Below are 227,414 nucleotides of genomic sequence, written 5' to 3'. Positions count from 1 at the left end.
CAAAAAATGTGAGCTGTCTTTTGTATGATTCAGCAACGTACAGGCGCGTCTTTGTGCGAATAACTAAGTGCCAGCGACTTGGATGTAAGGAGGGCGAAACAAACACGTGCGTGGCATTTGGATGATGTATGCGTGCCCGACGAACGACGGTGTTTTTTTGCTTCATGCGCAAAACATAGTAACCAACTAAGCCAATATAAATGAGTAAAAATGTTGGACCTGGTGACACGCCAAGTATCCACAATAAAATGCCAACAGCGTGCGCACCGAATATGAATGGGTCAAAAATGTTAATGACGCCAAAGGCAATCCAACGATTTGAAAATGGTTTGAGTGCTTGGGTACCGTACGAATTAAAGACATCTACACCAACGTGCAAAATAACAGAAATGAGAGCCCACAAAAAGATGGTTCCCATGTGAGCGGCTGGGAAAAACAACATCATGCCAGATGTGATGAGAAATGGCCAAGTGATCACTGCGGGTAAGGAGTGTGTCATGCCACGGTGATGACGAATATATGTCGCATTATTGCGGAGTTTTAACACGGTATCAAAATCTGGTGCATTTGAAGCAATTAAAGTCGTTGCCATGATGGCCGATTGCATATAAGGAGAAGCTGCTATAGCTGGATCAAGTGTCGCAAGTCCAGCTAAGCCAACGCCCATGACAACATGTGTCGATGTATCCATGTTTGGGACACCCTCTTTCCAGAAGTCGGAGTTCAGCGAAAGAATGCAGAAGTTAGCTGGAGATGGACCTCTGTATTCCCAGGGTAATATGCTATAGTTATGTCCAGAAATATGTTGTTTCAAGCGATATAAACAAAAAATGGAGTACAAAAGTGAATTGTGGTGACAAAAGTGGAAAAAAATTTCAAGACAGTACAGTTTCAAACAGATTTGCTTAACTGGTACCGCGAGAACAAGAGAGATTTACCGTGGCGAAAACAGGCAGCGCCCTATCATGTATGGGTATCAGAAATTATGTTACAACAAACGCGGGTTGACACCGTCATCCCTTATTATGAACAGTTTATGCGCTTATTCCCTAACATGGAACATCTTGCTTATGCGAAGGAAGAAGCCATTTTAAAAGCGTGGGAAGGGCTTGGTTACTATTCGCGTGTGCGTAACTTACAAGTTGCTGTGCGTGAAGTGGTGGAACAGTATGGAGGTGTTGTCCCCCGTACACGTAAAGAAATTAGCACATTAAAAGGCATTGGTCCGTACACAGCTGGTGCAATTTTAAGCATTGCTTACGGGCAAAGAGAGCCAGCCGTCGATGGCAATGTGATGCGTGTCCTTTCTCGTATTTTACATATAAGTGATGACATTCGTAAAGCAGCTACAAGGAAAAAGTTTGAAGAATGTTTGTACGAATTAATTGATCCTGATGATCCGGGTAGTTTTAATCAAGGGCTTATGGAGCTTGGGGCGCTCATTTGCACGCCAACTTCACCGTTATGCGGCGTGTGTCCAGTGCAATCACATTGTCAAGCATTCGCTTTAGGTATCCAAACATCGTTACCGGTGAAAACGAAAAAGAAAAAGCCAAAAAAAGTGGCAATTGCTTCGTTTTTATTGCAGGATGAAGATGGTCATGTGTTGATTGAGAAACGTCCTGATCAAGGGTTACTCGCAGGATTATGGCAGTTGCCGTTGGTGGAATCGGCAAGTGATGTGAAGGCCGCTTGTGTAGAACGTTACGGAGAAGTGATTGCATTTGAAAAAACAGCAGGGTATGTCAAACATGTGTTTACGCACCTTGTTTGGGAAATTGATTTGTATAAAGGCATGTTACGTAAACAAGATGCGCACATGCAGGAATCGCATCGGTTTGTACCAGTGGCAGATTTGGAGCAGTATACATTCCCAGTTTCACAACAAAAATTATTGTCCTATGCATTTGAGGAGGGATGGTTATGAATTTACAACTACAAAACAAAGCGGTATTTGTGACAGGTGGTACGAAAGGAATTGGTCGAGCAATTGCGGAAGCTTTTTATAAGGAGGGTGCGCGTGTTGTCGTGAGCGCACGGACAAAGGAAGGATTGGAAAGCTGGTACGAAGAGATCAGCATTGTGACAGGTGATTTAACGAAAGAGGCGGAGCGAGAGCGGGTTTTTGCTGAAGTAACGAGTCATTTTGGTGCAATCGATATTTTAATTAACAATGTGGGAGGAAGCAATGGTGCTGCGATCGCGGAGACACCGCTAGCGCTTTTCCATGAGGCGTTTGAACTGAACTTTTTCTCTGCAGTCCACTTTTCGAAACTTGTTTTGCCGCAAATGAAGAAAGTAGGTGCTGGTGTCATTGTCAACATCTCCTCTATTTTTGGGCGCGAGTCTGGTGGAAAGGCGACATATAACAGTGCAAAAGCGGCGCTTATCAGTTTTACTAAATCGCTTGCCGATGAGGTCGCACGTGATGGGATTCGTGTAAATGGGGTTGCCCCGGGAGCAATTTTACACCCAACAGGCAATTGGCAAAAACGACTTGAGGAAGATCCTGAGAAGATCAATACGTTTGTGGATGAGCAAATTCCTGGAGGGCGTTTTGGCACACCGGAGGAAATCGCCAACGTGGTGCTTTTTCTCACATCACCACAAGCAAGCTGGTTTATGGGGGCGACGGTGAATGTGGATGGTGGACAGTCAAAAGGGAATTTTTGAGGGCAAGTAAGCCCTTTTTTTGTTGGTATGCTACTCCCCTGTCCCCAATCCTGCCCTTTTGAATAACATAACAGCAAATCATGGATTGCATTGTAGGTGGATAACCGTGACAGAGAACGGCGTACTAATGACAGGAGCATGGATTGTGGCGATTGGCACCATTGTTTCTGCTGGTGCAGATATACGTGAATTAGAAAGCTCTAGCCCGATAAACGCCCGGAAAATGGCGGTTGGTGAAGCGTTACAAGCATTTGGTGCGATGTTGATCGGTACAGTACCGACAGATAATATGATGGAATTTTATGGGACGTGGATTGATGGTGCTGGTGCAGCAACGAGTTCTTATTCTGCTTATTTGCAATCAATTGACCCAGAAAATAGCACACGTTATTCGCGAATTGAAGTGGTCGGTGATACATTGCAATCACTTGGCGCTTCTATGGGGGCAATTGCTGCATATGAGGAAGGAGATCCAGCCTTTGTTGGTGATACTTTTCAAAGTGTAGGTGCAGGTTTGGAGGCGATCGGTGCGGTGCTTGAAATAAAGGAAAGGGAACGACAAGGATTGTTAATTGGGACAGTAGGTGCGATATTTCAAATGCTTGGAGCGAATTTAAATGCCATATTGATCACAACTGAAGATAACGAAGAAGAGGCGTATGAAGAGGTAGAAGATATTGTTTAAACCCACCGATATGGTGGGTTTAGTTTTGATTAGTGCGATGAAAAGAGCTGTGTTTGATTAGGCCATCCAAATAACCACCCCTTATGAATTAAATGACCATTGTCTATCATGTCGTTCAGTTGTTAAACTAAGGTGAAGTATGGTGTTTGATGCAAAATAGACACAATTGGCAGAGACGATAAGCAAATGAATTCCTTTATGGAATAGCGCCGTGCTACACTGGAAAAGTACGATATCTTAGAGGAGGCGATGAGAATGCAATTTAGTAAACCATCGGTTGAACAATTTTTTGAAGTCTTTAACTTGACGTGTTTTGCCGTTGATCCAGAAGAAAAACAACTTATTTTTGAAATTGATTTTGCCGGAAAGCCAGAAATATGGGCAATGGACTTAGACACACGCTTTCCGTATAAGTTACATGCTTCTGGACAACAAACGCATGATCTGCGTTACAGTAAAGACGGCTCTTACATCGTCGTGAGCTTTGATCATGATGGTGATGAGAACGCGCAAGTGTATGCGCTTCCGCGTGAAGGTGGAGAGGTAAAGCCGCTTATTTGTGCGGAAGGGGAACGCCATATGGTGGAAGGGTTTTCAAAAGATGGCCAGTCTCTTTACTATACGACGACAAATGGAAATAAGATGTATTTGAATGTCATGCGCTATGATGTGGAGAAAGGGATTGCTGAACTGATACACGAAGGAGAAGGGACAGGAACATATTTAGCGGGCAAGAGTGACGATGAACGGACACTAGTGATTGGGAAGCATTTTGCCAACACATATATACCAGTGTATGTATTGCGTGATGGTACATTGACCCCCATCGTTACGGATGGAAATGAAGTTTACAGTACGTCTGCAGGAGAATTTATGAGCGAGAATGACCTATATATGGCGATAAATCATGAATCAGATTTCCACTATTTGTCTCACTATGATGTAGAAAATAACAAATTGACGAAAGTACATGCATTCACCAATGAATCGATTAATGGATTATATGGATCAGCGGATAAAAAAGGATTATATATTAGCACGAGCGCTGGTGTTGACGATCGTTTGTATTATTATGATATTGCAACGAACACATGTGAACCAATGTCACTACCGGTGAATGTCATTACGCAGTTTGTTGTTTCAAAAAAAGGAACATTATTTCTCCTAGGACAAACAGCGACGTCGCCGAATAACTTGTATCGTTATGACGGGAATGCGTGGGAGAAGCTGACTACTGTTCAAGTGCCTGGCATTGCAGAAGAGACATTGGTGGAGCCGGAGTTATTGCGCTACCCTTCATTTGATGGACTAGAAATTGAAGCGCTTTATTTCCGTCCACGTCCTGAAGTCGATAATGGTCACGTTATTTTATGGCCGCATGGGGGACCGCAAGCGGCAGAACGGAAAACGTATCGTGCGTGGTTCCATTATTTGGTGTATGCTGGCTATCGCATTGTCGCACCAAACTTTCGTGGTTCAACGGAATATGGCGCAGCATTTATGAAAATGGTTCAAGGTGATTGGGGGCACGGTCCGCGTTTAGATAACATTGCCTGTTTAGATTACTTAATTGAAAATGGCTACGTAGAAAGTGACAAGATTTTTTTAATGGGTGGTAGTTACGGTGGGTACATGGCCTTGCTACTTCACGGCCGTCATGCGTCTTATTTCAAAGGGGTTGTTGATATTTTCGGAGTGTCGAATTTGCTTAGCTTTTATAAAAGTGCTCCTGATCATTGGAAACCGATGTTGAAAACATGGATTGGTGACCCGGAGAAAGATCATGATCGTTTCGTTCGGGACTCTCCGATCACCTATTTAGAAGACATGACAAAACCAATGCTCGTTATTCAAGGCGCCAACGACCCGCGTGTTGTGAAGTCTGAGTCAGATCGGGTGGTGGAAGCATTACGAGAAAAAGGGCGTGAGGTTGAGTATATTGTCTTTGATGATGAAGGTCACGGATTTACGAAGAAGGAGAACCGAATCGTTACGTTTAAGCGGATTTTAGCGTTTTTTGATCAGTATTTGTAAGGAGATATTGGCAGCCTCGTTTAAGCGGGGCTGCTTGGCATTTTATTAATCAAGAGTACTTGCTCGTTCTTCTATGAGATGATACAATTACAGTATCTATATGGTAATGCAAGGTAGCAATAACCTAGTGCCTTGCATTGCAAGTTACTATTAGTTTAATGAATATGATATGAAGAGGAGTTTTCTTCTCTCGCTACATTGCAAAACAAGGTAGGTGAAAGGTTTGTCCACGCAAACACAATTGTTAAAAGGGGTGCTTGAAGGCTGTATTTTAGCAATGGTTGCTCGCCGTTCTATATATGGCTATGAACTTGCGGTGTTGTTGCAGCAGAACGGTTTAGAGGTGAGTGAAGGATCAATTTATCCAGTGTTGTTGCGGTTGCAACGGGAAAAATTGATTAAAGGGGACATGAAAAAATCTCCGAGTGGTCCAAACCGTAAGTATTATGAGTTAACAAAGGAAGGCAAGTGCGCGTTAGCAGCATTTAAGGAGAGTTGGTCGATGTTGAAAGCGCCTGTTGATCATTTATTAGAAACGGAGGAATCACGATGAATGCGGACCAATTAGTCGAAGAAAACAACCGGAAACGTGAGCAGCTAACCGAGGAGAATAAAAAGTATTATGAGGACATGCTTGTGTATATTCGTTTGTCATTTAATAAGTGTGAACAAGAGAAAGAAGAAACACTATTGGAACTACTGGACCATTTACTTGATGCCCAAGCACACGGGCGTTCAGCCGAAGATGTATTTGGTAACAATCCAAAACAGTACATGAATGAACTAATTGGAGAATTACCGAAAACGTGGACGAGACGAAACGTGAGTGCCGTGTTGTGGATTGCCTCAATATTTCTAACTGCTTATCTCATTGGTGGCCAGGCACTTAATGGGATAATCTTTCTCACTTTTGGTATCAGTAGTGGGGTGAAAGAAGTATTTGTAGGTTCAGCGCTGTTAATAACGGTGTTTGCGTTTGTTGTTAGTATGATACAAATGTCTTTTATAATTAAGACGATACGTTGGGCCTGTTTTCGTCGATTGAAGAAGTGGAAAGAATTTTTGCTTTACTGGCTGTTTGGCGTGTTAGGTATCGGGATCATCGTGTTGTTTACGTACTTACTCCCTGATATCGGACCAGCAATATCTATCCCATACTATGTAAATATTGCTGCGGGGCTACTTTTTTTCCTCCTTTCTTTTTTGCTTCGTAGACAAGTGGGCTGAGGGGGCATGCTCCCTACAACCCCGGCATATGATCATCTTCGTTCTGTAAGTGAATTTCTTTAACTTTTGCTTTTGTTTCGGCTGTACCAAGTTCATATAAGCGATCATATACATCGTTTAATCCAGCTTGATACTCGTTTTTGTCTGTGTCACTGGCGGTTTCATCAAAGTGTCGGAAAGAAAAAAGATTGCCAAGCTCGACATCATGTCGGTTCACTTCATGGAGCAGTTTTTCAAAGTCTTTTTTCTCCTCTTCAGTCGCTTCAATCTCGTATTCGATTAGCTGTCCGTCATTCACACGCACGTTGCTAATGGTGTCCATGCTAATAGGGTTTAAGTTGACATAGTACAATTGCTTTTCCATTGTCGTGTCTCCTTCCTTTTTCTATTTATAGCTTGGCTGTTCGCTCGCTTCAGTATGCGTTATAATAAAAGAAAATAAAAAGGAAGTGAATGTATGACTGAAAAAGTTGCACTCGTGACGGGGAGTAGTCGCGGGATAGGCAAAGAGATTGCGCTTGGACTTGCTGATAAGGGGTATCATCTTGTCATTAATTATGCGCGTAGTCGGACGCAAGCAGAGGAAACAGCGGAAGAAATACGCGCACGTGGTGTAAAAGCGATGACGGTGAAAGCGCATGTGGGTAAACAAGATAAAATACAAGCGTTATTTGAAGAGATAGATGCGACATTTGGGCGGCTGGATGTGTTCGTCAATAATGCCGCATCAGGAGTGTTGCGGCCGTTGATGGAACTAGAAGAAAGCCATTGGAATTGGACGATGGATATTAATGCAAAAGCACTTCTTTTTTGTGCACAAGAAGCGGCCAAGCGGATGGAGAAAAACGGTGGTGGGAGAATCGTGAGCTTAAGCTCACTCGGTGCCATTCGTTATTTGGAAAATTATACGACTGTCGGAGTCTCTAAAGCAGCAGTCGAAGCATTGACACGTTATTTGGCAGTGGAATTGGCACCGAAAGGGATTGTTGTAAATGCTGTGTCTGGCGGTGCGGTTGATACAGCTGCACTCACGCATTTTCCTAATCGGGAGGAATTGCTTGCTGACGCGGCAGCGCGTACGCCAGCAGGACGAATGGTTGAGGCAACCGATTTAGCAAACGCGGTATTATTTTTATTGTCGGATGAGGCGAGCATGATTCGGGGACAGACATTGATTGTTGATGGTGGGATCTCGTTGTTAGCTTAAAAGTGTGGATGATAAAGAGAAATGTTAAATTTGTATAGAAAAAGGTAACACCGGACATGTTATATAGCGTGGAGGTGATACCATGAACAAGGAATCGAAAGCCCATAAAAATCAGGCCAAGAAACAAGGTCAAGCTGCAAATAATAGTTACAACGCTGAATTTGCTAGTGAGACGGATGTGCAGGAAGTGAAACAGCAAAATGCACAATCTGAAGCAAAAGAAAACAAGTAAAATCTCCTGTTAACTGTGAATGAAGACATTCTCTGCCCTCCGGTCGAGAGTGTCTTTTTCTATTTAAAGGGACGATTTCAACGAAGATTCTCCTCAATCGTATGAAGGTCTGTCTCCTCATTGGACGGGTGTTACATCGTGAGTCGTTCAAAATAAAATCCACAAACGTTTAAAAAAAGGTAAGAACCTAGTATAATATAAGATGTAAACACATACGTGAATAGAGCAGAGGCATGTGGGATGTAGAAGTTAGAGGTCAACAGACGATCGTGGAGGTGTTTCGATCTCTTTACTTGTGAATGTTCTTGATGAAAGATGCCTGGAAGGAGAAGGAGAATAGGCGATGAGCTTTCCAAAGGAGGGCAGCGTCATCCAGATACAAAGTTACAAGCATAACGGTACACTTCATCGCATTTGGGAAGATACAACCGTGTTAAAAGGAACGTCTAAAATGGTTGTCGCAGGAAATGATCGAATCATTGTTCGAGAGTCTAACGGTCGCAATTGGCGAACAAGGGAGCCAGCGATTTGCTACTTTGATTCAGACCATTGGTTTAATACAATTGGGATGATTCGCTCAGACGGGATTTATTACTATTGCAATTTAGGCACGCCATTCACATGGGATGAAGAAGCATTGAAGTATATCGATTATGACTTGGATATTAAAGTGTATCCGGACATGACAATGAAGCTGCTGGATGAAGATGAGTATGAATTACATCGGAAATCGATGAATTATCCACCGCAGTTGGACGCAATTTTGAAGCGAAGTGTACATGAGTTAAAATCATGGATTCATCAAAGAAAAGGGCCGTTTGCGCCCCACTTTGTGGAGAATTGGTATGAGCGGTATTTGCAGTGTCGTTAAAAGGAGCCTTTCAACAAGGTCTCACTTTTGGCTGGGTGTAAAGGGGTTATATTTTGAAAATCATTAAGCGCTATTTAATGTTTGTGAAGCCTTATCGGAAACAAATTGTGTTCACCATTTTTATTGGGTTGTTGAAGTTTTCAATTCCTTTATTGTTTCCGCTGGCAATGATGTATGTGATTGACGATATTTTGCTCAATGAGCAGTTGATTCAAGATGAGAAAATGACACAGCTTTACTGGATAATGGCGGGGTTATTTTTATTGTTTGTCGTATTAAGGCCACCGATAGAATACTACCGGCAATATTTCGCACAATGGATTGGCAGTAAAGTATTGTACGATATCCGCGACCATTTGTTTGCGCATATTCAGCGTTTAAGCTTACGTTTTTATGCAAATAGAAAAGTCGGTGAAATTATTTCACGTGTGATCCATGACGTGGAGCAAACGAAAAACTTTGTGATCACAGGATTGATGAACATTTGGCTTGATTTAGCGACCGTTGTGATTGCTATTATCATTATGCTTTCTTTGAATGTGTGGTTAACCGTTGTGGCAATATGTATGTTTCCTTTTTATATGTTTTCAATCAAATTTTTTTATCAGCGGTTACGGCAGTTAACTCGCCAACGTTCACAAGCATTGGCTGAGGTACAAGGGCATTTGCATGAGCGTATTCAGGGAATGAATGTGATTCGTAGTTTTGCCAATGAGCCATATGAACAAGAACAATTCGCCAAAAGGAATCAGCATTTCCTAGGGAAAGCACTTGATCATACACGTTGGAATGCAAAAACTTTTGCGGTCGTGAATACAGTGACAGATATTGCCCCGCTACTCGTCTTGTTTGTTTCTGCCATGTTTGTATTGCAAGGTCAAGTAGAAATTGGCGTCATGAGTGCATTTGTTTTATATATGGAGCGCTTGTACGGACCTCTGAGGCGGCTTGTCAATTCGTCGACCACATTGACACAATCCATTGCATCCATGGATCGGGTATTTGAATTTCTTGATGAATCTTATGATATTGTTGATCGAGAAGATGCAGAAGGACTCACATCTGTAAAGGGAGATGTCACGTTTGAAAAAGTGTCATTTGCCTATGATACAGCAACAGAACCGGTGCTAAAAGATGTATCGATCGACATTCAAGCAGGTCAAACTGTTGCCCTTGTTGGCATGAGTGGCGGTGGAAAAAGTACACTTATTAGTTTGTTACCAAGATTTTATGATGTAACAGCAGGGAAAATTTTGTTAGATGGCAGTGATATTCGGAAGTGGACGGTTCGAAGTTTACGTGACAAGATTGGTATGGTGTTGCAAGATCCTATTTTGTTCAGTGACAGTATTGCCGAGAATATTCGGGTGGGTCAACCATATGCCTCAGAGGAGGAAGTCATTAGTGCAGCAAAAGCAGCAAACGCGCATGATTTTATTTGTGAACTTCCTTATGGCTACGAGACTGAGGTGGGTGAGCGTGGCGTGAAGTTATCTGGCGGACAAAAACAACGTATCGCCATTGCACGTGTCTTTCTAAAAAATCCGCCGTTGCTTGTGTTTGATGAGGCAACGTCAGCGCTTGATTTGGAAAGTGAGCAATTAATTCGTATGACGCTAGACGAATTAGCCAAAAACCGCACGACATTTATTGTTGCTCATCGCCTGTCAACGATTACACACGTAGATCAGATTGTCGTCGTCGAGCATGGTCAAATCGTTGAACAAGGGACGCATGAACAATTGATGGCAAGTAAAGGTGCATATTACAATCTTTACAGTGTGCAAATGTTGGATAATTAAAAAGGTCGCAATTACCTGTGGGTGATTGTGACCTTTTTATTTTGAGTCATCATTTACTGTGGTTCGTGGTCATGCGCTTGTTGGTTTTTAACGAGTGCATCTAAATGCGCAAGGGCCTGCTGATATTCAATGATCGCTGCAATAGCAGGGAGAAAAGCATGCCATTGAGATAGATCGAACGCGGTTTCCTCATATAAGGTAACAAATAAATTTGTTAAGGAAGTTTGCCCAGCTTCGATTTCAGACATATATTTATCAGGAGCATGTGCATTAACTTTCCCGTTATAGTGAAGCAAAATACGATGGTGGTAATCTGTCAGCGCAGCAACATGTTCTTCTACGCTGTTTTGGATACCACTTGGTAAATGTGCATAATCTTCAGCGCGCATTTCAAGCCCTTCCACAACATTGTATGCTTTCTCGCATGCGACAATCATATTTCGAAAAACAACTACTTTTCTGCGTTGCCCAAATGTCTTTGCACGAAAGTAGTTGCGCTCTTCCCGAAAAAGCGCAAACAAGTCTTGCGTTTTATGAAGGTTGTCTTTTTGAACCCTCATGTCTGATCTGAGTGCGACCGTATCAGCATCTCGTCGTGCTAGTAGGTTCATCCACTCTAGTAACGTATCAGTTGTTGTAGACATTTGTTCATACACTTTCTTTTCATATCTAGGAGGAATAAAAGCTAGGTTAACGAGAGAAGCAGACACAATGCCGATGAGAACAAGAAGGAAGCGCTCTGAAGCAAATTGGAGAAACTGTTCTTCAGGGGCTTCCATAATAATGATAATGGTTACAATTGCTGTAGGAATAATAGCAGCTTCGAGTTTTAAGCGAATAAAGATGGCAATCGCCAACATGACAACGACGCCGACAACAACAGGTTCATGCCCAAACGTCATTACAAAAATAACCCCAATGATTGCACCAATTAAATTTGCCTGCACTTGGTGACCGAATGTACGCATCGTCCGGAACAGGGAAGGCTGAATGGCAAAGGCAGCCGCGATGGCAGCAAAGGTTGGCGGTGTAATCCCGCACCAGTTTGCCAAATAGAGGGCAAGCACGATAGCGAGGCCGGTTTTTAAAATACGGGCACCTAGTCTCATGTGACGTCGTTTCCTTTCTTAGGCGGCAGTGGCCGTTCTTTGTTTAGTATAGTGTAAAAGACAAGGTTTCATGCGTTTGTTAACGGTAAAATTGTTCCGCGACACATCGGAAAGCATGTTGTGCAGCGGTGATGGTTTTGTCAATATGTGCTTTTGTGTGAGCAATTGTTAAAAACCACGCTTCATATTTTGACGGGGCTAAATGAATGCCACGTGTGAGCATCTCTTTAAAAAAGACACTGAATTGGTCACCATTTGTACGAGAGGCGCCTTCATAATTGCGAATTTTTTCGTCCGTAAAAAAGACAGTGAGTGCGCCTTTTAGGCGATTGATTGTCATTGGCACCCCTGCTTCTTTCGCTGCTTGATGAAGCCCTTGTTCAAGCAATGCACCGAGCTGATCAAGTTGTTCATAAACACCGTTTTCGCGTAAAACTTGTAAACAGGCAAGTCCTGCACTCATAGAAGCTGGATTGCCAGCCATCGTTCCTGCTTGATAAGCGGGACCGAGTGGTGCTACTTGTTCCATAATATCCATCCGACCACCGTAAGCGCCGATAGGGAGGCCGCCGCCAATGATTTTTCCAAGTGCAGTCATATCAGGCTTTACTTGTAAGAGGTCTTGCGCACCACCATACATAAAACGAAAAGCTGTAATCACTTCATCATAAATGACGAGTGCACCAGCAGCGTGTGCAAGCTCGTTTACTTTCTCTAAAAATTGCGGTTCAGGTTCCACAATACCAAAATTCCCAACGATGGGCTCAACTAATACAGCAGCGGTCTCATTGCCCCAATGGGAAAGCGCTTCTTCAAAGGCCGCAATATTATTGAAAGGAACGGTGATCACTTCTGCGGCAGTGGCTTTTGTTACGCCAGCAGAATCAGGTGTTCCGAGGGTGGACGGCCCTGATCCGGCGGCAACTAGGACAAGATCAGTGTGCCCATGATAGCAACCAGCAAATTTAATAATTTTCTCTCGGCCTGTGTATGCGCGGGCAACGCGAATCGTGGTCATCACTGCTTCTGTACCAGAATTAACGAAACGAACTTTTTCAAGAGATGGGATCGCTGTTGTCAATTGTTTGGCAAACTCATTTTCCAAACGTGTCGGTGTGCCAAATAAAATACCGTTAGAGGCTTGTTCTTGGATTGCCTTTGTAATCGTAGGGTGAGCATGTCCTGTAATAATAGGTCCATATGCAGCTAAGTAATCAATGTAGCGGTTGCCATCAACGTCATATAAATAAGCACCTGCGCCTTTTTCCATAAAGACAGGAGTTCCCCCGCCCACACCTTTATATGCGCGTGAAGGACTGTTTACACCGCCAACAATGACAGATTGTGCTTCTTCATAATAAAAATCTGATGTTTGTCGATTCATCTTTTTTCTCCTTTTCCGAGAGCTATGTGCTCGGTCTCTTCCATTATTCAATCATAGCTGACAAAAAACAGCAAGCGATGTAAGATGAAGCCGCTCTTCCTTGAAGGGAAAGCTTAATTGAGCTATCCTTAAATAAGTGATGAAAAAAGGAGAGATGTAGACATGGTTGAAGTCGGACAAACAGCACCAGATTTTACGTTACTGGCTAACGGTGGAAAAGAGATCACATTGTCGCATGCAAAAGGGAAATATATCGTGCTTTATTTTTATCCGAAAGATATGACGCCGGGTTGTACGACAGAAGCATGTGACTTCCGAGACCAAGTTTCGGCTTTTGCCGAGGTTGGTGCGGTTGTCTTCGGAGTAAGTCCAGATTCTGTTAATAAACATGATCGTTTTGTAGAGAAATATTCTTTACCCTTCCCATTGTTGGCAGACGAAAACATTGAAGTAGCAAAAAAGTACGGCGTATGGCAACAGAAAAAGACGTTTGGAAAAGAATATATGGGCATTGTACGGACGACGTTTGTCATTGACCCTAATTTACAGGTTATAAAGGTTTGGGAAAATGTTAAGGTGAAAAATCATGTTGATGAGGTACTTGCGTTTATCGCGGATCATCGTCAATCACAGTCATGAGAAGATGAGCGCTTGAAGTGATTCAGGCGCTGTCTGTTTGTCATCATGGGCGTTGTGGACTTGTTATTTTTGGAATAACATATTATAATAACTATAAATAAAGAATTGTTTTCCGAAAGAGAGGCGCAAATGATGGCAAATCATAGCTTAGCTGAAGCGATCGACGCGCTGAAGCGTACGCATATACGTATGACACCCCAGCGCCATGCCATATTATCATTTTTATACGAATCGCGAACGCATCCAACTGCAGATGAAATTTATAGAGCATTAGAAGCCAGATTTCCAAACATGAGCGTAGCGACTGTATACAATAATTTACGTGTTTTCAAAGAGGCTGGCATTGTAAAAGAGTTGACTTATGGAGACGCATCGAGCCGATTCGATGCAGTGACAAGTGATCATTATCATGCTATTTGTGAAGAATGTGGAAAAATTGTTGACTTTGAGTCCCCATGCTTAAGCGAAGCAGAAAAGGTAGCAGCAAAAATTACAGGATTTAAAGTACACGCACACCGGATGGAGATTTATGGGGCGTGCCCCGAATGCCTAGCGAATGAAAAATAAAAAAGACACCGAATGGGATGTCTTTTTTATTTATTTGTGGAAGTCATCTAGCGGCTTTCCTTCTAAGGATTTGTCCATTGTTAGTGGCTGGTCACAATGCATACAAGCATCGGCGCGTCCAAGTAACTTTGTACGCTTTTCGCAATTGGGGCATGCTACGATGACTGCCTTTGTTGATAATAACCCGATAAAGAAGTACACAACTGTACTAGAAAGAACAGCAAGTAAGCCTACGCTCATAGAGATGATCATGATCACCGTGTTTTCTTTGAAAAAAATCCCTATGTACATAATTAGAATACCAATAAAAACGAGGCCAAGGGCAAAGGTTCGGATTTTATTTATTTTATTTGAGCGATTTCTTTTCATGTAAGCAATCCTCCTTGTTCTATACTATCATATCATGTGGCAACTGTTGTTAAGTATATCATAAATCATGACGAATTGTTTCATGGTGGAGAGTGATAATTTAAGAAGAAGGAGACGTGACCAATATACTTCACATAAAAAATTTCAAAAAAGGATTGACTCCAATATTGATAGCATGATATATTATTACTTGTCGCCGCAAACGTGGAAATAAGTAGCAAAGTTCGACAATACTTATTGACTAAGGTGAAAACAAGATGTTATACTAGTGAAGTAACCTGAATCTAGCTCATTGAAAACTAAACAATAGCCAAGCGTTAAAAGAGATCAATAGATCTCAACATGTAAGCCACAAAGAAATTTGTGCATAATGAGCAAATCAAACACTTTAATGGAGAGTTTGATCCTGGCTCAGGACGAACGCTGGCGGCGTGCCTAATACATGCAAGTCGAGCGCACAGAAGGGAGCTTGCTCCCGGAAGTGAGCGGCGGACGGGTGAGTAACACGTGGGCAACCTGCCCCCTAGCCTGGGATAACTTCGGGAAACCGAAGCTAATACCGGATCATATATGGACCTACCTAGGTCAATATTAAAAGATGGCTTCTGCTATCACTAAGGGATGGGCCCGCGGCGCATTAGCTAGTTGGTGAGGTAACAGCTCACCAAGGCGACGATGCGTAGCCGACCTGAGAGGGTGATCGGCCACACTGGGACTGAGACACGGCCCAGACTCCTACGGGAGGCAGCAGTAGGGAATCTTCCGCAATGGACGAAAGTCTGACGGAGCAACGCCGCGTGAGTGAGGAAGGCCTTCGGGTCGTAAAGCTCTGTTGTGAGGGAAGAACAAGTACCGTTTGAATAAGGCGGTACCGTGACGGTACCTCACCAGAAAGCCACGGCTAACTACGTGCCAGCAGCCGCGGTAATACGTAGGTGGCAAGCGTTGTCCGGAATTATTGGGCGTAAAGCGCGCGCAGGCGGCTTCTTAAGTCTGATGTGAAATCTTGCGGCTCAACCGCAAGCGGCCATTGGAAACTGGGAAGCTTGAGTACAGAAGAGGAGAGTGGAATTCCACGTGTAGCGGTGAAATGCGTAGATATGTGGAGGAACACCAGTGGCGAAGGCGACTCTCTGGTCTGTAACTGACGCTGAGGCGCGAAAGCGTGGGGAGCAAACAGGATTAGATACCCTGGTAGTCCACGCCGTAAACGATGAGTGCTAGGTGTTAGGGGTTTCGATGCCCTTAGTGCCGAAGTAAACACATTAAGCACTCCGCCTGGGGAGTACGACCGCAAGGTTGAAACTCAAAGGAATTGACGGGGACCCGCACAAGCAGTGGAGCATGTGGTTTAATTCGAAGCAACGCGAAGAACCTTACCAGGTCTTGACATCCTTTGACCACCCTAGAGATAGGGCTTTCCCTTCGGGGACAAAGTGACAGGTGGTGCATGGTTGTCGTCAGCTCGTGTCGTGAGATGTTGGGTTAAGTCCCGCAACGAGCGCAACCCTTGATCTTAGTTGCCAGCATTCAGTTGGGCACTCTAAGGTGACTGCCGGTGACAAACCGGAGGAAGGTGGGGACGACGTCAAATCATCATGCCCCTTATGACCTGGGCTACACACGTGCTACAATGGATGGTACAAAGGGAAGCGAAACCGCGAGGTGGAGCCAATCCCATAAAGCCATTCTCAGTTCGGATTGTAGGCTGCAACTCGCCTACATGAAGCCGGAATTGCTAGTAATCGCGGATCAGCATGCCGCGGTGAATACGTTCCCGGGTCTTGTACACACCGCCCGTCACACCACGAGAGTTTGTAACACCCGAAGTCGGTGAGGGAACCTTTTGGACCCAGCCGCCTAAGGTGGGACAGATGATTGGGGTGAAGTCGTAACAAGGTAGCCGTATCGGAAGGTGCGGCTGGATCACCTCCTTTCTATGGAGTCATACTCTAGTCGATACGATTGTCGTAAGACATCGTAACGCTTGCGCTATTGTTTAGTTTTGAGTGAGCAACATCACTCAATAAATGGTTCTTTGAAAACTAAATCATGAAACAACTCAAATGAGTCATGGACACGTGCTTCGCACGAAGAAATGACGTCTAGGATGAAAGAAAGCAAACTTTTTGCTTTAGCAAGACTGACAAAGTAGACAGTGGATGGAAATCCGCCGTTGGAGTCAGTTTTCGTGGATAGAAGCGAGTAGTTCGAGGACGCAAGCGTCCGAAGGAATGCAGAGCTTATATACGCGATTGTTTTGTGAAAAGAACCGAGAAGTTCGAGGACACAAGCGTTCGAAGGAAGGAGCGTATTTTAATACGTGACTGACTGAGAAACGCGCAGTGGACGAAGAAATTCGAAGGTTATTTTTACAAAAGAAACTGACAAAGAACAACAAGGAGTTCGAGGAGATGAGTGTCTGAAGGAAGGAGCGTATTTTCAATACGTGACTGACTGAAGAACGCGAAATCGACGAAGAAATCCGCCGTTGAGTCTTTCGTCAGAGGATAAGGTAGAAAGGGCGCACGGTGAATGCCTAGGCACTAGGAGCCGAAGAAGGACGCGACGAACAGCGAAATGCTTCGGGGAGCTGTAAGTAAGCAATGATCCGGAGATCTCCGAATGGGGAAACCCACCATCCGTAATGGGATGGTACCCACATCTGAACACATAGGATGTGAGGAGGCAGACCTGGGGAACTGAAACATCTAAGTACCCAGAGGAAGAGAAAGAAAAATCGATTTCCTAAGTAGCGGCGAGCGAAACGGAAAGAGCCCAAACCAAGAGGCTAGCCTCTTGGGGTTGTAGGACACGCAACATGGAGTTACAAAGAAACGGCGTAAGTGAAGCATCTGGAAAGATGCGCGGTACAAGGTAACAGCCCTGTAGCTGAAACTTCGTTTCCTCCTGCGTGGATCCTGAGTACGGCGGGACACGAGAAACCCCGTCGGAATCCGGGAGGACCATCTCCCAAGGCTAAATACTCCCTAGTGACCGATAGTGAACCAGTACCGTGAGGGAAAGGTGAAAAGCACCCCGGAAGGGGAGTGAAAGAGATCCTGAAACCGTGTGCCTACAACTAGTCAGAGCCCGTTAATGGGTGATGGCGTGCCTTTTGTAGAATGAACCGGCGAGTTACGGTGTCGTGCAAGGTTAAGCATGAAAAAGCGGAGCCGCAGCGAAAGCGAGTCTGAATAGGGCGCTATAGTACGCCGCCGTAGACCCGAAACCGTGTGATCTACCCATGTCCAGGGTGAAGGTCGGGTAACACCGACTGGAGGCCCGAACCCACGCAAGTTGAAAATTGCGGGGATGAGGTGTGGGTAGGGGTGAAATGCCAATCGAACTCGGAAATAGCTGGTTCTCCCCGAAATAGCTTTAGGGCTAGCCTCGAGTGAAGAGTATTGGAGGTAGAGCACTGATTGGACGAGGGGTCCCCACAGGATTACCGAATTCAGTCAAACTCCGAATGCCAAATACTTATGCTCGGGAGTCAGACTGCGAGTGCTAAGATCCGTAGTCAAGAGGGAAACAGCCCAGACCATCAGCTAAGGTCCCAAAGTATACGTTAAGTGGAAAAGGATGTGGCGTTGCTTAGACAACCAGGATGTTGGCTTAGAAGCAGCCATCATTGAAAGAGTGCGTAATAGCTCACTGGTCGAGTGACGCTGCGCCGAAAATGTACCGGGGCTAAACGTATCACCGAAGCTATGGCAATCCCGTAAGGGATTGGGTAGGGGAGCGTTCCAAGGACAGTGAAGGTAGACCGAGAGGACTATTGGAGTGCTTGGAAGTGAGAATGCCGGTATGAGTAGCGAAAAGAGGGGTGAGAATCCCCTCCGTCGAAAGCCCAAGGTTTCCTGAGGAAGGCTCGTCCGCTCAGGGTAAGTCGGGACCTAAGCCGAGGCCGAAAGGCGTAGGCGATGGACAACAGGTAGAAATTCCTGTACCACCTCGTATTCGTTTGAACGATGGGGGGACGCAGAAAGGTAGGGAGAGCGCGCCGCTGGCTGAGCGCGTCGAAGCAGTGAGGCTGAAACGTAGGCAAATCCGCGTTTCATAAAGGCTGAGCTGTGACCGTGAAGGACCCTAGGGTCCGAAATCCCTGATCCTCCGCTGCCAAGAAAAGCCTCTAGTGAGAAGACAGGTGCCCGTACCGCAAACCGACACAGGTAGGCGAGAAGAGAATTCTAAGACGCGCGGGATAACTCTCGTTAAGGAACTCGGCAAAATGACCCCGTAACTTCGGGAGAAGGGGTGCTCTAATAGGGTGAATAGCCCGAGAGAGCCGCAGTGAAAAGATCCAAGCGACTGTTTAGCAAAAACACAGGTCTCTGCGAAGCCGCAAGGCGAAGTATAGGGGCTGACACCTGCCCGGTGCTGGAAGGTTAAGAGGAGGGGTTATCCCTTACGGGAGAAGCTCTGAATTGAAGCCCCAGTAAACGGCGGCCGTAACTATAACGGTCCTAAGGTAGCGAAATTCCTTGTCGGGTAAGTTCCGACCCGCACGAATGGTGTAACGACTTGGATACTGTCTCAACGAGAGACCCGGTGAAATTATAGTACCTGTGAAGATGCAGGTTACCCGCGACAGGACGGAAAGACCCCATGGAGCTTTACTGTAGCTTGATAGTGAGTGTTGGTATCGTTTGTACAGGATAGGTAGGAGCCTAGGAAGCCGGAGCGCCAGCTTCGGTGGAGGCATCGGTGGGATACTACCCTGACGGTACTGACATTCTAACCTCGACCCGTGATCCGGGTCAGGGACATTGTCAGGTGGGCAGTTTGACTGGGGCGGTCGCCTCCTAAACAGTAACGGAGGCGCCCAAAGGTTCCCTCAGAATGGTTGGAAATCATTCGTAGAGTGCAAAGGCATAAGGGAGCTTGACTGCGAGACCTACAAGTCGAGCAGGGACGAAAGTCGGGCTTAGTGATCCGGCGGTGCCGTATGGAAGGGCCGTCGCTCAACGGATAAAAGCTACCCTGGGGATAACAGGCTAATCTCCCCCAAGAGTCCACATCGACGGGGAGGTTTGGCACCTCGATGTCGGCTCGTCGCATCCTGGGGCTGTAGTAGGTCCCAAGGGTTGGGCTGTTCGCCCATTAAAGCGGCACGCGAGCTGGGTTCAGAACGTCGTGAGACAGTTCGGTCCCTATCCGTCGCGGGCGTAGGAAATTTGAGAGGAGCTGTCCTTAGTACGAGAGGACCGGGATGGACATACCGCTGGTGTACCAGTTGTTCCGCCAGGAGCATCGCTGGGTAGCTACGTATGGTCGGGATAAGTGCTGAAAGCATCTAAGCACGAAGCCCCCCTCAAGATGAGATTTCCCATGACGCAAGTCAGTAAGACCCCTTAGAGATGATGAGGTTGATAGGTCTGGAGTGGAAGTGTGGCGACACATGGAGCGGACAGATACTAATCGGTCGAGGTCTTATCCTAATATTCATCCTTACATTTGAGTCCCATGATTTAGTTTTGAGAGAATCGTTCTCTCATTATCCGGTGCTTATGGCAAAGAGGTCACACCCGTTCCCATGCCGAACACGGTCGTTAAGCTCTTTTGCGTCGATAGTAGTTGGGGGCTTCCCCCTGTGAGCGTAGATCGGTGCCGGGTCATATTTATGGAGAGCTGTCCGAGCTGGCCGAAGGAGCACGATTGGAAATCGTGTAGGCGGTTTGAAACCGTCTCGAGGGTTCGAATCCCTCGCTCTCCGCTCGTAGTATAAAGAAGAATGTATCAAAACCTTGAAAGTGTTGATAAATCAACGTTTTTGAGGTTTTTATTTTTGGGGTTTATACCAGAATGAAGTAGAATTTTTGCCCGTTTTGGTACGACTTTGGTACGGATTTGGTACCAAAGTCAGGCATGAGTCTTGTGTAGCCCGTCCATTAAATTGTTTACTTCTTGTGAATCTCTCTGCTCCATTTCGTCAATGATATGCGCGTAAACTCGAAGTGTGGTGATGACATCGGTATGTCCGAGTCGGCGAGAAACGTACTTAATATTACACTGTTTATATAAAAGAAGGGAGGCATGGGTATGGCGTAATGCATGGCAAGTGACCGGATGCACTCCTATTTTGGTACAAAACTTTTTAAGCGTTTTATTAACTGCTTCATTGCTGATCAATCTCATTTCGGAATTTATGAAAACGAGGTTCCGGTAGTTTTGTACTCGTTTTGTTTTCATCAGTTTTTGCTGATGTTTCCACAGATCCATCAGTAAGATGCCGGTGTGCTTGTCTAGAGTAATCGTGCGCTTAGAAAAATAGTTCTTGGTATTATCGAAGTCCTTTGTGTGTTTGTAGTCCCATGTTTTTTCGATTTTTACAGTTGCCATGGAGTCATTCAAAGGATCCCATTTAACGCATTCCCAGGTAAGACCCATAATTTCAGAGAAGCGGGCGCCTGTCGCGAGCGCGAATAGTAAGACGTATCTTGATATATACGATGGTTTCAGATTGTGTTTTAATTCATCGATCAGCATTTGCGCTTCCCCATAACTTAAATACTTTAAATTCTCATCTTTAGGAGCAATTTTTCCCACGACCTGCGCTTTGTAGGTAGGGTTTTTTGTGATGATTCCCTCTTCGAGAGCATCGGATAAACTACGAGACTTTGAAAAAGAAAAGGAGCGTGAACAATAATGGTCGCGATCAAAAAGGATTTCATTCCATCGAAGGCACATATCCGTCCAGGAACAAAAATCAAAGCGTCTTACATTACGGTACACGAAACGGCCAACACTGGCCGCGGCGCTGATGCGGCAAACCATGCGCGATACTTGAAGGGTGGTGCCGGCGGCAGGGATGTCAGTTGGCATTTCACGGTCGACGATCATACGATCATCCAGCACCTTCCCACAAACGAGAAGGGTTGGCATGCAGGAGGAACGGCAAATAACAAAAGCATCGGAGTGGAATTGTGTGTAAACAGCGACGGTGACTTTGGAAAGACGAAGAAAAACGCCGCTTGGCTCATTAAAAAGTTAATGAAGGAACATCGCATTTCTATTGATCGTGTTGTGACGCACAAGCACTGGACTGGCAAGCAGTGCCCAGCACGCTTGCTTAACGAATGGACTTCTTTTAAAAGATTAATTGAAGGCGGCTCATCATCAAGTGGTTCAGGTTCAACAGGCAAGAAAACAACGGAATATGTCCACTTACCCAAAACAGCAAAAACATGGCGAACGTACAAATTGAGCTTAGCGCCGGTGAAAAAGAACTCTGATTGGTCTTTGACACCTGCTCGTTATGGTGGCTTGACGTATGAAGTCCTGGGCAAACCCTACCCACATGTTGTGACGGTAAAAACAGGACGTGGTAAGCGTAATATTTATGTGGCACCAAGCACAGGGGCAAAGATTTCTCGTAAGTAAGTAGTGCTCGCGTATGTCGTCTCTCCTTAACCGCGGTTAGGGAGAGACTTTTTTTGGTTATGCAAATGAGGTTGCTCGTCATATATCAATTATTTTCCAATGATGATATGTTGAAGTTCCACGGAGTATGTCGTATGATTTGTTTTATTAGAGAGAAGAAAAGGTGGACAAATCAATACAAAGGGGAGTTTGTATGGGCTTTCTGGAACAATTTGTCATGATAGCAATCGAAGAACAAGGTCTTAGCGCTGTTGCCCTTGCTGGAGTGTTAGGGTGGCCTGTTCATGTTTTGATGCGTTTTTTTACCAAAGGGGAAATTGAATTTGAAAAAGCAGTGACCCTTTTTCGTCACGTGCACTGCGATAAATGGTATGAACTCATGGATGAGTACTGTCTTTCCGTAACGAATTCAGCCGACATCCTCCATGCGTTTGAGTATGCGTCTGCGTACAATAGACCTCATGTGACAGATAGGCTGTTGCAGATTCATAGTGATCGCAATGATATTAGCCATTGGCGCTATTTATACAGAGTGGAGCGAATGCGGCATGCCTACACATTAGATGACGCGCTGGATGTTGTTCGTGAACTTACTGGAAAAGAAGAAATGAAAGTGAAGGTATTACTCTTAAAAACACAATTGTATGCTGAAAATGGAGACCTCACAACAGCTGGCGCTATCGCAAAAAAAGCTGTCATTAAGATGAATAAGCTATCAGACTCTTTCATGAGGAAATCTTTGAAGATGAGAGCAAATTGTCTTTTAGCCGAGTCAAAGTTATTCGTAGAGGATGAGACAGAAGAAGCGCTTGCTTATGCAAATAAAGTTATTGATTCTCCTTTTGCGCCTGTTCGTATGGTAGCTGCTTCAATGCGTGTAAAAGGGTTATCATATATGTACACTTCATATAACAAAAGCATCAGCTACATAGAAGAAGCTGTCAGGTTATATGAATACGCGGGAGAAATGCACATGGCTGAAAAAATGATGAAAGAAGATTTAGCACGGGTGAAGAATGTGCACCAGCAAATCTTTGAGGAAGCAGGATTAGAAGGAGAAGAACTTGCACATCAGTATATCGTGCGTGGTGAAAAAGATAGGGCGTTAAATATCATTAGGACGCTCCGTACACAAAGTCCTTACGCTCGATTGTATCGTTCATGGATAGAAAACAATATTGATGGTGTGATACAATCCCAGCATTATTTTGCCAAACACCAGCGCGCGTTTGATTCACGACTATGCACAAAAGTATTAAGGGGTTTATGCGATAAAAGCAGCACTGCACAATAATTATTCCAGATCGTCTAATAGGTCTACTAAAAAATAAAGGTGTTTTAAAAGGACTTTTTCTTGTGTTTTGTTTAGCACTTTTCCTCTATTTATACGTTTGAAATGTTCAAGAACTTCTTCAGGTGGCATTTTTCGTAAGTCTCGATCAAACCTCTGCACAATATCTGCAGGGGTTTCTTTTTTTTCTTCTGTCTTCCCTAAGAGGTAATCAATGGAAACGTTAAATAAATGCGCTAACTTTTTAGCTAAATAATCAGGAATTGGTCGATCTCCGTTCTCGATTTTGTAGTAATGGGGGACAGATGTTCCAATTTTTTCAGCAACGGCAAGTCCGCTTAACTTTTTCCCGTCTATCACTGTTGCTTCTCGTAATTCCTTTAGTCTAGTCACAATGCTTCCCTCCTTAGGCCATACGTTTATGCGTATGTTAATAAGTGATGTGGGCTGTACAAAACAAGTTATTACCCAAAAAAAGTAAAGATATGCTTTAAAAAATTGAGCTAATAGCTGGAAAAAATAACTGAATAACTGTAAGAATCACCGTTTAAATGTAACAATGACGCACCATCAGTGTATCATACGTGCTTATGTTGCGTAAATGGATTTTTATGCTATTAGCTTACAGCCTTCACGATAAAAAAGATAAAAATATTTATTGTTTTATTTATCCTTTAGGTGTAGAATATTTGTAGACAAGTGAGCTAGGGGAGTGCGCGATGAAAAAGAGAAAAAGTAAACTCGACAGAATCCGTTTTTATATTAAGAAAGTCAATGCCTTGTATGAAACAGTTGACGCGGAACGTTTCCAGCGTCGCTATGATCGATTGAAACAATATCGACGGAAGGTATGGGAGATGTGTACGTGAAGGGGCTGTTTCAGTAGCCTCTCTTTTACTATCAATTGATTATTACGTAGGAAGCAAACGGCTGTTTTGGATCGCGATATGTTTCATTTCAGTCCAACTGCGAATATTGTCGTACGAAAAGTCAATTTATTACTCACATTTCGCATCCTTCCTATCACCCTAGGAAGGATTTTTTCATCCAATGTCGAATGATGTATAAGCAGGTATAAAGCTACCCGAAATACATAGCCAGATGAGGGATGGACATGAACATACAGATTGATGCAGTTTACCAAGCCACGTATTTGAATATGATTAGCGAGCTCATAAAACAATTGAAACTCCCAAGTAAAATCACGAACTTTGTCAATGCCAACGACCAATGTCAGGTGTCGCCAGGAGATGCTGTTCATCTATTATTGCTCGATATTCTTAGTGGCCGTCAAGCCTTGGTACATGTAGAAGAATGGGCAAAAGAGATCGATCTCCATAAACTGTTACATGAAAAAGTCGCTCCTAGCTTTTTTAATGATGACGCATTAGGAAGACATTTAGATCGCTTACATGATGCAGGCATTCACCAACTTTTATCATCGATTTTGCTGGATGTATACAAACACGAGGAGATCCCCTTGAGCGTATTTCACGGCGATACAACAAGCCTGTCCTTGTACGGCGCATACGATCGCCCAAGCCGAACACTGAACATCACAGAAGGATACAGTCGAGATAAACCCGGTTATAAGCAAATTCAATTTGGTGTTGTCGCTAATGAAGATGGCATCCCTATTTATGCGGATGTTCATGACGGAAATGAATCTGATAAAAGCTGGAATCCTCAAGTGTTAGACCAACTCCATGATCAATTCTCACAAGTCGATCTGGATGGGTTCATTTATGTAGCGGACTCAGCTGCAATGAGCGCAAAAACGTTAAAACAAGCGAAAGCTGCGGGCGCAGCGATCCTTACCCGAGGGCCGAATCATTTAAAAATCGTGAAAGCTGCACTTGAGAAAGCAGATGAGACAGACACACCATGGTCCGAGGAAATCTCCTTTGTTTCAAGCAAAAAAGGTGCCACGTACCGCTTATTTGAATGCGCTGATACATATGAGGGACATGACGTGCGACTCATCGTTGCCGAATCCAGCGCATTAGACAAGAAAAAAGAAAAGACACTAACAAAAAAACGAGAACAAGAACACGCGATGATCGAGAAGCAACAACAAAGCTGGATAAAATCACCGTTTCATTGCGAAGAGGATGCAATAAAAGCCTTTAGCGAGTGGGAAAAAGAAGCAGGTCTCTGTTTTCATACGGTTCAACCAAACATTCGCGCCACCGAGGTAACGAAGCGGAAGCGCGGCCGCCCGAAAAAAGGTGTAGAACCTGAAGTCCAAACGCACTACATCCTTGAAGTAGAGAAGACGTTTGATGAAACAGCTTTTGCACACGCAAGAAGAAAGGCTTCACGTTTTGTACTTGTCACAACAGTGCCAACCGAGTGGCAAGGAGAACCTGCGTGCCCGAAGCGTTTGCTTGAGCTTTACAAAGGACAGATCAACGTGGAGATGAACTTTCGCTTTCTCAAAAACCCTTTTTATATCGATGATGTCTATGTCCATAAACCAGAGCGTGTTCAAGTACTTGGTTACTTATTTCTTCTCGCCCTTGTCATTTATCGAGTCTTCCAACGACGTATCCGGCAACATATTACCACAGCGCATCCAATGAAAGGAGCCGGTGGTCGAACGCTAACAAAGCCTACAGGAGAGGCGATTTTTCAGCTATTTAAATACATTCAAGTGGTTGCCTTTACGCTACCAGACAACACAAAACAAAGGAGTTTTTCACGACCGCTTACGTATGAACAACAAAGGGTGTTAACCGCGCTGGGCATGGATGAATCGATTTACCTGTAATCAATTCCATATGAATGAGCCATGGAAAAAAATTTGCCTCTTCCATGGCTTTTCGGGTAGCGTTAAATCTATAGGTAAAAAAAGGAATTTAATTCTTGGTTATTCCACCTCGGAGAGGTGCGAAATGTGAGTTATTAGCAGGAATGCCAGTTGATAACGTCGAATGACTCAACTGCAGGAAAGTAATTTAGCCGAAACTGGAGAATCATGCAGAAGTAAGCAGAAGAAAGAGGTGATGTACTGACGATATTTAAATGAAAAACGGTAAATATTTTTCTGAGAAGGCTTCGTTTGTTTATTGATCGATTGTGCTACGGGTAAAGGAGGCCTTTTTACGGTGGTATTCTGTGAAGAGTACTTGTCCCCCAACCCCTGCGTAATATTGATCTAGCGCAAAGATTTTGGAAAGGGGGGAAAGGATGGAGCCCTTGTGGTACGCACTATATGTGCGATCTGGACAAGAAGAGCAGGTACGACAGCTGGTCAACAAGAATTCAGAAATATCTATTGAACGAACGCTCATACCAAAGCGAAAAATATGGGAAAAACGCCAAGGTGACTGGCATGAAGTGAGTAAAATAATGTTCCCCGGCTATATACTGCTTTGTGCTCATATGAACGTTGCTTTGTATCATCAGTTACAGTCCATACCGGGCTGTCTTAGGCTGTTGAATGCATATCGTTATCTCTTTGATTACAGTGCAGACGATGCATCAGATGTGTGGAAACAAAGTGAATGTTTTAGTGAAATCCCAGTGGAAGATATGCGTTTGTTGTTGAAGTTAACAGAACAAGGTGAAGAGATTGGCGTTTCTGAGGTTTACATTGAAAATACACGAGTTGTTGTTCATTCAGGCCCTTTGAAAGGATTTGAAGGTTGGATTAAGAAAGTAGATAAACGACAAAGGAGAGTAAAGGTGGCATTGCCTTTCATGAATGAGGTAAAAGACATGGACATGAGCGTAAAATTTATTTCAAAGAAAACTGAAACAATTCATTAACATTATGTGTTGTCGTGTGAAGAAGAGATCTTGTGACCAACGTCATATTGGTTTCCAGTTGTTTCTCAGTAAGCATATATTACACTTATAACTATTCGTTACATAATTATTATACATTATATAGGAGATGCTGCGAAATGTCTGATGATGATACTTTGCAGCATTTTCCCTCTTTGGATAGGTGTTTTTTAGACGAATTGTGATTAATTATTCAGGTACTCACGATAAATATGCCATGAAGAATAAATTTATTTGATTTTTTCGTTGACAGAACAAATATCATCGTTTATTATGTATAAGTAATAGGATCTTTGGAGAATCCAGACGATGTTTCGACTCGCTGGGGGATGTGAGGGGATATAAAACATTTACGTAGCGCAAGAAAGTCTTGGGTGAAAGGGCGAAGCCATATCCATTAATAGTCAGACTATTTTTTCTTTTGTTTGTGATAGAAAGCGCTTAAGGCATTCTATCATTTTCCCTTTCATGGAGAATAAAACTACATGTCGAAGTGTAACTAGTTTTTATTGTTGACAGAATAAACTTTGCAGTTTATTCTTTATAAGTAACAAGAGCTTTGGAGAGTTCAGGCGCCGTTCCGACTCACTGAAGGAACTTGAGGCAATATAAAATATCGATGTAGCGCAAGAAAATCTTGGGTGAAAGGGCGAAGCTGTATCTTGTAAGGCTTATTTATTTACAAGCTGAGATAACAGTCACGCTTTTTTTATTGCAACTTATTATTTTCGGTATTATTGCAATGAAAAACTGTTTTATGAAAGGAATTTTTGTTATGGAAAACGACTCGATTGTAGTGAAGGGATTTACGAAAAAATATGACAAAGTAGCTGTGGTTGATCACGTTTCTTTTGCCGTGGCAAAAAATGAAGTGTTTGGATTATTGGGTCCTAATGGTGCAGGAAAAACAACAATTATAGAATCCATCGTCGGGTTGCGCACTCCTACCTCTGGAATGATACGGATCTTAAATGAGGATCCTTTGACGAACAAATCTAAAATATTGGGAAGAATGGCGATTCAGCCTCAAGAAGCTAGCTTGTTTCCCAATCTAAAGGTAAGGGAATTACTAGAGTTGTTTTCTTCACTGTATGAAAAATCAAAACCGATCTCTGAAGTGCTTGAACTAGTAGGTCTTTCTGATAAGCAGAAAGTGGTTGTAAAGAAACTTTCAGGTGGGCAGAAACAACGTTTACTTATCGCTGTCTCACTTATTTCCGATCCAGAAGTTTTATTTTTGGATGAGCCCACTAGTTCACTTGATCCCCAGGCGCGCCGATATATCTGGGAAGTAATTCAAGAAATGAAAAGTAGAGGGCGTAGTGTACTGCTTACAACACATTCAATGGAAGAAGCAGAATCACTCTGTGATCAGGTAGCCATTTTAGATCACGGAAAGATCATTGCTCAAGGGAAACCGCAAGAATTAGTTTACAAGCACTTCCCCAAACAGCGGCTGATTTTTGAAGTGGAATCGATCCCAACCCAGGAGCAGTTGCGCCAATTAGGCATCGAAGAGTTGACTGTTTCATCAACGATCGGTAAAAAGAAAGAAGTGTGTGTCACGGCTACACCGATCACACGGCAATTGATAGACTCCCTTGTAAGTAGCGAGATTTTTGGCTCGGTGGAATGGGAAAAAATACGGATCGAAAATGGGACGTTAGAAGATGTGTTTATTGAACTGACTGGAAAATCGATCAGGGAGGGAGCATGATGAGCCAATTTAACAATGGAAAAGCTTTCTACCAACTTTTTTTAATGAATTTACGGGAGCTTATGCGCGATCCACTTACTTTTTTTATGGCTCTAGCTTTTCCATTTCTTTTTGTTCTTATCTTTGGTCTAACATCCACGATCACGGGTCAGTCCAATCAATTGAATTATACTATTGGTATTATGATGCCTGACCAGTCCACCTCTAGTATGAAGCATATTGAAGATGGATTAGGAAATCTTGAAGGGATTAAAACGAAAAGAGTTGAAGTTGGTCAAGAGAAACAAGCCATTGAAGATGAAGAAGTCAGTTCAGTAGTAGACTTATCTTTTTTTGATCAAGGGGAAATGAAGATTTATTATTCAACATCCGCTGCGATGGAAGGAAAGTTAACAAAAGAGGCTTTGTATGAACTGACTCGTGTAGAAGGATCACCTGTTATTATAGAAGAACCTTTTGGGCAAGGAGGTCCTGATATGCTGCAATACTCTCTACCAGGGATCATTGTGATGGCTTTCTTTTCCCTTGCTTTTTTTGGAACAGCCACCCCAACTATTCAATTGAGGACAGCAGGTGTACTCCGGTTAATTGGACTTACCCAGGTTTCAAAATTGATCTTTATTCTTTCACAACTTGCAGCACGTTTTTTGATCGCTGCTATTCAACTTTCCATATTATTAGTGTTGGCAGGGATGAATAACATGCTACCTATGGAAAATTTGCTCCCGATCCTACTTGTTTCCTTGCTAGGATTGTTTATGTTGTTTGCTTTAGGATACTGGGTTGGAGGAGTAGCAAACTCTATAGAAGCAGTCAGCGGCGTAGCTGGAGGGCTATTTGGTCCGCTTTTGATATTAACAGGATTATTCATGCCTTTAAAAATGTTTCCTGACTGGCTACAAACGATTTCTCTTGCTATTCCGTTAACACATTTTGGAGAGCTATTGCGTTATTACATGATCGATGAGGCGTTAAGTGTACCGATTGTCATGAGTTATTTGATTCTAGTGGTGACGATGCTGTTACTAGGATTTTTTGCTGTTCGGACGTTTAGGTGGGATCAATTAAAATAAGAGATGAGGGATGATTGTAATGCAGAGAAATTCATTGGAAAGTTTGGTTCAACCGATCGGTGGACTGATTAATCGTGTGGACCGGCTCCCTACGCACCCTGGGGAGCCTCATTTTCCTATAGATGCGGGCTCACTAGGAGATATAGCTCAAGTTCTTCCTGAGGTAGCAAAAGTAACGTGGGGGCGCTCTCTAACTGGAGAATTAGATGGTGCAGGTGGATCAATTGATCCCGAAGAGAGTCGGGTAAAAGCAATCGCGGAGACTTTAGAACGTTATGCTTGTTGCGTTTATGATGAGCGTCAATTTATTTGGGCAACAGCTAAGGAATTAGGGGGTGAGGCACTGCCTTTGGATAAAATCCCAGTATGTTCAGAAAAAGAGTTACAACACCCTAGATGCCCTGTTGTAAAACCGTCTTTTGATGCACCATTACGCTGGGTGAAAGGAATCTCTTTACATGATCAGCGCACGGTGTGGATTCCAGCGGTTATGACATATCTGAACTTGCCAGCAATCAGTATTGGGGAACGATTTTGGTTACCCATCTCTACTGGTTGTGCAGCACATACTACCATTGAAGAAGCTTTGACTAACGCGATTTGTGAAGTTGTGGAAAGAGATGCCATTTCTCTTACGTGGTATCAGAAGCTGTCACTTCCTCGAATCGAGTTTGATCAAATCCAGTCAGACATGGAGCCATATTTTTATCAAACATTTAAAGGGGGGAATATTACGCAGTACTTGTTTGATGGAACGACAGATTTAGGAATTCCTACAGTTTATTCTCTACAACTCACTCCTGAGAATAGCAAACTAGCTTCACTTATTATGTGTGCAACGGATTTAAACCCTAATCGTGCCATCACAAAGGTTATGCGGGAAGCTGCATCCTCACGAATTGCGATGCTAGCTGAACGCTCAGTTCCTGAAAACATTGATGATTTTACTAATGTGTTCCATGGCGCTACTTATATGGGAAATCCTGAGCGATTACACGCATATGATTTCCTTGTAAAATCGCCGGGGCGAAGGTTTGTTTCTGAAATGAGCAGCCTTGATACAGGTGATCGTATGAAAAATCTGACGCTCCTATTAGATCGTTTAGCGGAAAAAAATCTTGATGTGTATGCCGTTGATCTGACTACGGATGAAGCGGTACGGGCAGGTATGAGAGTAGTTCGGGTGATTATTCCTGGATTACAGCCTTTGTCATTTAGTTATCGGTGTCGGTTTTTGGGTCATCCCCGCCTTTATGAGGGGCCAAAAGCCATGGGTTATGCTGTTAAAGGAGAAGAGGAGATTAATCCATGGCCACAACCTTTTGCGTAAATTGAGAAATGTCTAAATTGAAGGGGATGGTATCGGTGTTTGATCGGTTACAGATTCAAATTGATCATGAGAGCCGTATTCCCATTTACGACCAAATCGAGTTGCAAATTAAGTCACTCATTATTGGTGGACATCTTCCCTCCGGATGCGCGTTGCCATCGCTCCGGGAGTTGGCGGCACAGGCGCCGTGTAGTGTGATTACAACTCGGCGGGTATATCAAAATTTGGAGCAGAATGGATATATCGAGACCCTGCAAGGGAAAGGGACTTTTGTGAAAGCAATGTCGGAACAAGAGCAAGAAACGCAAAAGTATATGTTGGTGAACGAAGCAGTGAAAAGAGCAATTGATATTGGGCGGAGGTGTGGTTACGCTGATTCTGCGATTAAAGAAATGTTTGTGAGAGCGTTGCGATAAATATAGGAAGATTTCTCTTTAAAAAATGTAATGAGGAAATGCTATCAGAAAATGAGGAGGAAGGTTATGAAACCTATTCATATTATAGCGGTTGGTAAATTTGGATTGGAAGTAGCGACTCAGATAGAAAAGAGAGTGGGTCATACGGTTGTTACGGAAATGCCAGAGCGTCTCCCACTTTTACCATCTGATCGATTTCCAGTTGCGCGATTACACATCCTTGCTTCGTGGAAACCCGTTTCAAGTCTATCGAAAATGATGGACAATCTGTCTTTTGCTTGGAATGTTCCCTGGATTCCTATTGTATTAAATCATCCTCAACTCCAGATTGGGCCTGTTGTAACACCAAAAGAAGGGCCTTGCTTTCATTGTTATGAAAAACGCGTCCTTCAACATTCTCCTTTTCCTGGACATATCCATGCTATGCATCATTACTATGATCAAACTCCTACAGCTGGACCGAAGGGGTACGTGAGAGCTTTTGCGGGATGGTCTGCTTCTCATATTCTTTATATTGATAGTATTTTGACTATAGGGGATGAAGACGTGTCTGGTTGCTTGTGGCAAATGGATGTGTTAACTCGTGAATCATGTCGATCTCTAGTGGTGGGAGTCCATGGTTGTCCCCGTTGTGGATTAGGTAGATCGGAAAAAGATCGGAGCGTGGATCAACTCATGATTGATATGGAGAGGGTTTCTGAGTATGCCCGTGTAAAAGAGGAGGTCTTAAACTGATGAGAAATATACCCTTAGTTTCATCTGAAGAGATGGGAAGAGCCACCCAGTTAGATCCACAGCTACGATTACCGGAAAAGCCATGTATGTCTGATGCTTTTCAGGTCATTCCTCTGCCTGATGGAATGATGGTTCATGGGGGAGAAAATTTGCAAGTTTTACGTGGAAAAGCAGCAACTCAGTTTCTCCCGCAACTGGTGCCATTATTAAATGGACAGAAGACCATTGAGGAATTATCTTATTTATTTCCGCAATATTCCTTAGAAGCGATTCGGGATGTAATCTCCCTTTTATATGTACGTGGTTTGCTGGAAGATGGTGAGGGAGATGCGGGGATCGACCTGGAGGAATACGAGCCCGAGGGATTAGCATTTTTTCGGCGTCATACTGATTCAACACGGGTGAATCGCAGTGCTGGTGAAGGACTGAACCGTTTAAAAAATACGAGTATATTGGTGTTAACTGATTCTCAGCATGGAGAAGGGATACAATCTGAGCTCCGTCATACGGGTGTTTCAAAAGTATGGCTAGGATCATTAGATGAAGAAGCAGATGTAGAAGATGCTGATTTTGTAATGGTATTTATCACGGGATGTCCCAATCATGATGTATTAAGTAGGATAGACCAGATGTGTGCGAAAAAAGGTATTCCGTGGATGTTTAGTTGTGTGAATGGAGAAAAGGGAGTTCTTGGTCCTTATTTCGAACAAGGAGAAACAGCTTGTTATCAGTGTTTCCAGAACGATTACTTTGGTAGGGAAACTGAAGATAAAAATGTTGCTGAAACACCAGCTGAATTCATTGACATGTGGGAGCAGTATATCTCAATTGAGCTAGCTTATTTTTTGTCTCGGATCGTTCCGGCAGCAACTGATTTAAATTATATCACTTTTCATTTTGCGGATTGGTTAAAAGAAGATCAACGTGTTACGCGTCGTCCCGGCTGTCCGCGATGTTTTCCGGTAGCAGGGATGTCCTCACAACCGCCTGATTTGGTTACTCGATTTGAACATGCGATCGCTTTTCCTTCCAAGCATTTAATTAATCCGAAAAGCCATCAAGTTCATTATAAAACGAGTAATATCACACTCACGCATGAATCGAAGACTTATCCAAGTGCGCTCAATACAGTTTTACCTGATGAGGCTAATCTGCCAAATGTGAAAGGAAACTTCTTAGATCAGTTGTATAACTCGGATAAACAAAAATCCGTGGAATCCTCACTTACACTCCAATCCTTGTCTCGTGTGCTGTTAAGCGGCGCGGGACAACGTGGAGCGGGCGATGGGAAAATGTCAACCAATCAGAAAAATCAACGCTGGGCGCCGACAGGAGGAAATCTCGGATCTGTACAAATCTATGTATGGGTGAGGTCTGTAGCAGACATTCCAGCCAACCTATATTACTACCAACCAAACGGTCATATGTTGAGTCGCGTTGGAGCAAAATTAAGCACAGCTGATGTAGAGGAAACGATAAAGAGAAGCATTTTTCTTCCTGGTGAAAACCTACCAGGAGCGCTCGTTGTGTTAACAGGCGCTTATCGTCGAGTGGCCAGTAAATATCATGCGTTTGCTTATCGTGTTATTCATCTGGATGCAGGTGTTGCGCTGGCACAGATGCGCGCTGTGTCGATGGGATTAGGTTTGGAAATGAGAGTACAGCATCACTGGAATGAACAAGTGATTGCAAACGATTTAGATGTTAATCTACTGGATGAACCAATCACGGCTGCTTTTGTATTGAGTGGGAAGGAGGAGAAGTAGGTGGCGGATTATAGACAGTTTGAATTGGTTGAGCGTTTAATCGAAGCGAGTGGACAGTTTCATCTTACAGGAAAGGACGATATACAGTCTTTAGGATGGAAACATGCCCATGATGGAGAGAACATCTTTCTACCTACTATAAAAAAGGGTGGTTTTGGGCTACAAGAGGCCCTCGAGAAGAGGATGGCTATAAGAATGTATGACTTTGCGCCGGTTGATCTTGAGGATATAGGAACGGTCTTATCGGCATCCGTGGAAGGCGATATGTTAGATTGGTCTGAGCAGAGAGAGGTAGGAATCGATCTATCTGTGTTCGTCATTTCTTGGCGTGTCGATGGATTGGACTGTCCAGCTGTGTATCGTTATCAGAAAGATCATCATGCACTTATCAAAGTAGGAGAAGCGCCGTCGCAAGAGGAAGGGGGGAAATTGTTTTTGCAAAAGGAATTTTCCTGGGCTCCGGCAGTTGTAGTGATCTCAGGTTCCCTTCGGACATCTGTTGACTATTATGGGAGTCATGGGTATCGCCATTTGCTAATTCGTGGTGGTGCAGCAGGATATCGAGCCTGGCTAGCCGCTTTAACTTTAGGGTACGAGGGGAGTGTATTTGCAGGAATGTTGCCAGTATCTGCAAGGGAGCTCCTAAAAATAGATGGGCACAATGAGGCGCAGCTATTCGCCTTTTCGTTTGGAAGACCGGTCCGTTTTGCATGACGGAGATTTTGTACTGAAAGGAGGTGGTATCTTTGCAGCAGGCGCATGAATTAGAGTTGTTTGCAGAAGAATTGCCAAGTCAAATCGACTTAGCCGTTCCAGCAGGTACATGGACAAGCGCTACTACAGCTACTAGTGCGTCTTGTCCAGCGTCGAGTGCGAGTTCACTTTCGACTGCATCCTCAGCGGGATAACTTGTGCTGGGTGAAATGAAAGGAGGTGATAGATATGGAGCAGAAGCATGAATTAGAGTTGTTTGCAGAAGAACTACCTGTTCAACTTGATTTAGCTGTCTCAGATGCTGGTGTAGGAACTATGAGTTCAGCTGCTACTGTCGGAGGGACCTGTGTAAGTTCACTCGGTACTCTATCGTGGCCGGGGTAACTTGTGTTCTTGAATGAAAGGAGGAGAAAAATGGGCTTGAATGATTCGACACAGAAGTTAGAATTATTTGCTGAAGAATTGCCAGAGCAACACTCACTTGGAGGTTTCCAAACAGCTGCTAGCGCTTCAAGTGCAGGGACTTTTTCTTGCCCGGGTTGTGTCATGTGTGCTGGGTGTTTTTCGTCTGTGGGAGGCTAATTCGTCTATAAAAAATGAAAGGGGTAATATCCATGCAACAGACCCATGAATTAGAGTTGTTTGCTGAAGAACTGCCTGAACAAGTTGATTTAGCAGCCGTAGCTGCTTCTTTAAGCAGTGCTTCCTCAGTCTCTACCGCGTCTTGTCCATTGACAACAGCTTCTTCATCAACTTCCGTTAGCACGGTAGGCTAGGTTCAAAGGCATACACCAACCGCCATTGGTGTATGCCTTCATTATAAAAGGTTAGGAAACATTAGTCAAAAGCAAGGCTTGATAAAGAAAAAAAGGAGGGCCAAGTATATGCTTCAAGCGGAACAGAATTGTGGGACTGAGGCTTCTTTTCTTATGTCTTCTCCTCTTCAATTGATCGATGAGGTAGAGCTCATTCAAGGAGCTAACGATCAATACATGCTTTTTCATGCAGTTAAGCAGAATTATGTTCGGATTCCAGTCGTGGGGGTAATGGTAATTAATATGCTTGACGGTCACACGACAGGACACGATGTAGTAAAAAGGCTGGAAGAAAAGTACCCGACACAGCAGAACATATACGATGTTGTCCATCACTTTTTTTCTGTTTTACGTAGATCCGGTGTTTTAAACTTGGAGCCAGAAGAAGAATATGGTTTGGGACGATTTGTTAGAAACAAGGTGAATCGGCCGATCTATCGGCTTCCACTTGTTAAATCTCTGGACCTTTTAAATAGATCCCTTGAGTATATTGTAGGGTATGTTCGAACGGTACCAAAAACGATTTTGCATGCTGTTGTTGTTGTATTATTATTAAGTTCTTTGCTCAGTATTGTGCTTAGTATATATCATACCGATATGGTCTCGAAAATTCATTGGGTGTCTTGGCCATTACTTATCGTTGCTATTATCTTACATCTTGTTGTTCACGAGCTGTCTCATGCTTTTGCTTGTGCATACTATGGAACTAGAATCCGCGAGGCGGGGGTAGGTCTTTTATACTATTTTATACCAGTGGCATACGTAGATCGTACGGATTCGTATCGAATCAAAAAGAAAAAAGGTAGAGCAATGATTGCGTTAGCAGGCCCAGGGTGGGATCTATTTGCAGCAGGCATTTGGGCGATGCTAGCGATGTGGTTGGGCGGTTCACCGTGGGGGGCAACTGCCTACATGATTGCGATGATGTTGTTGCTTTTGTTTATAAGTAATCTTAATTTGCTTTTGCCAACAGATGGATATCATGCGTTTGAAGCAGCAACGGGAGAATTATCTTTGCGCAATCGCTCGTTAAAATATTTATATTTGAAAATGACACGGAAGCCACTCTCGAATTTATTTCAAAATGTAAGTAAGTCTCGACGCTTTATTTATTTATTGTATGCGGTTCTCTCTTTCTGTTATGTGTTTTTTCTGCTTTCAATGTTTATATACGCTGGATATAGTGTTTACCAACATATGAGGTGATGAGATGTCTGATTATAAACACGTTGAAATAGCTCCGTTTCTGTTAGCTCGTGTGGCTGGAGGAGATTCTAGCAAGGTAGACGGGATTTTATTGACCAAAACAGTAGATGTAATTCACAAAATTATTCAGCAAGAGGTGTATATGGAGTCGGTAAAAGAATCGATCGAAGGTATGATATTCGAACTGGTTCCTACTTTGACCGATGAGGAGAAACCCTTGCTGCGATTCATTTTAAAATTTAAACGAGATGTGCACAATCAACGTTTGCCTAAGATGAATCGGGGCCACTTTGATCAGCTTCTTCGTAAGTTAGGAAATCAAAAATCGGAGGAGATAAAGGGCTGGTATCAAGCAGCTTTCGATAGAGATAAGTGTGTGCGTGAAGTCAGTGATCTGTTTGAACAAGAAGTCTCAAAAGCAAGTGTCCAGTTGGCAAAGTTAATGGGAAATCCAGAGTGGCAAAAAGGATTGATATTGGCTAATACGGAATATATACGTTCCTATAAGGCAGATCGTTTGAAAAAATGGATGCCGAGAAATCAATATGCGCGCTCAAGTATGTCATATCTAAGCCGGATCGTAACGAAGACAAGTCCGTTTAGCACGCTGACTCCGTTGGGACTAACAACTTTTGATGATAAGCAATCAGATTCTCTTCGAACAGGTGGGATCCGTTCGAAGAGTAAAATTACACAGGCGTTGGCTACAAGTATTGTTTTTGGTCTTGTGAAAGACCAAGTATTTTCTACACTCTTTAATTATGAGTGTAATCTTTCTATCCGGCAATCAAATGAAAAGATAAGTTATTTCAAATCGAATTATACGGTATTAAATGGATTTTCTTGGCGACAGGACCATCTCCGTACACAAGAGATGGATCAAGACCTTGTTCAGGTCTTGAAATATCTTTGTGGACGGCGGGTCCTTACATACGATCAAATTCAGGAGGTCGTATCGATTTCCGATTCCGATTGGACTTTTCAAAGATTATTAGACGAGCAGTGGATTCGTCCAATTCTTCCTTTTTCGCGTCGAGATCAACATACACTTCTGTCCATTGCAGAAGTGTTAGAAGGGAAAACGGATAGAATGACGGGTCAAGTGGCCTGTTGTCTCCAACAGATTGATGCTTGTGTTGAAAAAATAAGCACAAGTGATGCGGCGGAACGGTTACGTTTATTAGGATGCGTGGAAAAGCTTATTCAAAAAGTGGGGGATTTGTTATCGATTGATTTAGAGGCATATTTCAAGAAAAGCAACTATATCTATGAAGATGTTTGTACGGACAAGAGACTTCCTCCACTGGGATGCCATATACAAGAAGACTTACACAAGATAGGCAGAATGATGCGCCCCTACATGTTTCGCACACACGTGTATGATCTTCTTGTCAAACATTTCGTTGAACGATATGGTGATGGCGGCACTTGTTACGACATAGAAGATTTTCTGATTAGTTTTGATCAACGAAAAGATACTGCGCGGTTGATTAAAAAAGCTTTTATGCAGGATAGGAAAACGGCTCTGGATGTAGAAGAGGGAAGGGCTATTTCTCCTATTAGTGATAGCTCAGCTCCTCCTAGTGCAACCGTTTTTTTTCAAATTTCTTCTTCAAGCATTGATAGTGTTCGGGACGGAGATTATACATTGGTTATCAATCAAGTGAACCCCGGGCTAGGCGGATTATTGTCACGTTTTGTATCATTATTTGATTCGGGCGGTGGGAATTTTTCGTATCATCTGAGAACATGGCTAGAGAAGATGTACCCGCATGCCCACATTTTAGACCTCCCGATAGTGGCTGATTTCAGTAGCTTACAGATAGATTCAGGTGTGACAGAGCAATCGCTAAGGTGGTCTGGAGAAAACCCTACTAATGAGATTGTTCCAGATCTTTTACTTAAAGATTTACGCTTAGTACATTTGGAGGATAATACGCTTGTTCTAATTGACAAGAATGATGAGGTCGTTGCTCCACAGTACCTCGGGGCGATCCCGCATTATTTATTGAACAGCGTTATGGGTCACTTTATGACAATTATAAATCCCTGGATCAATGCTTTCCAAACCAATTGGTCGGTAAGCCCATTGTTTTCCTCCCCTCAACCTGTTGAGGAGGTTCAATTCTATCCTCGAATTCAAGAGGGACGGATCGTGTTAAGACGTGCTCGGTGGAGGATTCCTCTATATCTATTTCCTTTGCAAGAGGCAGGCGAGAAAGACGAGATGTACTTCTTACGATTGAAAAAATGGCAGCATGAACACCAAATTCCTGATGAGGTATTTATTGCTGGAGAGCGAACGAGTATTTCATTTGAGGCTAAGAAGAGGAAACCAATGTGGTTTAATTTTAATAGTTATCATGCGATTGAAGCGGCTATAAAATCAATTGTTACAGACGACCTACTGGTTATTACATTCACCGAGGCTCACCCGACCCGCGCTGATTATTGGGTGGGTGGAAACAATGGTCGATATGCTTCAGAGTTTTTATCGTTGATGCGCTGGTCAAGGCGATAAGTTTGCTAAACACAGGAGGGATAATTTTGACAAATACAGAGTGGGTTTTTTATAGTGTTTATCCAGGTAGGGTTGAATATCTAGATGATCTGGTTGCAGAGGTTGTTGCGCCTTGCGCTGAGAGGTTGTCTGCACGTGAAGATGTTCACCGGTGGTTCTATATCCGCTACATTGACGAACAAGGGCCGCATATTCGCTTACGGTTTCAGGTGAATATTGATTCTGTACACTTTATTGAAAAAGGTATTGAAGAACTACTTGAACGAGAACTTTTCCGTATTACATCTGAGCCGATTCCCAAAATGACTCGGTTAATACCTTTCCACCCAGATCAACTGGCAAAATCGGAAGCAGAAGTTATTTTTCAACAGGAAATATATGAGCCGGAATATGAAAAGTATGGTGGTAAAAAAGGAGTGGACATCGCTGAAAGATGTTTTGAAAGTTCAAGCATGCTAGCTTTGGTTGCACTTAAATTAGAGCGAGCCAGGGTTATTGATCGATTTAATCTTTCGCTGTGTATTATGGATCAGGCCACAAAAGAGCTGTCGTTTTCCGAGAGAGAATGTGATGATCTTTGGGAGGAAATGCTTCACCATTGGAGTGGATCTAGTTTTCCTGGTGGAGAGGAATATAAAGAAAAGCTCGTAGATGGTGCGAAAAAGAGAAGGCAGATAGTAGACGAGATGCTGAAAGGTTATGAATCCAATAGTGAGGTAAAGGAGGCAGTCTCTGCATATTGCCATTGCTTAAAAGAAGCTTTCGATGAAGTAGAGGCTTCACCCCAAATTAGGTTGTCTAAAGGACATCTGATGTTTCACTACACGCACATGATGAATAATCGTTTAGGTGTGTGGCCGATCGAGGAAGCGTATCTTGCGGCTATTTTGCAGGAGGTGTAGATTAGATATTAAAAAATATTCACATTTCCCGAGGTGCTTTCCTGGATATTTTTCTTAAGGGAGGCACCTTTTTTGTTTAGAAATGCTGGTTTGATCCGATGATCGACACAACGCGACTGATTAAGCGCGCATTTTGCACAAAAGATAAGAAATTGTCGTACGATAATTGGGAAACAAAGCAGGAAAAGCAGTTTTTTGTGCCGAAAATGGTGAAAGTGGGAAATAAAAAAGGGGGATAATTTCAGTGGCGAGTAATTATGGTTTGTTGTTTGGCACGGATACGATTCGTAGGATTACTGCGGAAACGGAAGCGCAATTGAAACAAATGAAATTGTGGAAGAACAATGAGGACTGGTCACCTGCAATTATGCGCCAACTGGCCCTTGGAGACTTTCACATACTTGACTTTGAGCAAGTGGCGTATTCTGTAAAACAAATGGCAAAATCGCGTATGGTAGAGTTAATGAATGAATACACGCTATCGCTAAAGCATGTGCCACACATCAAGGATGCTCTTGAGTATGCGTCTATCTTCCGGCAAACAGCCATTCTTAAACAGCTTCTTGAACGGCATCAAAATGACGAGAAATTGACGGACTGGATGCCGACCTATCGTCTATTGCTACAGGTGCTTGAAGGAAAACTATCTCATGGTGAAATTGTTGATGAGGCATGCAATTTGGATGCGTATGTTCAAGATCCGGTTTTGAAGTTGCGTCTTAAATTGTTAGCGGCAGGTGCTTATAGCCAGCTTGATCAATTCAAAGAGACATCTCCTTTGCTTGAAAGCATCATAGATGAGTTTGATGGAATTAAAACAGGTTACACACGAAGTGCATTAGCAAGTCGCACACTGTTACTTGTAGGAAATTACTTCTTATACGGAGACGGTGACATAGAGAAAGCCGAGAAGAATTATTTAGCAGTTGATATAAATTTGGCGACACCCCCTTCAATGAAGTCCGCTGCTAATCATGGGTTAGGTTTAATAATGATGCGTCATAACAATCGTGTTCAGTGTAGGTATTATTTCGAAGAAGCGATTCGAGAAGCGAAGGAAAGTGGACAACACGATTATTACGCGTGCCTCATGAATGAATATTATCCGTTTGCTCGCAATATAATGGGAGAAACGTTTGATTTAAAAGGAGTTGTCTCAGAAGAACGAGTGCACCAGCATATTGTTCGTGGTGAACGTGAGAAAGCCATTCGCGTGATTGAGGAATTAGAAGCGGCAGGGAAAGATAGTCCGTTTTTAACATGGTACAAAGGAAAAGCTACAGGTAATATCGAGTTTTTGAATGCTTCGTTAAAGGTATTTGAAGCACAGAATCGAGCCTATTTAGTACCAATTATTCACCAAGAGCGTAGTCGTATCTCTAGTTTGGGAGGGGGAGTTTGATGAGAGTTATGAAGCGCTTTCTGCTTGTTTCCATGATGGTAGTCGGTTTTATTTCTGTGAGTCAAGCTGATGCAGAAATAGGACCAGCAGGGGATGGAGTACCAAGGACTGAGTCATACTTAAGCAGTTAATTATTGTATCGGTCATACAAGTAAGATCTCACTCTTTATTGGGCGAGGTCTTTTTTAGTGTGCTCGGCATGTCTAACAGCTAGGCGGTGAAAGTCCGTGTGAGTCCATTAAGGTATTGAAAGGAGGTGAGGAAATGGAACATAGGAAAAAAGAAGCATTGGCACTGTTTGCTGAGGAGTTGCCGGAGCAGGTTGATCTAGCAGCGTTCAATTGTGTGGGAACTGCAGGTACTGCAGGTACTGTGGGATCGTGCTATGGATCTGTAGGCACGTATGCTTGTCTATCGTCAAATTAAATCAAGATTTTTAGATAAGAATTCTTAAATGTTGCTATGGGGGCTGTCCTAAAAGGTCATAAAAAATGGTCTTTAGGACAGTCCTTTTTTGTTGATAGCGCTTGTATCGTGCGTTACAATGATATTACAGGTTGCGTAAAGATATGTCCCACACGTGATGAAGGAGGTTCCCATGGACGCGAATAAGAAGAAATTAGCTCAGATTAAAGCGAAAGAATCAGTAATAACAGACACTGTGGGATCACTTAGGGAATCGGTGGTTGAGCTTGGCATGCATTCGCATGCGAATACGCATCTTATTCGTGATGCGGCTAAATCGGTTGAAGCAGGCGAGTTTGAAGAGACGTTGAAAGAGTTAATTGAGTCTGACGCTGAATTCAACTCAATTTTGGTGGAGTATTTGGACAGCTTTTATAAGGTAACCCTGCTTGCTGAAGAGGTAATGAAAGAAGACTTTGAAAAGCAGTGTCGTGATCTCAATAGGAATGAAGGTGATTGATGAAGTTAGAACGTGTCCAGCTAATAGGGTAAGTGGCATCTAATATTAGGGGTGATCAGAATGAGCCAAAGAATAACGGTAGAAACGTCCCTAGTTACGGGAACGTTGAAAGAAGTATCCAGTGTTGCAAGCGGTGCCAAAATGAAGAAGCGATATGCAGTTTCTGGCTACAACTTAGAGATGTTAGATGTGATGGTGGACGATTATGCAGCATTTGACAACCACATTACTTCGTATATGACCGCTTTAGAGCAAAAAAGCAAGAAGTGTCAAGAGTTGGTGAAGTCATACGAGGAAGTAGACCGTCAACTTGCCGGAAAAATCAAAAGCGGATGAAGGAGGTTGTCACTCGTGAAGGTGCTTGATGTAAAAGCAGTAATAGGCGTCTTTGACACGATTAAGAGGAGACTCAAGGACGCGGATACGACTTTGGAGATGTGCGAACACAAAATACATCGCTTTGTACGTGTCAGTGGGTTTGAAGGAGCAGGGGCGGAAGCAATGCGGAATCATTCTAAATATGTGGATGTGCCAACCTTGCACGCGTTTAGGCAATATATTGCGCATGAAACCAAGGTCATTGAGAAGTGCAAGCAAAACATCCGCAGCTTCGAGAGTGAAAACGCATTGGTGCGTGAAGACTTTTGGCGTATCGAGGTACCTAGAGGGATTAATAAACTGGAAGCGTCAACAGAAAACATCGTTTCAAATGTAAACAAAATCGCTGCATCAATCAGCGACATTGCAAATATTGGCAAGCTTGATATTACTGATTTTAAAAATGCTGCTGGCGAAGAAAGGAAACACGCAAATAGCGTTGTGCACAAGCTGGATAGTTTAGATCGAACCAACGCAAATATGTTGCGCAGTACGCGACCACAATTGAATAAGGTTGGCGCGATGTCAAAGAAAGCAGCGGAATTTTCAACTGGCAATGTGCTATCATATGCCAATATCAATGCAGCCAAAAAGTATTTTGAAGAACAAGGATTGAATGCGGATACGATTGTGGCGGACAAGCTGAAAGAGTTAAAACCAGGTGCAGAGATGTACGCACACGCTTTTCCATTCGATTATAATTACAACGCAAGACCGACTAGTTTCATGGCTATAAAAGACTACGATGACTACCAGTTGTATTATAATGTGTCCAGTGCGCTACCGCTCACGTCATATTATAATGGGTTACAGATGTCATATGGCGCTCATATGGGGGCTGTCGCAGATGTGAAAGAAGGTCGTCCGGTTGATGTGAGCAAAGCGTCATCCGCGTATGAAGCATCCCACATGGTTAATCAACCAAAGGGACAAACAAAATATCACTCGGATGAATGGGGAAAATCAACATCACAATTTGAGTGGTCATGGTCGCTTGATGATACGTCAATGGCGGCAGACTTTACCCCAATCGTAGCAAATATCAAGTCTGGAATTGAAGCATTTACAGGCAGAGACCCAATCACGGGACGGAAATTAGAACCGTGGGAGCGAAGTCTTGCGATGGCAGCAATTATTGGTGGGCCTGCTGTTAAGGGCGTATCCAGAGTTGCTAAAGGCGCGAAGAACGCTGATAAGGTTGGGGATGTGTCTAGTAAAATACCTCAAAATGGTACACTGTCAGCGCTTGAGTCTAGAAAGTGGTATCTTGATCAAGAAAAAGCTATTCCAAGCAGGATTGACCCTAATGCCCCGCTTGAACAACAAGCAAGACAATCTTTTGCGCTTCGTAATTCAGCTAGAACCAAGGCTCGTGACCTGATGGAAGATCGTGAGCTAGCAAAGAAAATTACAGCAGAGAATCCTAATTTAACTTGGGAACAAGTTTTAAGTAAGGCAAAAAATAACTTAATTGATCAGGGAAATAAAAATTTTACTCTTGAAGATGTGTTTACGGAGATCATCGGCAGCTCCCAACGATCCAGAAAGAGTGTGAATGAGAGGTTCAAACTATGAGCAAATTAAACCCTAATAACGTAATCTCATGCAGGAAAACAGACAAAGGAACATATGAATACCACGTTTTAGGAGTTGGAACATGGGATCATTTTGACTCACTTGCAGAGTTTTTCGTAGAGAAATACGGTGCCAGTGTTCAATCAAGTGAAGATGTCATTTATATTCGCAAATGGCAGTTTAAGATTGATGATGAAATCTTCACTTTATATCACCATGAAGATATAGGGAACTGTTTTTTTTCATCTAATGGAGATGGAAGAAGTCCTTTGATGGAGAAAATATCCAAGGATATTGATAATCGCCTAAGGGACGTTGATTATGAGTAACGAGGTCGTTCATTGCGATTTAATCAAACCGTGAAGGTTGAAAAGCTGATTGATAAAGCAATACAGGAAATTGAAGACGCCTTGAAGAAAACAAGTTCGTCTCATGCGCCAATGCAGTTGGAGAAAATCAAGGGTGAGATAAAGAATATGAAGAGTGCTATGTCCCCAAATAACTATCAGCCGTCTTTCCCTAGAATGATTGTTGATTCTTGGGATCATAACGATCAGCTTGGAATTTTATTACTTGGTATGAGCCAAGAGTACAAGAAACTTGATAAGTGATATGAACAACCCCCGTTGTCACGCACGTTGTTGCTGATAGTGGGGGTTTGTTTTTGGTTTACACGAAAAAAAGCGCCAACAGGCGCTAGGCATCATGTTCCGTCCTTTTGTCCTCTGTAGCGGTCCCGTCGCCATTTACATTTGGCACAGGGTCGCTTTAGCGTTGCAGGAAATATACAGGATAGCAAAGAAGATTTGATGGGTAATATTAGTTGTATGTTTAGATAATACAAACTTATGGAAAGTGCTTATGAAAGCAACATAACAAATAAAAGTCGATTGGGATATATTTCCTATCGCCTTCAATTATTTTTATTGTATAACCCCATCTTTAAACACCCACACGATTTTGTACCCTCATTTTTCAACGACGAACCAAGAATTTCTTTTTCCCGCCCACATGAGCATTTGCACAGCCAATATCTCTTACCACCTCGTGGTTCTACTTCTCTGAGTGCGGTTAATCTGCCAAAGGTTTGACCGGATAAGTCTTTAATGGCGCGTTTCTCATGAAATTCTTTCCGTAGACATCCGCATGACCTGGTAGACCCGTTTTTCAAAGAGCAAGGGTTAATGTCTTTAAAGTTGCCGCATTCGCACTGGCAGCGCCATGTTCTTTGTCCAAGGTGCTTCTTTCCTTCCTCAATTACGGTGAGTCTGCCATATTTTTGACCAACAAGATTGGCTAGAGGTTTCTTTGGTGGTGGCGGTAATTTGTCTTTAATTGGAGGAGTTGGTTGTACTTTGGAATGTTTGACTTCTTCTTGGTTGCGAGCTTTAATCGCTTCCTGAAACGTTGGAAACCGTCCTAAATATACCCGTTCTTTGTCTATTAAGGCACATACATCCCATTCACCAGTTTGTTGATGCAAATACACGCCCCTGATCCCTGTATGAATTGACGCGTACGGCTGTCTTCTTTTAATTGGTGCTTTACCTGTTAGCGGATCGATGTACTTTAGCTTCTTTGCCATAGAAGAGCACCCTTTCACATAGTTTTACATATAGATTTATAATATGTTATCATATACTTATGAGCGCTTTCACACTCCTTGGACAGTTTGGTTAGCGCTAGAGGAGCCTTGCCAGTAATGGTAGGGCTTTTTTACATAGTAACATAATTAGCGATATTTGTCGGACGAAAAACGCAAAACGAGGGAGGAATTCACGTTTTCTTGCCGAAAATTCTTAATGACATCAAGGTTGAGGGAGGTTATCATGGTCGCCACGAAGGAAATAGAAAAACTACTACGAGATGCGGAGTTTTCGTTGAGCTTTGAAGAAGTTATGTTAGCTGTTAAAAAAGCATCCCCAGAACAAATGGTATTATTAATGAACGGATACGCGCTTTCGGTGGAAAGTCAGGGCCATATTGAAGATGCATTTGAGTATAGCGTAGCATTTCAACAAATAGATGTGTTAAAGCGATTGCTTGATAGACACGATCATTTAACGGAATGGTCATCCGTATATGAACTATTTCTAGATATTCTCCAAAGGAAAATACAATATAAAGATATTATAAGTAAGGCGCGTGATTTGGTCGGTCAGGTAGAGTCGCCAAAGTTAAAAGTACGTTTAGAATTGTTGGAAGTTCATGCGCATGAACAGTTAGGCCATGTAGAAAGAACACTCGCTCTTGTAGATCATATGCCAGAAAAGCTGTCAAAGATTAAGCCAAGTTTCATGAAGAGTGTTTTGTTAAGTCGTGCGTCCCTTTCGATGGCGACAGGATTACTTCGGGTTAAAGGAGATTTTACAAAAGCACGAGAGATGTTTTCAAGTGTTGTTGAAAACCCTATCACACCAGAAGCAATGCTTGCGCCAGCATACCACGGTTGGGGTTTAGCAACATTGTGTGGATCAGACAAAAAAGAAGCGTTGGTGTACTATAAAAAGGCGATGTTTCATGCGAAGCGAGCGGGTTTGACGAACTATTTTGAGCGATTGGAAAGTGAATACTATCCCTTTGCTCGTAACATTTGTGGTGAATACTTTGATTTAACAGACGTCGCTCCTATTGAGCAAGTACATCAGAATATCGTGCGTTGTGAGGTGCAAAAAGCAACTGAAATGATAGAGGAATTAGAAGCCGAAGGGGGCGAGAGCGCTTGTTTAACATGGTATAAGGGTATAGCGACAGGAAAAGACGTGTTTTTATGGGATGCTTTAGAACGTTTCGAAGTGGAGAACCAGGCATATTTGTTGCCTTTCGTGAAACATGAAATTCAGTTCCCAAGGTTTAAGTGAAAGGGTGAGCAGGATGAAATGTATTTTTGTATTGATGGTGGTTGTAATAGGGATTGTTGCAGCGGATACAACTACAATATTAGACCCAGGAAATCCAGGGCTCCCGCAGATTGTACTCGCTGACGAATAATTACATATGAAAGCAGGGGCTTGACGCCCCATGGTTCAATCCCCCTGTATAGTTAATGATAATATCTGGTTACACACATCGTATTTACTTGACATGAAGCAGTGGAGTAGAAAGCATGGGGATGGATCTTTTTTTAAACGGTGGAAATGGTTCAGTGAGTTGCGCCGAATCAGAAGCTCCTTTGATTTAACTTATATACTTATTATGCCGCGTACGACAATTTGCGGACAAAAAAGGCGCCAGGACACAACAACCCTGACGCGAATGGTTCAAGCCTTTCGCGAGAAATCGACCATCTTGTCCAATGAGTCAAAGTGAAGATGCTCATATTGTGGTGCACCAAAAATATCTTGAAATACAGTAAGTATGCAACTCTCTTCGTAAGGAGAAGTTTCATAGACAAAATGTTTTGTATCATTGGTTATGTTGAAGGAGGTATGTTTATTGATCATGCGACAAACCTCTTTCCTTTTGAGCAACGGATCGTTGTAGCCCACTCTCGTATGTTCGATATGTTCAGACTCGTCATCTAAAGTGAAAATCCTATCGTCCCAATAGCAGCCTAATAACTGTATTTTCTCGGTTTTTGTATGCGCAGCTCCTTCGCACTCGTGATGAGTCCAGTAAAGTTTTTCGACAAACATGTGTAACAGCTCCTTTGATTTAACTTATATACTTATTATGCCGCGTCCAAAAGGGTATGTAAGCGGCAGGAAGGCGGACAAATTGTGGACAAAATTTCCGTGCCTGGGTGTAACCTCCATCTGGTTACACCCGTGCATATGCCTACTGACCAAGCTGGAGCCACGGAATAATTCGTGTTTTAAACGGTGGAACCTGCTCACTAAGTTGCACAATGTTTGAGTTGATCATTTTGCTAATGTGGCTCATTTGATCTTGGCTCAACCCTTTCGATACACCTTTGCCGTTGTGGCTAGAGAAAAATACTGGTCCACATATCGTGGTAGGTTTGTTGTTTCCGTGAGAGACAACAATTGTTGGTGACATTTTTAATAGTAGAAACTCGTCATTATACCAAAGATCAATGTTTGGGGTGATTGGCATGGCTGCGAGCATTCCTCCAACAAAATTTCTTTTTGCTTTGAGCGTGAATCGGTTGTCAGGCTTGATCTCTAATTCCGTCTTGTGTTCTCCAGGCGTAAGCAATAACATTTTTCTTTCCATGTGTAACGCTCCTTTGATTTAACTTATATACTTATTATGCCGCGTCCAAAAGGCGATGTACGCGGCGATACGGCGGACAAATTGCGGACATTTAAAAAGGACGTCTGCAAGTCGAGATTCCAACTTGTAGACGTCCTTTTTTATTTTATCTGCCATCCTCCAACCCGTACAAGATCATTTCCATCTTCTCCACTTAGTATCTCTACATGTAATTGAGTGTCTTCATCTTTATGGTCGATGATATATGAAATGACGTCGAACCCCATATCATGTACTTGTTGACCTGGCCAAATGCGATCACGTATAGATCGGTCTGCAACGTGCGCTAAAATTGTATTGTCTAATAGAGAAAGCGGGATGTCTCCAAGACTTTTTAGATGCTCTAGTTCTTTGAAGAGTTTTCCTTTGTTGTGCCCATGTTCAGCAACTCCTTTGTTTAATTTATATCTTTATTATGTCATGTTCCAAAGGGTATGTACGCGGCGAAAAGGCGGACGATTTATGGACAAAGTTGTCCGCAAAACTGCCGCTGCAACGCCGCGTACATCGCCTTTCAGGAGCGCCATAATAAATAAAGAAAGGAGTGCTTCACATGGCAAAAATCACAAACTATATAGACACGCAAACAATCCATAAAGAAACAGAAGTAATCAACAAATTATTAGGCGTCGACGATGCGTATAAAGCGCCGAGCGTATTAATGGGTATACTGTACGACCGCCCACGACGTGAAGCGCTGTTTAAAAAGTTTTTGAACGCGGCCGATTATAACGTTGCGTTTGACTGGTTTCATAAATATTATCAGAATGAGCACTCAGACAGAAAGAAGAAGCAAGACTTCACGCCTGATTCAGTGGCTGAGCTGCTAACAAAATTAGTTGCTCCATCCGCAGGAGGCACATTTTACGAGCCTTGCGCTGGAACGGGTGGAATCATGATCAAGGCTTGGACTCACAATAAAAAACAGCATGATCACTACCGCCCATCGTCGTACCTGTATCACGCAGAGGAATTGTCAGATCGTGCGATGCCATTTTTGCTGTTTAATGCCTTAATAAGAGGCATGAATGCGGTGATCGTCCACGTTGATGTGCTGAAACGAACAGACGCAAAGGGAGTATTTTTTGTTCAGAACGACAGTGACGATCCTTTACAGTTTTCGTCGCTTAACCTCATGCCCTACACGCAAGATATAGCTGATTACTTTCAGGTGACATGGATTGACGAAGTAGAGCGATACAAGCCGCTTGTAGAGTCTAAGGACATTCCCGAGCACTTACGCGCCGTAGTAAAGCAGATGTTGACGGATTCGTGATTCTAGTAGTACAGACCGCAAATCGTGGTTTGTGCTATTTTTTTGTCCGCAGAATGTCCGCAGTATCGCCGCGTGCATCCCCTTTTGGACGCGTTATGATATATATGTAAGGCAAATTAAATCAAGGGAGATGTTTCATTATGAAAGCATTGCGTTTGTTTCCAGGTGAGAAAAATACGGAATTTGAAATTGTTGAGTATGAAGACACGGATTTGAAAGAAAAAAGGTGACGGAAGATTTATGGCATGAAGTTTTTGATGGGGCTGCTGGGTCGTTGTCAATCACGGAGGATGTAGAGGTGTGGTTCAATATTGCACCAGACACTGACAATCCACCGCCAACATTGGGTATCTATGGGAGTTGGGGCTCCTTTATACATTTCGGTGACTTGTATTTTGCGGATAAAGATAGCAAAGGTCTTAGCGAAGATCAAATCGATCAAATCAAAAACTTAATAGGAAGGAAAGTGATTTGCCGTGAAAATCGGTTGATTCCATGTCTTCCGACAGAGTATATAGAGTAGTGGGGTGTCTACGGACACCCTTTAGGTCGTCTTTTATCAGCACGTTTGCAGTATGCTTCGGCATCTTCTTTTAAATAAAGATTCACTTGGCTTCTTCCATTACCTTTTCGGAAAAAAGGATTTAAACGCTTATCTCTCACGGCTTGCTTAAATGTAGAGTTTTTTTGCCTAGTAACTTTCATTGCTTCCCGTTTAGTGAGCAGGTTCTCCATCAAAAATTGTTGTAGTTCTTCTCTATCCATGGCAATGTACGCCCCTTTCGTGAAGAAAACCCCGACCTTGCCCGATGCTTTCATTCAGCTTTTTCATCTCTGCAAACGTTAATGTTGCCATAGTTACCAGCTCCCGTTGAATTAATTTATATATTTATTATGCCGCGTATGATAGGGGATGTAAGCGGCAGAACAGTGGACAATTCGCCGCGGAATTGCCTACAAAGAATCCGCCCCACTTGGGACGGATTCTTAATCAGATTGAACGGTGGGTTTTGAGAAGTTCCTTCAATGCAACTTGTGCATCTTCCAGCGTTTCATATCCTCGAAATTCTCCGATCTCATGTACATCACGTGAAGCAAAGTCGAACAGTCGAATGGTGTAACGACGAACCTCGTCATCCTCACGGCACTCACTGCTGATAAACAAGCCCTTATCTTCGTGAACCATGGTTAATTTTTGTGTTTCGATTTCTCGGTTGTAAAAATTCATTACCCATTCGTCAAAAAAGCGATATCCTGTTGCTTCGTGTTGTTGCTTCATTTCTGCGATTGTTAACATGTGTAACATCTCCTTTGTTTGGTTGGTATATATTTATTATGACGCGTCCCAAAAGGGATGTACGCGGCAGAAAGGCGGACGATTTGCGGACGAAAAGGGCTAAAAAATCCGCCCCAGGTGGGGCAGACGCTTAATCATGAACAACGAGCGACTTCTATCATTGCATCGATTGCATCCTCTAAGGTTTCAAATTCCTGAAATTCTTCTACCGTATGCACGTCGGATGTCTCCAGGTCGAAGAGTCGAATGGTGAATCGGCGAACTTCGTCTCCAGGGTGTTCACTAGTGATGAAATAGCCTTCCCGGGTTGGTTGTGTCTCGATTTTGGAGTTGAAGAAACGCATTGCCCCTGGGCTAAAAAAGTAAAACCCTGCCTCTTCATTCAGTTCTTTCATTTCTGCGATTGTTAACATGTGTAACAGCTCCTTTGTTTGGTTGGTATATCTTAATTATGCCGCGCTCCAAAGGGTACGCACGCGGCGAAAAGGCGGACGATTTTCCGCGTATTTGCGGACGAATTCGTCTGCAATTTGTCCGTTGTTTTGCCGCGTACAACTCCTTTTGGACGCGTTATGATAGATATATAAATTAATTCAAGGAGATGTTGAACATGGGAAATACAAAACGTATTACTTTCATTGGAGGTAAACTGGAGGCTGATCTACCTTGGCCACCAAAATGGTTTGGAGAAAAGGTACAGACGTTTGAATCGGAGCAAGAAGCGCATGATTATGCTAAAAGTGTGGTAGATGTTTTGAAAGCTATCCACGGGCATCCATATTTTAAGTATTTAATGGACAGGAAACAATGGCATTTTCCTCTTTCATTTGATACGATATTAAAAACAAATTAAGGGAGCATGACACATGAAAACCATTGGCCTCATCGGTGGACTAAGTTGGGAATCTACCGCTCACTATTACCGACGTCTAAATGAATCCGTGAAACAACAATTCGGCGGACTGCATTCAGCCAAATGCCTCATTTATTCATTTGATTTTCAGGAAATTGCTGACTTGCAAAAAGCAGAAAAATGGAAAGTAGCGACTGAAAAAATGGTAACCGCCGGACTATGTCTAAAAGCTGGTGGCGCTGAACTGCTTGTCATTTGCACAAATACGATGCATCTAATGGCCGATGATGTCTCACGCGCTACCGGGTTACCACTCATTCATATTGTCGATGCGTTAGCAAATGACATTAAAACCCACGGTTTCACTAAAGTTGGTTTGCTGGGCACTTCTTTTACAATGGAGAAGCCATTTTATAAAGAGAGAATGGTACAACATGGCATCGAACTGCTAACACCAGCAGAGCAGGAGCGCACCCTCGTACACGATGTTATTTTTTCAGAGCTATGCCTAGGAAAAATCACACCCAAATCCAAAGCAGCATATTTAAACGTGATTGATCATCTTGTCGCTAGAGGTGCAGAAGGGGTCATTTTAGGTTGTACTGAGATTCCGCTACTCATTAAACAATGCGATACACCTGTGCCGCTATTTGATTCTACAAATATACATGCCGACTATGCATTATCTATCGCTTTGAATAGATTTGTCCAAGGAAAATAACGAAGAATTTTGATGAAAGTTCGTCCGCAAATCGTCCGCCATTCTGTCGCGTACATATCCTTTCAGACGTGGTATGATATATGTAAGATGGGAAAGAGGGGGCGCAAATGCTATGGTGAGCAATGTTATAGCCGTGATTTCATTGATTGCAGGTCTGCTAACAATTGTGAACGGAATGATTTTGCTGAAGAAATCAAAAAGGAAGGCGTGGGGTGTAATTTAAGAAGCAACAGTACATTATGAGTCTAATAGGAGGGAGTGCTTATAAAAATGTTGGATTTAGTGTTGATATTCTATGGGGGGGTATGGTATAGTAATAAACGGATGATATGAATAATCATTCATTTCTCAAATATGGGTGAAAGGAGGGAAGATGGATGAAAAGAGTCAAGCAATTTATCGCAAGTACTCTTGTGATATCTCTATTAGCTTCACAAGGAAGCCATGTTTTTGCTGAAGAAAAAGTGGATTATACCACGATTGCAAAAAATATGATCGAGATGTATGATGCATCCGAGAAGGTGGATGATTCTAAAGAGGATATCGAGGAATACGATGACCGGTTTGTGAATGACATGATGTTAAAACAAGCTGAAAAACAAGAGACTTTGGAAGAGCATTTTGCTGAAAGCGAGAAACAAGGGGAAGAATTCTATTCATCTGATGAGATATTAGAGTCTGATCCAGAAGATTTCGATATTAGCGAAAAGGACATGGACTACATAAAAGATAGTGTCCGTACGCAAAAAGAAGATCTGGATAATTTGATCGAAGCTTTAAAATCTTTAGGTGAAGATGACCACCCGGTTACGAAGAGATTAGAAGAGGAGGCATCCATGGAGATTCCGGAATCTCTAATCTATGTTGATCACACTGTGAATGAATCTCGCGACGGGACTATTTCCGGTGGCGGATGGCCTAACTGTTTAGATGATAATGGGTATGGTTATAAGAACTTTATAACGTCTGATTGCTATAAGGCTATCATTGTTGCGCTTCTTTGTGCTGCCGATTCTACCATTGGTAAAATGAACTCTAAATTACGATATTGTAAACACAAGGTAAGAAATTGTTCGGGTTTGATTGGGCATAAAAAGACTTGGCACACACACAAGTGGTATCAAAAAATTCCGTAAACATTAGTATCATTTGGTGTTTTTGGAATCCTTTTAATGAGTAAACCTTTGTTGCATAGATTTCCATTTCGGTGGAGGTCTATGCATATGAAGGTTAGCGTGGCATCATTATTTGGGTGGGTTTTTTGGATGAATTTGTTAACAATTTATATCTTTATTAAATGGGGTTAAGTTCAACAATGAGAAAAACAGTTTTTATGAAGCTCATTTCTTTTTTATTTATTACAGTCGTATTAGTAGGTTGCTCTGCTGATACAGATCACTCAGACATGAATCATTCAGACATGAACCATTCGGATATGGATCATTCAGACATGGATCATTCGGATATGGATCATTCAGACATGGATCATTCGGATATGGAGAAGCCTTTACCTAAAACGAAGGATATGGTTGAAGTGGTTCAACAAGATGTAGCGAATACCTTCAGCGATTTTCATGCCAAAGGTATTAAAGGAGCTCAAGTGAAAGTCGCTGTCCTTGACACGGGAATTGACATCTCTAGCAAAGATCTAGAGTTTTCTCAAGGAACTAACTTTGTTGATTCAGCTGTAAATGATTTTGATGATGATCATGGGCATGGAACAAAAATAGCTGGTATTATTGGCGCTAGAGAAAATGACTATAATTTATTAGGATTAGCTCCGCAATCTGATTTATATGTAGCGAAAGTTGCTGATGAACATGGTAATGTAAGCATCGAGAATCTTATCAAAGGTATTGAATGGTCGATAGAAAAAAATGTTGATATTATCAACATGAGTTTAGAACTGCCGGAAGGCTCGAAAGAGTTACATTCTGCAATTAAGAAGGCCTATGATAATAACATCATAATATTGGCATCTTCGGGAAATATTAAGTACAGTGGGGATACGGACTTATCTTATCCGGGTGCTTATGAAGAGGTAATAAATGTTGGTATGTTGAACACGGATGGAAAAATCTTTGCCGATGAATTTAAAGACAAGGAAGTTGATGTTTTTGCTCCTGGAGAAGATGTGTTTTCTAGTTATTTGAATGAAAAAATGACTTTAGACACGGCAGTTTCGTTCTCAACTGCATATGCTTCAGGTTGTACAGCGCTTTTACTACAGAGCTATCAGGATGACAATGTAGAGTATAGTATGCAGATGGTTCTTTCTGATTTGAAAGAATGGCTAGAACAAAATATGTAATTCAATGATAAAGGTATTTGAGGAAGAAACCTCAACTATCTTTATCAAAAAAGGGGAAGATGTTTGTGAAAAAGTACCTTCTTGTATTAGTAATGGCCATAATCTTAAGCGGCTGTGGCACAACGAGCCAACTAAATTTTTATGACGAAACATTAAGCACAGACCTTTCCGATGAAAATCTTTTGGGCGTCTCGTTAGATATGAGTGAGGATATCTTGTTAGAGAAAGTAGGCAAACCCGATTTTGAAAACTCTGTCGAAGATCCACCAACAACGTATCTTATATATGGATCATCAGAAGATGAATATGAGTTTGAATTCATGATTGATGATCAAAATAAGCGTGTGAAGCGATATTTTATACGTCAAGAAGGATATGAAACGGCTAGAAATATTGAGGTGGGCAGTTCTGTTACTGAACTTATCGCCGCTTATGGAGATAGTTATTATGAGAGAGAAGATACAGGGTCTCAAGTGATCGGTTTTTTTGATAAAGAGAATCAAGTGAATATGGAGTTTAGTACATCAGATAATGTTGTTTTGAGCTATATTGTGATTGATACGGAGATGCTTCAGAAAAGGTGACAATAAAATTTGATATGCTCCCTCTAAAATAGATAAACAAGATGAAAATTTTTCTATTTTACAAGGAGCATTTTTATGTGACGGATTGTAATATTAAGTGCAACACCCATCAAGGGATTCAACAGCCCAACGTCTTATGGAATCAAGCATATTTTTGAGAAAGCGGAAAAAGGATTTTATATGACGAACGGAGCTTTCAAAGGGGCAATGCTGGAATGTGGGTTCCGTGTCAAAGATGAATCGGCGGTCAATTGGTGTTTTAATATTTCCAAGCGCTCAAAGATGTTCGAGCAGTGGCCGTGAATCGACTGTAGTCTAATATGGAGATCAACAACCCTTGCCCATAGGCAGGGGCTTATTATTGGTTGCGCTTTCATTTTGTGATAGAATGTTGAAAATGGTGTCTACGCACAAGAGCTGCCGTTTGATGTGTAATTATTTATGTTTCCAATCAATGAGTTTTTCCAAAAGATTTGCATTCAATATCCTGATTGCGGCTATACAGTACACTCAACTGTCAAAAAAGGACTAATTGGACCGGTGGTGACTCACGGTTCACTTAATCCGGTTATTATGTTTCATTCTTGAGGGTTTATGGAATCGAGAGGTAGGGATTTGTGTGGATGTTGAGAAAAAGGTTGATGAGTCATTAATTCGAATTCAAAATAAGATAAAGTTACCGACATTTTATATAGAATGGCCGGGGCTTGGTAAAACAGAAGAAGATAGGCAAAAGAGGATGCAATTATTAAAGAAGGAATGTTTAAAAGCGGCTTGCGCACTTGTGATATATTACCTGTTGCTTTTCTATTCTCTATGTAAATTTTTTTTGCGAGAACTTGTTTCTTTTATTGGGATTTTTACTTCGGATTTAGCATGGTCGATATTTTGGGCGATATTTATTGTTATCTTCTGGTTATCACTTATTTCGTTTTTTATAGCAAAGTCATATATCGATAAGCATGCTAGTCGAGTATATGGTTCAAGTTTGGATAGCGTGAGAGAAGGAATAGCTAAGAAAGAGCTCGATGATGAGTTGTTGAAATTGCCAGGGGTGAATGAGCAAATTATACGTGAACACGCCCTCCCATACTTAGAAAAGAAAATCGAACGAAAAGAACAACATTCTTTCGTGACAGCTATATCAAAAGCGATTTCTCCAGCTGCAATAACTTTTTCTGCTGCACTTGTTACTGCCTTTTTCAGCTTGTGGGGTGAAGAATTTGCGAACGATGATAGCTTTCGTGAGTTTGCGCCTTCTGCATTTATGATAATGTTTATGCTGATACTTATTGGAATGATGGTGTTGGGAGTAGTTATAAATGGGGTTCTGTTAATATTCCGTAATAAAGGGAGTAGAATGCGTAGCCTTATTTTATTGAGAAAGGCCATCCTTGTGTATTCAGCGAGAAAAGACGCAAATTGCAATACGCGAAATATATCTTTAGGTAATAAACGAATGAAGTCGTCTATACTTTCATCATCGCGAAGGAAGCGGCAAAAGGAGCGCAGGAATGCTCGTAGGCGTAGTAGGCGCTTAGGTCCGCGCAATAGGCATTGATGATCGACAAGAATAGACACTAACAACGGATGGAACCGTGTTATAATGTCGGTAATCACCTCGATAGACGTGATTACGGTCTGGGAGGGGCTTTGAGTCTCTCTTATTTGTATTTTAACATCTCTCCTAAATGTATTAGCATGTTGAACTCGCCATGATAAATTGAAATTAGGACACAAAATTAACATTTAAAAGGATGTGAAGAATGATGGCAACACGAAGTTACAAGCTGAAAGTGAAAGCGCATACAGGTGCTGGTGCAAAAAAGCTACGGCAAGGACTGTTGAAAACACATCAGCTACATAACGAAGGCATAAAGTATTACATGGATTGGCTCTTGTTATTGAGGCAAGAAGCAGTAGGAGAACGTACAAAAGACGAAATCCAGAGTGAGTTGAAAAAACGTCTTGATGATCTTTTTCAAAAGAGAGGAAGTACGCTAGAAAAGGAGATTTTAGATGAGATGCTTTTAGTATTGCAGCGCCTATATCAGTGGATCGTTCCTTCTTCTATAGGTGAAAAAGGCTCTGCTAACAACACTGCAAGTGCTTTATTCCCTTTAACGGATGAAAAAAGTGATATGTGGAAGGGAGTTGCAAAATCTGGCCGACCACCGGCGTGGAAAGTGAAGAAAGATAGAGGTGACGAAGATTGGGAAGCCGCCTATCAAAAATGGAAACAAAAGCAGGAGGCGGATCCTATTTATGGAATACGTCGAGATCTTGACCGTTTGGAGCTTTTACCATTGTTTTGTCTATTTACAAGCACGCAGAATGATGTGAAGTGGTTACAAGAAGGGACTGTCCGTACATGGGATAAAGATATGATGACACAAGCAATTGAGCGTTTGCTTTCGTGGGAGTCATGGAATCGTCGTGTGAAGGATGAGTATGAGAAGTTAACAAAAGATATAGAAGAACTGGAAACAAACCTCCAAGAAACAGATGAAGAACCGTGGTTGACCCGGCTACGAGAATTTGAAAAAGAGCGTCATGAAGAAATAGCAAAAGTCTCATTTGAACCAATCGATCCCTTTGTTATTCGCAAACGAGAGATTCGTGGTTGGGACAGGCTATATAATGTTTGGAAGAAGATGTCTCCGTCTCTTCCAGAGAAAGCGTTTAAAGATAAGGTTGGTGAAGCCCAACAGAAGCTGGGTTCCGCTTTTGGAGGCGCAATTCCTTTTCACTTTTTAGCTCAGAAGCGCAATCACTTTATTTGGTGCAACAATCCTGAACGCTTGTTGTATTTTGCGAAACATAATGAAATGACCCGAAAACGCCAACGTGCAAAGCGAGAAGCAACATTGACATTTCCAGATGATAGACGTCATCCCGCATGGGTGCGTTTTGAATCCCAGGACGGAAATAATCTACACAAATATCGTTTCACTGTTAGTGAAGAAAAGGGACTGACTGTGACATTAGATAAGCTCATTATGCCAGGTGAGAGTGGATGGCAGGAGACAAAAGATGTTGTGTTGCCACTTGCTGCATCAAAACAGTTTCATGATCAGATTGCTTTACAGGAGACAGAAAAGAAAAAAGAGAAACAGAAGTTTTTTTACCTTGATCAGAGTGTCTCTCGTTATAAGCAACAAGCAAAAGTATTGGAAGGAACTGCACAAGGCGCGCGCTTGCAATTTAATCGTCGTGAACTAGAGAAAAACGGCGATGCGACAGCTTTTTTTAATATGACGGTATCCATTGAATCAATGCAGAATGTTAGAAATGGCCGCTTACAGACTCCCATCGGTAAAACGTTAACCACGGTGCAAGATGATTTTATGAAAGTAGTAAACTATAAACCAAAAGAATTACAGGCGTGGATGGAAGAAAGCCCGCCGACAGTAGAGCTAGGTTGTGACGCTTTGACAACAGGAATGCGAGTGATGTCGGTTGACCTTGGGCAGCGTATGGCCGCTGCTGTGTCTATTTTTGAAGTGTCGGATGTCCCTCCAGCACGCGGGAAATTAGGTTATCCAATTGAAGGTACAGATCTTTATGCAGTTCATGCGCGAAGTCTGACAATCAAACTTCCAGGGGAAGATGTATCACCATCTATAATGGAGGTACGTCAACAACGGAAAGAGATACTGAAAATGTTACGGGGAAAAATGCGGTTTTTAGGTAATGTATTACGCTTGTCCGGAAAACGAACAGTAGAAGAACGAGACCGTGTGCTTAGTAAATATTTTTCTCCCGAGTTATTGGAAAAACAGCGCCGCGCATGGGGAGTGCGATATGTAGAAGAGTTGAATAAGGTAAAGCGTGCGATAGAAAGTGATCTGTTGGAATGGAATCGCACGGTTTGCCGGGCTCATCGAACGCTAGAGTCGTATGTGTCAGAGGACGTGCAAAAGTGGCGTCAGGAAATCGGATTAGACCGACAGGGTGCGTATGGTCTGTCTATGGCGAGCATAGAAGAACTGGAGGATACGCAACGTTTTTTACAAGCATGGAGCAAACGAGCACGCAGTCCAGAGAAGGTGAATCGGGCTCAAAAACGCGAACGATTTGGGACGGACCGACGGGAACACATCCAGCATTTAAAAGAAGACCGCCTGAAGAAACTCGCGCACGAATTAGTCATGACGGCTTTAGGGTATAAATACCAATCTATAGGAAATCAAGAAAAGCAGTGGATTGCGACGTATCCGTCTTGTCAAGTTATACTGTTTGAAGACTTATCGCAATACCGATTTAAAACGGATCGTCCCAAAAAGGAAAACTCTCGTTTAATGCAGTGGGCACATAGAGAAATTCCAAGAGTGGTCAGTATGAAGGGTGAAATGTATGGGCTTCAAGTGGGAGATGTATATTCAGCCTTCACTTCACGCTTTCACGCTAAAACGGGCGCACCGGGAATTCGTTGTCGTTCCTTAACAAAAAAGGATATAAAACGTTTGCATGAGGATCCAACCCTGTTAAATCGTTGGTGCGGCGAAGGGTTTTTATCCGAAAAAGAGGTGCCGTGGTTACGAGAAGGAGATTTAGTGCCGGATAAAGGCGGAGAAGTTTTTGTTACATTAAAGGCGCCTGATAGTCATGAACTAAGTGAGATTCATGCAGACCTAAACGCAGCACAAAACTTGCAGAAGCGATTTTGGCTCCAAAACACGGAGGTGTTTCGCGTGCAGGTAGAGAAGCAACAGGATGGTTTTATGGTTAAGACCACAGCGAAAAAAGTCAAAGCGTATCTTGGAAAAGGAAGTTTTGTCGAAAGTGAGAAAGAGAATGAAAAGGGTGTTTATTATTGGGAAAAAGCGGATAGAAAGAAGGTGAGGGGAAGTTCTAAACAAGTTGATGCCGAGAGCCTAGCGGATGTAGTTCACGAAGGTGCTGAGCTTCAAGGAAAGGCTAAGACGTTGTTTAGAGACCCGAGCGGGTACTTCTTTGAAGAAGATAAATGGCAAGACCAAAAGCAATATTGGTTTAAGGTGAACAATAGGATTAGAAAATTATTGGAGCGGCGAATAAAGACGTCGCTAAGGAGAAATTCTTATGTCTACAATTCCAATTCGGATGCTAAATGAAATTCAATACTGTGAACGGTTGTTTCATCTCATGCATGTACAAGGCATGTTTGAAGAGAGCGCTGACACGATAGAAGGCACGGCTCAACACCGAAAAGCAGAGCGTCGCCGCCGGAAGAGCGATACGGCATCACAAGACTTATGGGGAGAAATTCCCCAAAGTCTCCATTTGGGCGATCCGATCTTGGGGATTGTTGGGAAGTTAGACGCAGTAAAACATGAAGATGGTGCATGGGCTCCAGTTGAAGGAAAGCATTCAAGTGCTCCACATGGTGCTCGTGCATTTTATGAAGAACAATATGAATTAAGTGGTTATGCATGGCCAAATGATCAAATTCAGTTATGTGCGCAAGGACTGTTGTTACAAGCCAATGGCTATACATCGCGCTACGGTTATCTTTATTATAGGGGGAACCGTCAGCGTGTCCGAGTTGAGTTTACAGAATCATTAGTGAACGCAACGAAATCGTGCATTGAAAAAGCAAAAGCATTGAATAAAAAAGAAATGCCTGCCCCGTTAAAAGATGCGAATAAGTGCTTTCGCTGTTCGATGAACTATATATGTTTGCCGGACGAGACCAATTATTTGCAGCAATCAAGTTCAAATATCCGGAAGATTGTTCCGAGCCGGTCTGATGGTGGTGTGATGTATGTTTCGGAACATGGTACAAGACTTGGTAAAAGTGGGGAGACAATGACGATCACGAGTAAAGAAGGCACCCAGGATGAAATACCATTAAAAGACTTGGTACATGTAACCGTGATGGGTAATGTACAAATTTCTACGCAGTTGCTTCATATATTGATGTTTCGTGGAATTTCTATCAGTTATTTATCGTCACACGGCAAGTTTATTGGGATGTCTACACCGCCAGTGAATAAGAACATTCATTTACGAAAGCACCAGTTTATTAAAGCTCAACACCCTGATATCTCACTAAAATTAGCGCGCTCTGTTGTTCATGCTAAAATCCTCAATCAACGAACAATGATGAGGAGAAACGGATCAATTTTAAAACAAGTGTTAAAAGAAATGAAGGAGTTGGCAGAGAAATCATTAGTCGCGGATTCTTTAGATCAACTACGCGGTTTCGAGGGACGTGCTGGAAGATGCTACATGGAAGCTTTTGCGGGAATGCTGAAGCAACAAGAAGATGGTATGATTTTAATGAAAGGAAGAAACCGCCGTCCACCAAAAGATCCAGCTAATGCGTTGTTATCACTAGGCTATACACTTCTTATGCGAGATGTAATGGCCGCTTGTTATGGGGTTGGAATCGATCCAATGTTTGGGTTCTATCACTGTATGGAAGCTGGCCGTCCAGCGATGGCACTTGATATGATGGAGCCCTTCCGTCCATTAATTGTCGATAGTGTTGTTTTACGTGTGATGAACACAGCTGAAATTACCGTGAAGGATTTTTATATGGGCCCAGATTGTTGTCAGCTGAAAAAACAAGGACGACAGAAGTTTTTCGGCGCATATGAGCGGCGTATGAACAGTACATTGACGCACCCCATATTCGGTTACAAGATCAGTTATCGGCGGGTGCTTGATTTAGAGGTAAAGATGTTTGCGCGTTATTTGGAAGGCGAATTGAAGGAATATCATCCTTTAACGACGCGATGAACTGGGGGATTCCATTGAGACGTTATGTATTGGTGTGCTATGATATTTCGGATGCAAGGCGTTGGCGTGGTGTATTTAAAGTGATGAAGTCTTACGGCGAACATGTTCAGTACTCTGTCTTTTTATGCCAACTTACAGATGTGCAGGAGGCAGAGTTGGAAGCAAAACTAGGAGAGATCATTCATTCACGTCAAGATCAAGTTATGTTTGCGCGTATTGGTTCGGCAACTAGAAAGCAATTAGATAAGAAAATTACTACAATAGGGCGCCCGTACATCCCACGAGACATTGCAAAGTTGATTTATTGAGCTTGCAAGCAAGAAATGCAGATGTTATAATAAACGCAATAGTCTATAGGGCTATAAACTACCTGTGCGTGTGCAACGGGCGAAGAGGTAAGGAACCTTACTACACTTCGCACAACCACAGGCAGTCAACATTGCCGTTAAATGTTTGGACTGAACCATGTGCTTATGCGTGGTTCAGTTATTTTGTATAACAGTAATTTTTAGTCGAGCACCTACACATGTCATTAATGTCTAGAAGCACTCGAAAGTCTTGTGCTAGTTGGTGTGCAAGAAGTAAAGAGGGAAGGTAGTGCACAATATGACAGCAAAAATTCCTTTTGTATGGTTGTTACTCGAAAAGCCTTTTATGATTCGTTACACACCAACCGTTGACACGAGCAGCGGTCCAAACATTTAACGGCAAACATGTTGATTGGCACCGTGCAACTGAAATCAAACAGTCAGGACGCAGCTTGTCCAAACATTTAACGGCAAACATGTTGATTGGCACTAACACATTTAATTGCACTGACCCTGACGTTAAAACTTTATGTCCAAACATTTAACGGCAAACATGTTGATTGGCACCTTAACTGCTTATTTTCTTTTACAACGTTAACTAATTGGTCCAAACATTTAACGGCAAACATGTTGATTGGCACTTGCAGATCATAAACGATTGAAAAAGGAACATTGGGTCCAAACATTTAACGGCAAACATGTTGATTGGCACCTTGATCCCGACTTCGTTTTTTGCTCAAGCCTTTTTGCGGTCCAAACATTTAACGGCAAACATGTTGATTGGCACGAAATTCCCGAGAATGAATATGATCTCACTTCCGGGTCCAAACATTTAACGGCAAACATGTTGATTGGCACCCTTACCTTCCACCGCTTCAATTTTTCTTTCAGCTTTCGTCCAAACATTTAACGGCAAACATGTTGATTGGCACAACAAGTTTTGGGTGAAAAAAGTGTTGCTATGGTTCGTCCAAACATTTAACGGCAAACATGTTGATTGGCACTAAATCACACGCAAAATGGTTTTGTTCAAGGATTCAAGTCCAAACATTTAACGGCAAACATGTTGATTGGCACGTACGCATGGTAGAGACGTTAAATGACTATTACCCGGGCGTCCAAACATTTAACGGCAAACATGTTGATTGGCACTGATAACATACTGTGTCACTCCCAGCTTGTAGATTATTGTCCAAACATTTAACGGCAAACATGTTGATTGGCACGTTTGTGAAAGAGAAATTGAGCTATAAGAAGAAAAGTCCAAACATTTAACGGCAAACATGTTGATTGGCACCTTTGCCATCCTTTGTTACCCAAAAGGCATACCTAGTCCAAACATTTAACGGCAAACATGTTGATTGGCACCATAAGCATCTATGTAATGATCATATTTGTTGATAGGTCCAAACATTTAACGGCAAACATGTTGATTGGCACTTCTTTTGACCGTTGATTCCCTTCTTCATCGTAATGTCCAAACATTTAACGGCAAACATGTTGATTGGCACAAGGGGAAAATCTCATGAGTCAAAGAATCATATACGGTCCAAACATTTAACGGCAAACATGTTGATTGGCACTCTCTTGACATTGATTTTCGCTCTGTTAAAATCAGGGTCCAAACATTTAACGGCAAACATGTTGATTGGCACTAAAGGGAATCAAAAAATGATGCGATGTGTACGAGTCCAAACATTTAACGGCAAACATGTTGATTGGCACCCCTTCATCAATTAATTCACACATTTTTTCTTTATCGTCCAAACATTTAACGGCAAACATGTTGATTGGCACAACCATAGATCAATTTCGTTTGTAATCGCCATTGAGGGTGTCCAAACATTTAACGGCAAACATGTTGATTGGCACAAAAAACGTCGATAAAAACGCTTCCAATTCTTCGCGGTCCAAACATTTAACGGCAAACATGTTGACTGGCACTAAAGAGAACTATGAGGGATTCGAAGTTGCACAAAAACCCAAACAGAATAAGTAATTAAGATTAAACGGCTTCCGTTCTTTATGAAGTCGTTTATTGTGTGTCAAGAGAGTCTCATCTCTTAGTCACTCCTTCATTAACTAAACAGGAACAAAAAAACCCCTTTTGTGGCAGGGGATACCAGGTTTATGAAAAAAACTTTTAGAGGTGCCAAAAAAAGTTATTGACTTATCTGGTACGATTTTGGTATAGTATAGAAGTCGCAAGGGAGAACCCCTTGATAGACAAAGGGTTTGGTAGAGTTGGTTCGAATCCCTCGCTCTCCGCCAGATAGTTTATACATAATAAGTCAATTTTTTATCGTGGCCCGTTGGTCAAGCGGTTAAGACACCGCCCTTTCACGGCGGTAACACGGGTTCGAATCCCGTACGGGTCACTTTGATTGTTTTATATGAATATGGAGGATTAGCTCAGCTGGGAGAGCACCTGCCTTACAAGCAGGGGGTCGGCGGTTCGATCCCGTCATCCTCCACCATATAGCGGCGCGGGGTGGAGCAGTCTGGTAGCTCGTCGGGCTCATAACCCGAAGGTCGGTGGTTCAAATCCGCCCCCCGCAACCAATTAAATCTTTCAATAGTAGTACTAATTATGGTCCGGTAGTTCAGTTGGTTAGAATGCCTGCCTGTCACGCAGGAGGTCGCGGGTTCGAGTCCCGTCCGGACCGCCATTTTTATAAAGAATTTATTGGCTCGGTAGCTCAGTCGGTAGAGCAATGGACTGAAAATCCATGTGTCGGCGGTTCGATTCCGTCCCGAGCCACCATGTGATGCCGGCCTAGCTCAACTGGTAGAGCAACTGACTTGTAATCAGTAGGTTGGGGGTTCAAGTCCTCTGGCCGGCACCATTTGCAATTACCTAAAAACGTATTGACTTTGGCATGAAAAGCATATACAATAGGTATTGTCTTTCCAAGTGGAGGGGTAGCGAAGTGGCTAAACGCGGCGGACTGTAAATCCGCTCCCTCCGGGTTCGGCGGTTCGAATCCGTCCCCCTCCACCATATGTTAATAGGGGCATAGTTTAACGGTAGAACTGAGGTCTCCAAAACCTCCAGTGTGGGTTCGATTCCTACTGCCCCTGCCAATTTTACGTGGCGGTTGTGGCGAAGTGGTTAACGCACCGGATTGTGGTTCCGGCATTTCGTGGGTTCGATTCCCATCAGCCGCCCCATTTTTGGGCCATAGCCAAGTGGTAAGGCAACGGATTTTGATTCCGTCATTCCCCTGGTTCGAATCCAGGTGGCCCAGCCATATATGCGGAAGTAGTTCAGCGGTAGAATACCACCTTGCCAAGGTGGGGGTCGCGGGTTCGAATCCCGTCTTCCGCTTTAGGTGGCGGCATAGCCAAGTGGTAAGGCACGGGTCTGCAAAACCCTTATCACCGGTTCAAATCCGGTTGCCGCCTCCAAATATTTTTGTCCTACATATGCCGGGGTGGTGGAATTGGCAGACACACAGGACTTAAAATCCTGCGGTAGGTGACTACCGTGCCGGTTCAAGTCCGGCCCTCGGCACCAACTTTATATGCGCCCGTAGCTCAATTGGATAGAGTGTCTGACTACGGATCAGAAGGTTAGGGGTTCGACTCCTCTCGGGCGCGCTGTTAGAACACCACTTTCTGTACAAGGTAAGTGGTGTTTTTACTATCATTAAGGAGAATATATAATGAACTATGTTGACCTGCATAAACGTTTCATGGATACGAACGTAATGACATTAAATCGTGAGCAATTGGAACATGTGTTGGAAACAAAGTTTCATGCACAAGAAATTCCTTTGTATAGCATTGATGAAATAGATTATTTAAATGATGAAGAAGTCAATGAAAAAGATATTTACAAACTATATACCATTACGGATAGAGCAGTGTTGGATGAAATTTATAGTTCAGAAGAGAAGCGGATGATGGCAGAGGATCTGCTCAAAGACAAGATCGTTGCAGTGTTCAATGATGTGAAATACGCTATTCATAAGTGGCAGAAAAAAGAAGTAACGTACGATCAATTAATTGATGAACATAATCGGGGTAAACGCACTTCTATTGTGCTAGAAAGCAATGCAGAAAACGTCATTTCAAACTTCAAAGTATATGGCTTCTCGCGGTATTTGGTTGACTATTTAGTTGCACGCGTAGGTATACCAGAGATAAAATTTGGTGATTTAGATGATCGAAATTACCAATTCTACCTCGAATGCTTGAAGAAAAATAAGTTAATATAGTTTCATCAAGAAAAACCCGTATTGAATCGCGAAAAACGCTGTTCAATACGGGTTTTATATTTTTCCTCGACCCTCATATGCACGTCCAATCTCCATAACAGCTTCATTAATTGTAAGCTCATCTACACATAGTTGAAAATGACAATCACGATAAATCAGTTGCCTCTCCTCATATAAATTTCTCAACTCAAACAACGTTTTCTGTTGTAACAGGGGGCGGCTATCCATAAATGGTGTCATTCGTGCATACCATTTTTCAAACGACATATGTAAAGAGACAACAAAAGTATGCGCAAAACAATGCGCCCGCGCTTTTTCACTAAGAAATGCCCCTCCCCCGAGAGAGAGAATGGCTCGTTGCTGCTGATTGCATGCAGTAATGACTGTTTTTTCTTCTAACTCACGAAAAAAAGATTCCCCGTGTATCGAAAAAATGTCAGTAATTGGCATGATCATTTGAGACGAAATTTCCTCATCTGTATCAATAAAAGGGCGATGCATTTGCAATGCAAGCTGTTTGCCAATACTCGTTTTGCCGACGCCCATAAAACCGTTGAGTGCAATATGTTGATGTCCTTCCATCACGATGACCTCTCTTTCCCTCTTCAATAGTATACCAAATTAGATTGTTGAAAGGAGCGCTAAATGGTTCTGAACATGTCCCAAGACACATAAAGTGTAGAAAATCGGTCTTTTAGATCTCGTATACAAGGAATGAAGTATACTTCATTCACGTTTGCTTGTGCACTTCACAGCGCTACGCAAGCAAATGTGTTTCAACTCATTATACAGAAAGAAATTGAGGTGCATCTTGTTGGATACGTTTGTTGCAATCAAGTGGACATTAATCGTGATGGTATGCTTACGTTTATTATCTGGTTTCATTGAAGTGACGGCAGCTTTCCTCATGTTGCGCCTTAATAGTGTGGAAAAAGCGATTGCAATCAATGCAACACTCGCGTTAGTTGGACCGACGGTATTACTATTATCGCTTGGAATTGGACTAGCTGGGATTACTGGGAAATTGTCTTTAGCAAAATTTCTCCTCATTGGAGCAGGTGTGTTACTCATTTTCATTGGTATTCGGAAATAAAGGGGCTGACACGATGTTTAAAGATTTATTACGCATATTACCAGCACACATACATGGTCTAATTGAGACACTGTCAAAACCAGAGTTAAATTTGTTAGAAGAGATTCGTATACGTGTTCATCGTCCATTAGAGTTATTAATTGCGGGAAAGCCAGTTTATCCTAAGAAAAACAACAATCATTATGAAGTGACACTAGAAGATGCACAAATTGTGTTAAATCAGTTAAGCGAGTATTCGTTATATGCCTTTGAAGAAGAGTTAAGAAGAGGTTATATTACAATTCAAGGTGGGCATCGGGTTGGAATAACAGGAAAAGTTGTGTTAGAAAAAGGCGCGGTGCAAACGATGCGCTCAATTAGTTCATTTAACATTCGCATCGCGCGACAAAAAAAAGGGGCAGCAAAACATTTAATTTCAGATGTGTACGATCAGCGTATGGGTTGGCAAAACACATTGCTTGTGGGTCCCCCGCAAACTGGAAAAACGACGCTCTTAAGAGATCTTTCTCGGCATATTAGCGAAGGAGTGAAGGAAAGAAGAATTGCTTCGAGAAAAGTCGGAATTGTGGATGAGCGTTCAGAAATCGCCGCGTGTGTAAATGGCATTCCCCAACACGATCTTGGTTACCGGGCAGATGTGTTAGATCGTTGCCCAAAGGCAGAAGGGATGATGATGATGATTCGATCAATGTCACCAGATGTGCTAATTGTGGATGAAATTGGTCGTCAAGAAGATGTCGAAGCAATTTTGGAGGCGATGCATGCTGGTGTGGTGTTGATGGCGACTGCACACGGTGACTCTTATGAATCATTAATGAAGCGCCCGACATTTTCAGCGTTATTTCAGGCACAAGCATTCACGCGAATCATTGAATTAGGAAGAGATCCACACCCAGGTACGGTGAAGCGTGTGCGTCTACCGAAACAAGTAAAAGAGAGAATAAAACAATGAAATGGCTAGGCGCATGCTTCATTGTGCTTTGCACAACATTGTATGGTTTTCATAAAGCAAAAGCATTACGAGAACGACCGCAACAATTACGGCAATTACAAGTAGCTTTACGGTCGCTAGAAGCAGAAATTATGTTCGGACAAACACCGTTAGCTGAGGCAAGTGAACGTATTGCAGCGCAGTTATCTGAACCACTGTCTCAGTTTTTCCTCCAATTTTCATGTAAACTGCAGGAAAAGCACGTGACTGTTGCGACAGCATGGATGGAAAGTTTAGATGAAACGTTAAGAGAGACAGCGTTAAAACAAAGTGAGCGGGAGGTGTTGCGCCAATTTGGAACAACACTTGGAACAACTGATCGTACGCAACAACAAAAGCAATTAAAACTGGCACAAGTGCACTTGGAACGCGATGAGTTGGAGGCAAAAGATTTACAAGTACGTTATGAAAAAATGACAAAGATGCTCGGAATACTCGCCGGCTTATTGCTTGTTATTTTATTTTTATAGAAAGAATGGTTTGTTTATTGTGAGAGGGGGCGCAGGTGGTGATTTACGATGCAAATACGATTTTTCAAATTGCTGGAATAGGGATCGTTGTTGCCATGCTCCATACAGTCTTAAAGCAAATGGGGAAAGAGGATTGGGCTCATTGGGTCACTGTGATTGGTTTTGTTGTAGTGTTGTATATGGTAGCGACCATCGTGGATGATTTGTTTCAAAAAATACGTAGCATCTTTTTATTTCACCAATGAATACAAGTCGGGGAGGGGAGTTGCGATTGAAATTGTACAATTAGTCGGGTTAGGGCTGATCGCAACGTTCTTGGCCCTTGTTGTGAAAGAGAAACAACCAGTTTTTGCGTTAATGTTAACGATGTTTGCTGGCGCGTTGATTTTTTTATTTCTAATGGATGAAATTACGGCGATGATCGAACTGATCCAACAGTTAGCAGAAAACGCCGATATTCATATGGTTTATTTACAAACGATCTTGAAGATGATTGGCATTGCTTATATCACAGAGTTTGGTGCGCAAATTTCACGAGACGCGGGTCAAGGAGTCATTGCAACAAAAATCGAATTAGCTGGGAAAATATTCATCCTTGTGTTAGCCATTCCAATTATTAAGGCAGTCATTGAAATGATTTTAGCGCTGCTACCAACATAAGCGATGGAGAGAGGTGAAAAACAATGGAGAAACAAAAAGGTGTCATAATTGGTTTATTTCTTGCGCTCTTCTTATGTTTCTCCGGAAATGGTGTTGTTAACGCTGAGCCGTCGGTAGAAGGTGAAATTGAAGAAATGAGCCAAACAGAATTAGTAGACACACAAATCTCTCACTTGAAAATAGATGATATTCAGCAATATTGGGCAAAGGTTTCTAGTGAATATGGAGGTTTCTTACCAGAAAGCCAGAAAGGAAACTTTCTTGATTTTTTAAAAGGAGACAAGCAGTTCGAAATAAAGGCTTGGGTACTCGGGTTAGTCAAATTTTTATTGCATGAACTGGTTGTAAATGGAAAACTACTTGGAATGTTATTGTTGCTAACAGTTTTTGCTCATATTTTACAATCTTTTCAAAATGCATTTGAACGTCATACAGTGAGTAAAGCCGCTTATTTTGTGACGTTGCTCGTGCTAGCAATGCTTGCAATGAATGGTTTTCATGTTGCAATGACGTATGCAAAAGAAGCGGTGGATGCAATGGTTCATTTTACAATTGCTATGCTGCCTCTTTTACTTGCAATGATGGCTGCGCTTGGTGGATTGACTGCCTCTTCATTGTTTCACCCTGTCATCATTTTTCTCGTTCATACAAGTGGGCTACTTGTCAGTACACTCGTCCTCCCGCTCTTGTTCTTTTCCGCTGTTCTCGGTATTGTTAGCACGTTAAATGAGAGTTATAAAGTGACAAGGTTAGCAACACTTTTTCGTACAGCGGCAATTGGTTTGTTAGGGGTATTTATGACGGTATTTTTAGGTGTCGTATCTGTACAAGGGACAACGGCAGCGTCGGTTGACGGGCTCACCATTCGGACAGCCAAATTTATTGCTGGAAATTTTGTCCCTGTCATTGGTCGTATGTTTACAGATGCAACAGATACGGTCATGAGTGCATCGTTGCTCGTGAAAAATACAATTGGGATGGCGGGACTCGTCATTTTGCTAGCTATTTGTGCTTTTCCGGCAATGAAAATATTATCTATTGCACTTGTATTTAACTTTGCAGCTGCGGTGCTACAACCTTTGGGTGGTGGTGCAGTCATTGAATGTTTGTCTATTATTGGCAAGTCTATTTTATACGTGTTTGCTGCAATGGTGCTCATTGGTTTTATGTTCTTCTTGGCAGTGACATTAATGATTGCTGCGAGCAATATTGCATTTATGATGAGGTGAAAATATGGCGTTTATAAAAGAGTGGATCACCGCGATCATTTTAATTATTATGCTAGCCGCGATTTTAGAAATGATGCTTCCGAATACGGCGTTAAAAAACTATGTCAAACTTGTTGTTAGCTTAATGCTACTGTTGTTGTTGTTACAACCCGTTTTAGTGTTGTTTCAACGTGACATAGAAGAATGGCTGCCGTCTTTTATTGATGACACAGCCGAGCAACAAGCTTCTGTTGGTGAAAAAATAAATTCACAAAAAAAAGAGATAGAACAGTTTTATGATGCATATACATCTGAACAAGTGGCTGTCCAATTAAAAGAACAAGTCGCTCAAAAATTAGCCGAAACATATCAACTAGAAATTGACAATGTCATCATTGAGACAGAAGGAGAACAAGAAGAATGGAAAAGGATGGTGGTGACTGTTGGAACGGTACAAACCGAAGATGAGCCAGTAAACAAATCTTTTGTAGAACCGGTCAAAACGGTAACGATTGATGTTTCCAGTGAAAAGGATGTAACTGTAAGTGAGCGTGAAAAAGGTCTAGAAGATGAAGAAGTGAAAAAGTTTCTTGCAAAAGAATGGGACGTTCCTGAGACATTCATCACACTTGTTCAAAAAGATACCGCTCTGTCGTCGCATAGGTAAGGAGGGAAAAGATGAATGAAACATGAACGCAAAGATGATGATTGGTTCAAGAAATGGCTTGAGAAACAACCCCAGAAAAAAAAACGGACATTTTCACCTAAATATATTTTATTACTAGGGTGCGGAGGTGTATTTCTCATGATTGCTAGTCAGTTTTTTCAGCCAGAACAAGAAAAGACATTGCCAGTCATTCATGAAGAAGGAACAACTTCAAAAGAAGTTGAATCAGCACCTACGTTTGGACGTGAAGTTGAGAGCAATTCTATGACTGATTACGAGATGCGCTACGAAAATCAGTTACGAGAAATGTTAGAAGAGATGGTCGGTGTTGATGATGTCTCTGTATTTATCAATGTGGCAGATACAGAGAAACATATATATCAAAATAATGTGAATCGCAGCAGGCAAGATACGAAAGAAACCGATCGTGAAGGCGGCAGCCGTCAGGTAGAGGATGTCAAAGAAGAAGAAGCAGTTGTGATTTTAAGAGAGGGAGATAAAGAGAAACCTCTTGTGGTCGCGACAGAAAAACCAGATGTTGCGGGTGTTCTTGTTGTGGCGAATGGTGTGGAGAATGTGCAAGTAAAGGCGTGGGTGGTGGAGGCGGTAAGTCGTGTACTTGATGTCCCTGTGCATCGCGTCTCGGTTATGCCAAAAAAATTAAAGGAGGAATAAGCAATGGTGTTAAAGAAGCAAACGGTGTGGTTATTAACAATGTTAAGCTTGATGTTGGTGCTGGGGGCTTATTATGTTCTCCAAGAGCGTGGACCGAATTCTAGTTTAGTTGGTTCTTTAGAAGAGCAAAAGGAAAATGGAGAGGACACCGACGTAACCATTAATGTCGATGAAGAAGGAAACATTGCAGAGAATGATGCAGATATCATCTCGGATATTTCTGGGCACGTCAACTTTACAGAAGCAAGGTTAAAGATGGACGAGGCACGTTCCAAAAAAGCGGAGGAATACTCGCGTAAAGCCTCTGATGACCAAGCTTCTGCTGAGGAAAAAGTTGATGCTTATAACAAGTCGCTAGAGATATTGGCGATTAGTACCAACGAGGAAATGCTTGAATCACTTATTCGGGCAGAAGGATACCATGATGCGCTCGTCATGTCGCAAGAAGATAAGGTGAAAGTAATGGTGCAAGCAGAATCGCTTACACCGGCACAAGCACTTGATATTATGCAACTTGCGGAAGAACAATTACAAACGACGAGTGCAGTCTCAGTTCAATTTGAGCCGATGTCGAAGTGACGACAGGAGTCGGAGATTAGAAAGAAAGTTTCATGGGACTTTGGTGACTGAATACGATGTATAGAACCAAGCCTTTATAGTGACCGGCTTGGTTCTTCTTTGTGTTGTTAAAATCACATTAATCATCAATAGAATAGGTAGAGCAAACGAAATAACTATTCTTCGGCTTCAATCGCAATCGCTTTTGTTTCATGGATAGTACCATACGGGTGTTCGGGTGGGGCATAGATTGCATAAATTTTGAGAGGATCATCCCCCGTGTTGGTAATATTGTGCCACTTTCCGGCAGGGACCATAATTGCATAATCATCACGAGCATCCACTTGAAAATCTAAGTTTTCCTCACTGTCTCCCATTTGAACCAAACCTTGGCCTTCTTCTATACGGAGAAACTGATCCGTTGTTGGATGGACTTCTAAGCCAATGCTGTCACCAACATCAATACTCATCAGTGTGACTTGAAGGTAGGTTCCTGTCCATAATGCAGTACGATAAGTTTGATTTTTCTTTGTGGCTTCATCAATATTGACGACGAGTGGCATTTGTCCATAATCTTTGATGGTTATTCTGCCATGAAAATCACCATCACTTTGTTTTTCGTCCTGTTCAGAACCCATTCGGTACAATGAATCCCGCTGTTTGTTAAAGTATTCTTGGTACATATCTCTTCTCCTTTTAGTGTTTATTTTTACCCTATGCATCATTTTATAAAGCGTGATGATTTTAAACATTAGATCGGATGAGTCGTTTACAAAAGTGAAACACGCGTTAATGGTTGCATTATTGCTCTTTATTATTGAAAAATACTCGTTTGTTGCATATGCAATTAGACATGTTACATGGTATAATACAGCAGTGAAGATTTGAAGTGAGGAGAGATGTTTAATGAAATGGACGGATTTAACTGAAGGAGCGAAAGCAGTCCTTGAACAAACGAGAAATATTAAAAATGACCACATTCAAATCGTTGAATTTGAGGTGGGATTTGCAGAAGAAGTAGAGGATGACGATGGTGACAAAGTGCGTGTATCCATTCAAGAAGAAGACTACGCATCTTTGAAGCGATATACGCTTGAAAATGAATATGGTGAAAAGTATCATATGGCGCGTAATAAAAATATTGTTAAGATCATTTTACTTGAAGATGGGAAGATTCCTGAAAATTTATCAGAGTTCCCTGTGTTCCGCCAGTACCGCAATGTAGAACCTAAGAATGAGGCCATTGATCAGGAAATGGACGATTTAGGGATGGAAAACAAATAGGAGTGAGCTGCTAGAAGAAATCTCACTTTCACTTTTTTAACAAGAAAGTTTTAAAAGGAGTTGTCATATAACGAATGAAAATTGAAGATGTAAAGGACTTACTTACAGCGTTTGATGCCTCGTCTATAGACGAGTTGTCATTTGAGCAAGATAATATGAAGATTTCGTTGAAAAAACATGCACCAATTAGCGGACAAGCGGTGTCATCCATCATACCAATGTCGTCACAAGCAGCGCCTCCTCCTGTGGCAACGCAAGAAGCACCACTTGCCTCGTCGGTGCAAAATACAGCAGACACTTCGGCGACAGAAGAAACAGACAACCGTCATTTGTTTACGGTTACTTCTCCTATGGTAGGGACATTTTATGCAGCGCCTTCTCCTGGGGCAGACCCATATGTGAAAGTGGGAGACACGGTCGATGAGGAAACGGTCGTTTGTATCGTGGAGGCAATGAAACTAATGAACCCAATTGTAGCCGATGTAAAAGGACGTATTACAAAGATCGTCGTTGAAAACGGTGAGTTAGTTGAATATGGACAACCGTTAATGATTGTAGAACGGACATAGTTGGAGGCGGGAACCGATGATGAAACGCATTTTAATAGCTAATCGTGGAGAAATCGCCGTGCGTATCATTCGCGCATGCAAAGAACTTGGGATTGAAACGGTTGCCGTGTATTCAGAAGCAGATGCAGAAGCACTTCACGTTCAGTTAGCAGATGAGGCTTTTTGTATTGGTCCGACCCCGTCAGCTAAAAGTTACTTAAATTTCACGAATTTGATGAGTGTGGCCACATTAACCGAAACCGATGCCATCCATCCAGGGTATGGCTTTTTAGCAGAGAACGCGGATTTTGCTGAGATTTGTGGAGATTGTAACGTTACGTTCATTGGTCCAAGTCCGTCTGCAATTAATCGAATGGGTACAAAAGATGTCGCACGTGATACGATGGAAGCTGCAGGTGTTCCCATTGTACCCGGCTCTAAAGGGATCATCGGGTCTATAGAAGAAGGCGCGCGTATTGCAGTAGAAATCGGTTATCCTGTGATTATAAAAGCAACTGCAGGCGGTGGTGGAAAAGGCATTCGGGTTGCCCGGAATGAAAAAGAATTACGGGCAGGAATTGAAGTAACTCAGCAAGAAGCTGAAACGGCTTTTGGAAATCCTGGGGTATATTTAGAGAAATATATCGAGGATTTCCGTCATGTTGAAATTCAAGTATTAGCGGATAACCACGGAAACGTGATCCATTTAGGGGAACGTGATTGCACGATCCAACGTCGTTTACAGAAGTTGTTAGAAGAAACCCCTTCACCAGCGATTTCTGAAGCAAAGCGGCAAGAAATGGGCGCGGCTGCTGTAGCGGCTGCCAGGGCAGTAGAGTATTCAGGCGCAGGAACAGTTGAATTCATTTATGACCATCATACAGGCGATTTTTATTTCATGGAGATGAATACCCGTATTCAAGTTGAGCACCCTGTGACAGAAATGGTGACGGGGATTGATTTAATAAAAGAACAAATTCGCGTTGCTGCAGGAGAAGTGTTATCCTTTACACAAGAGGATGTGACTTTTTCAGGTTGGGCAATCGAATGCCGCATCAATGCAGAAAACCCACTGAAGAACTTCATGCCATCTCCAGGGAAAGTTGTTGATTATTTAGCACCAGGTGGTTTTGGTGTTCGTGTTGATTCGGCTGTTTACCCAGGCTATGTGATTTCCCCGTTTTATGATTCCATGATTGCTAAAGTGATCACACATGGTGCGACACGTGAAGAAGCGATTGCCCGTATGAAGCGAGCGTTAGCCGAATTTGGGATTGAAGGCGTAGAAACAACGATTCCTTTTCATTTAGGCTTACTGAATCATGACGTATTTGTCTCAGGTAAGTTTAATACAAAATTTGTGGAAGAGCATGATGTGATTTGATCAGAAAATCGTAGTGGAGGGATGTTGACGATGGAAGAGCAATTGCTAGGATTAGAAGAAGAAAAAAGTGGTCTTGGTAAAGTAGAGATTTCTCCAGAGGTTATTGAAGTGATTGCCGGTATTGCGGCGCAGGAAGTAGAAGGTGTAGCCGGTTTGCGCGGGAACTTTGCTGCGGATGTTGCGGAACGTTTTGGTCGCAAAAATCACGGTAAAGGTGTGAAAGTAGAACTAGGTGATGATGGGATTACAATTGATGTTGCGCTAATTATTCACTATGGTGCAATAGTTCCGGAAGTAGCAAATCTTGTGCAGCTTAATATACAGCAAGCGTTAGAAACGATGACAGCACTTGAGCTAAAGGCCATTCACATACACGTTGTAGATGTACATTTTGAGCCAAAAGAAACAGCGGGCGAGGTCTGAATCGGAAGCAGCCGGCATTTGCCGGCTTTTTTCATGATCGGTCGAGTGTACATGACGGTCGAATGGTTTTACGCTATACTGAAGATAGAATTTGTTAAAGGAGTTCATTATGAATCGACGGGTAGCCCGATTGCGGGCCGTACAAACATTATATCAAGTGAATTTAATTCAAACGGACGTAGATCGTGCGATGAAAAATACACTCAGTCCAGAAGATGAGCCAAGTGCGTTTTTTGAAGAACTTGTCAATGGCACATTGGCGCATACAACGCAACTTGATGCATGGTTGAGCAAGAATATTAAAGGATATACACTTGATCGTCTAGGCTATGTTGATCGTGCGATTGCTCGTATGGCGTTATTTGAGATGCTGTACATTGAAGACATTCCATTCAACGTGACATTAAATGAGGCGATAGAACTTGCAAAGGCGTTCGGTGGAGAGGATGCTGGACGTTTTATGAACGGTGTATTGCATCATTCATATGAAATGGCTACACAAAAAAAGAATAATTGAAAAAGGGAGCGACCTACACATGTCAGCGACAATCATTGACGGGAAACAACTTGCACAAAAAAAAGGTGAGATGATTAAGACTGCACTTGAACGCTTAAAGACACAAGGGATCACGCCGGGACTTGCTGTCATGTTAGTAGGAGAAGACCCAGCAAGCGAAACGTACGTACGCAATAAACAACGAGCATGTGAACGGATGGGTATTCATTCTCGTCTTATTCGGTTACCGACGACAGCGACTGAACAACACTTACTTGATCATGTGGTACAACTGAACGAAGATCCACATATTGATGGCATTCTTGTCCAACTACCGTTGCCAGTGCACATTTCAACAGAGACAGTCATCCGTGCGATCTCACCTGAAAAAGATGTAGACTGTTTTCATCCGCTAAATGTTGGAAAGATGATGTTGGGGGAAACAGGATTTTTGCCGTGTACGCCACATGGCATACTCGTCATGTTAAAAGAAATCGGTGTAACATTGTCTGGAAAACACGTTGTTGTTGTTGGTCGTAGTCACATTGTTGGCAAACCGGTAGGACAACTTTTATTGAATGAAGATGCAACGGTCACATATTGTCACTCACGGACGGAAAACCTGTCTTCTTTTACGAAACAAGCGGATATATTGATTGTTGCAGTCGGTCGGGCGAACTTGATTACAGAAGCAGACGTCAAAGAAGGGGCAATTGTCATTGATGTTGGCATGAATCGTGTGAATAACAAGCTTGTTGGTGACGTGGAGTTTGCATCTGTCCGTGATAAAGCCGCGTTTTTAACACCAGTACCAGGTGGCGTCGGACCGATGACGATCACAATGCTGCTCGAAAATACGGTTTATGCAGCGACGAAAGCACGCGCAGTAATGGCCTAGACAATTTGTGTGGGCGTCCTAAGGGAGAGAGGACGGGAAAAATGAATCAGACATGGACAGTAAGTGACGTGTCTCGTTATATGAAAGAGTTGATTGAAGCAGATGCGTTCTTGCCCGAATTATGGATACGAGGGGAAGTCTCTAATTTAAAGCAGCATGCACGTGGACATATGTATTTCACATTAAAAGATAAACATTCTCGTCTACAATCCGTCATGTTTGCTGGTTACAATCGTTACTTACGTTTTACCCCAGAGAATGGGATGCACGTGCTTATTCGTGGTGAAATCAATGTATACGAGCCGTATGGACAATATCAATTGTACGCAAAAGAAATGCAACCAGATGGCGTTGGTGATTTACATGTCGCTTATGAGCAACTGAAAGGTAAATTAGAAGCAGAGGGTTTATTTTCAGAAGCACGAAAACGCCCTTTACCACGTTTTCCTTGCCATATTGCGATTGTCACCTCACGGACTGGTGCAGCATTGCAAGACATGTTGACAACGTTAAAACGGCGTTTCCCCCAAGTGAAGGTGACATTGTTTCCCACGCTTGTTCAAGGAACAGGGGCGCCTGCCTCTATTTGTCGCGCGATTATGCAGGCGAGTGTAGCAAATATATTTGATTGTATGATCGTCGGTCGAGGTGGCGGATCTATCGAGGAGTTATGGGCATTTAATGACGAGACAGTTGTGCGGGCGATTGCGGAAGCGAGCATTCCGGTTATTTCTGCGGTTGGACATGAAACCGATTTTACGTTAAGTGACTTTGTTGCTGATAAACGCGCAGCAACACCAACAGCTGCAGCAACACTGGCTGTACCAGATGTTGCCGAGCTCAAAGGGCAATTAGCAAGCTTGACTGATCGGTTATGTCGGGCAATGAAAGTACATAAAGAGCAGAGACGTGCGCAGCTTGAGCGGTGCGAACGTTTTTTGAAACGAATTAATCTGCGCCGACAGTTATGGCAAAAAGAGCAGCAGTTGGAGCAATTGTATGAACGAATGTTGTTAAATGGAGCACATTATGTTACGAAACATCGCCTTCGCTATGAATCACGATATGAGGCATTGCAACGTCTTCATCCTTCTTTTCGCCTTGCTAGGTTAAAAGAGACGTTAACAGGGCAAGAGCGTGCATTAAAACGGGCAATATCCAACCAGTTAAAAGACAAACGACAATATTTTGCAGCCACTGTGCAACAGTTAGAATTGTTAAGCCCGTTGCGTGTGATGGCACGTGGTTATACACTTGTTCATAAAGGCGAACAGATCGTACGTTCCGTTGCAGATGTAGATGTGGCGGATGATCTGTGCGTGTCGGTATTAGATGGTACGCTGATGTGTAAAGTCGTCGCAAAACAAAATGATGGGGGTGAGAAATGATGAGTGAGAAGCAAGAACAAAAAACATTTGAAGCATCTATGACCGAGCTTGAGGATGTCGTTGAACAACTTGAGCGAGGCGAAGTCCCGCTTGAAGAAGCACTGCAAATGTTCAAGCGTGGTATGGCTCTTTCAAAAGATTGTCATGAAAAGTTACTAAACGTTGAGCGACAACTTGATCAAGTCATGGATGAAGATGGAGAATTAAGTGAAGTGGATTTGCAAAAGGGGGCAAACGGATGAATGTATTTGTGTCAGAAGTGAGACAACTAATAGATCGACACCTCCCTCACTATGTGCAGTCACTACAAGCGGAGCTACGTTTAAAAGAAGCAATGTGTTATTCATTGGAAGCAGGCGGTAAACGCGTGCGTCCGCTTTTATTAATGGCGGTTTTAGAAGCTTATGGAAAGCCCATTTCAATTGGGCTTGAAGCTGCCTGTGCAATTGAAATGGTGCATACATATTCATTGATCCATGATGATTTGCCAGCAATGGACGATGATGACTATCGGCGAGGCCAATTAACCAACCATAAAATGTATGATGAAGCAACAGCTATTTTGGCGGGAGATGCGCTGTTAACACATAGTTTTGGCCTCATTGCCGATGCTGAAACAACGGAGATGACAGCGGAAATAAAGGTCGCACTCATTTCAATTTTCAGTAAAGCAATTGGCGCTCCTGGAATGGTTGGGGGACAGTTGGCTGATATGTTGGCAGAAAAAAAGTCGTTAACTGTAGATGAGCTGGCTCATATTCATCGTCGCAAAACAGGTGATTTACTCACTTTTTCAATTGTCGCCGGGGCATATATTGCAGGGGTGAATAAAGAAGACCGATTGTGTCTGGAACAATTTGGACAAGAGCTCGGGCTTGTATTTCAAATTAAAGATGACATACTCGATGTTGAATCAGATAGTGAAACGTTAGGTAAACCGGTGGGGAGTGATGAGACAAATTATAAAAGCACGTATCCGGGATTATTAGGTTTGGACGGAGCAAAAAAGATGCTATCCTACCATCATGAGCAAGCAAAAGGATATTTGCACAAACTAGGGCTTTCTGACACCATTTTAGGGGAAATTGCGGATTACTTAGTTGAACGATTGCATTAACACGAAAGGTTTTGCGTTAATGCTAGTATTCGCACTGTCTTTTTTGATATACTGGAGTTTAGGAAAAAAACCAGGTAGCATAGAAAGTGTTAAATAGCGCACGCTTCCAGGTCATGAACAGACTAGGAAAATGGGGGTTTCATCGATGAACCTTGAAGAAATCCAGAATCCGATGTTTTTAAAACATTATTCGAATAAACAGCTTGAGGAACTTGCAAGCGATATTCGTCGTTTTTTAGTTGAAAAATTATCGGTGAATGGCGGTCACATTGGGCCAAACTTAGGAGTAGTAGAATTAACGCTTGTGTTACACCAATTATTTGAGAGCCCAAAAGACAAATTGATATGGGATGTCGGTCACCAATCGTATGTACACAAGATTTTAACAGGACGAGCAAACCAGTTTGATACAATGCGTCAATATGAAGGGTTATGTGGTTTCCCGAAGCGATCAGAAAGTGAGCATGACGTATGGGAAACGGGGCATAGCTCAACATCATTATCAGCAGCAATGGGAATGGCGGCTGCCCGAGATTTAAAGGGTGACAAGGAGCATATTGTTGCCATTATTGGTGATGGCGCGTTGACAGGTGGAATGGCGCTTGAAGCGTTGAATCACATTGGGCATGAGCAAACGAATTTGATCGTCGTGCTAAATGACAATGAAATGTCGATTGCCCCGAATGTGGGCGCGTTGCATGGTATTTTAGGGCGTCTCCGCACGGCTGGTAAATATCAAAAAGCAAAAGAAGAATTGGAACACCTCGTTCGGAAAATCCCTGCTTTTGGCGGAAAGCTGGCTGATACAGCGGAACGGGTTAAAGACAGTTTGAAATATATGATGGTACAAGGGATGTTTTTTGAAGAGATGGGCTTTACTTATTTAGGTCCAGTGGATGGGCATGATTTTGCCGATCTTAATGATCAATTAAATTGTGCAAAGAAAATGTCCGGACCGGTACTCGTTCATGTCTTGACAAAGAAAGGCAAAGGCTATCGCCCGGCCGAAGAAGACGAAACAGGTGCATGGCATGGGACAGGTCCTTATAAAATTGAGAGCGGTGAAATGGTGAAAAAGTCAGGTCCACCAAGTTACCCTAGTGTATTTGCCAACACGCTCAAGAAGATCGCCCGTGAGGATGAACGCGTTGTCGCGATTACGCCAGCAATGCCAGGTGGTTCAAAACTAGACTTGTTTGCAGAAGAATTCCCTCACCGTATGTTCGATGTTGGGATTGCTGAGCAACATGCCGCAACGATGGCAGCAGGGCTTGCAACGCAAGGAATGAAACCAGTGTATGCAGTGTACTCAACGTTTTTACAACGTGGTTATGATCAAGTAGTGCACGATATTTGTCGGCAAAATTTGAATGTCGTGATTGCGATTGATCGCGCAGGGTTAGTTGGTGCAGATGGAGAAACGCACCAAGGTGTATTTGACATCGCTTTTTTGCGCTCACTTCCAAATATGGTGATTTTAAACCCACAAAATGAAAATGAACTGCAGCATATGCTTTATACGGCGCTCTGTTATGATGATGGCCCAATTGCAGTTCGTTATCCGCGTGGGAATGGCACAGGTGTAAAAATGGATGAGCAATTAAAGGTGTGGCCTATTGGAAAATGGGACGTGCTGCATGAAGGAAATGATGCAACCATCATTACATTTGGCACGATGGTACCAGTTGCGATACAGGCCGTTGCTCAAATCGAACAGTCAGGCACCCGTGTTCGTTTAATTAATGCGACGTCTGTAAAACCGCTTGATGAAGCACTCTTAATGGAAGTTGCCAGCGCTAATCACCCCGTTTTGACACTGGAGGAATCTGTTTTGCAAGGTGGATTTGGTAGTGCTGTACTCGAGTTTTTCCATGATCAAGGGTGCCAGGTTGATGTGAAGCGTCTAGGCATTCCCGATCGTTTCATTGAACATGGTCGTGTTGAGGAATTATACGAGGAAATTGGTTTGACACCACGTCATGTGGCAGATGCATTGGTAAGTATGCTACCAACGAGAAAGAAACGGGCGTAGTGAAAATGAAGAAAGAACGTTTAGATGTGTTACTTGTTGAACGAGGATTAGCTGAAACCCGTGAGCGCGCAAAGCGTGCAATTATGGCTGGGCTTGTATACAGCGATTCAGAACGTTTGGATAAACCAGGATTGAAGGTGGCGTATGATGCGCCCCTTCGGATCAAAGGACAAGTACTGCCTTATGTGAGCCGCGGAGGATTAAAGCTTGAAAAAGCGTTAGAAGTGTTTGATTTAGACGTTAATGGCAAGAGTGGGCTCGATATTGGCGCCTCGACGGGTGGGTTTACAGATTGCGCTTTGCAAAATGGGGCGTCACACATGTATGCCGTTGACGTCGGTTACAACCAACTTGCTTGGAAAATTCGACAAGACGATCGTGTGACAGTGATGGAGCGCGTTAATTTTCGTTTCTCCCGTCCAGAAGATTTTCACCCGTATAAAGTAGCATTTGCAACGATTGATGTTTCATTTATTTCTTTGCGTCTCATCTTGCCTCCCCTATTTGATATTTTAATGGAAAAAGGCGATGTGTGTGCCCTTGTCAAGCCTCAATTTGAAGCAGGAAGAGCTTTTGTAGGGAAAAAAGGGATTGTGCGTGATCCAAGCGTCCATGAACAAGTATTAATTGATATTTCCACATTTGCAGCTGAAATTGGATTTGACGTTGTTTCCCTCGATTTTTCACCCATCACCGGTGGAGAAGGAAACGTCGAATTTTTACTTCATTTAAAAAAAGGATCGGGAAAAATAGCTGTGCAATTAGAGAAAATCCAATCTGTGGTGAACTTGGCTGCACAACTTAGCAAGTAAAGGTGGCGATCATGATGTTGACGGAATTGTCCATTAAAAATTTTGCCATTATCCAGCAATTGACTGTACCATTTGAGCAAGGATTAACGGTATTAACAGGAGAAACAGGTGCAGGGAAATCAATTATTATTGATGCAGTTGGTTTATTGCTCGGTGCAAGAGGCTCGTCTGATTTTATTAGACATGGTGAAAAACGAGCGGAAATTGAGGGATTGTTTCATGTAGATGCAACTCACCCGGTGCATGAGAAACTAATGAATATTGGCATTGATATAGAGGAAGACATGTTAATTATTCGACGCGATATTACATCCGTAGGAAAGAGCATTTGCCGTATCAATGGTAAATTGACAACAATTTCCCAGCTTCGTGATGTTGGACAGTCACTCATTGATGTACATGGACAACATGAACACCAAACACTCATGCGTAAGGAAGAACATTTGTCATTGCTCGATCGTTTTGGTGGAGAAGAGTTGTCCACCACATTAAAGATGTATCAAAAGGAATTTAGGCGGATGCAACAGATAGAAGAACAGTATCGGACATTGAATCAGGACACACAAGCCATCGCACAAAAAATTGACTTGTACACGTATCAATCTAATGAAATTGCCGCTGCGGCTCTGACTGAACATGAAGATGAGCGACTGTTAGAAGAGCGTTATAAATTAGCTAATAGTGAGAAATTGATTTCTACACTGACGGCAAGTTATGAACAGTTGTATGGTGAAGGTCGTGGGTTAGACGCTGTCAGTAAAACACTGTCTTCTTTAGAAGAAGCGGCGAACATTGATTTGACGTTGCAGCCATTAGTGGAACAAATTTCTACGAGTTATTATACGTTAGAAGAGGCCGCTTTTACACTAAGAGAGGCGATTGATCAAGTCGATTTTCACTCTGACCGCCTAAATTTAGTGGAGGCACGCCTTGCCGAGATTGAGACGTTAAAACGAAAATACGGGGAATCTGTGTCAGAAATTTTGGCGCATGAAGTAAAAATTAAAGAAGAGCTTATGACATTGACAGATCGAGAAGACCATGTGGCAGCATTGAACGAGAAAAGACAAGCGTGTTATGAAAAATTAGCGCCATTGGCTGCACAACTAACAGAAATTCGTGAAAAAGTGGCAGCCAAATTGTCATCTACAGTTTTTACGCAGTTGCAGCAACTATATATGGAAAAAGCGACCTTTAAAGTAAAGCTCTCTATACGTAAAGCCGAAAAAGCACTTGATCATTTTGGATTTAATGGAAAAGATCAGGTTGAATTTTTATTGTCAGCGAACCGCGGTGAACCACTTAAATCATTGGCAAAAGTTGCGTCTGGCGGAGAAATATCTCGAATGATGCTTGCTTTAAAGTCGAGTCTTTCTGCGAGCCAAGGAATAACTTCAGTCATTTTTGATGAGGTCGACAGTGGCGTGAGTGGACGTGTTGCACAAGCAATTGCTGAAAAAGTTTACCGGATCTCAATGGGTTCTCAAGTGTTGTGTATTTCGCACTTACCACAAGTCGCAGCAATGGCAGACCAACATTTATTTATTTCCAAAACGGAAATAGATGGACGGGTTGTGACCAATGTCAAGTCACTAACTGAGAAGGAAAAGATTGCAGAGCTGGCGCGGATGCTTTCAGGTACCAAGGTGACAGAAATTACACGCGAGAATGCAAAAGAGCTGTTGCAACAAGCGCAACTAAAAAAGGTTGTATGTTAGAAAAGCTATCCAGAATGGGTGGCTTTTTCTATGCTCCCCAGTTATAAATCTGATCACTGACGGCAACATTAATAGTACAGCCAGCATGGAGGTGTGGGTTGGGAGCTAGGGGAGTGAATGATTTGAAAATAAGGTATGTCATCGGTTTTATCCTTGCTGTGTGTATGATTGGACTTGCTTTTTCACCAGCGATAAAGCATTTTGTAGCGGTTCCCACTTCTATGACGGTGTTTGAAGGTAGTGAGGAATTGTTAATGCACAACTTAGAGGGGGTAGAGTCAAAAGAAACATCGTCAGCGATTGCATTTAAAAATCAAGGACATCGCACATATCTAAGTGGTGAAGAAGCAGGAAATAGTGAAGTGGTCATGACGGTCGGGAAGTGGCCAGTAAAGGCAATTGATGTATCTGTCTTACCGAAGATAGAAGTGGTCCCTGGAGGGCAATCAATTGGAGTAAAATTAAATACAGAAGGTGTGCTTGTTGTTGGTCATCATTTGATCGAGAAGAAAGGGCAACAATTATCTCCAGGTGAAGATGCTGGTATAAAAGTTGGCGATATGATCACAAAATTAGATGGTGTACCTATACATTCCATGAATGAGGTTGCTGAGCTTGTTCAGCAAGCTGGTAAAGAAGAGAAAGACCTGAAGCTGGAAGTACGACGTAATCAAAAAACATTTGAGACGACGCTCACGCCAGAAAAAGCAACAGGTGATCACTTGTATCGGATGGGTCTTTATATTCGTGACTCAGCTGCTGGTGTCGGAACACTCACATTTTATGAGCCTAAAAGTGGCAAATATGGTGCGCTTGGTCATGTCATTGCGGATACTGATACACATAAGGCAATTACTGTCCATGATGGAGAAGTTATGCGTTCGTCGGTGACGTCGATTGAGAAAGGATTAAATGGTGAACCGGGGGAGAAATTGGCCCGTATTTCACAGGAACGCGATATTTTAGGTAATATCGAGAAGAATAGCTCATTTGGTATTTTTGGTAAATTGAACAAACGTGACCTAAAAAATGATATTGCAGATAAACCTCTGCCAATTTCCAGTGCTTCTGAAGTGAAAAAAGGACCTGCTCAGATGTTGACAGTTGTTGATGGAGAAAAAGTGGAGAAGTTCGATATTGAGATTGTAAATAGTATTACACAAGCAACACCGGCGACAAAAGGGATGGTTATTAAAGTGACTGATAAGCGTCTACTGGAGGAAACAGGTGGAATTGTACAAGGAATGAGCGGAAGCCCAATTATTCAAAACGGCAAGATCATTGGCGCCGTGACTCATGTATTTGTGAATGATCCGACGTCTGGGTATGCATGTCATATAGGATGGATGTTAGAAGAAGCAGGTCTTCATACAGGTCTTGTGCAAGCCAAAGCGAGTTAATCACACGCTTTGGTTTTTTTCTGTATTCAACATAGCGAAAAAATGAAGTGGCATGTGCCGGAATGTGAGGGAGAGCGGCTATTGCAACATTTTCTTGTTGAAAAACTACTGTTTTTAAAATAAAAAGAGGATTACATGCATCGATGTCGAATCTAAACAATACACAACAATTTTTAAAAATTGGAGGAAGAAATATGGAAAATATTACGGTATGTGTGGCAGACGATAACCAAGAGCTCGTCCAACTTTTGGTCGAGTATATTGAGACGCAAAATGATATGCAAGTTGTTGGCACCGCTTTCAACGGTAAAGAATGTTTAGAGGTATTGGAAGAAAAAAAACCTGATGTGTTGTTGCTTGACGTCATCATGCCCCATCTCGATGGTCTTTCGGTATTAAAACGGTTAAGTGGAAAAGCTGTACGACCGCAAACCATTATGTTGACAGCGTTTGGACAAGAAGATATTACAAAACGTGCGGTTGATTATGGTGCATCTTACTATGTGTTGAAGCCGTTTGATATGGAAGTGTTGATGGAAAAGATCCGTGAAGTGAGTGGGGTGAAGCAGTGGGTTAGGCCGCAAATGAGAGACTGGCGCCCATCGATTACCCCAAAGGAGACGCCGAAAGAAATTAACCTGGATGCAAGCATTACGAGTGTGATTCATGAGATCGGGGTACCGGCACACATCAAAGGTTACATGTATTTACGTGAAGCAATCACGATGGTATATAAAGACATTGAGTTGCTTGGTTCGATTACAAAGGTGCTCTATCCTGATATTGCAAAAAAGTTTAACACGACCGCAAGTCGGGTTGAACGAGCGATTCGTCATGCCATTGAAGTCGCATGGAATCGCGGAAATGTTGATTCCATTGCAAATTTGTTTGGATATACCGTTAGTCAGACGAAATCAAAGCCAACAAATTCCGAGTTCATTGCCATCATTGCTGATAAATTACGGATTGAACATCGCGTAAGTTAAGTTTAAGGAGCACTCTAAGAAGGCGCACGGAGACGTGTGTCTTTTTAATGTTCAATCAAACCCAACTGTTTCCTTTTGCAAAGGTGTGTTTTTTTATCATATTAATAAATACTACACATAAGTGGAGGGGATAAAATGACAATTCTTTTCTTAACATTGCCGCTCATGGCACTTGTATTTATGTGGGGGTTTCGCGATGCGGGTTGGTGTAAAGCAGTGCGCCCGCACGAGTATTTGCCGTACAGCCTAGGGGCGCTTGTACTGTATGCGTATGCGGTATTATGTACGTATCCACCGACAGATAGTGCATTTTTCTCATATTTATCGCTAAGTATCCTTGTCACGTTGTGGTTGGTCGGTTTTTTATATGATTACTATGGAGAACGAATTGATCAGTTAAGCGGTCGTGTCCGCATATTTTATAGGGTTTCACGACTGTTAATAATGATTCTAATCGCTGCTGCTCTAATATACAGCTGGTTCGGATTCAACGAAGCTGGTTTTTTACAGATGGCGCTTGTATTTATGTTGCTTATTTGTTTACCACATGCAGTAGCTCAAATAGATACTGGCCCATTACGCTTATGGAAAGTAAGTATTTTTGTCATGATTGCTGTGTTCGCTTCCCTGCCGGTACCCGCTTTTGTAGAAGTTCTTTATGCGGTGACAGTATTTTATTTAATTTTTGTACTTGAAGGAGAGCATCAAGCTGTTTTAGGGATGAGTGGTTCATTTACGATTGGTGGTTTAATCGCATTGTGGATTGTCCATGCACTTTCTTTATTTGAACAATTTCTCGCGGGAATGCTTCTCATATTAGCGGTCGTTATTGGAAAACACATATTTTCAACGAAAGCAGTCATGAAAACATCATTCTTGCGCTTCGTTGATCATGTAGGAATTCGTAAAACTTAATCGAAAAAGGGTGATGGATCGTTTACTTTGTTCTCTTCAAAAACTTCGCAGCGACTTTCCCTCTTTTTTTGTCTCGATGGAAAATGAAACCAGCTATAAATGCAAGTCCAAGTAGAAAGAAAATGACGCCAGCGAAAAATTGTATCCAGAGAGAGGGGTACGGTGAAATAATCGTTGTAAAAAAGGCATCGCGCATGAGTTTAATACCATAACCACTTGCGATGATTGGAATTAGCAGTAAAATAAGTGCAATAACTCGCCCCATGGGAAAGTCCTCCAGTCTGGTGTCGTATTTTAGGTGATTAAATGTAAGGATCAATTTATATTTTAAACGAGTTTTTCCTCGTTGTATAGGTTTTGTGGTTGCATCATTGGCCAATTTATACGATACTTAAATAAGACATGATAGTAGCACGTAAGACCAAGTACTAAATCTGTCCTGTTCATAGTAGGAAGGAGGGAAGCACATTGAAGCGTGCATTGCTCATTGGTGAAGGGGCAGAGGTGAGAAACTTAGCTAAAAGTTTGCAAGCGACGAGTGCTGTTCATCTCAGTGGTGTTTTTACAACAGATAAAGTACTACAGAAATGGGCACAGTCTCATCAGCTTCAACTGTTCCATGACGAAAGTGCGTTACATACTTGCCCTGTTGATGTATTCATTGCAAATCAAGTGCATTCATTGGCAAAAGAGCATTGGTCATTTGAACAAGCATGGGATCTGATTTACAAGTCACTTGATTCAAGTACAATTGTGGAAGCCGCGTTGAATGCGATTCAAGATGGGATTATTACTGTAGATCGTTCGTGTCGCGTTGTGTTTATGAACGAGGCGGCGTCTAAGATGGCTGGTTTGTGTAGCAATGTGACGTATGGTGCGTCTATTCATACGCTTTTGCCTTCGAGTGGATTACCGCGCGTGATTGAAACAGCGACGCCTGAATATCATCAAATGCATACATTTGCAAATGGTACCACCATTGTCACTACCCGTGTTCCTCTATTTAAAGGAGAAGAATGTGCGGGTGCCATTGCTATTTTTAAAGATGTGACTGAAGCAAGACAATTAGGCGAGCAGTTAACGGATCTAAAAAGTATTCAAACGATGTTAGAGGCAATTATTCATTCTTCTAATGACGCGATCTCTGTTGTCGACGAAAATGGATTTGGTTTATTAATTAATCCCGCATATACGCGTATGACAGGCTTAGAAAAAGAAGATATCATTGGCAAACCGGCAACAGCAGACATTTCTGAAGGAGATAGCATGCATATGCATGTATTGAAGACAAAAAAAGCTGTGCGTGGGGCACGCTTGAAATTAGGTCCTAAGAAAAGAGATGTCATTGTAAATGTGGCACCCATTATTGTTGACGACACATTAAAAGGAAGTGTCGGCATCATACATGATGTGTCAGAGTTGACGGTGTTAACACAACAGTTGAGAAAGGCGAAGCAGCGTCTCGCCTCGTTGGAAGCAAAATATTCATTTGAAGAAATTGTTGGCGCATCACCAGAAATGCGTGTAGCAATTGAACAAGCAAAGCTTGGTGCAACGACCTCCTTACCTATACTATTGCTAGGGGAGACAGGAACTGGAAAAGAATTATTTGCGCACGCCATTCATCATGAAAGTGAGCGTTATGAGCAGCCCTTTATTCGGGTCAATTGTGCTGCTCTGTCAGAAACGTTGCTAGAAAGTGAACTCTTTGGTTATGAAGCGGGTGCTTTTTCGGGTGCACATCGACAAGGGAAGCGAGGTTTATTTGAAGAGGCGGATGGTGGCAGTTTGTTTTTAGACGAGGTGGGAGAACTGTCGCCCACGACGCAAGCAAAATTGTTACGTGTATTACAAGAAAAAGAATTTGTGCGTGTAGGGGGCACGAAGCCAATTCCCATAGATGTGCGAATCATTGCAGCAACCAATGTCAATCTTCAAAAGGCCATTGCCTGTAAGCAGTTTCGTGAAGATTTATATTACCGTTTAAGTAAACTGCCCATTCAAATTCCAGCTTTGCGCGAGCGGAAAGGGGACTTGCCTTTACTTGTACAACATTTACTTCAAAAACTAAATGCTGATTATGGTTATCAAGTACAAGCAATTGTGCCAAATATCATGAAAAAAATGGCACAATACCATTGGCCAGGAAATGTACGAGAGCTGGAGAACATTTTGGCACGATCAATGATTTATACAGAAGCGGGTGCGCGTCATCTTTCTCACGTTGATTTACCGGGTGAAGGAAAGGTGATACGCGATGCTTTGCCAGTTGACTTCGATGGAAACGGAACGAAAACGCTGAAAGAATTTTTATCAGAGAATGAAAAAAATTATATTGCGACCGTGTTAAAAGAAGTGAATGGGGTGAAGACAGAGGCAGCTAAAAAGTTAGACATCTCTGTACGCTCACTTTATTACAAAATGGAGAAGCACCATTTAGAATGATTTTGCTTGCAATAAATTGCGCGTGTGCAATTTATTGCAGTGAATATATAAAGATAAATGTGCCGTTGTTTATAAAGATCTGTCATATTGGTGACATTCAAGGTAATTGGCATTGTTTTTGCATGTGTTATGAGGAGGAGTGGCTGAGAAAGATACAGCAGCTGATTGAAGGGGGAAGTATAACGATGAATGTATTTTCAGGAATGATTGCCCATGATTATGAACAAGTCATATTTTGCCAAGACCGTACTTCAGGTTTGAAAGCGGTCATCGCGATCCACGATACAACGCTTGGACCGGCACTTGGTGGTACGCGGATGTGGAATTATGAGACAGAAGAAGCGGCAGTTGAGGATGTATTGCGTCTTTCACGCGGCATGACATATAAAAACGCAGCCGCTGGTTTAAATCTAGGCGGAGGGAAAGCGGTCATTATTGGTGATGCCCGTACAGATAAGAACCCGGAAATGTTTCGTGCATTTGGTCGCTATATTCAAGGTTTAAATGGCCGCTATATTACGGCTGAGGATGTCGGAACAACTGTTGAAGATATGGATATCATTCATCAGGAAACGGATTATGTAACTGGGATTTCCCAAGCATTTGGTGCGTCTGGAAATCCGTCCCCGGTAACAGCGTATGGCGTGTATGTTGGAATGAAAGCAGCTGCAAAAGCGGGACTTGGTACAGAGAGCTTATCTGGGAAAACGATTGCTGTTCAAGGAGTCGGCAATGTTGCTTATCATTTATGTAAACATTTGCATGAGGAAGGCGTCCAATTGATTGTGACCGATATCCATCAACCGTCAGTGAAACGAGCAGTCGACGAATTTGGTGCGCGGGCAGTTGACCCGACTGAAATTTTGCAAGTTGATTGCGACATTTTGGCCCCTTGTGCCTTAGGTGGTGTGCTAAATGAAGACACATTGCCAATGATAAAGGCGAAAGTCATTGCTGGCGCGGCCAACAATCAATTGAACACAAATGAAGATGGCGAACGCCTGCAACAAATGGGCATTGCATATGCACCGGACTATGTCATTAATGCGGGTGGGGTCATGAATGTCGCAGATGAGTTAAACGGTTATAACCGTGAGCGTGCGTTCAAAAAAGTAGAGACAATCTTTGATAATGTATCTCGTGTGTTTGAAATTGCCAAGACAGAACAAATCGCAACATATCGTGCCGCTGATCGCATGGCTGAAGAGCGAATTGAACGGATGCGCTATTCAGGCGGAAAATTTCTGCAAAATGGATATCACATTTTGTCAAAGAGGTGAAATAAATGGCTGAAAACTATGATCTTGTTATTGTCGGCGGCGGTACAGGTGGTTACGTCGCTGCCATTAAGGCTGCTCAATCAGGACTGAAGACAGCGCTTGTAGAGAAAGATGCACTTGGTGGCACATGTCTGCACCGTGGTTGTATCCCAAGCAAAGCGTTGTTGCGCAGTGCCGAAGTGTTCCGTACTGTCAAGGAAGCACAAGCGTTTGGCGTACAGACAAGTGATGCTGCCGTCGATTTTGAGGCAGTGCAGAAGCGTAAAGATGATATTGTGACGAAACTGGCAATTGGCGTACAATCATTAATGAAAAAAGGTAAAATTGATGTGTACAACGGAACAGGGCGATTACTAGGACCGTCCATTTTTTCTCCACTTCCAGGAACAGTCTCTGTTGAATCGGGGCAAGGGGAAAATGATATGCTGATCGGTAAAAATGTGCTGATTGCCACGGGTTCATCCCCACGTGCATTACCAGGGCTACCTTTTGACGGAGAATTCGTTTTAAGCTCAGATGACGCGCTTCGCTTACAAACGTTGCCATCATCGATTGTCATTGTTGGTGGAGGAGTAATCGGGATTGAATGGGCGTCGATGCTCGTTGATTTCGGTGTTGAGGTGACAGTCGTTGAATATGGCGCGCGTATTTTGCCAACTGCTGATGCGGACGTGTCAGTAGAAGTGATGCGGCAGTTGAAAGAGAGAGGCGTGAAATTTTATACGAACGCCAGTTGCGATCCAGACGCGGTCGAGAAAAAGGATGGCGGCGTTCACGTGACCATCCAAACAAAGGATGCTACGCTGCCACTAGCAGCAAGTAAATTACTCGTTTCAATTGGACGCATAGCAAATGTTACAGGTATTGGCCTCGAAAATACCGATATTGTCGTGGAAAATGGTTATATTGGTGTCAATGACTATTATCAAACGAAAGAATCGCATATTTATGCAATTGGTGACTGCATTGGTGGGCTGCAGCTTGCCCATGTTGCTTCACATGAGGGAATGATTGCCGTAGCCCATATGGTCAATGAGTCACCTCATCCATTACAACTTGAGACTGTGCCGTCATGCATTTACAGCTTTCCAGAATCAGCGCAAGTAGGGTTGACAGAAGCGCAAGCAAAAGAGGCAGGTTATGAAGTGAAAATAGGAAAGTTCCCGTTTGCGGCAATTGGCAAAGCGCTCGTACAAGGGGAAACGGAAGGATTTGTGAAAGTCGTCGCAAATGCAAGCAATCAAGATGTACTCGGCGTTCATATTGTTGGTGCCCATGCGACAGAGCTCATTTCAGAAGCAGCGCTCGCCAAAGTACTTGATGCCGCACACTTTGAGGTTGGAGAAATGATTCATGCGCATCCGACGTTGGCTGAGGCAATTGGAGAAGCGGCGCTTGCTGTAGACGGACGCGCCATTCATATGTGAGAAAAGGGGGAAACAAGGTGGTTGAAAAAAGACATGAAGCATTGCAGTTAACAGATGAGATGGTACGTGACATATATGAAACGATGTTGCTTGCACGGCGGATTGATGAGCGGATGTGGCTCTTGAATCGTGCGGGGAAAATTCCATTTGTTATTTCGTGTCAAGGACAAGAGGCTGCGCAAGTTGGAGCGGCTTTTGCGTTAAATCGCGATGAGGATTATGTTTTGCCTTATTATCGTGACATGGGTGTTGTGCTTGCTTTTGGCATGACGGCAAAAGACTTGATGTTATCGGGCTTTGCAAAAGTGGAAGATCCGAACTCAGGTGGCAGACAAATGCCCGGTCACTTTGGGCAAAAGAAAAACCGCATTGTCACAGGTTCATCACCGGTGACGACACAAGTGCCACATGCGGTTGGCATCGCCCTTGCCGCGCGTCTTGAACAAAAAAATATTGTTGCACTAACAACGTTTGGTGAAGGATCATCGAACCAAGGTGATTTCCATGAAGGCGCAAACTTCGCGAGTGTGCATAAGCTCCCTGTTATTTTCATGTGTGAAAACAATAAATACGCCATTAGTGTGCCGATCGAAAAACAACTGGCGTGCAAAAATGTCTCAGATCGGGCGATTGGTTACGGGATGCATGGCGTGACCGTTGATGGAAACGATCCACTGGCCGTTTATGAAGCAGTTAAAGCTGCTGCTGAGCGCGGGCGCAAGGGTGAGGGGCCAACTTTAGTTGAGACAGTATCGTATCGTCTCACACCGCATTCGAGTGACGATGATGACCGGGCGTATCGCACACGCGAAGAAGTCGACGCAGCAAAAGAGAAAGATGCGATCCATACATTTGCCCGCTATTTATTGGAGAGTGGCACCGCGACAGAAGCGCAGTTAAAAGAGATGGATGAGCGGATTGCTGAGCTAGTCAATGAGGCAACAGAGTATGCGGAGAACGCGGCATATGCGGCGGTCGACACGCTTCATGCTCATGTGTATGATGAGGAGGCGAAATAAATGGCGGTCATATCTTATATTGAAGCAGTGACACAAGCATTGAAACAAGAGATGGAACGCGACGAGCGCGTGTTTGTGCTCGGTGAAGATGTTGGGAAACGGGGCGGCGTTTTCCGCGCTACCGATGGACTGTATGAGCAGTTTGGCGAAGCACGGGTCATTGATACCCCGCTTGCTGAATCGGCGATTGCCGGTGTGGGCATTGGCGCCGCGATGTACGGGATGCGTCCCGTCGCAGAAATGCAGTTTGCGGACTTTATTATGCCAGCAGTCAATCAAATTGTGTCTGAAGCAGCGAAAATTCGCTACCGCTCTAACAACGATTGGACGTGTCCAATGACGATTCGTGCCCCGTACGGCGGTGGGATTCATGGCGCGTTATACCATTCGCAAAGTGTGGAAGCGATGTTTGCCAACACGCCCGGGCTAAAAATTGTGATGCCATCTACCCCTTATGATGTAAAAGGACTCCTTGCTGCGTCGATCCGTTCTAATGACCCAGTGTTATTTTTCGAACATAAACGGGCGTACCGGTTAATTAAAGGCGAGGTACCAGAAGACGCTTATACAATTCCTATTGGTGAGGCCGATGTAAAGCGTGAAGGTGCCGATGTCACGGTCATTACGTACGGGCTTGCTGTTCACTTTGCTTTACAAGCAGCTGAACGTCTAGAAAAAGATGGGATTGATACACACATTTTAGACTTAAGAACGGTTTATCCGCTTGATCAAGAAGCGATTATTGCCGCCGCGAAGAAAACAGGAAAAGTGTTGTTGGTGACAGAAGATAACAAAGAAGGTAGCATTATGAGCGAGGTCGCAGCCATTATTGCCGAGCATTGTTTATTTGATTTAGATGCACCAATTGAGCGCTTGGCCGGCCCGGATGTGCCGGCGATGCCATATGCACCAACGTTGGAAAAAGAGTTTATCATTAGTCCAGACAAAGTTGAACGCGCGATTCGCGATTTGGCGGAGTTTTAAGGGAGGAATGTATGATGGCAACAACAATGTCCATGCCGCAATTAGGAGAGAGTGTGACCGAAGGAACGATCAGCAAATGGCTCGTCCAGCCCGGCGATCATGTGAATAAATATGACCCGATTGCTGAAGTCATGACAGATAAAGTAAATGCTGAAATTCCTTCTTCTTATACAGGTGTCATTCGTGAGTTACTCGTTCAAGAAAATGATACGGTTTCCGTTGGGACCGATATTTGTTCAATTGATGAAGAAGGCGCTGGTGAAAAACAAGCGGCAACGCCGGAGAAGAAGGCAGCGCCAGTGCAGCAAGCAGCTGTGAATACAACATCTGACACATCACAAAAAGCGCGCTACTCACCGGCGGTGATGCGTCTTGCCCAAGAGCACGGGTTAGATTTACAGACAATGACGGGTACAGGGCGTGGTGGACGTATAACGCGTAAAGATGTAGAAGCAATTATCGCGACAGGTGGACAGACGGCGCCAGCAGCCGCCCCAGCATCTACAAGTGAACCGAAGGCAGCTACACCGAGTGCTGCCCCTGTTAACGCGCCAGTGTCGATGGCAGCAGGTGACATTGAGATTCCTGTTCAAGGCGTGCGTAAAGCTATCGCCGCAAATATGGTGAAAAGCAAAACAGAAGCCCCGCACGCATGGACGATGGTCGAAGTTGATGTGACCAATCTTGTCAAATTACGTGATAAATTAAAAGGGGCATTCCGCAAACAAGAAGGGTATAACTTGACGTTCTTGCCGTTCTTTATGAAAGCGACGGTCGAGGCATTAAAGCAATTCCCCCAAGTGAATGCAGCATGGCATGGCGATAAAATTATTCAAAAGAAAGATATCCATTTATCTATGGCAGTTGCAACTGATGATGCGCTGTACGTACCGGTGATCCGGCATGCAGATGAGAAAACGATTAAAGGGCTAGCGCGCCATACACATGAACTCGCACAAAAAGTACGTACCGGGAAATTAACGGGTGAAGACATGCAAGGCGGCACATTTACGATTAATAATACCGGATCTTTCGGTTCCATCATGTCACAACCCATCATTAATCAACCGCAAGCAGCGATTTTGTCAGTTGAGGCGATTGTGAAACGTCCGGTCGTGATGGAGACAGAAGCGGGCGATATGATCGCCATTCGCCACATGGTAAATTTATGTTTGTCACTTGACCATCGTGTGTTAGACGGACTTGTTTGCGGACGCTTCTTAGCAGCAATGAAAGAGCGCCTGGAAAACATGAATGAAGACAATGTGACGATTTATTAAGGGAGAGAGGCTTGTGCCTGCGATTTGCAGTGCAAGTCTTTTTTAGTGTGCCACAAAAAAGAATCTTTACGGTTTACAAGTGAGGGGAAATGCGTTATAATCAAACAGAGATAAATCGTAATGGTTACGAATAGGGAGGACGTCATGAAAAAAAGCTTATTGATAATGGGTGTGGCACTCATCTCGTTATCTGCTTGTGCGGAGAAGACAAATAACGCAATTGAAACGAGCACAGTAGAAGATCCAGAAACGTTAAAGATTTATACAACCATCTTTCCTTTGGCTGACTGGACAAAACGCATTGGTGGAGAATTTGTAGAGGTTGAAGCCATGATTCCAGCAGGAGCAGATGCACATACGTATGAACTAACGGCACAACAGATGGTTGCAGTTGCGGATGCGGATGCATTTATTTATAACGGAGCGGGACTAGAAGGTTTTGCTGAGAAGATTATTGAGGCTGTATCTTCTCATGATGTAGAGGTGGTGGCAGCAATTGAAGGGATTGATTTGCTGGCAGCTACTCATGACCATCACGATCACCATGACCATGATGAAGAGACGGACGCACATACCGATCACGATGATCAAGATCCTCACGTATGGTTGGATCCAATTTTAGCGATGGACATGGCAAAAAATATAAAAGAAAAACTGATTATGCTTATGCCAGAACAAGAAAATGTCTTTAAGAAAAATTATGAGCAGCTTGTAATTGACTTTCAAACGTTGGACCAGTCGTTTACACAGTTAATGGAAAATGCTAAGCAAGATACGATGATGGTGTCGCATGCTGGCTATGGTTATTGGGAAGAACGCTATGGAATTAAGCAGCTGGGTATTGCTGGGATTTCATCAACAAGTGAGCCATCACAACGTGAGCTTGAGCAAACCGTTCGGATGGCAAAAGAGCGTGATTTGTCATATGTTCTCTTTGAACCAAACATTTCTGATCAAGTAACGGAAGTTGTTCGAAAAGAGTTAGAATTAGAATCGTTGCCGATCTATAATTTAGAAGGGTTAACTCCTGAGCAGGAAAAAGCCGGGGAAGACTACTTTTCTTTGATGAAACAAAACATTCATACATTACGCCAAGTGTTAGGGTCAGACTAAGAAGATGCGCATACATCTTCTTTTTTCTTGACCACAAGAGGACAATTGGGTACACTAAATGTGATTTGGAAATAAAGGAGTGCACGCATCATGCTGGTACATATTCGCGGGTTGAATTCTTCTTATGAGCATGCGCTCTTTCATTTGTTTTCTCTGTTTTATGAGCAAGTACAGTTACAGTTTGTTGAGAAATTGGATGGTTTAACCCAAAATGCAACGCCATCATTAATGATGGATGTGCATATAACTGAAGACACGAAGGTGTCTCTCACACTTACAACAAGTTCTGGACATGCACGCACGATGAAAGGTACCTATCCGCAGAGTAGTGTATATGATACTTCGGACATGAAAAAGAAGGAGAAGCGGACAGTCCGTTTATTACTACTACGTTTGCTTGAAGCGTATACAGGAATTCATCAACCATGGGGCGTGCTTACAGGCATCCGACCAACCAAATTAATGCACCAAATGCGGCGGGCAGGTTTAACAAAAAAGGAGATTGAAACTGAATTGACTGAGGTATATGCTGTGTCAGAAGAGAAAATCTCCCTATTGTCACGTATTATGAAACGACAATTGTCTGTCTTACCTGATTTAGATACCCTTGACCGCGGGGTAAGTATTTATATTGGTATTCCATTTTGTCCGACAAAATGCGCCTATTGTACATTCCCTGCTTATGCAATTAACGAGACGGATGGCTCAGTTGCTTCATTTCTTGAGGGACTACATTATGAAATGTCTGAAACGGGAAAGTGGTTGCGTACCCGTAACATTGCCGTTACGACCATTTATTATGGTGGGGGCACACCGACAAGTATTACCGCAGAGGAAATGGATGCACTTTATGCCCATATGTATAAAGTTTTCCCGCATGCTAATCAGGTGCGCGAACTCACTGTAGAGGCAGGACGTCCAGATACAATTACCCCTGATAAACTTGAAGTGTTAAAAAAATACAATGTCGATCGGATGAGCATTAATCCACAATCTTTTACGAATGAAACGCTAGAAGCAATTGGTCGACATCATTCTGTAGAAGAAACGATTGAAAAGTTCCAACTCGCAAAAACACACGGGATTGAAAATATTAATATGGATCTGATCATCGGCTTGCCAGGAGAAGGCATTGCCGAAATGGCACATACACTTGGTGAGACAGAGAAGCTTCAACCGACGTCATTGACGGTGCACACCCTCTCATTCAAACGAGCTTCAGATATGACAAAAAATCGGTCAAAGTATCAGGTTGCAGGACGGGAAGAAATTAAAGAGATGATGGCGATGGCAAATGAGTGGATGACACGACACCATTACGAACCTTATTATTTGTACCGGCAAAAGAATATCCTTGGTAACTTAGAAAATGTCGGCTATGCCTGTCCAGATCGAGAAAGTTTGTATAATATTATCATCATGGAAGAATGCCAAACCATCATTGGACTTGGATGCGGCGCAGCAAGCAAATTTGTCAAGCCAGGAACAGGTAAGATCACGCGTTACGCCAATCCAAAGAACCCTCGCGCTTACCGAGAGAGTTATAAAGAATACACGATGAAAAAACTTACTTTACTCAGTGAAACTTTTGATTTACGATAGAAGGACAAGATACAACAGTAGGAGGAAAATCATATGCAACAGTTTAACTTTTATATGAATGATGTCGTTCAAGGTGCTCGTGACGAGATGGTGACAGCAGGTTACATGCAACTAGAAACACCAGAAGCGGTAGATGAAGCATTATCTAAAGCAGGTACAACTTTGGTTATGATTAACTCTGTTTGTGGCTGCGCCGGTGGGATTGCCCGTCCAGCAGCGGCGTACATGAAAAATTATGAAGTGCAACCAGACCGTTTTGCGACAGTCTTTGCAGGACAAGACAAAGAAGCGACTGCAAGAGCACGGGAGTATTTCAAAGGGTACGGTCCGTCGTCCCCATCTTTTGCACTTGTCAAGGACGGGGAAGTTCAAATGATGGTTGAACGTCATGAAATCGAAGGGCATGAACCAATTCAAGTCGTTCAAAAGCTTGAAAAAGCATTTGACACATATTGTAAGTAATCAGTCGATGAATGGCGTTGCCCTAGGGTGGTGCGCTATTAATAAAAATGGAGGAGACGTGTGGCATGCAAGCACAATACAATAAAATTCAGCAGTTTTTAAATATGGAAGAGGAAATTTCATTTAAAGACTTCCAAGCTTTTTATAAAGAGGTTGTGGACGAGCTAAGCACCATTCATCAAGGGATGGATGAAGAGACGCTCTGGAAAGCACTTTTTGTTGTTGAGAATATTATTTCCAATGCCGACGGTCGTGCAGAGGAAACGAAAGGCGCCGAGTCAAAAAAATATAGCAAAATGTCGCAACGCCTCCAGTTATATGCGAAAAACTTTGGGATTCGCCTAGGTGAAGCAGGTTATACAGAAGAAGACATTAATGAGCGGTTTAAGCAAATGTTTGCCGAGGGAGAAGAAACAATCGCTGCAAAATAGTCATTGCAAGAAAAATAAGAGGAAGTTTCAATTGACAACTTCCTCTACTTATCATATAATCATAGATGTCGCTAGAAACTGACAGTAGGCGCCTATGGTGAAACAGGATATCACACGAGATTCCGGTTCTCGCGTTGTGGGTTCGATTCCTGCTAGGCGCGTCAAAAAAGCAAGAGGTTCCTGTTGGAGCCTCTTGCTTTTTCTTTAGAGATTAAGGTAACAACCCGACCAATTTTAGACCATGTACAATGCCATCATCATTCACATGCTTTGTGACATAACGCGCTTGTTGTTTTACTTCATCTGGCGCATTTCCCATTGCGACACTGTGAGGGGAGAATGCGAGCATTTCAAGGTCGTTCAATCCATCGCCAAAAACGTAGATATCTTCTTGAGAAAACCCACTACGCTTCATATATTGTGCAATGCCGTTTGCTTTTGACCCGCCTTTAGGGAGCACATCCATTGCAAAAGGATGCCAACGCACAAACGAAAACAATGGGAAGTGTCCAGTATATAAATGTTCTTCCTCCTGCGTACAGAAAAGCAACGCTTGATAAAGGTGGTTTGTTTCAAAATAGTTAGGGTCGTGGGAGGGTAAATCAACTTTAATGGATTGTATGCTTTCAATAATGTATGGATGGTCTATTTGATTTGCAGTAAATGTCTCCCCACCCATAAAGACAAGGGGATGGTTATGGGTAGAAGCAAAACGCTCTAAGTCGCGAAATGCGGTAGCATCGAGGATATTCTCGTAAATCAACTCTCCTTTATATACTACGTATTGTCCATTGAAACAAATGTAGGAATCAATCCCAAGCTCCGCGCGTAATTCTTGGAAAAAATAGGGCGCTCTTCCAGAGGCAATAGCAACTTCATGCCCTTTTTCTTTTAAAACACGAATCGCTTGCTTAGTGGAACGCGGGAGCTGTTTGTCATCGTCTAACAATGTCCCGTCAATGTCGAAGAAAATTAATGCTTTTTTCATGGAACCACCTCTAAGTGTCTTTAATAAATGGTCGAATTCTACTCCCAAACTGTACCTTACTATAACAGATATGTCAATATTTGTTGAAACGACCATTTAGCTAAATCATACGGGCGTCCTATTTTTACAGTGACGACGGATCGTAGTATACTGGAAAGACATAAAGAACATCCAGGAGGAATGACTTGTGTCAGATGTACAAAAAACAGTAACCCACCGCAATGATGAAGCGAAAGCACAGCTCCAAAACCGCTTAAAGCGGGTGGAAGGTCAAGTACGTGGCGTGCAAAAAATGATAGAAGAAAATCGTTATTGCGTAGATGTGCTCGTACAATTAGCGGCGATTCAAGCAGCACTAAAAAAGGTGAATATGCTTTTATTGGAAGACCATGCAAAGCATTGCGTCACGCATGCCGTTAAACATGGAAACGGAGATGAAGCATTAAGTGAACTTATGAATATCATTGCCCGTTTTTCAAAATAAACACTTCACATACCTGATTGGGGTATGTTAAAATGAACATGAGTCTAATGCAGAGAGGGGGACGAAAGTATGGCTGCGACAACTGTACAAGTAGAAGGCATGTCTTGTGGCCACTGTGTAGCTGCAATTGAAAAGGCTGTAGGCGGATTGACGGGTGTGACACAAGTACATGTTTCATTAGAAGATAAAACGGTTGCTGTGACATATAACGAACAAGAAACAAACATTCAATCGATCCAAGAAATGATTGAGGATCAAGGATATGATGTACAAGACGACACAGGTTGTGGATGTTGCTAATACGTTGTGAGGGAAAGGTTATAGAGGAACATCTGTCGGTAACCTTTCCCGTAGAGAAGGAATTTAAAGAAGTTTAAAGGTCATTGCAATTTCTATTGACTTTTCAAGTGCATCCATGTAAAATAAGAGTGTCGGTTGAGTTGAATTACTGCCAGATAACATAGATACATAAAATAATAGGATCCGTTAGCTCAGTTGGGAGAGCGCCACCTTGACAGGGTGGAGGTCACTGGTTCGAGCCCAGTACGGGTCATCGTAGGAAACCCTTGGTAGAGCAGGGGTTTTTGTTTTTTCTGATCTGCATTTGAAAAGAGATTTTGGGTGTTGATGTAAATGTTGATGTAAACAGCTTAGATTTTTTTAGCAAACAAATTATCCATACTGTCAGCAGCTTTCCTGTCTGCACTTCGAAGTGCATGTCCATACACGTCCATTGTTGTATTTATTCTACTATGACCAAGACGCTCTGAGATGATTTTTGCATGTATATTTTGAGCAATTAACAAAGTTGCCGAAGTGTGTCTAAGATCGTGTAGGCGTATATGTCTTACTTCAGCACGTTGTGTAAATCGTCCCCACCAGAGGGTCGGTGTTGTGGGATAAAAGTGTTTTCCGTTTTCATTACAAAATAGCCATTCTCGTTCTTCTTCAAGCCACTTATCACCCATTCGGAAACGTTCTTTCTTCCAGTGCAATTTATATTCTTTGAGTTCTTGCACTACAAATTTAGGGAGAGATATTAAGCGGTGAGAGGATTCATTTTTGGTACACTTGATCACTGAAGTTTTACGAGAAGTAGCAGCAGGTGTTTATACCATTGAAAAGCTAGAAATAGATCGAATAAGATTTGAAGATTTTTGGGATGATATTAATTATGGTTTCGAAGTTGTTGTAAATATAATTGAATGGTTGCTTCTCCTATCGGCTCTAATATTCCCAGTGGGGTGGGCCGCAATATTGTCTAAGGGACTCAAGGAAGCTATTAAACGAGTATTGAGGCATGCACTCACTTAAAGCGGAGTTCTGGTCGTTCATTCAAAAGGTTAGCCCCCGTTTTTACGGGGGCGAAATTATCGAGGGGATAGAAGGTCAATAGTTTTTCTTCAGCTGCGCCACTTCTTCCCTCAAAGCTCTTACTTCATTAATTAGAATTTCTTGATTAGCTAGAGATTTTTCTATGGCTTTTTTTCGTTCTAGTAGAAGATGGTCTGCTTCGCGTAATGTGAGTTCATGTGATTGGTGTGTTTTTACGTTCATTTTGTGCCCTTTAAAAGCTATTATGACCGCAACAATCAAACCAGCTGTTAAAAAGAACTGATACAGTTCCATTTGGATTCCCTCCTCCAGATGTGTATGCATTAATTGTAGTTTAACATACACAATGTAAAATGTGCTACAATTAAGCTTGGTAAATGCTTTATGAGAGAAGGATGTTTGATGGAAGCATGGTTCTACATTATATTAATCGTATGTGTGGTCATTATGTGTGTAGTATTTGTAAATGCACATAAAAAGAATGCTATTAACAACGAAAAGCTAACAAAAGAGAACATGCAAGCACTAGAGGATGCAAAAAGATTCCGTGTTGCTCAGACAGAGGCATCTGAAAAGTCCATGGTCGCGCAAGAAGCCATACTCAACGAAATCAAAGCACTACGAGAAGAAGTAAAACAATTGAAGAACAACGAATAACCGTGTGGGGTAGTCCCTCGTTCTTAGGAATGGGGGTTCTTTTTGGTTAAACCAATTATCCTGATCGTGAGATAGAGAGATTCCCCACTTACATATGAAAAGCGATTTATCCCTTGGCACCACTTTCAACGTGCGCTATAATACAAAAGTAGCGACGTGTTTACCTACCATATATGAAGATAAATCAATGCTTTAGGAGAGGGTGTCATGAGCGACTATTCTTACAAAATTGATATGCTTAGCATGGACATTGCATCGCTACAAAGTGCGATTGAACTTGCCAAGGATCAGCGAGCAGATTTACTCGACATCCGAAATGAATTGATGGATGAGAAGCGCGAACTAGAATCGCAAGAGTCTTTCATCAACGAGCCAGAAACCGACAATGAAAGCTCACATGGAACCCATGCAGAAGCGCATGAAGATGAACGAGAAACAGCACGACAATTACACGAAAAAGCGATTGAAAGAGTAGAAGAAATGATTCAAGCGGTAAATGATGAACGAGATGATTTAGCTTCACAAATACAGACGGATCGCGCAAAAGTGTACGACAGAGAAGATCGAATCAGTATGTTAAAACAAAAACAACGCGCTGCACAGGAGGCCGCAAGTAGGTGAGAGTAAATGGAAATTAAAATCAATGTCCAAGAAGTGCTTTATGCGCTCAAAGGTGTAGAACAATCAGCGGGCGTGTTTGAAATTGAAGCCGTCGATATTCAAGTAGACGAACTTGATACGATGACGGTTGTAAGCGAAGAAAATGAAGGACTGGATAATTTATTGTCCGCACATGTAAACGCTGTATACGAAATGGAACGCAAGTTGGGCGAAACAGTCAAAGAATATGAAGCGTTAGACCGCGACCTTGGCACAAAACTAAGATCAACATGAGACAACAAACAGGAGGCATAATGGATGAGGTTTCTTGATGTTGAAAGAGTCATGACGGATACGACTGCACTAATAAAAAAATACCAAAGTTATCTGGACTTCTACGAGGGAATGGAACGAAAAATCACGTTTGTGGTCGACATGGAAGGATCTATCTCAGGGGAAGGCGCAAATGGACTCGTTGCGAACCATAGAGAATTACAGTTACCTGTCATTCAAGCGATTAGGGCGCACCTGCATCGTTTCATTGAAAAACTAGAGACATTTCAACCTACATTATTCATAGAGTGACTTGCACAATGGAAGTATTCAAAGATACCCCAACCAACTCCTGAAAATTAGCAATAAGCTAAAAGGAAGACGTATCAACCTGCCAGAAACCAAATAAACTAAATGAATATAAACTCATTGATCAAAATTTTCACGTGCAACACCTAAAAAAGGACAGACTGCTCCCTTGTCATTAAACAATACGTAAAGATATTTATGAAATGCACATCAAACCATGCGATGCCTTCGTCCCCATGACTGGATGTTTCTCATCATCTCAAAAAATGCTTTTTGATGGACAAAGGACGCAGACAACTTCAGATGGAGATAACGCCCAGACTTTGTGATCTTTGCGCCAACCTTGATAAACAAAGAGCGAAAGGAACTCATACGATAACGTTTGACAGAGTCAGGCGCAAATAACACTTTGGCAGTGATATGCAGGTTATAAGCGATGAGAGAGATCATCATACGTGCGCAGTTTGGAATGAAATAATGGCTGTGCATAAATTTACAGCCGAAGTCGTTCTTCGCTTCTTTGATGAAAAGCTCCATTTCCCCACGTTGTTTATAGATAGAGAACACATCTTCCGGATTTACTTCGAGATTTGTCACGAGGAAAGTATGTTGGAAGAGCAATTCTCCAGGGACACGTTCATAACGAATCATCACGCGACGAGCACGAGACCAAGAACCTGCTTTATACACACTCTCTTTATAGTGAACCTCATGATTTTTGTTCATGTCATAATCTGGTCTAAGCGCCTCTGCTTGATCATGCAGAACGCTGTTCGCTTTTAAGCGAATGACGTAGTCGACGCTTCGCGCCTCACAAAAATCATACAGATCAGGCATGGCAAACCCGCTGTCTCCACGTACAAGCATATTCACACGTGGAAGTTTCTTTCTTGCTTGATCAATAATATTTGCACACATGGCTGATGCACCATTTGAAGTGTATTCTTGTCCAGGACGATTGATCGCTCCGAGACACAATCCTGTTTCTCCATCGAACGCAAGGAGTGGATGGTATCCTGTTGTTTTGTAATGTCCACTGTAACCGCGATTTTCTTGTTTCCCATGCGTTTGAAAGTATGTAGAGTCAAGATCGATAGTGATCTGTTCCTGATTTAGAGATTTGATGGTTTTTAAACTTGAGTGGAGAAGGGATGCATCCATTTCCTTGATATTTTCTGGCGCGATCGCTTGATAAAATCTTGTGAGCGTCGATTGGCTCGCTAACGCCTCTTTGTTTAATACTTGCGTCATGGTTGGATCATGAACAAGCTGTTTTGCGGCAGATTCTGTGTGATACCCACCAAATCGTTGGAAAATGAGTTGTTCCATCACAGATTCATGTGTATGATCGGGCTCGCTTCGATGATCAGGAATGTGTACAGTTTCGTGTAGATCAATGAAATAATCAAGTTGATGCGCGACTTCTTTATACATCAACACACCAGCATCCGAAGTGATGCGTTCGTTTGATGCACTTATTTTTAAATTTGGATTGAATGTTGGTCTAATTTCGTTTAAGATGGCCATAAGGGATTCCTCCTACGTGAGTTTTTGTGGCAACTTAAACATACCAGAGGAATCCCTTTCGTGTACACTTTTTAGCTCATAGATTTTCACCCATTGGGTGAAAATCTATGAGCTAAAAAACACTTGGACGATAATGGATTGAACCTTGTTTAGACCGAGAATGTGAATAATGTAGGTTCAAGGATATGTACTAGAATTTGAGTCAAATGAAAAAGGGCTTGTATCCTACGACTTTTGGGCGAATTTGGTACCGTACAATATTGATAAATATGAACAATTGATGGAAACAAGCGAAAGAAATATTAATGCATTGGTAGCACGTGCAAGCGGCATGGTGAACCTTGGAAAGTTTGATCTAACGAACGTGTATAACCAAGCGGAAACATCAAAAAAACATGCAGAGAGCGTAGCAGAAGGTTTAAATATGCTTGATGCAGAGGGTTTTGAGCTATTTCAAGAAATCGTCGCCGGGAGAGCTGAGCTAGAAGCGATCATTAAACAGGCTGTCGAATGGTCAGGAGCAGGGCCATTTTTGAAAGGTGTAAACCTCAATGATGTGCGCAGCCACTTTAAAGAATATGACTTACATAAAGAAGCACCTAAAGTGAGCTGGAGTGACGACACGTTTTTTAACCTTGCATCATCATCGGACCCAGACACGAGGCGAATGGTATCAGTTTTGTATAACCTCGCAGCAATGGGTGTGAATCCAGCAGTGATCGCAGCGCTTGCAAAAGAGCTTGATGCTCATGTCGGACGTCCAGTGTCGCAAGGAATCATCCAAACAGCAGTGACAAACGGTGTGTATCAACCAAGTCCCGGCGCAGAAATGCATGCGGCGTTTCCAATTGATTTTATGTACAATGGTGGGCCGCGAAGCGTGATGGAAGCGCAAGGTCCGGAATGGTATTATATAGGTGAGGCGATGCCATTCACGGCGCAATCTATGTACTTGCGACAGATTCGAGCGGCGATCTCCCCGAAAGGTGATGGTGTAGATTTAAGTAACGCGTCTTCATCATATGAGGCATCCCACATGGTTAATCAACCAAAGGGGCAAACAAAATATCACTCGGATGATTGGGGCAAATCAACATCAGAATTTGAATGGGGATGGTCGCTTGATGATACGTCGATGGCGGCAGATTTTACCCCAGGCGTGAGCAATTTTAAGTCTGGAATTGAAGCATTTACGGGATACGATCCAATCACGGGACGTAAATTAGAACCGTGGGAGCGCAGTCTTGCGATGGCGGCAATTATTGGTGGGCCGGCTGTCAAGGGAGCATCTAGAGTGGTTAAAGGCGTGAAGAACGCTGATACTGTTATTGACTCAGTTCCTTCTGTAAGAAACGGGGAGTTTGACAAATGGTATAACTCTCTAAACACAAAAGAATTTGATGAAATTTGGTCAAACCCCCAATTAAGGAATGGTGTGAAAGACCGATTGCGTCATCCTGGGGGATTACACGAATGGCATTTAGTTTCTCGTGCTGATACATTTAAGTACTGGGGTGTTACTTCTCAGCAGATTAGAGAAATGAGGACATTAATATCAGAGACAAAATTTATCAATCCTCCAGGTAAGCATGGCGGCAAAGGATCGACAAAAGCCCACAATGAGTTGTTGGCTATTATTGATACGTCGACAGATTATAATATGTTTAAAAGACGGTTGCAGAATTGGGCTGACTATCGCTTTGAAGGTGGGTCAAAGGCTTTACCAAAGGGTTTGAAACCATAAAAATAGGGAGGGAAAATTATGGAAAAAAATGGATTTGTGTCTTTGTGGGTAGGTAAAGTGGAAAAATCGGAAGAAATGGATGGACTATTGCAGCCCTCCTATACCTCAGACGGTGACTTTGTGCCATCTGTATTTGCTCGTAGTTTTAAAATAGAAAGATATGATCCTGCTGTTCAAGAGTCGGATTACCTGGGTAACTCTCATAATGCTGTTGATGTGTTACTAGAGGATTTCTCTTATGATGATGTTATCATCCCAAAGTTTCAAGGTTTATGTGGTGAAGAATTAACTAATGATTATAATGCTGTTGTGCTTATGTACAATTTTGATTATAAAGGTGATCATAGGCAGGCTACAATTGGCGGATCATCTTGGGATTTTATAGGTGTAGTACAGTATTTACAGAGCTAGTGAAGAAAGAACAGTAGTTCCCAGCGCCCTTGTCGCCACTTGCATTTGGCACAGGGCGTTTTCATACATAAAACGAGCAAATAAATTAAGGAACCAGGATCTATGGTTGAATTGCCAGCTAGTATGAATGATCAATATCATAAGGTTTTGCATGGTCTAGTAGAGAATGGTGGCAGCTTTAGGAACAATCCGACGCTAAGGAAACAGTATGATAATTTCAGAGGGAAATACTGGAGATGGCGTGCGAAGCAAATTGAAACTGGCTCAATAAACAATTAGGAGGGAAAGGACATGGCATTTGCTGAATTAGAAAGGTTCATTGATGTGAATCAGGATATGGATGATTTTACGGGTGGGACAGATATATCGGAAATAAACTCTATTGAAAAAGAGCTAGGCTGTGAACTTCCTTATAGCTATAAAGAATTCTTAAAAAAGTATGGCTCTGGAGGAATATTTGGTGTTGATATTCTGGGGTGTACAAAAGCTGAAATTCCATCTGTTATAGTTCAAACGAAAAGGTATAGAGAGTTAGGAATGCCTAGCCATTTGGTAGTTGTAGAAGATGCTGGGGAGTATGTGTATTCTTTAAACACCAAATCGTTTCACGGTGAAGAATGTCCCGTTATTGTATGGGATAGATCGCTAGGGCTAGACAATGAGTCTGAAGCACAATCATTTGATGAATTTTTATTGAGAAGGTTAACAGAAGCGAAAGAAAACTGGGACGAAGACTTTTAAAGTAGTAACTACCACCCCTGTTGTCATTTTATGATGACTCAGGGGCTCTTTGCAGTGATCATTGACTTCATTGATAAAGAATTAAATCCGCAATTGAAGCAACCTTCGGCGTCGACCCGATTACGGGTAGGAAGCTAGAACCGTGGGAACGTGCATTAGCATTGCGGGTGGTCCGGCTGTTAAGGGCGTTTCTAAAGTGGCTAAAGGTGCGAAGAACGCTGATATTGTTATTGACTCAGTTCCTTCTGTAAGAAGCGGGGAGTTTGACAAATAGTATAACTCTCTAAATACAAAAGACAGATTATAATATGTTTAAAAGACAGTTGCAGAATTGGGCTGACTATCGCTTTGAAGGTGGGTCAAAGGCTTTACCAAAGGGTTTAAAACCTTAAAAATAGGGAGGTAACATCATGGAAAAAAATGGATTTGTGTCTTTGTGGTTAGGTAAAGTGGAAAAATCGGAAGAAATGGATGGACTATTGCAGCCCTCCTATACCTCAGACGGTGACTTTGTACCATCTGTATTTGCTCGTAGTTTTAAGATAGAAAGATATGAACCTGCTGTTCAAGAGTCGGATTACCTGGGTGAACTTAGAAAAGTTCCAAGTAGATGATATAAAATATAGGGAAATTATGGATCCTGAAGTAGTACAGGTAGTTGCTTTAATTGCACTTCTCATGATTGCATTAATTGTCCTTCTTGCTAAAGGCGCGGTAGTTGCTCCCATTGCAGCTGTCTTATTGTTCCTGATGAATCACTTTTTTGATGATGATGGAACTAGCTAAGAAGCAAGCAAATGTGGTGTTTTTTCTAATGTTATGTGTTAAACTTTTTGTAAAGTTTATTTTGGGAGAGGATAATTAAAATGGAGATTTTCTTATATCCTATGTTGGTGGCGGCTTTTGTTTTTGTGATTGTTCTGGCGGTAAAGGTACAAAAAAATAATGAGAAAATTGCCCAGGATAATAAACGTGCGCTTACAGGTGCGGAGCAATTCCGCATTGATCAGGGCATTGCACTCAAAAAAATTCTTGCTAACCATGAAGAGGTCTTGAAAAATCAACAATCCCTCATCCAAGAAATTAAATACTTAAGAGAAGATTTAAAGAATGATTAGATAAACAAATTTGAAATGGTCCTGCTCAGTAAGAGCAGGTTTCTTTATGCAAGAATAGACCATAAGATCTACTATTGTCTCGAGGCATGACAAAATTGATTCATAGTGTTAAAATGGGTGGAGGAGGGAATGGTATGTATCAAAAACTACTCTATGCGTTTGTATTGATTTGCTTTGTAACACTGACTTCATGTAGTGGAGAAGATACGACAACCGAAGAAGGCCGAATAGATTATTTTAAATCATCTGCAGAAATTACTGAAGAACTGGAAGAAACCAGGAGAAAAGAAACATCCAGACAAGAATCTATAAAGAAGCTTGTCAAAGTGGGTGACGTGGTAGAAAATGAATATGGAACTGTCACGCTTAAGTCCATAAAAAGTGATCTGTTTGAATTTAAGCGTGGGGGTGTGGAATACGCTGTTACTGGTATTAAACATATGGAAGTCCAAAGCACAGATGACTCCTATTGGAAAATTTTTGTCGGACCTGGAGGAAATGTAACAGATGTAGCCCTTTTTGATATGTTGCAAATAGACTTTATTGTAAAAAACACAAATAATTTTGGTGTGTCCCTTGGAACGATAAATAGAATAATGACATCAACTTTAGATCAGTTGGATTATGGTGATCAGAACGTTGTCTTCCCATCTAGGGATGGTGAAGATTTGCCTGAAGGACTTGAGGAAAGATGGAATATACAATACAGTTTTGAAAGCAGTGATCCAATTGAATGGATAGATATTGTTTTTAATTCACTTCATGATGAGGAATGGAATGAAATAGCGGATTCAGAAGTAATAAGAATTACATTTTAAATTAAATTTACAGAGTTACAACGGTAAAGCAAAAGGTGTAATTTTTATGCAGCATCTTTACCAGTGTGGAGTAGACCCTCGTTCTTTGGAATGGGGGTTCTTTTTGGTTAAACCAATTATTATTGATCGTGAGAAAGAGAGACTCCCTATTTACATATGAAAATCTACTTATCTCTTGGCACCACTTTCAACGTGCGCTATAATACAAAAGTAGCGACGTGTTTACCTACCATATATGAAGATAAATCAATGCTTTAGGAGAGGGTGTCATGAGCGGCTATTCTTACAAAATTGAAATGCTTACTATGGACATTGCATCGCTACAAAGTGCGATTGAGCTTGCCAAGGATCAGCGCGCAGATTTACTCGACATCCGAAATGAATTGATGAACGAGAAGCGCGAACTAGAATCGCAAGAGTCTTTCATAAACGAGCCAGAAACCGACAACGAAAGCTCACACGGAACCCATGCAGAAGCGCATGAAGATGAACGAGAAACAGCACGGCAATTACACGAAAAAGCGATTGAAAGAGTAGAAGAAATGATTCAAGCGGTAAATGATGAACGAGATGATTTAGCTTCACAAATACAGACGGATCGCGCAAAAGTGTATGACAGAGAAGATCGAATCAGTATGTTAAGACAAAAACAACGCGCTGCACAGGAGGCCGCAAGTAGGTGAGAGTAAATGGAAATTAAAATTAATGTCCAAGAAGTGCTATATGCGCTCAAAGCTGTAGAACAGTCAGCGGGCGTGTTTGAAATTGAAGCCGTCGATATTCAAGCAGGCGAACTTGATACGATGACGGTTGTAAGCGAAGAAAATGAAGGACTGGATAACCTATTGTCCCAACATGTAAACGCTGTATACGAAATGGAGCGCAAGTTGGACGAAACAGTCAAAGAATATGAAGCGTTAGACCGCGACCTTGGCACCAAACTAAGATCAACATGAGACAACAAACAGGAGGCATAATGGATGAGGTTTCTTGATGTTGAAAGAGTCATGACGGATACGACTGCACTAATAAAAAAATACCAAAATTATCTGGACTTCTACGAGGGAATGGAACGAAAAATCACGTTTGTCGTCGACATGGAAGGATCCATCTCAGGGGAAGGTGCAGACGGACTCGTTGCAAACCATAGAGAATTACAGTTACCAGTGATTCAAGCGATTAGGGCGCACCTGCATCGTTTCATTGAAAAATTAGAGACATTTCAAAGGTATGTACTAGAATTTGAGTCAAATGAAAAAGGGTTTGTATCTTACGACTTCTGGGCGAATTTGGTACCGTATAATATTGATAAATATGAACAATGGATGGAAACAAGCGAAAAAAATATTCAAGCACTGGTAGCACGTGCAAGCGGTATGGTGAACCTTGGAAAGTTTGATCTAACGAACGTGTACAACCAAGCGGAAACATCAAAGAAACATGCAGAGAGCGTGGCAGAAGGTTTAAATAAGCTTGATGCGGAAGGTTTTGAGCTATTTCAAGAAATTGTCACCGGGAGAGCAGAGCTAGAAGCGATCATTAAACAGGCTGTCGAATGGTCAGGAGCAGGACCATTTTTGAAAGGCGTAAACCTCAATGATGTGCGCAACCACTTCAGCGAGTATGACTTACATAAAGAAGCGCCTAAAGTGAGTTGGAGTGACGACACGTTGCTTAACCTCACATCATCGTCCGATCCAGATACGAGACGGATGGTATCAGTGTTGTATAACCTCGCAGCAATGGGCGTGAATCCAGCAGTGATCGCAGCACTTGCAAAAGAACTTGATGCGCATGTCGGACGTCCAGTGTCGCAAGGAATCATCCAAACAGCAGTGACAAACGGTGTGTATCAACCAAGTCCTGGCGCAGAAATGCATGCGGCGTTTCCAATTGATTTTATGTACAATGGCGGACCAAGAAGCGTGATGGAAGCACAAGGTCCAGAGTGGTATTATATAGGTGAGGCGATGCCGCTCACGGCGCAATCTATGTATTTGCGGCAGATTCGAGAGGCGATGAAGCTGAAAGATAATGGTGTAGATTTAAGTAACGCGTCTTCCGCGTATGAAGCATCCCACATGGTGAATCAACCAAAGGAGCAAACAAAATATCACTCAGATGATTGGGGCAAATCAACATCACAATTTGAATGGTCCTGGTCGCTTGATGATACGTCAATGGCGGCAGATTTTACCCCAGGCGTGAGCAATCTTAAGTCTGGAGTTGAAGCATTTACGGGATACGATCCAATCACAGGACGGAAATTAGAACCGTGGGAGCGAGCGCTGGCGCTGGCTGGTATTATTGGTGGTCCGGCTGTCAAAGGAGCATCAAGAGTGGTTAAAGGTGTGAAGAGTGGTTCGAAAGCGGCTGATATTAAAGCACCGAAGGAAATAATAGCTGATCGGACCAAGGGGTTAGATTTAAATCCACACCCCACCAGTAGGAAACAGATGAGTTCAAAAAAGATGAACGAGTTAAAAGGAAAAATCAATGATAGGACTATAACTAAACAAGAGTATCAAGATTATGTATGGAACAAAAAGTTTCAGTCCAAAAGAAGAAAAGGTGTGACGGAATTTTGGGACATGGAAGCTAGTCGTATCCATGGTAAAGAAACTCCTACGCGCAATTGGACAAATAAACAGTCACAAGACATTCTACAAGGCAAAACACCTACTCACAATGGGAAGCCTCTTGCTGGTCACCATACTTACAGCGCGTCTAAGTACCCACATCTAGCAGATAAAGGGGAAGTTATCTATCCTGTAACTTACAAGGAACATTTCTATGGTTGGCACGACAAAAACTGGAAAAAAAGCCTTCCAGGTGAACCCATTAATCCGATAAAAGAATTTTAACTTTTACTTTTGGGAGTTGATACAGGTGAGTGATAGCAAAATCGAGGTAACGGTCAATAAAACTACGGATTTAGTGAGATTAATCCCTGTAATTAGGGGTTATACAAAAAAGTCCATTGGTGAAATTAAGAGTAATATAGAGCAAGGTGAACCTGTGATGACATGTTTCTATGTGGATAGTCCAGAAGAGATGCCGATTCTGCTCAAAGCAATAGAGGAATTAAAAAGTAAGGGGGCGGAAATTGGGATTTACCAGAAATTTCATCAAACCCATCGAGAAATTGATTTAACAGTATTAAGGAATCTAATTACGCGTGATAGAGAAATAACTGCTCAGGTTCAAGAAATGGACGATAAAATGTTGGACAAGGATTAGAAAACAGCAGTAATTCACAGTCAGTCCCCTCTTGTCATCGCATGTATTGACGAGGGGGTTTTAGTATGCGAGGAATAAACGATCAATGTTAATGGGTAGTCCACACAGTTGTTGCATCGGTATCTGACTGTTCACGGAAAAACACAAAAAACGCCGACTAAAGCCGACGCTATCAAAGTGGGGGTAACCACTATTACAAATATTATACCACACATTTGATAGTGTTTGCAAAAAAAAGTTTCACTGTGCTATACTGAACTGGCAATAACATATGGATTCTCAAGGGTGGGCGGCAATCCCCGTAAGAAAGGGGGTGCTGCTATGAGCGTATTTCAATCACTGATGCTGATGATTGCATTTGGTGGTTTAGTCGTCTCAATTGTTACTTTGGCGCAACGTCAAAAGTAAACCCACCCTTGAGTGTGCAAACTGTGGGGTGGGCAACTATCACCTATTGATTTGCCGTCCTCCCTTGTAGAGGAGTCCAGTTATTGCAGACCATGGGTGTTACTAGCACCTGTGGTCATTTTTAGTTTATGCATCTCTTGAGTTCAGTATACATGCAGTGTGTGGGATACGTCAACTGTATTTCCGGTGTGGTATGTGTCAAGAATTTCTCGAGCGCCTTAAAAGACCAATGATTTCACCACTCTACAATTGTGCACTGATAATTGCCGTGTATTATTTCGAAATTTAGCTCCGTGAGGCTTGGCAGAGGGCAAGGGCCGGGTTGTATTTTTGAGAAAACCACTCAAAAATCTCCACCCTTCCCCCCTTGCCCTCTGCCATTTTGCGTGTGACTAAAAACGCCACTGATCGAGCGATAGACCGATGACATTTCAAGTTATATGGCTCGGTCATTTAGTTAGTTTAACACGCAAAAACGCTCGTACACCCGTCCTTCATTTGTGCTGCTCCATCAGGTTGAGACGCAAAACCGCGGGGATCACCCCGCACGCGAACTTCTCTCGCTCATCCCGATGACAAAAAGTCAGCCTACCAAATAGCCTTTCATTCCTTTCACAAATTTGCCCATTGGAGAAGAATGAGGACCGTTCAGGGCAAATGTTCCTTGGCGCACACTTGGGGTCACGGCTTGTTCATGATTTTTCTTGGCACGAGTCACTATTTGTTGGAACACGCGCTGCTGTCTCGTTGTTCGCCCTCTAAAGTGTAAGTATACGCTACGTAATGTGTTGTTAAGGATCCCTTGTTTGACCTTGACCATTGCTTCACACCCAGCTTTACTCCAATGCATGCCTCTCTTTTTCATCCGAAATGAGATGTGTCGCTGGTTTGATTCTATCGCACCTAGGGAGCGCGCATTCTCGGGTGGGTCAGCCACTTTCTCGCGCCAATCAAATATTCTCTCCCATTGGGATAAAAGATATTTTTTACATTGCTCAATTCTCTTGAGATGCTTCTCGTCTGTGATCGTACTTTCGTACGTGTCTATCCATTTTGTGAAAGTCTCTTTGTCACGGTCCTTTAAGGCTTGTTTTGCTTTGGTTTTATATTCATGGCTTTTTACCCCAAATGCGGCGCTTAAAGACTGTTGTACATGATAGCCATCGATTTGATTCAAAACAGGCTTGTTTGATTGAGAAAAGGCTTCTTGAAAACGATCTGGTGTATAACCTGCGCCACCATCACTTCCAGTGACGACTTGTGTCTCCGAAAGAGCATATCGGTGAGCAGTGACAGCTTGGACTTCTTGCCAAAAACGATTGATTTCTTTCGTTGTCATGATGGCATAAGGAGACGTTAGCTTCACACGCTTCCCATTTAGATCCCAGCCCTCGTACGTGATCGCGTGGCGCACTTCAATTTGTTTTTTCTTCTGAGTGCTTCTCACAAATACACCATCAGCTTCTCCGTAAAGATAGTCTACTTTCTTCCCTTCAGGAAGCTCTGCGGCTTCCTCTAGCTCTTGGACAAGAGCTTCATCTGCTTTCTGTTGGACCTCACCAACTTCTTTTACAATCTTTCCTACGGTCTGATGACTCATCGTCACTGCGGTCCATTCAGATAACGTTTTGGCTGTGCCTCGGTATGTTTGTTCGCTCGCTAATTCTGCCGTTTTCACTTCCACAAGTGGACTATATCTTTGGTATTTCACAAAACAGAGGTATTCGTCTAATGGATAGCTTCTCTTTCCTTTTCGGTCTTTCATTAACGCACGCTCATACGTAACGGATCCAAACATAAATTGGATTGTACGCTCATCTTTCCGCTCCATAGTCCAGCCTTCATTTTTCTTGTTTTGCGTGAGCTCTTGATCGATTTGTGATAAAACTTCTCCAGTTATACGAGCAAAGGTCGTTTCCATTAACTGTTTTAGGGTTTCTTCAGCTTCTATCATGTTGTTTTTGGTCTTTATTATGTTGTATATTTCGTGTACAATAGAAAGCATGAAAAGACTCCTCTCTCCAGATGTATTTGCTTTGGTCAGCACACATCTATTGTAGAGGGTCTTTTCTTTTTTGCCCAGTCTTTTGCACCCAATATTCCACAATGTGGAATATTACGTGTTTCAGTCCTCGAGAACTATTTTACACATACTCCGGTGTGCAAAAACTATATATTTTGATAGTGCTTACGTCATGTGTGTTATAAGTGAAAACAAAACCTTCTCAATATGCAAGCTAATGTTGTTTTTCCTTATTTAGAAAGATAGATGGATTTTCTTCTGCATCTGTACGTTTTATAAGTGCTTCTTTTAAGTTTGGGAATCTTCCTAAATAGATCTTTTGTCCCCCTATGGTTGCATAGGCGTCCCATGTGTTTGTAGGTTTGTGAAAATACACCCCTCTAATAGCAGTGGCAATGGGGGTATTTGGATCTTTTTTTCTTGTTCGTTTTTGATCTTTGTGGTGATTGGACAGTGATTTTTTTGGTCCCCTTTTTAAACAACCACAGGATTTGGTGTTGCCATTCTTCAAGCTCTCTCCTCGCACATCAACACGGTTTCCACATTGACATTCACAACGCCAGTATACGCGACCGTTGCGTCTTTCCGCTCGTTCCAACACAGTAAGCTTGCCGTATGCCCCTCCCCGTAGGTCCTTTATTCGATTACAGCCACATGATTTGCTATTTCCAGCCATAAGTCCTTTCTGGGCGACTTCTCGTTCGTTACCACATGCGCATTTACATAACCAATATCGATCTTGTTTACGTTCAAGGGCTTCTTTTAGAACAGTCCACTTCCCAAATTGTTTACCTGTCAAGTTGACTAATTGTTTTTCGTTTAGTCTCTCTTGAAGAAGACACCCACAAGACTTGGTTGTTCCTCCTCTGAGAGATGTTTGTAAGACTTCCTTTTTTTTTCCGCATATACATGTACAAATCCATACACGGGCATTCTCTCTCTGAGGTGCTTCTGTCAATACTGTGAGTCTACCAAATTGTTGTCCAGTTAGATCGATCTTTTTTCGTATCATATTACTCACCTGTCGTAATACCTCTCACTTGTTTTTGATGAACACATTGTACCATGCTGTTGTTAACGCTGTCAAAAATTGAGAAGATGTGCATAGCTAGTTCGTTTCAGCAGATTTTTTGTCATAAAGAATAATATTATATAAAATAATAAATAAAAAATTTACTTTGTGGCAGGAAAATGTTCTTTTATAGCGAAATTAATTAGTGGCGTAGTAAGTGCCAAAGAACTAATCCATATTTAGAATCTTAAAAATGGATGGGGGGATGTGGTGAAGCGTTTCATTTGGTGGCAAATTTCGTAATATTGCTTTACCTAGAATTAACAGAAAGGTGGCGGAAGAATGAAAAAGAAATTGTTAGCTGCAATCTTAGGTGTAGGTGTTGCTTTCGGTACGATGATTGGTTCTTCAGCAATGGCAGGTCCTCCTGCTGGACAAGAAGGGAAAGTATTGGCGGTGGAAGTTAGTGAGCGCGAGGTGGAGCCCGGTGCGATCCCAACAGTCATTGCGGCGCCGCTTGTTGTCAAAGCAGCAAAAGTTGCCGGAGGGGCGTTTGTAGCTGGTGTGACGGGCGCTGCAGGCGTGGACGCTTACAACTGGGCTAAAGGGAAATTGGCTGGAGAGCAACAGCCGGTTATTAATGCCCAAGCTGATTATGAGCAGGTGAAAGTGGCGTTTGATCAGTAAGAAAGTTTGGGGAAGCAGTCGCAAACTTGTAAATTTAACAGTGGAAAAGGGGACTGGTTGATCATGAAAAAGAAGCTACTTGCTTCAGTGCTAGGCGTGGGGGTTGTTTTTGGATCAATGATTGGTTCTTCGGCAATGGCAGGTCCTCCGGCGGGGCAACAAGGTGAGGTCATCACCGTAGAGGTGAGTGAGCATGAGGTAGAGCCAGGAGCTGTGCCGACATTGCTTGCAGCCCCAGTTGTTGTAAACGCAGCAAAAGTTGCTGGCGCCGCATTTGTGGCTGGTGTTACAGCAGCAGCAGGTGCTGATGCATATAACTGGGCTAAAGGAAAGCTGTTCGGTATTACACCAGGAATTGAAGGTGTCGAAGCAGATTATGAGCAAGTGAAAGTGGCGTTTGATCAGTAAAAGTCGTAGGGAGGGCCTTTTTGGCCTCCCTTGATTGATCATTGAAAGGGGAATGATCTATGGTAAAAAAGGTGATCACACTTGGAATGTTACTAGTATTTTTCTTTCATTTTGCGAACACAATTTTGTTTAATAGCCCATTAAATCCAGTGAAAGCAAAGTATAGTCAACATGTCTTTCAATATATGGACCCGTTGTTTATGCAAAATTGGCGTCTGTTTGCACCAAATCCGGCGACGAATAACAATGATTTTTATGTGCGGGCCAAGCTAAAAGATGGTGATGAGGTGCAGGTGACAGACTGGATTGATTTAACCTCACACATGATTGAACGTAATCAAGCCAACCGTTTCACCCCGTATAATCGGATTGTGCGTATCCAGCGTGGGGCTGTCACAATGATGGGTGAAGATGATGATTTGCTTGTAACACTACACCGCAAATCTGACCAAAATGAAGAAGCAAAACAAACATTAAATGATCTTGAAAATGAAGAGAGGATGACGGAGCGTCAAGCGTTCGCGGACAAATTACTGACACGCTACGCCCAAGCTTATTTAAGGAGCTTATACCCGGAAAAAGAGCTCGTTGAAACGCAAATTATGTTACTTGATACAAAGGCCGTTCCTTTTTCTAAAAAGGATGATGTTCACTTCGAGCGTGAGCAGAAGGCTTATGAATTCACATGGCAACCAGCTCAAAAGGTCACCCCGATGTTTTAATTTAACCGTGTGAGGAGTTGATGAATGTGTTTAATCGTATTGCACAATGGAATCAAACGCAACATATGTTAATGGGGGCAAGCTTGCTTCGGATTGCTTACGGGACGATTTTACTGTACATGTATTTGATGCACTATGCACAACGCGCTTTCCTTTGGGGCCCGCATGGGATTTACACATTAGAGGACTCGCGAGTGGATGCGTGGTTTAACACAAGTTTTTCTTTATACCATTTGCATGCGTCACCCTTATATTTTGAAATCATTTTTCATGCCGGGATTCTTGTGACGTTGTGGTTTATCATTGGGTATAAAGGACGCATAGCTAGTATTGTTCATTTCATTTTTGCGTGGTCTTTATTCGCGAGAAATAGCGTCATTTTAGACGGTGGCGATAACATTATGAGTTTGCTGCTTGTCTATCTTTTGTTTGCGAATATGACAGCTTATTTTTCGGTCGACAGTTATTTAAAGCAACGCCGAGGTGAGCCAATGCAAATTACAGTGCCTCCTGGTTTTGCGCATATGCGTATGCGCAACTTGTTTCATAACTTAGCTATTTTAGCGTGTATGTTGCAAGTGTGTATCATGTATTTCACATCGGGTTTGCACAAAGTCATGGGAGAGCTGTGGCAAAACGGGACAGCGATTTACTATATTTTGCAAGTGAATGAATATACCCATCCATTTTTCCAGCAACTCATCTCTTCTTCGGAGTTGCTCATTGTTGCCGCGACATACGCGACCATCGTTGTGCAAATCGCTTATCCTTTTTTGCTCGTCAACCATCGGACGCGGTATGTCGTGATGGCAGGTGTGGTTGGTATGCACGTAGGGATTGCAGTGGTCATGGGTTTATTTACTTTCTCTTTTGTCATGATCGCAAACCAGTTGTTATTTTTGCGTGACCGTGAGTACAACGCAATCTCTCAATTTACAAAACGTTGTGTAGAAAGGATCAAGCAGCGATGGCAGCGCAAAAATGAGCAAGTGTCTGATCCGGTACGAGAAGGGGTCGTATCTGCCAAAATCAGTGTTTTCTATGATGGTTGGTGTCCGGTTTGTCGCAAAAGTATGACAAGGTTACAGAAGTGGGACCGCAGCAACCAACTAGTTTTCCTTTCTTTCCGGGAAAAAGAAGTATTGACACGCTATCAGCTCGATTTTGAGCGCGCCGAAAAGCGAATGATTACGCGGGAAGAACGTAGTGGACGTATGTATGAAGGGATTGAAAGTGTATGGCTCATTGCGCGGAAACTGCCTGTTCTTTGGCTGTTTGTGCCAGTCCTATGGATCGCGATGGTGCTCGGGTTTGGTCAGCGAATCTATGATTTTCTTGCGGAACGGCGCGCGATTATTCCAGTTGGCAGTTGTGAAGAAGAAGCATGCGAATGGCAGGAATCAGAGCGCCACATACCGTAATATAACGAAACAAGAGGCTCATACTTGTAGGTAGCTGCAATGTGTGAGTCTTTTCATGCGAGTGAATCAACTCAAGAGATGAGGGAGCCGATTGAAAACATTTACATATAAATTTGTCTTTCAAAACCGTCGCAGTCATGAGATGAAATTGTGGTTGTCTGACTTGCCTATTCACCCCCATCAGACGACGAATGTTTGCCTAGAAAATAGAAAAGCGGACGAAATCGTGCCGGTCGACATCGCTGGCAATCGTCTTTCTTACTACGCGTTGGCACCAGGAGAAACAATTGAAAAGGTATATGAAATCACGGTCAAAACACGTGACGAAGGACATGATATCCCGACCTTGTCGACGGAAGAACGCAATTATTATTTGCGGTCATCTACTTTTATACAAATTAATGAAGAGATTTGTCAGTTGGCGAAAGAAGTCTGTGCAGAACTCATCGCAGATGAAGAAAAAGCGCGGGCGTTATTCGACTATGTGCGATTAAGTTTTCACTATAAGCACCCACCAAAAGAGCGGGGCAATTTGGCATTCTTACGGTTGAAGCAAGGCGATTGTGGGGAATTCTCCTTTTTGTATGCCTCGCTTTGTCGTGCTGTAAACATTCCGTGCCGGGTTGTGTTTGGCGCGTGGGCAGTTGGGAAGGGCCTTCACGCTCATGCATGGAATGAAGTTTACTTGGAAGAGAGTGGATGGGTGCCGGTCGATTTGAGCATGGCAAACTTAAGTAAGCGTGAGTGGTGGAACAAGTTCCTCTCTCCGTGGCCTTTTTTGAAACCAAAAGCGTATTTCGGTCGTATAGAAGGACAGCGGATTATTTTTTCAATTGAGACAGAACATGATCCGATGGTGCGTTATCCGGATAGTGAAGAGTGTAACAGCGTCACTTTCCCAGTTAATAATTGTCCTCTTTCTTGGGGGCGGGGGTTGCTTAATGGGAAAATTCCTTATTTACAACCGGTGTATTTTTATGAGGAAGAGCCTCTGAAGATGCCACTTGGAAAAGATTATGTTGGTTCATGGACAATTTATGAGCAAGGAAAACAAAAAGGCTTACAATTTGTAAAAAATGTTGCAAGAAAGTGTTTTCTTATTGCGGCAGTGTTGGTCGCGATCACGTACATACTTTCGTGGATCACGCCGTTGCAAACATATACGTCGCTGCCCTTTTTCGTTTGTTTGCTTGCTGCGAGTGTGTTTTCGGTGGCAGCAATTATGCGGCGCGAGAACCGCGTTCTCTATGTAGTCGTTTTAAGCATTTGTTTGCTTTTTCTACTGTTGCCTGTATTATAGCGAGTCATTATGAAGTTGGATAAAGGAGGGAGAAAAACATGCAATATAAAGTTGAGATAATCCAACCAAAATTGAGTGGCAAGAAATTGGCGATCAATATGGAAGATCTATTAAATGAACATGCGCAAAATGGGTGGACGCTTCATTCGCTTGTGCCACAAGTGTCTACCTTTGGTGGGGTAGATCATTATATTTGTGTTTTGCAAAAAGGGTGAGATGTCGTGTTATATTAACGGAAATAAGACGAGCAGTAAAATATTAAACAACAAGTGAGAAATGATTGGCGGCCAAATAGACTTCGTATGTATGAAGAGCCAACCCCAGCCAATTCCACACACAAATGCAGCGGTGGAAAGTAATACATTTCCCGAAGCGAGGTGGGCGATGGCGTACAACGCGGCAGCAATCACCACTTTTGAAGCAACCGACCATTGGTGAGGGAATTTGTTGATCACATAACCACGCCAAAACAATTCCTCCGCCGGGATAATGAGGATAAATAACAAGGAAAAATGCCAATTCTCTGTTGGACGGACGGTTGAATAAAGCCGCTCTAATGCGTCTAGTAGCGGAATGCCTGTTGTAATGATGAGCAATTTTCCAATCGCAAAGCAGATGTATAGCAGGATAGCCGTGAGACTTGCGACTGTCACATGTATCAACGTTGGTCGCCTGCGCATAGGAATATGACTAGAGCTGAGCGCAATCGTTGCAAGCAGTGTGAGTGTGAGGGGCAGTAAAAGCCAAAAGTCAAGTGGCTGCCAAACGAAGCTAATGGATAACATTGTTGTGGCGAGGATGAATATGGAGATGAATGTAAATGACATTTGTTTCCCCCCTTTTTCTAATGTCTGGTCTTATTTACTATACGAAAAAGTGGTGTAAGAAGGCAATAGGTTGGTGGAAATGAAGCAACAAGGTAAAGGAGGAGATCCTGGTGCCGAAACATTATGAGATACTAGAGAAAACAAAGGTGCCAATGACAAATTTTGAAAAGGTTGGTTATACCGTTGCGGCCCTGATACTTGTTGTCATGTGGATAGGGTTAATTGTTTGGCTGCCGTATTTACCAGAAGAAGTCCCTCGTCACGTGTCATTTACAGGGGAAGTTTCTTACGATTCAAAGAAGATGCTATTGTTTCTCCCTAGTATCGCATCATTGATGTTTATTATTATAGCGCCAATGCGGTTCGCGGTCACAATGATGAATTTTCCGGTCCGGGTGACAGAAGAGAATGCAGCGGTGCTTATTCATTATAACCGTCATTTAATGGTACATACGCTGTTATCAGTGATCACTTTATGTGTAATGATTATACTGGCGAGTATCGCTGTTGGCTATGGTTGGGGGGCATCCCTCCTTCTTCTCAGCACTTGTCCATTCTTTGTCTGGATCATCGGAGTGTTAATCTATTATTATAAGAGAATGAAACAGGTAGGTTAAGGAGAGAGAAACGAATGTCTTATCAACAAAGAGTAGCAGCAAAAGAAGCAGCAACGCAATTCGTGTCACAACATTTCCCTCATTGTTACGGCGCTATCCTTGCTGGTAGTGCTGTAACCGGACAAGCGACAGCGACATCTGATCTGGACATGGTCCTCTTTGAAGAAGATGCGCAGTCATCTTATAGAGAATCACTTGTGGCTTACGGCTGGCCGGTAGAAGTATTCGTGCATAACTTACATTCATATAAGGAGTATTTTGCGTCTGATGTTAAGCGAGCAATGCCGTCATTGCCGATGATGATCGCACACGGACTTGTGTTAAAAGGGGCAAGCGAATTAGCGCCGATTCGTGCGGAAGCACAAAATATACTGACCGGTGGTCCGGCGGCGTGGTCAGTAGAAGAGGTGCGAGCAAAACGTTATTTTATCACCGATGTGTTAGATGACTTTATTGGTTGTCATAACAAAGGTGAAGCGATATGTAGCGCGCAACTGTTATTTACGCGGTTGGCAGAGTTTGTATTAAGGACAAACCGCTGTTGGATTGGCGACGGAAAATGGTTGCTGCGCGCGCTTCGTAAGTATGACGAGCCATTTGCACATGACTTCGAAGCTGCGTTTGAGCATTTTTATAGTACGGGTGAAAAAGAAGCAGTCATTGCTTTGGCAGAGCGCGTATTGGCTCCGTATGGTGGGCGATTATTTGTGGGATTTTCGATTGGGAAGTGATGAAAAGGAGGGGGAGAATTTGAGCGATCAATGGTTGACGTGGATCAAGCAAATACAGGCGTTAGCACAATCTGGCTTGCATTTTTCAAAGGACGCTTATGATTGTGAACGTTACGAGACATTACGCGCGTTAAGCTATGAGATGATGGCAGCATATGCACATACAGAAATTGGACACATAAAGAATTTGTTCGCAAATGAAGTAGGGTATCAAACGCCTAAAGTTGATGTTCGCGCCGTTGTCTTTCAAGAAGATAAACTATTGATGGTGAGAGAGACGCATGATGGGTGTTGGGCATTGCCGGGCGGTTTTTGTGACGTTGGCTTATCGGTAGCAGAGAACGCCGTTAAAGAAGTGGGAGAAGAATCAGGTTACGAGACAGCGCCAGGAAAGTTACTCGCATTGCTAGATATGAACAAACATCATCATCCACCCCAACCATTCCATTATTATAAAATCTTCATTCAATGTCATCTCATAGGCGGAAAAGCAGTCAAAGGCATAGAAACGAGCGATATTGGCTTTTTCACCGAGGACCAACTACCGCCGCTTTCATATAGAAGAAATACGACGGCGCAACTCGCAATGTTATTCGAATTTTTACGTGATCGACATAAAGAAGTGATCGTCGACTAATCAATATGTAAAATGATTGACGGAGTAAAAATGGTAGATTAAACTTGTATGTAGTAGGATAGCGGGTAAACTCAAGGTGTCCTAAACCTCCCTGCAGAGGGAGGTGTTGCGTCATGATGGAGGAATTAAGGTCGTGGGTTGAGGTCTGCCTCAAGGTTGCGAAATTCGTTCTCGAAGTCATGAAGTCGAAGAAAGACGACAATACCCACCGTTGAGTTTGACAGGCTCCGACCGGTGGGTATTTCCAACACTTGCAGGGCGGTCGCTCTGACCGCGTCCTACGACCGCTGGTTCATCACCGGCGGTCATTCTCATTTTATGCATTGCTTGACTTCATTATACATACTGTGTATTTATCATGTCAAGGTTCACTTTTAAGTGGCATCAGGATGTCTATGAGGTTCTCATAAAATAGAATATCTATCCAATAGTATGCGGTTGCGAGAAAAACGCGCGCGCTTTTGATAGAATGGCGCTATACACATTAAAATAAAGGAAATCATACAGGTGATCCCATGAGAACATTATTAATTGACAACTATGATTCTTATACATATAACATTTATCAACTAGTTGCTGAAGTGAGCGGAACGGAGCCGGTTGTTGTCAAAAATGACGCGTGCACCTTTGAAGAACTAGCGGCACATACGTTTGATCAAATCATCATTTCCCCAGGGCCGGGGCGACCAGAGCGAGCAGTCGACATGGGTTTGTCAAAAGAGGTAATCGAAAAAGCGCGTGTACCGGTTTTAGGTATTTGTCTCGGGCATCAAGGGATTGCCTACCACTTTGGCGCAAATATTGTTCACGCACCGGAAGTGATGCACGGGCGTTTGTCGCCCATTTATCACAATGACGATCCGCTTTTTCGGGGGATTCCTCAAGGGGCAGAAGTTGTTCGTTACCATTCGCTTGTTGTGGAGCAAGAGACGATCCCTAAAGATTTAGAGGTCATCGCGTGGACAAAAGCGCACACGGTGATGGGGTTGCGTCACAAAACGCTGCCGCTATGGGCAGTACAATACCACCCAGAGTCGATTTGTACAGACAGTGGTAAACGTCTGCTCACTAACTTTTGTAATTTAACCCGGTCTTTTCACAGAAATAAAGTGGCGGCAAAGTGTCAGGTGACCAAAGTGGACCGGTCGCCACCACTCATCCAACCGTCATCGACGTTCCAAGTTACGGTGAAAGAAATGTCTTTTCACCGTTCTGAGGCCGTTTTCCAAACATTGTTCGCGAAAAGCAAGCACGCTTTTTGGCTTGATAGTAGTAAAATAGATGACGCGGCGCGTTATTCCTTTATGGGTGATGATGCGGGGCCTAATAGCCATGTTGTCACATATGATACGTCGACCGGTATATTAAAGCTCGTTTTTAAAGATAGAGAGGAAACGCGTCAAGAAAGTATTTTCTCTTATTTAAAAAGGCAACTGCAGATGTTGAAAAGTCATGATGAGTGGCCGTTCCCTTTCCATTGCGGATACGTCGGCTATTTTGGCTACGAACTAAAAAGCGAATGTAACAACGTCACCAATATTCATCAGGCCGATACACCAGATGCCGCATTTTTGTTTGCGGATCGCATGCTCGTTTTTGATCATGTTGACGAAAAAATGTATGCCGTTTGTTTTTCTGGAAAAGAGGATAGGACATTACGAGAAGCGTGGTTCTCAGAGATTGAGAATCATCTTCAAAACTTGAAAGAACCGCGTACACAAACGAAAAAGGGAGAGCCTTTGTCGACCACCTGTAACAAAAGTTATCAGCAGTATTGTGCTGATATCGAGAAGGTCCAAGCCTACTTAAAAGACGGGGAGACATATGAGTTGAATTACACAACGAGACTACGGACGAATCTTGACGTTGCGTCACTTGATTTGTATCAGCATTTACGGAGAGTTAACCCGGCTCCGTATGCGGCATATATGTCTTTTAATCGTTTGTCCGTGTTATGCTCTTCACCAGAGAAATTCATCACGATTGATCGGCGTGGGCACGTTTGTACGAAGCCAATTAAAGGGACGATGCGGCGTGGCTCGTCACCTGAAGAAGATGAACAATTGAAAAAAGCGCTGGAAACGAGTGAAAAAGACCGGGCTGAGAATTTAATGATCGTCGACTTGTTGCGAAATGATCTAGGGAAGGTATGTCAAGTCGGTCAAGTACGCGTCCCGCAACTGATGGAAGTTGAAAGTTACCAAACGGTTCACCAACTCGTATCAACTGTTACCGGGATATTGAGAGACGGCGTAACCGCAATAGATTGTATTCAAGCGACATTCCCGGGCGGATCCATGACCGGTGCGCCAAAGGTGCGGACAATGTCATTAATTGATGCATTAGAAGGAGAGTCAAGAGGAATTTATTCAGGTGCAATCGGTTATTTCAGCTTAGACGGGACAGCCGATTTCAACATCGTGATTCGGACGATTGTGCTTGAAGAAGGTCGTGCCACGATCGGCGTTGGAGGTGCGGTGACTGTCCAGTCTACCGCAGCAGGAGAGTACGAAGAAATGTGGCTAAAGGCGTCGGCGCTCGTGCAAGCAATGGAAGAAGTGTCTTGTAAGTGAAGAGACAACAAGAAGGCTGTTAATGGAAGACTTGTTGTAGCCATGTTTGTACACATAAAAAGGTCAGCCAAGTCGCGGCGCCGATCAGGATTGCAAGCCAGATTGGTGCCCCTTGCTTCATCGTGATATAAACGGCAAACAACAACGCAGCTGTTGCAGGCAAACCAATCAAGACCCCTAGTGTAAATTGATTGAGGTGCGCACGCGTCTCTGACTGGATTGTTAGCCAAAATAAGCTAAGTAAACTGACAAGGGGAAAGGCAGCAATGAACCCACCGTAAGTTGGGGAACGGCGGCTAATCTCGGTAATGACGGCAATGATGACGGCCGAGACAATGATTTTCAGGAAGAAAAACATCGTTTCGCCTCTTCACTCAGTCGCTTTAATGCATGCGCAGCCATATCTCGTTCTTCCGTACTTAAATGGGCTAAAACGATTGCGAGTTTTGTTTCGTCTAAATGTGTATGTCGCAATAATGCCTCTTCTCCTCGTGCAGTTAAAGAAAGAAGTACCGTTCTTTCATCATGAGTTGCGCGAATTTTTGCGACGTAGTCCTTTTTTACAAGCCGTTTAATGTGTTCTGATGCTGTATTATGAGAGATCTCTAAAAACGAAGCGACATCACGCACGTTTACAGCAGGTGTCTTACTAATATGTTGCATGAGTCGAATCATTTGGTGGGTAAGTTTCTCTTCTCCGTGGTGGTAATGTAGATAATAATAAATGTCTGTCCAATAATCATTAAGTGTCATGTTGATGATACTCCTTTTATGTCGCTCGGTAAGAATATATCTTATTATACGATATAATGTCTTTTATATCAAGAAAGAGGTGTGAAAAATGAAGGCGATGATTGTCGTTACGTTATTTTATTTGTTCATTGCAATAGGATTAGAAGTAAATGGTGTCCATATAATTGGGGAAAACTCCTTATTTGTTGTTGGTGTCAGTCTTGCGTATTTATGGGCGATTGTAGGCGTGGTATATGGATCTATCTATCTCAGAAAAAAGCGTGCTACATCTCGTGAAACCTTCTCGACAGAGGTTGCGGCCACAGCAGAGTCTTCTCAATCAAACAAGATGGAATATATGTTGTATGCAATCGGACTCTTTTTCTTCGGTGGGTGGTTTCTTGCATCCTTTTTAGGAGTAGAAGCATTTGTTGCCTATGAATCATGGGAAAAGCTTATGAAATGGCGGTATTATGTGCCTCTTTTTGCGCTTGGTTATTATGTGGTGATTGTGGGTTTTTATCGGATTATAAGGAAACTATTTCACAAATAGGGAGAAGAAAAATGACCCAGAAGCAAACACGGGCAGAGAGCAAGGCGTATGGAATTTATAAAGTTTATGTAACAATTTCCTGCACGTGTTGTCATGCACGAGGGGGGTATGTTACTGTAAAAGTGGATGAACACTCATTCATAAAGGACAGGGGTGAGAATATGAGGATTGCTGTGACTTATAATGTGAAAGAGTTGCCAGTGGGTTATCGGATGCTTGTGCTGAGCAGCATTAAAGAAGCTTTGAAATTAGGCGATAAAGCTTATTTTGAGCGGTTGTATGCGAGTAAGGAACGTCAAGCAAAACCTTTTTCCTTTGCAACATTTTTAAAAGAGTTTTCTTATGAGGGTGAAAAAATATCGTTATCAGAAATGACAGTTACAGTCAGTTCGCCTGATATGGAATTTTTGGTCCATTTTTTTAATGGCTTGCAACAAATGAAGTGCTACAAGATGAGAACAACGGAGTGGCATATGCGGGAGATGAAGTGGTTGAAAGAAGTTGACATCCAGCGGGAGACAGCATATTTTCGAACAATGGCACCGTTATTAGTTGAGGACCGGTTTGGGCGCCCAATTCACCCGGGAGACACAGCATATATAGAAGAATTATGTTATTACGCAATCACAAGAATTGAAGCGTTAGCGGGACGCAAGCCGTATCGCAGCATTTCAATTACACCGGGAAGGCTGAAGAAAAGGGTGATAAAAGAAAGCAACACAACATTTCGGGCACAAAGGTCAAATAAACATCTCATGTTCACTGCTTATCATGGCACATATAAAATCTCTGGTCATCCTAAGGACTTACAATTATTGTACCAAGGAGGACTAGGTCGTCGGGTTTCTCAAGGGTTTGGATTGCTAGAATATGTCGGAGAGAAAGGTGCTTGATTGAAGGTGTTGGTTTAATCCGTTTTTTATTCCATCATCCTGAAGAGGAGGACACAAAGATGCGAGTATGTGTGTGTTTATGTTCGGAACATTTACAAGAAATCTTAAAGTATTATTGTGGTTATTTATTGGAGTATGACGATGTCTCCGAACGTGCCCCGAGTCGGGTGCAGTGGGGTGATCCTTTGAGCGACTTTGTCGCTCCCAATTTTATTTGAATGTAGTGGGTTATAAGCTAAGTTTCTGAGTCTGAACATTGGCATTTGTCGTCGTTTCATTGTAAAGTATTTAGTAAAAATATAAGTGTGGTTGGCTGGTGGACAACAGGGGTGGATGCTTTATGAACCGAATTTTAATTGTGGATGATGATGCACATACACGACAGCTGCTTAGTCAGTATTTAGGTGAAGCGGGTTATGCCACCGATGACGCGTGTAATGGGGCATATGCGCTTCAGTTATTAGAAGCGCGAGATTATGCACTGGTTGTGTTAGATGTGATGATGCCGGAAATGGACGGATATGAATTGATGAGACAGATGAGGGGGCAGTTTGATTTGCCGGTGCTGATGCTGACGGCGAAGTCGGAGCTTTCAGATAAGGAAAAAGGCTATCAGCTCGGGATCGATGATTATTTGGTAAAGCCATTTGAATTAAAAGAACTGTTATTTCGCATTCAAGCGTTGTTACGGAGGAGTGGACAAGGTGGTGACAAGGTCATCAAGCTTCGTGGTTTTGTCATTAATCAAATGAACTATGAAGTGCAAGTGAACGGCAAAACGCTTTTATTACCATTAAAGGAGTTTGACTTACTATACATACTCGCTGCAAATGCGGGGCGCACGTTAACGCGTGAGCAGTTGATTCATCATGTGTGGGGTAGCGGGTATGATGGCAGTGACCGCACCGTCGATGTGCATGTAAAGCGATTGCGTGAGCGGTTTGCCCCGATGACAGATGATTTTTCAATTAAAACCGTGCGGGGGATTGGCTATATGCTTGAGGTGCAATCGTAGTGCGGTCATTATATGGAACATTTGTCGTGGTGACGCTTGTTGTGATGTTAGTGAGTGGTTTGTTTGCCTTTCTCTTGTCAAATGTATACTATCAACATGCATTAAAGCAACAAAACAACGATAAATATATTGAGACGGCAGAGGAGATTGCAAGAGAGTTAACGTCGCAAACAGAGGTAGATATTGATGCGTATTTGGCGTTTGTGGCGCGGATTGGCTATCAACTGCATCTTGTGCGTGAAGACGGAGACGCATCTTTTTATGGGGAAGACTTTCGCGACGTAAATTTAGGTGAGGACACAATTGCGCATGTGCTTGCAGGAAATGTCTATCACGGTATGGCTGAATTTCCAAAAAGAACGTTTGTGACAGGTTTTTTTGCAAATGAATTAAAAAATAGTGTTGGGGTACCGTTTACTTATGAAGGCGCGAAATATGCATTGTTTTTGCGCCCCGATTTGCCTTTTCATTTTAATGAAATGCGGCATTTATTTGCTTGGCTTATTGGTTTGACGGTGCTATTCAGTTTGGTGTTTGAATTGATCCTCGCAAAATATGTCATTCGACCGGTGTCTCAATTAAGCGAAGCAACGAAAAAAGTACAACAAGGAGATTTCACGCTACAGCTTGATGTCAACCGGAGAGATGAAATTGGCGAGTTAGCGGAAAGTTTTCAGCAAATGTCAAGTCAGTTGGCTAAGCTTGAAAACATGCGCAATGAATTTATCTCCAATATTTCTCACGATATTCGTTCACCGTTATCCAATATCAATGGTTATATGGAGTTGTTAGCTAAAGATAATGTGTCTTCATCAGACAAACGAACGTATATCGCGATTGTGCGAGAAGAATGTGAGCGTTTGTCTAATTTAACGACGCAATTATTACTGTTGTCATCACTCAATCAAATGACAGATATGTCCGTAAAAACCTTCGTTGATGTATCTGCCCAAATCAAGTCGTTAGTGAAAAAGTATCAATGGAAGTTGTTTGAACGGGAGATCACAGTGCAATATGAGCTAGCAGACGACCTTGATTACGAAGGAAAAGAGCCGTTGTTGCTCAGTGTTTGGGATAATTTGTTTAGCAATGCCGTAAAGTATAACCGGCACGGCGGCAGTATTTTTATTACGCTTGAGAAAAAAGCAGGCGCGCTTGAAGTGTCTTTTCGCGATACTGGTGTCGGATTAAGTGAGGAACAAGTGACACGGATTTTTGAGCGTTTTTATCGAGGTGATGCTTCGCGGACAAAAGAAGTGGAAGGATCAGGTTTGGGACTCGCGATTGCCGAAAAGATTGTGTCGCTACATGGTGGGGAAATTTTGGTCGAGAGTGAAATAGGGATCGGGACAACGTTTATTGTCCGGCTGCCGCTTCAGTAACAACTGTTACCGTCTATTCATCGTCTGTTCATATTTCTTGAGTAAACTATTATGTATGAATGTGATGGGGAAGGTGAGGCGTGTGAACAAGTTAACAAACATGTTGGCGAGTAAGCGTGGAGCGCTTTTGGTGCTCGTCGGCTGGCTTGTGTTGATGATGGTGCTCACGATGGTTGCACCGTCTGCGAAAAAGGAAGCAACGAGCATTTCCAGTTCGGGGTTACCGGAAGATGCGCAGTCGCTTGTAGGGGAGGCGCTCTCTTCTCGTTATTTCGATGAGCAAGAAGGCGTCCCAGCATTATTTGTTTATCATGCGGAACGTGGCTTAACAGAAACAGAGATGGCGCAAATTGCCACATTCACCGCGGATATTGGTGAGAAAGGTTGGCCGGAAGTAGCGGCGGTGCTGCCGTTTGAACATATGCCGGCCGAAATACAGGCACAATTTTTATCGGATGATCAGTCCACGCTTGTGCTCCCGCTCTTTTTACAGGAAGGGCTTGAAAGTAGTGTATTGAGTGACGTACTTACAAAGCTGGAGGGTCATTCAAAAACAGTTATTGATGCAAATGATGTGACGTTATATGTGACCGGGCCAGCTGGAATTGCGACGGATGCGACCGCGATTTTTGCAAATGCCGATTTGACATTAATTTTCACAAGCATTGCGTTAATCTTTGTATTGTTGATCGTCATTTATCGCTCACCGATTTTGGCGATACTCCCGCTTGTTGGTGCAGCAATTGTGTATCAAGTGATTGACGGCCTATTAGGCATCGTCGCTAAAACGGGAGTGGAAATTGAGACGCAGGCGCTCTCAATTATGTCCATTTTATTATTTGCTGCGTTAACGGATTATGCGCTGTTCATTGTGTCACGGTTTCGGGAAGAATTACAGAAACAAGCGGATACAGCTCGCGCGATGAAAAAAGCGCTCAACGGTGTCGGGAGTGCAATTTTCTTTAGCGGCACGACAGTTATCGCGGCGTTACTCATTTTGTTTGTTGCGACATATGGTGTGTATCGCAACTTTGCACCCGTATTTTCAGTGGCGATGGTCATGATCTTACTTGCTGGTTTGACGTTGTTGCCAGCATTGTATGTGCTTGTCGGGAAACGCGCGTTTTGGCCGTTTATCCCAAAAGTGGGCCAGTCGCCGGCTTCGGCGAGTAAAATTTGGGGACGGATTGCAACGTTTGTGACAAAGGCACCAATGTTGAAAGGGATCGTTGTGCTCGTCTTGTTTTTAGTCATGGCTGTCAATGTCACACAAATTCAGTTCTCCTTTAACTTAATGAAGTCATTCCCAGAAGAAACGCCGTCACGGATAGGGTTAGAAGTAATGGAGGAGAAGTTTCCCGCCGGCGCTTTTACCCCGACGACAGTGACAGTTGATGCACGTGAAGGAGAACGGTTAACAGAAGAACGATTGTGGGCATTACATCGTGCATTGGCATTACAACCGGGTGTGCGGGAAGTGGATGCACCGGTCATGTCGGAAGTTGAGCCGAATGTGGCGACGTTGGAAATGCGCTTTGAGAACGATCCGTATGATGTACAAACACTAGCGCAACTGGGAGAAGTCGTCGAGCAAGAACAGGAATTGCTAGCGGAAGCAGGTCTCGCTGATACGCGAATGTATTTTTCCGGTGAAACAGCTGAGCAAGTCGATATAAGGCAAGTGAATGAGCGTGACCTGTTTGTGATTTTACCGCTCGTAACACTCGTCATCATGCTGTTATTAGGTATACAAACAAAATCGCTCATCGCCCCACTTTACATGATGTTTTCGATTTTGTTATCGTACGGGGCATCGCTCGGTGCGAGCTACTTTATTTTCCAGCATATGCTCGGGTATGACATGATGAGTTACCGCATCCCACTGTATACGTTTGTTTTTTCAGTTGCACTTGGGGTGGATTACGCCATCATGCTTGTGACCCGAATTCAAGAAGAAATGCGCACGCATCCGTTGAAAAAAGCGGTACAGATCGGACTGCATACCACGGGCGGAGTCATTTCTTCAGCCGGTCTCATTCTCGCAGCCACTTTTGCGGTGTTAATGACGCAGCCGCTCCTGGAGTTGTATATGTTTGGCTTCATTGTTGCACTAGGGGTATTGCTGGATACATTTGTTGTACGGACGATTTTAGTGCCGGCATTAATGATCCAATTAGGGAAATGGAGCTTTTGGCCGCGGAAAAATGCTTGTGAACGTGTCGATGAGAAAAGTGTATAAGTAGTGAGAGAAAAAACGCTTGAGTGAGGAGGCTTGAGCGTTTTTTTTTTGGAGGAGAAAATCTAAAATCCATAGCTATCATCTAATCGTCTTTGGGAAATAAAAAAATTGACCTTTATATTTTGATTGTTTAGAATGAAAGATATATAAATGTCAATGCCTATAATCTAACGGGAAGAAAGGATAACCAAAATGAAAAAAGCGACCATCTTTGTTATGTTGATGACGATAAGTATGATCGGTTGTTCTCCGAAAGAAGCCTATGATAAGGAAGCAGCGGTTGATAGAGGGGATGTGGTGGTTGATTATTTTCAAGATCGAGTTTACAACTTTGAAACATTCGAACGATTCATCCAGAGTATATCCAGCGGAAAAGAAGATGCTATTAGATTAACTTCTTATACATTGGAAGGGGATCCAATTTTCCAAGATGTACAGTTTGATGGAAAAGGGATTAATTATAGCTACAATAACTCGTATGATCAATTTGGAGGAGATGATAGAGGTATTGAAACAGACGTGTGCGAAGGAATCATCAAAGAGGAGAATGAAAAAGGTGAGGCTGATTATTTACTAACGGGTTGCTCTGAAGAGTTAAATGAAAATCGTTCCATTATCCGTGTAGATGAAACAAGATCAAGTTTGTAAGATTAATGTACAAGAGAAGAGAGCGTTTGAGAGAGAGGGCTCAAACGCTTTTCTTCTGTTGTTGCGCGTTCTTATACATGAGAAAGCCGTCAACCCCTAATGTACCTGCATGTTTTCTTCCAAGAATGACAACAAAAGAAAGGAGCAGTAATATGGGATTGGTGGAGACAGTGCCAGCAAGTAGGAAGGACATATTCATTAGACCGCCGAAGAGAGCGGCTGTTGCGGTGAGGCAACCAATGATTAACCCTAATCCGACAAGGACTTCCCCCCACATCACAACAAAGCTAAATAGTTCGGACTGAGGAAGGGCAATATATTCTAAGAATGAGACGTACCACGGATAAGCAATATCAGGTCCTGCACCTGCCGTCACCGGTTGTGCAATCGCGCCTTGCAAATAGCCGCTCGCATCAAATGTACCACTAGTGACTTTTGTCAGTCCTGATGCGAACCATTGCCAACCCAGATAGAGTCTCACGAGTAATAAGATCGAAATGATGATGTTTATACGAGAAAAATAAGAAAAAAATGCCTGCATGAGAAGTCAGCTCCTTTCATTGTGAACAAATTCACAAATGCTATACTTATAGTGTATCTCAGACGCACTATGTTTGTGAATATATGCACAAACATAGTCGCGAGATATTCACACATTTTTACAGGAAGCTGAATATTTTTGATATGAGGATGCACCTAAAACAAAAGGAAAAAACGCTTGAGTAATAGGGCTCAAACGTTTTAGATGGCAGTTGCTTTTCGGTTATTTCCGCCAGAAAGTCGTGCAATCTGCTTTTTCTGCGATATTAAACGCGATCATTTTCTCGAGTAATGAGAAATCAACTGGACCATCCCACGGGATACGCACCAATTCTTTCGTGCGCTTATAGCCAGATTGGGTGATTTCATCATTAAAATGATCGAGTGTCACTCTCTCTGGGGAAACCGACAAATGGTGCTTTGCAACGCTAAAGCCAATAATAAAGGTACCGTGATCGGTAAACATGGGTTGGTTCCATTTGAATTCCGGCACTAACTGTGGAAATGTTTTCTTAACCCAATGTAAAACTTCTTCTATTCGCGCGCGATGTTCCGGGTTTTCAATACGCGCTAAAAATTCCGCGAAAACGTTCATGTTGTTGCCTCCTTGTCGGTGTAGATAGTGCAAAAATTGTCGGACAACACGCATTCTCTCACACATATCTTAACAACTTAAAACTGACATGACAAGCAAAGAGAAACGCTCGATTGAGAGATCGAGCGTGAAAGGTTGGAGTGCAATTCTCCACATACTCATTGATGAGGACAATGCACCCGCATGTTTGTGGCGAAGCGATAGGTGAGAAACATGGAAATAACAGTGAGTGCAATGCTCGCTCCCACGGAAAGCAAAAGAGAGGGGGTGATTTCTGGTAGGCTAAACGGCATTGACACAGGATATCCCCACGCATAGTCGAAGAGGGCGACAAACCCATGTCCGCTGACGATAAAAATGATGAAGACCCACCAGTAGTGATGAAGAAAACGGTAATAACTTGCACTAATGGTTGTGCCAAGGAAATAAAGCAAGCAACCTTTCAAGAAAAACGTGATCATGAGCGTCAAAGCTTCACCGTTTAAGTGCAGCATCGTTGCTTGTGTAACTGCTTCGTGTGTAAGATGCCAAATAGTAAAGAAGACCGTTAAAGTCGCATTAAATATGAAAAGCGCTTGGGTAATCCCGATAAAATAATCACGTCGCGCCACACCTCGGAGGACATAAGCTTGCACCGCGCTGCCCATTGTGAGTAGTCCAAGAATCAAATTGTAAATCGTCGTTGTTTGTAAGGCAGCGTGCAGGGGCACTTGTTGTGTATTATCGAGAAAAAGATAAGCGCCATAATAAACGATAACAAAAATTGGGATAGCCCAAAAGGCTGTGTATAAAAAGTAGCCAAGCATTTGTTTTCTTACTTGTTGGATCACATTCATGATGTCTCCTCCTCTGTCAAATGAATAAACAATGACTGTAGCGTCATCGGTCCGATCTCTAAGTTTTGCGCGCACGCATCTGCTTGTTCTGCTTCACTGAGTTGCGTGTAAATCATCGCTGATTTTGTATTCCCCAGTTGTTCGGTTTGTAACACGTGTTTCCCATCGATAAAACGATCGACTTCTGTACCTTTGCCAGTAATGGTTGTGCCTCGCGCTAATAAGTCTTCTGTTCGCTCATGTAGGAGGAGTGAACCTTGCTTGATAATCAGCACTTCTTCAAATAAGGTATCCATCTCGGAAATGAGGTGTGTCGACAGGATCATGGTCCGTGGATGAGCCATGTAATCTGACAGTAATTCTTTGTAAAACAAATCCCGTGTCGGTGCATCCATCCCTAAATAAGATTCATCAAAAAAGGTTACCGCGGCTCGGCTGGCTAAGCCTAGGATCGCGGTGACGACAGCGGTCATGCCGCGTGACAAATCTTTGATGCGTCCAGTTGGATCAAGTTGGAAGCGTTCGAGTAGTTGTAAGGCGTAATGATGATCGTAATGTGGCCGGAAAGAAGCTTCATGTTTGAGCCATTTTTGTAATGTGCGCTCTTCGGTTCCTGAGCTGAATACTTCTGGACGAACAAAGACCATTTTTGTCATCGTCTGCGTGTTTTCATACACGTCCTCTCCATCAATCAGGATGTGCCCTGTTGTTGGTCGTTGAAAACCGGCGAGCAATGATAGGAGAGACGTTTTTCCAGCCCCGTTTCTTCCGAGTAGTCCGTAAATCTTGCCGCCTTCTAGAGTAAAGGAAATATCTTTTAATGCTTCTTTTCCCCCGTATTGTAAGGAAAGATTTTGTACTTCGATCATGCGTCATCCCGTCCTTTCAGTGTCATCATCATGTCATGTATGTCGTCAATCGATAGGTCAAGCTTCTCTGCTTCCTTCATTAAATTTGCCACGTGTTCTTCTTTGAAAAGACGTCGGCGATGGAGAAGTAGTTTTTCACGTGCGCCAGATGTCACAAACATGCCAATCCCACGCTTCTTGTAAAGAATCCCGTCATCCACGAGTTGATTGATGCCTTTTAAAATCGTTGCGGGGTTAATTTTGTAATGAAGTGCGAGTTGATTCGTCGACGGTGCTTGTGCTTCTTCTTGTAAGGAACCATCGATAATCGCATCAGCAATCATTTCTTTTACTTGGAGGAAAATCGGTTTTTTATCATCGAATGAAGGACGCATGTATTCACCTCCATCTGTAGGTTATATGGTTAGTTAGTTATGTAATCAACCATATAACAGGCACAGGGAATTGTCAACAACATTTTTTATTGAATGCATAAAAAAACAGCCAGCCCGTTTGAATCGGGTTGGCTGTCGTCATCTAACGAGGTGACCAGACAGGCTTTTCAATTAAAACTTCTTGTTCTTGTTGGCTGAGAAAGCGTTTTAGTTTTGGTGTTAGGCGCTTATCGTCTAAATGAATGCGCAAGTAGAGGTGAGAAAACAGTCTGCGATAGTTTAGGAGGGTGAGGAGGCGTTCTTCTGAGAGGATCGGATCAGGATGTGCTGTGCTATAGCCCGTACGTAGTCCCTCCCACAAATTGTGTGCCAGGGCATTCCGCTTCTCTACCTCTTCACGTGGGAACACATCTAATGTGTGATAAAGCGCGATTGCTAAATCGTAAAGGTACCAATGTTTTTCTCCGTCTCCGAAGTCAAAGCCGGTGATTTTCCCGTTATGCCAATGAAAATTATGGGCGTGAAGGTCACCATGGATCACACCGTAGTCTCTTTTATCGCGAGACCAAGATTGTAAGATGTCTAACATTTTCTCCCAATGAGAATAGAGCGGATCATCACGATCAGGCGTCAATGAAGGCCACCATGTATGTTCGTCAAAATTGGGGAAGTCAGGTAATTCTGTTGGCACATGAAACTGGCGCGTTTCGCGGTGAATGGCACCTAAAAATGCGCCCCATTGTGTAAATAAATCGGCGTGTGGTTCCCACTCTTGCATTATATTTGGTGGTGAGCCAGCGACTTTTTCTGCGGCGGTCACGATGAATGGTTGCTCCGCTGTTTCAATCGATTCGATCCAATGATTTGCGTGAGAACGGATGGGACAAGCGAGGGAGAGGCCACAAGATTTGAGATGTTGTATCCAAGCGATTTCTCTCTTGCTGGCAATCAGTTGTGTTACTGGAGAAAATTTGAGTACAACCCCTGGCTCAGGAAGTGGATAGAGAAAGACATTTTGATGAAATCCTCCTAAAGGCTCGATTGATTTAGGGTCAAGAGAAAAGCGTGTTGCAGCTTCGGTCAGTACAGATGTGGGAATCATAGTCTCGCACTCCTTTCCTTAGTGTTATTGCAATATAAATCGTATCGTGTAAGTGTATCACAGCAAATTAGGGTGGGGTATCGACAAGGTTTCCTCTCTTGAAACTTGCAAGATTTAAGCACTTATGGTAAAATATTTGAGTCTTATTTTCCAGTCAAAACATAGTCACAGATACATAGAAAACTCCGTGTCTCTTTTCCATCAAGAGGATACATAACAAAAATAGAGACATTTCTTTATGAAGTAGAGTGACTTTTGTGAGAGTCAAAAGTCATGGCATTTTATAAAGAAAAAGGAGTTGGAGAGAAATATGCAATTAAGTAGTACAAGTTGGAAACAACAATGGTTTGGCAATGTGCGCGGAGATGTGCTAGCAGGCATTGTTGTTGCACTCGCATTGATTCCTGAAGCGATTGCGTTTTCAATCATCGCGGGTGTTGATCCGATGGTTGGATTATATGCATCATTTTGTATCGCGGTCGTCATTGCATTTGTTGGTGGACGACCAGGAATGATTTCTGCGGCGACTGGCGCTATGGCACTAGTCATGGTGACACTCGTGGCGGATCACGGGCTAGAGTATTTACTCGCTGCAACAATTTTAACAGGGATTTTGCAAATTTTATTCGGGATCTTTAAGTTGGCACGGGTGATGAAGTTTGTCCCGCGTTCGGTCATGGTTGGCTTTGTCAATGCACTGGCGATTTTGATTTTCATGGCGCAAATTGATCATTTTATTGATGAACCATGGATGATGTACGCACTTGTGGCGTTGACACTCGCGATCATTTATTTATTCCCGCGTTTGACAAAAGCAGTGCCATCGACACTTGTAGCCATTATTGTCGTGACAGCGATTGTGTTGTTTTTTAATATTGGCATTCGTAACGTTGGTGATATGGGCGCATTAACACAATCATTGCCGATGTTTGCATTACCAAATATCCCCTTTAACTTAGAAACGTTATGGATTATTTTCCCATATTCGTTAGCTTTAGCAATTGTCGGTTTGCTAGAGTCATTACTCACAGCAAACATTGTTGATGATATGACAGATACAGATAGCAATAAAGATCAAGAGAGTCGCGGACAAGGGATTGCGAACATTGTCACTGGATTTTTTGGTGGGATGGCTGGTTGTGCGATGATTGGTCAGTCGGTCATTAATGTGAAGTCTGGTGGTAGAGGGCGTTTGTCATCACTTGTGGCAGGGGTTTTCTTGATGTTTCTTATTTTAGTCCTCGGAAACATCGTTGTTCAAATCCCGATGGTAGCATTAGCAGGTGTCATGATTATGGTGGCAATTAGTACATTTGATTGGCAGTCACTAAAGAATTTACACCGCGTGCCACGGACGGATGCATTGGTCATGGTTGTCACTGTAGCGATGGTTGTGATTTCGCATAACTTAGCTTATGGTGTGTTTGCTGGAATTTTGCTCAGTATGGTGTTTTTTGCTGTGAAAATGTCGAAGGTACGTGTGTAGTCTCGTCTGGATGAAACGAGGGGGACGCGTTATTACACGGTTCACGGACAGTTGTTCTTTGCTTCAGTGACAGACTTTATGGCGCAAATTGACGTGGCTGAGAAAATCGACGTGGTGGAGCTTGATCTAACGCATTCACACCTTTGGGATGACTCGGCGATTGGTGCGTTAGATAAGTTAGAGATGAAATTTGCACAAAACGGTGTTTCCGTCAAGTTTAAAGGATTAAATGACGAAAGCTCGAAATTGTTAAGTAAGATTGGTGGTTTATCCAATTAGTCAGGACATTAAATGTGACGAGTGAAGCGGAGGTCGAGGCACGTATGTTTAAAAAAGTGTTGGTGGCAACAGATGGTTCTGCTCATGCCAAGAGAGCATTGAAGCAGGCTGTGCAAATGGTCGGACCTTATCGTGCGCAAGTACAAATGGATTTGGTATATTGTATAGACGGTGAAACATCGAAAGCAGATATTTTACGTCACGGTGATGCGACGACAGCGGATGCCAAACGAAAAGAAATGTTTGCTGAGAGCTTATCGTACTTGGCAGCGCAGCAAATTTCTGCACAAAGTGTATTTTTACATGGTGCACCGGCAAAAACAATTTTAAATTATGTGAAGGAACATTCGTACGACTGTGTTGTTGTTGGGAGCCGGGGACGAAATGAGTGGCAGACGCTCGTGCTTGGTAGTGTCAGTCATAAGCTCGCAAAGTATGTAGAAGTACCATTGCTAATCGTGAAATAAGAAGGGGATCACCGCATGTCGGTGATTCCTTTTTTAGAAGGAAGAAAATAGAGGAGTGGCGAATATGATTTTAGATGGTTGTTCTATATCTGCAGTTGGACTTAGGTGATCGTTGACTGTCGTCTGAATGATGACATATTTGGTTAAAGGCCGTGCCGTTTATATAACGAGAGAATATAGTAATCGTGTAGGTGCTCTTTTTAAAATCAATATGGAGGAGGAGAACGTGATGTCTGTTGGTGAATCTTTTGAGATCATTCAAGATTTTATTCCTGTTGGAAGAAGTAATCGACCGGGATATGTGATGAATCCACGCTATATTACAGTTCATGAGACGGGGAATACAACTGTAGGTGCGAATGCAGAAAGGCACGCTGCATATGTGAAAGCAACGGGCCGTCTCGTTTCATGGCATTTCACGGTTGATCAAGGGCGCACAATTTATCAGCACTTGCCGTTAAATGAGACGGGTTATCATGCAGGTGATGGAAATGGACAGGGGAATCGAAACAGTATTGGAATTGAATTATGTGTCAATCGTGACGGGAATTTCTCACAAACACGCGTCAATGCAGCGAAGTTGATCGCACATTTGATGGAAACGCATAATATTCCGCTGGCAAACGTAAGAACGCATCACAGTTGGTCGAAGAAACAGTGTCCAGCAAATCTATTAAATGATTGGCCTCGTTTCTTGCAACAAATTTCTGAGGCAGACGAGCTTGATTTTGAACAACCTCATGTACCAGATCGACCTGAGGTACCTGATCAGGACGATCCGCCTGATGGTCAACGTCGTGTTTTACGTCTACAAACACCGTATATGCGAGGAGAAGATGTGCGCGAATTACAGTCAGCGCTTGTGCGAAACAATTTTTATCCGGATCGTCATGGACCAAATGGTGGTGTAGACGGCGTTTTTGGTCCAAAAACTGAGAATGCAGTTCGGCGTTATCAAATCATGAATGGATTAAAGGTTGATGGGGTGGCTGGAGCAGAAACATTTGCTTCACTTGGATTGAGTGATGCTGTCGGTGATGATCAACCGGACGGAGGAGGGAGTGAAACGCCTCGCGTATTACGTTTACAAACACCGTATATGCGAGGAGAAGATGTGCGCGAATTACAGTCAGCGCTTGTGCGAAATAATTTTTATCCGGATCGTCATGGGCCAAATGGTGGTGTAGACGGTGTTTTTGGTCCAAAGACTGAGGATGCAGTTCGGCGTTACCAAATGATGAATGGGCTGAAAGTAGACGGAATTGCAGGACCAGCAACACTTGTCTCACTGAATTTAACTAGTGCCAATGACCGTAAAGAAGATGAGGTACGACAGCCTCGTCGCGTGTTACGCTTGCAAACACCATACATGCGCGGAGAAGACGTCCGCGAATTACAGTCAGCGCTAGTAAAAAGTCACTTTTACCCAGATAGAAGTGCAGCTAGCTACGGGATAGACGGCATTTATGGTCCGAAAACATCGGGTGCGGTTCGACGTTATCAAATAATGCATGGCTTGAAAGTTGATGGGATTGCGGGTCCCGAGACGTTTAAATCGCTTCGTTTGTAACGCGCTACGATACCTAATATCATTACGAATGTGTTAATATTATGAAAACAAAATGGGTTTTTGTCCTGCGCTTCTAATAGATGATGATTGTCATGAAAAGAAAACGACAGCGGCGACACTGTCGTTTTTGTACATATTACTTTCGTTTCCGTAATATAGCAAACAAGAGCAATGCTCCAATGAAGATAAGCGCGCCAATAACAGAAGTGGTCAGAATGGTATTTGATGATGTTTCTTGTTTTTCGGTTTCAGGCTTGTTCTCTGTTTGTTGTTTTTCACTTTCTTTTTTGGCAGCTTCTTCAGCTGCGGCTTCATTTTCCACCGCGTCAGTCGCTGCGACCTCGAAAGAAAATTCACCCTCAATTGCATGAGTATCATCACCGACATTTTTCCAAGTAACATGGTAGTTCCCTGATGGAAGTGGTTTTTCAAGTGTTGCAGTCATGGAACTGCCTTCTGTTACAACAGAATTAACTGGCATCGTTTCATCTGTTTTTTCGTCTGTCACTGTGACATCTCCTGTGCCGATTGCGCCATCAAATGTAATCGTAATTTCAGTTATAGTTTCTTCAAGGACATCACCATCTGCTGGGGTGGAAGATTTGTAATGAGAATGGGCAAGCATGGTGTTCGGCAATGTTACAGCTGAACTCATAAAAATTAGCAATAGTAAAGTAAAAAAACGTTTCATGTTTTTAGCTCCTTTATTTTTATTCACGATGTAAATATAACAGAAAAATGTGTGCGCGTGGTGAAATATCGATTTGTTTATGATTTGTTCACATATTTCTTTTATGATGTTCTCCAATTTGATAAGATAACCAATATTTGCAGGATTTGAACGGTCGAAAAGTGCACAAAATAACGTTTAAAGGAGAAAAAGGAGTGCACAGGATGATGAGGAAGAAGCAAGTAGCAATTTGGAGTATAGTATGTAGCTGTATTGTTGTTTATATGTATCGAATGTTCTCGCATGTTCGATTCCAAAAACCTGTTCAGCATCTGTTTTCCAGCAAACCAACCACAACACAGCCATTATCTGATGCATCTCATATGGGGAAATGGTTGCAACTATTGTTACAATAGCTGAAAGTGGTGGTTCGTGATATGATTAAAAGGAGTGAATAACGTGTTTTAGTAAGTAAGGGGAAGGAGGGGACGACGATGGAAATGATCGATCGTGTCATTCGTTGGGGAGTGAGTATACCATGGCTCCAGTTGCTCATGGCACTCGGGATTTTTTTGTTGTTTTTATTGTTTCGGAAAATATTTACGCGTTATGTGTTCAAAGTTATCTTAGCTTTTTCTCAAAAGACGCATGTGTCGTTATTTACACAGTTATTGCTTTCGTACAAGAAGCCAATGCGACTTTTTTTTGTTATTATTGGTGTAGATGTTGCCTTGCGGTCTATGCATATCGTGGTTACAGGTCATCCGATTTATAAGGCTAGCTTGATCATTTTGTTAGGCTGGGGTCTCTATGAGTATGTGTCTACCCACGGTACGTTTATGGCATTCGCGCAACGAAAATTTAATGTTGCTAAAGAGCATATGATCATCCCATTTGTGTCAAATGTGTTGCGTTTTGCTGTGATCGCTCTCACCGTTGTTGCCGTATTAGCCAGTTTTGGTGTGGATATTAATGGGTTTGTGGCTGGTCTTGGTTTAGGTGGACTTGCGTTTGCTTTAGCTGCCCAAGAGACAGTTGCAAATTTCTTTGGTGGCATTGTCATTATTACCGAGAAGCCATTTAAAAAAGGTGATTGGATCAAAACCGCGTCAGTCGAAGGCGTTGTGGAAGATATTACGTTCCGCAGCACGCGGGTGCGAACATTTGCGGATACGCTTGTGACGGTACCAAATAAAACATTATCGAATGAAGCCATTACAAATTACTCGGAGATGGGGATGCGCCGGGTGGATATGACGATTGGTGTTGGGCAAGATGCAACGCGTGCTGCGTTAGAACAGTCAGTTAAGGCGATTCGTCAAGTGATTTTGACGCATCCAGGGGTTGTATCTGACACAGTCATGGTCCATTTTGATGCATTCGGTGAATCTAGTTACAATATTTTTGTTTATTATTTTACAAAAACCGTTGCGTGGACGGAGTGGCTCGCTATAAAAGAAGAGATTAATTTTGCTGTGCTCGATATTTTAACGGAAGAAGGCGTGTCCGTATTGCGTCCGATTGCCCTCCACCAAAAAGAACATACAGAAGAGCGGGATTCAGCTCGTTAAAAAAACGTCGATTGCAATTTAGCGCGTAACCTTTTAAGATGGATAATGAAAGTCTAAGGAGAAACTAGAGGGGGATATATAGATGATGAATGCAAATGAAATTATTTCATTTATATCGAAAGCGGAGAAAAAGACACCGGTAAAGGTACATATGAAAGGGAAGCTTGCAGGCATTGATTTTGGCTCGGATGTACAAGCTTTCTTGGAAGCAAAGACAGGTGTCGTTTTTGGTGAATGGCAGCATGTACAAGCGGTACTTGAAAAATACGCCGACCAAATTGAAGACTATGTGGTTGAAAATGATCGTCGCCATTCGGCGATCCCATTGCTTGACTTAAAAGGCATTGAAGCACGAATTGAGCCAGGTGCCATTATTCGCGACCAAGTCGAAATTGGGAAAGGCGCGGTCATCATGATGGGCGCTACTGTTAATATCGGTTCGGTTATTGGTGATGGCACGATGATTGACATGAATGCGGTACTCGGTGGTCGGGCGACAGTCGGGAAAAATTGCCATATTGGAGCCGGTGCTGTCTTAGCAGGTGTGATTGAGCCACCTTCTGCGGATCCGGTTCGAATTGAAGATGGTGTAGTTGTTGGCGCCAATGCGGTCATTTTAGAAGGTGTCAAAGTCGGTGAAGGCGCAGTCGTTGCCGCTGGTGCAATCGTGACAGAAGATGTACCTCCGCGTACAGTTGTTGCGGGAATGCCAGCGCGCGTGTTGAAAGAAATTGATGAGAAGACAAAAGGGAAAACTGAGATCCGTCAAGAATTACGGCGCTTGAATGAGGACGAATAGTATGAAAGATATCGGGCTAGCATTTACTCATTGCTAGCCCTTTGGTGTTGCAAAGGAGGGGATCGTTTGGACTGGATTAAACTGAGACGCGCTTTTCACCGTATTCCAGAGCTTGGTTTTTGTGAAGTAAAAACGCAGCAACTCATCTTGGATACGATTGCTAACATGCCACAAACTCATTTGACTGTGCAGACGTGGAAAACGGGAGTCATTGTCCGTGTTCGCGGAAAGTCAGCGTATACGGTCGCTTATCGTGCGGATATGGACGGTTTGCCGTTACCTGAGGAGACAGGCTACGAATTTGCTTCGATCCATAAAGGGACGATGCACGCATGTGGACATGATTTCCATATGACGATCGCGCTTGGGATCTTAGCGCACTTTAGTGAAGTAGAACCACCGTGTCAGCTCGTTTTTATTTTTCAACCAGCAGAAGAAGGGCCCGGTGGCGCAAAACCGATGCTCGAAGAAGGTGTGCTAAAAGACTGCTGGCCAGATGAAATGTATGCGCTGCATATTGATCCAACATTGCCAGTCGGGACGGTGTCGACGAAACCGGGTTTGCTTTTTGCGCACACGTCTGAGCTATTTATCGACTTTCATGGACAAGGCGGGCACGCGGCTTACCCGCATAAAGCAAATGACATGGTCGTCGCTGCTGCTCATTTTGTGACGCAATTACAAACAATTGTCGCGCGAAACATTGACCCACTCTCTAGCGCTGTTGTTACGATTGGCGTCATTCAAGGTGGAACGAAGCAAAATGTCATTGCCGAGACCGCGCGGATCGAGGGGACGATCCGCACACTATCAGAAGAGGCAATGGAGACGGTGAAAGCGCGGATTGAAGCATTGACAAAAGGTGTGGAAGCGGCTTTCGAATGCAAAATGATGATTGATTATGGGGCCAATTATTGCGGCGTGCACAATGATGCAACACTCGTGAGTGATTTTCGCTCCTTTACCGAATCGGCAGCGCAGATGACGTATCACGAGGCAACTGAAGCAATGACGGGTGAAGATTTTGGCTACTTTTTAAATGAAATACCAGGTTTGATGTTTTGGCTCGGCGTCGATAGCCCGTACGGTTTACATGATGTGCGACTTGCGCCAAAAGAAGAGGCGATTGAGGTGGCGATTCGGCATATGACGGGGTTCTTGGAATTGAGAGGGAAGTGAGCAGGGGGCTGTTAGAGCAGCTCCTTGAAATTTCTGTTTTCAGTATTAACTAGATGAGAAAATTTCATTAATTACTGTTGACACGGTCGTTTATATTAATTTATCATGATGATGAAGACGTGGTGTGTTGTTTATATTTTGGTTTCGGATCATATGGTAGCGCTTTCAATATTAAGCATCCCAATGCTGGGAGGAGCATATGTTTTGTAAATTGGAGATGAATCAAAAAGTACGAATTCATGCGGGTATTTTACTAGAATCATATCCAGGTCAAACCTATGCTACTATATTGAAATCATTGACGACGATGACGAGTCTTATATTGCGGTGTGTGGAATGAAACTGCGAAATCTATTTCCCTTTCATCCGCCGCTCATTATGTTATAATAAACCTATCAACAACTAGGGGAGCCCACCTTACTGGGGCTGAGATGGAAACGAATTGGTTTCTAAACCCTTTGGACCTGATCTGGATCATACCAGCGTGGGGAAGTTTACATCATGTCTACATCATCTACAAGCTCGTGTTTATCTAGCTTGTGATGTGATAAATAGACGTGTCTTCTTACATGAGTCGGGGTCCGTTTCTAGGATTGCGGCTTTTTATTGATGTTTTTTACCTCGTGGTGGTACTAGGTCTCGTCCTTTTATTTTTAGTCTAAAAGGGGAGATGTGTTGTATGAAACAAACACCAGCTGTAACGAATGACATGTTGTCAATTATGAAAAATTTTTCGGGGAGCAAGAAAGTGTATGTGGAAGGGTCGCGACCGGATATCCAAGTGCCAATGCGTGAAATTGAATTGAGTCCAACGACAGGTTCATTTGGCGACGAAGAAAATGATCCTGTTCGTGTGTATGACACAAGTGGCCCGTATACTGATCCGGAGTATGATGTGGATGTCGAGAAAGGTTTACCGGCATTAAGGCGTTCGTGGATTTTGGAGCGTGATGATGTGGAGGCGTATGAAGGACGAGGGGTCAAACCAGAAGATAATGGCTTTGGTGCACAAAAACCTGTAGAGCCCGCGGCATTTGCTGGATTGAAGCGGAAGCCATTGCGGGCGAAAAAAGGGAAGAATGTCACACAGCTCCATTATGCGCGGCACGGGATCATTACACCGGAAATGGAGTTCATTGCGATTCGCGAAAATATGGATCCTGCTTTTGTGCGTGATGAGGTTGCAGCAGGACGGGCGATAATCCCGTCCAATATCAATCATCCTGAATCGGAACCGATGATTATTGGCCGCAATTTTCATGTGAAAATCAATGCAAATATTGGTAACTCAGCGGTCACGTCGTCGATTGCTGAAGAAGTAGAAAAGATGACGTGGGCAACGCGTTGGGGTGCCGACACGATGATGGATTTGTCAACTGGAAAAAACATTCATACAACACGAGAATGGATCATTCGTAATTCCGCGGTACCGGTTGGCACAGTGCCAATTTATCAAGCGTTAGAGAAAGTAAATGGTGTTGCGGAAGACTTAACATGGGAAGTGTATCGGGACACGCTAATTGAGCAAGCAGAGCAAGGGGTCGATTATTTCACGATTCATGCGGGTGTATTGTTGCGTTATGTGCCGCTGACAGCAAAGCGATTGACAGGTATTGTGTCACGTGGTGGTTCAATTATGGCGCAATGGTGTTTGTATCATCACCAGGAAAGCTTTTTGTATACGCACTTTGAAGAGATTTGCGAGATTATGAAGCAATACGATATTGCTTTTTCGTTGGGGGATGGGCTGCGTCCAGGTTCGATTGCCGATGCGAACGACGAAGCGCAGTTTGCCGAGCTTGAAACGTTAGGGGAATTAACAAAGATTGCATGGGAACATGACGTACAAGTCATGATTGAAGGACCGGGGCATGTGCCGATGCACTTAATCAAGGAAAATATGGACAAGCAGCTAGAAATTTGCCAAGAAGCGCCGTTTTATACGCTCGGACCGCTTACGACTGATATTGCACCGGGGTACGATCATATTACATCAGCAATTGGTGCGGCAATGATCGGCTGGTATGGTACGGCGATGCTTTGTTATGTGACACCGAAGGAGCATTTAGGCTTGCCGAATAAAGATGATGTGCGTGAAGGCGTTATTACGTATAAAATTGCGGCACATGCGGCGGATTTAGCGAAAGGACATCCCGGTGCAGCAAAGAGGGATCATGCGTTATCAAAAGCACGGTTTGAATTCCGCTGGCGTGATCAATTTCGTTTGTCGCTTGATCCAGAGCGCGCAGAGTCGTTTCATGATGAAACATTGCCAGCAGAAGGGGCAAAAACGGCGCATTTTTGCTCGATGTGTGGACCGAAATTCTGTAGTATGCGTATCTCGCAAGATATTCGTAACTACGCGCGTGAGCATAAGTTGGACACGAAAGAAGCCATTGCACAAGGAATGGCGGAAAAGGCAGAGCAATTTAAACAGGCAGGTGGAAAAGTTTATATTAAGGAGTAGGAAAATAAAAACTGTCGGGGCAATAGAAGTGCGACAAAAAAAGACATGAATAGTAACGGGATGAAAGAAGCCGGAATATGAGTGGACTCAAGGAAAGCATATATATGCTTTCCTTGAGTCTGATTCCTCACAACTAAATTCTGCAGATAGAAGTATGCATATGTCTAGCGATTCTCATTTGGTTTTTGATATAATGAAAGGTGTAGGCAATGAAATATTAGAATTAGTTTAAACTAATTCTAATATAATATTGACTATAAATTAGAAACCTTATATAATGAGGGTGTACCATCATTGAAGGGAGAAATTTGACGATGACAGAAAAGCGTATGGTTGCAAAGCAAGCACCTCGATTTGAAATGGAGGCTGTTCTGCCAAATAAAGAGTTTGGTAAAGTAAGCCTCGAAGAAAATATGAAAAACGATAAGTGGACAGTGCTCTACTTTTATCCGATGGATTTCACGTTTGTATGTCCAACAGAAATTACGTCATTAAGTGACCGTTACGATGAGTTTGAGGATCTTGATGCGGAAGTGATCGGTGTTTCTACAGACACAGTTCATACGCATAAGGCTTGGATCAACACACCGCGTGATGCCAATGGTCTTGGTGAGTTGAAGTACCCACTGGCAGCGGACACAAATCATGCAGTTTCGCGCGAGTACGGTGTACTCATTGAAGAACAAGGAATTGCTCTTCGCGGTCTGTTCATTATTAGTCCTGAAGGTGAATTAATGTATGCTGTTGTGAATCATAACAACATTGGCCGTGACGTAGATGAAACGTTACGAGTGCTTCAAGCATTGCAAACAGGCGGTTTATGCCCGGCAAACTGGAAGCCTGGACAAGCAACGCTATAAATTGTATGTTTAAAGAGGGCTAACGTGAAATGTCGTTAGTCCTCTCACTTTCATTTGATAAGGGGGAAAAGACATGCCGTTAAAATTACGGTCACCGATGCCAGAACTAACAGGTGCAACGACTTGGTTAAATGGAGAAGTGAAGAGGGAAGACCTTGTCGGTAATAAACCAACATTGATTCACTTTTGGTCCATTAGTTGCGGATTGTGTAAAGAAGCAATGCCCGATGTCAATAATTTTCGCGATGAGTACAGTGACAAATTGCATGTTGTTGCAGTGCACATGCCTCGGTCTGAAAAAGATTTGGATCTTGATGAAGTGAAGCGTGTGGCTGCCGAACATGATATTACGCAGCCTATTTTTGTGGATAATGACCATAAATTGACCGATGCATTGGAGAATGAGTACGTTCCTGCATATTATGTTTTTGACCGCGAAGGGCAACTACGTCATTTTCAAGCAGGCGGTGGAGGCATGAAGATGCTGACAAAACGTGTCAATCGTGTTTTAGGTGTGAAAGAAGACAAGTAAATACTTGGAATGTACGTAAATCCTTTTGTCCTCTTTGCGGTTGGAGGAAATGATGAGACGACCGTTTGTTGTCATTGGGTTGGGTAGGTTTGGTGGAAGTGTAACACAAGAATTAATGAGGCAAGGAGCGGAAGTTTTAGCGATTGACCGAGATGATGCTAAAATTGAAGCATTTCGTGAGCATGTTACGTCTTCAGTTGTAGCTGATGCAACGGATGAGAAAGTACTGAAGGAATTAGGTGTTCACGAGTATACGCATGTGATTGTTGCGATTGGTAATGACATCGAAGCGAGTATTTTGACAACGTTGTTACTGAGCGAGTTGGGTGTTCCTGATATTTCTGTTAAAGCACAAAATGACTATCATGCAAGAGTGCTAACGAAAATAGGAGCTGACCGCGTTTTACATCCAGAGCGTGACATGGGTACACGTCTTGCTCATAATTTAATGTCAAAGAACATCATTGATTATGCTGAACTCTCAGGACAGCTTAGTGTCATGGAAATGACAGTCGATGAACACAAATGCGGAGGCACAATTGGCGCATTGGAACTACGGAGAAAGTACCATTGCGCCGTTGTAGCTGTGTGTCGTAATGGGACATTTTTTCCTTCACCACCGATGACAGAAGTTATCAAAAAAGGTGACATCCTGGTTGTCCTCGGTCTAACAAAAGATGTCTATCAGTTAGAACAAGCAATCGCACATAAAAAAGAAGGCTAACTATCGCCTTCTTTTTTATGTGTTTATACTTCCATAATGATAGGTAAAATCATTGGTTTTCGTTTGGTCCGTTCGTACAAGAAAGGACCAAGTAGGTCAGATATCTCTTGTTTAATCTCAGCCCATTGAGAAGTTCTTTGCTTCATGACCTGTTGTAAATGTTTCGCGAGTAATTTTTGCGCTTCATGAATCAGATCACCTGATTCACGCATGTATACAAAGCCGCGAGAAATAATGTCTGGTCCAGACATTATTTTAAATGCTTTCATGTTCAGGTTGACAACGACTATGACAAGACCTTCTTCAGACAAGATGCGGCGATCACGTAAGACAATGTTGCCAATATCGCCAACACCGCTGCCATCAACATAAACAGAACCAGAAGGAATCTTACTAGAGACACTGGCTTCTTCTGGGTGTACCGCTAATACATCGCCATTATCCATTACAAAGCAGTTTTCTTCTTTGACGTCACAGTCTACGGCTAATTTGACGTGGTTTTTGAGCATACGGTATTCACCGTGAATCGGCATGAAGTACTGTGGGTTCATGAGTCGAATCATTAACTTTTGCTCTTCCTGCCCCCCATGTCCCGATGTGTGAATATTGTTAAGCGAGCCGTGAATGACATTGGCTCCAAGGCGGTAGAGTTGGTTAATGGTCTTTCCGACACTCAGTGTGTTACCAGGTATAGGAGATGAAGAGAAAATCACTGTGTCGCCAGGAATGATTTGGATTTGTCTGTGTGTCCCAGAGGCGATGCGTGATAATGCAGCCATGGGCTCTCCTTGGCTGCCTGTGCAAAGAATGGTGACTTCGTTTTCAGGTACCCGTTTTAAATGTCCAGGTTCAATGAATATACTTGGTGGTGCTTGGATGTAGCCTAGTTCTTGACCAATCGAAAGCGCTTTTTCCATGCTGCGACCGAACACGCATATTTTTCTGCCGTGCTTCTTAGAGGATTCCACAACTTGTTGCAGGCGATGAATGTTTGATGAAAATGTAGCAAAAATGATTCGACCGTCCACTTTTCCAAAGATTGTATCGATGCTTTCCCCGACTTTGCGCTCCGACATTGTGAAGTCAGGGATTTCACTATTTGTGCTGTCAGAGAGTAGGCAGAGTACACCTTCTTCACCTATTTTTGCCATCTTTGTTAAGTCAGCGGGTTCGCCTACTGGGGTAAAGTCAAACTTAAAATCACCTGTATGAACGATATTTCCAGGTGGGGTCTTTACAACAATTCCGTAAGAATCAGGAATACTGTGAGTTGTCCGGAAAAAAGAGACAGATGTTTTTGTAAATTTGATGACATCATCTTCGCTTACTTCATGCAACGTTGTTTGACGTAATAATTTATGCTCTTCTAGTTTACCGCGCAATAGACCGAGCGCTAGTTTACCGCCATATACATCAATATTTAATTGACGTAATAAGTAAGGAATACCACCAATATGATCTTCATGACCATGTGTAATGAATAGTCCTTTAATTTTCTCTTGGTTTTCTTGCAAATAAGTATAGTCTGGAATAACATAGTCAATTCCGAGCAACTCATCTTCTGGGAACATAATGCCCGCATCAATTAAAATGATTTCGTCTTGGAACTGGATGCCATACGTGTTTTTCCCAATCTCACCGAGCCCACCAAGGGCAAAAATAGCCGTTTGATTATTTTTCACATGTTTCACGTTACACACTCACAATCTCATACTTTGCATGTTCCTGTTCATATGCTAAGTATGCATCAGAAAGTTTGATGATCGATTCAATGTTATACCCTTTCGGACCGAGTGCTTGTCTTACAGCAGTTTCACTTCCTGCTTCTATGTATAACGCACGTGTCTTCTCCCGAACGGGTGCTTGAATGGTATCCGGTTGATAATGAACTTTAAAGATCATGCACATTCTCTCCTTTTTAAATCATTCTTTCCTACATTATAGCGGAAAGCATATATTTTTGATACATTGTTTACTGAAAAATTAGCGGAGGACTGATACCTGAACGGTGTCAGCCCTGCATTTTTACAAGCGCGTTGCCATTATACGCGTAAGTATAACGATTTTGGTAACAATTGCTCAAATCCTTTTAAGAGACGTCGGCGCCATTTTCTTAGCATGAATGTGACCCTCCTTTTTCATCGTTCGTTATCACGTAGTGTGTGTAGTAAACGATGAAAAAAACGAGGATAATACTGGGTAAAACATTAAAGCGCATGACCCGGAAGAGGTTTTTTATGAGGGTCCGTTAAGTCCTCAATTCGATCGTAAAACATAATGCCGTCTAAATGATCCAGCTCATGTTGAAAGACAATCGAAATAAACCCACGCAGGCGTAGCGTGATTTCTTCTCCTTCATGAGTCGTGCCTTTTACTGTGATACGGGCATATCGGGGGACACGTCCTTCAATTTCACGGTCAACGGATAAACAACCTTCTCCTGTTTCAAGTTCTGTTGTTTCAACCGAATGCCGTATCACTTTTGGATTTGCGAGGCCAAAACTGTGTAATTTCCCATTCTCATCAGTAGCATGAACGGCAAATAATCGTTTTGAAATCCCGATTTGTGGTGCAGCTAAGCCGACACCTGGACGCAAGTGATATTGTTTTGCTATGTCTGGATCTTGACTGTTTTTTAGAAACGTTAACATGGATAGAAGGGTTTGTGTATCTTCTGCATCGAGCGGTAGCTCGACTGGACTGGCAACTTTTCTTAAAACAGGGTCTCCTTCACGGACGATGTGTTCCATTGTCAGCATATGTAATCACCTCTTATCTTCTCTTCCATTAGTTTAAGCATATTCATTCTTTTCTGCAAGGGAAAAGGGAGGCTAAAAAAATGCCTCCCTTTATACGAGCTTATTGGCATTTGCAGTCAGAGGATGCCGCAGGGCTGGCTGCGCCTTTTTTATCTCCGAACTGTGAAGCACCGACAATGATAAGCAGGATGAAGAGCACGACGATTAAAGCAAATCCTTTGCCACCGCCGCTGCCGTATCCAGACCCGGCACAAGGATCACAGTACTGGTACTGATCATATCCATATCCGTACATAACAATTCCTCCTTCTTTTTCTGACCGCTAAAAAATATGCGATTCAATACATACCATATGCAAGTGCCCGGATGGTGTGTGGTCTTTCGCCTATTTTTAAAATAAAAATCCTTTGGGACAAGAGAAATGATTTAAAATGGGTTGCTTGCGAAATGTTCCGTTGTTCGATATCGTAGAAGGGGAATGAATAAGTACTTAAAGGAGATGTCGCATGGCAAAGAGTCGATGGTTTATGTTGGGATTTTGTTTTCTTATACTCTTTATTAGCGGATGTGGAACGACAAAGGAGAAAGTCCAACGGTATTTAGATGATGCTGCCCGTGAAGAACAAGTTTTTCAAGAACAGCAACAATTGTTAAAAGAAGCGGAGGAGGCAGAGACGAAACTGTATGAAGAATTGTTGGCGTTAGAACAACAACAATACGATCAATCGGTTTTTTTAGCGGATCAAGCCGTTCAATCTGTCCAAAAACGCCGTGAGTTAGTTGAAAAAGAAAAAGAAAGTGTAGAAAAAGGTTATGAGGTATTTGAACAAGCAGTGCCGTTGTTTAAGGAATTAAATGAGGAACAACTTGTTGTACAGGCAGAAAAAGTACGTGAAGCAATGGAAAAACGATATGACTTATATATGTCATTGCATGAGACATATGGATCATTTTTAGATTTAACGGAGAAATTATATCATTTGCTTCAAGAAGAAGAGGTATCTCTGGAAATGTTTCAGGTGCAGGTTGAGAAGGTAGCAGGGGCATACGAAGAAGTGAGTCAGTTGACTGACCGTTTTAATGAGCAGACGGATACATACAATGAAGAGAAGAAAAATTTGTACAAAATCATGCAGTAGCAGAAAGGTCTTCTGTATTAGTCTGGGATTTTGTTATTGTATAACAGTGATTGGTTAATACATTTGTTTTATTACAGAAAAATTAATTGAAACAAAAGGATTGACGCTAACCTTCCTCATCATGTAGACTTACAAGGAAAGGTGGGTTGTATCATTTTTCGGATGAAGCAAATGGAACAGCAGAGAGGAACGAAAGTAAGCTGTTTTATGTTTTATATTTTGTGTATTCCGGAATGCTAAAATACGGCACGCTTGGACATGCTAAGGAAGATGACAACAAATATCGGCCTGTGTCACTTATTATTGAGGGAAATGTTTTACGAACTTTGTTGTATTTTTAGAAAGGATTGGTGGATAAATTGAGTACGAAAACAATCGAGCAAGTCGAAGAGCATTTTGAAACCTTCCAGATTTTAAACGAGGAAGGTACTGTCGTCAATGAATCAGCAATGCCTGATTTAAGCGATGAGCAATTACAAGAAATCATGCGTCGGATGGTATACACGCGTATTTGGGATCAACGGGCGATTTCTTTAAATCGTCAAGGACGGCTCGGTTTTTATGCGCCAACTGCAGGTCAAGAAGCCTCTATGCTCGGTTCACATTTTGCATTAGATAAAGAAGATTGGATTTTGCCTGGTTATCGCGATATTCCCCAAATTGTTTTCCACGGACTCCCGTTGTATCAAGCATTTCTTTGGTCACGTGGTCATTTTGCTGGAAGTCAGTTCCCAGAAGGCTTAAATATTGCTGTACCTCAAATCATTATTGGGGCGCAAATTGTTCAAGCAGCAGGTGTGGCACTTGGACTGAAGCGGAAAAAGAAAGATAATGTTGCGATCACTTATACAGGAGACGGCGGTGCGTCACAAGGTGATTTCTATGAAGGGATGAACTTTGCTGGTGCGTACAATGCGCCTGCCATCTTCGTTGTGCAAAATAACCGTTTTGCCATTTCCGTGCCAGTTGAAAAGCAATCAGCGGCAAAAACGATTGCCCAAAAAGCAGTTGCCGCAGGAATTGAAGGCATTCAAGTGGACGGCATGGATGTACTTGCTGTTTATAAAGCGACATCAGATGCGCGTGCGCGTGCGTTAGCTGGTGAGGGTCCAACGTTAATCGAGATGCTCACATACCGTTACGGGGCGCATACGATGGCCGGTGATGATCCGACACGTTATCGTACACAACAAGAAGATGATGAATGGGCGAAAAAAGATCCATTGATTCGTTTCCGTAAGTTCCTTGAAGGAAAAGGACTGTGGAGTGAAGAGCGTGAGAATGAGGTTGTTGAAACGGCAAAAGAAGAAATTAAGCAAGCGATTAAAGAGGCGGATAAGACGCCAAAACAAAAGGTGACCGATTTGCTTGGCTTTATGTTTGAAAAGCCGCCGGTAAACATTCGCGAGCAATTAGAAGAGTATACGGCAAAGGAGTCGAAGTAACCGATGGGTAATTGGACAATGGCACAAGCGATTACAGATGCAATGCGTAATGAGCTTAAAAATAATGAAGACGTGCTTGTTTTTGGGGAAGACGTCGGGCAAAACGGCGGGGTATTCCGGGTAACGGAAAACTTGCAAAAAGAATTTGGGGAAGATCGCGTGTTTGATACGCCACTTGCAGAGTCAGGTATCGGTGGTCTAGCGATTGGTCTTGCATTGACGCAGCACCGTCCAGTGATGGAGATCCAGTTTTTTGGTTTTGTGTTTGAAGTGTTTGATTCAATTGCAGGACAAATGTCGCGTTGGCGCTTTCGTTCAGGAAATAAACAAACAATGCCCGTGACGATCCGTTCGCCTTTTGGTGGGGGTGTAAAAACACCAGAAATGCATGCTGATTCATTAGAGGGACTCATGGCACAAACACCAGGTTTGAAAGTCGTCATTCCGTCTAATCCATATGACGCAAAAGGACTACTCATTTCCGCAATCCGTGACAATGATCCAGTTGTTTTCCTTGAGCATATGAAATTATATCGTTCTTTCCGCCAAGAAGTACCAGAGGAAGAATATACGATTGAACTTGGAAAAGCAGATATTAAGCGCGAAGGAAAAGATGTAACAATCGTTGCCTATGGGGCGATGGTACAAGCATCGTTAAAAGCTGCTGAGCAACTAGCAGAAGAGGGCATCGACGCAGAGGTCATTGATTTAATGACGATTAGCCCATTTGATGTGGAAACTGTTGTGAAATCGGTGGAGAAAACGAACCGAGCGATTGTTGTCCAAGAAGCTCAAAAACAAGCAGGTATTGCTGCCAATGTTGTGGCTGAAATTACGGAGCGAGCAATTTTGTCGCTAGAAGCACCGGTATTACGTATTGCTTCTCCAGATACAGTGTATCCATTTGCAGCGGTTGAAGACGACTGGTTGCCAAACCCGGGTATTATCGTTGACAAAGTGAAAGAGGTTGTAAATTTCTAAGTGAGATTCTTTTAGGAGAATCGCTCAGCTTACCCATCCCGATCTTTATTGGGGTGGGTGCAGTATCTAGTCTGGAAAGGTAAGTGAGTTAGCGTTATAATAAAGGAGGCGTCTTAGCTTTGGCATATGAATATAAATTGCCTGAAGTGGGTGAGGGTATCCACGAAGGTGAAATTGTAAAGTGGTTTGTAAAAGCAGGCGATGAAGTAAAAGAGGACGACATTTTACTTGAAGTACAAAATGATAAATCGGTTGTCGAGTTGCCATCCCCTGTTGATGGAAAAGTGCTTGAAGTAAAAGTTCCTGAGGGGACAGTGAGTTATGTTGGTGACGTCATTTTAACGATTGATGATGGCACAGGTGAAGCGGTAGCAGAAGAGACTACGCCTGCGGCAGAGTCAGCGCCGGTAGAAACAAAAGAAACACCTGCGTCTGCACCAACAGAAGCACCTGCTAGTGAGGACGGTGGACGGGCGATTGCGATGCCGTCTGTGCGTAAATATGCCCGTGAAAAAGGTGTGGCATTGTCGGCAGTGACAGGGTCTGGTAAAAACGGTCGCGTGCTAAAAGCAGACGTTGATGCGTACTTGTCTGGCGACCAAGAAAGTACACCAGTTGCATCAGAACAACCGGTCGAAACACAAACCGAACAGCCAGAATCAGGCACCAAAGCTACGATTCCTGCGGGTGAAGGTGCATTACAAGAGGAACGCGTACCGCTGAAAGGGATTCGTAAAGCGATTGCGAAAGCGATGGTCAAATCGAAGCAAACAGCACCTCATGTGACGCACCTAGATGAAGTCGATGTGACGGCGCTTGTTGCTCATCGTAAGCAATATAAACAAATTGGAGCGGACCAAGGGACAAAGCTTACTTACTTACCTTATGTAGTAAAAGCTTTAACATCGGCCATCCGTAAATACCCAGCTTTAAATGCGTCGATTGATGATGAAGCAGGGGAAATTGTTTATAAAAAGTACTTTAACATTGGGATTGCTGCCGATACAGACCAAGGACTTGTTGTGCCGGTCGTCAAAGAAGCAGACCGGAAGTCGATCTTTACACTAGCCGATGACATCAATGCTTTAGCAACAAAAGCACGCAATGGAAAGCTCACTAGTGCAGATATGAGTGGCGGGTCAGCAACGATTTCCAATCTTGGTTCTGCCAGCGGACAATGGTTCACACCAGTCATCAACCATCCAGAAGTGATGATTCTTGGGATTGGCCGGATTGAGGAGAAGCCAGTTGTGCGCGATGGCGAGATTGTTGTTGGCACAATGATGGCCCTTTCACTCAGCTATGATCACCGTCTAATTGATGGTGTGACTGCACAAAATGCGCTCAATCATATTAAGCGTTTGCTAAATGACCCACAATTACTGTTGATGGAGGGGTAAGAAAATGGTTGTTGGAGATTTCGCTCAAGAAGTAGACACGCTCGTCATTGGTGCGGGCCCAGGTGGTTATGTCGCTGCCATTCGTGCAGCACAACTTGGACAAAAAGTAACACTTGTAGAAAAAGGAAATGTCGGTGGCGTATGTTTAAATGTCGGGTGTATCCCGTCAAAAGCATTGATTCAAGCTGGTCACCGTGCTCACCTTGCTAAATCATCAGCGGATATGGGGATTGAGACGTCTGATGTAAAGATTAACTTTGAAAAAGTACAAACTTGGAAAGATTCGATTGTACAGAAGCTTACTGGCGGCGTTAGCGCATTGCTTAAAGGAAACAAAGTTGAAGTTATCCAAGGAGAAGCGTATTTCTCGGGAGAAGACTCCGTAAAAATTATGGATGAGAAAAACTCAAGCACATACAAATTTAAACATTGTATCATTGCGACGGGTTCAACACCGATTGAAATCCCGACGTTTAAGTTCAAAGGACGCGTCATTGATTCTACAGGCGCACTTGCACTAAAGGAAATCCCGAAGAAAATGATCGTCATCGGTGGCGGTTATATCGGGATTGAACTGACAGGTGTTTATGCAAATTTAGGTACAGAAGTCGTTGTGTTAGAAGGCTCAAAACAAATTTTGCCAGGCTTTGAGAAGCAAATGGCGAAACTTGTCGAGAAGAAACTTAAGAAAAATGGTGTTTCTTTCCATACTGAAGCGATGGCGAAAGGTGTGGAACAGACCGACGAGGGTGTGAAAGTGACCGTCGATGTGAAAGGTGAAACGAAAGAAATTGAGGCAGACTATGTGCTTGTCACGGTCGGTCGTAAACCTAACACAGAAGAGATTGGTCTTGAAGGCATTGGCGTGGAAATGGATGAGCGTGGACTCGTTAAAGTTGATAAGCAATGCCGAACGAGCGTCAAAAATATTTTTGCGATCGGTGACATCGTTGCAGGCCCTGCACTGGCCCATAAAGCTTCTTATGAAGCAAAAGTTGCGGCAGAAGCAATTAGTGGTGAGCCATCTGAAGTCGACTATTTAGCAATCCCAGCTGTCTGCTTCTCGGAGCCAGAAATTGCGACAGTTGGTTACACTGAGAAAGAAGCGAAAGAAGCTGGCTATGATGTGAAAGCAGCGAAGTTCCCATTCGCCGCCAACGGCCGTGCCCTCTCTTTAAATGATGCAGAAGGCTTTATGAAGCTTGTGACACGCAAGTCAGATGGACTCATTGTTGGTGCGCAAATCGTTGGCCCAAGTGCTTCTGATATGATTGCTGAATTAGGTCTTGCCATTGAAGCAGGGATGACAGCAGAAGATGTTGCGCTAACCATTCATGCGCATCCATCACTTGGAGAAATTACGATGGAAGCGGCAGAAGTAGCAATGGGTACGCCGATTCATACGATGTAAAAGTAATCAACGAACCTCTTTTGCCTGTTGGCAGAAGAGGTTTTTTGCGTTTTCTTGTTTTAAGAGAAGGGGGGAATGCGACCTATCTTGACGAATGTATACATCAGTGTTCACAGTCTGCATAAAAAAAGTAGGAAGAGCAACCATGTTAAAATAGGGAAGCTGCGACAGTGACACCGGAGCAATTTCAACTTGTACCGGGTAAAATGAATGCTTTTTAAAAGTTTGGCGTGGGGGTTGGGTTGGGAATATGTTTTCATTTATATCGAAATATCGAAAAATGTCGAAAGAAACTCTAAGTAAATCGCTAAAAATTCTTGACAACCATTCTGCTATGCATGATATAATTAGAAAAATCGTTTTTTTGTTAGTGTTGCAAAGGAGGAAGAGGAGTGACGCCGTTACTGGAAGTGACAGATGTAAAAACCTATTTTCACATAAACAAAGACAAGGTTGTTAAAGCTGTAGATGGTGTTAGTTTTGAAGTGCGTGAAGGAGAAGTTGTAGCGCTAGTTGGAGAGTCTGGTAGCGGAAAAAGTATGACATCTTTATCAATTATGGGTTTGGTTGATGACGCGGGGGAAGTTAATGGATCTATTCGTTTAGATGGTGAAGAATTAACCGACCTTTCAGAAAGGCAATTATCAAAAGTACGTGGACAGAAAATGGCGATGATTTTTCAAGAGCCAATGACGTCGCTGAACCCGGTCTATACAATTGGTAATCAGATTATGGAAACGTTGCGAAAACACAAAAAAATGTCAAAGAAGGAAGCGGAAGTGCGGGCAATAGAGTTGCTGCAACTTGTCGGTTTTGGACGGGCAGAGGAAAATTTGAAATCATACCCGCATGAACTGTCAGGTGGCATGCGACAACGGGTCATGATTGCGATTGCAATGTCGTGTGATCCGAAATTGCTTATCGCTGATGAACCGACAACAGCGCTGGATGTAACAATACAGCAACAAATTTTAGATTTAATGTTACGTGTACGGGATGAAATTCAATCTTCTATTTTACTCATTACGCATGACCTAGGTGTAGTAGCTGAAACAGCAGAACGGGTGCTTGTGATGTATGGCGGACAAATTGTTGAAGAGTCTCCGGTGTATGACTTATTTACAAAACCACTGCACCCATATACGCAAGGGCTGTTAAGTAGTATGCCCAAGATTGAAGAGGACAAAGAGCGATTGGAAGCAATTAGTGGAATGGTTCCAGCGGCACATAATTTTCCGGGAGGTTGCCGTTTTGCTCCGCGTTGTCAACTGGCCACAGAGCGGTGTCGTCACGAGGCGCCTGAACTTGTGCAAGTTTCATCAACACGAGCGGTGCGTTGTTTTCTCTATAAAGAAGCAAGTTTGAAAGCGGATTTATCTTTGTTAGAGCCGGGGGTGGGCGTATGACAAAAAAAGTATTAGTGGAAGCAAATCATTTAAAAATGTATTTTCCGATTAAAAGTGGGATTGTGAAACGTACAGTTGGATATGTAAAGGCTGTTGACGATGTTTCTTTGAATGTATACGAAGGTGAGTGCCTTGGTATTGTTGGTGAATCTGGCTCGGGAAAATCAACACTTGGACGGATGCTTTTACAATTGCAAACACCGACAGAAGGTGACGTGCATTTTGACGGAAACAATTTATCAGCGCTCTCAAAAAGAAAGTTTCGTCCTTATCGACGCGAGATGCAAATGGTGTTTCAAGACCCTTATGCGTCGCTCAATCCGCGCATGAGTATTGGTGAATTGTTAGAAGAGCCGATGCTTGTGCATAGAACAGTGACAAATAAGGCTGAACGACGTAAACGGGCTGAAGAGTTGTTAGAAACGGTTGGCTTGCCAGTGCAATCATACAACAAATATCCGCATGAATTTTCCGGGGGTCAACGGCAACGCATCGGTATTGCACGGGCGTTAAGTACGAATCCACGCTTCATTATTGGTGATGAACCAGTATCGGCACTAGATGTTTCTATTCAGTCACAAGTATTAAATTTAATGAAAGATTTGCAAGAGCAATTTAAGCTGACATATATGTTTATTGCTCACGACTTAAGTGTTGTCAAACATATTAGTGACCGAGTCGCTGTCATGTATTTAGGTCGTATCGTTGAGATTGCACGGAAAAAGGACATGTACGAACAACCACTTCATCCATACACAACAGCTTTAATTCAAGCAGTGCCGTCGACAGATGTGACTAGAAAGCGTGAAAAGGTCGCATTAGAAGGAGAGTTACCAAGCGCAGCAAGCCCACCTAAAGGGTGCGCTTTTCATACGCGTTGTCCACATGCGTATGAACGCTGTAAAGAAGAACGACCACAAATGGTCGAGGTGAAACCGGAACATTTTACGGCTTGTCATTTGTATACGAATGTGGATGGAACTGTGAAAACGGAAGAAGTAAGTTAAGCGTTTTCATCACTTAAAGGAGGTGGTCGCTGGATCCTTACACGAATCGTTTTCAATGACATGATTTTTCCAAAATATAGGGGGGTTGCAAGTTGAAGAAAAAGCCATTGTATTCTTTTTTAATATCAGCTGCATGTTTAAGTGTTTTGTTGGTCGGATGTTCTTCAGATGATGCTGCAAGTGATAACACGGGAAAGAATGATGATAAAGGGAAAGAGGTTGAAGGAGGGAATGTGAACCTCGGGATGACCTCTAAACCTGAGAACCAGTTCAATCCGCTTTTCTCAACATCATCGTATGATAGTCGGATTCACGAAAGGATGTTTGAGGGTTTACTAGAGCAAAATGAAGAGTTGGAATTCGAACCACATCTCGCAACAGAATGGGAATTCAGCGATGATAATCGTTCGATCACATTGTCGTTACGCGACGATGTGTACTGGCATGACGGTGAGCAATTCACGGCTGATGATGTCGTGTTTACGTATGAAGTGCTTGCTCATCCGGATTATACGGCTGCCGGTGGGGCGTACGGGTACTATACTGCTGAACTAGTTGGGTATGAGGCATATAATAGCGGGCAATCTGACGAATTAGCTGGGGTAGAAAAAATTGATGATTTTACAGTCAAGTTTACTTATGAAGAGCCAAACGTAAAAGTTTTACGTGATGTGAACTTTCCGATTGTCCCAGAGCATGTGTTTGGGGATGTGGAAGTTGCCGATATGTCAAAACATGACGCTTCAATTCGACCAGGAGAAATTGTTGGTACAGGACCATTCCAGTTATCTGAGATGATTGCTGATGAACAATATGTATTAAAAGCCAATAAAGATTATTGGCAAGGGGCACCAAAACTTGATTCAGTGACATGGAAAGTGGTAACGGCAGATTTAGTTGCCGGGATGTTAGAACAAGGGGAGTTAGACTTTTTCCCTGAGCAATTTCCAGCAGCTGATGCGGAAGTAATGGAACAAAATAAAGATTTTGTTGTTACGACGGAGCCAGGGTTTGGCTATCAGCACTTAACGTTCAAAATCAATCATGGTCCAGAAGAAGGTTTGAATGACCCGAGTACATGGAAGCCTAATAAAAAAGTTCAAGATGTAAAGCTACGTCAAGCCGTAATGCATGCAATTGATCGTCAAGGGCTTGTAGACGGTTTGTTGCGTGGTTATGGAACCGTACTAGATGCGCCTTTTCCTGAAAAATCATGGGCGTATAACCCGGATGCCGTTCAAGGTCTAGACTATGATCCTGAGAAAGCAAAACAATTGCTTGCCGATGCAGGGTATAAAGACACCAATGGGGACGGCTTTGTTGAAGATCTGGATGGGAATGAGTTTGCATTGAATTTAGATTACCCAACAGGAAATCCTGTTAGGGAAAAGTCGGCGCCGATTATTCAAGAACAAATTCAAGCAATCGGAATTAAGGTGGATTTACAAGCGCCGCAAGACACAAAAGTATACTTTGATCGCGTTGAAAAGAATGGTGCGGACTTGGATATGTTTTTAGCGGGGTGGAGTCTTGGCACAGGTGATCCTGATCCAGCTTCACTGTATGGTGGAACAGCAGCGTACAACTATGCGCGTTTCATGAATGAAGATCATGAACAACTGTTAAAAGATGGTGTTGATCCAGAAAAAGCGTTCAACAATCAAGAATACCGGGCCGAAGTGTATATGAAATGGGCGCAGTTGTTCATTGATAGCGCTTATGCGAGTCCATTGTATTCTGAAAGTGATATTCATGTGTACACGAAGAAGCTGCAAGGAATTAAAGTGATGCCGGGAAGTGCTTTGGAAGATATGCATGAATGGTATTTCATGAAATAAGAATGATTGTACGAGACGAAGAAAGTGGCGCCGTGAATAGGTGCGGCACTGCTTTCTTTTTAGTATTGTAGAAAGGTCGGTGCTACCATTGCTAAAGTATATCATAAGACGTGTGTTGCAATTTATTCCACTTGTGTTTGTGGTGACGGTGATTGTCTTTTTATTTTCATACTTAGCGCCTGGAGATGTACTGAGTGGGGAAATTCCTGATCCAAATATTTCTCCCGAAGCACTCGAAGAGCGACGTGATGCGTTAGGTTTGAATGATCCAGTTCATGTACAATATTGGAACTGGTTGAGCCATATGGTGGTTGGAGACTTAGGGATGTCGATGCATTTTAAAGGTCTTTCTGTTAGTGAGTTAATACTGGAACGTGTAGATAATACATTGTACTTAGCGCTTTTTGCACTAGTGATAACGCTAGTTGTCTCTATTCCTATCGGGATGTATTCAGCACGGAATAAATACTCTATGTTTGATTATGGTGGGACAGCGTTTGCTTTTCTTGGGCTAGCCACACCGAATTTCTTTGCAGCATTATTAGGAATTTATGTGTTTTCATTCAGTCTCGGTTGGTTACCAACACAAGGATCGATGGGTTCAATTGATTTAACAGGCGTGGAAGCGTTCATAAGCCGTATCCAGCATTTAATTTTACCTGGTATAACACTTGGTTTATCAGGAACAGCGACTTATATGCGTTACATGCGTTCGGAAATGCTAGATGTACTGGGTAGTGACTATATTCGAACCGCACGAGCAAAAGGTCTTAGTGAGAAAACGGTATTGTACAAGCATACGTTACGTAATGCAATCATTCCAATTGTAACTTTGCTTGGTTTTGAGTTTGGGACATTGTTAGGCGGTGCAATTATTACGGAGACGGTGTTTAACTATCCGGGGTTAGGTACATTGTTTATGTCGTCAATTCAAAATCGCGATTATCCCGTCATTATGGCGATAAATTTAATCGCTGCACTATCAATTTTAGTAGGTAATTTATTAGCAGATATTTCGTATGCAGCCATTGATCCACGCATTCGATTGAATTGAGGTGAATAAATCATGGAACCACAACAAACAGGAACAGAGCAATTGTTAAATTCTTTCCCTGTAGTGACTGAAAAAAATTTAAGTCCAACAAGGATTGCGTGGCAAAGATTTTGTAAAAACAAATTGGCGCTTGTGGGCATTTCTTTTCTTTCTTTTATTATACTAGTCGCATTGTTTGCGGATGTAATTGCGACACATGATCCAACCGCTGCAAATTTGACAAAAATCGAAGCAGCACCGGATAGTCAAAATTGGCTTGGTACTGATGGATCTGGACGAGATAATTTTTCACGACTTGTGTATGGTTCACGTATTTCATTGACAGTTGGTTTTACGGCAATGTTGTGTACGCTACTAATTGGCGGGACGCTCGGTTCGATTGCAGGGTTTTATGGTGGAAAAATCGATGGAGTAATTATGCGTCTGGTTGATGTGATGTTGATTTTTCCGTTCTTATTACTATATTTAACTGTAGTCGCGCTTTTACAAGATATTACAGTTGCCATCTTTATTATGGTAATTGCGATTACAACGTGGCCAAGTATGTGTCGAATTTTACGAGGGAAGTTTTTAAGTATTCGTGAACAAGAATACATTTTAAGTGCACGTAGCATAGGGTGTTCCGATTGGCGTATTATTCGTAAACACTTTTTACCGAATGCGGTTGGCCCTATTATTGTCGCAGCGACATTATTAATGGCTAGCTTAATTGTGGCAGAATCTGCCTTAAGTTTTATCGGCTTTGGTATTCCTCAACCTACACCAACTTGGGGGAATATGTTGACAGAGGCGCAGAGCATCCGTATTTTAAGAAACAACCCAGAAGCGTGGATGCCGCCAGGATTGTGTATTTTACTAACGGTCTTGTCGATCAACTTTATTGGTGATGGCTTACGTGATGCTTTTGACTCGAAGTCATAATATATGTGACGATTGTCTAAAAAAGTCCTACCTTGTAAGGACTTTTTTGCTGTTTTCCAATGTCTTATTCCCCTCCCTCTCTCAAGCTGGTATAATAGAGATGGATCAGGGTCTGCACTTAGCTTCTGACAACTGTTTTCTGCATTCTCAAGTATGAGGTGAACTATTTGAAGACATTTTTTGATGTCCAGCAATTATTAAAACAGTATGGTATTGTCATTTACACAAGAGACAAGCAAACGGACGTTGCGCTCATACAAATGGAATTAAGAACTTTATATGAATATGGATTAGTGAACGCTACAGACTATAAGCAAGCGCTTTTCCTTGTAAAGAGGGAGGAAGCAACACATGAGTGAGCAAGTTTTTGTCGGAATTGACATCGGTGGAACGACGGTAAAGCTATCTTTAATGACGACAGCAGGTGAAATGAAAAAAAAGTGGGAAATCCCAACAAATCTCACACATCATGGTCGTTACATTGTTTCTGAGATCGCAGAAAGTGTGCAAGCCGAGCTAACGAATTTGGTGTTACGAGGTGTCGGGGTTGGTGCGCCAGCATTTATTGAAATGGAGACTGGTGTGGTGACACAGGCGGTGAACCTCGGTTGGCGTGATTATCCGCTAAAGGAAGCGTTCACAAAAGCACTAAATGTACCAGTATTTGTCGACAATGATGCAAATTTGGCAGCACTTGGAGAGATGTGGCGTGGTGCAGGGGATGGTTCAAATGAAGTATTATTTGTTACACTAGGGACAGGTGTTGGTGGCGGGATAATTACTCGTGGACAAATTTTACATGGTGTGCATGGCTTAGGTGGAGAAATTGGTCACATTACGGTCATGCCAGATAATGGTGCGCCGTGTAATTGTGGTAAGCGTGGCTGCTTAGAGACAGTATCGTCAGCGACAGGGATGGCACGGCTAGCGACAGAACAACTGGCAGCAGGGAAGAACAGTATGTTGGAAAAAGAAACGGTGACGACACGACATATTTTTGAGGCGGTTGAAGCAGGAGATGCACTGGCACTAAATGTGGTGGAGCAGAGTACGTATTACCTTGGACTTGCTCTGGCGAATTTGGCGAACAGTTTAAACCCAGAAAAAATCGTTATTGGTGGCGGGGTCTCAAAAGCAGGGGAGCAGTTGCTCGGACCGTTACGAAAAGTCTTTTCTCAATATGCCATCCCACAAGTTGCCACACATACAGAAATAAAGTTAGCGACACTTGGGAATGATGCGGGGATGTATGGCGCTGTTTGGCTGGCGCAGTCCAACACCGCAAAACAGGAAGTGGAACAATAAAAGGAGCTTAAAACGTACATGAGTGAATATCGGATTGAACGAGATTTACTAGGTGAAAAACAAGTGTCAAAAGAAGCGTATTATGGCATCCAGTCACTACGGGCGCAGGATAATTTCCCGATTACTGGTTATCCGCCTCATCCAGCGTTGATTCATGCTTTTGGTTATGTGAAGAAAGCGGCAGCCTTAGCAAATCGTGATGTTGGGGTATTACGTCCAAATATTGCAGATGCAATTGTTCGGGCAAGCGAGGAAGTGATTGCTGGGAAGTTAGATGATCATTTTATCGTTGATGCGATTCAAGGTGGGGCGGGTACATCTTTTAACATGAATGCCAACGAAGTCATTGCGAATCGTGCGATTGAATTACTTGGTGGCGTAAAAGGTGACTACATGCAAGTGAGCCCGAATACGCATGTCAATATGGCACAATCGACAAATGATGCTTTTCCGACAGCAATTCACATTGCTGCGCTAACGTTAACTGGGGCGCTTACAAAAGAGTTAAAGGCACTTATTGAAGCCATTAAGAAAAAAGAAATTGAATTTGCTGGCGTGCTGAAGATGGGACGAACCCATTTGCAAGATGCGGTGCCGATTCGTCTCGGTCAAGAATTTGGTGCGTATCGCCGTGTGTTGTCGCGTGATGTGAAGCGAATTGAGCGGGCGTGTGCACATTTGTATGAGATCAATATGGGTGCAACAGCGGTAGGTACGGGCTTAAATGCAGCTCCTGCGTACATTGAAAAGGTTGCGACATATTTAGCAGAACTGACTGGTTTCCCATTAAAGACAGCAGAAGACCTTGTTGATGGGACACAAAATACGGATGCATATACAGAGCTGTCAAGTGCATTAAAGATTTTGGCAATCAATTTGTCAAAAATAGCAAATGATTTACGGTTAATGAGCTCAGGTCCATTAACAGGGTTGAATGAAATTAATTTACCGCCACGTCAACCAGGCTCATCGATTATGCCGGGGAAAGTGAACCCTGTCATGTGTGAAGTGGTCAATCAGCTGGCGTTCCAAGTCATTGGCAATGACCATACGATTAGTTTAGCGTCAGAAGCAGGGCAACTGGAGTTAAATGTGATGGAGCCAGTGCTCGTATTTAACTTATTGCAATCACTATCGGTGCTACAAAACGGGATGCGTGTGTTTAAAGAATATGCGATTTTTGGGATGACTGCAAATGTCGAACGATGCCGTGAACTTGTGGAGCGCAGCATTGGTATCGTGACCGCGATTAATCCGCATGTTGGTTATGAAGTGGCAACGCGGATTGCGATTGAAGCAATGGAAACCGGACGTTCTGTGCGCGATGTTTGTATTGAGCGTGGGGTGCTGACAGAAGAAGAGTTAAACGTCATTCTCGACCCACAAGAAATGACGGAGCCTGGCATTGCTGGGGCAGATTTTTTATCTTCATAAAGAAAGACTAGGGGAGCCAAGAGAAGCTTGGCTGAGAATAAGAACGTGTTTCTTTTACCCTTATACCTGATCTGGTTCATGCCAGCGTAGGGAAGTCACGTAATACGTTTTTTGACGTGGCTATTTGTGTAGCCACGTCTTTTCTACTTTGAGAGGAGCGTGTAAATATGAGAGATTTTTCATTGTATGCGATTACTGGGGAAGCATTTCATCCAGGCCGTGACATTGCCGAGGTCATGGAAGAAGCGATTTGTGGTGGGGTTGACATGGTTCAATTGCGTGACAAAACGAGTAGTAAGCAGCAAGTGTTGGAAAAGGCATATGCTTTGAAAAAAGTGACAGACGCATATGGTGTGCCGCTCATTATTAATGACCATATTGATGTAGCACTCGCTGTTGATGCGGATGGGGTGCATGTGGGGCAAAATGATTTGCCGCTAGCGGACGTGCGCCACATTGTTGGTTCAGAAAAGATTATTGGTGTGTCTACACATGCGCTGTCTGAAGCAATTGCGGCAGAAAAAGGAGGCGCAAATTACATTGGTGTCGGACCAATTTTTCCGACGAATAGCAAAGTAGATGTCTTTGCACCGGTGACGACGGCGTACATTCGTGAAGTGGTGCAACATGTGAACATTCCGTTCGTCGCGATCGGTGGAATCAAAGTCGAGAATGTCGCAGAAGTCGTTTCTGCAGGTGCGAAGAGAATTAGTGTCATTAGTGCGATTGCAGGAGCCAAAGATGTGAAGGCAGCAACTAGCGCATTAAAAGCGGCATTAAAAGGAGCGCGTACATCATGAAGCAGATCACTGTAAACGGAAAAGGGTATACACTAGACGTGCCGAGTGTTGCCGCACTTGTGGCTCATTTTTCACTTGTTGCTGAGCATGTCGTTGCGGAAGTAGATGGTGCAATTGTTGCGCGGGAGTCATGGGATGATACAACAATTGAAGACGGCATGCGTATTGAACTTGTTCATTTTGTTGGAGGGGGATAAATATGAAACAGAAGCAGTTGGTCATTGGTGGGGTAGCGTTATCTTCACGGTTTTTTATTGGGACAGGTCGTTATCCGAATCCATTTGTACAGCGTGAGGCAATAAAAGCAGCTGGATCAGATGTGCTGACCTTTGCAATCCGACGTATTCATTTAGATGAGCCGGAGGATGATGCGATTTTACAGCATTTAGAAGGAGGATCATTCCAATATCTGCCCAACACGTCAGGCGCAACGAACGCCGAGGAGGCGATTCGGATTGCGCGGTTAGCGAGAGCAGCAGAACTCAGTGATTGGATCAAAGTAGAAATTAGTGCGTCAACTCGAACATTGCTTCCAGATCCAATTGAGACATTAAAAGCAACAGAAGTACTTGTGAAAGAAGGTTTTACCGTTCTCCCGTATACTTCGGATGATCCGGTGACATGTAAAAGACTTGCAGAAGTAGGTGCGGCAGCGGTAATGCCGGGTGCTTCTCCAATTGGAACAGGGCTTGGGATTTTAAATCCATACCATTTAGGAATCATTGTCGAGGAAGCAACCGTTCCAATCATTGTTGATGCGGGGCTTGGATCAGCCAGTGATGTTGTGTATGCGATGGAGCTTGGGGTTGATGGTATCCTTGCGAATACAGCTGTGGCAAAAGCGAAAGACCCAGTGAAAATGGCACGTGCGTTTGCGGCGGCAGTAGAGGTCGGGCGTCTGTCTTATGAAGCAGGGAGAATCGCGAAAAAGCGTTATGCAACTGCAAGCAGCCCTATCGGAGAGGCGGAACGATTGTGAACGTGATCGTCTTAGGGGGAGGTGTCATTGGTTTAGCAAGCGCTTTAGCACTTGCAGAGGCGGGGATGAAAGTGACATTGCTTGAAAAAGCGCAATGTGGGGGACAAGCATCCGGCGCGGCAGCAGGCATGTTGGCGCCTTATTCAGAGATTGGTGAAGATCCAGATGACTTTTTTCATCTCTGTCAGGCGAGCTTACGTTTATTTCCGCAATGGCAAGCGTATGTGAAGGAATGCACCGGACGTGATTTTGCTTATACGCGCTCGGGCAGTTTATACTTGGTGTATCATGAAGCTGATTTGTTGGCATTATCAACGCGTCAAGCATGGCAATCAATGTTCGGTGTCAAAAGCACGGTGCTTACACAAGCAGAAGTGTGCGAGCGCGTGCCATCAATTGCTCCTGATGTAGTTGGCGCGCTGTATTATCCAGAGGAAGCACATATATATGCGCCAGATTATGTGTTGGCACTGGAGGGAGCTTGTCGAAAAAAAGGGGTTATTATTCGAGAAGAACTCGGTTTCATCGCTTTACACGATGTGCGTGAAAGTGGTGTGTCTGTTAAAATAGGTGCTCGGGAAGTATTACACGCCGATCGGGTCGTTGTCGCAACGGGTGCTTGGACCGAATGTTTCGCTGAAAAGCTCAATCTATCGTTGCCGATTTACCCGATCCGAGGACAAATTTGTGCTTATCATGCAAACCCTTTACCAACTGAACATATGTTATACACAAGTCAAGGTTACCTCGTGCCTAAAATGAATGGGACGATGGTAAGTGGCGCATCAGAAGATATTGCTGGATTCAACACGGAGATAACAGAAAAAGGTATTACTCGTTTAAAAAGATGGAATAAGAAAATTCTCCCGTATTTAGCCGCAGAAGAGCCGTTTCATACGTGGGCAGGATTGCGGCCAGCGACACAAGATGGCTATCCGTTTATCGGACCGCTTGAAAATTATCCATCGATTTATATGGCGTGTGGTCATTATCGCAATGGGATTCTACTTAGTGCAATTACAGCGAAAGTGATAACGGAACAGATGCAGGGAAAAAAGCCTACTATTAAGTTGGATGCTTTTTGCCTGGAGCGATTTTCATACGTTTAGAGAGTGAGGATGAGGTGTATGCAGAAGGTTTTAACGATTGCAGGATCAGATTCAGGTGGGGGAGCCGGCATCCAAGCGGATATAAAAACATGTCAAGCATTAGGGGTGTACAGTGCCTCAGTGATTACAGCTTTGACAGCACAAAATACGCGTGAGATTACTGCCGTGGCACCGGTCGAACGTGCGATGATACGGGCGCAATTAGACGCGGTTTTTAATGATATTCATATCGATGTCGTAAAAACGGGTATGCTTGCTAATAAGGGAACGATCCAGCTTGTAGTGAATCGGTTACGTGCGTATGAAGTAGAGAATCTAGTCGTTGATCCAGTGATTACTTCTACAAGTGGCACCGTCTTGTTGACGGAAGAAGGGCTAGATTGTTTGCGGACAGAATTACTGCCATTAGCCTCTGTGTTAACACCAAACATAGACGAGGCTGCGCTTTTACTAGGAGAAAGTCCAACGTTTGATATAAAATGGATGAAACAAGCAGCGAAACGGCTCCAGCGATTTGGTCCTCAAATTGTTATTGTGAAAGGGGGTCATTTAGAAGGCTCTGAGGCAGTGGATGTTGTTTATGATGGGACAACATTTACAATGTTACAATCATCACGTATTCACACATCTTCCACACATGGAACAGGATGTACGTTTGCGGCTGCGGTTGCAGCATCACTTGCAAAAGGTATGGTTTACAAAGAAGCATTTCAAAATGCAAAATTGTTCACGCACACAGCGATAGCACATGCTTTCCCAGTTGGCACTGGCAAGGGGCCACTCAATCATTATGCGCATATGCAAACAGACAACAAGGGAGTTCGTTAAGGTGAGAAAACATTTTATTGTATTGATTTTACCAGTGATCTTAATGCTTATCATTGCCGTTAGTGGCTTGTATTACTTGAAACAAGAAAAGGTTTTTTCTAATGAATTGTTACAAAGAGAAATTGAGATTACAGCTGAAGTGAGAGGGGATGAGCTTACTTTGTCATGGCGCTGGCCACAGATGCCGAGCGATGGGATGTATGGGACAGATTATATAGGCATTGCTTTTGACAAAGCTGCTGAGGTATCAGTAGGAGAAGTGATACTCCCACTGGAGGAGGAACAAGTTTTCAGAGGCACACGCATTGAGAACGGCGTCGTTTTTAGTTATCCTACAGAGATGATCGAGCATGAAAGTGTTGGGGCCAGAGGACAACTACGGCAAGTGTTACCAGCCAATGTAGACTTAGATGAAGTGCATGTGACAATGTTACATACGTGGACCAATCATGAAGACTTACGTATAAAGGACGCATTATTTGAAGAGCCTCGTTTTGGTGAGGCGAAGGCGGTGCAACATTGGGTAAAGACAATGACTTTAAGTGAGTTAATTGCTGAGAAAAAGTCTTGATGAAAAGCAGGCGGCAGGGTGATTTAATCTCCCTGCCGCCTGTAGTTTGTCATCCTTCTAGTAAGAATGTTTCATATACGGTCCACGAACCGTTCTCTAATTGATATAGCAACTGCATGCGATCAATCTCTTCACGATGTGAGACCTCTGTCATTGTGAGTTGTCCAATGATGTCTGCATGTTCTGCTTTTGAAAGTCCCTGTGCAATGGTGACATGGGGGACAAAGACAGAGTGCTCTTTTTCAGTAGGAAAAGGTTCTGTGTACAATGCGTCGTTCAAAGACTGTAGTGTTTCATTTTCTTTGATCTTGTAAAATATGGTTGTTGACTGAGGATAAAATGTGTCAACTTTATATATATCAATGACCACAGGTGGGTGCTTTTTCGCAATCGTTCGCAGTGCCCGTGTGATGAGAGGTAAGTTTTCTTCATCAAAGTTAAAGCTTTCTTTCAGCGTAACATGTGGTGGAATGTTTGCATAGTGCGCATCATAGCGACGACGATACGCATTGGCTGTGTCTTGAAATTTCTTTGATGGAAATAATACAATACCATAGTTCATAAACATTGACCTCCTTGAGTAGTCAGGTGGATAAAACGTTTTTTAAAGCATGAGGTAAATCCTTTTGCCAATGTGTCCATGTATGGTCACCTGAAAATTCTTTGTACGTATAAGAAAAGGGAGTGCGTGTTAGCAGTTGGTGAAGTACACGGTTTGGGGTAAGGAAATCTGCTTTTTCTCCAGTTGTTAATGTTACATTCGTTTCTTCTGTGCCTATCGCATGATAAATGGTTAGCGGGACAGTCTTGTTATATGCTTCTACAGTATTCAACAGTGGTTGATTCACATAAGGCGAATGCAGGATGACACGTCCGAATAAGGATGGGTAGGCTAATGCACATTGCAATGAGGCGGTTGCTGCAAGTGAGTCACCAGCAAGTGTTCGCGCATGAGCCATGATCTCTGTTGAAAATGTTTGTTCAATAAATGGTAACAATTCGCATGCAAGGAATCGGCTATAATGAGTGGAAATGGGACTTTCTGGATGATACCATGCTCTGCGTGTCGCAATATCTGGATAGGGCACGCCGACAATAATCGTCTCTTCTATCTCCATATCCTCCATTAATTCTTCTGCTTGCCTTGCAATCCGCCCTAAGCGAAAGTAGTCATGACCATCTTGACAAATGAGCAATCCATAGCTCTTCAAAGGTGTATAGTTTGCTGGTCTGTACACAGGGAGGGACAGGACATGATTTAAATATGTACTCTCTATTGTAAGTTGTAGAAGGGTACCTTGTAAACTACTCATTGATGATTTCCTCTCTTTTTAACAAATAATCAGTTGGAGCGTCATGAAAATGGATATGAATACCATAAATTGGGCATGAAATACTTATGTAAATAGTGTAACATGGTTTGTGAACAAGATGTAAGGGGAAGAGGTCGATTTTTATGTAAATCATAAAAATCGACAGGACAACCTTTGTTTTTTTAACGTTTTGATCATATAATATGACAATGATGGGCAAGATACAAGGAGAGATTTCTTTATGAAATCTTTATCTGCGAACAGGAGGAGAAGGTGAATGGGACGCCGGAAACCGCGCTGGGTATATTATAAAGGCGTGTTTCGATCACAGTTTCAAGCTGGCTGTATGAAGGCAAGGCTAGAAGATAATTGGCAGCAAGGATATGAACCCGGTCCATTTATTGAAGTACGAAAACTTCGTACGGATAAGTATGTTATTCGTTATACGTATGATGAAATGATGTGATTGCTTGTTTTAACGGTACTTCCGGTAAAGATTCAATGCATCCTGAAGAAATTGTTGTTCTTTTTCCGATAGTGTCGTTGGATGAAAAAGCATTTCAGTCTGCTCGTCTGTACGTCCGAGGAGAAAATCGCAACTAACATTGTAAAAATCAGCTAAGCGGTGTAAGTTGTCAAGGTCAGGTTTTCGAGAACCATTTTCATATCCAGAAATGGTTGATTGCGCCATATTTAATGTTTGTCCTACTTCCTTCATTGTCAGACGTGCTTTTAAACGGCATTCTTTTAGTCGTTGTGGAAACATAGTTGTCTTCGTCCTTTCTCTGTTCTAAAGATGTTTGTCGTGTCTATGGTGAATCTCTTGCCTTTCCTTATTATACTTTCCAAAGTGTAAATTTGGAAGGGGTATGCAAAATGAATTGAATTGAACGCTATATGCGTTGTAAAATGGTAAGAGCACGATGAGATTTCAATATTTAAGGAGGAAATGTGTGATGTTAGGGAAACTTCGCTTGTTGCGATTAGAGCATGGAATGAGTTTAGGGGAAGTAGCAGAAAAGATTGGTATTTCGGCTGGATACATGTCGCAAATAGAATCAGGAAAGCGTCATATGAGTGCAGAAGTAGCAAATCAAATTGCTGAGTTATACAATACGGATCGTGATGAATTGTTTGAAGCAACGCGCTACAAAACCATTGATGTAAGTAGATAGGTGAAATGAGGGACCAGATCATCCTTCTATACAATATAAACATATAAACATAAACATAATTGTTGTTGATCGCTTTTTGTCGGCAAGGACTGTACAGCGTTGGAGAGCACAAACAGTCCTTTGTCAAAGCGATGACTATGTATGTACATAGAAGAAACAGCACGGAAGGCGAAGCCTTTTGTGCTGTTTTATGCTGTTACATTGTGACTTCAGTTAGTGTGGCTTCAATACGCGGAATATAGATGCTTGTTTTTCCAGTAAAGCTAGAGTCAGTACCAACAAATAACCAAAGTTCTCCGTTGTCATTTGTTTCGGCAACAAATGAATGTGGTGCTGTATGAAAATGCTTTTTTTCATATTCTGCAACAGAAGTGTTTTTAGCCAAGTTCCCAACAGTCAATGCATCTTGTCCACTGAGTGCTCCGTGACCTTTATCGGCACTCATGCGCCAGTAATTGCCATGTTCCCCGATGTAAGCCATAGGCTCATACGGGCTTGCTCCTGCTTTCACATATACATCTTCTCCTGCAGAGAGATCAGGTTGACCTGTTGTGAGATCCGAAACAATATCAAAATCAAATTGAATATCGTACGCTGTGTTTGGTTTTAAATGGAGGTTTTGACTCAGTTTCTTTTTGACAAACATAAACAAATCTCCATGATCATTTTGACCGCTCAAAAAAAGCGCTTTCTTTTCATCGTCCAGCTGCTTCGGAAGTGTGCGATGATCGAATAATAACTCAGAAAGATGTTCCTCTCCTACAAAATATTCCGCAAAGCCGCCAGCCCAGTCATCTGTTCCATCCGAGAAGTTTGACGTGATCACAATATTCTCCTGCTTTAAAACCTGTGCATTTGTTTGGGATTGTGAAAAGTTTTGTGTTGCTGCAGTTGCTGGGTCTTCACCGAAAGTAGTCAATGAGACAGCTCCGACGATAACAGCTGCAAATGTGGACACCATTGTTTTGTTCACTTACATGCCTCCTAGTAGATTAATAGAGTAAATATATATAAATAATAAACCATATAAATGTTTAAATCAACCCAATTATGAGTAGGACTGACCAATTTCTTCTCGCTCGTAAAAAAACACTCAAAAACATTTGTAACAATATTTTTGAGTGTGGGGTTCTTTTATTTAGATGCAATCATATTTTTTGGGACAACGTATTGATCAAATTGTTCTTCAGTCAATAGCCCGCTAGCAATTGCTGCTGCTTTTAATGTTGTTTTTTCGGCATGTGCTTTTTTAGCAATGTGTGCGGCATTCTCATAACCGATATGTGGGTTGAGTGCAGTAACGAGCATGAGAGAGTCGCCTAAATATTGATTCATCTTCTCTTCATCCGCTTCAAGACCGATTAAGCATTTGTCATGGAAATTATTTAGGCCATCTGCGAGTAAGCGCATCGATTGTAAGACGTTATAGATAATGACCGGTTTAAACACGTTCAGTTGGAAATGTCCTTGGCTTGCGGCAAATCCAATCGTTGCATCGTTACCGAGTACTTGAGCTGCGACCATCGTGAGCGCTTCGCTTTGCGTTGGATTCACTTTTCCTGGCATGATCGAGCTTCCAGGCTCGTTTGCAGGAATTGTGACTTCTCCAATCCCACAGCGTGGGCCACTTGCAAGGAGGCGAATGTCATTTGCGATCTTAAAGACGTCAGCAGCAAGGGCTTTTAGGGCACCATGGAAATGAGTGAGTTCATCGTGGCTCGTTAAACCATGAAAATAGTTTTCCGACGCCTGAAAAGTGACCCCTGTTTGTTTGCTTAATTGTTCACATACCGCCGCGCCAAATCCGATTGGTGCATTGAGACCAGTGCCAACAGCTGTGCCGCCAATCGTAAGCGCACGTACGTAGTGCAGTGATTCACGTACCATTTTTGTGCATGTTTCCAGCATATGGCGGAAGCCACTAAGTTCTTGGCCAAACGTCAGTGGGGTTGCGTCTTGCAAGTGTGTACGTCCAATTTTCACGACGTCCTTGAAGTCAGCTTCTTTCTTGGCAAGTGTCGCCTCAAATTGCTGTAGTGCCGGGAGCAAGTCATGTTCGGCGTAGACAACGGTTGCGATGTGCATCGCTGTTGGGAATGTATCATTGGAGCTTTGTGAAGCATTAACGTCGTCATTTGGGTGTACACGCACGTCTTCATGTCCTTGTTCATCCAAGTAGTCATTAGCGATGTATGCAAGCACTTCATTCATATTCATATTTGATTGCGTGCCACTACCTGTTTGCCAGACAACAAGTGGGAAGTGATCATCGAGTTTGCCAGCAATCACTTGGTCAGCAGCATAGGTAATTGCGTCAACTTTGCGTGCATCCATGTCCTTTAATTGTCCGTTGGCAATGGCGGTAGCCTTTTTTAACTCTGCAAAAGCACGAACGACAGCAATCGGCATCTTCTCAGTACCAATTTTAAAATTTTCTAGGCTACGTTGTGTTTGCGCGCCCCAAAAGCGGTCAGCTGGGACCTCAATTGGACCAATTGTATCTCGTTCTGTACGCGTTTTCATTTTTTCATCATCCTTTATAAACATAATCATTCAAGCTATATCATACCAGAAGTCGTGCGATGTTTTAAAGAGAAAAATACAAGTTTATCCTTGGTCCTCGCTATTTGTAAACAACTGTTGATATGCAGCATAGCCTTCTTTTTCTAACTCTGTTTTAGGAATAAAACGTAAAGCCGCCGAGTTAATGCAGTAGCGTGTTCCTGCTTCACCTGGACCGTCCGGAAAAACGTGGCCGAGGTGGGCATCACTATCTTTGCTTCTCACTTCTGTCCGAATGCGCGCAAGGCTACGATCTTCGTGTTCGGTAAGATCATGAGCATCAATAGGTTTTGTAAAGCTTGGCCAGCCGCAACCGGCATCGTATTTATCACGTGAAGAAAAAAGCGCTTTACCGGTAATGATGTCAACATAAATGCCATCTGCTTCTAAATCGAAGTATTCGTTTTGAAAAGGCGGCTCTGTGCCATTCTCTTGTGTAACGTGATACTGCATAGGTGAAAGTTGCTTCTTCAATGATTCTTTGTTACGCTTCATCGTTTTTCCCTCCCCAATGTTGATCAATAAATGCTTTCCGCCCCGAACCTCGATAATATGCCGTGTAATGTTCAGGATTGGTTTTGTAATAGTCTTGGTGCTCCTCTTCAGCTGGATAAAACGTCGTTGCTTTCTCAATAGGAGTGACGATGGGTTTTTGAAACTTGCCACTTTCCTCAAGTGCTCGTTTTGAAGCGATCGCAGCTTCACGTTGGTGTTCGTCATGGTAAAAAATTGCTGTTCGATAAGACAGACCGCGGTCATAAAATTGTCCACCAGCATCAGTCGGATCAATCTGTTGCCAAAAAATATCTAACAGTTGTGTGTACGGGAATTTTTCGGCATCGTACGTAATTTGGACAGCTTCGACATGCCCAGTTGTGTCGCTGCATACCTCTTTATATGTGGGGTTCTTCGTATGTCCACCTGTATAACCAGCTTTAATATCAATGATTCCGTCATAAGAGGTGAAGGGTTTGACCATACACCAAAAGCAGCCACCAGCAAATGTCGCTTTTTTTACAGACATGAGTAGGATACACACTCCTTTCGAATCTTTTTGCAGCTTTATTATAACACGATTTATTTATGGAGAAGATAATATTGCTTACACAATTGAATCTTTCCATTTCCAACCGATCATGTTAGTATTATTTTGGTGTGATGACACTGGGTGGGTGAGGGAAGAAATAAAGAGAGTGGAGAATGTTGAAACAATGGTTGACGAAATTTGAATTAAAGCAGCATGGTACAAGTGTAAAGCAAGAATTTGCAGCTGGAATGGTCGGCTTTTTAACGTGCGCATATATTGTTGCCATTAATAGTACCATCTTAGCGGATGCAGGCATTCCGCTTGCTGGAGCAGCCCTTGCGACAATCTTGACTTCCGCAATCGGCTGTATTGTGATGGGATTATGGAGCAATATGCCTATCATGCTCATTCCAGGAATGGGTATTAACGCAATGTTCACATTTACATTTGTTCAAAGTGCCGGCTTGTCTTGGCAAGAGGCGCTGGCAGTTGTATTTGTTTCGGGTCTTTTATTCATGGTTGTGGCGTTTACACAGCTTGCCGATTTGCTTAATGAAACGATTCCAGATGCCTTAAAGCATGCAATCACTGCCGGAATTGGGTTATTTCTCGCATTTATTGGCTTACAAAAAGGTGGCTTACTCGTTGCGCATCCGGAGACATTTTTACAACTTGCTCCGTTAAGTGAAGCGATGCCACTCGCGACGTTATGTACGCTCGGCGTGGCAATGGCCTTGTATGCGCGTCAGATCCCTGGTCATTTTTTATGGACAATTGTCATTGGCATTGGGATTGGATTATTGGTAGGTGTCGAAACGAGTGGATCTGTCATTAATTTATCACAAACAAATTACAGTGAGGTTTTTGGCCAATTTTCGTTTCAAATGGTTGGCACGGTGACGTTTTGGACATCGGTTTTCGCATTGACGATGGTGTTGACGTTTGAAAACATTGGCCTGATCTCTGGTTATACGTCGGTGTTAAAGCGACCTGATAAGTCAAAGCGAGCGTTACAAGCAAATGCGGTTTCTGCAATGAGTGCCGGGGTATTTGGCACAAGTCCGACCGTCTCAACAGCTGAGACAGCAGCAGCATTATCTGCAGGTGGAAAAACAGGACTAACAGCAGTTGTCACGGGAGGTTTATTTGCGTTAACGGTATTAATTTTACCGTTTTTAGCCTATATTCCAGATAGTGCCATTGCTCCGGTACTCATTATTGTAGGCGGATTAATGATGACACAGTTGCGTTTCGTTTCTTTTGACGATTTTCTGTCATGGTTTCCTGCTTATATGGTAGTGGTGCTCATTCCGTTAACGCATTCCATTGCGGATGGAATTGCGTTTGGCTTTGTATTATATCCTTTGATCCATATATTGGCCGGAAAGATGAGAGTTGTTTCTGTAACAATGTATATCATTGGATTGTTATTTTTTATTCATTTATTATTTTCGGCGCTGTCGCTGTGAACGCTGAAATAAAATAATAAGACAAGAAGTAGGATCATTTTGTCCTGCTTCTTTTCTGTTCGTCATCGTTCTGTGACAAATGGTGAGGTTTTAAAAGTCGTATTGTTATACATAAGAGCGGTGTCGAGCGGCATTTATTTCTGTCGTAATTTCAAGAACGAAAATAATCGCGGAGAAGGAGGATTCATTTTCAGGTTTGCCGAATAGGTTAACAATGTAAGGGAATTTGTCATTCGGGAAGTGTGCATGTTCGCTATGTACGATTAATAAGTAACAATTCATCAGGAAAAGTTCCTTTTCGTGGTTAAAAATGTTTCATTTTGACATTAACAAAGGGGGGGTATGCCAATAGCCAGTGAGTAGGCTGGCGCGTGTGGCTGTAAAAATGAAATTGATCATTGCAGACTTACTCAATCGTAGCACGAAAGCACAAATTATTGTGCTTGCAGACAAAACCATTGTGTACCGAAATACGTTGTTTAATGACATCATGCATGTTCCAGGACACTGTCATCCAGAGGAAGAGATTGCTCAGTATGTGCTTGATGATTTAGGTGATAAATGGAAGATGAAGAAGGTGAGCGGAGAGGTTTGTATTTGTGTTGTAGAAAAAGTCACGTATGAAGATGGCTACACCCTTGTGACGCTTGAAGAGGAGACCGCCGATGTAGGAGAGTGTTTAGCTGATGACGCTCATGAACATCCTGTGTGGATTGCAGATAAAGAAGGAAAGATCAATTCCTGTAATCAAGCGGCAAAGCAATTCCACAATGCCACATCCTTGTTTGAAATTGTGCCTTGGGCGCTTGTTGACTACAATAAAAAGGAACAGTCTATATATTGTCAGAACGACACGCATCGTTATGAACTGCAATTAGTTAGTGGGAAAGCATGTTATGTTGTCGAGTTAGTCTCATGTCACAAGGTATTTCCAAGTGAAAACGATATTCAACGTATGTTGCAGTTGTCTGAGGAGTGTTATGCGATTCATGATATGGAACATGTGTATTTTGCCAATCAAGCAATGCATGATCTGTTGCAGCTGCCAGCAGGGCAATTAAATGGTGAGCAATTGCACGAGTATGTGACAGAGGCAGATTTGATGATTTTAAAGCAAGCACAGGAAGAAGAAAGCCGCACATGGTATCGAGCTGTTCGCATTAAAACAGCTGAAGGCTTATCTCAAGACGTGACATGTGCCATTTTGCCGATCCGACTGGCGGGGAAAGCTGTATTTGTGTCGATGTTAAAAAAACCTATTACGCCCTATAGACGAGAAGAAGCAATGGATGTCGTTTCTCGCTTGGCAGCAAGTATGGCGCATGAAATTCGTAATCCACTCACGTCTATTAAAGGGTTTATGCAATTCTTCTCAGAAAAAGATTTGTTGCCACAATCGTTTTTTCATGTGACAAAACAAGAATTGGAGCGGATAGAACAAATTGTGAGTGAATATGCTTTTTTGGCACGCACCCAAGATCGTGAAGAAGTAACGGAATTTTGTATGAAGGCTTTTTTTCAGTCGTTACTAAAAACAGAGCGCATGAAGGCTGTTGCGGTGACACATCCCATTGAATGGGTGAGTAAAGCGCCTGTTTTTATTACAGGTTGTAAGAAGGATCTACTATTTATGTTTGAACATTTAATTCAAAACGCCGCGGATGCAAGTGAGCCAGGGACACCAATTGTATTAGAAACGGATATAGGCGAGCATGATATTCGTGTGTGCGTTGTTGACGAAGGTGTAGGCATACCTGAAGAAAGACTTCATGTGATTGGTCAGCCATTTTATTCCACAAAAGAAAAAGGGACCGGTCTTGGTTTGATGATTTGCTACACAATTGCTGAGATGCACGGAGGTGCTGTAGATGTACAAAGTGAGATTGGCATAGGCACAAGGGTATCGGTTTTTTTGCCAAGAACGGTGTATCATAAACCATCCTCCTCGCACTTTACTGTGAAAGAACCAGTTGCAGCAATAGGTGAATAAAGTGTGCCGCAAAATAAAAGAGCATAAGACCTGCAAGAATGTTGACGAGGGAAAGTAATTGCCCGCGTAACCACATTGAACCGAAGTGGGCTAAGACAGCAAGATTTACATTCCACAAAAGAATCCCGACAAACAAAAAGAAAATATGAATGTAAAATTCAGTTGATGTTGTGCGATGAATCATTTCTGAAAACAATGATCCGTAAATACCAAACCAAAAAAGGAAGTTAATCGGGTTGAATAAGGCGATGCCGAAGCCAACCCGATATGACTGCCATAAATATGCAGGAGCATATGATGCTCTTTTTTGATGAGAAGAAAGGGAATGGCGATTAGCAATGGATTGACTTCCTAAATAGAGCAGAAATAACGCGCCAATGAAATACAAACCCAATTGCACATGCATTTGTGAAATAAAATGGGAAAGTCCTAAAGAAATTAGTAACATGAAGAGCGCGTCTGCAGTCATACCACCGAGAGCAACAACGATAGCAGCAGCAAAGCCATAAGAGAGACCGCGTTTTAACACTTCTAAACAGATTGGACCTACAGGGGCAGCAAGTGACACACCTAGAATCATTGCAGATGCTGCTTCATACATAAGATATCTCCTTCCCGTTTGCTATGGAGGAATAAATGGCAACCCCTTTCTTACTATTTCATGCGCTTGTCCTCAAAAGTAGAAGCACAAGATTGGTTTAGTCTAACACGACCCTTTCGTTCATAACATACTAAGAAAACAGTTTCTCAGCATGAAACAGTAAATTGTGTCTGAGGGGAATGAAAGGGAGAGGACAGCTTTGAATCAGTCTCAGTTGTATACAAAAGAACAAATGGGTGTAATGAATATGCCAAACTGGGTAAAAAAAACATATGCACAGTATAAAAGGGTTGTAGAGGAACCAGGGTTTCCTTGTTTTTTTGGACAAAAAGAAGAAAGAAGAGGCAATGTGCATTATTCGTACTTATGTCATAATGATTGGGTACATTTGCCGACAACATTGCAGGAATTCATTTCGTTTACAAAGACAACTGGGAATGAGCGAAGTGTTTTTTTGTTGTTTGTGGAGCCGGAGTCAAAAGTGCAACCGTTTGCATATTATCGTCGTTATTTTTGGGATGTGTTAACATATTTGAATCGTAAAGACAAAGAAGAATGGCCCGTAGACATTCCAACTGATCCAGACCATCACTTATGGTCTTTTTGCTTTGCGTCATGCCCGATGTTTGTGTTTGGAAATGCGCCTGCTTATCAGAAGAGACGTGCGCGTAATTTAGGGAAAAGTTTGGTATTAGGTTTCCAGCCGCGTAATATTTTTAAAGGATTAGAGGGGACGTTACAACAAGGACGAGAAGCGCGAGACAAAATACGTAAGAAAGCAGAGAAGTGGGATGGGATTGCTACACACCCAGATGTAGGCTATTATGGTGACCCGACCCACCATGAGTGGAAACAGTTTTTTATTAGTGATGATTGCGAGCCGATTCAAGGGAAGTGTCCTTTCCAGGTGTCAGAGATGAGGGACGGGAAGTAAGAGCGAAAAGAAAATGGATAAAAGGGATGAGGGGAGTAAAAGATAAAATATAATTTAAAAAAGGGGCGACGGTTTAGTGAAAGGAATGAGCTTGTTTTTTACACTGCTTTTATTAGGAACGCAACCGTCTACTTTCATTGAATGGGAAATGCCTCAAGCAAGTGTTATAGTCAATGTACACACGCACACACTCGCGCTCATTGAGTCACGTCATGTGGAAGAAATTCATTCAGTCGCCACGGGTAAAAAGGGGGATGAAACCCCTCTTGGAAAGTTTACGGTTCGGGTAAAAGCGAAAAACCCTTATTACAGAAAGAAAAACATTGCTGGTGGTGCGCCGAATAACCCACTTGGTAGTAGATGGATTGGGTTTGATGCCCTTGGCACAGAAGGACGTACGTATGGTCTGCACGGAACCAATCGTCCAGGCTCGATTGGTTACCGTGTATCCGCTGGCTGTATAAGACTCGCCAATGAGAGTGTGGAGCGTTTATATGAGCGCTTGGAAGTAGGTAGTACCATTGTCATTGTAGATGAAAAAGCATCATTTGAGGCAATCGGTAAGAAATATGGTCTACTTTAGACGATTAAATAAAAAAAGCAGGTAGACCATTTCTCCCCGCTGTGATTGATGCTTCTTAAAAAATACCTAGTCCGGCAGCACCAGTGAAAATGCCGCCTAGAATGAGGGTTCCAATCATAATGTAAACAATGACCCGCTGGAATTTGCGTGGCATACGAACGCCTCCTTACATAATAACGATTCTTACAGTAGTGTATCTAAAAAAACGGAAACAAGCAAGAGGTGAATAAGGTGCAGTGTACAAATTAGATCATGTGGCATACGCAGTTCCAGCGTTGGCATCGTACATACCATGGTTTGAAGAGATTTTTCGAGTACGAGCGTCGAAGATAGAAGTATTAAGAGAGCATAATGTAAACATTGTGTTTTTGGAAGCAGGTTTATTTAAAATTGAACTTATCGAGCCATTACCAAGAAACCAATCCTTAAATTTATTCTTAAAAGAAAAGGGTCCTGGATTTCATCATGTTGCGTTTTCTGTCCGAAAGTTACACGAAGTTTATTTGTCTTTGCGGCAAGCGGGCTGTCGTTTTACATCGGACACTTTGTTAAAGGGGAGTTGTAATCGGAACGTGATTTTTATACACCCACATGTCGCCCAAGGGCTGCTTATTGAACTTTGCGAGGAATCGTGATATGAATAGAGAGTGGTAAAAATGAATGAGCGTTATTGGAATGGGGAGATGTGTATGGATACAAATCGATTGGTTCAAGAATTTGTAACACTTGTACAAACGAGCTCTGAAACAGGTTATGAGGGAGAAATGAGTGAGCTATTGAAGGCGAAGTTTAAGGCGTTAGGTCTGAGGGTGGAGGAAGATCATGCAAAAGAAGTGACTGGTCACGGCGCTGGAAATTTAATTTGCACACTTGAGGCAACGCAAGAAGGCATTGACGCAATCTATTTTACGTCACATATGGATACTGTAGTGCCAGGGAAAGAAATTAAGCCGGTCATAGAGGGTGATATGATTAAAACGGATGGGACGACGATTCTTGGTGCGGATGACAAGGCAGGAATTGCTGCAATGTTAGAAGCCATCCGGATGATTCAAGAACAAGATATTCCGCATGGACAAGTCCAATTTATTATTACAGTTGGTGAAGAGTCTGGTCTAGTTGGTGCAAAAGCACTTCCACCTGAGAAAATTGATGCTGTCTATGGATACGCACTTGACAGTGATGGGGAAGTAGGTGAAATGGTGACCGCTGCGCCTTCTCAGGCGAAAATAAAAGCGTATGTGCGTGGGAGAACAGCTCATGCTGGTGTCGAACCTGAAAAAGGCATTTCAGCCATCACTGTTGCAGCAAAAGCTGTTGCAAAAATGCCACTTGGACGCATTGATGAGGAAACGACGGCAAACATTGGTCGCTTTGCTGGAGGAACAGACCAGACGAACATCGTTTGTGATTCAGTGGAAATTACTGCTGAAGCACGTTCGTTAGACAGCATAAAATTAGAAAAACAAATTACAGCAATGAAAACAGCATTTGAAACAGCTGCCATCGAGATGGGAACGACCTGTGAAGTAGAAGTGACATATGCGTATCCGGGCTACAAAGAAAACGACGACGCGCAAGTTGTACAAACAGCAAAAGCAGCAATTGAGCGGTGCGGTTTTACCCCCCGTACGTTGGCAAGTGGAGGCGGGAGCGATGCAAATGTCATTGCAAGCTTCGGTATTCCAACCATTAATTTGGCAATTGGCTATGAATTTATTCATACGACAAAAGAGCAAATATCGATTACATCGTTGCAAAAGACAACAACGCTCGTTGTGGCAATTATTGAACAGATGGTCGTGAATGGTGGCACTAAATAAGATGAAAAAAAGTAGGTCTGACAGAAATGAACAGACCTACTTTTTTTAATGCTGATGTAAGTACTTACTAATGAGTCCCAGAATGGATCGTCGTGTCAAAATCCCGATAAAAGAGCGATGTTGATCGACGACGCATAGGAACGGGTGGTTAATGGAGAGTGATAATGCTTTTGAAAATGTTGCATCTGGCAAGATGCGTGGGACATCTTCATTCATTGCATCGCGGACACTTTGTTCAGCCAGACGATCCATTTCAAAGTTTTCTACACCGAGAAGGGAATCAAGAATGAGTGACTTACTAATTAGACCACTCAGGCGAAAGGATTCGTCTAAGACAGGGATGGCCGTATAGCCAGATTTAATTAAAACAAGCAGTGCATGTTCGAGCGGATTACCAACTTGGACATGGGCTACTTTGTCAGCAGGGATAATCAATGTTTTGATGTCTGCGTCAGAAAGCAGCCGGTCTTTTAATGCATTTAACAAAGGAATCACTTCTTTTAGTTAGAGTTTTATTGTTCATGCGCCAGGTAAACGACATCAAGAAAAAGCCCTTGCTACTTCATGGTACTCTTTTGACATATATAACGTCAAGGCATGAGTTGGAAATAAACCACTAGGAAATTGTTCATACTAGAAGAAAAAGGTGGGTTCTCATGCACTCAAAGCAAACGGTAAAATATATATGTGAACAGTTTACAAATGGGCATACATATTACTACAAGCAGGAGTATATTACACATGATTGTTGGATGAATTTAACGTCCGTTGCGTGGTCATCCCCGCGCCCAATATCGAAAAAAACATTTTTAAAAAGAGAAACAGAAGGCTATACATGTCAGTATATTCAACGGGAGCCTGCCATCATTCTCCCATTTAAAAAAGAGGCACGTCCTTAAGCGAAGGATGTGCCTTTCTTTCACAGGGTTAATCTTGAATGGAACGGAGCGTTTCTTTTACGTTAATTTCCCCAAATCCGTAATACATATCGTGTGCACTGCGTCCAGAGGAATCGGCCATTTTCATAATGAGTTCGCCTACTTCTGCGTTTGTTAATGTTGGCTGAGCAGATCGCACTAATGCGGCAAGACCAGCGACGTGCGGCGCAGCCATGGATGTTCCAGATAAAACGACATATTGTTGATCAAGGTACGTACTAGCAATATGTTCTCCCGGGGCAGCAACGTCAACATGCGTCCCATAGTTAGAGAAAAAAGCCCGATTGCGATTCTCGTCCACTGCAGCAACTGTAATGACTTCAGGATAAGCAGCTGGATACATGAGGGCATCGTCATTGTCGTTTCCTGAAGCACTAATTAAAACAATATCATTTGCATAAGCGTACTGTATTGCTTCGTATAAAATATTGGCTTGTTCATAGTCGCCAAGGCTTAAGTTAATGATATCTGCCCCGTGATCAACCGCCCAGTAAATTGCACGGGCAACGGAGTAAGAAGAGCCCTCCCCATCGGCGTCAAGTGCTTTGATTGGCATTATTTTGCTTTCCCATGATACGCCAGCGATCCCTTCGACATTATTTGTCATTGCTGCAGCAATACCGGCGACGTGTGTACCATGTCCATTTTCATCATGAAAGTCATTGTTATCATGGATCGCGTTGTAGCCATCAACCAATTTTCCGCGTAAGTCAGGGTGCCTTGGGTCAACACCTGTGTCTATAATGGCGATGGTGGTATTTTTGCCATTGGAAAAAGCCCAGCCTTGTTCGCTTTCAATTTGAGGTAAATTCCATTGGTGTGGCTTAAAAAATTCATCATTAGGACGAATATTTTCTGGCTGTGTAAGCACTTGATTAACAAAAGCGTAGTTTGGTTCAGCAAAAGAAATATCTTGTTGCTGCCGGAGATCTTCAATTATTCGAGTGACCTCTTTTCCATCTTGCTGTAAAACAAAATAAGGGTCATTGGCAGAAATAAGTTTGTACTGAGAATGGTCCGCAAGCCAAGTTGTGATTTCTATTCCACGTGCGAGTTTTACGACAGCTTGTGAAGGATGAAAGGGTGATTCTTTTGTTTCTTCTTTTGATTGCACATAAATATTCCAACCAAGCCCGGGAACTGTCTCTCCTTTTAAACCATCTGGAACATCTTTCATTGTGTCAAACTGAACGTCTGGATCTTCACCTGCAATAAAAAAGGTGCCATTGCTGTCGGCAATGGAAGCAACATCTGTTAAGTAAGACTGAATAAAAGAGAGGTTTACTTCTCCTATCAAGAGGCGTCCATCTTCACAATCTTTGGCAAGTAGGAGACGTTTTTCACCGTTCACGTCGTAAGGATCAGAGTAGTGTTGACCTTGATTGTGGTGGGTCAGCTTAGCTTTATCTATCGTTGATAGTGATCCCGCTGTAATACGTGGTGTTTCGTCTTGATTGAGCATAGCAAAACCTTCAATGTAAGGATGTCGGGTTAATTCAAGCTGAAAATCATCTTTTAAAGTGAGATCCTTCGTCTCTCCCCATCGCTCTAACTGTTGTGAAAGAGAAGAGACAAAAAGGGTCGTTGTCCGCGCCAAGTCTTGCGCCATCAATCGGTTTTTTGCTGCTAAAGGTACGTAACTTTTTCGTTTTTCTGCAGTCATTGACAAGACACCTTTTTGTTCAATCGGTCCTGTTTGGGGTGCACACGCTTGTACAAAAAACAAAATTACAAGTACAGTCAAACATCCTTTCAATCTCATGGTCGGGCTCCTTTTTTAGTGATACGATATAAGTCAGTGTCAAATTTAGGTGTGAGCCATTCCGATGGATAGACAAGCTCAATCCCTTGTTTCTTTAGGTTAGGTAAAGCTTGTGTGATTCCTGCATATGTTTCTTCGCCTTTCACGCCAACATGTCCAATGGCAATGGCCGTGTGTTCTTTTTGAGCAATCTGAATAAACTGTTGCATTTTTTGATAAACATGATGACGATTGGCAAGTGTGTCGTCCAAAAAGATATTACGGACGAGAAATGGGACACCTTCCTTTGTTGCAACAGTTGGGAGAACTGAGCGAGCGGTTGTGCCACTGTCAATGAGGTATAAATGATGGTCTTTAGCAAAATTGACAACACATCGAACAATGCGCTCGTCTTCCATTGCTTTGGAACCCATGTGATTGTTTAAGCCCCTCGCATGCGGAACACGCTCAAGCGCTTCTTCGAGCAAATGCATAATTTCTGAGTTGGATAAGTCCGTCGTAATCGCTTTTGGTCCAAGCCAAGAACGTTTTCCCTTCTTTGGTTCCATGGGCATATGAATAATTACTTCTAGACCTGCATCAAAGGCTTGCTTGTCTTGGGCAATTGAGTAATCTTGAAACGGCATAATGGCAGCTGTAACAGGGAATGTTGCGTTTAAAAACTGCTCCACACCGCCTACATCTCCACCGAAATCATCAATGATAATGGCTGCTTTGTGCGCAGTAGCCACGTTTGAGAAGCTTAAGGAGAACCATAAGAATACTGAAACAACAATGAGACTTTTTTTGTATGAGGATCTGCACATGTCATCATCTCCTTTCCTTACAATAGTGTGAGCCGGTAAAAGATGATCCATGTGTAGATGAGAAAGGAAACTGTTTACAAATGGCGTGCGAGAAAAATGTTATAAAAATGTCATGAGGCAAGGTCTTGCTTCGTTGCAATAAATATGGGTACACTAATGAGGTGATGTTTTTATGTGGAGGGAGTATAAAAGTGAAGCGATATCGTTGGTTGATTGGTGTAGCTGCAAGTATTGTCATTATTATCATGGGGTTTATTATTCAAGTAGAGCATGGACCAGATGAAGATGCACGTGTCATTGTTGACTTTACACTCAAGCGATATAGTGCCCCGGATTGTTTTGATGATGCTGGGTTTACAAACAATATTGGCGAGACAACATATAAGGATGCCGTAGCAAAAGATTTCAAAGAAGAGTCAGTGTGTACGTCGTTGGCTTTTAAAAAGACTAGTGGCCCACTGTGGTTTTCGTGGTTTATAAGTGAATGAAGCAAAAAAAGTCAGCGGCGTGCGCCTCTGACTTCTACTTGTCATAATTAGGATGATTTCTTTTGTTCGGCGAGCAACCTTCTTAGTTCAGTGAGTTGTTCTTTCAATGCTTGCACATCACGCTTACTTGCAGGATGATCTCCTTCTTCTAACTCTTCTGCATTGGCCTTTTCAACATTGCCAACGATGACACCGATAAATAAGTTAAAGATAATAAACGTGCCGAGTAGCACAAAGGAAACAAAGTAAAACCATGCCCACGGGCTGTCCGCCATAACTGGACGCATGACGCCGCTTGCCCAAGATTCTAGCGTGACGACTTGAAACAAGGTTAATGCTGAACGCTGTAAATTACCGAAATATTCAGGAGAAATATCACTAAAAGAAAATGTACCAATGACTGAAAAGATATAAAAGAGCAATCCCATTAAAACGAAGATGTTTGCGAGTGAGGGAATGGTCATAATTAAGGCATCAACAAGCTTGCGTAGTGAAGGAATGACAGATACAGTACGCAATACACGTAAAACCCGTAAAATACGTAGTACAGTAATAAAATGACCGCCTGTAAACAAATGTCCTGCCAACACGATGATCGTATCAAACCAGTTCCAACCACTTTTCAAAAAGGAAAGGGGTTTACTTGAAAGTAATCGCATAAAGATTTCAATTGTAAATAACCAGAGTAACACGCGATCTGCATAATAAAAGAATAATTTATGATCCGCATAGACGCGATCGTACGTTTCAATGCCGACTAAAATGGCATTAAAAAGAATGAGAATAATAACTGTGCTTTGGAACCATCGATGACTGACAATTTCAGCTAATTTAGATCTAAACACTCACTGTCTCTCCTTTAATTTCAATCTGTTGCTAACTTATCGTATCAGGAAATGTGCTTGATGGAAAGGAAAACGATTGAAAAAAAGTCACTTTTAGATTTTCTGTGAATAACATAATGCAGAGATCATCGTATTGGCTTTAATCGTGGTATTTGGGAAAGGTGGGTGGAAAAGGTGTGTGGCATTACAGGATGGATTGATTGGAGAACAAATTTACGCTCAGAACAAGAACAAGTAAAGCAAATGGCCGCGACATTAAATCGACGCGGTCCGGATGCGCTAAATGTATGGACATCAGACCATGCTGCGTTTGGGCACGCACGTTTAGTCGTAGTAGATCCGGTCGGTGGGGCACAACCTATGACAAGTGTTGTTTATGAAAAAGAATATACGATTGTTTATAACGGTGAGCTATATAATACAGAAGAACTACGGGAGCAATTACACACATATGGACACACATTTTCGGGTCATTCAGACACTGAAGTATTACTAAAAGCGTATATTGAGTGGGGATATCAATGCTTAGAAAAATTAAATGGGATTTTTTCTTTTGCGGTTTGGAATGACACAAATGAGAGTTTATTTCTTGCGCGCGACCGTTTAGGTGTCAAGCCACTGTTTTATACGATCCGCCACGGTTGTTTTATGTTTGCATCTGAGTTAAAGGCGCTTCTTGCTCATCGCGAAGTGCACGCTGTTTTAGATCGGAATGGTTTAGCAGATGTGATGGGGTTGGCACCATCACGTACACCGGGACATGGCATCTTTAAAGGAATTTCTGAATTGCGACCGGGACATTACGCTGTTTATGACCGAAATGGTGCAACCATTAGTAAGTATTGGCACTTGCGTAGCAAACCGCACATACACACAACGGCCGAAACGGCAGCGCACATCCGCGAATTATTAGAAGACATTGTGGAACGACAATTGTTTGCAGATGTACCAGTAGGGATGTTTCTTTCTGGGGGAATTGATTCTAGTGCGTTAACGGCAATTGCTGCAAATGTGTATCAAAAACAAGGGAGAGGACCTATTCATAGTTATTCCATTGATTACGAAGGAAATGAAAAGTATTTCAAGGCAAATGCGTTTCAGCCGAATGCAGATTCAGCGTGGGTTGACAAAGTTGTTGCGCATTGTCGCACGAACCATCGTCATTGTATAATGGATAACGCAAAATTGGCTCATATGTTGGAAGAGGCAGTGCATATGCGTGATCTTCCTGGTATGGCTGATGTAGATGCGTCACTTTTATGGTTTTGTAAAGAAATTAAGCAAGAAGTTACCGTGGGACTATCTGGCGAATGTGCGGACGAAATCTTTGGTGGCTACCCTTGGTTCCATCAAAAAGATTTATTGTATGCCGATGGTTTCCCTTGGATGCGTTCAATTGATGAACGCATTGATTTATTAAACAATGATTGGAAAAAAAGGCTTGATTTAAAGACGTATGTATATGATCGGTACAAGGAAACGGTGCAAGACACACCTCGTTTCAAAGGTGATTCAAAAGAGGAAGCACGGCGAAGAGAAGTTTCTTATTTAAATATGATGTGGTTTATGACAAATCTATTGGATCGTAAAGACAGAATGAGTATGGGTGCTTCATTGGAAGTACGTGTGCCCTTCTCAGATCATCGGCTTGTCGAATATGTTTGGAACATTCCCTGGGAAATGAAAACACTTGACAAACGAGAAAAAGGGATTTTGCGAGAGGCGTTGGAAGGGTTGTTGCCAAAAGAAGTGCTTTATCGTAAGAAAAGCCCGTACCCTAAAACATATCATCCTGCATACACAAAGGCAGTGAAGGACGGATTAAATAAAGTACTAGCGCAAAAAGATGCACCGTTGTTTACGTTTATTGATAGAGAAAAGCTTAGGAAGCTCGCAAAAAAAGGGGGATTTGATACAGGAAACCCTTATTTTGGTCAATTAATGGCAGGACCGCAGTTACTGGCACACTTTGTACAGATGGATTATTGGTTAAAAGCATATAACATCAAAATTGAAAGCACATAGTAACATACAACGCCACTGAAAGATCTTTCAGTGGTGTTGTATGTTTTTAAGAATGAAAAACGCACATTACGCCTTTTCGCCATGAGACAAAAAGCGTTTCCATGTAGTAAAGGAGCCATATACAATGAGCAAAAATACCCCGTAAAATAAAGCGACGATGAACAATCCAGCTGGATTTTGCACAATGGTATTGCCGACTGTGGCAAAAAGAATCATTGCTGGTATTTTGCCAAGTGACGAAGCGATGATATAAACAGGTCCAGATACGCGGCTTAGTGCAGCATAAGCATTAACAAAAATAGAAGGAACAATTGGGATGAGGCGGGTAATAAAAATGGTCATAAAAGCATTTTTCTCAAATAGTGCCGTCACTTTTGCTGTCATTTGATAACGATGAAGCAAACGTTCTCCCCAGTCTTGGTAGGCGTAACGGATAAATGTAAACATGATGATGGACGCGAGTGAAGAGCCAATCCATGTAAGTAAGCTACCAATGATTGGGCCAAAAACTGCGCCAATGACCCCACCAATAATTGGATAAGGAATGATTGGAAACAGTGCAAGTAAAGTAGCGAATGTGGTTGTAAGGATGTAAGACTGTGATCCGCCTTGTCTAAGCCACCCGACCATGTTCTCCCCTTGAGTGAACACAATGAAGGCTAAGCTCATAAAGACGAGGAGAACAAGCCCTTTTTTTATCATAGTAAGGCCCCCACGTGTCAATGGTTGATATAATTTCTGTGACAATATAACATATCTTTTCCCATAAGGAAAGGAAAATTGTTTAGGTACACCCTTAAACAGATGAGTGAGGATTATGTCGAAAAAGAAAGTGAAAGAACGAACGCCCTGTAAAAACGTTTACAAACCTACGCTTAGGACGATATAACCTAAAATATGTCTTAATTGCCGACTTTGGATTGTGACTTTTTTGCTTTATAATGGAAACATCATGCTGGAGGTGGACAATCAGTGTTAACATTTAAAGAAGTAACAAAGGGATACGGTGGTGGGAAGACAGCTGTTTCATCACTTTCTCTGAACGTGAAAAAAGGAGAATTTGTTTGTATTATCGGTCCGAGCGGTTGTGGGAAGACGACAACGATGAAAATGGTTAATCGTTTGCACGAACCGACAGCTGGAACCATTCTTGTGGACGGAAAAGATGTCATGGCGCAAGACCCAGTCACACTACGTCGTAAAATTGGCTATGTCATTCAACAAATTGGGTTATTCCCGCATATGACGATTGAAGAAAATATTGTTGTGGTGCCAAAGCTACTTGGGTGGCCAGAACAGAAGAAGAAAGCACGAGCTCGTGAATTGTTGCAACTTGTCGATATGGATGAAAGTTTCTTGACGCGTTATCCAAATGAACTAAGTGGGGGACAGCAGCAACGTATTGGTGTGCTTCGGGCACTCGCAGCTGATCCACCACTTATTTTAATGGATGAGCCATTTGGGGCGCTCGATCCAATTACCCGTGATACGCTTCAAGAAGAATTTAAGCGTTTGCAGCAATCGCTAGATAAAACAATTATTTTTGTTACGCATGATATGGATGAGGCAATTAAGTTGGCAGATCGGATTGCCATTATGAAAGATGGAAAACTCGTCCAATTTGATACACCAGAAAATATTTTACGTGCACCAGCTAACGAATTTGTTCAAGAATTCATTGGAAAAGATCGACTACTACAAGCACAGCCAAATGTGCAAACGGTTCGCCAAATCATGAGCCGTGAACCGGTTCATATTGCGCTTGGAAGTACGTTACAAGCGGCCATGACACGAATGAAAGAAAGACGTGTAGATTCGCTACTAATTGTAGACGACCATCAACAATTAAAAGGGTATATTGATGTTGAAATGATTGATAGGCATCGTCACCATGCAGCGTGCGTTGATGACGTGATGATGACAGACTTTTATAGTGTAGAGGAAAGCGCGTTGTTGCGGGACACGATTCATAAAATCTTGAAGCGTGGTTTAAAATACGCACCTGTTGTCAATCAATCGCAGCAATTAGTCGGGATTGTGACACGTGCGTCTCTTGTGGATATGGTATACGATGCCATCTGGGGGCAAGAGGACATGGCTGAAAACCTTGTTGCAGCAACGAGGGAGGTGTAGAGCGTGGGTGATCTTCGAGATTTTTTTGTTGAACATGGTATGAACTTACTCGATGCAACGTGGGAACACTTATATATTTTCCTGGCGGCATTGGCGCTCGGCATCATTGTGGCCGTCCCTCTCGCAGTAATTTTAACGAGAGTGCCAAAAATTGCAAATCTCGTCATTGGATTTGCAAGCATATTGCAAACAGTTCCTAGTTTGGCAATTCTTGCGATATTTATTCCGGTTTTGGGTGCAGGGAAAGGAGCAGCGATTGTTGCATTATTCTTGTACTCGTTATTGCCAATCTTACGTAACACATATACAGGGGTAAGAGATGTAGATGAAAACCTGATTGAGTCTGGGAAAGGAATGGGTATGACAAGTTGGCAGCGTATTCGGAAGATCGAACTCCCGTTAGCTGTACCAGTGATGATGGCTGGTGTGCGTGTTTGTGCTGTGTATTTAATTGGTTGGACAACCCTTGCTGCATTTGTTGGTGGCGGTGGTTTAGGAGGATTTGTGTTCAGTGGGTTAAATTTATATCGAATGGATTTAATATTGCTGGGTGCAATTCCGATTACAGTGCTTGCTGTTTTGGTTGATTATGTGTTAGGAAAATTGGAGCGTCGTGTGACACCAAAAGGCATTCGCCAAGAAAGAACAGCTTAGGAGGGAGAAGCGTTATGAAAAAAAGATTATGTACGTTGGTACTTGCAACAGCACTGCTAAGTGGCTGCACGCTCCCTGGCTTAAGTGGTACAGGCGAGGATGGTGTGCGTATCGGTTCGGTAATAAGTACAGAAGCAATGATTTTGTCACATATGAATCGCTTAATGATTGAAGAATATACAGATATCCCGGTTTCAATTATGAATAATCTTGGGACCTCAGTGGTTGCACATCAAGCGATGGTCAGTGGTGACATTAATATCTCATCAATGCGTTATACAGGTACAGATATCGCGAGTGTTTTAGGGATGGACGCAATTATGGACCCAGAAGAAGCACTTCGTGTTGTGCAAGAAGAGCTAGATAAGCGCTACAACCATCAATGGTTTGACTCATATGGTTTTGCAAACACGTATGCTTTTGCTGTTCGTGAAGATTTTGGGGAAGAACACGGACTGGAGACGATTTCAGATTTAAAAAAGGTTGCAGATGACATTACAGTTGGTGTGGACACATCATGGCTAGATAGAGATGGCGATGGTTACGGAGGTTTCCAAGAAGTGTATGGTTTTTCTTTTAATGATAGCAATGTTAGTCCAATGCAAATTGGTCTTGTATATGATGCGGTTGCAAGTGGGAGAAGAGATGCGGTGTTAGCGTATTCCACGGATGGCAGAATTGCTGCATATGATTTACGCATTTTAGAAGATGACAAGCAATTCTTTCCCCCTTATGATGCATCAACGGTAGTTGATAAAGAATTGTTAGCGCAATATCCAGAGTTGGAAGATGTGCTGGGTCGTTTGTCTGGAAAGATTTCCGCTGCACAAATGCAACAGATGAACTATGAGGCGGATGCAAACTTGAAGGAGCCGGCGACTGTTGCCGAAGAATTTTTACAGGCACATAATTATTTCCGTGACGAGGAAGGGGGAGGATCGTAATGTGGCAAGAGCTAATCGCGTATTATGGACAGAATTATGATTATATATGGTCGCAATTTGTGCAGCATTTTTTAATGGCTGGTTATGGTGTGTTGTTTGCAGCAATTGTTGCGATTCCTTTAGGGATTTATATGGCCCGCAAAAAAGTGCTTAGTTCAATTGTGTTTTCGATCACGAATGTCATCCAAACGATTCCTGCACTGGCATTGTTGTCTGTACTGCTCCTTTTTTTCGGTCTCGGGGCGAATACAGTTGTCATTGCGTTGTTCTTATATTCGTTGTTACCGATCTTACGTAATACGTATACGGGGATAAAAAATGTAGATGAAGTGCTGCTAGAAAATGGGACAGCGATGGGTATGACGAAGCGCCAAGTATTATGGATGGTACAATTACCACTGTCATTATCTGTTATTTTAGCAGGATTGCGTACGGCGCTTGTGGTCGCGATTGGTATCACTGCAATTGGCACATTTATTGGTGCGGGTGGCTTAGGTGACATTATTGTTCGTGGTACGAATGCAAGTGACGGGATGTCAATTGTTTTAGCAGGAGCAATTCCAACAGCATTGATGGCGGTCATGGCTGATATTGTTTTAGGAGGGTTAGAACGCAAATTCTCACCTGTGAAACGTTTGCAAGCAGGTCAAGCCGGGCGCTAAAAAAGAAAAGGTGAATGTAGAAATGTTTATTGTCCAAAGTGGTTACGTATTGTAGCCCCTTTGGACAATTTTGTTGACGAGTAGGCACAAAATAAACGCAACAACGACTAAACATTTGCGAGAAAAATGTGATATGATGTTGTTATAAATGAAACTAAACTCGTCTGCATAAAAAGCATAATTTAAGGAACTTTTTTGTTGGACAACCTGTTTAGTTACTGTTCGCTAAAGAATCACTTTTAGCATACGTGCCGATCACTGGTCGTGTTGAATTGGATACGGTGTAACAATGCAAGGAATACTAATGATGAATCATTACATTGTTCATGAGGAAGTGGCTTTTTTACATATTCACCTACAACTTAGCATATAGGCGAGAGAAAACATAATGAAATGGGCATTAAAAAGGGCGAAAGCCACACGGAAAAAAGGGCTAACATGATGAACCATCTTGCGCCTTGCTACATACCGTATCGTATGAAATGCATTCTGAATAGACCTGATGACACCAGGCATTGTGTGCATGTGATGAGAAAGTCAATGCCAATGATTGGTACACCCAAGAGAAGGAGGGGAAGGCATGCGATTAGAGCGCTTGGCAAATGACAAGTTCAAGGTTTTTTTAACCTATGATGATATGAATGAACGAGGAATTACAAAGGAGGACTTATGGCAAGATGTCCCTAAAGTACATGACTTGTTTCGTGATATGATGATGGAAGCTGATGATGAGCTCGGATTTAAAATTGATGGTCCAATCGCTGTTGAAGTATTTGCAATGCCAGCCCAAGGAATGGTATTTATTATTTCAAAAGAAGGTTATTCCGATGAGTTTATGTTTGACGATGCGGATGACTTTGACAGTGGCTATATTGAAATGCAAGTGACAGTGGATGAAACAGATGAAATTTTTTATGAGTTCTCTTCAATGGAAGATGTGATTGGATTGGCGGCACGCTTAACAGCAATTGGTATGACAGGTGGACGATTATATACATTTAACAATCGATTTTTTTTAAAATTTGTTACTGAAGCGATGAATGAAACGATCGAAGCGGCGTTGATTGCGATGTTAGCCGAATTCGGTGATCCTTCCACAATATCTTTTCACCGCGTCGAGGAATATGGCAAAATTTTAATGGAGGAACGTGCAATGGCACAAGTGTACCATTACTTTCACGGAAAGAAATAGTACACGAGCGAACATCTTTTAATGCTTGTAATTACATTCGAAAATATATCTTAAAAACATCGTTGTTTAGTGGGGGATACGTATGTCAGTTTTACTTATTGAAGATGATTCGGCTATTGCAGGAATTATACAAGAGTATTTACGACGAGAAGGACTATCTGTTATTTGGTGTGATGATGGATTAAAAGGTTATCACACTTTCTTAGATGAGTGTGTGCAACTTGTCATCGTTGATTTGATGTTGCCATACATGGATGGTTTTACGTTATGTAGCCGCTTTCGCGCACATTCAAATGTCCCAATTATTGTTGTGAGCGCAAAGCAAGGTGATTTTGACAAGTTGCATAGTTTTGATCTTGGGGTAGACGATTATGTTACAAAACCATTTAGTCCATTAGAGTTGCTTGCACGTGTGAAAGCGCAATTGCGTCGTCATCATCATTCCTCTAATACAAGTATGCCCAATTTTAAAAATGAGGCACCACTTTCTTTTGCAGATATAACAATTGATCGCAGGGGTTGTCGTGTTTTAGTTAATGGACAACCTTTGTCTTTCACATTAAAGGAATACGAGTTGTTTTTGTATTTGGCTGAAAATCCAGGGAAGACATTTACAAAAGAAGCGTTGTATCAACATATTTGGCATGAAGACAGCGTGGACATACGAACGGTGACGGTACATATTAAAAACATTCGTCATAAAGTGAGCGATGGGAAAAGGCGTCCAAAGTATATTGAGACTGTGTGGGGAGTAGGGTACAAATTTATAGGACATGAGAAAAAATGAAGTTACGTGGGCAGCTAAATATGTTGCTATTACTTATGGCAGTCATTCCTTTCTTCGCCACATTTTTATTTTCGTTGCAAGTAGAAAAATTGATTGATGATCAGTCGGACACATTGATGTCCTCCATGATTACTGCTAAGAGTGTAGGGAAAGCGTTAAGCCGCTTTCCAAGTGTGTTCTTGGATAAAGAAAAAAGCATGTCTTTTATTCATGATAAAAAAAAGGAAGACATGGATATTGCATTATATAGCAAAGACCGTACGTTAATTTATGACTCTGACACGTCACAAAAACAGCAACGACATTTTACCCCGCAACGTATGATGCGTGATTTATACAAGTTCCATTCAGACAACACAACACAAGTGTATAAAGAACCTATTTTTCATGAGGATGAAATTGTTGGGTTCTTCGAGCTCCGCTTCCATCAACAGAGTATTAAAAAGGATACATTGGAAGTATACCTTATCTCTGCAGCCTTTTTCTTATTAGTTGTGGCAGCGACGTTATTTTTTGTTCAATATTGGTTTAAAAGAAATATGTTGCGTCCTTTTGCACTGATGCAACAGGAGATGGAGGAAATTGGATTCCGGAAGCAAAAGGTCATATCTAAGCCAAAACGTCGTCGTACACGCACAGAAGTAGCGCAACTCATGCACGATTTTACCACGATGAGCGCGAGGTTAAAGATCGCTTCTGAGCAACAAAAAAAGGCTGAAGAAAATCAGCGTCGATTTATTGGTGCCATCTCACATGATTTACGTACCCCATTAACATCGATACGCGCTTATGCAGAAGGGATGCTCGTTCACGACGAACAACGTGAAGCTTATGCAGATGTCATTTTAGCTAAGACGACACATATGCAGCGACTTGTTGATGATTTACTCGTTTATTCACAAATTAAATCCACAAGCTTTTCTCTTTCCGAAAAGCTCGTCGATGGGGAAGAACTGGCGGAAGTATTGTTTGATGGTTACAAAGAGCAGTGGGCAGAATTTAGATTTGAAATAAGTTTTTTCATTACGCCATGTGAATTGTATGCAGATGTTGATCGTTTAGTTCAAGTCATTGATAATTTAGTAACAAATGCGGTGCGCTATTCCTCGAGAGGTGGGGTAATTAAACTTTGTGCGACAAATCAACGTGAAGCGTTGCCTACATATCTTTCGGAGAAAAAAGAAGGGTTGTATTTTTTTGTGGAAGATGAAGGAAAAGGCATCCCACTTGATGCGCAAAAACACTTATTTGATTCATTTTATCAAGTAGAAACAGCACGCCAGCAAACGCCTGGAACGGGTATTGGACTAGGTCTTGCAATATGTAAAGAACTTGTCGAACAACATGGCGGTGAGATTGGTGTGAAATCTACAGTAGCAGGTGGAAGTACGTTTTATTTTATGTTACCGTGTACCATTTTAAGGGAGGATTTTGTATGAGGAAAATGTGGGTGTCTGTTATTAGTTTAATGATTGGAACGTTATTAGCGGGGTGTGAGGCTGAACTTGTAAAACCAGAAGACATTATACGTGAAGCGTTGGAGGGAGAAGAGCAGCCAGTTGCATACGAGGCGGAAACGTTTCACGACGAAGGTTTCACGGAAAAGATACTTGTGAATACGAACGGGGATATGCGTCAGGATTTTTATATGGGAAGTATTCCTACACAAAGCTATATATATCGTGGCGATATAATGTATGAACTTGATTATGAGGGAAAAACGATCATTGAAAAAGAAAGTGATGGTAGTAATACAAAACACTTGCCACTAAAAAGGTTGACAACGACGATAGATGAATTAGCGGATACACATACGATGGAAGTAACAAACGGTGAAAAATATTTAGAACGCGATGTCCATCACCTTATTTTTGAACCAAAAGAAGAAGGGGATATGCGAGCTGAATATTGGGTGGATAAAGAAACATTCATTATTTTACGTGAAGTCATTGAAAATGAGTTTGAGGCATATGAAATGACTACCAAGTTTCTACGCTTAGATGTGGATGTTACTGATAGTGATTTTGAGTTAGGTGACACCAGCGGATTGGAACAATTGGTCGCAAAAGAATATATTTCTTTGGAAGAAATTCCAGATTTTTTTGATCAGCCAGTTTGGTTACCGGACCATGAATTAAATAATTGGGAGGTAGTCAGCACTTTTATTAAGTACAAAGGAGTAGGTTCAGAAGACTCCGTTGTTGTCAATTATGTTGATGATGGGGATAGGGAGTTCGTTTTCGAAGTAGACCGGAATTTACATAGGGTTCAATGGGAACCTGAGATTTACTCGGAAGAAACGGCTCGTGATGTAATGATTAGAATGAGTTGGGAACCATCAGCTCATCAAGCAGTTTGGATAGATAATGATTTGCGTTATGATTTGTTTACACAACAAGATTGGGCTCGAGACGATGCGATTCGCGTAATTGAATCAATGACGGTGCTTGAGGTGGAGTCAGACTAGAAATTTGTCGATTTCCTAAAAAAATAGTGGCAAATTTGATCATCTTTCTTTATGATAGAGATGATAATAAAACTTTGCCGCAAAAAAAGCGACGGAGACACTTTCAGAGGTGAAAAAGAACATGGATGAAGACAAAAGTAAAGTCGACAAACTCGACGTGCTTTCTTCGACACAATCAATCATACATAAGGCGCTGAGTAAGTTAGGTTACCCAGAAGAAATGTATGAACTATTAAAAGAACCGATTCGGATGATGACCGTACGTATCCCGGTGCGTATGGATGATGGCTCAACGAAAATCTTTACAGGTTACCGGGCGCAACATAATGATGCTGTTGGACCGACGAAAGGTGGCGTTCGCTTCCATCCTCAAGTGACAGAAAAAGAAGTGAAGGCGCTGTCAATTTGGATGAGCTTGAAAGCAGGCATTGTCAATCTGCCATATGGTGGTGGGAAAGGCGGGATTGTATGTGATCCGCGTCATATGTCTTTTCGTGAAGTAGAGCGTTTAAGTCGCGGTTACGTACGCGCGATCAGTCAAATTGTTGGACCGACAAAAGACATTCCTGCGCCGGATGTACTCACAAATTCACAAATTATGGCTTGGATGTTAGATGAGTATAGCCGCATTCGTGAATTTGACTCACCGAACTTTATTACAGGAAAACCACTTGTTTTAGGGGGATCTCATGGTCGTGAGTCGGCGACGGCAAAAGGTGTAACGATTTGCATGATGGAAGCTGCGAAGAAAAAAGGCATTGACATGACCGGAGCAAAGGTCATTATTCAAGGTTTTGGCAACGCGGGTAGTTTCTTGGCAAAATTTATGGCAGATGCTGGCACGCGTGTTGTGGGTATTTCTGATGCTTATGGGGCTTTGTATGATGAGGATGGCTTAGATATAGATTACTTACTTGATCGACGAGATAGCTTTGGAACAGTGACAAAATTGTTCAAGGATACCATCACGAATGAAGAACTACTTGAAAAAGAATGTGACATTCTCGTCCCGGCGGCAATTGAAAATCAAATTACGTCGCGTAATGCAGCAAATATTAAGGCATCCATTGTGGTTGAAGCTGCAAACGGACCAACGACGCTTGAGGCAACGAAAATCTTATCTGAACGGGGCGTGCTGCTTGTCCCGGATGTACTGGCAAGTGCAGGGGGTGTGACGGTCTCATATTTTGAATGGGTTCAAAACAACCAAGGATATTATTGGACAGATGAAGAAGTAGAAGGCAAGTTGCGCACGGTACTTGTGGAAGCGTTTGAAAATATTTATGATTTGTCTGTACGCCGGAAAGTGGACATGAGGTTAGCTGCGTACATGATTGGTGTCAGGCGTATGGCGGAGGCTTCTCGTTTCCGGGGATGGGTGTGAAGTCGGAGATTAGAATCCGGAGTTCGGACTGAGAGCTTATTCCATAGAAAAGGCTTTTTAAAATACGATCGGTCTTGCCTATGACAGAGAAATGCTATATTCTGGATTGGAAAGCCCTTGTCCAAGTGGTTGACTTGGGCAGGGGCTTCACGGTTCCAGAGGTCGGAAACAAGTGTGAAGGCATATTCGCAGTTTTGAGTGGTTACGGTTCTGACTTCTGGTGACGGATCTCTGTATTCTGGAACAGGAGGTGACTGTATGTATGACGTAGAAGTCGTTGTGATTGGTGGCGGGCCATGTGGATTAGCAGCAGCGATTGCTTGTCAAGAACAAGGTTTATCTGTTATCGTCATTGAAAAAGGAAATGTGGCAAATGCGATTTACCATTATCCAACCCATCAAACATTTTTTAGTACAAGTGAACGGTTGGAGATTGGTGATGTCCCGTTTATTATTGAACAACGAAAACCACGGCGGAATCAAGCGCTTGTTTATTATCGACAAGTGGTTGCTCGGAAAGGGCTATGTGTGCACACATATGAACAAGTGCAAGCTGTCTCCAAATTATCGGTTCACAAATTTCAAGTGACAACATCAAAAGCATCATACGTCACAAAATACGTGATTGTAGCCACGGGTTATTATGACCGTCCGAATTTAATGGAGATCCCAGGAGAAGACAGTCCACATGTATTTCATTATTTTAAAGAGGCGCATCCTTATTTCCGTCAAGATGTGGTTGTGATTGGTGGCAAAAACTCTGCTGTTGATGCAGTATTAGAGTTGGAAAAGGCAGGGGCTCGAGTGACAATGCTTTACCGTGGAGAAGATTATTCAGCTAGCATTAAGCCTTGGATCTTACCTGAGCTTGAAGCGCTAGTAAGAAATGGACAAGTGACAGTGGTGTTTCAAGCCACTGTTAATAAAATCACATCTGATAAGGTATATTACGAGGTGAACGGGGAGAAAGAAAGTGTTTCTGCTAATTTTGTTTTTGCGATGACAGGTTATCGCCCTGATCATATGTTTTTGCGTACCCTTGGTGTAGAAGTAGACGAAGCAACGGGACGACCATTGTTTGATCCGGAAACGATGGAAACGAATGTGGATAATATTTACATTGCTGGCGTTATTGCTGCAGGAAACAATGCAAACGAGATTTTTATTGAAAATGGGCGGTTACACGGTCATTTGATTGCAGCTGCAATCCATGAATTGGAATCTGGAAACCGGAAAACAGAGTGAAATTAGATTTAAGGAAGAAAATATGCAGTTCAGTCGCCGTTTTGACCTCCGGCAATTGAACGTTACATCTGAATGGAGTGACTGTCCGTGCGGAGAGTGGTGTTGTTTACGACTGGTGGAACGATAGCTAGTACAATGAATGAAGGTGGAAAACTCGTTGCAGGTGAGTTGACTGGAGAACAGTTGACGGCTATTTGTCAACTGCCTGAAGATATTCACGTGACAGTTCGGTCCATATTACAGAAGCCAAGTGTACATATAACAGTTGAGGATTGGCTGTTGTTAAAAAAAGAAATCGCGTGTGTGTTTCAGGACGAGACAGTTGATGGTGTCGTTGTAACACATGGAACAGATACACTGGAGGAAACAGCCTATTTTCTTGACTTGACAAATCGAGATGAGCGTCCAATTATTGTGACTGGTTCACAACGGGGACCGGAACAAGTCGGGACCGATGCTGTTTTGAATTTGCGACATGCGATTTATGCAGCGTCCGAACATGATTTGCGCGGCATAGGTGCAGCGGTCGTCTTTAACGAACGCATCTTTGCGGCTCGTTATGTGAAGAAGGAGCATGCCTCTAATATTCAAGGTTTTAACGCATTTGGTTTTGGATACCTAGGTATTATTGATAACGATGTCATTTTCACGTATCAAAAACCGATCAAGCGGGCATATTTTTCTTTGAAGGCAAATTGTCTGCCGGAAATTGGCATTGCAAAAGTATACTTAGGCATGCGCACACACACATTGCAAGCGATGTTGCAAACAGTAGATGGTCTTGTATTAGAAGGAGTCGGTCGAGGTCAAGTACCACCAGCACTCGTAGCACCAATTGAAGAAGCAATCGCAGCAGGCAAACCTGTCGTAATGACAACTTCATCTGAAGAAGGAAAAGTTTATCCAACATATGAGTACGAAGGAAGCGCACACCATTTAGCAAAAATAGGGGTTGTGCTTGGAGGGGATTATGATAGTAAAAAGGCACGAATTAAGATGATGGTATTGCTTGCCGCACATATGTCTGTAGCAAAAGGATTCCATATGTAAGAGTGCAAAGGTGTTATTGCTTGCGCCCATTCCTATATGCATCGTATACTATACAAGTCATTATGAAAAATGGTGTGTAATGATGAATTGTCTTCGGGCGTATGTGATTTACAGAATGTTTCATAAGTGGTATCACATCTCTCGTACATAGAGAGCGGGGAAGCCTCCTATGCTTGCTTTTATGACGACAGTAATGGCACCAGTCGTTTCGTTATGGTGTTATATGTATTTACGGGATGTTACGTATAATATGTTTCCGGTTATTCGTATTTTTGTCATTGGTGCTTTGTTGGTATTCCCGGTCGCTGTTTTACAATATGCTTTTGAAGTAGAAAACGTTTTTACTGGCATACTCTCCAAGAGCTTTTTTCTTTACGGTTTCATTGAAGAAGGGTTAAAATGGCTGATGTTATTTATTTTTGGTTATCAGCAAAGTTATTTAAAACACCCGCGTGACGGTATCTTGTTAAGTGTATCTCTAGCTTTAGGTTTTGCGACGGTTGAAAATGGACTATATTTGATAGCAAGTGGTCCTGAGTTAGTGTTGCCGAGAATGTTCTTTCCGGTGGCGTCTCATACAATTTACGGCATTATTATGGGTTATTATATGGTCAATGCAATCGGTCAGAAGAAAAAGTTTTTTTACTTTCAATGGGCGCTATTCATTCCGGTGTTTCTCCACGGGATGTATGATTTTATTTTAATGGCATTTGAGGAATATTTCTTATTTGTCATAGGTCCGTTTATGATCTTACTTCTTTTTTTAGCATATTCGAAGCTAAAAAAGACGAATCATTTACAAATATAGCGAGGTTTGTTGGATAAAGTGAGCGGTGGGGCAGCTAGATCATTGTTTTGCCTTACCAGATAATGGCTCAAAAGGGGGATTTTAGTGACAACGTCAAATCGATATCGTGTGATCATTCGTTGCCCAGCTTGTGGAGAAAAGTATATTTTACGTGGCAAACGCAATGAAGAAGGCGAGTATGAGACTGGATTTAAACAGTGTATCTGTGGGAATGAAGAGCAATTGAACATTGAAGTGTCACCAGAATAAACAACAGTGCCGTTTTGCTCTAGGGAGTGGAACGGCACTGTTTGTAAGGGATAGATGGGAGAGGATATAGAATGAGAATAAGGCACGTGACTTTAGCGCCCGGTGAAAAAAATATTTGTGTGTCTTTAATGAGCGAGACATGGGCGTTACTGCTAGAAGAAATACGGTCATTACCGTTGAAGAAAATAGATATATTAGAGTGGCGTGTCGATCAATATCGTGATAAGGATGATATGGAAGCGATAACGGAAACATTGAGGTTGTTGCGTCAAGAAATAAAAGAAATACCGCTCATTTTTACATATCGTGAACAAACAAAGGAACATGAGGACGTGTGTTTTCATTTATATGAACATGTGTTGCAGGAAGATGGAATTGATTTCATTGATCTTGAACAGTCCTATCCTGTAGAGAAAATAAGAGAATTAGTTACACAAGCACATCAGAAAGGTGTATTTGTCATTGTGTCGCATCATGACTTTGTAGGTACGCCTGATAGGGAGTGGATAGGTCATTATGTCAAACGCGCAGTCGACTTAGGGGCTGATGTAGTGAAATTGGCGGTGACAGCGACAACACCAGAAGAGGTCCTTCGATTGTGGAAAACGACATATTTGTTGTCGCGTGCGAATGAAGTTCCTTTGATGACGATGGCGATGGGACATTTAGGACGTTTTAGCCGGATAGGGGGGCACATTTTTGGCTCTTGTGCAACATTTGCGTCCGGACAACGTTGTTCTGCCCCTGGACAGTTACCGGTTGCAGATGTTTATCGTCTATATCAAATGTTAGCGGATGAATAAGCTTTTCAATTGTACTTGTACGCAGTGATGCGATGTTTCTATGCATAAAAATGATGAGTGAATAACAAACTACTGATGAAAATAAAGTTTGCATCATTTTTGTTTGCGGAATGAAGGAGGAAGAGCATGGCGCGTACACGTTTTCTTTGTTTCATTGCTTGTATGTATCTGATGTTTGTCCCTAATGAGTCAGCTGAAGCTTTTAGTGAACAAATCATCCAACGAGGAGCAACAGGTGACGACGTAGTTGAACTCCAAGCTCGTCTGCAATATATTGGTTTTTACAATGGCAATATTGATGGTGTATTTGGTTGGACGACATATTGGGCTGTGCGAAATTACCAAGCAGATTACGGATTAGAAGTGGATGGGCTTGTAGGTGCGCAAATGAAAGATCGTCTTGTCTCGTCGACAAACTATGACCGCGATTTTGTCATGCAAGCATTAAATGAGGGACAATCGTTTACGCATTATGGTGGTACACCTAAGGAAATCCAAAAGAAAGACGGTACACAGTCGCAAGGTGGGGGACAAAAAGATACGACGATCGCCAAAGCACAACCTGTTCCAGCAGGTTATTCAGAAAATGATATTCAGTTAATGGCGCAGGCTGTTTATGGTGAGGCGCGTGGAGAGCCTTATGAGGGGCAAGTAGCGGTGGCGGCTGTGATCATTAACCGTGTGAACTCGGCGACATTCCCGAATACCGTAGCGGGTGTAATTTATGAGGAACGTGCATTTACAGCAGTGGCGGATGGACAAATTAATTTACAACCGGACGAGACAGCGCGCAGGGCGGTATTGGATGCAATCAATGGGCAAGACCCATCAAATAATGCACTTTATTATTTTAACCCTGATACCGCAACATCAGGTTGGATTTGGACACGTCCACAAATTAAACGTATCGGCAAGCACATTTTTTGTTCTTAGAAGGAGTTGGACAGATGTTTCGTAATATTGCCATCTCTTTGTTGGTGGTTATGGTCGTTTGTATCGGTTATTGGGGTTATCAACAAAAAGTTGATAAAGATCGATTAGCAATTGCGCATGAAAATACGTATCAGCGTGCCATGCATGACCTTGCTTATCACATTGACCAAATTGAAGATGAGCTTGGTAGTGTATTAGCGATGAATAGTGAGCGGCAGTTATCTCCTACCCTTGCGGATGTTTGGCGAGTGACAAGTCTGGCGCAAAAAAGTCTCGCCGATTTGCCATTACAAGGAACAGATTTAGAACAGTCGGAGGAGTATTTGTTTAAAGTCGGTGACTTTTCTTATCGTACAGCCGTCCGTGACCTTGAAAAACAGCCGTTGACACCACAAGAGTATGAAACATTACAAAAGCTTTATACACAAGCAGGAACAATTCGTTCATCTTTGCGAGAGACGCAGGCGATGATGATGCGGCAAGATATGAAGTGGCTTGCACTTGATGAATCGAAAAGAGATGAACCAACTGCAGCTGCGGGGCAAAATGCGTTTGAAAAAGTGAATGCTTCTGTGCAAGGATTTAGTGAAGTCGAGTGGGGGGCAACGGATGCAGCCATTCGCAATTTGAACGGTGAATTAAAAGATGCCCTTGCAGGACGTCCGAAAGTGAGTAAGGAAGAAGCGAAAGAAAAGGCGCGTCTTTATGTTCAACTAGATGAAGAAGCAGAGATAAAAATAAGTGATTCTGCGAAGGCGCTTAAGTATCCAGCGTATTCACTTGTGCTAGAAGATCCTCAAAATCATGTGCGATATCATATGGATATGAGTGTTGAAGGTGGCGAGCCTATTTGGTTTATGCAAGATCGACAAGTGACCCAAACAAATATTGGTTTGTATGAGGCGGAGCAAAAAGCAGAAGAATTTTTAACAAGAACGGGTAAATCATCTATGCGTTTACTAGATAGTGCACAGTATGGTCATATCGGTGTATTCACGTTCACAAGCGTGCAAGACGAGGTGCGTATTTATCCAGATACAGTCATTGTTGAGGTAGCGCTAGATGATGGTGGAATTTTTTCATACGTTGGAAGAGGTCACATCATTTATCATGACGCCACTCGAATCATACCAACACCGATATGGTCAAAGGAAGCAGCTCAAGAAAAATTAAATCCACGTGTCGATGTGATGGAGAGTCATATGGCTGTGATTGAAAATGACCGTAAAGAAGAAGTGCTTACTTATGTATTTTATGGGACGATTGATAGGGATACGTACCGGATTTTTATTAACGCTCAGACGGGTGAGGAAGAAAAAGTGGAGCGGATGGATCGCCCTGAAGCGCCATATCAACCAAAAGATCATGAGATAAAGGAAGTTCTCCGATAAGGAGAGCTTTTTTTATCGAGGGCTTGAAATTTGGTCAAATGATGGGATAATAAAGAAAGTAGCCTCATGTCGGTTTTCTGTGTGTAAGTATGGTGCGTAAGGATTGAAATCTGAAGCGCTTCGTTGTATTGTAAAAGAGAGGATGGAGAGGCTCACCTTGGGACTAAATTTGTATGTGTAGGAACATAGGTGATTTCTTGAAAACAACTAGAGCAGTTGAAACATGGTAGGAGTGTGTTGTAAAGAATATGAAAAAGACGGTGAATGTGGCAATAGACGGACCAGCAGGAGCTGGCAAGAGCTCAGTTGCAAAAAAAGTAGCCGAGCGGTTACGTTTTCTGTATATTGATACGGGTGCGATGTATAGAGCCCTTACATATGCAGCAATCAAAAAGAACTTGGACTTACATGATGGAGAGGCGCTGGCGGACCTTTTATCAGAAAGCGAACTCTCACTCGTTCCTTCTCCTGAACAAACAGTTGTCTATTGGGATGGGAGTGAGGTAACGGATGATATTCGAACGAACCGTGTTAATGCTCAAGTGTCGCTTGTTTCTAGTCACCAAGCTGTCCGTGAGGCGATGGTTGGGAGGCAGCAAGCCCTTGCTGCTGGTAAAGATGCTGTGCTAGAAGGGAGAGATATTGGTACGCATGTGTTGCCGCAAGCGGATGTCAAAGTATTTTTGACAGCGTCGGTTGAAGAGCGCGCGCGCAGACGTCACTTGGAACAACAAGAAAAAGGTTTTCCATCTCACTTTGAGCAGTTAAAACAGGAAATTGCAAAACGTGATGAACTGGACTCCACTCGGACGCATTCCCCATTGAAGAAAGCCGAGGATGCGACAGTCATTGATACAACAGCAATGGGGATGGATGAGGTGATTACAGCGATCTATTTGCTGGTGAAGGAGAAATTGGCGCAATGAGCTTGTATCGTACAGGTCAAGTCATTTGTAAATCATTTTTTAATATCAGTTACAAAGTACAAGTGATTGGGCAAGAGCATATTCCTAAGGAAGGTGGCGTGCTATTATGCTGTAATCATTTAAGTAACTTAGACCCGCCACTATTAGGCGCTTACTTACAGCGCCCCGTTCACTACATGGCAAAAAAAGAGCTGTTTGAAGTACCGCTCTTTGGTACATTACTGTCAAACTTGGGGGCTTTTCCAGTCAAACGTGGTGCCGGCGATCGACAAGCACTTCGTACAACGTTGAATATGTTGAAAGAGGGTAAGATGATTGGTCTATTTCCTGAAGGGACCCGTTCAAAAACTGGAGAAATTGGAGAAGGGCTGGCTGGCGTTGGATTCTTTGCCGCACGTAGCGAGGCTGCAGTTGTTCCTGTAGCCATTATTGGTCCGTACAAGTTTAGAAAACCGTTGACAATCGTTTACGGGAAGCCACTCGACATGCAACAACTTCGTGAGCAGAAGGCGTCTGCGGCGGAAGTGACAGCGGTCATCATGACTGAGATTAAACAGCTAAAAGCGCGTTTCTAAAGTCATTAGATAAATGCCGGCATGACCGGATTGAGGGAGGAATTTGTTGATGGTAGAAAAAATGAATGAAGACGTTCATGAGATGAAAGTTTTTTCAGTTGGGGATGTGTTAAAGGGGAAAGTAACAAAAGTAGAGGATAAACAAGTGTTTGTTGATGTTGGCTTCAAGGTAGATGGGATTGTTCCCGTAAGTGAACTATCAAGTTTACACGTTGAAAAAGCGAGCGATGTTGTTGCACTTGATGATGAGTTAACATTATTTGTAACAAAGGTGACTGATGATGAATTAATTTTGTCAAAGAAGGAAGCGCTGGCAAAAGAAGCATGGAAGCGCTTGGCGCAATCGTTTGAGCGTGGTGAGATTATTGAAGCTTCTGTTGCAGAAGTAGTAAAAGGTGGCCTTGTGGTTGATGTAGGTGTGCGTGGATTCATCCCAGCTTCATTAGTGGAGCGACACTATGTTGACGATTTTTCTGACTACAAGGGGAAAACATTGCGCTTAAAAGTGGTCGAAATGGAACAAGAAAAAAATAAACTGATTCTTTCTCAACGTGCTGTTTTGGATGAGGAAATGGAAGAAAAAAAGAAAGACATTTTAAAGTCATTACAGCCCGGTGATGTTGTAACAGGAACGGTTCAGCGCTTAACGAGTTTTGGCGCATTTGTTGATGTAGGTGGTGTGGATGGTCTTGTACACATCTCCCAAATTGCACATGAACGTGTAGAGTCACCTCGGGACGTATTGAGTGAAGGGCAAACATTGCAAGTGAAGGTGCTCTCTGTCGATCCAGATAGTGAGCGCGTGTCACTATCTATTAAAGAAACACTTGCTGGACCGTGGGAAAAAGTAGCATCAACGTTTCAAATTGGTGATGTTGTTACAGGTACTGTCAAGCGGCTTGTATCTTTCGGTGCGTTTGTTGAAGTAGCACCAGGTGTGGAAGGACTTGTGCACATTTCTCAAATCTCTCATCAACACATCGGTGTACCACAAGAAGTGCTAGAAGAAGGGCAAGAAGTGCAAGTGAAAGTATTAGACGTGAATGGTGCTGAAAAGCGCATTTCATTGAGTATACGTGAAGCAAGCAATGACCAGGAAGACATGTCTCAATTCAAAGCGTATGAAGAAAAACGTACTGATGACGCAAGTGGTTTTTCCTTAGGAGATATGATTGGGGATCAATTAAAGAAATACCGAGACGAATAAGAGCTCTTGTGGATACGAAAAGAGTGACGTGTATGACCGGGTAGGGATACGCGTACTCTTTTTTTGTCTAAATGCAAGCCTATCTGCCCATACTAGTGCAGGGAGGTGCCTTGGGTGGATGGGACATTGGTGTACTGGTTGGGCTGGTTTGTATGGGTGATCGGAACGTTCTTTTTACAAAAGAGTCAACAAAGAATATTGCTTTGTATGTGTGTGCTTGCTTTACTGGCTTTTTTACCGTGGGTTATTTCGTTTGGGACATGGTCAATTAGTCTTGGGTATGTGTTCTCACTTAGTGTTGGTTATTTATTTTTACGGACATTTTCCTTTAAACAATTGCTTCATACGTGGTTTGTCACGATGTGTATTGCGGGTGCGTATATAGGGATTTTTGTGCTGATTCAAAATGATCCTGTGTTGTTATTGATAGATTTTCCTTATATTGTCATGTGTTGTATGCTCATTGTGGCATTTTTGTTAGCAAAGAAAACGACCATTCGTTTATGTAGTATTGCTATAGGCATGCTACATGGGGAGGCGGTGCAGGCATACATCATTGGACAGCAAGGTTACATGTATACAGTTGGATCACTTGCTTTTTTTGATATATGGGCTATGTCTTTGGTAAGTGGGGCAAGTCTTTCTTTTGTCTTTTTCTTAATAGAAGTGTTAAAACAGCGTGTGCAGAGAACGACCAATCCATCAGTAAAGAGGATAGACAAGCATGCATCAGTTTAGTAAAATGAAAAGGTTAGTACCCAATTGAGTTTATAGAGTAGTGGGAGAAAGGTAGTGAAGGAACGTTGAAACCTGTTGTTGCGATTGTCGGTCGCCCAAACGTAGGAAAATCAACAATATTCAATCGTGTTGTAGGAGAACGTGTTGCGATTGTAGAAGATTTACCAGGGGTGACGCGAGATCGATTGTATAGTAAGGGCGAGTGGTTAAATCAGGAATTTTATGTCATTGATACAGGCGGAATTGAAATTGGTGATGAACCACTGCTCGTCCAAATGCGTCATCAAGCAGAGATTGCTATTGAGGAAGCACATGTCATCATTTTCATGGTCAATGGTCGTGAAGGTGTCACTGCAGCAGATCAAGAAGTGGCCAATTTGTTATTTCGTTCGAAAAAGCCAGTGGTATTAGCGGTAAATAAAGTCGATAATCCTGAAATGCGCGATAGTTTATATGATTTTTATGCACTTGGTATGGGGGAACCGTATGGCATTTCTGGATCGCATGGGTTGGGCATAGGTGATCTTTTAGATGCGGTCATCGCACACTTCCCATCTGACCAGGAAGAAGAGATACGAGAAGATACGATTCAAATGGCACTGATTGGACGTCCGAATGTTGGGAAATCTTCTCTTGTGAACGCATTACTCGGCGAGGAACGCGTGATTGTGAGTCAAATTCCTGGTACGACGCGGGATGCGATTGATACGTCATTTACACGTGATGGACAAGATTATGTTGTGATTGACACTGCTGGGATGCGTAAACGTGGGAAAGTTTATGAGGCAACAGAGAAATATAGTGTCCTTCGGTCGTTAAAGGCGATTGAACGTGCCAATGTCGTGTTAATTGTTTTAAATGGGGAAGAAGGCATTATTGAGCAAGACAAGAAAATTGCTGGTTATGCACATGAAGCGGGGCGGGCCATTGTCATTGTCGTAAACAAATGGGACGCTGTTGAAAAAGACGAAAAGACCATGCAGGAATTTGAAAAAGACATTCGGACAGAATTTCAATTTTTATCTTATGCCCCGATCTGTTTTCTGTCAGCAAAAACGAAGCAACGTGTTCATTTGCTGTTGCCGCAAGTACAAAAAGTAGCTGAAAATCATCATTTACGTGTTCAAACACACATATTAAATGATATGATCATGGATGCTGTTGCGATGAATCCTACACCTACTGACAAAGGCAAAAGGTTAAAGATTAATTATGTGACACAAGTAGCAGTCGGGCCACCTACTTTTATATTTTTTGTCAACGATCCGGCGTTGTTGCATTTTTCGTATAGGCGTTTTTTAGAAAACCGTCTACGGGCAACATTTACATTTGAAGGGACACCGATTCATATTATCGCTCGAAAAAAGAACGACTAATCATTTATAGGGGGAAAATAAGTGATCATTGCGCTTGTCGTTACGATTTTTTTAGGCTATCTGTTAGGGTCGATCAGTTTTAGTTATCTTTTAGCAAAGCACTTGCGAAAAATTGATATTCGGACGTCTGGTAGCGGAAACGCCGGTGCGACGAATACACTTCGGGTCCTTGGTGTGGGCCCAGCAATTACTGTATTGGTATTAGATATTTTAAAAGGGGTTGTCCCAGTCTGGGTTGCATTACTGTGGGTGGGGGAGAGCAGTCCTGTTATCCCAGCGCTTGCCGGCTTGGCAGCAATTATTGGACATAACTGGCCGGTTTTCTTTCACTTTCGTGGTGGGAAAGGTGTGGCGACAACGATTGGGGTACTTGCGACATTACTCTTTTATCCGTCCTTCATCGCAGGCTGTATTGCAATTATTAGTATTGTCGTGACGCGTTATGTGTCACTCGGATCATTATTGTTTGGCATCATGACTCCGGTCATGGCTTGGTGTTTACTGCCGTTTCGTTTTTATCCATATGAGTATATTTTTTTGTCGATGTTGCTAATGATCGTTTCTCTATGGCGTCATCGTGAAAATGTGAGTCGTCTTTTATCAGGAACAGAAAATAAGATAGGGAAAAAACAGATGTAGGGAGTGGTAATCATGACAAAAATCGCGGTCATTGGTGCAGGTAGTTGGGGTAGTGCGCTTGCACTTGTGTTGGCAGATAATGGTCATGAGGTGCGTTTGCATGCAAGACGAGAAGATCAAGTTGATGAGATGAACCAGTGTCATACAAATGAATCTTATTTGCCTGGGGTTGTGTTTCCGGCATCGATTCGAGCTTATACAAAGATGAAAGAAGTACTGCAAGGAGTAAGTGTTGTTTTAATTGCGGTGCCAACAAAGGCAATGAGGGAAACGATGCGCGCACTTTTGCCTAGTTTAGCAGAAGACGCAATGGTCATTCATGCAAGTAAGGGGATTGAACCAGTGACGCATAAGCGTGTATCGGAAATCATTGCTGAAGAAGATAAACAGATGAAAAAAATTGCTCATATTGCCGTGTTGTCTGGACCAAGCCATGCAGAAGAAGTAGCTTTGCGTCAACCGACAACTGTCACAGTGGCTTCAGAAAATATTGAGGCAGCACAGTTTGCCCAAAATTTGTTTATGAACAAGCAATTTCGTGTCTATACAAATCCCGACCTCATCGGTGTTGAGATGGGCGGTGCGTTAAAAAACATTATTGCGCTTGTGTGTGGGATAACAAATGGCTTAGGTTTAGGTGATAACACAAAAGCAGCAATTATGACGCGTGGTCTTGCAGAGATGAGTAGACTCGGTGTACATATGGGTGCAAACCCGCTTACTTTTTCTGGGTTATCTGGTTTAGGCGATCTCATTGTGACATGTACAAGTGTGCACTCTCGTAATTGGCGGGCTGGCCGTATGATTGGTGAGGGGTTGTCTATGGACGAGGTGCTGGCGCAAATGGGGATGGTTGTCGAAGGCGTTCGCACGACAAAAGCAGCGTACGAATTGGCACAAGAGAAAGGTGTGGAGATGCCGTTAACAGAGGCGCTCAATTCTGTGTTGTTTGAAGGAGTGACACCGCAAGAAGCAACAGAACAGTTAATGGCGCGTATGCGCACACATGAGGTAGAAACGTTATTTGAATGAACGTAAGGACGTTTTGGGCACCATTTTAGCCCTTCTGCATACGATAAGGAGAAACATCGTAGGAAGGGGGATAATCATGTTTAAAAAGAATGACTCATTTTTTGATGAGGTGCAAAAGGAAACAAAAGTAAATCCGCAAGAACTGTTACAATTGGCAAGTACAGTGAGCAAAGCAAATTTAAAAGATGAAGGTACAATTAGAAAGCTCATTCATCGGGTTGCGTCATTGGCAAATAAGCCGGTTTCTCGCGAAAAAGAAGATAAAATTGTTGAAGCGATTTTAAACAATGATATGCCAGCAGATCTGTCTTCTCTTGGGAAAATGTTTAATAGCAAAAAGTGATTTTGCTTATACATCTCTGACATGGTCAAACGTCCAAGCCAAATGTTGTAGCCTGCATATACTTTAATAGAGCACCTACTACTAAAAAGGGCATTAGCAAAAAGGATTTAGTCAAGCCAGGAGCAGAATGCCCCATTCTGTTCCTGGCTCTCCTTTTTTTGCCCATATTTATGTTATAATGACGAGGATGGGGGTGTGAAGATGTCTCAAGCAATGTTGAATATGTACATATCGTTTGTTGGTTTATTATTAATGTTTATTTCAGCAGGCACTGCGTTATGGGCGCGGACAAAGTTATCTGGGTTAGCCGCGAAAATGGTTCTGACAGTTTCTTTTTGCTGTTTGCTCATTGCAGGTGTCATTGTATTTTATATTGTTGTTGGTGGACCAACGTCAAAAGCATAGTCTATAAGAGAAAGAGGTGGATCAATGAAGGATCGACTAAAGCTTGTTTTTGCTAGTTTATGTATCGTGTTGTTTAGTGGCTGTTTTTTCCCGAATGAGCAGCGGGTTGAAAACCAAATAACCTATCCGGATCAATTAGCGAGTGTTCAAACGGCCATTGAGCAATTTCAAGTAGACAACGGAGGATTGCCCATTCGGACGTTCGATGAGTCGATCCCGATGTATCACCGTTATGTCATTGACTTTAGTCAATTGGTTCCACGGTATATGCAGACCCCTCCAGGAACGGCGTTTGAGAACGGGGGGACACATCAGTATGTGCTTGTCAACGTAGAGGACGATCCGCAAGTAAAAGTGATTGACTTAACGAGTGTGAAGGTCATTCGTGAACTACAAGAACGGGTGCGCGATTATCGTCGGGCGCATACATACGCACCTGTTGAGGAGACACTTGATCAAGGATTATTTACATTAGACTTTGAGGCTTTGGGATATGAAGAAGCTCCTTACGTGCAAAGTCCGTATCATGAGACAATCCGCTTGCCATTGTTATACACGAACGAAGGCGATGTGGTCATTGATTATAAGATGGATTTAACAATGTATATGCAGGATGCTGCTGAGATTCCTGAAGAAGGCATTGATTTACGTCCATTATTATACGAAGAGTCTCCGTATGCCCCGGCACATTCTGTCCCGTATTCCCTTGATAAAGAAGGAGAAATCATCTATGATCGCGGTTTAGAGTGAGTCCGAGTATAAGTGAAAAACAAGGTCTATTTTGCCTTTTTCGTTGATACACTATCAATGGAAGGGGCATTTTTTGTATCGCCTCCCATCTCGTATGGGGTGCAGGGCGAAAAAATTTCCATGCAGTTAGTCATAATAAATGGACAATGTCATAGACATGGTAGTGGTTAGAGCTTGGGAGACTCGGCTGCATCAATTTTACTTGACATGGGAGGGGATCTTGTTGGAGAAGATAGATATCTTTAAAGATATCGCAGAGCGAACGGGTGGCGATATTTACTTAGGGGTTGTGGGCGCTGTTCGCACTGGAAAATCAACATTTATTAAAAAGTTCATGGAGCTTGTTGTATTACCAAATATTGAAAATGAAGCGGATAAGGTTCGCGCGCAAGATGAACTACCACAATCTGCTGCAGGCAGAACGATTATGACGACAGAGCCGAAATTTGTCCCAAATCAAGCGGTGTCGATTCATGTAGATGAAGGGCTGGATGTAAATATTCGTCTGGTGGATTGTGTTGGTTATGCTGTACCCGGGGCGAAAGGGTATGAGGATGAAAATGGACCAAGAATGATTCACACACCGTGGTATGAGGAGCCAATTCCTTTCCAAGAAGCTGCAGAAATTGGCACGCGAAAGGTCATTCAAGAGCACTCTACTCTTGGGGTTGTCATTACGACAGATGGCACCATCGGAGAGATTCCTCGATCAGAATATGTTGAGTCTGAAGCACGTGTCGTTGAGGAATTAAAAGAGGTTGGCAAACCGTTCATTATGGTCGTTAATAGTATCAGACCACATCACCCTGAGACAGAGCAGCTGCGGATGTCTTTAGCAGAAGAGTATGACATCCCTGTGCTAGCTATGAGCATTGAAGCGATGAGCGATTATGATATTAATAGTGTATTACGAGAAGTGTTGTTCGAATTCCCAGTGCATGAAGTGAATGTCAATTTACCAAGCTGGGTGATGGTACTAAAGAGTGATCACTGGCTTCGAGAAAACTATGAGCAGTCTGTTCGTGAGACAGTGAAAGATATTAAGCGGCTTCGTGATGTAGATCGGGTTGTAAGTCACTTTGGAGAGTTTGAGTTTATTGAAGAAGCAAGGTTAGCTGGGATTGAAATGGGGCAAGGGATTGCAGAAATTGATTTGTATGCGCCAGATGAGTTGTATGAGCAAGTGTTGAAAGAAGTGGTTGGTGTAGAAATTCGCGGTAAAGACCATCTCCTTTCATTGATGCAAGATTTTGCCCATGCGAAGTCTGAATATGATCAAGTGTCTGATGCATTACGGATGGTCAAACAAACAGGGTACGGGATTGCTGCACCGGCACTGTCGGAGATGAGTTTAGATGAACCAGAAATTATTCGCCAAGGATCACGCTTTGGTGTCCGGTTAAGAGCAGTTGCACCATCGATTCATATGGTGAAAGTCGATGTTGAATCAGAGTTTGCACCAATTATCGGTACAGAAAAGCAGAGCGAGGAATTGGTTCGTTATTTGATGCAAGACTTTGAGGAAAATCCGCTCTCAATTTGGAACTCTGACATTTTTGGCCGTTCCCTCAATTCAATTGTGAGAGAAGGGATTTCTGCCAAGCTGTCATTGATGCCAGAAAATGCCCGCTACAAACTGAAAGAGACGTTAGAGAGAATCATTAACGAAGGGTCAGGTGGTTTAATTGCCATCATCTTATAAAAAACCCGGAGCAAGAAAAAACTCATTGCACACGCGATGAGTTCTTTTTGCTTTTCTGGCGTTCTTTTGCTACGATTTAGAAGGAGCTTTAGATAGATCAGATGTCAGATTTCTGTCCTCTGATCTCTGATTTCTGATTTGATGGAGGGGCAAAGGATGATCAACCACGATAAACTACAACAGGCCGTAAAAATGATTTTAGAGGCGGTCGGAGAAGACCCAGACCGAGAAGGACTGAAAGATACACCAAAGCGGGTAGCGAAGATGTATGGAGAAATGTTTAGCGGTCTTTATGAAGATCCATCAGAGCATTTAAAAACGGTGTTTGCTGAATCGCATGAAGAACTTGTTCTTGTAAAAGATATTCCCTTTTATTCGATGTGTGAACATCATTTGGTTCCTTTTTTTGGAAAGGCACATATTGCGTATATTCCAAGCAATGGTATTGTCACTGGCTTGAGTAAATTGGCACGCACAGTCGATACTGTGGCACGTCGCCCCCAAGTACAAGAGCGGATGACAAAAACGTTGGCTGATACATTCATGCAAGCGTTGCAGCCTCAAGGCGTGATGGTCATTGTATCAGCCGAGCATATGTGTATGTCTATGCGTGGGATACAAAAGCCGGGCGCAAAAACGGTCACAACGGCCGTACGAGGGATGTTTGAAGAGGATGCGACAGCACGAGCAGAAGTATTGAATCTGGTACAGTAAGATGAATGTCAGTGCATCATGATTTTGATGTCAGTGCACAGTCACCATGTGCTATAATGAAGATGTAGAGAGGATAAGAAGGATGACTAAAAAAGAGACACCTGAGCAAGTATCTGCGATGTTGGTACAAGCATTTGAGAAATTGGTTCATCATGGTGATTTAAAAGTGATAACCGAAGATGTCTCACCAGACCCGTGGTTACTATGGCTGCTATATACTGTGTTATGTGAAAAGATGCCACAAGTACGTGCGCAAGGGATTACACTGGCAGCGAGTTGTGTGGAAGCAGGCGGAGACATTCACGAGCAAGTCTCATTACAAGATCGCTTATCAGATGAGGAAAAAAGGGAGCGACAGTTATATGTATTAGCGGGCGATTATTGTAGTGCGCTATACTACAAGGCTTTAGCGGCAGTAAATGCATTTGATATGATTGCGTTATTCGGATGTACGCTACAACAAATTTATGAACAAAAAATGACAAGTTACATGAACGAGACGGTCTCTTTTGACACAAGACTTGCACAGGTGAGGGATGTGCGTTCCCTTTTGACAAGAGAGATTTTAAAGCAAGTCGGTCAAGAGGCGTATGAGGGATTATTTGTAGATTATATTTTGCTTTCAGCGATGTTGAAAGAGGAGTCAGCAATTCATACACATGCGCATACACCATTGCGACTAGCATTAGCACAAGAGCGTTCATTAGATATTCAAGCAGCGGTATGGCACGAAACGAAGATCGCGATTTGTACACGACTACGCACATATGCACAAGCATTCCCACAATTTATGCCAGCGATTACAGCCATGATGGTCATATGTGAGAAGGAGCTGCATTAAATGAAACAAACAAAAGAAGCGCGTGTCCATGAAGTCTTTCAATCTATTCACAAAAAGTATGATATGATGAATTCAGTCATTAGTTTACAGCGCCATGTTGCATGGCGCAAAGATACGATGAAGCGGATGCAAGTTATGCCGGGGGCATCTGCACTTGATGTGTGTTGCGGAACAGCGGATTGGACGATTTCTTTGGCGAAACAGGTCGGAGAAAAAGGGCGCGTCATTGGCTTGGATTTTAGTGAAAATATGCTTTCGGTTGGGCAAGAAAAAGTCGATGCGTTACGTCTCGATCAAGTTGAGCTTATTTGTGGCAATGCGATGTCATTACCATATCCAGACGACACATTTGATTATGTGACCATTGGGTTTGGTCTTCGGAATGTCCCTGATTATATACAGACATTAAAAGAAATGCGTCGTGTCGTGAAGCCGGGTGGACAAGTCGTATGTTTAGAAACGTCCAAACCAACCATTCCTGTTTTTAAACAACTGTATCTCGTTTATTTTAAGTATATCATGCCGTTCATTGGCAAAGTCTTTGTAAAAAAATATGATGAATACGCGTGGTTACAAGAGTCAACGATGTCGTTCCCAGACCGAAAGAAGTTAGCAGAGATGTTTCGTGAAGCGGGGCTTGTTGATGTGAAAGTAAAAAGTTACACGGGCGGCGTGGCAGCCATGCATGCTGGTTATAAACCGCACAAATGTAAGTCGTAGAGGGGTATCGTTGTTGTGACAAAAATAAAGTCGTTTTTGCGAATGATCAAGATTGAGCATACCATTTTCGCCTTGCCATTTGCTTTTTTAGGCATGATTCTCGGTAGTTTGATGGTGCAGGGACATGTGCCTACTGTTTGGCAATGGTTTTGGGTGACGATGGCCATGATTGGAGCGAGGAGTGCGGCAATGGCTTTGAACCGTGTCATTGACGCAACGTTTGATAAAGACAATCCACGGACAGCGAAGCGAGAAATTCCTGCCGGCAAGTTGACTGCATTTGATACGTGGATCTTCATTACTGCGTCGTTCCTGTTGTTGTTTGTGTCTGCCGCTCAGTTAAACCTTTTATCTGTCATTTTGCTGCCAATCGCAGTCTTTTTTCTCGTTTTCTATTCTTACACAAAGCGGTTTACGTGGTTGTGTCATGTTGTGCTAGGGATGACAATTGGTATCGCGCCATTAGGTGGTTGGGTGGCGGTCACGGGACAACTATCCGTTGCATCGTTTTGTTTGTTCTTTGCAGTGTTATTTTGGCTTGCCGGGTTCGACACTGTGTATGCAACGCAAGATGCAACGTATGACCGGGAGAAAGGTTTACATTCAATTCCGAGCATGTTTGGTGTGAAGCGAGCGCTCTTTATTGCACGGCTGTTTCATGTCATGAGTTTTTGTTTTTTTGTTGCACTATACTTTGTCACACCGTTAAATTGGTTATATGCATTAGGGGTATTATGTACTGGTGTAATTATGATCTACCAGCATGCGATTGTTTCAGAAAACGATTTATCAAAAGTGCAAGTGGCGTTTTTTCCGATGAACGGGACATTAAGTGTTGTGCTGTTTTTGTTTGCACTTGGAGATTTATGGTTGTTCTTTTAATCGTTCATGATGCGAGGAGGGCTGAACATGGCTTTAAAAGTTGGGGAAATTCATTATGCAAATATGCGCCCTTTCTTTGAATATATTGATCGGAACAAGTGTCGCACGGAAGGTATGACATTTATACGTGATGTGCCTGCGCAAGTGAACGAGCATTTGGCAACTGGCGCAGTCGATGTGGCAGCAATCTCATCTTTTTCTTACGGCATGCATGCGAATGAATATGTGTTATTACCTGACTTGTGTGTGAGTAGTGCAGGTGCTGTGCATTCTCTGTTGTTGTTTTCAAAAGTACCATTGCCTTCTCTCTCGGGAAACAAGGTGGCATTGACAACGAGTTCTGAAACAACGGTTCATTTATTAAAGCTCATATTGAAACAGTTTTACCAAGTGGATGTGACTTATCAATTAATGCGTCCGCAATTAAGGGAGATGTTACGTGATCACGAGGCAGCACTGCTTATTGGTGATGATGCGATTGTTGCGCGGGCGCAAAGCATCGCGCCCTATGTATATGACCTCGGTGAACTTTGGTATCAATGGACAGGATTACCGATGACATACGCACTTTTTGCAGTTCGGAAAGCTGTTGCTTACGAGAAATCAACACTCGTTAGTGCGTTGTACAAGCAATTTAGGGAAAGCTATACGGAGGCACGTACGAATGTTTATGCGCAATTAAGTAAAAAGATGGCAACCAATCATCGTGTGGCGCGGCCATTTTGGCAACAATACTTTCGTGACTTATGTTACGAATGGTCAGCACCACAACAAAAAGGACTATTATATTATTTCCAACTTTGTTATGAAGAAGGATTTATACCAAACCGTGTTTCACGTATTGAAGAGTGGGGAACGGTAGGCACACAATCTTGATAAAGAAAAAACGACGCAGTATATGTGCTGCATTAGGGTGGCATTTATGGATTTAGCAAACATTTATAAGCAGTTTCAAGCAGACATTACGTATATTGAGCAAGAACTGACTCGGACCCTTGCTGCACAACACCCTGTTTTGCGAGAAGCAGCGACAGATTTGTTACGTGCGGGTGGAAAGCGGATTCGACCGGTACTCGTATTATTGGCGGGGAAATTTGGCACATATGACCTTGAGCGGCTCACACCCATGGCAGTCGCCCTTGAGTTAATTCATATGGGTTCACTCGTCCATGATGATGTCATTGATCATGCATCTCTTCGCCGTGGGCATCCGACCGTCAAAGCGCGTTGGGATAATCGGGTGGCAATGTACACAGGTAATTATATTTTTGGTCATGCAATTGAAACGACAAAAGTATTTCACGATCAGCGTGTACATATGATTATTTCCAATGCGATGAATGAAATGTGTCGTGGAGAAATTGCACAAATTCATGACCAATATCGCTGGGATCAAAATTTCCGTACATATTTACGCCGTATTAAACGTAAAACGGCGCTGTTAATCGCAGTCAGTTGTGAGCTTGGCGCGATTGCTGCTGGTGCACCGGCACTCGTGCAACAGAAGCTCTATCAATTTGCTTACTTTATCGGCATGTCGTATCAAATTATGGATGACATTTTAGATTTTGTCGGTACAAATGAGCAGCTTGGCAAGCCAGCTGGCGGAGACTTGCGCCAAGGACATATTACATTGCCAACATTGTACGCGCTCCGAACGGACGCGCAGTTAAAAGAAATGTTGCAACGTGAGTTAACGGAACAAACGGCAAGTGACATTAATATGGAACCAATCTTATGGCGAGTGCGTGACTCTGGCGGAATTGACTACGCACAAATGATGAGCGACCGTTATTTACAAAAAGCACACGCTGCTTTACATGCACTGCCAGAGTGCGAGGCAAAAATGTATTTGACACAAGTGGCTGCGTATGTGGCGCGGCGGAAATATTGAGTGGAACCCCGAATCATAAGTGTTCTTTTTAGACAGTAAGGTTCGGGGTGCGTTTCATCCTCTCTCCGTAAAAAATACAACTTTCCCTTGTAAGCGTTTGCCAACTTTGGTATACTTAGAGGCGCTCGTGTAAATTTAACATTTAAAATGAAGTGAGGGAAAAATATGGAACGTACATATGTGATGATTAAGCCAGATGGTGTACAACGTCAATTAATTGGGAACATTGT

At 42.7% G+C, this 227,414-nt stretch carries 246 protein-coding genes, 17 tRNA genes, 3 rRNA genes, 2 pseudogenes, 1 CRISPR repeat array and 2 riboswitches (2 of these 271 cut by a window edge); of the genes and pseudogenes, 218 read left to right on the top strand and 50 right to left on the bottom strand.

The window, feature by feature from the left end; all coding sequences use genetic code 11:
• On the bottom strand, positions 1-691 hold the 5' portion of the coding sequence (locus NSQ26_RS07930; protein WP_499717767.1) for a metal-dependent hydrolase. 299 nt of this gene lie to the left of the window's left edge; the window shows 691 of its 990 coding nt (coding positions 1-691); its start codon is at positions 689-691; the stop codon falls past the left edge of the window.
• Positions 692-853: 162 nt separating this feature from the next.
• Between NSQ26_RS07930 and mutY the strand changes: the two genes are divergently transcribed.
• The 6 genes from mutY to NSQ26_RS07900 all read left to right on the top strand — a co-directional run bounded on the left by mutY (position 854) and on the right by NSQ26_RS07900 (position 6,619).
• A complete protein-coding gene (gene mutY / locus NSQ26_RS07925; protein ID WP_499717766.1) occupies positions 854-1,927 on the top strand; it encodes an A/G-specific adenine glycosylase in 1,074 nt (357 codons plus the stop codon).
• On the top strand, positions 1,924-2,673 hold the full coding sequence (locus NSQ26_RS07920) for an SDR family NAD(P)-dependent oxidoreductase (protein WP_499717765.1): 750 nt from the start codon (positions 1,924-1,926) through the stop codon (positions 2,671-2,673). The genes mutY and NSQ26_RS07920 overlap by 4 nt, the downstream gene beginning before the upstream one ends.
• Before the next feature lie 106 nt (positions 2,674-2,779).
• Positions 2,780-3,358, top strand: coding sequence for a DUF6944 family repetitive protein (locus tag NSQ26_RS07915; RefSeq protein ID WP_499717764.1), 579 nt, complete (start codon positions 2,780-2,782; stop codon positions 3,356-3,358).
• A 255-nt stretch (positions 3,359-3,613) separates the two neighbouring features.
• Positions 3,614-5,392 carry a S9 family peptidase gene (locus NSQ26_RS07910; protein ID WP_499717763.1) on the top strand — a complete coding sequence of 593 codons (1,779 nt, stop codon included), beginning with the start codon at positions 3,614-3,616 and terminating at the stop codon, positions 5,390-5,392.
• A gap of 223 nt (positions 5,393-5,615) precedes the next feature.
• Entirely contained in the window at positions 5,616-5,945 is a 330-nt protein-coding gene (locus NSQ26_RS07905; RefSeq protein WP_499717762.1) for a PadR family transcriptional regulator, read from the top strand.
• Positions 5,942-6,619 (top strand): DUF1129 family protein, encoded by a 678-nt coding sequence (locus NSQ26_RS07900; protein ID WP_499717761.1) that lies wholly within the window; start codon positions 5,942-5,944, stop codon positions 6,617-6,619. Before NSQ26_RS07905 ends, NSQ26_RS07900 begins: the two co-directional genes overlap by 4 nt.
• Positions 6,620-6,632: 13 nt before the next feature.
• On the opposite strand, the gene NSQ26_RS07895 is transcribed toward NSQ26_RS07900, so the two are convergent.
• The gene (locus NSQ26_RS07895; RefSeq protein WP_090774551.1) at positions 6,633-6,983 is read right to left on the bottom strand and encodes a hypothetical protein; all 351 of its coding nucleotides are present in this window, start codon (positions 6,981-6,983) and stop codon (positions 6,633-6,635) included.
• A 93-nt stretch (positions 6,984-7,076) separates the two neighbouring features.
• Here NSQ26_RS07895 and fabL point away from each other — a divergent pair, with 93 nt between their 5' ends.
• From fabL to NSQ26_RS07875, 4 genes are all read left to right on the top strand, one after another.
• A complete protein-coding gene (gene fabL, locus NSQ26_RS07890; protein WP_499717760.1) occupies positions 7,077-7,826 on the top strand; it encodes an enoyl-[acyl-carrier-protein] reductase FabL in 750 nt (249 codons plus the stop codon).
• An 82-nt stretch (positions 7,827-7,908) separates the two neighbouring features.
• On the top strand, positions 7,909-8,058 hold the full coding sequence (locus NSQ26_RS07885) for a gamma-type small acid-soluble spore protein (RefSeq protein ID WP_090774553.1): 150 nt from the start codon (positions 7,909-7,911) through the stop codon (positions 8,056-8,058).
• A 343-nt stretch (positions 8,059-8,401) separates the two neighbouring features.
• On the top strand, positions 8,402-8,929 hold the full coding sequence (ntdP, locus tag NSQ26_RS07880) for a nucleoside tri-diphosphate phosphatase (protein WP_090774554.1): 528 nt from the start codon (positions 8,402-8,404) through the stop codon (positions 8,927-8,929).
• A gap of 53 nt (positions 8,930-8,982) precedes the next feature.
• Positions 8,983-10,731 (top strand): ABC transporter ATP-binding protein, encoded by a 1,749-nt coding sequence (locus NSQ26_RS07875; protein WP_499717759.1) that lies wholly within the window; start codon positions 8,983-8,985, stop codon positions 10,729-10,731.
• A gap of 53 nt (positions 10,732-10,784) precedes the next feature.
• On the opposite strand, the gene NSQ26_RS07870 is transcribed toward NSQ26_RS07875, so the two are convergent.
• Both NSQ26_RS07870 and NSQ26_RS07865 read right to left on the bottom strand, forming a co-directional pair.
• Positions 10,785-11,840, bottom strand: a complete 1,056-nt coding sequence (locus NSQ26_RS07870; protein ID WP_499717758.1) for an aromatic acid exporter family protein — start codon at positions 11,838-11,840, stop codon at positions 10,785-10,787.
• 79 nt (positions 11,841-11,919) lie between these two features.
• On the bottom strand, positions 11,920-13,224 hold the full coding sequence (locus tag NSQ26_RS07865) for a glutamate-1-semialdehyde 2,1-aminomutase (RefSeq protein ID WP_499717757.1): 1,305 nt from the start codon (positions 13,222-13,224) through the stop codon (positions 11,920-11,922).
• Positions 13,225-13,386: 162 nt separating this feature from the next.
• Here NSQ26_RS07865 and bcp point away from each other — a divergent pair, with 162 nt between their 5' ends.
• Together bcp and perR are read left to right on the top strand one after the other, a co-directional pair.
• On the top strand, positions 13,387-13,863 hold the full coding sequence (gene bcp / locus NSQ26_RS07860; RefSeq protein WP_090774558.1) for a thioredoxin-dependent thiol peroxidase: 477 nt from the start codon (positions 13,387-13,389) through the stop codon (positions 13,861-13,863).
• 132 nt (positions 13,864-13,995) lie between these two features.
• On the top strand, positions 13,996-14,430 hold the full coding sequence (gene perR / locus NSQ26_RS07855; protein WP_090774591.1) for a peroxide-responsive transcriptional repressor PerR: 435 nt from the start codon (positions 13,996-13,998) through the stop codon (positions 14,428-14,430).
• A gap of 30 nt (positions 14,431-14,460) precedes the next feature.
• Here perR and NSQ26_RS07850 read toward each other — a convergent pair whose 3' ends face one another.
• Positions 14,461-14,799, bottom strand: a complete 339-nt coding sequence (locus NSQ26_RS07850; RefSeq protein WP_090774559.1) for a DUF2614 family zinc ribbon-containing protein — start codon at positions 14,797-14,799, stop codon at positions 14,461-14,463.
• Positions 14,800-15,187: 388 nt separating this feature from the next.
• Between NSQ26_RS07850 and NSQ26_RS07845 the strand changes: the two genes are divergently transcribed.
• From NSQ26_RS07845 to NSQ26_RS07830, 4 genes are all read left to right on the top strand, one after another.
• A 16S ribosomal RNA gene (locus NSQ26_RS07845) occupies positions 15,188-16,736 on the top strand.
• A gap of 571 nt (positions 16,737-17,307) precedes the next feature.
• Positions 17,308-20,243, top strand: a 23S ribosomal RNA gene (locus tag NSQ26_RS07840).
• A gap of 59 nt (positions 20,244-20,302) precedes the next feature.
• Positions 20,303-20,418, top strand: a 5S ribosomal RNA gene (gene rrf / locus NSQ26_RS07835).
• Together the 16S, 23S and 5S rRNA genes with 1 tRNA gene alongside form the textbook arrangement of a ribosomal RNA operon.
• Before the next feature lie 9 nt (positions 20,419-20,427).
• A tRNA-Ser gene (locus NSQ26_RS07830) sits at positions 20,428-20,518 on the top strand.
• Positions 20,519-20,664: 146 nt separating this feature from the next.
• On the opposite strand, the gene NSQ26_RS07825 is transcribed toward NSQ26_RS07830, so the two are convergent.
• Positions 20,665-21,291, bottom strand: a complete 627-nt coding sequence (locus NSQ26_RS07825) for a site-specific integrase (RefSeq protein ID WP_499720016.1) — start codon at positions 21,289-21,291, stop codon at positions 20,665-20,667.
• A gap of 159 nt (positions 21,292-21,450) precedes the next feature.
• Between NSQ26_RS07825 and NSQ26_RS07820 the strand changes: the two genes are divergently transcribed.
• Together NSQ26_RS07820 and NSQ26_RS07815 are read left to right on the top strand one after the other, a co-directional pair.
• Complete coding sequence (locus NSQ26_RS07820; protein ID WP_499717756.1) at positions 21,451-22,185, top strand: peptidoglycan recognition protein family protein; 735 nt, start codon at positions 21,451-21,453, stop codon at positions 22,183-22,185.
• A 193-nt stretch (positions 22,186-22,378) separates the two neighbouring features.
• A complete protein-coding gene (locus NSQ26_RS07815; protein ID WP_499717755.1) occupies positions 22,379-23,479 on the top strand; it encodes an AimR family lysis-lysogeny pheromone receptor in 1,101 nt (366 codons plus the stop codon).
• Here the strand turns inward: NSQ26_RS07815 and NSQ26_RS07810 are convergent, their stop codons facing one another.
• Entirely contained in the window at positions 23,480-23,869 is a 390-nt protein-coding gene (locus tag NSQ26_RS07810) for a helix-turn-helix domain-containing protein (RefSeq protein ID WP_499717754.1), read from the bottom strand. It lies immediately after the preceding gene.
• A gap of 326 nt (positions 23,870-24,195) precedes the next feature.
• On the opposite strand from NSQ26_RS07810, the gene NSQ26_RS07805 reads away from it, so the two are divergent.
• From NSQ26_RS07805 to NSQ26_RS07685, 25 genes are all read left to right on the top strand, one after another.
• Positions 24,196-24,345 (top strand): hypothetical protein, encoded by a 150-nt coding sequence (locus NSQ26_RS07805; RefSeq protein WP_499717753.1) that lies wholly within the window; start codon positions 24,196-24,198, stop codon positions 24,343-24,345.
• A gap of 245 nt (positions 24,346-24,590) precedes the next feature.
• Positions 24,591-26,246 carry an IS1634 family transposase gene (locus NSQ26_RS07800; protein WP_499717752.1) on the top strand — a complete coding sequence of 552 codons (1,656 nt, stop codon included), beginning with the start codon at positions 24,591-24,593 and terminating at the stop codon, positions 26,244-26,246.
• Positions 26,247-26,665: 419 nt separating this feature from the next.
• Positions 26,666-27,247: an antiterminator LoaP gene (loaP, locus tag NSQ26_RS07795; RefSeq protein WP_499717751.1), complete on the top strand. Its 582-nt coding sequence runs from the start codon at positions 26,666-26,668 to the stop codon at positions 27,245-27,247.
• A gap of 793 nt (positions 27,248-28,040) precedes the next feature.
• Positions 28,041-28,982 (top strand): ABC transporter ATP-binding protein, encoded by a 942-nt coding sequence (locus NSQ26_RS07790; protein ID WP_499717750.1) that lies wholly within the window; start codon positions 28,041-28,043, stop codon positions 28,980-28,982.
• A complete protein-coding gene (locus NSQ26_RS07785; protein ID WP_499717749.1) occupies positions 28,982-30,055 on the top strand; it encodes an ABC transporter permease in 1,074 nt (357 codons plus the stop codon). Before NSQ26_RS07790 ends, NSQ26_RS07785 begins: the two co-directional genes overlap by 1 nt.
• A gap of 10 nt (positions 30,056-30,065) precedes the next feature.
• Complete coding sequence (locus NSQ26_RS07780; protein WP_499717748.1) at positions 30,066-31,385, top strand: YcaO-like family protein; 1,320 nt, start codon at positions 30,066-30,068, stop codon at positions 31,383-31,385.
• A gap of 35 nt (positions 31,386-31,420) precedes the next feature.
• The gene (locus tag NSQ26_RS07775; protein ID WP_499717747.1) at positions 31,421-31,801 is read left to right on the top strand and encodes a GntR family transcriptional regulator; all 381 of its coding nucleotides are present in this window, start codon (positions 31,421-31,423) and stop codon (positions 31,799-31,801) included.
• Positions 31,802-31,867: 66 nt separating this feature from the next.
• Positions 31,868-32,536: a TOMM precursor leader peptide-binding protein gene (locus tag NSQ26_RS07770; RefSeq protein ID WP_499717746.1), complete on the top strand. Its 669-nt coding sequence runs from the start codon at positions 31,868-31,870 to the stop codon at positions 32,534-32,536.
• On the top strand, positions 32,536-34,302 hold the full coding sequence (locus tag NSQ26_RS07765; RefSeq protein WP_499717745.1) for a SagB family peptide dehydrogenase: 1,767 nt from the start codon (positions 32,536-32,538) through the stop codon (positions 34,300-34,302). Before NSQ26_RS07770 ends, NSQ26_RS07765 begins: the two co-directional genes overlap by 1 nt.
• Positions 34,303-35,016, top strand: coding sequence for a nitroreductase family protein (locus NSQ26_RS07760; RefSeq protein ID WP_499717743.1), 714 nt, complete (start codon positions 34,303-34,305; stop codon positions 35,014-35,016).
• A gap of 32 nt (positions 35,017-35,048) precedes the next feature.
• Positions 35,049-35,210 (top strand): thiocillin family RiPP, encoded by a 162-nt coding sequence (locus NSQ26_RS07755; protein ID WP_499717742.1) that lies wholly within the window; start codon positions 35,049-35,051, stop codon positions 35,208-35,210.
• A 34-nt stretch (positions 35,211-35,244) separates the two neighbouring features.
• The gene (locus NSQ26_RS07750) at positions 35,245-35,400 is read left to right on the top strand and encodes a thiocillin family RiPP (RefSeq protein ID WP_499717741.1); all 156 of its coding nucleotides are present in this window, start codon (positions 35,245-35,247) and stop codon (positions 35,398-35,400) included.
• A gap of 30 nt (positions 35,401-35,430) precedes the next feature.
• Complete coding sequence (locus NSQ26_RS07745; protein WP_499717740.1) at positions 35,431-35,598, top strand: thiocillin family RiPP; 168 nt, start codon at positions 35,431-35,433, stop codon at positions 35,596-35,598.
• A gap of 32 nt (positions 35,599-35,630) precedes the next feature.
• Positions 35,631-35,792 carry a thiocillin family RiPP gene (locus NSQ26_RS07740; RefSeq protein ID WP_499717739.1) on the top strand — a complete coding sequence of 54 codons (162 nt, stop codon included), beginning with the start codon at positions 35,631-35,633 and terminating at the stop codon, positions 35,790-35,792.
• 108 nt (positions 35,793-35,900) lie between these two features.
• Complete coding sequence (locus NSQ26_RS07735) at positions 35,901-37,037, top strand: PqqD family peptide modification chaperone (RefSeq protein ID WP_499717738.1); 1,137 nt, start codon at positions 35,901-35,903, stop codon at positions 37,035-37,037.
• Positions 37,038-37,041: 4 nt separating this feature from the next.
• Positions 37,042-39,558: a lantibiotic dehydratase gene (locus NSQ26_RS07730; RefSeq protein WP_499717737.1), complete on the top strand. Its 2,517-nt coding sequence runs from the start codon at positions 37,042-37,044 to the stop codon at positions 39,556-39,558.
• 26 nt (positions 39,559-39,584) lie between these two features.
• A complete protein-coding gene (locus NSQ26_RS07725; RefSeq protein WP_499717736.1) occupies positions 39,585-40,460 on the top strand; it encodes a thiopeptide-type bacteriocin biosynthesis protein in 876 nt (291 codons plus the stop codon).
• 244 nt (positions 40,461-40,704) lie between these two features.
• On the top strand, positions 40,705-41,862 hold the full coding sequence (locus NSQ26_RS07720; RefSeq protein ID WP_499717735.1) for an AimR family lysis-lysogeny pheromone receptor: 1,158 nt from the start codon (positions 40,705-40,707) through the stop codon (positions 41,860-41,862).
• A complete protein-coding gene (locus NSQ26_RS07715) occupies positions 41,862-41,993 on the top strand; it encodes a hypothetical protein (RefSeq protein WP_499717734.1) in 132 nt (43 codons plus the stop codon). The genes NSQ26_RS07720 and NSQ26_RS07715 overlap by 1 nt, the downstream gene beginning before the upstream one ends.
• 133 nt (positions 41,994-42,126) lie before the next feature.
• Entirely contained in the window at positions 42,127-42,288 is a 162-nt protein-coding gene (locus NSQ26_RS07710) for a thiocillin family RiPP (protein WP_499717733.1), read from the top strand.
• 172 nt (positions 42,289-42,460) lie between these two features.
• Positions 42,461-42,787 (top strand): hypothetical protein, encoded by a 327-nt coding sequence (locus NSQ26_RS07705; RefSeq protein WP_499717732.1) that lies wholly within the window; start codon positions 42,461-42,463, stop codon positions 42,785-42,787.
• 60 nt (positions 42,788-42,847) lie between these two features.
• Positions 42,848-43,123: a DUF5344 family protein gene (locus NSQ26_RS07700; RefSeq protein ID WP_499717731.1), complete on the top strand. Its 276-nt coding sequence runs from the start codon at positions 42,848-42,850 to the stop codon at positions 43,121-43,123.
• Between the two features lie 15 nt (positions 43,124-43,138).
• Complete coding sequence (locus NSQ26_RS07695) at positions 43,139-44,740, top strand: T7SS effector LXG polymorphic toxin (RefSeq protein ID WP_499717730.1); 1,602 nt, start codon at positions 43,139-43,141, stop codon at positions 44,738-44,740.
• Positions 44,737-45,069 carry a hypothetical protein gene (locus NSQ26_RS07690; protein ID WP_499717729.1) on the top strand — a complete coding sequence of 111 codons (333 nt, stop codon included), beginning with the start codon at positions 44,737-44,739 and terminating at the stop codon, positions 45,067-45,069. Before NSQ26_RS07695 ends, NSQ26_RS07690 begins: the two co-directional genes overlap by 4 nt.
• Before the next feature lie 12 nt (positions 45,070-45,081).
• The gene (locus NSQ26_RS07685; RefSeq protein WP_499717728.1) at positions 45,082-45,351 is read left to right on the top strand and encodes a hypothetical protein; all 270 of its coding nucleotides are present in this window, start codon (positions 45,082-45,084) and stop codon (positions 45,349-45,351) included.
• A gap of 302 nt (positions 45,352-45,653) precedes the next feature.
• Here NSQ26_RS07685 and NSQ26_RS07680 read toward each other — a convergent pair whose 3' ends face one another.
• The gene (locus NSQ26_RS07680) at positions 45,654-46,325 is read right to left on the bottom strand and encodes a hypothetical protein (protein WP_499717727.1); all 672 of its coding nucleotides are present in this window, start codon (positions 46,323-46,325) and stop codon (positions 45,654-45,656) included.
• A 217-nt stretch (positions 46,326-46,542) separates the two neighbouring features.
• On the opposite strand from NSQ26_RS07680, the gene NSQ26_RS07675 reads away from it, so the two are divergent.
• Positions 46,543-47,601, top strand: a complete 1,059-nt coding sequence (locus NSQ26_RS07675) for an AimR family lysis-lysogeny pheromone receptor (protein ID WP_499717726.1) — start codon at positions 46,543-46,545, stop codon at positions 47,599-47,601.
• A gap of 399 nt (positions 47,602-48,000) precedes the next feature.
• Here the strand turns inward: NSQ26_RS07675 and NSQ26_RS07670 are convergent, their stop codons facing one another.
• Both NSQ26_RS07670 and NSQ26_RS07665 read right to left on the bottom strand, forming a co-directional pair.
• A complete protein-coding gene (locus NSQ26_RS07670) occupies positions 48,001-48,375 on the bottom strand; it encodes a hypothetical protein (RefSeq protein WP_499717725.1) in 375 nt (124 codons plus the stop codon).
• A gap of 142 nt (positions 48,376-48,517) precedes the next feature.
• A complete protein-coding gene (locus tag NSQ26_RS07665) occupies positions 48,518-48,916 on the bottom strand; it encodes a DUF3846 domain-containing protein (protein WP_499717724.1) in 399 nt (132 codons plus the stop codon).
• 592 nt (positions 48,917-49,508) lie between these two features.
• Here NSQ26_RS07665 and NSQ26_RS07660 point away from each other — a divergent pair.
• Positions 49,509-50,231 (top strand): N-6 DNA methylase, encoded by a 723-nt coding sequence (locus NSQ26_RS07660; protein WP_499717723.1) that lies wholly within the window; start codon positions 49,509-49,511, stop codon positions 50,229-50,231.
• Between the two features lie 531 nt (positions 50,232-50,762).
• On the opposite strand, the gene NSQ26_RS07655 is transcribed toward NSQ26_RS07660, so the two are convergent.
• The 3 genes from NSQ26_RS07655 to NSQ26_RS07645 form a co-directional block, all read right to left on the bottom strand.
• Complete coding sequence (locus tag NSQ26_RS07655) at positions 50,763-50,996, bottom strand: hypothetical protein (RefSeq protein ID WP_499717722.1); 234 nt, start codon at positions 50,994-50,996, stop codon at positions 50,763-50,765.
• A 226-nt stretch (positions 50,997-51,222) separates the two neighbouring features.
• Positions 51,223-51,528, bottom strand: a complete 306-nt coding sequence (locus NSQ26_RS07650; RefSeq protein ID WP_499717721.1) for a DUF7447 family protein — start codon at positions 51,526-51,528, stop codon at positions 51,223-51,225.
• Between the two features lie 134 nt (positions 51,529-51,662).
• On the bottom strand, positions 51,663-51,941 hold the full coding sequence (locus NSQ26_RS07645) for a DUF7447 family protein (RefSeq protein ID WP_499717720.1): 279 nt from the start codon (positions 51,939-51,941) through the stop codon (positions 51,663-51,665).
• Positions 51,942-52,138: 197 nt separating this feature from the next.
• Between NSQ26_RS07645 and NSQ26_RS07640 the strand changes: the two genes are divergently transcribed.
• The 24 genes from NSQ26_RS07640 to NSQ26_RS07525 all read left to right on the top strand — a co-directional run bounded on the left by NSQ26_RS07640 (position 52,139) and on the right by NSQ26_RS07525 (position 67,251).
• Positions 52,139-52,381 carry a hypothetical protein gene (locus tag NSQ26_RS07640; protein WP_499717719.1) on the top strand — a complete coding sequence of 81 codons (243 nt, stop codon included), beginning with the start codon at positions 52,139-52,141 and terminating at the stop codon, positions 52,379-52,381.
• 13 nt (positions 52,382-52,394) lie between these two features.
• Positions 52,395-53,102, top strand: coding sequence for an aspartate/glutamate racemase family protein (locus tag NSQ26_RS07635; RefSeq protein ID WP_499717718.1), 708 nt, complete (start codon positions 52,395-52,397; stop codon positions 53,100-53,102).
• Between the two features lie 377 nt (positions 53,103-53,479).
• Positions 53,480-54,238: a hypothetical protein gene (locus NSQ26_RS07630; protein ID WP_499717717.1), complete on the top strand. Its 759-nt coding sequence runs from the start codon at positions 53,480-53,482 to the stop codon at positions 54,236-54,238.
• Positions 54,239-54,417: 179 nt separating this feature from the next.
• Complete coding sequence (locus NSQ26_RS07625) at positions 54,418-55,413, top strand: S8 family serine peptidase (protein ID WP_499717716.1); 996 nt, start codon at positions 54,418-54,420, stop codon at positions 55,411-55,413.
• A gap of 65 nt (positions 55,414-55,478) precedes the next feature.
• Positions 55,479-55,997, top strand: a complete 519-nt coding sequence (locus NSQ26_RS07620; RefSeq protein ID WP_499717715.1) for a putative periplasmic lipoprotein — start codon at positions 55,479-55,481, stop codon at positions 55,995-55,997.
• Between the two features lie 619 nt (positions 55,998-56,616).
• Positions 56,617-57,558, top strand: a complete 942-nt coding sequence (locus NSQ26_RS07615) for a hypothetical protein (RefSeq protein WP_499717714.1) — start codon at positions 56,617-56,619, stop codon at positions 57,556-57,558.
• A gap of 205 nt (positions 57,559-57,763) precedes the next feature.
• A complete protein-coding gene (gene cas12b / locus NSQ26_RS07610; RefSeq protein WP_499717713.1) occupies positions 57,764-61,093 on the top strand; it encodes a type V CRISPR-associated protein Cas12b in 3,330 nt (1,109 codons plus the stop codon).
• Positions 61,062-62,723 carry a CRISPR-associated endonuclease Cas4g/Cas1g gene (gene cas4g/cas1g, locus NSQ26_RS07605; protein WP_499717712.1) on the top strand — a complete coding sequence of 554 codons (1,662 nt, stop codon included), beginning with the start codon at positions 61,062-61,064 and terminating at the stop codon, positions 62,721-62,723. The genes cas12b and cas4g/cas1g overlap by 32 nt, the downstream gene beginning before the upstream one ends.
• Positions 62,724-62,737: 14 nt before the next feature.
• Positions 62,738-63,031 (top strand): CRISPR-associated endonuclease Cas2, encoded by a 294-nt coding sequence (cas2, locus tag NSQ26_RS07600; protein ID WP_499717711.1) that lies wholly within the window; start codon positions 62,738-62,740, stop codon positions 63,029-63,031.
• A 383-nt stretch (positions 63,032-63,414) separates the two neighbouring features.
• Positions 63,415-64,975: a CRISPR direct-repeat array (repeat unit 36 nt; unit sequence GTCCAAACATTTAACGGCAAACATGTTGATTGGCAC).
• Between the two features lie 362 nt (positions 64,976-65,337).
• A tRNA-Glu gene (locus NSQ26_RS07595) sits at positions 65,338-65,409 on the top strand.
• Positions 65,410-65,432: 23 nt separating this feature from the next.
• Positions 65,433-65,508 (top strand) — tRNA-Val (locus tag NSQ26_RS07590).
• 8 nt (positions 65,509-65,516) lie between these two features.
• A tRNA-Met gene (locus NSQ26_RS07585) sits at positions 65,517-65,593 on the top strand.
• A 30-nt stretch (positions 65,594-65,623) separates the two neighbouring features.
• Positions 65,624-65,700, top strand: a tRNA-Asp gene (locus NSQ26_RS07580).
• 19 nt (positions 65,701-65,719) lie between these two features.
• Positions 65,720-65,795: transfer RNA gene (locus tag NSQ26_RS07575), tRNA-Phe, on the top strand.
• Positions 65,796-65,801: 6 nt separating this feature from the next.
• Positions 65,802-65,877: transfer RNA gene (locus tag NSQ26_RS07570), tRNA-Thr, on the top strand.
• Between the two features lie 70 nt (positions 65,878-65,947).
• Positions 65,948-66,032: transfer RNA gene (locus tag NSQ26_RS07565), tRNA-Tyr, on the top strand.
• A gap of 9 nt (positions 66,033-66,041) precedes the next feature.
• Positions 66,042-66,115 (top strand) — tRNA-Trp (locus NSQ26_RS07560).
• Positions 66,116-66,125: 10 nt separating this feature from the next.
• A tRNA-His gene (locus NSQ26_RS07555) sits at positions 66,126-66,202 on the top strand.
• A 4-nt stretch (positions 66,203-66,206) separates the two neighbouring features.
• Positions 66,207-66,282, top strand: a tRNA-Gln gene (locus tag NSQ26_RS07550).
• A 5-nt stretch (positions 66,283-66,287) separates the two neighbouring features.
• Positions 66,288-66,359: transfer RNA gene (locus tag NSQ26_RS07545), tRNA-Gly, on the top strand.
• A gap of 6 nt (positions 66,360-66,365) precedes the next feature.
• Positions 66,366-66,439, top strand: a tRNA-Cys gene (locus NSQ26_RS07540).
• Between the two features lie 20 nt (positions 66,440-66,459).
• Positions 66,460-66,548 (top strand) — tRNA-Leu (locus NSQ26_RS07535).
• Between the two features lie 9 nt (positions 66,549-66,557).
• A tRNA-Arg gene (locus NSQ26_RS07530) sits at positions 66,558-66,631 on the top strand.
• Positions 66,632-66,696: 65 nt separating this feature from the next.
• Positions 66,697-67,251 carry a hypothetical protein gene (locus tag NSQ26_RS07525; RefSeq protein ID WP_090775389.1) on the top strand — a complete coding sequence of 185 codons (555 nt, stop codon included), beginning with the start codon at positions 66,697-66,699 and terminating at the stop codon, positions 67,249-67,251.
• Positions 67,252-67,305: 54 nt separating this feature from the next.
• Here NSQ26_RS07525 and NSQ26_RS07520 read toward each other — a convergent pair whose 3' ends face one another.
• A complete protein-coding gene (locus tag NSQ26_RS07520; protein ID WP_090775390.1) occupies positions 67,306-67,833 on the bottom strand; it encodes a shikimate kinase in 528 nt (175 codons plus the stop codon).
• Positions 67,834-68,065: 232 nt separating this feature from the next.
• On the opposite strand from NSQ26_RS07520, the gene NSQ26_RS07515 reads away from it, so the two are divergent.
• The 9 genes from NSQ26_RS07515 to NSQ26_RS07475 are packed head-to-tail and all read left to right on the top strand — an operon-like array spanning position 68,066 to position 73,594.
• Positions 68,066-68,344, top strand: a complete 279-nt coding sequence (locus tag NSQ26_RS07515; RefSeq protein ID WP_367576283.1) for a YqhV family protein — start codon at positions 68,066-68,068, stop codon at positions 68,342-68,344.
• 13 nt (positions 68,345-68,357) lie between these two features.
• Complete coding sequence (gene spoIIIAA, locus NSQ26_RS07510; RefSeq protein WP_090775391.1) at positions 68,358-69,296, top strand: stage III sporulation protein AA; 939 nt, start codon at positions 68,358-68,360, stop codon at positions 69,294-69,296.
• Positions 69,293-69,805, top strand: a complete 513-nt coding sequence (spoIIIAB, locus tag NSQ26_RS07505) for a stage III sporulation protein SpoIIIAB (protein ID WP_090775392.1) — start codon at positions 69,293-69,295, stop codon at positions 69,803-69,805. Before spoIIIAA ends, spoIIIAB begins: the two co-directional genes overlap by 4 nt.
• A 38-nt stretch (positions 69,806-69,843) precedes the next feature.
• Complete coding sequence (gene spoIIIAC / locus NSQ26_RS07500; protein WP_090775393.1) at positions 69,844-70,050, top strand: stage III sporulation protein AC; 207 nt, start codon at positions 69,844-69,846, stop codon at positions 70,048-70,050.
• A gap of 25 nt (positions 70,051-70,075) precedes the next feature.
• Positions 70,076-70,465: a stage III sporulation protein AD gene (gene spoIIIAD / locus NSQ26_RS07495; RefSeq protein WP_245701137.1), complete on the top strand. Its 390-nt coding sequence runs from the start codon at positions 70,076-70,078 to the stop codon at positions 70,463-70,465.
• A gap of 23 nt (positions 70,466-70,488) precedes the next feature.
• On the top strand, positions 70,489-71,694 hold the full coding sequence (gene spoIIIAE / locus NSQ26_RS07490) for a stage III sporulation protein AE (protein ID WP_090775395.1): 1,206 nt from the start codon (positions 70,489-70,491) through the stop codon (positions 71,692-71,694).
• 4 nt (positions 71,695-71,698) lie between these two features.
• Positions 71,699-72,340 carry a stage III sporulation protein AF gene (gene spoIIIAF / locus NSQ26_RS07485; protein ID WP_090775396.1) on the top strand — a complete coding sequence of 214 codons (642 nt, stop codon included), beginning with the start codon at positions 71,699-71,701 and terminating at the stop codon, positions 72,338-72,340.
• A gap of 15 nt (positions 72,341-72,355) precedes the next feature.
• Complete coding sequence (gene spoIIIAG, locus NSQ26_RS07480; protein ID WP_090775397.1) at positions 72,356-73,015, top strand: stage III sporulation protein AG; 660 nt, start codon at positions 72,356-72,358, stop codon at positions 73,013-73,015.
• 3 nt (positions 73,016-73,018) lie between these two features.
• Positions 73,019-73,594, top strand: coding sequence for a SpoIIIAH-like family protein (locus NSQ26_RS07475; protein WP_090775398.1), 576 nt, complete (start codon positions 73,019-73,021; stop codon positions 73,592-73,594).
• A gap of 155 nt (positions 73,595-73,749) precedes the next feature.
• Here the strand turns inward: NSQ26_RS07475 and NSQ26_RS07470 are convergent, their stop codons facing one another.
• A complete protein-coding gene (locus NSQ26_RS07470; protein ID WP_499720014.1) occupies positions 73,750-74,211 on the bottom strand; it encodes a cupin domain-containing protein in 462 nt (153 codons plus the stop codon).
• 268 nt (positions 74,212-74,479) lie between these two features.
• On the opposite strand from NSQ26_RS07470, the gene NSQ26_RS07465 reads away from it, so the two are divergent.
• From NSQ26_RS07465 to NSQ26_RS07395, 15 genes are all read left to right on the top strand, one after another.
• Positions 74,480-74,857 (top strand): hypothetical protein, encoded by a 378-nt coding sequence (locus NSQ26_RS07465; protein ID WP_499717710.1) that lies wholly within the window; start codon positions 74,480-74,482, stop codon positions 74,855-74,857.
• 74 nt (positions 74,858-74,931) lie between these two features.
• A complete protein-coding gene (accB, locus tag NSQ26_RS07460; RefSeq protein ID WP_499717709.1) occupies positions 74,932-75,426 on the top strand; it encodes an acetyl-CoA carboxylase biotin carboxyl carrier protein in 495 nt (164 codons plus the stop codon).
• A gap of 16 nt (positions 75,427-75,442) precedes the next feature.
• Positions 75,443-76,789 carry an acetyl-CoA carboxylase biotin carboxylase subunit gene (gene accC, locus NSQ26_RS07455; RefSeq protein ID WP_090775401.1) on the top strand — a complete coding sequence of 449 codons (1,347 nt, stop codon included), beginning with the start codon at positions 75,443-75,445 and terminating at the stop codon, positions 76,787-76,789.
• Positions 76,790-76,819: 30 nt separating this feature from the next.
• A complete protein-coding gene (locus NSQ26_RS07450) occupies positions 76,820-77,212 on the top strand; it encodes an Asp23/Gls24 family envelope stress response protein (protein WP_499717708.1) in 393 nt (130 codons plus the stop codon).
• A gap of 109 nt (positions 77,213-77,321) precedes the next feature.
• Entirely contained in the window at positions 77,322-77,729 is a 408-nt protein-coding gene (gene nusB / locus NSQ26_RS07445) for a transcription antitermination factor NusB (protein ID WP_090775403.1), read from the top strand.
• 19 nt (positions 77,730-77,748) lie between these two features.
• On the top strand, positions 77,749-78,606 hold the full coding sequence (folD, locus tag NSQ26_RS07440) for a bifunctional methylenetetrahydrofolate dehydrogenase/methenyltetrahydrofolate cyclohydrolase FolD (protein ID WP_499717707.1): 858 nt from the start codon (positions 77,749-77,751) through the stop codon (positions 78,604-78,606).
• Positions 78,607-78,647: 41 nt separating this feature from the next.
• A complete protein-coding gene (gene xseA / locus NSQ26_RS07435) occupies positions 78,648-79,994 on the top strand; it encodes an exodeoxyribonuclease VII large subunit (protein WP_499717706.1) in 1,347 nt (448 codons plus the stop codon).
• Positions 79,991-80,236, top strand: coding sequence for an exodeoxyribonuclease VII small subunit (locus NSQ26_RS07430; protein ID WP_437182626.1), 246 nt, complete (start codon positions 79,991-79,993; stop codon positions 80,234-80,236). The genes xseA and NSQ26_RS07430 overlap by 4 nt, the downstream gene beginning before the upstream one ends.
• Positions 80,233-81,111: a polyprenyl synthetase family protein gene (locus NSQ26_RS07425; RefSeq protein WP_499717705.1), complete on the top strand. Its 879-nt coding sequence runs from the start codon at positions 80,233-80,235 to the stop codon at positions 81,109-81,111. Before NSQ26_RS07430 ends, NSQ26_RS07425 begins: the two co-directional genes overlap by 4 nt.
• Positions 81,112-81,256: 145 nt before the next feature.
• Complete coding sequence (dxs, locus tag NSQ26_RS07420) at positions 81,257-83,143, top strand: 1-deoxy-D-xylulose-5-phosphate synthase (protein ID WP_499717704.1); 1,887 nt, start codon at positions 81,257-81,259, stop codon at positions 83,141-83,143.
• Positions 83,143-83,955, top strand: coding sequence for a TlyA family RNA methyltransferase (locus tag NSQ26_RS07415; RefSeq protein WP_218123998.1), 813 nt, complete (start codon positions 83,143-83,145; stop codon positions 83,953-83,955). The genes dxs and NSQ26_RS07415 overlap by 1 nt, the downstream gene beginning before the upstream one ends.
• Before the next feature lie 11 nt (positions 83,956-83,966).
• Positions 83,967-85,673 (top strand): DNA repair protein RecN, encoded by a 1,707-nt coding sequence (gene recN / locus NSQ26_RS07410; protein ID WP_499717703.1) that lies wholly within the window; start codon positions 83,967-83,969, stop codon positions 85,671-85,673.
• A gap of 113 nt (positions 85,674-85,786) precedes the next feature.
• Positions 85,787-87,073, top strand: a complete 1,287-nt coding sequence (gene spoIVB / locus NSQ26_RS07405) for a SpoIVB peptidase (protein ID WP_499717702.1) — start codon at positions 85,787-85,789, stop codon at positions 87,071-87,073.
• A gap of 194 nt (positions 87,074-87,267) precedes the next feature.
• Positions 87,268-88,059: a sporulation transcription factor Spo0A gene (spo0A, locus tag NSQ26_RS07400; RefSeq protein ID WP_499717701.1), complete on the top strand. Its 792-nt coding sequence runs from the start codon at positions 87,268-87,270 to the stop codon at positions 88,057-88,059.
• Between the two features lie 135 nt (positions 88,060-88,194).
• On the top strand, positions 88,195-88,974 hold the full coding sequence (locus NSQ26_RS07395) for a hypothetical protein (protein ID WP_499717700.1): 780 nt from the start codon (positions 88,195-88,197) through the stop codon (positions 88,972-88,974).
• A 22-nt stretch (positions 88,975-88,996) separates the two neighbouring features.
• Here the strand turns inward: NSQ26_RS07395 and NSQ26_RS07390 are convergent, their stop codons facing one another.
• Positions 88,997-89,239: a DUF2627 domain-containing protein gene (locus tag NSQ26_RS07390; RefSeq protein ID WP_090775412.1), complete on the bottom strand. Its 243-nt coding sequence runs from the start codon at positions 89,237-89,239 to the stop codon at positions 88,997-88,999.
• A 203-nt stretch (positions 89,240-89,442) separates the two neighbouring features.
• On the opposite strand from NSQ26_RS07390, the gene NSQ26_RS07385 reads away from it, so the two are divergent.
• The 11 genes from NSQ26_RS07385 (at position 89,443) to NSQ26_RS07335 (ending at position 101,178) form a co-directional block, all read left to right on the top strand.
• Positions 89,443-91,419 (top strand): sigma-54 interaction domain-containing protein, encoded by a 1,977-nt coding sequence (locus NSQ26_RS07385; protein WP_499717699.1) that lies wholly within the window; start codon positions 89,443-89,445, stop codon positions 91,417-91,419.
• A gap of 185 nt (positions 91,420-91,604) precedes the next feature.
• Entirely contained in the window at positions 91,605-92,699 is a 1,095-nt protein-coding gene (locus NSQ26_RS07380; protein WP_499717698.1) for a Glu/Leu/Phe/Val family dehydrogenase, read from the top strand.
• 5 nt (positions 92,700-92,704) lie between these two features.
• A complete protein-coding gene (lpdA, locus tag NSQ26_RS07375) occupies positions 92,705-94,126 on the top strand; it encodes a dihydrolipoyl dehydrogenase (protein ID WP_499717697.1) in 1,422 nt (473 codons plus the stop codon).
• A gap of 59 nt (positions 94,127-94,185) precedes the next feature.
• Complete coding sequence (locus tag NSQ26_RS07370) at positions 94,186-95,145, top strand: thiamine pyrophosphate-dependent dehydrogenase E1 component subunit alpha (protein WP_499720013.1); 960 nt, start codon at positions 94,186-94,188, stop codon at positions 95,143-95,145.
• Positions 95,146-96,129, top strand: a complete 984-nt coding sequence (locus NSQ26_RS07365) for an alpha-ketoacid dehydrogenase subunit beta (RefSeq protein ID WP_499717696.1) — start codon at positions 95,146-95,148, stop codon at positions 96,127-96,129.
• An 11-nt stretch (positions 96,130-96,140) separates the two neighbouring features.
• The gene (locus NSQ26_RS07360) at positions 96,141-97,409 is read left to right on the top strand and encodes a dihydrolipoamide acetyltransferase family protein (RefSeq protein WP_499717695.1); all 1,269 of its coding nucleotides are present in this window, start codon (positions 96,141-96,143) and stop codon (positions 97,407-97,409) included.
• A gap of 144 nt (positions 97,410-97,553) precedes the next feature.
• A complete protein-coding gene (locus NSQ26_RS07355; RefSeq protein WP_499717694.1) occupies positions 97,554-98,522 on the top strand; it encodes a metal ABC transporter solute-binding protein, Zn/Mn family in 969 nt (322 codons plus the stop codon).
• A 90-nt stretch (positions 98,523-98,612) separates the two neighbouring features.
• Positions 98,613-100,124, top strand: coding sequence for a coproporphyrinogen III oxidase (locus NSQ26_RS07350; RefSeq protein WP_499717693.1), 1,512 nt, complete (start codon positions 98,613-98,615; stop codon positions 100,122-100,124).
• A 33-nt stretch (positions 100,125-100,157) separates the two neighbouring features.
• On the top strand, positions 100,158-100,586 hold the full coding sequence (locus tag NSQ26_RS07345) for a BrxA/BrxB family bacilliredoxin (RefSeq protein WP_090775419.1): 429 nt from the start codon (positions 100,158-100,160) through the stop codon (positions 100,584-100,586).
• A 65-nt stretch (positions 100,587-100,651) separates the two neighbouring features.
• A complete protein-coding gene (locus NSQ26_RS07340; RefSeq protein ID WP_090775420.1) occupies positions 100,652-101,017 on the top strand; it encodes a hypothetical protein in 366 nt (121 codons plus the stop codon).
• A gap of 88 nt (positions 101,018-101,105) precedes the next feature.
• A tRNA-Arg gene (locus NSQ26_RS07335) sits at positions 101,106-101,178 on the top strand.
• A 50-nt stretch (positions 101,179-101,228) separates the two neighbouring features.
• On the opposite strand, the gene NSQ26_RS07330 is transcribed toward NSQ26_RS07335, so the two are convergent.
• The gene (locus NSQ26_RS07330; RefSeq protein ID WP_499717692.1) at positions 101,229-102,005 is read right to left on the bottom strand and encodes a Cof-type HAD-IIB family hydrolase; all 777 of its coding nucleotides are present in this window, start codon (positions 102,003-102,005) and stop codon (positions 101,229-101,231) included.
• A 187-nt stretch (positions 102,006-102,192) separates the two neighbouring features.
• On the opposite strand from NSQ26_RS07330, the gene NSQ26_RS07325 reads away from it, so the two are divergent.
• From NSQ26_RS07325 to NSQ26_RS07315, 3 genes are all read left to right on the top strand, one after another.
• A complete protein-coding gene (locus NSQ26_RS07325; protein WP_090775422.1) occupies positions 102,193-102,489 on the top strand; it encodes a metal-sensitive transcriptional regulator in 297 nt (98 codons plus the stop codon).
• Positions 102,490-102,558: 69 nt separating this feature from the next.
• Positions 102,559-102,789: a copper chaperone CopZ gene (gene copZ / locus NSQ26_RS07320; protein WP_090775423.1), complete on the top strand. Its 231-nt coding sequence runs from the start codon at positions 102,559-102,561 to the stop codon at positions 102,787-102,789.
• A 180-nt stretch (positions 102,790-102,969) separates the two neighbouring features.
• A tRNA-Val gene (locus NSQ26_RS07315) sits at positions 102,970-103,042 on the top strand.
• 97 nt (positions 103,043-103,139) lie between these two features.
• On the opposite strand, the gene NSQ26_RS07310 is transcribed toward NSQ26_RS07315, so the two are convergent.
• A complete protein-coding gene (locus tag NSQ26_RS07310; RefSeq protein ID WP_499717691.1) occupies positions 103,140-103,568 on the bottom strand; it encodes a site-specific integrase in 429 nt (142 codons plus the stop codon).
• 310 nt (positions 103,569-103,878) lie between these two features.
• Complete coding sequence (locus NSQ26_RS07305) at positions 103,879-104,118, bottom strand: hypothetical protein (protein ID WP_499717690.1); 240 nt, start codon at positions 104,116-104,118, stop codon at positions 103,879-103,881.
• Positions 104,119-104,226: 108 nt separating this feature from the next.
• On the opposite strand from NSQ26_RS07305, the gene NSQ26_RS07300 reads away from it, so the two are divergent.
• From NSQ26_RS07300 to NSQ26_RS07285, 4 genes are all read left to right on the top strand, one after another.
• Positions 104,227-104,481 carry a hypothetical protein gene (locus NSQ26_RS07300; protein WP_499717689.1) on the top strand — a complete coding sequence of 85 codons (255 nt, stop codon included), beginning with the start codon at positions 104,227-104,229 and terminating at the stop codon, positions 104,479-104,481.
• A gap of 207 nt (positions 104,482-104,688) precedes the next feature.
• Positions 104,689-105,102, top strand: a complete 414-nt coding sequence (locus tag NSQ26_RS07295) for a YwqH-like family protein (RefSeq protein WP_499717688.1) — start codon at positions 104,689-104,691, stop codon at positions 105,100-105,102.
• A gap of 6 nt (positions 105,103-105,108) precedes the next feature.
• A complete protein-coding gene (locus NSQ26_RS07290; protein WP_499717687.1) occupies positions 105,109-105,375 on the top strand; it encodes a hypothetical protein in 267 nt (88 codons plus the stop codon).
• Between the two features lie 24 nt (positions 105,376-105,399).
• Complete coding sequence (locus tag NSQ26_RS07285) at positions 105,400-105,666, top strand: T7SS effector LXG polymorphic toxin (protein ID WP_499717686.1); 267 nt, start codon at positions 105,400-105,402, stop codon at positions 105,664-105,666.
• A gap of 207 nt (positions 105,667-105,873) precedes the next feature.
• Here the strand turns inward: NSQ26_RS07285 and NSQ26_RS07280 are convergent, their stop codons facing one another.
• Positions 105,874-107,190 (bottom strand): IS1380 family transposase, encoded by a 1,317-nt coding sequence (locus tag NSQ26_RS07280; protein ID WP_499717685.1) that lies wholly within the window; start codon positions 107,188-107,190, stop codon positions 105,874-105,876.
• A gap of 199 nt (positions 107,191-107,389) precedes the next feature.
• On the opposite strand from NSQ26_RS07280, the pseudogene NSQ26_RS07275 reads away from it, so the two are divergent.
• The 15 genes and pseudogenes from NSQ26_RS07275 to NSQ26_RS07205 form a co-directional block, all read left to right on the top strand.
• Positions 107,390-107,695, top strand: a pseudogene (locus NSQ26_RS07275) (T7SS effector LXG polymorphic toxin); the annotation flags it as partial.
• A 162-nt stretch (positions 107,696-107,857) separates the two neighbouring features.
• Positions 107,858-108,934, top strand: coding sequence for a pre-toxin TG domain-containing protein (locus NSQ26_RS07270; protein WP_499720011.1), 1,077 nt, complete (start codon positions 107,858-107,860; stop codon positions 108,932-108,934).
• An 18-nt stretch (positions 108,935-108,952) separates the two neighbouring features.
• The gene (locus NSQ26_RS07265; RefSeq protein WP_499717684.1) at positions 108,953-109,345 is read left to right on the top strand and encodes an immunity 22 family protein; all 393 of its coding nucleotides are present in this window, start codon (positions 108,953-108,955) and stop codon (positions 109,343-109,345) included.
• Between the two features lie 84 nt (positions 109,346-109,429).
• The gene (locus NSQ26_RS07260; RefSeq protein ID WP_499720010.1) at positions 109,430-109,624 is read left to right on the top strand and encodes an HNH/ENDO VII family nuclease; all 195 of its coding nucleotides are present in this window, start codon (positions 109,430-109,432) and stop codon (positions 109,622-109,624) included.
• A 12-nt stretch (positions 109,625-109,636) separates the two neighbouring features.
• Positions 109,637-110,086 carry an SMI1/KNR4 family protein gene (locus NSQ26_RS07255; protein WP_499717683.1) on the top strand — a complete coding sequence of 150 codons (450 nt, stop codon included), beginning with the start codon at positions 109,637-109,639 and terminating at the stop codon, positions 110,084-110,086.
• Between the two features lie 80 nt (positions 110,087-110,166).
• Positions 110,167-110,337: a pre-toxin TG domain-containing protein gene (locus tag NSQ26_RS07250; RefSeq protein WP_499720008.1), complete on the top strand. Its 171-nt coding sequence runs from the start codon at positions 110,167-110,169 to the stop codon at positions 110,335-110,337.
• Between the two features lie 159 nt (positions 110,338-110,496).
• Complete coding sequence (locus NSQ26_RS07245) at positions 110,497-110,700, top strand: immunity 22 family protein (RefSeq protein ID WP_499717682.1); 204 nt, start codon at positions 110,497-110,499, stop codon at positions 110,698-110,700.
• Positions 110,701-110,719: 19 nt separating this feature from the next.
• The gene (locus tag NSQ26_RS07240; protein ID WP_499717681.1) at positions 110,720-110,872 is read left to right on the top strand and encodes a hypothetical protein; all 153 of its coding nucleotides are present in this window, start codon (positions 110,720-110,722) and stop codon (positions 110,870-110,872) included.
• A gap of 80 nt (positions 110,873-110,952) precedes the next feature.
• A complete protein-coding gene (locus tag NSQ26_RS07235) occupies positions 110,953-111,204 on the top strand; it encodes a hypothetical protein (protein ID WP_499717680.1) in 252 nt (83 codons plus the stop codon).
• A gap of 134 nt (positions 111,205-111,338) precedes the next feature.
• Positions 111,339-112,022 (top strand): hypothetical protein, encoded by a 684-nt coding sequence (locus tag NSQ26_RS07230; RefSeq protein ID WP_499717679.1) that lies wholly within the window; start codon positions 111,339-111,341, stop codon positions 112,020-112,022.
• A 269-nt stretch (positions 112,023-112,291) separates the two neighbouring features.
• Positions 112,292-112,705 carry a YwqH-like family protein gene (locus NSQ26_RS07225; protein WP_499717678.1) on the top strand — a complete coding sequence of 138 codons (414 nt, stop codon included), beginning with the start codon at positions 112,292-112,294 and terminating at the stop codon, positions 112,703-112,705.
• Between the two features lie 6 nt (positions 112,706-112,711).
• Complete coding sequence (locus NSQ26_RS07220; RefSeq protein ID WP_499717677.1) at positions 112,712-112,978, top strand: DUF5344 family protein; 267 nt, start codon at positions 112,712-112,714, stop codon at positions 112,976-112,978.
• A 24-nt stretch (positions 112,979-113,002) separates the two neighbouring features.
• Positions 113,003-114,886, top strand: a complete 1,884-nt coding sequence (locus NSQ26_RS07215) for a T7SS effector LXG polymorphic toxin (protein ID WP_499717676.1) — start codon at positions 113,003-113,005, stop codon at positions 114,884-114,886.
• A 25-nt stretch (positions 114,887-114,911) separates the two neighbouring features.
• Positions 114,912-115,262 carry a hypothetical protein gene (locus tag NSQ26_RS07210; RefSeq protein ID WP_499717675.1) on the top strand — a complete coding sequence of 117 codons (351 nt, stop codon included), beginning with the start codon at positions 114,912-114,914 and terminating at the stop codon, positions 115,260-115,262.
• 321 nt (positions 115,263-115,583) lie between these two features.
• A complete protein-coding gene (locus NSQ26_RS07205; protein ID WP_499720006.1) occupies positions 115,584-115,670 on the top strand; it encodes a putative holin-like toxin in 87 nt (28 codons plus the stop codon).
• Positions 115,671-116,253: 583 nt separating this feature from the next.
• On the opposite strand, the gene NSQ26_RS07200 is transcribed toward NSQ26_RS07205, so the two are convergent.
• Together NSQ26_RS07200 and NSQ26_RS07195 are read right to left on the bottom strand one after the other, a co-directional pair.
• Positions 116,254-117,675 (bottom strand): ISLre2 family transposase, encoded by a 1,422-nt coding sequence (locus NSQ26_RS07200; RefSeq protein WP_499717674.1) that lies wholly within the window; start codon positions 117,673-117,675, stop codon positions 116,254-116,256.
• Positions 117,676-117,907: 232 nt separating this feature from the next.
• Positions 117,908-118,204, bottom strand: a complete 297-nt coding sequence (locus NSQ26_RS07195) for a hypothetical protein (RefSeq protein ID WP_499717673.1) — start codon at positions 118,202-118,204, stop codon at positions 117,908-117,910.
• A gap of 843 nt (positions 118,205-119,047) precedes the next feature.
• Here NSQ26_RS07195 and NSQ26_RS07190 point away from each other — a divergent pair.
• The 6 genes from NSQ26_RS07190 (at position 119,048) to NSQ26_RS07165 (ending at position 123,458) form a co-directional block, all read left to right on the top strand.
• Complete coding sequence (locus NSQ26_RS07190; protein ID WP_499717672.1) at positions 119,048-119,392, top strand: hypothetical protein; 345 nt, start codon at positions 119,048-119,050, stop codon at positions 119,390-119,392.
• A gap of 63 nt (positions 119,393-119,455) precedes the next feature.
• A complete protein-coding gene (locus NSQ26_RS07185) occupies positions 119,456-119,800 on the top strand; it encodes a hypothetical protein (protein ID WP_090775471.1) in 345 nt (114 codons plus the stop codon).
• Positions 119,801-119,859: 59 nt separating this feature from the next.
• Positions 119,860-120,522 carry a DUF5819 family protein gene (locus tag NSQ26_RS07180; protein WP_090775472.1) on the top strand — a complete coding sequence of 221 codons (663 nt, stop codon included), beginning with the start codon at positions 119,860-119,862 and terminating at the stop codon, positions 120,520-120,522.
• A gap of 26 nt (positions 120,523-120,548) precedes the next feature.
• Complete coding sequence (locus NSQ26_RS07175) at positions 120,549-121,943, top strand: DCC1-like thiol-disulfide oxidoreductase family protein (protein WP_499717671.1); 1,395 nt, start codon at positions 120,549-120,551, stop codon at positions 121,941-121,943.
• 91 nt (positions 121,944-122,034) lie between these two features.
• Positions 122,035-123,243: a transglutaminase-like domain-containing protein gene (locus tag NSQ26_RS07170; protein ID WP_499717670.1), complete on the top strand. Its 1,209-nt coding sequence runs from the start codon at positions 122,035-122,037 to the stop codon at positions 123,241-123,243.
• 38 nt (positions 123,244-123,281) lie between these two features.
• Positions 123,282-123,458 carry a DUF4177 domain-containing protein gene (locus NSQ26_RS07165; RefSeq protein ID WP_090775475.1) on the top strand — a complete coding sequence of 59 codons (177 nt, stop codon included), beginning with the start codon at positions 123,282-123,284 and terminating at the stop codon, positions 123,456-123,458.
• Between the two features lie 9 nt (positions 123,459-123,467).
• Here the strand turns inward: NSQ26_RS07165 and NSQ26_RS07160 are convergent, their stop codons facing one another.
• A complete protein-coding gene (locus tag NSQ26_RS07160; protein WP_499717669.1) occupies positions 123,468-124,070 on the bottom strand; it encodes a CPBP family intramembrane glutamic endopeptidase in 603 nt (200 codons plus the stop codon).
• 110 nt (positions 124,071-124,180) lie between these two features.
• Between NSQ26_RS07160 and NSQ26_RS07155 the strand changes: the two genes are divergently transcribed.
• The 4 genes from NSQ26_RS07155 to pabB all read left to right on the top strand — a co-directional run bounded on the left by NSQ26_RS07155 (position 124,181) and on the right by pabB (position 128,628).
• Complete coding sequence (locus NSQ26_RS07155) at positions 124,181-124,687, top strand: SdpI family protein (RefSeq protein WP_499717668.1); 507 nt, start codon at positions 124,181-124,183, stop codon at positions 124,685-124,687.
• Between the two features lie 14 nt (positions 124,688-124,701).
• Complete coding sequence (locus NSQ26_RS07150) at positions 124,702-125,418, top strand: nucleotidyltransferase domain-containing protein (RefSeq protein ID WP_499717667.1); 717 nt, start codon at positions 124,702-124,704, stop codon at positions 125,416-125,418.
• A 19-nt stretch (positions 125,419-125,437) separates the two neighbouring features.
• Positions 125,438-126,055, top strand: coding sequence for an NUDIX hydrolase (locus tag NSQ26_RS07145; RefSeq protein WP_499717666.1), 618 nt, complete (start codon positions 125,438-125,440; stop codon positions 126,053-126,055).
• 515 nt (positions 126,056-126,570) lie between these two features.
• Entirely contained in the window at positions 126,571-128,628 is a 2,058-nt protein-coding gene (gene pabB / locus NSQ26_RS07140; protein WP_499717665.1) for an aminodeoxychorismate synthase, read from the top strand.
• A 19-nt stretch (positions 128,629-128,647) separates the two neighbouring features.
• Here pabB and NSQ26_RS07135 read toward each other — a convergent pair whose 3' ends face one another.
• A complete protein-coding gene (locus NSQ26_RS07135) occupies positions 128,648-128,986 on the bottom strand; it encodes a DUF3147 family protein (RefSeq protein WP_499717664.1) in 339 nt (112 codons plus the stop codon).
• The gene (locus tag NSQ26_RS07130; RefSeq protein WP_499717663.1) at positions 128,971-129,381 is read right to left on the bottom strand and encodes a MarR family winged helix-turn-helix transcriptional regulator; all 411 of its coding nucleotides are present in this window, start codon (positions 129,379-129,381) and stop codon (positions 128,971-128,973) included. Before NSQ26_RS07130 ends, NSQ26_RS07135 begins: the two co-directional genes overlap by 16 nt.
• Before the next feature lie 88 nt (positions 129,382-129,469).
• On the opposite strand from NSQ26_RS07130, the gene NSQ26_RS07125 reads away from it, so the two are divergent.
• The 7 genes from NSQ26_RS07125 (at position 129,470) to NSQ26_RS07095 (ending at position 136,090) form a co-directional block, all read left to right on the top strand.
• On the top strand, positions 129,470-129,913 hold the full coding sequence (locus NSQ26_RS07125; protein ID WP_499717662.1) for a hypothetical protein: 444 nt from the start codon (positions 129,470-129,472) through the stop codon (positions 129,911-129,913).
• Between the two features lie 161 nt (positions 129,914-130,074).
• Positions 130,075-130,806, top strand: a complete 732-nt coding sequence (gene cas6, locus NSQ26_RS07120; protein ID WP_499717661.1) for a CRISPR-associated endoribonuclease Cas6 — start codon at positions 130,075-130,077, stop codon at positions 130,804-130,806.
• A gap of 59 nt (positions 130,807-130,865) precedes the next feature.
• Entirely contained in the window at positions 130,866-131,024 is a 159-nt protein-coding gene (locus NSQ26_RS07115) for a hypothetical protein (protein WP_499717660.1), read from the top strand.
• Positions 131,025-131,146: 122 nt separating this feature from the next.
• Positions 131,147-131,821 (top strand): response regulator transcription factor, encoded by a 675-nt coding sequence (locus NSQ26_RS07110; protein ID WP_499717659.1) that lies wholly within the window; start codon positions 131,147-131,149, stop codon positions 131,819-131,821.
• Positions 131,821-133,203 (top strand): sensor histidine kinase, encoded by a 1,383-nt coding sequence (locus NSQ26_RS07105; protein WP_499717658.1) that lies wholly within the window; start codon positions 131,821-131,823, stop codon positions 133,201-133,203. The genes NSQ26_RS07110 and NSQ26_RS07105 overlap by 1 nt, the downstream gene beginning before the upstream one ends.
• Before the next feature lie 82 nt (positions 133,204-133,285).
• Positions 133,286-135,442 carry an MMPL family transporter gene (locus tag NSQ26_RS07100; RefSeq protein WP_499717657.1) on the top strand — a complete coding sequence of 719 codons (2,157 nt, stop codon included), beginning with the start codon at positions 133,286-133,288 and terminating at the stop codon, positions 135,440-135,442.
• A gap of 192 nt (positions 135,443-135,634) precedes the next feature.
• Positions 135,635-136,090, top strand: coding sequence for a DUF4362 domain-containing protein (locus tag NSQ26_RS07095; RefSeq protein WP_499717656.1), 456 nt, complete (start codon positions 135,635-135,637; stop codon positions 136,088-136,090).
• Between the two features lie 40 nt (positions 136,091-136,130).
• On the opposite strand, the gene NSQ26_RS07090 is transcribed toward NSQ26_RS07095, so the two are convergent.
• The 6 genes from NSQ26_RS07090 to NSQ26_RS07065 all read right to left on the bottom strand — a co-directional run bounded on the left by NSQ26_RS07090 (position 136,131) and on the right by NSQ26_RS07065 (position 140,406).
• A complete protein-coding gene (locus NSQ26_RS07090; RefSeq protein WP_499717655.1) occupies positions 136,131-136,631 on the bottom strand; it encodes a DoxX family membrane protein in 501 nt (166 codons plus the stop codon).
• A gap of 222 nt (positions 136,632-136,853) precedes the next feature.
• Entirely contained in the window at positions 136,854-137,225 is a 372-nt protein-coding gene (locus tag NSQ26_RS07085) for an iron chaperone (protein WP_499717654.1), read from the bottom strand.
• A 158-nt stretch (positions 137,226-137,383) separates the two neighbouring features.
• Positions 137,384-138,061, bottom strand: coding sequence for a hypothetical protein (locus NSQ26_RS07080; protein ID WP_499717653.1), 678 nt, complete (start codon positions 138,059-138,061; stop codon positions 137,384-137,386).
• On the bottom strand, positions 138,058-138,930 hold the full coding sequence (locus tag NSQ26_RS07075) for an ATP-binding cassette domain-containing protein (protein WP_499717652.1): 873 nt from the start codon (positions 138,928-138,930) through the stop codon (positions 138,058-138,060). Before NSQ26_RS07075 ends, NSQ26_RS07080 begins: the two co-directional genes overlap by 4 nt.
• Positions 138,927-139,304, bottom strand: a complete 378-nt coding sequence (locus NSQ26_RS07070; RefSeq protein WP_090775493.1) for a GntR family transcriptional regulator — start codon at positions 139,302-139,304, stop codon at positions 138,927-138,929. Before NSQ26_RS07070 ends, NSQ26_RS07075 begins: the two co-directional genes overlap by 4 nt.
• Positions 139,305-139,446: 142 nt before the next feature.
• Positions 139,447-140,406, bottom strand: coding sequence for a phosphotransferase enzyme family protein (locus NSQ26_RS07065; RefSeq protein ID WP_499717651.1), 960 nt, complete (start codon positions 140,404-140,406; stop codon positions 139,447-139,449).
• A 310-nt stretch (positions 140,407-140,716) separates the two neighbouring features.
• Here NSQ26_RS07065 and NSQ26_RS07060 point away from each other — a divergent pair.
• From NSQ26_RS07060 to NSQ26_RS07050, 3 genes and pseudogenes are all read left to right on the top strand, one after another.
• Positions 140,717-142,171: pseudogene (locus NSQ26_RS07060) on the top strand (SulP family inorganic anion transporter).
• 14 nt (positions 142,172-142,185) lie between these two features.
• On the top strand, positions 142,186-142,638 hold the full coding sequence (locus NSQ26_RS07055; RefSeq protein WP_499717650.1) for a universal stress protein: 453 nt from the start codon (positions 142,186-142,188) through the stop codon (positions 142,636-142,638).
• A 229-nt stretch (positions 142,639-142,867) separates the two neighbouring features.
• Positions 142,868-144,208 (top strand): peptidoglycan recognition protein family protein, encoded by a 1,341-nt coding sequence (locus tag NSQ26_RS07050; protein WP_499719946.1) that lies wholly within the window; start codon positions 142,868-142,870, stop codon positions 144,206-144,208.
• A 136-nt stretch (positions 144,209-144,344) separates the two neighbouring features.
• Here NSQ26_RS07050 and NSQ26_RS07045 read toward each other — a convergent pair whose 3' ends face one another.
• Positions 144,345-144,899 carry a copper resistance protein CopC gene (locus NSQ26_RS07045; protein WP_499719944.1) on the bottom strand — a complete coding sequence of 185 codons (555 nt, stop codon included), beginning with the start codon at positions 144,897-144,899 and terminating at the stop codon, positions 144,345-144,347.
• Between the two features lie 203 nt (positions 144,900-145,102).
• Between NSQ26_RS07045 and NSQ26_RS07040 the strand changes: the two genes are divergently transcribed.
• From NSQ26_RS07040 to NSQ26_RS07005, 8 genes are all read left to right on the top strand, one after another.
• Entirely contained in the window at positions 145,103-145,294 is a 192-nt protein-coding gene (locus tag NSQ26_RS07040) for a hypothetical protein (protein ID WP_090775499.1), read from the top strand.
• A gap of 78 nt (positions 145,295-145,372) precedes the next feature.
• A complete protein-coding gene (locus NSQ26_RS07035) occupies positions 145,373-146,449 on the top strand; it encodes a mechanosensitive ion channel family protein (RefSeq protein ID WP_499719943.1) in 1,077 nt (358 codons plus the stop codon).
• A gap of 82 nt (positions 146,450-146,531) precedes the next feature.
• A complete protein-coding gene (gene dapD / locus NSQ26_RS07030) occupies positions 146,532-147,248 on the top strand; it encodes a 2,3,4,5-tetrahydropyridine-2,6-dicarboxylate N-acetyltransferase (RefSeq protein ID WP_499719941.1) in 717 nt (238 codons plus the stop codon).
• Positions 147,249-147,314: 66 nt separating this feature from the next.
• A complete protein-coding gene (locus NSQ26_RS07025) occupies positions 147,315-148,427 on the top strand; it encodes an N-acetyldiaminopimelate deacetylase (RefSeq protein WP_499719939.1) in 1,113 nt (370 codons plus the stop codon).
• A gap of 394 nt (positions 148,428-148,821) precedes the next feature.
• A riboswitch (TPP riboswitch) is annotated at positions 148,822-148,935 on the top strand.
• A 171-nt stretch (positions 148,936-149,106) separates the two neighbouring features.
• Entirely contained in the window at positions 149,107-150,894 is a 1,788-nt protein-coding gene (gene thiC, locus NSQ26_RS07020; protein WP_499719938.1) for a phosphomethylpyrimidine synthase ThiC, read from the top strand.
• Between the two features lie 314 nt (positions 150,895-151,208).
• Entirely contained in the window at positions 151,209-151,754 is a 546-nt protein-coding gene (locus tag NSQ26_RS07015; RefSeq protein ID WP_090775503.1) for a peroxiredoxin, read from the top strand.
• Positions 151,755-151,827: 73 nt separating this feature from the next.
• Positions 151,828-152,286 carry a TlpA disulfide reductase family protein gene (locus NSQ26_RS07010; protein ID WP_090775504.1) on the top strand — a complete coding sequence of 153 codons (459 nt, stop codon included), beginning with the start codon at positions 151,828-151,830 and terminating at the stop codon, positions 152,284-152,286.
• A gap of 52 nt (positions 152,287-152,338) precedes the next feature.
• Entirely contained in the window at positions 152,339-153,010 is a 672-nt protein-coding gene (locus NSQ26_RS07005; RefSeq protein ID WP_499719935.1) for a potassium channel family protein, read from the top strand.
• Positions 153,011-153,033: 23 nt separating this feature from the next.
• Here the strand turns inward: NSQ26_RS07005 and rnjA are convergent, their stop codons facing one another.
• The 4 genes from rnjA to NSQ26_RS06985 form a co-directional block, all read right to left on the bottom strand.
• On the bottom strand, positions 153,034-154,701 hold the full coding sequence (gene rnjA / locus NSQ26_RS07000) for a ribonuclease J1 (RefSeq protein WP_499719933.1): 1,668 nt from the start codon (positions 154,699-154,701) through the stop codon (positions 153,034-153,036).
• A gap of 1 nt (position 154,702) precedes the next feature.
• The gene (locus NSQ26_RS06995; protein ID WP_090775506.1) at positions 154,703-154,912 is read right to left on the bottom strand and encodes a DNA-dependent RNA polymerase subunit epsilon; all 210 of its coding nucleotides are present in this window, start codon (positions 154,910-154,912) and stop codon (positions 154,703-154,705) included.
• Positions 154,913-155,217: 305 nt separating this feature from the next.
• The gene (gene def, locus NSQ26_RS06990; RefSeq protein ID WP_499719931.1) at positions 155,218-155,769 is read right to left on the bottom strand and encodes a peptide deformylase; all 552 of its coding nucleotides are present in this window, start codon (positions 155,767-155,769) and stop codon (positions 155,218-155,220) included.
• 100 nt (positions 155,770-155,869) lie between these two features.
• Positions 155,870-156,064 (bottom strand): YjcZ family sporulation protein, encoded by a 195-nt coding sequence (locus NSQ26_RS06985; protein ID WP_499719929.1) that lies wholly within the window; start codon positions 156,062-156,064, stop codon positions 155,870-155,872.
• Between the two features lie 211 nt (positions 156,065-156,275).
• On the opposite strand from NSQ26_RS06985, the gene NSQ26_RS06980 reads away from it, so the two are divergent.
• The 19 genes from NSQ26_RS06980 to NSQ26_RS06890 all read left to right on the top strand — a co-directional run bounded on the left by NSQ26_RS06980 (position 156,276) and on the right by NSQ26_RS06890 (position 175,397).
• Entirely contained in the window at positions 156,276-156,908 is a 633-nt protein-coding gene (locus NSQ26_RS06980) for a YkyA family protein (RefSeq protein ID WP_499719927.1), read from the top strand.
• A 359-nt stretch (positions 156,909-157,267) separates the two neighbouring features.
• On the top strand, positions 157,268-158,353 hold the full coding sequence (gene pdhA / locus NSQ26_RS06975; RefSeq protein WP_499719925.1) for a pyruvate dehydrogenase (acetyl-transferring) E1 component subunit alpha: 1,086 nt from the start codon (positions 157,268-157,270) through the stop codon (positions 158,351-158,353).
• A gap of 3 nt (positions 158,354-158,356) precedes the next feature.
• The gene (locus NSQ26_RS06970; RefSeq protein WP_090775512.1) at positions 158,357-159,334 is read left to right on the top strand and encodes an alpha-ketoacid dehydrogenase subunit beta; all 978 of its coding nucleotides are present in this window, start codon (positions 158,357-158,359) and stop codon (positions 159,332-159,334) included.
• A 119-nt stretch (positions 159,335-159,453) separates the two neighbouring features.
• Positions 159,454-160,734: a dihydrolipoamide acetyltransferase family protein gene (locus NSQ26_RS06965; RefSeq protein WP_499719923.1), complete on the top strand. Its 1,281-nt coding sequence runs from the start codon at positions 159,454-159,456 to the stop codon at positions 160,732-160,734.
• A 4-nt stretch (positions 160,735-160,738) separates the two neighbouring features.
• Positions 160,739-162,145, top strand: coding sequence for a dihydrolipoyl dehydrogenase (lpdA, locus tag NSQ26_RS06960; RefSeq protein WP_499719921.1), 1,407 nt, complete (start codon positions 160,739-160,741; stop codon positions 162,143-162,145).
• Positions 162,146-162,537: 392 nt separating this feature from the next.
• Entirely contained in the window at positions 162,538-163,551 is a 1,014-nt protein-coding gene (locus NSQ26_RS06955) for an ABC transporter ATP-binding protein (RefSeq protein WP_499719920.1), read from the top strand.
• Complete coding sequence (locus tag NSQ26_RS06950; RefSeq protein WP_499719918.1) at positions 163,548-164,558, top strand: ABC transporter ATP-binding protein; 1,011 nt, start codon at positions 163,548-163,550, stop codon at positions 164,556-164,558. The genes NSQ26_RS06955 and NSQ26_RS06950 overlap by 4 nt, the downstream gene beginning before the upstream one ends.
• Before the next feature lie 92 nt (positions 164,559-164,650).
• On the top strand, positions 164,651-166,396 hold the full coding sequence (locus NSQ26_RS06945; RefSeq protein ID WP_499719916.1) for an ABC transporter substrate-binding protein: 1,746 nt from the start codon (positions 164,651-164,653) through the stop codon (positions 166,394-166,396).
• Between the two features lie 88 nt (positions 166,397-166,484).
• Positions 166,485-167,450: an ABC transporter permease gene (locus tag NSQ26_RS06940; RefSeq protein ID WP_499719915.1), complete on the top strand. Its 966-nt coding sequence runs from the start codon at positions 166,485-166,487 to the stop codon at positions 167,448-167,450.
• A gap of 12 nt (positions 167,451-167,462) precedes the next feature.
• Positions 167,463-168,371 carry an oligopeptide ABC transporter permease gene (opp4C, locus tag NSQ26_RS06935; RefSeq protein ID WP_499719913.1) on the top strand — a complete coding sequence of 303 codons (909 nt, stop codon included), beginning with the start codon at positions 167,463-167,465 and terminating at the stop codon, positions 168,369-168,371.
• Between the two features lie 167 nt (positions 168,372-168,538).
• Entirely contained in the window at positions 168,539-168,730 is a 192-nt protein-coding gene (locus NSQ26_RS06930) for a YqgQ family protein (protein WP_499719911.1), read from the top strand.
• Positions 168,723-169,676, top strand: coding sequence for an ROK family glucokinase (locus NSQ26_RS06925; RefSeq protein WP_499719910.1), 954 nt, complete (start codon positions 168,723-168,725; stop codon positions 169,674-169,676). The genes NSQ26_RS06930 and NSQ26_RS06925 overlap by 8 nt, the downstream gene beginning before the upstream one ends.
• Positions 169,677-169,694: 18 nt before the next feature.
• Positions 169,695-171,110: an aspartate ammonia-lyase gene (aspA, locus tag NSQ26_RS06920; RefSeq protein WP_499719908.1), complete on the top strand. Its 1,416-nt coding sequence runs from the start codon at positions 169,695-169,697 to the stop codon at positions 171,108-171,110.
• A riboswitch (TPP riboswitch) is annotated at positions 171,110-171,220 on the top strand. (Overlaps the previous gene by 1 nt.)
• Before the next feature lie 57 nt (positions 171,221-171,277).
• Positions 171,278-171,910 (top strand): thiamine phosphate synthase, encoded by a 633-nt coding sequence (thiE, locus tag NSQ26_RS06915; RefSeq protein WP_499719907.1) that lies wholly within the window; start codon positions 171,278-171,280, stop codon positions 171,908-171,910.
• The gene (gene thiS / locus NSQ26_RS06910) at positions 171,907-172,107 is read left to right on the top strand and encodes a sulfur carrier protein ThiS (RefSeq protein ID WP_499719905.1); all 201 of its coding nucleotides are present in this window, start codon (positions 171,907-171,909) and stop codon (positions 172,105-172,107) included. Before thiE ends, thiS begins: the two co-directional genes overlap by 4 nt.
• A 2-nt stretch (positions 172,108-172,109) precedes the next feature.
• The gene (locus NSQ26_RS06905) at positions 172,110-172,889 is read left to right on the top strand and encodes a thiazole synthase (protein WP_499719904.1); all 780 of its coding nucleotides are present in this window, start codon (positions 172,110-172,112) and stop codon (positions 172,887-172,889) included.
• Positions 172,886-173,998: a glycine oxidase ThiO gene (thiO, locus tag NSQ26_RS06900; protein ID WP_499719902.1), complete on the top strand. Its 1,113-nt coding sequence runs from the start codon at positions 172,886-172,888 to the stop codon at positions 173,996-173,998. Before NSQ26_RS06905 ends, thiO begins: the two co-directional genes overlap by 4 nt.
• An 18-nt stretch (positions 173,999-174,016) precedes the next feature.
• Entirely contained in the window at positions 174,017-174,826 is an 810-nt protein-coding gene (gene thiD / locus NSQ26_RS06895; protein ID WP_499719901.1) for a bifunctional hydroxymethylpyrimidine kinase/phosphomethylpyrimidine kinase, read from the top strand.
• Position 174,827: 1 nt separating this feature from the next.
• Positions 174,828-175,397 (top strand): hypothetical protein, encoded by a 570-nt coding sequence (locus NSQ26_RS06890; protein ID WP_499719900.1) that lies wholly within the window; start codon positions 174,828-174,830, stop codon positions 175,395-175,397.
• 49 nt (positions 175,398-175,446) lie between these two features.
• On the opposite strand, the gene NSQ26_RS06885 is transcribed toward NSQ26_RS06890, so the two are convergent.
• Both NSQ26_RS06885 and NSQ26_RS06880 read right to left on the bottom strand, forming a co-directional pair.
• A complete protein-coding gene (locus tag NSQ26_RS06885) occupies positions 175,447-175,959 on the bottom strand; it encodes a YjcG family protein (protein ID WP_090775528.1) in 513 nt (170 codons plus the stop codon).
• Between the two features lie 22 nt (positions 175,960-175,981).
• Entirely contained in the window at positions 175,982-176,710 is a 729-nt protein-coding gene (locus tag NSQ26_RS06880; protein WP_499719897.1) for an alpha/beta hydrolase, read from the bottom strand.
• Positions 176,711-176,987: 277 nt separating this feature from the next.
• Here NSQ26_RS06880 and NSQ26_RS06875 point away from each other — a divergent pair, with 277 nt between their 5' ends.
• Positions 176,988-177,176 carry a hypothetical protein gene (locus NSQ26_RS06875; RefSeq protein WP_090775530.1) on the top strand — a complete coding sequence of 63 codons (189 nt, stop codon included), beginning with the start codon at positions 176,988-176,990 and terminating at the stop codon, positions 177,174-177,176.
• Between the two features lie 9 nt (positions 177,177-177,185).
• On the opposite strand, the gene NSQ26_RS06870 is transcribed toward NSQ26_RS06875, so the two are convergent.
• The gene (locus tag NSQ26_RS06870) at positions 177,186-177,476 is read right to left on the bottom strand and encodes a helix-turn-helix domain-containing protein (protein WP_499719895.1); all 291 of its coding nucleotides are present in this window, start codon (positions 177,474-177,476) and stop codon (positions 177,186-177,188) included.
• A 190-nt stretch (positions 177,477-177,666) separates the two neighbouring features.
• Between NSQ26_RS06870 and NSQ26_RS06865 the strand changes: the two genes are divergently transcribed.
• Positions 177,667-177,885 (top strand): helix-turn-helix domain-containing protein, encoded by a 219-nt coding sequence (locus NSQ26_RS06865; protein WP_090775532.1) that lies wholly within the window; start codon positions 177,667-177,669, stop codon positions 177,883-177,885.
• Positions 177,886-178,081: 196 nt separating this feature from the next.
• On the opposite strand, the gene NSQ26_RS06860 is transcribed toward NSQ26_RS06865, so the two are convergent.
• The 4 genes from NSQ26_RS06860 to msrA all read right to left on the bottom strand — a co-directional run bounded on the left by NSQ26_RS06860 (position 178,082) and on the right by msrA (position 181,471).
• Positions 178,082-178,858 carry a hypothetical protein gene (locus tag NSQ26_RS06860; protein WP_090775533.1) on the bottom strand — a complete coding sequence of 259 codons (777 nt, stop codon included), beginning with the start codon at positions 178,856-178,858 and terminating at the stop codon, positions 178,082-178,084.
• 161 nt (positions 178,859-179,019) lie between these two features.
• A complete protein-coding gene (fumC, locus tag NSQ26_RS06855) occupies positions 179,020-180,408 on the bottom strand; it encodes a class II fumarate hydratase (RefSeq protein WP_499719893.1) in 1,389 nt (462 codons plus the stop codon).
• A gap of 84 nt (positions 180,409-180,492) precedes the next feature.
• Entirely contained in the window at positions 180,493-180,942 is a 450-nt protein-coding gene (gene msrB / locus NSQ26_RS06850) for a peptide-methionine (R)-S-oxide reductase MsrB (RefSeq protein ID WP_499719891.1), read from the bottom strand.
• Positions 180,932-181,471: a peptide-methionine (S)-S-oxide reductase MsrA gene (msrA, locus tag NSQ26_RS06845; RefSeq protein WP_499719889.1), complete on the bottom strand. Its 540-nt coding sequence runs from the start codon at positions 181,469-181,471 to the stop codon at positions 180,932-180,934. The genes msrB and msrA overlap by 11 nt, the downstream gene beginning before the upstream one ends.
• 176 nt (positions 181,472-181,647) lie before the next feature.
• Here msrA and NSQ26_RS06840 point away from each other — a divergent pair, with 176 nt between their 5' ends.
• A complete protein-coding gene (locus tag NSQ26_RS06840; RefSeq protein WP_499719887.1) occupies positions 181,648-182,943 on the top strand; it encodes an NCS2 family permease in 1,296 nt (431 codons plus the stop codon).
• Between the two features lie 373 nt (positions 182,944-183,316).
• Entirely contained in the window at positions 183,317-184,933 is a 1,617-nt protein-coding gene (locus NSQ26_RS06835) for an ATP-binding protein (protein ID WP_499719885.1), read from the top strand.
• Here NSQ26_RS06835 and NSQ26_RS06830 read toward each other — a convergent pair.
• Positions 184,896-185,534: a LysE family translocator gene (locus NSQ26_RS06830; protein WP_499719884.1), complete on the bottom strand. Its 639-nt coding sequence runs from the start codon at positions 185,532-185,534 to the stop codon at positions 184,896-184,898. The genes NSQ26_RS06835 and NSQ26_RS06830 overlap by 38 nt on opposite strands.
• Positions 185,535-185,733: 199 nt before the next feature.
• Here NSQ26_RS06830 and NSQ26_RS06825 point away from each other — a divergent pair, with 199 nt between their 5' ends.
• Together NSQ26_RS06825 and NSQ26_RS06820 are read left to right on the top strand one after the other, a co-directional pair.
• A complete protein-coding gene (locus tag NSQ26_RS06825; protein WP_499719883.1) occupies positions 185,734-186,468 on the top strand; it encodes a YqcI/YcgG family protein in 735 nt (244 codons plus the stop codon).
• An 85-nt stretch (positions 186,469-186,553) separates the two neighbouring features.
• Positions 186,554-187,051 carry a L,D-transpeptidase gene (locus NSQ26_RS06820; protein WP_090775625.1) on the top strand — a complete coding sequence of 166 codons (498 nt, stop codon included), beginning with the start codon at positions 186,554-186,556 and terminating at the stop codon, positions 187,049-187,051.
• Positions 187,052-187,106: 55 nt separating this feature from the next.
• Here the strand turns inward: NSQ26_RS06820 and prli42 are convergent, their stop codons facing one another.
• The gene (gene prli42 / locus NSQ26_RS06815; protein WP_176763841.1) at positions 187,107-187,205 is read right to left on the bottom strand and encodes a stressosome-associated protein Prli42; all 99 of its coding nucleotides are present in this window, start codon (positions 187,203-187,205) and stop codon (positions 187,107-187,109) included.
• Between the two features lie 82 nt (positions 187,206-187,287).
• On the opposite strand from prli42, the gene NSQ26_RS06810 reads away from it, so the two are divergent.
• Both NSQ26_RS06810 and NSQ26_RS06805 read left to right on the top strand, forming a co-directional pair.
• Positions 187,288-187,686, top strand: a complete 399-nt coding sequence (locus NSQ26_RS06810; protein ID WP_499719882.1) for a VOC family protein — start codon at positions 187,288-187,290, stop codon at positions 187,684-187,686.
• Between the two features lie 48 nt (positions 187,687-187,734).
• Positions 187,735-188,874, top strand: coding sequence for a M20/M25/M40 family metallo-hydrolase (locus tag NSQ26_RS06805; RefSeq protein WP_499720005.1), 1,140 nt, complete (start codon positions 187,735-187,737; stop codon positions 188,872-188,874).
• Between the two features lie 45 nt (positions 188,875-188,919).
• Here the strand turns inward: NSQ26_RS06805 and cbpB are convergent, their stop codons facing one another.
• Positions 188,920-189,360, bottom strand: a complete 441-nt coding sequence (gene cbpB, locus NSQ26_RS06800) for a cyclic-di-AMP-binding protein CbpB (protein ID WP_090775540.1) — start codon at positions 189,358-189,360, stop codon at positions 188,920-188,922.
• A gap of 170 nt (positions 189,361-189,530) precedes the next feature.
• On the opposite strand from cbpB, the gene NSQ26_RS06795 reads away from it, so the two are divergent.
• The gene (locus tag NSQ26_RS06795; RefSeq protein WP_499719881.1) at positions 189,531-189,773 is read left to right on the top strand and encodes a hypothetical protein; all 243 of its coding nucleotides are present in this window, start codon (positions 189,531-189,533) and stop codon (positions 189,771-189,773) included.
• A 28-nt stretch (positions 189,774-189,801) separates the two neighbouring features.
• Here the strand turns inward: NSQ26_RS06795 and NSQ26_RS06790 are convergent, their stop codons facing one another.
• The gene (locus tag NSQ26_RS06790) at positions 189,802-191,574 is read right to left on the bottom strand and encodes a S8 family peptidase (RefSeq protein WP_499719879.1); all 1,773 of its coding nucleotides are present in this window, start codon (positions 191,572-191,574) and stop codon (positions 189,802-189,804) included.
• Positions 191,571-192,380 (bottom strand): divergent polysaccharide deacetylase family protein, encoded by an 810-nt coding sequence (locus NSQ26_RS06785; protein ID WP_499719878.1) that lies wholly within the window; start codon positions 192,378-192,380, stop codon positions 191,571-191,573. The genes NSQ26_RS06790 and NSQ26_RS06785 overlap by 4 nt, the downstream gene beginning before the upstream one ends.
• Positions 192,381-192,571: 191 nt before the next feature.
• On the opposite strand from NSQ26_RS06785, the gene NSQ26_RS06780 reads away from it, so the two are divergent.
• On the top strand, positions 192,572-192,868 hold the full coding sequence (locus tag NSQ26_RS06780) for a hypothetical protein (protein ID WP_090775544.1): 297 nt from the start codon (positions 192,572-192,574) through the stop codon (positions 192,866-192,868).
• Between the two features lie 47 nt (positions 192,869-192,915).
• Here the strand turns inward: NSQ26_RS06780 and NSQ26_RS06775 are convergent, their stop codons facing one another.
• Complete coding sequence (locus NSQ26_RS06775; protein WP_090775545.1) at positions 192,916-193,713, bottom strand: ion transporter; 798 nt, start codon at positions 193,711-193,713, stop codon at positions 192,916-192,918.
• A gap of 174 nt (positions 193,714-193,887) precedes the next feature.
• On the opposite strand from NSQ26_RS06775, the gene asnB reads away from it, so the two are divergent.
• A complete protein-coding gene (asnB, locus tag NSQ26_RS06770) occupies positions 193,888-195,738 on the top strand; it encodes an asparagine synthase (glutamine-hydrolyzing) (protein WP_499720003.1) in 1,851 nt (616 codons plus the stop codon).
• Positions 195,739-195,804: 66 nt separating this feature from the next.
• Here asnB and NSQ26_RS06765 read toward each other — a convergent pair whose 3' ends face one another.
• Positions 195,805-196,440: a TVP38/TMEM64 family protein gene (locus tag NSQ26_RS06765; RefSeq protein ID WP_499719877.1), complete on the bottom strand. Its 636-nt coding sequence runs from the start codon at positions 196,438-196,440 to the stop codon at positions 195,805-195,807.
• Positions 196,441-196,710: 270 nt separating this feature from the next.
• Between NSQ26_RS06765 and NSQ26_RS06760 the strand changes: the two genes are divergently transcribed.
• The 34 genes from NSQ26_RS06760 to ndk all read left to right on the top strand — a co-directional run.
• Positions 196,711-197,871, top strand: a complete 1,161-nt coding sequence (locus tag NSQ26_RS06760; RefSeq protein ID WP_090775549.1) for a betaine/proline/choline family ABC transporter ATP-binding protein — start codon at positions 196,711-196,713, stop codon at positions 197,869-197,871.
• Positions 197,872-197,910: 39 nt separating this feature from the next.
• A complete protein-coding gene (locus NSQ26_RS06755) occupies positions 197,911-198,525 on the top strand; it encodes an ABC transporter permease (RefSeq protein WP_499720002.1) in 615 nt (204 codons plus the stop codon).
• A 14-nt stretch (positions 198,526-198,539) separates the two neighbouring features.
• The gene (locus tag NSQ26_RS06750) at positions 198,540-199,469 is read left to right on the top strand and encodes an osmoprotectant ABC transporter substrate-binding protein (RefSeq protein WP_499719875.1); all 930 of its coding nucleotides are present in this window, start codon (positions 198,540-198,542) and stop codon (positions 199,467-199,469) included.
• Positions 199,463-200,131, top strand: coding sequence for an ABC transporter permease (locus NSQ26_RS06745; protein WP_499720001.1), 669 nt, complete (start codon positions 199,463-199,465; stop codon positions 200,129-200,131). Before NSQ26_RS06750 ends, NSQ26_RS06745 begins: the two co-directional genes overlap by 7 nt.
• Positions 200,132-200,711: 580 nt before the next feature.
• On the top strand, positions 200,712-201,323 hold the full coding sequence (locus NSQ26_RS06740) for a genetic competence negative regulator (RefSeq protein ID WP_090775552.1): 612 nt from the start codon (positions 200,712-200,714) through the stop codon (positions 201,321-201,323).
• Positions 201,324-201,405: 82 nt separating this feature from the next.
• Positions 201,406-202,110 carry a response regulator transcription factor gene (locus NSQ26_RS06735; RefSeq protein WP_090775553.1) on the top strand — a complete coding sequence of 235 codons (705 nt, stop codon included), beginning with the start codon at positions 201,406-201,408 and terminating at the stop codon, positions 202,108-202,110.
• A complete protein-coding gene (locus NSQ26_RS06730; RefSeq protein ID WP_090775554.1) occupies positions 202,107-203,549 on the top strand; it encodes a sensor histidine kinase in 1,443 nt (480 codons plus the stop codon). The genes NSQ26_RS06735 and NSQ26_RS06730 overlap by 4 nt, the downstream gene beginning before the upstream one ends.
• Positions 203,546-204,577: a LolA family protein gene (locus NSQ26_RS06725; protein WP_499719872.1), complete on the top strand. Its 1,032-nt coding sequence runs from the start codon at positions 203,546-203,548 to the stop codon at positions 204,575-204,577. The genes NSQ26_RS06730 and NSQ26_RS06725 overlap by 4 nt, the downstream gene beginning before the upstream one ends.
• 121 nt (positions 204,578-204,698) lie before the next feature.
• Positions 204,699-205,961: a Glu/Leu/Phe/Val family dehydrogenase gene (locus NSQ26_RS06720; RefSeq protein WP_090775556.1), complete on the top strand. Its 1,263-nt coding sequence runs from the start codon at positions 204,699-204,701 to the stop codon at positions 205,959-205,961.
• 258 nt (positions 205,962-206,219) lie between these two features.
• Positions 206,220-207,206, top strand: a complete 987-nt coding sequence (locus NSQ26_RS06715) for a YpdA family putative bacillithiol disulfide reductase (RefSeq protein ID WP_499719871.1) — start codon at positions 206,220-206,222, stop codon at positions 207,204-207,206.
• An 87-nt stretch (positions 207,207-207,293) separates the two neighbouring features.
• On the top strand, positions 207,294-208,256 hold the full coding sequence (locus tag NSQ26_RS06710; RefSeq protein ID WP_176763842.1) for an asparaginase: 963 nt from the start codon (positions 207,294-207,296) through the stop codon (positions 208,254-208,256).
• A 169-nt stretch (positions 208,257-208,425) separates the two neighbouring features.
• Positions 208,426-209,064 (top strand): PrsW family glutamic-type intramembrane protease, encoded by a 639-nt coding sequence (locus tag NSQ26_RS06705; protein WP_499719870.1) that lies wholly within the window; start codon positions 208,426-208,428, stop codon positions 209,062-209,064.
• Between the two features lie 84 nt (positions 209,065-209,148).
• The gene (locus NSQ26_RS06700) at positions 209,149-209,313 is read left to right on the top strand and encodes a hypothetical protein (protein ID WP_176763843.1); all 165 of its coding nucleotides are present in this window, start codon (positions 209,149-209,151) and stop codon (positions 209,311-209,313) included.
• A gap of 71 nt (positions 209,314-209,384) precedes the next feature.
• Positions 209,385-210,116, top strand: a complete 732-nt coding sequence (gene aroD, locus NSQ26_RS06695) for a type I 3-dehydroquinate dehydratase (protein WP_499719869.1) — start codon at positions 209,385-209,387, stop codon at positions 210,114-210,116.
• 126 nt (positions 210,117-210,242) lie between these two features.
• A complete protein-coding gene (sleB, locus tag NSQ26_RS06690) occupies positions 210,243-211,049 on the top strand; it encodes a spore cortex-lytic enzyme (RefSeq protein ID WP_499719868.1) in 807 nt (268 codons plus the stop codon).
• Between the two features lie 14 nt (positions 211,050-211,063).
• Positions 211,064-212,440 carry a germination protein YpeB gene (gene ypeB / locus NSQ26_RS06685; protein ID WP_499719867.1) on the top strand — a complete coding sequence of 459 codons (1,377 nt, stop codon included), beginning with the start codon at positions 211,064-211,066 and terminating at the stop codon, positions 212,438-212,440.
• A gap of 248 nt (positions 212,441-212,688) precedes the next feature.
• Complete coding sequence (gene cmk / locus NSQ26_RS06680; protein WP_090775563.1) at positions 212,689-213,366, top strand: (d)CMP kinase; 678 nt, start codon at positions 212,689-212,691, stop codon at positions 213,364-213,366.
• Positions 213,363-213,941 (top strand): lysophospholipid acyltransferase family protein, encoded by a 579-nt coding sequence (locus tag NSQ26_RS06675; RefSeq protein WP_090775564.1) that lies wholly within the window; start codon positions 213,363-213,365, stop codon positions 213,939-213,941. The genes cmk and NSQ26_RS06675 overlap by 4 nt, the downstream gene beginning before the upstream one ends.
• Before the next feature lie 49 nt (positions 213,942-213,990).
• Positions 213,991-215,148, top strand: coding sequence for a 30S ribosomal protein S1 (gene rpsA, locus NSQ26_RS06670; RefSeq protein WP_499719866.1), 1,158 nt, complete (start codon positions 213,991-213,993; stop codon positions 215,146-215,148).
• A gap of 114 nt (positions 215,149-215,262) precedes the next feature.
• Positions 215,263-215,886: a YphA family membrane protein gene (locus NSQ26_RS06665; protein WP_090775566.1), complete on the top strand. Its 624-nt coding sequence runs from the start codon at positions 215,263-215,265 to the stop codon at positions 215,884-215,886.
• A gap of 65 nt (positions 215,887-215,951) precedes the next feature.
• Complete coding sequence (gene der / locus NSQ26_RS06660) at positions 215,952-217,262, top strand: ribosome biogenesis GTPase Der (RefSeq protein ID WP_090775567.1); 1,311 nt, start codon at positions 215,952-215,954, stop codon at positions 217,260-217,262.
• 21 nt (positions 217,263-217,283) lie between these two features.
• Positions 217,284-217,901 carry a glycerol-3-phosphate 1-O-acyltransferase PlsY gene (gene plsY, locus NSQ26_RS06655; RefSeq protein ID WP_090775568.1) on the top strand — a complete coding sequence of 206 codons (618 nt, stop codon included), beginning with the start codon at positions 217,284-217,286 and terminating at the stop codon, positions 217,899-217,901.
• A gap of 12 nt (positions 217,902-217,913) precedes the next feature.
• Entirely contained in the window at positions 217,914-218,933 is a 1,020-nt protein-coding gene (locus NSQ26_RS06650) for an NAD(P)H-dependent glycerol-3-phosphate dehydrogenase (protein WP_090775569.1), read from the top strand.
• A gap of 76 nt (positions 218,934-219,009) precedes the next feature.
• A complete protein-coding gene (locus NSQ26_RS06645; RefSeq protein ID WP_090775570.1) occupies positions 219,010-219,276 on the top strand; it encodes a stage VI sporulation protein F in 267 nt (88 codons plus the stop codon).
• Positions 219,277-219,477: 201 nt separating this feature from the next.
• Positions 219,478-219,681: a DUF2768 domain-containing protein gene (locus tag NSQ26_RS06640; RefSeq protein ID WP_090775571.1), complete on the top strand. Its 204-nt coding sequence runs from the start codon at positions 219,478-219,480 to the stop codon at positions 219,679-219,681.
• Between the two features lie 24 nt (positions 219,682-219,705).
• Positions 219,706-220,431: a YphF family lipoprotein gene (locus NSQ26_RS06635; protein WP_499719865.1), complete on the top strand. Its 726-nt coding sequence runs from the start codon at positions 219,706-219,708 to the stop codon at positions 220,429-220,431.
• A gap of 223 nt (positions 220,432-220,654) precedes the next feature.
• The gene (gene spoIVA / locus NSQ26_RS06630) at positions 220,655-222,133 is read left to right on the top strand and encodes a stage IV sporulation protein A (protein ID WP_090775573.1); all 1,479 of its coding nucleotides are present in this window, start codon (positions 220,655-220,657) and stop codon (positions 222,131-222,133) included.
• Between the two features lie 156 nt (positions 222,134-222,289).
• On the top strand, positions 222,290-222,847 hold the full coding sequence (folE, locus tag NSQ26_RS06625; RefSeq protein ID WP_499719863.1) for a GTP cyclohydrolase I FolE: 558 nt from the start codon (positions 222,290-222,292) through the stop codon (positions 222,845-222,847).
• 82 nt (positions 222,848-222,929) lie between these two features.
• Positions 222,930-223,688, top strand: coding sequence for a heptaprenyl diphosphate synthase component 1 (locus tag NSQ26_RS06620; protein WP_499719861.1), 759 nt, complete (start codon positions 222,930-222,932; stop codon positions 223,686-223,688).
• Positions 223,689-224,408, top strand: a complete 720-nt coding sequence (locus tag NSQ26_RS06615; RefSeq protein ID WP_499719859.1) for a demethylmenaquinone methyltransferase — start codon at positions 223,689-223,691, stop codon at positions 224,406-224,408.
• 15 nt (positions 224,409-224,423) lie between these two features.
• Positions 224,424-225,290, top strand: a complete 867-nt coding sequence (locus tag NSQ26_RS06610) for a UbiA-like polyprenyltransferase (protein ID WP_499719858.1) — start codon at positions 224,424-224,426, stop codon at positions 225,288-225,290.
• 27 nt (positions 225,291-225,317) lie between these two features.
• The gene (locus NSQ26_RS06605; RefSeq protein ID WP_499719857.1) at positions 225,318-226,166 is read left to right on the top strand and encodes a menaquinone biosynthetic enzyme MqnA/MqnD family protein; all 849 of its coding nucleotides are present in this window, start codon (positions 225,318-225,320) and stop codon (positions 226,164-226,166) included.
• Between the two features lie 46 nt (positions 226,167-226,212).
• Positions 226,213-227,184: a heptaprenyl diphosphate synthase component II gene (hepT, locus tag NSQ26_RS06600; protein WP_090775578.1), complete on the top strand. Its 972-nt coding sequence runs from the start codon at positions 226,213-226,215 to the stop codon at positions 227,182-227,184.
• A 165-nt stretch (positions 227,185-227,349) separates the two neighbouring features.
• Positions 227,350-227,414, top strand: the 5' portion of a protein-coding gene (ndk, locus tag NSQ26_RS06595; RefSeq protein WP_499719855.1) for a nucleoside-diphosphate kinase. It continues 379 nt past the right edge of the window; the window shows 65 of its 444 coding nt (coding positions 1-65); it begins with the start codon at positions 227,350-227,352; its stop codon lies beyond the right edge, outside the window.

The sequence above is a fragment of the Bacillus sp. FSL W7-1360 genome, assembly GCF_038592975.1.
GTDB classification, from domain to species: domain Bacteria; phylum Bacillota; class Bacilli; order Bacillales; family Bacillaceae_D; genus Shouchella; species Shouchella lonarensis.
This window is presented reverse-complemented; position numbering and strand designations above follow the sequence as displayed.

What these genes read in the sequence shown, in the direction of transcription:
- NSQ26_RS07920 (WP_499717765.1), top strand. Translation starts at nt 1,924, where the DNA reads ATGAATTTACAACTACAAAACAAAGCGGTATTTGTGACAGGTGGTACG.
- NSQ26_RS07910 (WP_499717763.1), top strand. Translation starts at nt 3,614, where the DNA reads ATGCAATTTAGTAAACCATCGGTTGAACAATTTTTTGAAGTCTTTAAC.
- NSQ26_RS07900 (WP_499717761.1), top strand. Translation starts at nt 5,942, where the DNA reads ATGAATGCGGACCAATTAGTCGAAGAAAACAACCGGAAACGTGAGCAG.
- NSQ26_RS07895 (WP_090774551.1), bottom strand. Translation starts at nt 6,983, where the DNA reads ATGGAAAAGCAATTGTACTATGTCAACTTAAACCCTATTAGCATGGAC.
- fabL (WP_499717760.1), top strand. Translation starts at nt 7,077, where the DNA reads ATGACTGAAAAAGTTGCACTCGTGACGGGGAGTAGTCGCGGGATAGGC.
- NSQ26_RS07885 (WP_090774553.1), top strand. Translation starts at nt 7,909, where the DNA reads ATGAACAAGGAATCGAAAGCCCATAAAAATCAGGCCAAGAAACAAGGT.
- ntdP (WP_090774554.1), top strand. Translation starts at nt 8,402, where the DNA reads ATGAGCTTTCCAAAGGAGGGCAGCGTCATCCAGATACAAAGTTACAAG.
- NSQ26_RS07870 (WP_499717758.1), bottom strand. Translation starts at nt 11,840, where the DNA reads ATGAGACTAGGTGCCCGTATTTTAAAAACCGGCCTCGCTATCGTGCTT.
- NSQ26_RS07865 (WP_499717757.1), bottom strand. Translation starts at nt 13,224, where the DNA reads ATGAATCGACAAACATCAGATTTTTATTATGAAGAAGCACAATCTGTC.
- bcp (WP_090774558.1), top strand. Translation starts at nt 13,387, where the DNA reads ATGGTTGAAGTCGGACAAACAGCACCAGATTTTACGTTACTGGCTAAC.
- perR (WP_090774591.1), top strand. Translation starts at nt 13,996, where the DNA reads ATGGCAAATCATAGCTTAGCTGAAGCGATCGACGCGCTGAAGCGTACG.
- NSQ26_RS07850 (WP_090774559.1), bottom strand. Translation starts at nt 14,799, where the DNA reads ATGAAAAGAAATCGCTCAAATAAAATAAATAAAATCCGAACCTTTGCC.
- NSQ26_RS07825 (WP_499720016.1), bottom strand. Translation starts at nt 21,291, where the DNA reads ATGCTGATCGATGAATTAAAACACAATCTGAAACCATCGTATATATCA.
- NSQ26_RS07820 (WP_499717756.1), top strand. Translation starts at nt 21,451, where the DNA reads ATGGTCGCGATCAAAAAGGATTTCATTCCATCGAAGGCACATATCCGT.
- NSQ26_RS07815 (WP_499717755.1), top strand. Translation starts at nt 22,379, where the DNA reads ATGGGCTTTCTGGAACAATTTGTCATGATAGCAATCGAAGAACAAGGT.
- NSQ26_RS07805 (WP_499717753.1), top strand. Translation starts at nt 24,196, where the DNA reads ATGAAAAAGAGAAAAAGTAAACTCGACAGAATCCGTTTTTATATTAAG.
- NSQ26_RS07800 (WP_499717752.1), top strand. Translation starts at nt 24,591, where the DNA reads ATGAACATACAGATTGATGCAGTTTACCAAGCCACGTATTTGAATATG.
- loaP (WP_499717751.1), top strand. Translation starts at nt 26,666, where the DNA reads ATGGAGCCCTTGTGGTACGCACTATATGTGCGATCTGGACAAGAAGAG.
- NSQ26_RS07790 (WP_499717750.1), top strand. Translation starts at nt 28,041, where the DNA reads ATGGAAAACGACTCGATTGTAGTGAAGGGATTTACGAAAAAATATGAC.
- NSQ26_RS07785 (WP_499717749.1), top strand. Translation starts at nt 28,982, where the DNA reads ATGAGCCAATTTAACAATGGAAAAGCTTTCTACCAACTTTTTTTAATG.
- NSQ26_RS07780 (WP_499717748.1), top strand. Translation starts at nt 30,066, where the DNA reads ATGATTGTAATGCAGAGAAATTCATTGGAAAGTTTGGTTCAACCGATC.
- NSQ26_RS07770 (WP_499717746.1), top strand. Translation starts at nt 31,868, where the DNA reads ATGAAACCTATTCATATTATAGCGGTTGGTAAATTTGGATTGGAAGTA.
- NSQ26_RS07765 (WP_499717745.1), top strand. Translation starts at nt 32,536, where the DNA reads ATGAGAAATATACCCTTAGTTTCATCTGAAGAGATGGGAAGAGCCACC.
- NSQ26_RS07750 (WP_499717741.1), top strand. Translation starts at nt 35,245, where the DNA reads ATGGAGCAGAAGCATGAATTAGAGTTGTTTGCAGAAGAACTACCTGTT.
- NSQ26_RS07745 (WP_499717740.1), top strand. Translation starts at nt 35,431, where the DNA reads ATGGGCTTGAATGATTCGACACAGAAGTTAGAATTATTTGCTGAAGAA.
- NSQ26_RS07740 (WP_499717739.1), top strand. Translation starts at nt 35,631, where the DNA reads ATGCAACAGACCCATGAATTAGAGTTGTTTGCTGAAGAACTGCCTGAA.
- NSQ26_RS07735 (WP_499717738.1), top strand. Translation starts at nt 35,901, where the DNA reads ATGCTTCAAGCGGAACAGAATTGTGGGACTGAGGCTTCTTTTCTTATG.
- NSQ26_RS07730 (WP_499717737.1), top strand. Translation starts at nt 37,042, where the DNA reads ATGTCTGATTATAAACACGTTGAAATAGCTCCGTTTCTGTTAGCTCGT.
- NSQ26_RS07715 (WP_499717734.1), top strand. Translation starts at nt 41,862, where the DNA reads ATGAGAGTTATGAAGCGCTTTCTGCTTGTTTCCATGATGGTAGTCGGT.
- NSQ26_RS07710 (WP_499717733.1), top strand. Translation starts at nt 42,127, where the DNA reads ATGGAACATAGGAAAAAAGAAGCATTGGCACTGTTTGCTGAGGAGTTG.
- NSQ26_RS07705 (WP_499717732.1), top strand. Translation starts at nt 42,461, where the DNA reads ATGGACGCGAATAAGAAGAAATTAGCTCAGATTAAAGCGAAAGAATCA.
- NSQ26_RS07700 (WP_499717731.1), top strand. Translation starts at nt 42,848, where the DNA reads ATGAGCCAAAGAATAACGGTAGAAACGTCCCTAGTTACGGGAACGTTG.
- NSQ26_RS07690 (WP_499717729.1), top strand. Translation starts at nt 44,737, where the DNA reads ATGAGCAAATTAAACCCTAATAACGTAATCTCATGCAGGAAAACAGAC.
- NSQ26_RS07680 (WP_499717727.1), bottom strand. Translation starts at nt 46,325, where the DNA reads ATGGCAAAGAAGCTAAAGTACATCGATCCGCTAACAGGTAAAGCACCA.
- NSQ26_RS07675 (WP_499717726.1), top strand. Translation starts at nt 46,543, where the DNA reads ATGACATCAAGGTTGAGGGAGGTTATCATGGTCGCCACGAAGGAAATA.
- NSQ26_RS07670 (WP_499717725.1), bottom strand. Translation starts at nt 48,375, where the DNA reads ATGTTTGTCGAAAAACTTTACTGGACTCATCACGAGTGCGAAGGAGCT.
- NSQ26_RS07665 (WP_499717724.1), bottom strand. Translation starts at nt 48,916, where the DNA reads ATGGAAAGAAAAATGTTATTGCTTACGCCTGGAGAACACAAGACGGAA.
- NSQ26_RS07660 (WP_499717723.1), top strand. Translation starts at nt 49,509, where the DNA reads ATGGCAAAAATCACAAACTATATAGACACGCAAACAATCCATAAAGAA.
- NSQ26_RS07655 (WP_499717722.1), bottom strand. Translation starts at nt 50,996, where the DNA reads ATGGATAGAGAAGAACTACAACAATTTTTGATGGAGAACCTGCTCACT.
- NSQ26_RS07650 (WP_499717721.1), bottom strand. Translation starts at nt 51,528, where the DNA reads ATGTTAACAATCGCAGAAATGAAGCAACAACACGAAGCAACAGGATAT.
- NSQ26_RS07645 (WP_499717720.1), bottom strand. Translation starts at nt 51,941, where the DNA reads ATGTTAACAATCGCAGAAATGAAAGAACTGAATGAAGAGGCAGGGTTT.
- NSQ26_RS07640 (WP_499717719.1), top strand. Translation starts at nt 52,139, where the DNA reads ATGGGAAATACAAAACGTATTACTTTCATTGGAGGTAAACTGGAGGCT.
- NSQ26_RS07635 (WP_499717718.1), top strand. Translation starts at nt 52,395, where the DNA reads ATGAAAACCATTGGCCTCATCGGTGGACTAAGTTGGGAATCTACCGCT.
- NSQ26_RS07630 (WP_499717717.1), top strand. Translation starts at nt 53,480, where the DNA reads ATGAAAAGAGTCAAGCAATTTATCGCAAGTACTCTTGTGATATCTCTA.
- NSQ26_RS07625 (WP_499717716.1), top strand. Translation starts at nt 54,418, where the DNA reads ATGAGAAAAACAGTTTTTATGAAGCTCATTTCTTTTTTATTTATTACA.
- cas12b (WP_499717713.1), top strand. Translation starts at nt 57,764, where the DNA reads ATGATGGCAACACGAAGTTACAAGCTGAAAGTGAAAGCGCATACAGGT.
- cas4g/cas1g (WP_499717712.1), top strand. Translation starts at nt 61,062, where the DNA reads ATGTCTACAATTCCAATTCGGATGCTAAATGAAATTCAATACTGTGAA.
- NSQ26_RS07525 (WP_090775389.1), top strand. Translation starts at nt 66,697, where the DNA reads ATGAACTATGTTGACCTGCATAAACGTTTCATGGATACGAACGTAATG.
- NSQ26_RS07520 (WP_090775390.1), bottom strand. Translation starts at nt 67,833, where the DNA reads ATGGAAGGACATCAACATATTGCACTCAACGGTTTTATGGGCGTCGGC.
- spoIIIAA (WP_090775391.1), top strand. Translation starts at nt 68,358, where the DNA reads ATGTTTAAAGATTTATTACGCATATTACCAGCACACATACATGGTCTA.
- spoIIIAB (WP_090775392.1), top strand. Translation starts at nt 69,293, where the DNA reads ATGAAATGGCTAGGCGCATGCTTCATTGTGCTTTGCACAACATTGTAT.
- spoIIIAE (WP_090775395.1), top strand. Translation starts at nt 70,489, where the DNA reads ATGGAGAAACAAAAAGGTGTCATAATTGGTTTATTTCTTGCGCTCTTC.
- spoIIIAF (WP_090775396.1), top strand. Translation starts at nt 71,699, where the DNA reads ATGGCGTTTATAAAAGAGTGGATCACCGCGATCATTTTAATTATTATG.
- spoIIIAG (WP_090775397.1), top strand. Translation starts at nt 72,356, where the DNA reads ATGAAACATGAACGCAAAGATGATGATTGGTTCAAGAAATGGCTTGAG.
- NSQ26_RS07475 (WP_090775398.1), top strand. Translation starts at nt 73,019, where the DNA reads ATGGTGTTAAAGAAGCAAACGGTGTGGTTATTAACAATGTTAAGCTTG.
- NSQ26_RS07470 (WP_499720014.1), bottom strand. Translation starts at nt 74,211, where the DNA reads ATGGGTTCTGAACAGGACGAAAAACAAAGTGATGGTGATTTTCATGGC.
- NSQ26_RS07465 (WP_499717710.1), top strand. Translation starts at nt 74,480, where the DNA reads ATGAAATGGACGGATTTAACTGAAGGAGCGAAAGCAGTCCTTGAACAA.
- accB (WP_499717709.1), top strand. Translation starts at nt 74,932, where the DNA reads ATGAAAATTGAAGATGTAAAGGACTTACTTACAGCGTTTGATGCCTCG.
- accC (WP_090775401.1), top strand. Translation starts at nt 75,443, where the DNA reads ATGATGAAACGCATTTTAATAGCTAATCGTGGAGAAATCGCCGTGCGT.
- NSQ26_RS07450 (WP_499717708.1), top strand. Translation starts at nt 76,820, where the DNA reads ATGGAAGAGCAATTGCTAGGATTAGAAGAAGAAAAAAGTGGTCTTGGT.
- nusB (WP_090775403.1), top strand. Translation starts at nt 77,322, where the DNA reads ATGAATCGACGGGTAGCCCGATTGCGGGCCGTACAAACATTATATCAA.
- folD (WP_499717707.1), top strand. Translation starts at nt 77,749, where the DNA reads ATGTCAGCGACAATCATTGACGGGAAACAACTTGCACAAAAAAAAGGT.
- xseA (WP_499717706.1), top strand. Translation starts at nt 78,648, where the DNA reads ATGAATCAGACATGGACAGTAAGTGACGTGTCTCGTTATATGAAAGAG.
- NSQ26_RS07430 (WP_437182626.1), top strand. Translation starts at nt 79,991, where the DNA reads ATGATGAGTGAGAAGCAAGAACAAAAAACATTTGAAGCATCTATGACC.
- NSQ26_RS07425 (WP_499717705.1), top strand. Translation starts at nt 80,233, where the DNA reads ATGAATGTATTTGTGTCAGAAGTGAGACAACTAATAGATCGACACCTC.
- dxs (WP_499717704.1), top strand. Translation starts at nt 81,257, where the DNA reads ATGAACCTTGAAGAAATCCAGAATCCGATGTTTTTAAAACATTATTCG.
- recN (WP_499717703.1), top strand. Translation starts at nt 83,967, where the DNA reads ATGATGTTGACGGAATTGTCCATTAAAAATTTTGCCATTATCCAGCAA.
- spo0A (WP_499717701.1), top strand. Translation starts at nt 87,268, where the DNA reads ATGGAAAATATTACGGTATGTGTGGCAGACGATAACCAAGAGCTCGTC.
- NSQ26_RS07395 (WP_499717700.1), top strand. Translation starts at nt 88,195, where the DNA reads ATGACAATTCTTTTCTTAACATTGCCGCTCATGGCACTTGTATTTATG.
- NSQ26_RS07390 (WP_090775412.1), bottom strand. Translation starts at nt 89,239, where the DNA reads ATGGGGCGAGTTATTGCACTTATTTTACTGCTAATTCCAATCATCGCA.
- NSQ26_RS07380 (WP_499717698.1), top strand. Translation starts at nt 91,605, where the DNA reads ATGAATGTATTTTCAGGAATGATTGCCCATGATTATGAACAAGTCATA.
- lpdA (WP_499717697.1), top strand. Translation starts at nt 92,705, where the DNA reads ATGGCTGAAAACTATGATCTTGTTATTGTCGGCGGCGGTACAGGTGGT.
- NSQ26_RS07370 (WP_499720013.1), top strand. Translation starts at nt 94,186, where the DNA reads ATGGTACGTGACATATATGAAACGATGTTGCTTGCACGGCGGATTGAT.
- NSQ26_RS07365 (WP_499717696.1), top strand. Translation starts at nt 95,146, where the DNA reads ATGGCGGTCATATCTTATATTGAAGCAGTGACACAAGCATTGAAACAA.
- NSQ26_RS07360 (WP_499717695.1), top strand. Translation starts at nt 96,141, where the DNA reads ATGATGGCAACAACAATGTCCATGCCGCAATTAGGAGAGAGTGTGACC.
- NSQ26_RS07355 (WP_499717694.1), top strand. Translation starts at nt 97,554, where the DNA reads ATGAAAAAAAGCTTATTGATAATGGGTGTGGCACTCATCTCGTTATCT.
- NSQ26_RS07350 (WP_499717693.1), top strand. Translation starts at nt 98,613, where the DNA reads ATGCTGGTACATATTCGCGGGTTGAATTCTTCTTATGAGCATGCGCTC.
- NSQ26_RS07345 (WP_090775419.1), top strand. Translation starts at nt 100,158, where the DNA reads ATGCAACAGTTTAACTTTTATATGAATGATGTCGTTCAAGGTGCTCGT.
- NSQ26_RS07340 (WP_090775420.1), top strand. Translation starts at nt 100,652, where the DNA reads ATGCAAGCACAATACAATAAAATTCAGCAGTTTTTAAATATGGAAGAG.
- NSQ26_RS07330 (WP_499717692.1), bottom strand. Translation starts at nt 102,005, where the DNA reads ATGAAAAAAGCATTAATTTTCTTCGACATTGACGGGACATTGTTAGAC.
- copZ (WP_090775423.1), top strand. Translation starts at nt 102,559, where the DNA reads ATGGCTGCGACAACTGTACAAGTAGAAGGCATGTCTTGTGGCCACTGT.
- NSQ26_RS07305 (WP_499717690.1), bottom strand. Translation starts at nt 104,118, where the DNA reads ATGGAACTGTATCAGTTCTTTTTAACAGCTGGTTTGATTGTTGCGGTC.
- NSQ26_RS07300 (WP_499717689.1), top strand. Translation starts at nt 104,227, where the DNA reads ATGGAAGCATGGTTCTACATTATATTAATCGTATGTGTGGTCATTATG.
- NSQ26_RS07295 (WP_499717688.1), top strand. Translation starts at nt 104,689, where the DNA reads ATGAGCGACTATTCTTACAAAATTGATATGCTTAGCATGGACATTGCA.
- NSQ26_RS07290 (WP_499717687.1), top strand. Translation starts at nt 105,109, where the DNA reads ATGGAAATTAAAATCAATGTCCAAGAAGTGCTTTATGCGCTCAAAGGT.
- NSQ26_RS07285 (WP_499717686.1), top strand. Translation starts at nt 105,400, where the DNA reads ATGAGGTTTCTTGATGTTGAAAGAGTCATGACGGATACGACTGCACTA.
- NSQ26_RS07280 (WP_499717685.1), bottom strand. Translation starts at nt 107,190, where the DNA reads ATGGCCATCTTAAACGAAATTAGACCAACATTCAATCCAAATTTAAAA.
- NSQ26_RS07270 (WP_499720011.1), top strand. Translation starts at nt 107,858, where the DNA reads ATGGTATCAGTTTTGTATAACCTCGCAGCAATGGGTGTGAATCCAGCA.
- NSQ26_RS07265 (WP_499717684.1), top strand. Translation starts at nt 108,953, where the DNA reads ATGGAAAAAAATGGATTTGTGTCTTTGTGGGTAGGTAAAGTGGAAAAA.
- NSQ26_RS07255 (WP_499717683.1), top strand. Translation starts at nt 109,637, where the DNA reads ATGGCATTTGCTGAATTAGAAAGGTTCATTGATGTGAATCAGGATATG.
- NSQ26_RS07245 (WP_499717682.1), top strand. Translation starts at nt 110,497, where the DNA reads ATGGAAAAAAATGGATTTGTGTCTTTGTGGTTAGGTAAAGTGGAAAAA.
- NSQ26_RS07240 (WP_499717681.1), top strand. Translation starts at nt 110,720, where the DNA reads ATGGATCCTGAAGTAGTACAGGTAGTTGCTTTAATTGCACTTCTCATG.
- NSQ26_RS07235 (WP_499717680.1), top strand. Translation starts at nt 110,953, where the DNA reads ATGGAGATTTTCTTATATCCTATGTTGGTGGCGGCTTTTGTTTTTGTG.
- NSQ26_RS07230 (WP_499717679.1), top strand. Translation starts at nt 111,339, where the DNA reads ATGTATCAAAAACTACTCTATGCGTTTGTATTGATTTGCTTTGTAACA.
- NSQ26_RS07225 (WP_499717678.1), top strand. Translation starts at nt 112,292, where the DNA reads ATGAGCGGCTATTCTTACAAAATTGAAATGCTTACTATGGACATTGCA.
- NSQ26_RS07220 (WP_499717677.1), top strand. Translation starts at nt 112,712, where the DNA reads ATGGAAATTAAAATTAATGTCCAAGAAGTGCTATATGCGCTCAAAGCT.
- NSQ26_RS07215 (WP_499717676.1), top strand. Translation starts at nt 113,003, where the DNA reads ATGAGGTTTCTTGATGTTGAAAGAGTCATGACGGATACGACTGCACTA.
- NSQ26_RS07205 (WP_499720006.1), top strand. Translation starts at nt 115,584, where the DNA reads ATGAGCGTATTTCAATCACTGATGCTGATGATTGCATTTGGTGGTTTA.
- NSQ26_RS07200 (WP_499717674.1), bottom strand. Translation starts at nt 117,675, where the DNA reads ATGCTTTCTATTGTACACGAAATATACAACATAATAAAGACCAAAAAC.
- NSQ26_RS07190 (WP_499717672.1), top strand. Translation starts at nt 119,048, where the DNA reads ATGAAAAAGAAATTGTTAGCTGCAATCTTAGGTGTAGGTGTTGCTTTC.
- NSQ26_RS07185 (WP_090775471.1), top strand. Translation starts at nt 119,456, where the DNA reads ATGAAAAAGAAGCTACTTGCTTCAGTGCTAGGCGTGGGGGTTGTTTTT.
- NSQ26_RS07180 (WP_090775472.1), top strand. Translation starts at nt 119,860, where the DNA reads ATGGTAAAAAAGGTGATCACACTTGGAATGTTACTAGTATTTTTCTTT.
- NSQ26_RS07165 (WP_090775475.1), top strand. Translation starts at nt 123,282, where the DNA reads ATGCAATATAAAGTTGAGATAATCCAACCAAAATTGAGTGGCAAGAAA.
- NSQ26_RS07160 (WP_499717669.1), bottom strand. Translation starts at nt 124,070, where the DNA reads ATGTCATTTACATTCATCTCCATATTCATCCTCGCCACAACAATGTTA.
- NSQ26_RS07150 (WP_499717667.1), top strand. Translation starts at nt 124,702, where the DNA reads ATGTCTTATCAACAAAGAGTAGCAGCAAAAGAAGCAGCAACGCAATTC.
- pabB (WP_499717665.1), top strand. Translation starts at nt 126,571, where the DNA reads ATGAGAACATTATTAATTGACAACTATGATTCTTATACATATAACATT.
- NSQ26_RS07135 (WP_499717664.1), bottom strand. Translation starts at nt 128,986, where the DNA reads ATGTTTTTCTTCCTGAAAATCATTGTCTCGGCCGTCATCATTGCCGTC.
- NSQ26_RS07130 (WP_499717663.1), bottom strand. Translation starts at nt 129,381, where the DNA reads ATGACACTTAATGATTATTGGACAGACATTTATTATTATCTACATTAC.
- NSQ26_RS07125 (WP_499717662.1), top strand. Translation starts at nt 129,470, where the DNA reads ATGAAGGCGATGATTGTCGTTACGTTATTTTATTTGTTCATTGCAATA.
- cas6 (WP_499717661.1), top strand. Translation starts at nt 130,075, where the DNA reads ATGAGGATTGCTGTGACTTATAATGTGAAAGAGTTGCCAGTGGGTTAT.
- NSQ26_RS07115 (WP_499717660.1), top strand. Translation starts at nt 130,866, where the DNA reads ATGCGAGTATGTGTGTGTTTATGTTCGGAACATTTACAAGAAATCTTA.
- NSQ26_RS07110 (WP_499717659.1), top strand. Translation starts at nt 131,147, where the DNA reads ATGAACCGAATTTTAATTGTGGATGATGATGCACATACACGACAGCTG.
- NSQ26_RS07095 (WP_499717656.1), top strand. Translation starts at nt 135,635, where the DNA reads ATGAAAAAAGCGACCATCTTTGTTATGTTGATGACGATAAGTATGATC.
- NSQ26_RS07090 (WP_499717655.1), bottom strand. Translation starts at nt 136,631, where the DNA reads ATGCAGGCATTTTTTTCTTATTTTTCTCGTATAAACATCATCATTTCG.
- NSQ26_RS07085 (WP_499717654.1), bottom strand. Translation starts at nt 137,225, where the DNA reads ATGAACGTTTTCGCGGAATTTTTAGCGCGTATTGAAAACCCGGAACAT.
- NSQ26_RS07080 (WP_499717653.1), bottom strand. Translation starts at nt 138,061, where the DNA reads ATGAATGTGATCCAACAAGTAAGAAAACAAATGCTTGGCTACTTTTTA.
- NSQ26_RS07075 (WP_499717652.1), bottom strand. Translation starts at nt 138,930, where the DNA reads ATGATCGAAGTACAAAATCTTTCCTTACAATACGGGGGAAAAGAAGCA.
- NSQ26_RS07070 (WP_090775493.1), bottom strand. Translation starts at nt 139,304, where the DNA reads ATGCGTCCTTCATTCGATGATAAAAAACCGATTTTCCTCCAAGTAAAA.
- NSQ26_RS07065 (WP_499717651.1), bottom strand. Translation starts at nt 140,406, where the DNA reads ATGATTCCCACATCTGTACTGACCGAAGCTGCAACACGCTTTTCTCTT.
- NSQ26_RS07050 (WP_499719946.1), top strand. Translation starts at nt 142,868, where the DNA reads ATGTCTGTTGGTGAATCTTTTGAGATCATTCAAGATTTTATTCCTGTT.
- NSQ26_RS07045 (WP_499719944.1), bottom strand. Translation starts at nt 144,899, where the DNA reads ATGAAACGTTTTTTTACTTTACTATTGCTAATTTTTATGAGTTCAGCT.
- NSQ26_RS07040 (WP_090775499.1), top strand. Translation starts at nt 145,103, where the DNA reads ATGATGAGGAAGAAGCAAGTAGCAATTTGGAGTATAGTATGTAGCTGT.
- NSQ26_RS07035 (WP_499719943.1), top strand. Translation starts at nt 145,373, where the DNA reads ATGGAAATGATCGATCGTGTCATTCGTTGGGGAGTGAGTATACCATGG.
- dapD (WP_499719941.1), top strand. Translation starts at nt 146,532, where the DNA reads ATGATGAATGCAAATGAAATTATTTCATTTATATCGAAAGCGGAGAAA.
- thiC (WP_499719938.1), top strand. Translation starts at nt 149,107, where the DNA reads ATGAAACAAACACCAGCTGTAACGAATGACATGTTGTCAATTATGAAA.
- NSQ26_RS07015 (WP_090775503.1), top strand. Translation starts at nt 151,209, where the DNA reads ATGACAGAAAAGCGTATGGTTGCAAAGCAAGCACCTCGATTTGAAATG.
- NSQ26_RS07010 (WP_090775504.1), top strand. Translation starts at nt 151,828, where the DNA reads ATGCCGTTAAAATTACGGTCACCGATGCCAGAACTAACAGGTGCAACG.
- NSQ26_RS07005 (WP_499719935.1), top strand. Translation starts at nt 152,339, where the DNA reads ATGAGACGACCGTTTGTTGTCATTGGGTTGGGTAGGTTTGGTGGAAGT.
- NSQ26_RS06995 (WP_090775506.1), bottom strand. Translation starts at nt 154,912, where the DNA reads ATGATCTTTAAAGTTCATTATCAACCGGATACCATTCAAGCACCCGTT.
- def (WP_499719931.1), bottom strand. Translation starts at nt 155,769, where the DNA reads ATGCTGACAATGGAACACATCGTCCGTGAAGGAGACCCTGTTTTAAGA.
- NSQ26_RS06985 (WP_499719929.1), bottom strand. Translation starts at nt 156,064, where the DNA reads ATGTACGGATATGGATATGATCAGTACCAGTACTGTGATCCTTGTGCC.
- NSQ26_RS06980 (WP_499719927.1), top strand. Translation starts at nt 156,276, where the DNA reads ATGGCAAAGAGTCGATGGTTTATGTTGGGATTTTGTTTTCTTATACTC.
- NSQ26_RS06970 (WP_090775512.1), top strand. Translation starts at nt 158,357, where the DNA reads ATGGGTAATTGGACAATGGCACAAGCGATTACAGATGCAATGCGTAAT.
- lpdA (WP_499719921.1), top strand. Translation starts at nt 160,739, where the DNA reads ATGGTTGTTGGAGATTTCGCTCAAGAAGTAGACACGCTCGTCATTGGT.
- NSQ26_RS06950 (WP_499719918.1), top strand. Translation starts at nt 163,548, where the DNA reads ATGACAAAAAAAGTATTAGTGGAAGCAAATCATTTAAAAATGTATTTT.
- opp4C (WP_499719913.1), top strand. Translation starts at nt 167,463, where the DNA reads ATGGAACCACAACAAACAGGAACAGAGCAATTGTTAAATTCTTTCCCT.
- NSQ26_RS06925 (WP_499719910.1), top strand. Translation starts at nt 168,723, where the DNA reads ATGAGTGAGCAAGTTTTTGTCGGAATTGACATCGGTGGAACGACGGTA.
- aspA (WP_499719908.1), top strand. Translation starts at nt 169,695, where the DNA reads ATGAGTGAATATCGGATTGAACGAGATTTACTAGGTGAAAAACAAGTG.
- thiE (WP_499719907.1), top strand. Translation starts at nt 171,278, where the DNA reads ATGAGAGATTTTTCATTGTATGCGATTACTGGGGAAGCATTTCATCCA.
- thiS (WP_499719905.1), top strand. Translation starts at nt 171,907, where the DNA reads ATGAAGCAGATCACTGTAAACGGAAAAGGGTATACACTAGACGTGCCG.
- NSQ26_RS06905 (WP_499719904.1), top strand. Translation starts at nt 172,110, where the DNA reads ATGAAACAGAAGCAGTTGGTCATTGGTGGGGTAGCGTTATCTTCACGG.
- thiD (WP_499719901.1), top strand. Translation starts at nt 174,017, where the DNA reads ATGCAGAAGGTTTTAACGATTGCAGGATCAGATTCAGGTGGGGGAGCC.
- NSQ26_RS06885 (WP_090775528.1), bottom strand. Translation starts at nt 175,959, where the DNA reads ATGAACTATGGTATTGTATTATTTCCATCAAAGAAATTTCAAGACACA.
- NSQ26_RS06880 (WP_499719897.1), bottom strand. Translation starts at nt 176,710, where the DNA reads ATGAGTAGTTTACAAGGTACCCTTCTACAACTTACAATAGAGAGTACA.
- NSQ26_RS06875 (WP_090775530.1), top strand. Translation starts at nt 176,988, where the DNA reads ATGGGACGCCGGAAACCGCGCTGGGTATATTATAAAGGCGTGTTTCGA.
- NSQ26_RS06870 (WP_499719895.1), bottom strand. Translation starts at nt 177,476, where the DNA reads ATGTTTCCACAACGACTAAAAGAATGCCGTTTAAAAGCACGTCTGACA.
- NSQ26_RS06865 (WP_090775532.1), top strand. Translation starts at nt 177,667, where the DNA reads ATGTTAGGGAAACTTCGCTTGTTGCGATTAGAGCATGGAATGAGTTTA.
- fumC (WP_499719893.1), bottom strand. Translation starts at nt 180,408, where the DNA reads ATGAAAACGCGTACAGAACGAGATACAATTGGTCCAATTGAGGTCCCA.
- msrB (WP_499719891.1), bottom strand. Translation starts at nt 180,942, where the DNA reads ATGAAGCGTAACAAAGAATCATTGAAGAAGCAACTTTCACCTATGCAG.
- msrA (WP_499719889.1), bottom strand. Translation starts at nt 181,471, where the DNA reads ATGTCTGTAAAAAAAGCGACATTTGCTGGTGGCTGCTTTTGGTGTATG.
- NSQ26_RS06840 (WP_499719887.1), top strand. Translation starts at nt 181,648, where the DNA reads ATGTTGAAACAATGGTTGACGAAATTTGAATTAAAGCAGCATGGTACA.
- NSQ26_RS06830 (WP_499719884.1), bottom strand. Translation starts at nt 185,534, where the DNA reads ATGTATGAAGCAGCATCTGCAATGATTCTAGGTGTGTCACTTGCTGCC.
- NSQ26_RS06820 (WP_090775625.1), top strand. Translation starts at nt 186,554, where the DNA reads ATGAGCTTGTTTTTTACACTGCTTTTATTAGGAACGCAACCGTCTACT.
- prli42 (WP_176763841.1), bottom strand. Translation starts at nt 187,205, where the DNA reads ATGCCACGCAAATTCCAGCGGGTCATTGTTTACATTATGATTGGAACC.
- NSQ26_RS06805 (WP_499720005.1), top strand. Translation starts at nt 187,735, where the DNA reads ATGTGTATGGATACAAATCGATTGGTTCAAGAATTTGTAACACTTGTA.
- NSQ26_RS06795 (WP_499719881.1), top strand. Translation starts at nt 189,531, where the DNA reads ATGCACTCAAAGCAAACGGTAAAATATATATGTGAACAGTTTACAAAT.
- NSQ26_RS06790 (WP_499719879.1), bottom strand. Translation starts at nt 191,574, where the DNA reads ATGAGATTGAAAGGATGTTTGACTGTACTTGTAATTTTGTTTTTTGTA.
- NSQ26_RS06785 (WP_499719878.1), bottom strand. Translation starts at nt 192,380, where the DNA reads ATGTGCAGATCCTCATACAAAAAAAGTCTCATTGTTGTTTCAGTATTC.
- NSQ26_RS06765 (WP_499719877.1), bottom strand. Translation starts at nt 196,440, where the DNA reads ATGATAAAAAAAGGGCTTGTTCTCCTCGTCTTTATGAGCTTAGCCTTC.
- NSQ26_RS06755 (WP_499720002.1), top strand. Translation starts at nt 197,911, where the DNA reads ATGAACTTACTCGATGCAACGTGGGAACACTTATATATTTTCCTGGCG.
- NSQ26_RS06750 (WP_499719875.1), top strand. Translation starts at nt 198,540, where the DNA reads ATGAAAAAAAGATTATGTACGTTGGTACTTGCAACAGCACTGCTAAGT.
- NSQ26_RS06740 (WP_090775552.1), top strand. Translation starts at nt 200,712, where the DNA reads ATGCGATTAGAGCGCTTGGCAAATGACAAGTTCAAGGTTTTTTTAACC.
- NSQ26_RS06735 (WP_090775553.1), top strand. Translation starts at nt 201,406, where the DNA reads ATGTCAGTTTTACTTATTGAAGATGATTCGGCTATTGCAGGAATTATA.
- NSQ26_RS06730 (WP_090775554.1), top strand. Translation starts at nt 202,107, where the DNA reads ATGAAGTTACGTGGGCAGCTAAATATGTTGCTATTACTTATGGCAGTC.
- NSQ26_RS06725 (WP_499719872.1), top strand. Translation starts at nt 203,546, where the DNA reads ATGAGGAAAATGTGGGTGTCTGTTATTAGTTTAATGATTGGAACGTTA.
- NSQ26_RS06720 (WP_090775556.1), top strand. Translation starts at nt 204,699, where the DNA reads ATGGATGAAGACAAAAGTAAAGTCGACAAACTCGACGTGCTTTCTTCG.
- NSQ26_RS06715 (WP_499719871.1), top strand. Translation starts at nt 206,220, where the DNA reads ATGTATGACGTAGAAGTCGTTGTGATTGGTGGCGGGCCATGTGGATTA.
- NSQ26_RS06705 (WP_499719870.1), top strand. Translation starts at nt 208,426, where the DNA reads ATGCTTGCTTTTATGACGACAGTAATGGCACCAGTCGTTTCGTTATGG.
- aroD (WP_499719869.1), top strand. Translation starts at nt 209,385, where the DNA reads ATGAGAATAAGGCACGTGACTTTAGCGCCCGGTGAAAAAAATATTTGT.
- sleB (WP_499719868.1), top strand. Translation starts at nt 210,243, where the DNA reads ATGGCGCGTACACGTTTTCTTTGTTTCATTGCTTGTATGTATCTGATG.
- ypeB (WP_499719867.1), top strand. Translation starts at nt 211,064, where the DNA reads ATGTTTCGTAATATTGCCATCTCTTTGTTGGTGGTTATGGTCGTTTGT.
- cmk (WP_090775563.1), top strand. Translation starts at nt 212,689, where the DNA reads ATGAAAAAGACGGTGAATGTGGCAATAGACGGACCAGCAGGAGCTGGC.
- NSQ26_RS06675 (WP_090775564.1), top strand. Translation starts at nt 213,363, where the DNA reads ATGAGCTTGTATCGTACAGGTCAAGTCATTTGTAAATCATTTTTTAAT.
- rpsA (WP_499719866.1), top strand. Translation starts at nt 213,991, where the DNA reads ATGGTAGAAAAAATGAATGAAGACGTTCATGAGATGAAAGTTTTTTCA.
- NSQ26_RS06650 (WP_090775569.1), top strand. Translation starts at nt 217,914, where the DNA reads ATGACAAAAATCGCGGTCATTGGTGCAGGTAGTTGGGGTAGTGCGCTT.
- NSQ26_RS06645 (WP_090775570.1), top strand. Translation starts at nt 219,010, where the DNA reads ATGTTTAAAAAGAATGACTCATTTTTTGATGAGGTGCAAAAGGAAACA.
- NSQ26_RS06640 (WP_090775571.1), top strand. Translation starts at nt 219,478, where the DNA reads ATGTCTCAAGCAATGTTGAATATGTACATATCGTTTGTTGGTTTATTA.
- NSQ26_RS06635 (WP_499719865.1), top strand. Translation starts at nt 219,706, where the DNA reads ATGAAGGATCGACTAAAGCTTGTTTTTGCTAGTTTATGTATCGTGTTG.
- folE (WP_499719863.1), top strand. Translation starts at nt 222,290, where the DNA reads ATGATCAACCACGATAAACTACAACAGGCCGTAAAAATGATTTTAGAG.
- NSQ26_RS06620 (WP_499719861.1), top strand. Translation starts at nt 222,930, where the DNA reads ATGACTAAAAAAGAGACACCTGAGCAAGTATCTGCGATGTTGGTACAA.
- NSQ26_RS06615 (WP_499719859.1), top strand. Translation starts at nt 223,689, where the DNA reads ATGAAACAAACAAAAGAAGCGCGTGTCCATGAAGTCTTTCAATCTATT.
- NSQ26_RS06605 (WP_499719857.1), top strand. Translation starts at nt 225,318, where the DNA reads ATGGCTTTAAAAGTTGGGGAAATTCATTATGCAAATATGCGCCCTTTC.
- hepT (WP_090775578.1), top strand. Translation starts at nt 226,213, where the DNA reads ATGGATTTAGCAAACATTTATAAGCAGTTTCAAGCAGACATTACGTAT.